The organism is Pyxidicoccus caerfyrddinensis (genome assembly GCF_010894405.1).
Taxonomy (GTDB): domain Bacteria; phylum Myxococcota; class Myxococcia; order Myxococcales; family Myxococcaceae; genus Myxococcus; species Myxococcus caerfyrddinensis.
The window spans coordinates 229,117-459,802 of the sequence record NZ_JAAIYA010000010.1; the positions used below are offsets into that span (position 1 = coordinate 229,117).

The following is a 230,686-nucleotide window of genomic DNA, read 5'->3' on the forward strand; positions in this document are numbered from 1 at the left end:
GGCCCGGAGCTGGACGCCCAGTACTGGTGGCTCAACGTGAGAGACCCGGTGCGCTTCGCGCTGGCCGCGCAGAACATGATGGCGGACGGCTACCGCACCTTCCTGGAGATCGGCCCGCATCCGGTCCTCGGTGGCTCCATCACCGAGTGCGCCCAGCAGCGCAACACGCCCGTGCGCACCCTGCCCACGCTCAAGCGCGGTGGGGATGACGTGCAGGGGATGCTGGGCACGGCCGGCGCGCTGTACACGCTGGGCGTGCAGCCGGACTGGGAAGGGATGTTCCCGGGCGCGGCGAAGCGCCCTGCCCGGCTGCCCGCGTACGCGTGGGACCGGCAGATCTACTGGCACGAGGCCGCGGAGTCCCGCGCCCAGCGCCTGGAGCCCATCACCCACCCGCTGCTGGGCAAGCGCCAGGTGGCCCCGGTGCCGACGTGGAAGGGCCAGGTGATGCGCAACGGGCCGACGTGGCTGGAGGACCATGCCATCCAGGGCGCGGTGGTGTTCCCCGGCGCGGGCTACCTGGAGATGGGGCTGGCGGCGCTGCGTGAGGCCACGGGGCGCGCGAGCGGCCCGGTGGAGCTGCACGACATCCGCTTCCGCAACGCCCTCTTCCTGCGCGAGCCCACGACGCTGCAGACCGTGCTGGACACGGACGAGCCGCGCTTCACCGTCTACAGCCGCGCCAGCGCGGCGGACCCGCACTGGCAGCCGCACACCGAGGGCCGCTTCCGCGCCATCCCCGCCCAGGCCACCGCGCCCGGGAAGCTGGCGGCGGTACGCGCGTCCTTCGCGGGCGCCACCGAGTCCGGCGCCGCGGAGTGCTACGAGCGGCTGCGCTCCCAGCACTTCGAGTACGGCCCGCGCTTCCAGGGCATCCAGAAGCTGTCCACGCGGGGCGACGAGACGCTCGCCCTGGTGGAGCTGAAGGACACGGCGGACCTGGCCGGCTTCGAGCTGCCCCCGCCCCTGCTGGACATCTGCTTCCAGGTGCTCATCGCGGGCTCGCTGGCGTCGGGCGCACAGGAGGCCTCGCTCCCCGTCGGGATTGATCGGCTCTCCCTCTTCGGACCGCTGACGGGCCGGGTCTGGGTGCACGGCCGGGTGCGCAACACCAGCCGGCGGGCGATGACGGGCTCGCTGGACGTGTACGCGGAGGACGGGCGACTGCTGGTCGCGCTGGAGGGCATCCGCGTGCAGTCGCTGGAGGCCTCGTCCCGCTCGCACGCGACGCCGGAGATGTTCTACGAGATGACCTGGCACCCGCTGGAGAGCGCCCCGGCCGGGGAGCCGGCGCGGGCCACGGGGGCGTGGCTGGTGTTCGAGGACGGCCAGGGCCTGGGGAACAGGCTGGCCACGACGCTCGAGGCGGCGGGCGGCACCGTGGTGCGCGTGCGGCCTGGGTCGGCCTACCGTGCGTCGCGGGACGGGCTGCGCTTCGAGGTGAATCCGGACAAGCGCAAGCACTTCGACCGGCTGCTGGACGACGTGGGCAACCGCCTGCGCCCGGACGGCGTGCTGCACCTGTGGGGCCTGGATGCGCAGGCCACGCGCGAGCTGACCACGGAGGGGCTGATGGAGGCCCAGGGCCCGGGCCTGGTGGCGTTGATGCACCTGACGCAGGCGCTGCAGGCGGCGGCCTGGCCGAAGCCCCCGCGCCTGTGGGTGCTCACCCGCGGCGCGAAGCAGGTGCCGGGCGACGTGCGCCCGCTGGAAGTCGCGCAGAGCCCGCTCTGGGGCTTCGCCAGCGCCCTCTTCCAGCAGGAGTTCCCGGAGCTGGCCGGCGGCGCGGTGGACCTGGACCCGTCCGCGCCCGGCGCGGAGGCGGCTCTGGAGTCGGAGCGGCTCCTCTCGCTGCTGCTGCGCCCGTCGACCGACGCCCTGATGGCCATGCGCGGCGAGCAGCTCTGGGGTGAGCGGATGGTGCCGGCGCCCAAGGTGGCGTCGGGCTCGCTGCCGGCGCAGCTGCGTCCGGACGCCACGTACCTCATCACCGGTGGTCGTGGCGGCCTGGGGCTGGTGTTCGCCCGCTGGCTGGTGAAGCGCGGGGCGCGCCGGCTGGTGCTGGCGGGCCGCACGGCGCTGCCCGATCGGCGCAGGTGGCACATGCTGGACGCGAACTCGTCCATCGGCCGGCAGGTGGCCGCCATGCGCGAGCTGGAGGCGCTGGGCGCGAGCATCCACCCGGTGGCGCTGGACGTCACCGACGAGAAGAGCATGCGGGAGTTCGTCGAGAACTTCCGCCGTGAGGGCTGGCCGTCCATCCGGGGCGTCATCCACGCGGCGGGCGTCGTACAGCCCCGGCGCTTCGCGGACCTGGAGGCCTCGCAGCTCCGCGACACGCTGGCGCCGAAGCTGGCCGGCGGGTGGAACCTGCACAAGCTGCTGGCGGAGGAGACGCTGGACTTCTTCATCCTCTGCTCGTCCGTCAACGCGCTCGGCTTCTCCATGGGCGTGGCGGACTACGCCGCCAGCAACGCCTTCCTGGACGGCCTGGCGCACGCCCGGCGCAACCAGGGGCTGCACGCGCTCTCCGTCAACTGGAGCGCCTGGGACGAGGTGGGCATGGCCAGCGAGGAGCAGGTGGCCCACGACTTCGAGCGGCGCGGCATCATCCCCATCCGCCCGGCCCAGGGCGTGGAGGCGCTGGAGCGCAGCCTGGAGCACGACCTCCGTCAGGTCGTCGTGCTGGCGGCGGACTGGCAGCGCATCCTTCGCACCGGCTACCCGACGACGCAGCCGCCGGCCATGGTCCGGGCCATCGCCGAGCAGCTCGCGGCGAGCGCCCCGGCCCAGGAGGGCGAGGGACAGCAGGACGACGTGCGCGCGAAGCTCGCGGAGGCCGCGGACGACAAGTCCCGCCGGCAGGTGCTGGAGGACTTCCTGGCGGACGTGGTGGCTCGCACGCTGCGGCTGTCGAAGGAGCAGGTGGACCGCCAGCAGTTCCTCCAGGGGCTGGGGCTGGACTCCATCGTCGCGGTGGAGCTGCGGCTCCAGGTGGTGAATGGCCTGGGCGTGGGTCCCACCCTCATCGAGCTACTGCAAGGCGCGAGCGTCACGTCGCTCGCGGTCCTGCTGCTCTCGCGCCTGCAACCCGCTGCCGGAGCCACGGCCACGCCCGAGCCGGCCAAGGCGGTACAGGCCCGGGTGGAGCCCGTGAAGGTCCAGCCCGTCGCCGCGACCGTCCGGGAGCTGCCGCCCGCGCCGCAGCCAGTCGCGGAGGTCGGTGACCTGGCGAACACCCTGAAGGATCTGTCCCAGGAGGAGCAGGAAGCGCTCCTCCTCGCGGTGGAGCGGGAGCTCGCGCAGGCGGAGCATGCCGGCGTCGAGCGAGTGACCCACTAGCCGGGTCTTCCTTCCCCATTCCAGCAAGTCATCCACACATCGGGGGGGCCCCTCGGGCCCCTGCCTTGTCTGTTCTTTTTTCCAGAGAGTGACGCGGACATGCAGAACTCGTTGAAGGATCGGTTGGCGGCATTGTCTCCGGAGCAGCGGCAGCAGCTCGCGCAGCTCCTGAAGCAACAGGGTGCATCGAGTTCGAACACGCTGTTCCCGCTCTCGCAGAACCAGTGGGGCCTGTGGTTCCTGTACCAGCTCGCGCCGGAGGCCGCCGCGTACAACGTGGCGCTGCCCATCCGAGTCCACGCGCCCGTCGAGCTGAGGGCGATGGAGCGCACCCTGGAGCGCATGGCCGCGCGCCACGCGGTGCTGCGGACGACCTACGAGACGACGGCCGAGGGCCCCCGCCAGCGGGTGAACGAGCGGCAGGGCATCGCGCTGGCGCAGCACGACGTGGCCGACGTGACGGACGCCCAGCTCTTCGTCCACATGCGCAAGAGCTACCTGCGGCCCTTCGATTTGCAGCACGGTCCGGTGGCGCGGCTGGACATCTTCTCCGTCGGGCCGGAGGACCATGTCCTGCTGCTCGTCATCCACCACATCGCCACGGACCTCTGGTCGATGGCGATGTTGCTGGAGGAGCTACAGCAGATCTACCGCGAGGAGACGGGCGGAGCGAAGGCGGAGCTGGCGCCGCTGCCGGTGGACTACGCGGGCTACGTGCGCCAGCAGCGCGAGATGCTGGACGGGCCGCGCGGGGAGAAGATGGAGCAGTACTGGCTGGGTGAGCTCCAGGGCGGCCCCCAGCCGCTGGACCTCCCGGCGGACCACCCTCGCCCGCCGGTGTGGACGTTCCGGGGCGCGGTGCATGAGCTGAGCTTCGGCCCGGAGCTGTCCGCCAGCGTCCGGGCGCTGGCGCGCGCCGAGGGCAAGACGGTCTTCGCGGTGATGCTCGCGGCCTGGCAGGCGCTGCTGCACCGCTACACCGGGCGCACCGACATCATGGTGGGCACGCCCATGTCGGGCCGCACGCAGCCCGACCACCAGCGACTGTCCGGGTACCTGGTCAACTTCGTGGTGATGCGCGGCGACCTGGAAGGTGACCCCACCTTCCGCGAGCTCACGGAGCGGCTCTACCGGAAGGTGCTCGGCGCACTGGAGCACCAGGACTTCCCCTTCCACCGGCTGTCCGAGCGGCTGGGGATGAAGCCGGACTCGAGCCGCCCGCAGTTCATCGAGGCGGGCATCTCCGTGGACGCGATGCTGCGCCTGCCCGGCCTGGGCGCGGGCTCTTCGCTGCCCGGCGAGCCGGTGCCCTTCTTCGCGCAGCAGGACGGCCAGCTCGACGTGCACCTGCACCTGGTGGACACGGGCTACGACATGATGGGCGCGCTGCGCTACTCGGCGGACCTGTTCACGCCGGAGACCGCGGCACGCATGTTGACGCACCTGCGCCGGCTGCTGGAGGGCATCGTCCGCGCCCCCAACGCGCGCGTGTCCGAGCTGCCGCTGCTGGCCGAGGACGAGCGCCGCCGGCTGATGGTGGACTGGAACGCCTCCGCCGTGGCCCTGCCCGGCGAGCCCCTGGCGCACCACGTGTTCCACCAGCAGGTGGAGCGGGCGCCGGACGCGCTCGCCGTCGTCACGGATGACGTGTCCCTCACGTACCGCCAGCTTCAGCAGCGCGCGCGCCAGCTCGGCGCGCACCTGCGCTCGCTCGGTGTCGGCGTGGAGAGCCGCGTGGCGCTGTGCCTGGAGCGCGGCAGCGCGGACCTCGTGGTGGCCATGCTCGCCACCCTGGAGGCGGGCGGCGCCTTCCTGCCGCTGGACCCGGCGCATCCGCCGGAGCGGCTGGCGTACCTGCTCCAGGACTCCGCCGCGCAGGTGCTGCTGACGCACCGCGAACTGAAGGAGAAGCTCCCCGCGCACGGCGCGGTGGTCATGTGCCTGGACGTGGAGTCCGAGGCCCTGTCTCGGCAGGCCGGGACGGCGGCGGCCCCCGCCCTCTCGCCGGACGACCTGGCCTACGTCATCTACACGTCGGGAAGCACGGGGCGGCCCAAGGGCACGCTGCTACACCACCGCGGCCTGGTGAACACGGCGCTGGCGGCGGCGGCCAGCCTGCGCCTGGGGCCCGGGGAGCGTGCGCTGCAGCTCGCTTCGCCGGCCTTCGATGCGTCGGTGTGGGAGGTCTTCTCCGTCCTGCTGTCCGGGGCCACGCTGGTGTTGGCGTCGCGCGAGCAGTTGATGCCGGGCGACGAGCTCCAGGCACTGCTGTCCGCCGAGCGCATCACCACCATCACCTCCACGCCAACGGTGCTCTCACGCCTCCAGCCGGAGGCGCTGCCCGAGCTGCGCACGGTGGCCTCCGCCGGTGAGGCCCTGCCTCCGGCCCTGGCGCGCCGCTGGGCCGAGGGCCGCTTGATGCTGAACGCGTACGGCCCCACGGAGACCACGGTGTGCGCCTCGGTGACGCCGGGCCCGGTGGACCCGGACCGCATCACCATTGGCCGGCCGTTCGCGAACACGCGGCTGTACGTGCTGGACGCGCGGCTGCGGCCGCTGCCCGTGGGCGTGCCGGGCGAGCTGTACATCGGCGGCACGGGCGTGGCCCGGGGCTACCTGGGGCGGCCGGAGCTGACGGCGGAGCTCTTCGTTCCGGACGCCTTCTGCACGGAGCCCGGAGCGCGGCTGTACCGCACGGGAGACCGGGCCCGGTGGCTGCCGGACGGCGAGCTGGAGTACCTGGGCCGCCTGGACTTCCAGGTGAAGGTGCGCGGCATCCGCATCGAGCTGGGCGAGGTGGAGTCCGAGCTGGTGAAGCACCCCGCCGTGAGCGACGCGGTGGTGGTGGCGCGCGGAGATGCGGAGGACACGCGACTGGTGGCCTACGTCGTCGCCCCGGACGCGGACACCGCGGCCCTGCGCGCCTGGCTGCGCGAGCGCCTGCCCGAGTACATGGTGCCCACGGCCTTCGTGGCCCTGGCGCAGCTGCCGCTGACGCCCAACGGCAAGCTGGACCGCAAGGCCCTGCCCGCGCCGGAGGCGGCCCAGCCGGTGTCCGTCGACCCGTCCGAGGCCCCGCGCTCGCCGGTGGAGCAGCTGGTGGCGGACGCCTTCGCGGAGGTGCTCGGCGTGCCGCGCGTGGGCGTGAATGACGACTTCTTCGCGCTCGGCGGTCACTCGCTGCTGGCCACGCGCGTGGTGTCCCGCATCCGCGCCAGCCTGGGCCTGACGCTCACGCTGCGCAGCCTCTTCGAGTCGCCCACCGTCTCGGCGCTCGCCCGGAATCTGGTGGCCTCCGCGACGAAGGCGCAGGCTCCCGCCCTGGTCCGCGCCTCGCGCGACGGCGCCCTGCCCCTGTCCTTCGCCCAGCAGCGCCTCTGGTTCGTGGATCAGCTCATCCCCGGGGACGCCGCGTACAACATCCCCGCCGCGCTCTGGCTGTCCGGTCAGCTGGACGTGGAGTCGCTGCGCCGGGCCTTCGAGGAGATCGTCCGCCGCCACGAGGTGCTGCGCACCACGTTCACCGTGAAGCACGGCGAGCCGGCGCAGCTCATCCACCCGCCCGCGCGCTTCGAGCTGCCGGTGGTGGAGCTCTCCGCCGAGTCCACGACGGAGTCTCGCGACGAGGCGCTGCGCCGCTGCCAGGACGCGGCGCGCCAGGCCTTCTCCCTCTCCGAGGGCCCCCTGCTCCGCGCCTCCCTGATGCGGCTGGGCGACGAGGAGCACGTGCTGCTGCTCAACATGCAGCACATCATCTCCGACGGCTGGTCCGTGGGCGTGCTGGTGCGCGAGCTGGCCACGCTCTACGGAGCCTTCCAGTCCGGCCGGGCCTCCCCGCTGCCGGAGCTGCCGGTGCAGTACGCGGACTACGCGGTGTGGCAGCGCGACTGGCTGAAGGGCGAGGTGCTCGACTCGCAGCTCGGGTGGTGGAAGGAGCAGCTCCAGGGCATCGCGCCGCTGGATCTGCCCACGGACTTCGCGCGTCCCGCGGTGCGCCGCCAGCGCGGCGGCATGGTGGGCGTGGGCTTCCCGCAGGCGCTCGCCGAGAGCCTCAAGACGCTGGCCCGGCAAGAAGGAGCCACGCTGTTCATGGTGCTGGTGGCGGGCTTCCAGGTGCTGCTGTCCCGGTACTCCGGGCAGAAGGACGTGACGCTCGGCACGCCCATCGCGGGCCGGGGCAGCCAGGAGCTGGAGTCGCTGCTTGGCGTGTTCGTCAACACGCTGGTGCTGCGCGGACGCATGGAGGACCGGCCGACGTTCCGCACCCTGCTGTCCCGGGTGAAGGACATGACGCTGGGCGCCTTCGCCCACCAGGACGTCCCGTTCGAGAAGCTGGTGGAGGAGCTGGAGCCCACTCGTGACTTGTCCCGCCAGCCGCTCTTCCAGGTGATGTTCGCCCTGCAGAACGCGCCCATGGGCGACCCGGCGCTCCCGGGCCTCTCCGTGCGCCTGCAGGAGATCGACAACGGCACGTCCAAGTTCGACTTCACGCTGTCCCTGGCGGAGACGGCGCAGGGGCTGGGCGGCTACCTCAACTACGACGCGGACCTCTTCGAGGCCGCCACCATGGAGCGGCTGGTCGCCCACTACCAGCGGCTGCTGGAGGGCATCTGCCGGACGCCGCAGCAGCGGGTGGACACGCTGGCGCTGATGACGGAGGCGGAGCAGCGCGAGGTGCTGGTGGAGTGGAACGCCACCGGCACGGAGTTCCCGCGCGAGGCATGCGTGCACTCGCTCTTCGAGGCGCAGGCGGAGCGCACGCCGGACGCCGTCGCCATTGCTGCGGGCGACGAAACGGTGACGTACGCGCAGCTGGAGCACCGGGCCAACCAGCTCGCGCGCCGGCTGGTAGGCATGGGCGTGGGGCCCGAGGTGCGCGTGGGCATCTGCATGGAGCGCTCGGTGGACCTGGTGGTGGCGATGCTCGCCATCCTCAAGGCCGGCGGCGCCTACGTGCCGCTGGACTCCGCGCACCCGTCCGAGCGGCTCGCGTACATGCTGGCCGACAGCGGCGTCCCCATCCTCCTGACGCACGGCACGCTGGGTGAGGGACTGGAGGCCCCCGGCATCCTCCCGCTGAACCTGGACACGGAGCAGTCCGGCCTCAACGCCCTGCCCCACCAGCGCGTGCGCTCGCACGTCACGCCGGAGGGGCTGGCGTACATCATCTACACCTCCGGCTCCACGGGCCGGCCCAAGGGCGTGGCCGTGCACCACCAGGCCATCGTCCGGCTGGTGATGGAGACGGACTACGTCCGGCTGACGCCCGAGGACCGGGTGGCACAGCTGTCCAACACCTCCTTCGACGCGGCGACCTTCGAGGTGTGGGGCGCGCTCTTGTGCGGCGCGCGGCTGGTGCTGGTGCCACGCGACACGTCGCTGGTCCCCGCGGACCTGGCGAAGGCCGTGCGCGACGGCGGCATCACCACCCTGTTCGTGACCACGGCGCTCTTCAACCGCATGGCGCGCGAGTACCCGGAGGGCTTCGGCACGGCGAAGCACGTGCTCTTCGGCGGCGAGGCGAGCGACCCGGAGGCGGTGCGGCGCCTGCTGGAAGTGGGGGCGCCGCGGCGCCTGCTGCACGTGTACGGCCCGACGGAGACCACCACCTTCGCCACGTGGCACCGGGTGGAGTCGGTGGACGCCGGAGTGCGAAGCATTCCCATCGGCCGTCCTCTCGCGAACACGACGGGCTACGTCCTGGATGCGGCCCTGCGGCCGGTTCCGCGAGGCGTGGTGGGCGAGTTCTACCTGGGCGGCGACGGCGTGGCGCGCGGGTACCACGAGCGCCCGGACCTGACGGCGGAGAAGTTCATCCCGGACCCGTTCTCCAAGGTGCCGGGAGCGCGGCTGTACCGCACGGGAGATCTCGTTCGCCTGCGCGCCAGCGGGGACATCGAGTTCGTGGGCCGAGTGGACCACCAGGTGAAGCTGCGCGGCTTCCGCATCGAGCTGGGGGAGATTGAAACCGCGCTCCAGGCGCACCCGGACGTGACGGAAGCGGTGGTGCTGGTGCGCGAGGAGCACGGAGACCGCAAGCTGGTCGCCTACCTGATGGCTCCGGAGGGCAAGGTGCCCGCGCCTTCGGCGCTCCGTGAGCACCTGTCGCGCACGCTGCCGGAGTACATGGTGCCCGCGGCCTTCGTCACCCTCCCCGCCTGGCCGCTCAATGCGAACGGCAAGGTGGACCGCAAGGCGCTGCCCGCGCCGACGGGCGCCGACGCCGCGACGACGCTGACGGCCGGTGATGCCCCGCGCACGCCGGTGCAGCAGCTGGTGGCGGACGCCTTCGCGACGGTGCTCGGCCTGCCCGCGGTGGGCCTGAGCGATGACTTCTTTGCGCTCGGCGGTCACTCGCTGCTGGCCACGCGCGTGGTGTCGCGCGTCCGCTCCAGCCTCGGCTTCGAGTTCCCCCTGCGCATGCTGTTCGAGGCCAGCACTCCCGGCCGGCTCGCCGAGCGCATCGAGACGCTCGGGCTGACGGGCACGAGGCTCCCGCCGCTGGTGACGACGTCGCGCGAGCGGCCCCTGCCGCTGTCCTTCGCGCAGCAGCGCCTGTGGGTCGTGGACCAGCTCATGCCGGGCGACGCCTCGTACAACATGCCGGTGGCCCTGTGGCTCACCGGAACGCTGGACGTGGAGTCGCTGCGCCGGGCTTTCGAGGCGCTCGTCCACCGTCACGAGGTGCTGCGCACCACCTTCGCGGTGGGCCAGGATGAGGGCCAGCCGGTGCAGGTCATCCACCCGCCCGCCCGCTTCGAGCTGGCCGGGGTGGACCTGTCCTCCCTGTCCGACGCCGAGGCTCGCGCGGAGGTGCAGCGCCGTGCCATGGAAGATGCACGCGCGCCCTTCTCCCTCGCCGAGGGCCCGCTGATGCGGACCTCGCTGCTGAAGCTGGGCGAGCACGCGCACGTGCTGATGCTCAACACGCACCACATCATCTCGGACGGCTGGTCCGTGGGCGTATTGGTGCGGGAGCTGGGCGCGCTGTACGTGGCCTTCCACGCCGGCCAGCCCTCGCCGCTGCCGGAGCTGCCGGTGCAGTACGCGGACTACGCCGTCTGGCAGCGCGGCTGGCTCCAGGGCGAAGTGCTCGACTCGCAGCTCGGCTGGTGGAAGCAGCAGCTCGCCGGCCTGGAGCCGCTGGAGCTGCCCACCGACTTCCCCCGTCCCGCCGTGCGCCGCCAGCGAGGCGGCACGGTGGCCGCGCGGTTCCCCAAGACGGTGGCGGAGAGCCTCAAGACGCTGGCCCGGCAGGAGGGCGCCACGCTGTTCATGGTGCTGGTGGCCGGCTTCCAGACGGTGCTCAGCCGCTACTCCGGGAAGAAGGACCTGGCGGTGGGCACCCCCATCGCGGGCCGCCGCACGCAGGAACTGGAGTCGCAGCTCGGCATGTTCATCAACACGCTGGTGCTGCGCGCCAGCCTGGAGGGCAACCCGACCTTCCGTGAGCTGCTGGCCCGGGTGAAGGACTCCACGCTGGGCGCCTACGCCCACCAGGACATCCCCTTCGAGAAGCTGGTGGACGTGCTGGAGCCCACGCGCGACCTGTCCCGCCAGCCGCTGTTCCAGGTGATGTTCGTCCTCCAGAACGCGCCGACGAGCGCGCCCGAGCTGCCCGGCGTTTCCGTGCGGCTCCAGGAGCTCGACAACGGCACGTCCAAGTTCGACCTCACCGTCTCCGTGCAGGAGACGGCGGACGGGCTGGAGGGTACGTTCAACTACGACGCGGACCTGTTCACGGCCACCACCGTCGAGCGCATGGTGGGCCACTTCGGGCGGCTGCTCGAGGGCGTGGCCGCCTCTGCGGACCAGCGGCTGGCCGAGCTGCCGATGCTGGCCGACGCCGAGTGGAAGCTGCTCGCGGCCGGTGGGAACGCCAAGGCCTCCGACTACTTCAGCGACGCGTCGCTCTCCTCTCTCTTCGAGGCCCAGGTCGCGCGCACGCCCGACGCCATCGCCGTGGTCTACGAGGAGCAGCACCTCACCTACCGGCAGCTCGACGAGCGGGCCAACCGGATCGCGCATCACCTGCGCTCGCTGGGCGTGGGCCCCGAGGTGCCGGTGGGCCTCGCGGTGGAGCGCTCGCTGGAGCTGGTGGTGGGCCTGATGGCCATCCTCAAGGCCGGCGGCGCCTACCTGCCGTTGGATCCGGCGTACCCGAAGGACCGCCTCGCCTTCATGTGCGAGGACACCCGCGTGCCGGTGGTGCTCACCCAGCGCCACCTGCGTGACGAAGTGCCCACCGGTAACGCCCGGGTGCTCTGCCTGGACGACGCGTCCCCGGCCTGGGCCCAGGAGCCGACGCACGCGCCTGTCTCCGACGTGCAGCCGCACAACCTGGCCTACATCATCTACACCTCCGGCAGCACCGGCCGGCCCAAGGGCGCGCAGATTGAGCACCGGCAGGTGGTGCGCCTGTTCCGCGCCACGGATGCCTGGTTCGACTTCGGCCAGAAGGACGTGTGGACGTTGTTCCACTCGTACGCCTTCGACTTCTCCGTGTGGGAGCTATGGGGCGCGCTGCTCTACGGCGGCAAGCTGGTGGTGGTGCCCTTCGAGGTGAGCCGCACCCCGGCGGACTTCCACGCGCTGCTGCGCCGCGAAGGCGTCACTGTGCTCAACCAGACGCCCTCCGCCTTCCGCCAGCTCATCCACCACGAGGAGCGCTCGGGCGAGCACGAGGGGCTGTCGCTCCGCTACGTCATCTTCGGCGGCGAGGCGCTGGAGTTCGCCGGCCTGCGCCCCTGGTACGCGCGGCACGCGGAGAACGCGCCCCGGCTCGTCAACATGTACGGCATCACCGAGACGACGGTGCACGTGACGTACCGGCCGCTGTCCGAGCTGGACTCGCGCGAGGCGCAGGGCAGCGACGTGGGCGTGCCCATCCCGGACCTGAAGGTGTACGTGCTGGACGAGCACATGCAGCCGGTGCCGGTGGGCGTGCCCGGAGAGATGTACGTGGGCGGCGCGGGCCTGGGCCGCGGCTACCTGGGCCGGCCGGAGCTCACGGCCCAGCGCTTCGTGCCGGACCCGTTCAGCACCACGCCGGGTGCGCGGCTCTACCGCAGCGGCGACAAGGCGCGGTGGCGGGAGAGCGGCTCGCTGGACTACCTCGGCCGCCTGGACTTCCAGGTGAAGATCCGCGGCTTCCGCATCGAGCTGGGGGAGATTGAGACCGCGCTGCTCGCGTACCCGGGCGTGCGCGAGACGATGGTGCTGGCACGCGAGGACGAGCCGGGCCACAAGCGCCTCGTGGCCTACGTCGTCCCCTCCCCCGTGGCTGAGGGAGCGGAGCCCGTCTCCCTGGATGTGACGGCGCTGCGCGGCCACCTGCAGCAGCGGCTGCCCGACTACATGGTGCCGGCGGCCTTCGTCGTGCTGGAGGCCATGCCCCTCACCCACAACGGGAAGATCGACCGCAAGGCGCTGCCCGCGCCGGACGCGTCCAACAACGCCCAGGTGGGCTCGAACTTCGTCGCGCCTCGCGACGAGGTGGAGCAGAAGCTGGCCGACATCTGGGCCGCCGTCCTGCGCCTGCCCCGCGTCGGAATCCACGACAACTTCTTCTCCCTCGGCGGCGACTCCATCCTCAGCCTCCTGGTCGTCTCCCGCTCGCGCCAGGCCGGCTTCCCCCTCACCGCCCGTCACCTCTTCCAGCACCAGACCGTGGCTCAGCTCGCCGTCGCCGCCCGGTCCGCCTCCGCCCTGGCCTCCATCGACCAGGGCCCCGTCACGGGCCCCGTCCCGCTGACGCCCGTGCAGACGTACTTCCTCCAGCACCAGGCCTCCCACCCGCACCACTTCAACCAGTCGCTGCTGCTGGCCGCTCACCAGCCGCTGCAGCTGGACGTGCTGGACAAGGCCCTGCGCACCCTGCTCGTCCGCCACGACGCCCTGCGCCTGCGCTTCCGTCAGCAGGACGACGGCTCCTGGGCCCAGGACAACGCCGCGGTCGATGAGGCTCCCCTCCGCCTGGAGCACCACGACCTCTCCGCGCTGCCTGCCTCCGAGCAGCTCTCCACCATGGAGGCTCACGCCACCCGTCTGCAGTCCTCCTTCCACCTGAGCCAGCCGCCCCTGCTCTGCGCGGCGCTCTTCCAGCTGGCCGGCACCCAGCGGCTGCTCATCTGCGTGCACCACATCGTCGTGGATGCCGTCTCCTGGCGCGTGCTGCTGGAGGATCTCCAGACCACCTACCAGCAGCTGGTGAGAGGCGTTGAGCCCTCGCTGCCGCCCAAGACGACGTCCTTCCAGACCTGGGCGAACAAGCTCCAGCAGTACGCGCAGTCCGACGCGATGAAGAAGGAGGCCCGGACGTGGCTGCGGCACGTCGCCACGCCTCCGGCGCCCCTGCCCACCGATAGCACCGGCCTCAACACCTACGGCTCCGCTCGCACCGTCACCCTCACCCTGGACACCGAGGAGACGCGGGCCCTGCTGCGCGAGGTGCCCACCGCGTGGCGCGGCAACATCCAGGACGTGCTGCTCGCCGCCCTGGCCCAGGCCCTGTCCGACTGGACGGGCCGGGAGGACGTGTGGGTGAACCTGGAAGGCCATGGCCGCGAGGACGCCCTCATCGAGGGCGCGGACCTGTCCCGCTCCGTCGGCTGGTTCACCTCCATCTACCCGGTGCACTTCCCCATGCCTCGCGGCGGGACGGCGGGTGATGGCATGCGCGCGGTGCGCGAGTCGCTGCGCCACATCCCCCACCACGGCGTGGGCTTCGGCATCCTCAAGTACCTGGGCCCGGACGAGCTCAGCGCCCCTCTGCGCGCGCTGCCCACGCCGGAGGTGGCCTTCAACTACCTCGGCCAGCTCGATGCGTCGTCGGATGCCAACGCCATCCTCTCCCTGTCCAACGATCCGTCCGGCGCGCACTTCGCGCCGGAGGCGATCCGCATGCACCCACTGGAGCTCAACAGCTCAGTGCTGGATGGGCGACTGAGCCTCCTCTTCATCTACAGCGAGAACCTGCACGCGCGGTCCACCATCGAGGCGCTGTCCCAGCGCTTCCTCACGCACGTGCGCGCCCTCATCACGGAGAGCCACTCCGACGATGCGAAGCGCCGGGGCACCGCGGACTTTCCGCTCGCCACGCTCACCCAGCCCGCGCTGGACGCGCTGCTCCAGCAGGAGGGCGCCGATGTCCAGGACCTCTACCCGCTCTCCCCGCTCCAGCAGGGCCTGCTCTTCCACACCGTGCTCTCTCCCGAGTCCGGCGTGTACTTCGAGCAGCTCGCGTGGACCGTCAGCGGCGCTCTGGACATGGAGCATTTCCGTCGGGCCTGGCAGGCGCTCATCGAGCGCACGCCCGTCTTCCGCACGAGCTTCGCCTGGTCGGACCTCGAGTCGCCGCTCCAGGTGGTGCACGCGCACGCGGAGCTGCCCTGGACGCAGCTCGACTGGCGCTCCCTGTCCGAGGCCGAGCAGAAGACCCGCTTCGCCCAGCTCCTGAAGGATGACTGCGCCCGGGGCTTCGACCTGCGCAAGGCCCCGCTGATGCGGATGACGGCGGTGCGCCTGAACGAGGACACGTGGCGCTTCCTGTGGAGCCACCACCACCTGCTGCTCGACGGCTGGAGCCTCAGCCCCGTGCTCCAGGATGTCTTCACCCTGTTCGACGCCTCCGCCTCGGGCCGTGAGCCCAGGCTGCCGGCCCGGCCGCCGTACCGCGACTACATCTCCTGGCTGCAGCGTCGCGACACGGAGGCGGATGACGCCTTCTGGCGGGCCGCGCTCCAGGGCTTCAGCTCGCCCACCCCGCTGCCGGCCGACACCCACGCCACGCTCCCCGAGGGCCAGCACGCCGCCCAGCACATGCTGGAGGTGGCGCTCACGTTGGAGCAGTCGAACGCGCTTCAGGCCTTCGCGCGCCAGCACCAGATCACGCTGTCCATCCTGATGATGGCGGCCTGGGGCTTCGTCCTCGGCCGTCACGCCGGCGAGCAGGATGTCGTCTTCGGCAACACCGTGGCCGGCCGCCCTCCCGAGCTGCCCGGCGCCGAGGACATGGTGGGCCTGCTCATCAACACGCTGCCGGTGCGCATCCCGATCCCGGACGCGTCCACGTCTGTGCCCGCGTGGCTGCAGGGGCTTCAGGCGACGTACCAGCAGTCCCGCAACCACGAGCACACGCCGCTGGCGCGCATCCAGTCGCTGGCGCCGGTGCCCCGGGGCACACAGCTGTTCGAGTCGCTGCTGGTCTTCGAGAACTACCCCATCGACGACTCGCTCACGCAGCGCACGTCGGCCATGTCGGTGCGGGACGTGGAGGGCGTGGAGCGCACCAACTACCCCATCACCGCCACCATCCTCCCCGGCCAGAAGCTGCGCCTGCGCCTCACCTTCGAGGAGCCCCGCTTCGCTCGAAACAACATGGAGCGAGTGCTGGAGCAGTGGCGCCTGGCGCTGCTGTCCATCGCGTCCCCGGAGACGCGGAGTCTCGCGGACGTGACGATGATGAGGGTCGAGGAGCGGCACCGCGTCGTGGTGGAGTGGAATGCCACGGACGCCGCGCTCCCCGCGGACCTCTGCGTCCCGCAGGTCTTCCACTCGATCGTGGAGCACATGCCGGACGCCACCGCGCTCGTCGCGGGGGACGTGTCCCTCACGTTCCGTCAGCTCCAGCGGCGTGCGCGTCAGCTCGCGCACCGGCTGCTGTCGCTCGGCGTCGGCGCGGAGGGCCGCGTGGCCCTGTGCCTGGAACGTGGCAGCCCGGACCTCGTGGTGGCCATGCTCGCCGCGCTCGAAGTGGGTGGCGCCTTCCTGCCGCTGGACCCGGCGCACCCGCCCGAGCGGCTGAAGTACTACCTGGAGGACTCCGCCTCGAAGGTGCTGCTGACGCACCGGGCCCTGGTGGAGCGCCTGCCGGCGCATGGCGCGCAGGTGCTGTGCTTGGACGAGGAGTCCGAGGCCCTGTCCCGCCTGCCGGACACCGCTCCGGCGGCGAGCGTCGCGCCGGAGAGCCTCGCGTACGTCATCTACACGTCGGGCAGCACGGGACGGCCCAAGGGCACGCTGCTGCACCATCACGGCCTCGTGAACACGGCGCTGGCCATCATCCAGGGCCTGCGCATCCAGCCGGGCCAGCGTGCCTTGCAGCTCGCGTCGCCCGCGTTCGACGCGTCGGTGTGGGAGGTCTTCTCCTCGCTGCTGTCCGGGGCCACGCTGGTCCTGGCCACGCGCGAGCAACTCCTGCCCGGTGAGCCGCTCCAGGCGACCCTGGCGCAGCAGCGCATCGAGGTGCTGCTGGCGACGCCCACGGCCCTGTCCACGCTCCAGCCCGAGGCACTGCCCGAGCTGCGCATGGTGGCGTCCGGTGGCGAGGCCTGCTCCCCCGCGCTGGCGCGGAGCTGGGTGAAGGGCCGCACGTTCGTCAACGCCTACGGCCCGACGGAGATCACCATCGTCGCGACGATGACGCAGGGCTCGATGAACCCGGAGCGCCTGAGCATCGGCCGGGCCATCCCGAACACGCGCCTGTACGTCCTGGATTCGGCGCTGAGGCCGCAGCCCATCGGCGTGCCCGGTGAGCTGTACATCGGCGGCGTGGGCGTGGCCCGTGGCTACCTGGACCGCCCGGAGCTGACGGCCGAGCGCTTCATCCCGGACCCGTTCAGCACCGAGTCCGGAGCGCGCCTCTACCGCTCGGGAGACCGCGTGCGCTGGACGGAAGACGGCGAGCTCGAGTACCTGGGCCGCGTCGACTTCCAGGTGAAGCTCCGCGGCCTGCGCATCGAGCTGGGGGAGATCGAAGCCGCCCTGCTCGACCAGCCCAACGTCCATGAGGCGGTGGTGCTGGTGCGCGAGGACTCCCCGGGAGACAAGCGTCTCGTCGCCTATGCCGTCCCGAAGCCCGGCGCCGAGCTGGACCTCGCGGCCCTGCGCAACGCCCTCAAGCAGCGGCTGCCCGAGTACATGGTGCCCTCGGCCTTCGTCGTCCTGGCCGCACTGCCCCTGAACGCGACGGGCAAGCTGGACAAGAAGGCCCTGCCCGCACCGGACGCCACGCAGCAGCTTCCGCAGGGTGAGTACGCCGCGCCCCGAGACGAGGTGGAGCAGAAGCTGGCCGACATCTGGGCCGCCGTCCTGCGCCTGCCCCGCGTTGGCATCCACGACAACTTCTTCTCCCTCGGCGGCGACTCCATCCTCAGCCTCCTGGTCGTCTCTCGCTCGCGCCAGGCCGGCTTCCCCCTCACCGCCCGTCACCTCTTCCAGCACCACACCGTGGCCGAGCTGGCCGTCGCCGCTCGCTCCGCCTCCGCCCTGGCCGCCATCGACCAGGGCCCCGTCACCGGCCCTGTCCCGCTGACGCCCGTGCAGACGTACTTCCTCCAGCACCAGGCCTCCCACCCGCACCACTTCAACCAGTCACTGCTGCTGGCCGCTCACCAGCCGCTGCAGCTGGACGTGCTGGACAAGGCCCTGCGCACCCTGCTCGCCCACCACGACGCCCTGCGCCTGCGCTTCCGTCAGCAGGACGACGGCTCCTGGGCACAGGACAACGCTGCGGTCGATGAGGCGCCCCTCCGCCTGGAGCACCATGACCTCTCCTCGCTGCCGGCCTCCGAGCAGCTCTCCACGATGGAGGCTCACGCCACCCGCCTGCAGTCCTCCTTCCACCTGAGCCAGCCGCCCCTGCTCTGCGCCGCCCTCTTCCAACTGGACGGCTCCCAGCGGCTGCTCATCTGCGTGCACCACATCGTCGTGGATGCCGTCTCCTGGCGTGTGCTGCTGGAGGACCTCCAGACCACCTACCAGCAGCTGCTCAAGGGCGCTCAGCCCTCGCTGCCGCCGAAGACGACGTCGTTCCAGACCTGGGCGAACAAGCTCCAGCAGTACGCGCAGTCCGACGCGATGAAGAAGGAGGCCCAGCGCCACTGGCTGAAGCACGCAGCCACGCCTCCGGCGCCCCTGCCGGTGGACCACGAAGGCCCCAACACCTTCGGCTCCGCCCGCACCGTCACGCTCGCCCTCGACTCCGAGGAGACGCGGGCCCTGCTGCGCGAAGTGCCCACGGCCTGGCGCAGCAACATCCAGGACGTGCTGCTCACCGCCCTGGCCCAGGAGCTGGCGGACTGGACGGGACAGCCCGACGTGTGGGTGAACCTCGAAGGCCATGGCCGTGAGGACTCGCTCTTCGACGGCGTGGACCTCTCCCGCTCCGTCGGCTGGTTCACCAGCATCTACCCCGTGCACCTGCCCATGCCCCAGGGAGGCACGCCGGGTGACGGCGTGCGCGCGGTGCGCGAGTCCCTGCGCCACGTGCCCCACCACGGCGTGGGCTTCGGCATCCTCAAGTGGCTGGGGCCCGACGCGCTCAGCGCGCCGCTGCGCGCGCTGCCGCTTCCGCAGGTGGCCTTCAACTACCTGGGCCAGTTCGACGGGGCCTCCGACACGTCGGCCATGCTCTCGTTCGCCAGGGAGTCCGCCGGCACCGAGGTCCCGAACGAGGCGCTCCGGATGCATCCACTCGAGGTGGGCGGCTCCGTGCGCGAGGGCCAGCTGCAGCTCACGTTCGCGTACAGCGCCAACCTGCATCGCGAGGCCACCATCCAGGCGCTGGCCCAGCGCTTCCTCGCGCGGCTCCGCACCCTCATCGCCGAGAGCCACACCGACGACGCGAAGCGCCGGGGGGCCGCGGACTTCCCGCTCGCCACGCTCACCCAGCCGACGCTCGACACGCTGCTCCACGACGGCATCGAGGACCTCTATCCGCTGTCCCCGCTCCAGCAGGGTCTGCTCTTCCACACCCTGCTGTCCCCCAAGTCCGGCGCCTACTTCGAGCAGCTCGCCTGGACGGCGAGCGGCTCCATGGACGTCGCCGACTTCCGGAAGGCGTGGCAGGCGCTCATCGACCGCACGGCCATCCTCCGCACGGGCTTCGTCTGGGACGGCGTCGATACGCCGCTCCAGGTGGTGCACGCGCACGCGGAGCTGCCGTGGGAACAGCTCGACTGGCGCTCCCTGTCCGCCCCGGAGCAGAAGGCCCGCTTCGCCGAGCTCCAGGCCGAGGATCGCCGTCGTGGCTTCGACCTGCGCCGGCCGCCGCTGATGCGGATGACGGCGGTGCGCCTGGCGGACGACACGTGGCGCTTCCTGTGGAGCCACCACCACCTGCTCCTGGACGGCTGGAGCCTCAGCCCCATCCTGCAGGACGTCTTCATCCTCTTCGACGCCTTCGCGTCCGGCCGCACGCCGAAGCTCCCCGCGCGCCCGCCGTACCGCGACTACATCGCCTGGCTGCAGCGCCGCGACACGGCGGCGGATGACGCCTTCTGGCGCACCACGCTCCAGGACTTCACCGCGCCCACGCCGCTGCCCGCGGACACCCATGCCGCGCCGTCGGCGGGCGTCCAGGCCCGGCAGCATACGCTGGAGCTTCCGCTCACGCAGCAGCAGTCCGCCGCGCTCCAGGCCTTCGCGCGCCAGCACCAGCTCACGCTGTCCACGCTGACGATGGCCGCGTGGGGCTTCGTGCTCAGCCGTCACAGCGGTGAGCAGGACGTGGTCTTCGGCAACACCGTGGCGGGCCGCCCGCCCGAGCTTCCGGGCGCCGAGGCCATGGTGGGCCTGCTCATCAACACCGTGCCCGTGCGCGTCCACGTGCCCGCCGCGGCCACGCCCGTGGCCACGTGGCTGGAGCAGCTCAAGTCCCAGCAGCAGCAGACGCGCAACCACGAGCACACCCCGCTGGTGCACGTCCAGTCGCTGTCGCCGGTGCCGCGCGGCACCGCGCTGTTCGAGTCCCTCCTCGTCTTCGAGAACTACCCCATCGACGAGTCGATGGAGCAGCGCACCAGCGCCATGTCGCTGAAGGACGTGGAGGGCGGCGAGCACACCCACTACCCCCTCACCGCCCTTGTGATCCCGGGCCGCACCACGAAGCTGCGCCTCACCTACGAGGAGCCCCGCTTCGAGCGCGAGAGCGTCCAGCGCGTCCTGGAGCAGTGGAGCCGCGCGCTGCTGTCGCTGGTGGCCCCCACCACGAGCACGCTCGCGGACGTCTCGATCATGGACGAGCAGGATCGCCAACGCGTCCTGGTCGAGTGGAACGCCACCGACCTGGACTTCCCGCGCGATGCCTCGCTCGCCTCCCTCTTCGAGCAGCAGGCCACCCGTACGCCGGACGCTGTCGCCGTCATCGCGGGCGAGACGTCACTCACCTTCGCCGAGCTCGACAAGCGTGCCACCCGGCTCGCGATGCTGCTGGGCTCGCTCGGAGTGCGTGAGGAGACGCCGGTCGGCGTCTGCCTGGAGCGCGGGCTCGACCTGGTCATCTCGCTCCTGGCCATCCTGAAGGCGGGCGGCCACTACGTCCCGCTGGACCCCGCCTACCCGAGCCAGCGACTGGGCTTCATCCTGGAGGACTCGCGGGCCGCCCTCGTGCTCACCCGCGCCGCCCTCGCGTCGGTGCTTCCCGAGAATTCGGCGCGCATGCTGTGCGTGGACTCGGACGAGGTGACCTCCAGCGCCGCCGCACCGTCGGCCGTGCTGCCTCGGGTCTCCAGCAACCAGCTCGCGTACCTCATCTACACGTCCGGCTCCACGGGCCGTCCCAAGGCCGTGGCCATCGAGCACCGCAACGCGGTGGCCTTCCTGGCCTGGGCGCGCACCATCTTCCCGCCCGAGGTGCTCGCCGGCACGCTGTTCGCCACGTCCATCAACTTCGACCTGTCCATCTTCGAGCTGTTCCTCCCGCTGACCACGGGCGGCACGGTGGTGGTGGCGGACAACGCCCTGGCCCTGCCCACGCTGCCGGCCGCGCACCGCGTGACGCTCGTCAACACGGTGCCCTCCGTCATGGCGGAGCTGCTGCGCTCGGGTCCGCTGCCCGAGAGCGTGCGGGTGGTGAACCTGGCCGGTGAGCCGCTGTCCACGTCCCTGGTGCGCCAGCTCTACGCGCAGCCCAACGTCCAGAAGGTGTACGACCTCTACGGCCCGTCCGAGACGACGACGTACTCCACCTACGCCCTGCGCCAGTCGGACGGACCGGCCACCATCGGCCGTCCCGTCGGGAACACGCAGCTCTACGTCCTCGACGACCAGCGGCAGCCGGTGCCGGTGGGCGTGCCCGGAGAGCTGTTCATCGGCGGCGAGGGTGTCGCGCGCGGCTACCTCGGCCGGCCGGAGCTGACCGCCGAGCGCTTCGTCCACAACCCCTTCAAGCCCACGCCCGGTGCGCGCATGTACCGCACGGGAGACCGCGTGCGCTGGAAGGCGGACGGCACGATGGAGTACCTGGGCCGTGTCGACTTCCAGGTGAAGATCCGTGGCTTCCGCGTGGAGCCGGGAGAGGTGGAGACCGTCCTCTGCTCGCACGAGGACGTGCGCGAGGCCGTCGTCGTGGTCCGCGAGGACAACCCGGGTGACAAGCGTCTCGTCGGGTATGTGGTGCCCAAGGCCACCACCGCCAGCGTGGCGTCCATCCGGACCTTCCTCCAGCAGAAGCTGCCGGAGCACATGGTGCCCTCGGCGCTCGTCGTCCTGGACGCGCTGCCGCTGTCCCCCAACGGCAAGGTGGACCGGAGGGCGCTGCCGGCGCCGACGCAGGTGGGCTCGGACGTGGCGCACGTCGCTCCGCGCGACTCGCTGGAGCTGGCCGTGGCCCGGGTCTTCGAAGAGGTGCTCGGTGTCCCCTCGGTGGGCATCCACGATGACTTCTTCACGCTGGGTGGCCACTCGTTGCTCGCGGTGCGCCTCATGGGCCTGCTCCGCGAGCGCACCGGACGCACGCTGCCGCTGGCCGCCCTCTTCCAGGCGTCCACCGTGGAGCAGCTCGCCGCCCTCGCGCGGCGCGAGGCAGCGCCGTGGACGCCGCTCGTCCCCATCCAGACGGGCGGAGACCTGCCGCCCTTCTTCTGCGTGCACCCGGTGGGCGGAGGCGTGCTCACCTACGCCGGGCTGGCGCGGGAGCTCGGGCCGCGGCAGCCCTTCTACGGCCTGGAGGCCCAGGGGCTCGACGGCGCGGAGCCGCCGCTCGAGTCCATCCTGGAGATGGCCTACTTCTACATCGAGGCCATCCGCACCGTTCAGCCGCACGGCCCGTATCGACTGGGCGGCTGGTCGCTCGGCTCGGTCATCGCCTTCGAGATGGCCCGTGCGCTGCGCCTGCGCGGCGAGGAGGTGGAGGTGCTGGCCCTCATCGAACCCAGCCCCACCTCCTACGCCCGGGGCGAGCCCGTGCCGGACACCTCCGCGCTGGCTGGCCTCTTCGAGGCGGACCCCGCCCGACTCGCGGCCGTGTCCGAGGAGCAGCGGCAGAACCTGGAGCGCGTCTTCACCGCGAACCTCTGCGCGCTCCAGGCCCACACCCTGAAGCCGCAGGCGGGTGCGCTGACGCTGCTTTTGGGCGCGGACACGCAGGGCCTCCAGGGGGAAGGACCGACGCGTGGCTGGGATGCGCTCGTCGACACCGTGGACGTCGTCACCCTGCCCGGCGATCACCACTCCCTGCTGAGCGCTCCGAATCACGAAGCGCTCGCTCGCGCCCTGGCCTCGGTGCTGTCAAAGGCCAGCGCGGACGCGAACGACACCGAGACTCCGCGCCGGGTGGGCTGAGCCCCCGAGCGACCCACACTTCACATGACTGCCTCCATGAACCCGACTCCACAGTCCGCAGCCCCCCGCCCGACGCGCGCGTTCGGCATCACCTGGCTGGGCCAGGTCGCCTCGCTCGTCGGCTCGGGGGTGACCCAGTTCGCGCTCGGCATCGAGATCTACAAGCGCTCCGGCTCCGTCACGCAGTTCTCGCTGCTCACCTTCTTCTACCTGCTGCCCATGGCGCTGGTGTCGCCGCTGGCGGGCGCGCTGGTGGACCGGTGGGACCGGCGGAAGGTGATGCTGCTGAGCGACCTGGGGTCGGGCATCGCCTCGATCTGCATCTGGGGGCTGCTCCAGGCCAGCGCCTCGGGGGCCTGGACGCTCCAGTCCTGGCACTTCTACGGCCCCATCATCCTCAGTGCGCTGTTCAACGCCTTCCGCTGGCCGGCCTTCCAGGCGAGCACGACGCTGATGGTGCCGAAGGAGCAGCTGGCGCGGGCCAACGGCTTCGTGGAGCTGGCCTCGGGCGTGGGGCAGCTCGTGTCTCCGGTGCTGGCCGGCGTGCTGCTCCTGAAGATTGGCCTGGAGGGCATCGTCCTGATGGACCTGTCCACCTTCGCCTTCTCCATGGTGACGCTGCTGATGGTGCGCTTCCCGAAGCCGCCGGTGTCCGCGGAGGGCGCGGCGGCGCGTGGCTCCCTCTGGAAGGAGATGGGGCTGGGCTGGCGCTTCATCCGCTCGCGGCCGGGGCTGCTGGGGCTGCTGGGGCTGCTCGTGGTGGTCAACATCGTCATGGGCATGGTGATGGTGCTCATCACCCCGCTCATCCTGAGCTTCACGGACGCGGCGACGCTGGGGAAGGTGATGTCCCTGTCGGGGCTGGGCATGCTCGTCGGCGGCATCGCCATGGGCGTGTGGGGCGGGCCGAAGCGCCGCATCCACGGCGTGCTCGGCTTCGCGATGCTGGCGGGCCTGCCGCTGATGCTGGCGGTGCTGCCGCCGAGCCCGTGGCTGATGGGCCTCTGCGCGGCGCTGTTCCTCTTCAACATCCCCATCGTGGCGAGCTGCGCGCAGACCCTCTGGCAGCAGAAGGTGCCACCGGACGTCCAGGGCCGCGTGTTCTCGGTGCGGCGCATGGTGAACCTGTTCGCCGCGCCGGTGGCGTCCGTGCTGTCGGGCGTGCTGTCCGACACGCTCTTCGAGCCGTGGATGGCGAAGGACGGTGCACTGGCGAACAGCCTCGGGCCGTGGGTGGGCACCGGCACCGGGCGCGGCATCGCGCTGCTCTTCGCGGTGCTGGGCGCCGTGCTCGTCGTGCAGGCCATCGCCGCCTGGCAGAACCCGCACATCCGCAACCTGGAGGAGGAGTTGCCGGACGCGGAGGCTGGGGCCGCGAGCGCGGTGCCCGCGACCGTGGTCCAGGCCTCCCACTGAGTCACGGGCGCCCCTTTCAACCGGGCTGGCAGGAGTGGTGTAGTCCCCGCGCCGTTCCCAACGGCGGACTACCCACCCTGAAAGGTCACTGTGATTCGTTCCGCGAAGAAGGCAGGACAGGTGCTGCTCGCCGTCGCCGCTGGTTTTGTCGTGTCGTTCGGTGCCACGCAGGCCTTTGCCGCGTCCCAGGCGGCGCCACTCATGTATGACTGCCAGGCGTTCTGCGTTGACCCATGCATTGAAGCCGGATTCAACGGTGGCTTCTGCATCAACAGCAGGGAATGCGCCTGCTACTGAACCGCCTCGCCTGAGCTGAATGCCCCGCGGCTGAGCGCTGCCAGCGCTCACCGCGCGGGCCGGTTCCGTGGGAAACGCGCTGACCTCTGGAGCCACGCGTGACGAACCCCATCTAAAGCCCAGCAGCTTGAACGTCTCGCGGGCACTGACCGTCCGCTGCATCTCGCTGGTACCCTGCCACGAGGAATGACCACGTTCTTTGGCCACTGGAGCGGCGCCCTCCACTACCGCGAGCGCTTCTTCACCATCGACTCTGTCAGGGGCTCAGGGCTGTTCCAGCCCGAGCCGCATGGACTGCGTCCCCAGGTTGTCTCCATCCCCGATGTCGGACGCTACCAATGCACCTACGGCGTCTCGGATGGAGCCCTGTACCTCGAACAATTCCGCATGCAGCTTCCCTACGTCGAGCGGCTGCGCATCCGTGCCGGACGTGGGCCCCGGCTGTTCGGCAGGGAGGCCTCGGTCGACCTCGACGAAGGGGTGCGTCTGCCCGTCCTGTACCAGGGCCTGCACGCTCCCATTCCATTCACCGGGGGAATGCTGCTGGGCGATGGATACATCTACGCCCTCCATCTTCCCGAGCCCATGCTTGAGGTGCGGAGGCACACCGCTCACACCGCCATCTGCTGGAACGAGGTCCACGAGCTGCGCTTCCAGGAAGGCTGCCTGACGGAAGCTCATGATGTGTCTGAGGCAGCCGCCCGCCTGCGCGAGGAACTGGCCGTCGAGACGAACGAGCCCGGCACCCCGGCCTGGAGCGAAGACCTCCAGCAGAGGCTCGGGCGCATCTTCCGCATGGATTACGGTGGGCGCATACGGCCTTGTGGCCTCCGGTGAGCGAGGCCCCGTCACGGACGCTCTGCTCACCGCGCGAGCCTGGCTCGACGCATCAGAAGCGGCAGCGTCAGGGCCTGCCTCGTGGCTTCATCATGAATCCCGCATGAGCCACGCATCCGCGGCGATGCGGTCGACGAGTCGTCCTGACTTCATGGAGGGTTGAGCTCACCCCATTCAGTCAGGTAGACGACAGGTTCCCTTTGATTCGGAGGAACCTTGTTCAAGTCGATGAGCCTGGCGGTGGTGGTGGTGGGACTGACGGCATGTGGCAGTGACTCGGAGCAGAGCGCCCAGTGCAAGAGCTACCTGGCTTGCATCAAGGCGACGACCCCGCAGATTTCAGCCACCGCCGAGGTCACCTACGGAGTCGACGGCTCCTGCTGGGAGACCGCTGACACCGCGCGCGTCTGCACCGCGGCCTGCACCGACGGCCTGACGCAGCTCCGCGGTCAGTTCCCCGACGCGTCCGCCTGCAAGTAGGACGGAGCCCGTGTTCACCCTGGCCGCGCACGTGCTGCGCGGCCGGGGGCCACCGAAGCTCAGCCCAGCAGCTTGAACGTCTCGCGGGCAATCACCATCCGCTGCACCTCGCTGGTGCCCTCGTAGATGGTCTGCACGCGGGCGTCGCGGAAGTACCGCTCCACCGGGAACTCGTCGATGTAGCCGTAACCGCCGTGGAGCTGCACGGCCTTGTCCGCCAGCTTGTTGCTCATCTCGCTGGCGAACAGCTTCGCCATGGACGCCTCGCGAGAGAACGGCTGGCCCTGCTCCTTCATGTACGCCGCGCGCAGCGTCAGCAGCTCCGCCGCCTCCAGCTGCGTCTTCATGTCCGCCATCATGAAGCGCGGGGCCTGGAACTCGCCGATGGCCTGACCAAACGCCTTGCGGTCCTTCGAGTACGCCACCGCCGCCTCCAGCGCCGCCCGGCCCACGCCGCACGCCTGCGAGGCGATGCCGATGCGCCCGCCGTCCAGCGCCGTCATCGCCAGCCGGAAGCCCTGCCCCTCCGAGCCGAGGAGGTTCTCCGCGGGAATCACACAGTCCTCGAACGTCAGCGACACCGTGTTCGAGGAGCGCAGCCCCATCTTGTCCTCGTGCTTGCCGATGATGAGACCCTTCGTCCCACCCTCCACGATGAAGCACGACAGGCCCTTGTTCCCCGTCGGCGAGGTGCGCGCCCACACCACCATGACACCCGCGTAGGCACCCGACGTAATCCACTGCTTGCTGCCATTGAGGACGTACGAGTCCCCGCGCTTCACCGCCGAGGTGAGCATCGCGCCCGGGTCCGAGCCCGCGTGCGGCTCCGACAGCGCGAAGGAGCCGGCAATCGCCTCGCCAGAGACAAGCTTCGTGACGAACTTCTCGCGCTGCGCCTCCGTGCCGAAGGCGTTGATGAGCTCCGCGCACATGTTCGTCACGGCCATCGTCACCGACGTGGACGCGTCCGCCGCCGCCATCTCCATCATGGCCAGCGCGTAGGAGACGACGCCCGCCTCCGAGCCGCCGTACTTCGCCGGGATGTTCACCCCGAGCAGCCCCAGCTCGCCCATCTCCTTGTAGAGCTCCGTGGGGAAGCGCTCTTCACGATCCAACGTGCGGGACTGCGGGGCCACGCGCTCGCGCGCGAACTTGCGGGCGGTGTCGCGGATCAGCGTCTGGGTCTCGGTCAGCTCGAGGTTCACGGCGGTCTTCCTACTCGATGGCCTTGAGGTTGAACGGGTACTCGATGGGGTGGTCCGCGCGGTCCGGAGGCTTGGGGAACGTCATGGACGACAGCACCGCCACCACGCAGTCGTGCAGGCCCGAATCCTTCAGCGTGCTCGACTTCTTCACCACCTTGGCGCCCTTCACCAGGCCGTTGGCGTCGATGGTGAAGGACGTCATCAGCCGGCCCTCCACCTTCTTGTTCTTCTCCGCCAGGTGGTCCTCGTAGCACTCCTGGATACGAGGCTGGTTGTACGAGACGACTTCCTTGATGGAGTCCGGAGTGAAGGGCATGTGCTCGACGTCAGGCCCCTCGCTCTTCGCGGGGGCCGTGGCCGGAGCCGAGGCGGGCTTCCCGCCGGAGGACTTCTTCGCGGGCGTGCCCTGTGCGAGCGCCACCGCCGAAACCAGAAGGACCGCTGGGAGAAGTACCCGCTTCATCGCGCCTACTCCTTCAACAGGTTGGCGGAGATGACGATGCGCTGGATCTCGCTCGTCCCCTCGTAGATTTCGGTGATGCGCGCGTCGCGCACGTGGCGCTCGGCGTCCATCTCCTTGCTGTAGCCCATGCCGCCGTGCACCTGGAGGGCCTTGTTCGCCACGCGGCTGGCCATCTCGCTGGCGTACAGCTTGGCCATGGCGCTCTCCGGGCTGTGGCGCTGGCCCTTGTCCTTCATCAGCGCCGCGCGCCACACCAGCAGCCGGGCCGCGTCGATCTCCGTGGCCATGTCGGCGATCATGAACTGGATGGCCTGGTGCTCGCGGATGGGCTTGCCGAAGGACTTGCGCTCACCCGAGTAGCGCACCGCCTCCTCGTACGCCGCGCGGGCGATGCCGAGCGCCTGGGACGCGATGCCGATGCGGCCGCCGTCCAGCGTGCTCATGGCGACCTTGAAGCCGTCGCCCTCCTTGCCGAGCATGTACTTCGCCGGCACGCGCATGTCCTCGAAGAACATGGAGCAGGACCAGGCGGCGCTGATGCCCATCTTCTTGTCGGGCTCGGCGCGGATGAAGCCGGGGGTGTTGGTGGGGACGAGGAAGGCGGTGATGCCCTTGTTGCCCTTCTCCTTGTTCGTCATCGTGAAGAGGACGATGGCGTCCGCCTTCGGGCCGTTGGTGATCCAGTTCTTGGAGCCGTTGATGACGTACTCGTCACCGCGGCGCACCGCGACGGTCTTCTGGGCGGCGGCGTCGCTGCCGGCCTCGGGCTCGGTGAGGCCGAAGCAGCCGAGCTTGTCGCCGCGGGCGAAGGGCGTGAGGAACTGCTCCTTCTGCTCCTCGTTGCCGAACTTCATCACCGGGTCGCAGTAGAGCGAGTTGTTCACGCTCATGATGACGCCGGTGGAGGCACAGCCGCGGCTGATCTCCTCCATGGCGATGGCGTAACAGACGTTGTCCAGCCCGGCGCCGCCGTGGCTCTCGGGGACAGCGACGCCCAGCAGGGACAGCTCCGCGAGCTTCTTCACCGCGTCCGTGGGCCACGCGTGGGTCTCATCCCACTTGCGGGCGTTGGGGATCAGCTCCTTGGCGGCGAACTCGCGGGTCATCCGCTGGATCTCGCGCTGGACGTCGGTCAGCTCGAAGTTCATGAGGCTCCTCGACAGCGGGGAGGAAAAGAGAAAGGCCTACATAGTATGGGGGTTGCCCCTCGGGAACAGCGAAGAGGAGGGCCCCCACTGCAAGCGCGGGTTGCCGTGCCGATTAGAGGACGACCGGGCGGCTGACTCCCGGGAATCCAAGGGTGAGCCAAAGAACATGTTGAGCGGCACGGTGACGTCGAAGGTGACGTCCGTGCGGTCGCCCTCCCCCGTCCAGGCCCGCCGGAGGACCAGGGACAGGGTCCACGGCACGGTGTGCCGGTGTCGCTCGATGAGGTCGTACGTCAGCCCCACGCCCGCCACCCCACCCGAGCCGTCCTCGCCCCACAGCCCCGCGCCCTCCACGAGTACACCGAAGCGCAGCGTGTCCGGGAAGGCATACACGCGCGCCCCGGCGAGCAGCCGGAACACCGACGGCTTCAGCCGGAGCTGCGGCTCCACGAAGGGCGAGACGATGAGCGTGGGCCCGGGCACGTCCAACGGCGGCGAGGCCCACGGGTGGATGGGCCAGGACAGGAGCCACCGCTCCTTCGAGTCCGCGCTCCACTCGTAGCGGACATCGGGGATGAGCGGCTCGAGCGCGCAGCCGGTGTAGAGGCAGAGCGTGCGCTTCCAGGAGACGAGCGCCGGAGCGCGCCCGTCCTCGTCCCCTGCTTCCGCGGCCCGAGACGGCGCCGCGGCCAGGAGGCAGGTCAGCAGTCCCCCGGCCGCGAGCGTCCGACGCACTTCACTTGCCGGTGAAGGAGGCGGGGCGCTTCTCCATGAACGCCTTCATGCCCTCGCGCTGGTCCGCCGAGCCGAACAGCTCGCCGAACGTCTTGCGCTCCATTTCGTTGGCGACGCGCAGGTCCTGGTCCGCGCCGGCCTCGATGACGCGCTTGGCCTTGGCGATGGCGAGCGGGCCATTCTTCAGCATCTTCGCGGCCACCTCGCGGCAGTGCGGCAGGAGCGCCTCGGGGGCGAACACCTCCAGCACCAGGCCCATCTCCTTCGCCTTCGCCGCGTCGATGCGCTCACCGGTGAAGATGAGCTCCTTGGCGCGGGCGCGGCCCACGGCGCGGGTGAGGCGCTGGGTGCCGCCGAAGCCGGGGATGACGCCCAGGCCCACCTCGGGAAGGCCGAGCTTCGCCTTCTCGGACGCGTAGATGAAGTCACAGGCCAGGGCCAGCTCACACCCGCCGCCGAGCGCGAAGCCGTTGACGGCCGCGATGGTGGGGATGGGCAGCGCCTCCAGCGCGGCCATGACGCGGTGGCCGAGCGCGCCGAACTCCTGCGCCTGCGTCTCGCTCAGCGCCGCCATCTCCGCGATGTCCGCGCCCGCGACGAAGGCCTTCTCGCCACCACCGGTGACGATGAGCACGCGCACGTCCGCGCCGATGGAGCCCAGCGCGGCCTCCATCTCCTGCAGCGTCTTGCTGTTGAGGGCGTTGAGCGCCTTGGGACGGTCGATGAAGAGCGTGGCGACCGCGCCGTCCTGCTCCAGCCGGATGTTCTCGTAGGCCATGTGCGTGGGCTCCGGGGTTAGTACTTGTAGAAGCCGCGGCCGCTCTTCTTGCCGTACCAGCCGGCGTCCACGTACTGGCGCAGCAGCGGGCTGGGACGGTACTTGGAGTCACCGAGGCCCTTGTGGAGCACCTCGGCGATGTAGAGCACGGTGTCCAGGCCGATGAAGTCCGCGAGCTGCAGCGGGCCCATGGGCTGGTTGGTGCCCAGCTTCATCGCGGTGTCGATGTCCTCCACCGTGCCCAGGCCCTCCATCAGCGCGAAGCAGGCCTCGTTGAGCATGGGGATGAGGATGCGGTTGACGATGAAGCCCGGGTAGTCCTTGGACACCACCGTCGTCTTGCCCATCTTCTCGGCCAGGGCGCGCGTGGTGGCATACGTCTCGTCGGACGTGGCGGCGCCGCGGATGAGCTCCACCAGCTGCATCACCGGCACCGGGTTCATGAAGTGCATGCCGATGACGGACTCGGGGCGCTTCGTGGACGCGGCGATGCGGGTAATCGGAATGGACGAGGTGTTGGTGGCGAGGATGCCGCCCGGGCGCACCACGGCGTCCAGGTCCTGGAAGATGCGGCGCTTGAGGTCCTCGTTCTCCGTCACGGCCTCGACGGCGAAGTCGACGTCCTTCGCCTCCTTCACATCCGTGAGGGTGGCGAGATTGGCCTCGGCGGCGGCGCGCTTCGCCTCGTCGAGCTTGCCCTTCTCCACCAGCTTCTTCAGGCCGCCCTTGATGCGGTCCGCGCCCTTGGCGAGCCCTTCCTTGGACACGTCCGCCAGCGTGACGCGCAGACCGGCCTGGAGTGCCACCTGCGCGATGCCCGCGCCCATCTGACCCGCCCCGACGACGACGATATGCTCCGTTGCCATGGTGTTCGCGAACCCCTCGCTCGGTATGTGAGTGACGTGCGGGCGCCCATAGCCCACGCGTCCGGGGCGGTCAACGACCGGTGGGCGGCATCCGGAGCTGGCGGACGATGTACGGCTCCTCTCCCACCTCCAGCGACTCCTCCAGCTTCAGGCGGCGCTCGTACCCCTCCAGCTTCACGAAGATGCGCACACGCCAGGTGCCTTCGGGCACGTCCAGGGCGAACGTCTCCTCTGGCGGAGGCCCCGAGGTGTAGAAGCGCTCCTCGCGCTTGAGCACCTTGCCGTCGTCGTCCACCACCTGGAGGTCCAGCGCCCGGGCCACGCCCCACCCCGTCCCGTCGAACTGGAGCCGCAGCTCGTGCTCGGGCTTGCCCGTGTGTTGCCAGAGCCACAGCCCGAAGCCCGCCAGGATCAGCAATGGCAGCCGCTTCACCAGCGGACTGGAGCGCCAGTGGCCACGCTCGGAGGTGGAGACAGGAGGCGTGTCCGTCACCGCTACTCCTTCTTCGTCCGCTTGGCGCCGGGGCGCCGCGCGTTCAGCTCGGAGACGACCACGCGGGGCGAGCCGGACTTCTTCTCCTTCGGCTCGCTGGACGGCCCGGCGTCTTCGTCTCGGTCCGCCTTGTCCGGGGGCACGAGGCGGATCTGCGCCTTGATCTCCACCGTCATGCCGGACATGAGCTTGAGGAACTCGTCGCGCAGCTTCTCCGACTGGAGGAAGCGGCGCAGCTCGTCGGTGACGGCGCGGGTGATCTCGTCCTTGGTCTTCTCCGCCTGACCGAGGATGAAGCCCAGCGCCTCCTTGGGCAGCTTGAGCTGGCCGGCGAGGTTGCGGATGCCCTCCTCCGTCATGAAGAGGGCACCCAGACCGGCCACGGCCATACGGCGGACGAATTCCGGTACGAAGCCCGCGGGGCCGCTGGAACGCCCCGCCTGCCGGTCGTCATCGTCGAGCAGCGGGTCGGGTGGGAAGTCGTCGTTGCCGGCCGAAGCCATGAAGCCTCTCCTTGGGAGTTATCGGGCCTGCACCACCGGTAGCGGCACGCTCTTCATGCTCTGCGCGGACACCCGTCCCGCCACATTGCGAGCGACCTCCATGAAGGCCTTCGCCTCCAGGCTGTCCTTCGCACTCAGCACCACCGGCACGCCCGAGTCTCCGGACTCGCGCACCTTCAGGTCCAGGGGGATCTCCCCGAGGAATGGGATGCCGAACATCTCCGCCGCCTTGCGGCCGCCACCGTGGTTGAAGATGGCCGTGACGTGCGAGCAGTTCGGGCAGACGAACTGGCTCATGTTCTCCACGATGCCCAGCACGGGGATGTGGACCTTGTCGAACATCTGCTTGGCGCGCACCACGTCGGCCAGGGCCACGTCCTGCGGCGTCGTCACCAGCACGGCGCCCGCGGCGCGGATGGACTGGGACAGCGACAGGGCCACGTCACCGGTGCCCGGCGGCAGGTCGAGGATGAGGTAGTCCAGCTCGCCCCAGTTCACATCGCGCACCAACTGCATCAGCGCGCCGTGGAGCATGGGACCGCGCCAGATGAGCGCCTGGTCCGCCTCCACGAGGAAGCCGATGGACATCACCTTGAGGCCGTGGGCGACGAGCGGCTCCAGGGACTTGCCGTCCGGGCTCACGGGCTTCTTGTCCGCGAGGCCCGTCATCAGGGGCACGGAGGGGCCGTAGAAGTCCGCGTCGAGCAGGCCCACCTTGGAGCCATGCATGGCAAGCGCGGTGGCGAGGTTGAGGGCCACGGTGCTCTTGCCCACCCCGCCCTTGCCGGCGCCCACGAGGATGACGTTCTTCACCTTGGGGAGCAGCGCGCCGCCGGGGACGCCGCCGCCGGCCGCGCGGACCTGGGCGCCCCACTCGATGTCGAAGGTCTTCAGCCCGGGGACGGTCTTGAGCGCGGCCTCGGCGTCGGCCTGGATCTTCCCCTTGAGCGGGCAGGCCGGAGTGGTGAGCTCGATCTTGAGTTTCACCGAGTCGCCCGCGATGCGGATGTCCTTCACCATCCCCGCCTTCACGAGGTCCACGTGGAGCTCGGGGTCCATGACCTTCGACATCGCCGCGAGGACGGCCGCCTCGGAAACGCTCATCTGAACACCTGAAACCTTTTGGAAAACGGGCGGTTGGGGGCCGCCAACGGGCGCGGAATCTGCCAGCCCCCCGGGGGCTGTCAACGTCGTTTAACGCCGCTGTACCACGGGCGCACCCTGGCGGGCTGTCGCCCGGTGGAGCCTGGACGGCGGGCTGAAGGGGCCCATCAGGAGGACTGGAGGATCAGGGGGCGGGCGGGCCATCACTCGATCGATGCCACGCGGTACTCGCCGTCCTCCAGCACCAGGACCACCGCGCGGTCCTCTCCGAGGGGGAACAGGGCCTCCCCCGCGCCGACGCGGACGTTGGTGTTGAGGGCGAGCCGGGCCCGGCGCAGGCGCTCCTTGGCGAGGGGCTCGCGCTCGAAGTCCTCGCGCAGGCGCTCGGGGGTGTAGCGGGCTCGCAGCGGCGCGGCGAGCAGGCTCCAGGCCTTCTGCCACTCGCGGGCCTCCACGGTGTCGAGGAATCGCGAGAGGGCCGCCCGGGGCACGTCGGCCGGCCGGGATTCCACCACGCGCCAGCCCTGCCCGGTGTGGGCCAGGGTGACCGAGGGGGCACGGGCCTCCAGTACCGCGGTTCCGGAGCGCACGGCGGCGGCGCGCTCGCGGCGGGTGGCCTCGTCGGAGTAGCGGTCCAGGAAGGCGACCTCGCCCTCGGGCGCTCCGTTGGTGAGGGCGTAGGCGTCCTGGAGGCGCCCCTCGTCCAGGGCCCGGGCATAGGCCTCGGCGACGGAGACGGGCTCGCGCGGGGTGGTGGCGCAGGCGGCCAACAGGGGCAGGCAGAGGAGGACGGTGCGCTTCTTCATGGGTGCGCGGAACCTAGCACCGGATGGCGCGGAGACGCGCGGGGCTCAATGCGGGACTGGCGTGGCGTATGACTGGGAACAGAGGATCATCCTCAGCAGGTACACCTCGACGAGGTCTCTCAACTCACTCTCCTTGCAGAGCCTCCCTGCGACGGCGCGGCGATTGCCTGCTTCGAAATAGGAGACGACGCACAGGTTCCCCTTCGCATCGATGGTGATGGCGTCGGTGGACCCGAGAGGCTCTGCGGCAGTCGCCATCGTCAACCAGAGATTGTGGAGGCTCGTCACTGCGTAGACCGTCGCTGGGAGCTCCAGTTGTTGGAGCTCACTCAGGAGGCGCACGAACCGAGGCGGAGCATTCCCGCCGTGGAACTCCCGCGTGTACGCGCTGACCAGACCCGGATCGCTTAGGGGGATCCACACCGGAAGGCTCTATAGTGGCCAGCTCGAGTGGCAATAAAGCCCCCCTATTGCACCACCGGCCGGCTCGACGGCAGGCCCCACTCGCTCCACGAGCCGTCGTACACCCGGATATCGGAGTAGCCCGCGAGCGTCGCCGCGAGCGCGTCCACGCAGGCCGTGACGCCGGAACCGCAGCTGAACACGAGCTTGCGGCGTGCTCCGACCTTGCTCTCGAACAGCGCCTTGAGCTCGGTCGCGCTCTTCGCGTGGCCCTTCATCTGCACGTCCGTGAACGGCAGATTCACCGCGTTGGGCATGTGTCCTTGCCGCAACCCCGCGCGTGGCTCCGGCTCACGCCCCTCGAAGCGGCCCTGCGAGCGTGCGTCGACCACGGCGCAGCTCGCGTCTTCCAACGCCCGTTCGACGGCCACTGCGTCGCAGAACGCATTGCCGGTCGGCCTTGCCACGAAGTCGCCGGTGCGCTCGACGCGCTCCGGATCCGTGGCGGTCGGATGTCCTGCTGCGATCCATGCTGGCAGGCCACCGTCGAGCACGGCCACCTGTGAATGCCCCATCGCCTTGAACATCCACCAGGCGCGCGGGCTGGAATACAGGCCGACCCGGTCGTAGACGACCACCACGCTGTCGCGATTGACGCCGAGCCTGCGCGCCTCACGCTCGAAGTGCTCGGGGCTCGGCATCATGTGCGGAAGGGACTGGGCGTGATCGCTGAACGCACCGTCGAGGTCGAAGACGCGGGCGCCGGGAATCCGCGCGGGTGCGACCTCGGGAGCGGAGGTCGCGGCTGCGCCTACGGGCTTCAGCTTCACTTCCAGGAGCACGAGGCGTGGATCGCCGAGCATCGACTGGAGTTCGGGCACAGAAACGATCGCGCTCACTGAATTCACGGATGCACCCTCTTCCTGAAGTACGCCTTCGCCTGGGTCGGCGATTCAAACGAAGAAGGCGCATCCGGGTAGAGCGCCAGCAGACCTGTCTCCGCGGCCCGGACCACATTGAGACACGCGTGATCCAGGGAGTCGACCAGGAAGAGGCCGCCTCGCGTGTACTTGCATTGACCCACCAGGGACACGGTGGTCGCCCACTGTTCGCACGCGGCTCGGACGCGATACGGGGACGCGACCAGCTTCGCGAGAGCATCCCGTTCACAGAGCTTGGCCCGGTAGTTCAGCGCGTAATACGCAAGCTCCTCGTCCCGGTCGCTGGACAGCTTCTTCATGAGCTTTGCCACTTCCGGCCGCGACGGCTGCACGTACAGGGCGAACGCCAGCACCCTGCGCTGAGCGCCGGACGCGCGTTGGATACGCGCCGCGAGCACCGTGGAGTCATAGCGACGCGCCAGTTCTCGAGCCAGGTCCCAGTCCGAGGCCTCGCACTTCAGGGCATCACCCGCGCAGGACAGGACCTGCTCGAGCTCCATCTGTTCGAGAGGGGGAGCAGGAACCGCCGCCATCATCAGCACCAGCAGGAGTGTCCGCATGTCTATTCATCACCGTAGTAGTCCGCCTGAGCCTGCCCGTATCCGGTGACGGAGAAGCCGTCAAAGTCCCCGGAGGACGCCATCCCACCACTCCATCAACAGGTCGCGGAGTCCCTCGCCCACGAGCCCGGAAACATCATCGAACGCCTCGGCACCCCAAGGCCCACCCAGGCCCCACGCCGTGGGGCACAGCGCATACACCTGCGCCCGCGCCGCGCCCATCAGCAGCTTCAGCAATGACAGTCGCCGCTTCGGCCCACCGTAGGTGATGACGTCGAACCGCTCCGCGGACACCTTCGCCAACTCCAGCGCGCGGCTACACGCCGCCTCGAAGCCGCCGACGTGGTCCACCAGCCCCACCCCCTTCGCCCGCATCCCCGAGTACACCCTTCCCTCCGCCAGCGTGTGGATCTCCTCCGGCGTCCGGCCGCGTCCCTTCGCCACGGCCCCCAGGAACCCCTGGTAGATCTCCTCCACCTCCGCCTCCAGCGTGGCGCGCTCGCGCGGCGTGAATCCACGTGAGTTGGAGTTCAGGGCCGCGTTCTCTCCCCGGGCGATCACCGTCTGGTGCACGCCCAGCCGCTCCATCAACACGGACGCGTCGAACTTCCCCGCGAACACACCGATGGACCCCACCACCGCGTGCGGCGTGGACCAGATCTCCTTCGCGCCCACCGCCACCATGTACCCGGCACTGGCGCACACCCGGTCCATGAACGCGATGACGGGCTTCTTCCGCCCCACCCGCTGCACCGCCTCCAGCATCTGCTCCGAAGCCAGCGGCGCGCCTCCGGGGCTGTTGACGTAGAGCACCACCGCCTTCGTGCGCCGGTCCCTCCCTGCGGCACGCAGCGCCTTCACCACCGTGCCCGACGTCGCCATCCGGTCACTGCTCCCCGCCTGTCCGGGGACGATGACGCCCGACACCGGCACCAGCGCCACGCGTGGCAGCCGCTTCATCCTCCGCCAGCGCACCGGAGGAAAGGGCACCGTGGCCAGGTACGTCGCCATGGACTCCAGCTCCGTCTCGTCCTCGGGCGCCTCCCCGGCCTTCACCAGCCCCAGGTGCACCGGCAGGTCCGCCTCGCTGACCAGCGCGTCCACCAGCCCCGCCTCCACCGCCCGCCGCGCGCTGAAGGGGCCCTGGTCGATGAGCGTCCGCACCTCCTCCGGCGTCTTGCGGCGCCCCCTCGCCACCGCGTCCACCAGGTCCACGTAGCGCTCGTCCAGGAACGACTCCACCGTCCGCGCCTGGATGTCCGACACCGTGGCGTGGGTGAAGAGCTCCGGCGCCGTCTTGTAGTCGCCGCGACGCACGAAGTGCGCCTGGATGCCCACGCGCGACAGCCCCTCGCCCAGGGCCGTGGCCTCCGCCGCGTAGCCCACCACGTCCACCCGGCCCATGGGCGCCAGGAGCACCTCGTCCGCCGCGCACATGACGGGGTAGGTGTCCGTCTCCACGCTCACCGCCCAGGCCACCACCCGCTTGCCCGCCCTGCGGAACTCCGCCAGCACGTCCACCAGCGCGTCGCGCTTGGCCGGCGGCACCGCCAGATTCTCCACCTCCAGCAGGATGCCCTTCACCCGCGCGTCCCCCGCCAGCAGCCGCAGGGACTCGCGGAAGCGCTCCACCGAGGTGACGGCGGCCGGCTCCGGGCGCGTCCCTCCCAGCTGGAATCGGGACTTGCGCCGCTCGCGGTACGGCGGGTCCCCCGTCAGGCGGAAGCGCACATAGGCCGGCCGGTGGCGGGCGGCGAGCAGCCGGAAGGGCAGTCCCAGCAGGCTTCGCAGGAGGAGGATGAGGTTGGCGAGGGCGATGAAGGGGAGGCGCAGCATGGCGTCCTGGGAGGAAATGTGGGCGTTCTGCGCCGTAACGGAGGCCCCACAACCGCGCAAGCCCTGTTCAGCCCGTCCGTTGGGTCGTGTTAGCCTCCGCCCTCATGCGAAACGCCCTCCCCCGGCTCGTTCTCGTCCTCGCCCTCTGCTCGGGCGGTGCCGCGCTGGCCCAGCCCCGGCGCCAGGTGCAGGAGTTCAAGGCCCAGCGCGAGCTGACGGCCGAGGAAAAGGAAATCGCCAAGCAGCGCGCCATGGGCAACAACCTCAACTCCTATGGCAAGGACATCCAGGTGAAGCAGCCGCCCATCCCCTGGATGGCCATTGGCCTGGTGGTGCTCGTCTTCGCGACCGCCGTGCCCTTCGGGTTCCGGGCCTACCGGAACACGACGAAGGAGATCTCCGGCGCCAACACCTTCGGTGCCAACCGGGGTGACGAAGAAGAGGCCTGAGCCTCGCTCGTCAGCGCGGGCGGACCTCCACGGCGCCGCTCGCATCCACGCTGACGTGCACCGGTAGAAAGCGCTCCACCACGCGCGCATGCGTGGTGAGGTGGTCGGTGATGCGCGCCGCAGTGAAGCGCGTGGTGCCCGGCGTGGCGGGCCCCAGCCGTCCGGAGGCCAGCAGCGCCGCGGGCAGGAGGATCTGATCCGCGAGGTGCTCGTCGAGCGCGCCCCCGGTCTCCATGAAGTCCGCCAGCGCCACGGCGGCCTCGCGCCCCACCTCCTCCGCGGCACGTCCCCGCTCGCCCAGCGCGGTGAAGCCGGCGATGGTGTGCTCGAACTGGGCCAGCACGAAGGTGACGGTGCCCACCGAGCGCGTCACCGGCAGCGGCCGGTTCTCCGCCTCCGCGAGGATGCCCCGCTCGCGCAGCGCGGCCACGGCGGCGCGGGACTGGCGCTCGGCGATGGTGAACGGCAGCCCGCCCGTGAACGAAGACACGCGCACCTCGCGCAGCATGCCGCGCGCGGGGAGCTCCACCAGCAGCGGCGGCTCCTGGGGCGGGCCCACCTCGGCGACGATCTCCCCCGCGCCCTCCGGGTAGAAGCCCGCGTGCGGCAGGGTGAGCTGCACCGGCAGGCCGTACGCGCGGGCCACCGGCTGCCAGACGTTGGCGACGTAGTGGTAGCTGGGGCTGTGCGGCAGGTGCGTGCCGCCGCGCAGGGTGAGCTGCCCGCCGCCTGCCAGCGCCAGCGGGTAGACGAGGCACTGGAAGAGCAGCGGCGTGCTGCCGGCGGTGCCCACTTCCAGCAGGTAGTCCCCCGCGCGCACGGGCCCGGGGGTGAAGGTGATTTCCGAGGCGCCCACGGTGGCGCCCTCGCTGGAGCCGCCGCTCAGGGCCTCGGCGCCGCGCACGCAGGCCAGGTGCTGGGGGCGCAGGCCCGGTGGATCTCGCTTCTCGCGCAGGCGGCGGATGCGGAAGGGGCGGCCGGTGATGAGCGACAGCGACAGCGCGGTGCGGAGGATCTGCCCCCCTCCCTCACCCTCACTCCCGTCGAGCTCCACCCGCCCGCTGTCGGGCCCCTCCGTGCCGGTCATGTCCTCACGTCCAAGGCGTTACCGCGTGGCAGGTGCAGCGTAACAGGAACGCCTGGTGATCTCCCGTGCGGAACGGACGTTCCATTTCGTCCGTCCGCCGGAGATGTCGGGCCGGAAGCACTGCGACTTCCGGCCCGCGCTTCGAGTCTTCGAGTCCGTGCCCTACTCGTCCGCCGACGGCAGCACGCCCACCTTCACGGAGCTGGGGTGCGCCGCGGACATGTACACGCGGTGGAACGCGCGCGTGAAGTCCGCGTCCTTCGCCTCGAAGATGTTGGGGACGAAGGTCTGCGGGTTGCGGTCGATGAAGGGGAACCAGCTCGACTGCACCTGGATCATCAACCGGTGCCCGCGCTGGAAGGTGTGGAACACGTCGTTGATGACGAAGCGCACCTTCGTCACCTCGCCGGGCTTGAAGGGCTTGGGCTCGCTGTAGCTGTCGCGGAAGCGGCCGCGGAACGGCTCACCGCGCACCAGCGTCTGCTGGCCGCCGCGGTTCTTCTTCCCCTGGTCGTCATCGTTCTTCTTCCACCCGCGCAGCTTGCCCGGATTCACGTCCACCAGCTTCACCACCCAGTCCGCGTCCGTGCCGGTGGTGGACACCCACAGCTCCGCCTCCAGCGGACCCGCCAGCGTCAAGTCACTCGCGAGCGGCTCCGTCTCGAACACCAGCACGTCCGGCCGGCGCGAAGCGAAGCGCTGGTCCTCCGTCATGTAGTTCTTGCTCCAGCCGGGGTTCAGCTCCTGCGTGTACGGCACCGGCTTGTCCGGGTCGCTCACGTACTCGGCGAAGGACTCCGTGGTGCCCGTGGGCGCCTTGTTGAAGGTCAGCGCGCCCTTCGGCTGGAAGTAGAGCTTCGTCTCGCGCACGCCCTTCGGCGGCCAGCTCTCGAAGCGGCGCCAGCGGTTGGCGCCCGTCTCGAACACCAGCGCCTCCGGCAGCTCCGGCTTCTTGCCGTCCTTGAGGTACGACTTGAAGAAGTCGAGCGCCAGGTCCTGGTACGTCTCGCTCGACTTGAGGCCGAACTCCGCGTCACCCAGCGCGGAGCCCTCCGTGCCCTGCCAGCCGCCGTGCTGCCACGGGCCCATGATGAGCGTGTTGGTGGTGCCCGGGTTCTGCTTCTCGATTGCCGCGTAGGTCCGCAGGGGCCCGTACAGGTCCTCCGTGTCGTACCAGCCGCCCACCGTCATCACCGCCGCCTTGATGTTCTTCAGGTGCGGCAGGAGGTTTCGCGCCTGCCAGAAGGCGTCGTAGTTGGGGTGCGCGACGAGGTCCTTCCAGAAGGAAATCTCGCCCTTGAGGTGGTTCGCGTCCGCGTTGCTCAGCGCTCCCACGTCCAGGAAGAAGTCATACGCGTCCGGCGTGCCGAGGTCGTACGGCTTCCACTCCTCGGCGTCCGTGGGCTGGGGCCGGGGCTTGCCGAACACGGAGAAGAAGTTGAACGCCATTCCCAGGTTGAAGGCGCCATGCCGGTGCATGTCGTCCCAGAACCAGTCGGCGATGGGGGCCTGCGGGGACACTGCCTTGAGCGCCGGGTGCGAGTCGATGGCGCCCGCCGACGTGTAGAAGCCGGGATAGGAGATGCCCCACTGCCCGACCCGGCCGTTGTTGTTCGGCACGTTCTTCACCAGCCACTCGATGGTGTCGTACGTGTCGGTGCTCTCGTCGACGTCCTTCGGCCCGGCCTTCTTCGGGTTGTGCGGGCGCACGTTGAGGTACTCGCCCTCGGACATGTGGGCGCCGCGCACGTCCTGGCCGACGAAGATGAAGCCTTCCTTCTCGAAGGCCTCGCTGGGCCCCAGCGAGTTCGCGTACCGGTCCACGCCATACGGTGCGACGGTGTAGGGCGTGCGCACCATCAGCATGGGGTAGCGCTTCGCCGGGGACGCGTCGACGGGCACGTACACGGAGGTGAACAACCGCTTGCCGTCGCGCATGGGGATGCGGAACTCGTACTTGGTGTAGCGCGAGCGGATGCGGTCTACACGCTCTTGGGACCAGCCATAGGGCGGCTTCGGGGCCTGCGGGGCGGACTGCGCGCCCGCGGGGCCGGCGAGGGAGAACAGCAGCAGTGCCGCGAGGCTGCGGGACACGGTGGGCATGCACGCTCCTGGAGGAGAGGGCGTCATTCTGGGGGAACACGACCGGCGTCGGAAGCTCCGACTCCGGGGCGCCACCAACGCACGTCCCGCCCTTTTGTTCCCCAGTCCGTGTAACGCCGCGGCGCGGCACGCCGCCTACTCCGACGGATGCCCTTCCGGGAGCGGACGGAGACCCGCGCGCAGGGTGCGAAGCTCGCGCTCGGCCTCCTCGAGCCGGGTGGAGAGCTCCTCCACGCGGCCTTCCTGCCGACGCAGCGCGGCCTGTGTCTGACGCAGCTCCACGAACAAGGCCACCCTGTCGCGCAGCACGTCCGACACCAGGGGCTTGCGCATGTAGTCCACCGCGCCCTGCTTGAAGGCCGGCTGCAGCTCCGGGGAGTCTCCGTCCAGGCCGGTGAGGAGCAGGACGGGGGTGCGCCGGTTGCGCTCGCGCTGGCGCAGCAGCGTCAGCACCTCCACCCCATTCATGTCCCCCAGTCGCAGGTCCAGGAGGATGACGGCGAAGTCCTCGTCGAGCACCCGTCGCAGCGCCTCCTGTCCGGACGCGGCGCGCACCAGGCGCTGGCCGAGCGGCGCGAGGATGCACTCCAGCGCGAACAGGTTCGCGGGGAGGTCGTCGACCAGCAGGATGCTCACCTGCGAGGCCGAGGAGGCGGGACGTGGGGGCGTGGCTTCGGGCACGGGTCTCGAGCGGAGGGTCGCGGGCACGGTGCGGCCAAGAATGGCCGGTTCCGCGCGACTTCCAGCAGAGCCTCTCACGACAACCGTCTCGCGGTGCCGACAAGAAAACACTTCACCCGGGGAGTGGACGTTCCCCGGCCCGTGCGTCCTACCCCCGCCCTTCCCCGCCCTCGTCCGGGGCCGCATCCAGCCCGTACTTGCGCAGCTTGTCGTGCAGCGTGGCGCGGCCGATGCCCAGACGCCGAGCGGCCTCGCTGCGGTTGCCGCCGGAGATGCGCAGCGCATCCAGGACGAGGCCCCGCTCGTACGCTTCCACGCGCTCCTTGAGGCCCGCGCCGTCCGGAGCCTCCGCGCTGGCGCTGGGGCCCGAAGCGGCGGCTCCCGCCGGGGCTCCGGGGGCCGGCGGGGACTCGGAGACGGGCAACAAGCCCAGGTCCAGCTCACCGTCGCTGGAGAGCGCGACGAGGCTCTCCAGCGTGTTCTCCAGCTCGCGCACGTTGCCCGGCCACGGCAGCGCGCGGAGCTTCTCGAAGAAGCCCTCGGGCACCTTCAGCGGGCCGGTGTGGAAGCGGTCGCTGAATCGGTCCAGGAACATGCGCGCCAGCACCGGGATGTCCTCCGGGCGCTCGCGCAGCGGGGGCACGCGGAGCTGCACCACGTTGAGGCGGTAGTAGAGGTCCTCGCGGAACGTCCCCTCCGCGGCCCGGCGGCGGAGGTCCCTGTGCGTGGCCGCGAGGATGCGCACGTCCACCTTGACGGGCCGGTCCTCGCCCACCGGTCGCACCTCGCCCTCCTGCAGGACGCGCAGCAGCTTGGCCTGGAGCGGCGGAGCCAATTCCCCCACCTCGTCCAGCAGCAGCGTGCCGCCGTCGGCCTCGCGGAAGAGGCCCTGACGCACGCGGTGCGCGCCGGTGAAGGCGCCCTTCGAGTGGCCGAACAGCTCCGCCTCCGCCAGCTCCTCCGTGAGCGCCGCGCAGTTGAAGCGCAGGTAGGGCCTGTCCGCGCGCGGCGAGGCCCGCACCAGCGCCTCCGCCACGCGCTCCTTGCCCGTGCCGCTCTCGCCGGTAATCAGCACCGTCACGTCCCGCGAACCCGCGCGCTGGACGAGCTGCGCCAGCCGCCCCATGGCCTCCGAGGCGAACACCAGCGAGCGGGACAGGTTCAGCTCGCCCGCGAGCCGCTCATTCTCATCGCGCAGCCGCACCGCCTCCAGCGCGCGGGTGACGACGGCGAGCAATTCGTCCACGTCGAAGGGCTTGCGGAAGTAGTCGTACGCGCCCGCCTTCACCGCCTCCACGGCGAAGCGCTCCGAGCCGTGCGCCGTGACGACGATGATGCGCGGCGCGTGGGGCTGGCCGTGCAGCCGCTTCACCAGCTCCATCCCGTCCACGCGCGGCATGCGCAGGTCGGTGATGACCAGCTCGTACGGCCGCGCCGCCAGCTTCGCCAGGGCGACCTCGCCGTCCTCCGCGACGTCCACCGAAACACCGGGCAGGCTGCGCAGCGTCTCCTTCAGCGTGAAGCGCACGCCCGCGTCGTCGTCCACCACCAGCACATGGTGGGTGGCTTCTGCTGCCGCGCCCGCCTCAGCCGGCATGGGCCACCTCGCTCGCGCCCACGGGCTCGAGGACGTCCGCGGGCAGCTCTCGCGGCAGCACCAGCTCCGCCACGCACCCGCCACCGTTCCGGTTCGTCAGGGTGACATCACCCCCGTGCTGGCGCGCCAGCGCGCGTGCCACCGTCAGTCCCAGCCCGGAGCCCTTCGCCTTGCTGGTGACGCCCGCCTCGAACGCGCGGCTGGCCACCTCGGGAGGCAGGCCCGCGCCCGTGTCCTTCACGGACACCCGGGCCTCACCGATGGAGTTGGCGTCCACCTCCAGGATGACCTGGCTACCCGGGGGGCTCGCCTCGATGGCGTTGTGGAGCAGGTTCATCACCACCTGCTTCACCTTGCGCGAGTCACACACGGAGAGCACGGGCCCCTGCCCCATGCGCTCCAGCCGGATTTCGCCCTGGGCGGCGAGCCCCTCATGCAGCACCAGCGCCTCGTCACACAGCGCCACCAGGTCCACCGCGCTCACCGACAGCGGGACGAGCGGCCGCGAGAAGTTGAGGAACTCCTCCAGGATGCCCTGCATGCGCACCACCTCGCTGGACAGCACCTCCAGGCGCTCGGTGGGCTGGGCGCGGCCGGCCTCGCGCACCATGAGCTGGGTGAGCCCCTTCACCGTGGCCAGCGGGTTCTTCAGCTCGTGGGCAATCTCCCCGGACATGGACTCCAGCGCGCGCGAGTAGGAACGGTGGGTGGCCAGCAGCTCGTCCCGCTGCGCCAGCGCCTCGCGGAGCATGTCGTCGAACGTCCCGCGGATGGCGGCGCCCGCCGCGTTGACCATGATGATGAACAGGAACATCAGCAACGCGATGGCGAACATCCACGGCCGGGGCGGCGCCCCCAGATAGGACAGCGGCAGCATGGGCAGCCAGCCCGCGAGCTGGGGCAGTGCCATCAATGACAGTGCCGCGAGCTCCGCCTTGAACAGGCGCAGGTGCCACTTCCGCGGAAGCGTGGTGGCACCCACGAAGGCCAGGGGGATGACCATCGGCAGCAACGGGCTGGCGAGCCCTCCCGTCCCCATCACCAGGCTCTGCTGGAAGAACACGCCGAGCAGGAGGTTGACGGGCACGCTCCGCCGGGTGAGTCCCTCCCGGTTGTAGCGGCGCAGCTCGTAGATGAAGAACGACAGGGCACCCACCACCTGGAGGACCAGCCAGGTCATCCGCCACGGCGCGGGGTCCATCGCCGCCATCCACGCCACCGCCAGCATCAGCCCCGCGCCGACGGAGGCGCGCAGCATCACCATGCGCCCGAAGATGCGGCCGATGTGCCGGAGCTGGATGTCGTCGAAGTTGCGCCGGGTCCTCGAGTCCATGTCCTGCCCCTTCCACTCACACCGCGCCGTTCATGGTACGCCGGCGCGGCCTCCATCAATCACCCGTAGCACGCGGCGGGCCACGCGCCGCTTCCCGCGCGTCCCCTTGCCGGCCTGCCCGCCGTCATCCTCCCCCTTGCGCGAGGGCTTCCGGGTGCCGGGCGAGGCCTGTCTTCCGGCGCCGCCCCGCGCCCGTGGCGACGCCTTGCCGGCGGCACGCGTGAGGCTCGGGAGCGGCAGACAGAAGAACAAGTACATGTCGAGCAGCATGGGGCGTCTTCCCTTTCCTCAAATGCGCACGGGATGTGGACCACGACTCGCTGAGCAATGGTGATGCCATCGTCCATGGCCGCCACCAGGGCCCCTCTTCCCCAAGGAAAGAGGACGGGCGCAAGGTGCCACGCCGCCCTTTCCGCGAGCCCGTGAAGAAGCATGAAGATGCGGTGGCGAAAGACCCGCCCCCTCGGACGGAGCCCCGCGTGCGGCGCATGCGCAGCTTTCCTTTGGATGGAATGTGGCGCGGGGAATGTGAACGCCGGGCCAGCAGGAGACCCGTCGGCCTTCCGGCGGGGGTGCCGGGTTTCCGACAGGGGGACCGCGCGGGCATCCGACACCTGGGCACGCCCTCCGACTGACGCGCTCACGGCATGGGGCTTGCCATGGGCCTCCCCGTCACCGCGCGACGTGCCGCGGCTTCGAGGGGAGAGTCCATGCGACGTGCCGTCCTGTTGTTCGTGGTCCTGGTGGGCGCGCTCGGCGCCCTGCTCGGGTTGCGCATCCTGAAGGACCGCCGGGCGGCGGAAGGGCCCGCGGGCGGCTCGGGCGTGGTGGAGGGCACCGGCGTGGACGTGCGCGCCCGCATCAACGCCCGCGTGCTGACGCGGCACGTGGAGGAAGGCGCCCGGGTGACCAAGGGCGCGCTGCTCGTCACGCTCGACTGCACGGAGCCCGAGGCGGGCCTCGCGGAGATGGAGGCCCGGCTGGCCATGGCCCGAGCGCAGGCGGACGCCGCCCGGGCCGCTGCCCTGGCCGCCGGTCGCAACAGCGAGGCCGTCGCCGCGCAGGCCACCGGCAGCCAGGCGCAGATTGCCTCGCTGGCGGACCAGCAGGGCTTGGCGAAGCGGCAGGCGGAGCGTCTGCAGCAGATGGGCGCGGCCACCACCGAGGCCTTGCTGGACGAGGCGAAGGCCCGGGCCGCGTCGCTGGAGCAGCAACTGGAGGCCGCGCGTCACTCCAGCACCGCCGCCGGGCGGCAGGCGCGGGCCGCCACGGAGCAGGAGCGCGCGAGCCTGCAGCAGGCGGAGTCCGCTTTGCGCGCGGTGGAGGCCGCCGAGGCCACGCTGCGCCGCGCCCGCGTCACCGTGGCGGAGTGCGAGCTGCGCGCGCCCATGGCGGGTACGGTGGAGACGCTGGCACTGGAGCAGGGCGAGCTGGCCCTGCCGGGTGCGGTGGTGGCGCGGCTGGTGGACACGGCCCGACCCAAGGCCACCTTCTACCTGCCCAACGCGGAGCTGGCCGCGGCGCATCCCGGGCAGGAGGCCACGGTGCGCGCGGACGCGTACCCGGACCGCACCTTCCCCGCCCGCGTCGTCACCGTGGCGCGCGAGGCGGCCTTCACGCCGCGCAACGTGCAGACGCGCAGCGATAGAGACAGGCTCGTCTATCCCGTCGAGGTGCACATCGACGCGCCGGAGGGGCTGCTGCTGCCGGGCATGCCGGTGGAGATCACGCTGAGTCCCACGCAGGCGCCGGCCGTGGCGGAGCAGCGGCCATGAGCGATGCGCCGGATGTCGCGCTCGAAGACGTACGCAAGGGCTTCGGCGCCACGCAGGCCCTGCGGGGCGTGTCGCTGGCGGTGGGCCATGGCGAGGTGTACGGCCTCGTGGGCCCGGACGGCGCGGGGAAGACGACGGCCATCCGGCTGATGGCGGGCCTGCTGCGTGCGGACGGCGGCCGCGTGCGGATGCTGGGCGAGGACCCGGCGAATCCCCGCTCCCAGGTGCGCGAGGGGCTGGGCCTGGTGCCGCAGCGCAACACCCTCTACGGCGACCTGAGCGTGGATGAGAACCTCCACTTCTTCGCGCGGCTGTTCGGCCTGTCGAAGGAGGACTTCGCCTCGCGGCGCGAGCGGCTGCTGGACATCACCCGGCTGGGACGCTTCACGGAGCGACGGGCGGACGCACTCTCCGGCGGCATGTACAAGAAGCTGGCGCTGGCGTGCGCCCTGCTCCACCGGCCGCGCGTGCTGCTGCTGGACGAGCCCACCAACGGCGTGGACCCGGTGAGCCGCCGCGAGCTGTGGGAGTTGCTCTACACGCTGGTCCACGACGGCATGACGCTGATCGTGTCCACGCCGTACATGGACGAGGCGGCGCGCTGCCACCGCGTGGGACTGCTCTACGCAGGCGAGCTCATCGCCGAGGGCGGCCCCCGGGAGCTGGCGCGGCAGCACGGCGTGGCGGCGTCCAACTTCGAGGCGGTGTTCCTCGCGCTCGTCGAGCGGCGCAACGGCACCGGCGGGAGGGCCGCATGAGCACCGCCATCGAGGTGGAGCACCTGACGAGGCGCTTCGGCGACTTCACCGCGGTGAACGACGTGAGCTTCACCGTGGGGACCGGGGAGATCTTCGGCTACCTGGGAGCGAATGGCGCCGGCAAGTCCACCACCATCCGCATGCTGTGCGGCTTGCTGAAGCCCACGGGCGGCCATGCGCGGGTGGCGGGCCATGACGTGAGCGAAGAGCCGGAGCGCGTGAAGGCCGGCATCGGCTACATGTCCCAGCGCTTCTCGCTGTACCTGGACCTGACAGTCAGAGCGAATCTCGAGTTCTTCGCCTCCGCGTACGGCGCGCACGGACGCGAACTGGCGACGCGCATCGGAGAGATGCTGGAACGGATGCAGCTCGGCGCCATCCAGGACGAGGTGACGGGCTCGCTGCCGGGCGGCCTCCAGCAGCGCGTGGCCCTGGCCAGCGCGGTGCTGCACCGCCCGCGCATCGTCTTCCTGGACGAGCCCACCGCGGGCGTGGACCCGGTGCAGCGCCGCTCCTTCTGGGCGCTCATCCGCGAGCTGGCCGCGGGCGGCACCACCGTCTTCGTCACCACACACTACATGGACGAGGCGGAGTACTGCGCGCGCATCGGCATCATGGTGGACGGACGGTTGGTGGCGCTGGACACCCCGGAGGGCCTCAAGCGCACGCACGCCCCGGGCCGCGTCCTCGAGGTGAGAGGTCCCAACCTCGCCCACGCGCTGGACGCGCTGCGCGGCGAGCCCGGCGTGCTGGACGTAAGCCGCTTCGGCTCGGGCGCCACGGTGCGGGTGGACCCGGAGCGGCTGACGGCGGAGACGCTCGGGCACTGGCTGCGTGCGCGGGGCGTGGACCCGCTGGAGCTGGAGGAGTCCGCGCCCACGCTGGACGACGTCTTCCTGGCGCTCACCGCCGGGGCGCAACGAGGGGAGGACTGAACCGCCATGGCCACTTCGCACGCACGCCGTACGGTGGGCCGCATTCTCGCCATGGCCGGCAAGGAGGTGCTGCACATCCGCCGGGACATCCGCACCCTCTACCTGGCGCTGGCCATGCCGGTGCTGCTGCTGGTGCTGTTCGGGTTCGGCATCAGCTTCGACGTGGACCACCTGGGCCTGGCTGTCGTGGACCAGGACCGCACCGCGCAGTCACGCGAGCTGGTGCGCAACGTGACGGCATCCGAGGAGTTCATCCTCCAGTGGGAGGGCACGTCCCCGGAAGAAGGGTTGCGCGAATTGCGGCGCGGAAACGCCATCGCCGTGCTGGTGGTGCCCCGGGGCTTCGCCGAGGACGTGGCGGGCGGGGGCGCCCAGGTGCAGCTTCTGGTCGATGGGGCAGACGGCAACACCGCCACGCAGGCGATGGCCAAGGCCCAGGCGCTGGTGGACGCGGCGAGCCGGAAGTTCGCAGCCGCGGCGCCGCGGGCGCCTCCGCTGGAGGTGCGGGTGCGGACGCTGTTCAACCCCAACAGCCGCTCGGCGCTGTTCCTGGTGCCGGGGCTGGCGTCGTACCTGCTGGCCATCGTCGCGGTGCTCATCACCGCCCTCACCGTGGCGCGCGAGTGGGAGCGGGGCTCCATGGAGCAGCTCTTCGCCACGCCGGTGGGACGGATGGAAATCATCGTGGGCAAGCTGCTGCCGTACCTCGGCATCGGCCTGCTGCAGGTGCTGCTGGTGCTGACGGCGGGCGCGTGGATTTTCGACGTGCCGGTGCGCGGCAGCGTGGTGGCGCTGGGGCTGGGGGCGCTGCTGTTCCTCATCGGCATGCTGGGCCAGGGGCTGCTCATCTCCGTGGTGACGCGCAACCAGGTGGTGGCCACGCAGGTGGCGACGATGACGTCCGTGCTGCCGTCCATGCTGCTGTCGGGCTTCATCTTCCCCATCGCCAACCTGCCCCCGCCGCTGAAGGTGGTGAGCATGTTGATTCCGGCCCGGTACTTCGTGAGCACGCTGCGCGGGGTGCTCCTGCGCGGCAACGGTGTGGACGTGCTGTGGCCGCAGCTGCTGGCCATGGCGATCTTCGCGGCGGTGATGCTGACGCTCGCCACGCGCCGCTTCCAGCGGCGGCTGGACTGAAGGGAGGGCGGCACACATGCATCCCCTGGTCGTGCAGTACCGAGCCGTCGTGGTGAAGGAAGTCCGGCAGACGGTGCGGGACAAGCGCGTGATGGCGCTGCTCACCATCGCCCCGCTGATGCAGCTCTTCGTCCTCGGCTTCGCGGTGAACTTCGACGTGCGCCACGTGCCCACGGCGGTGGTGGACCGCGACAACACGTCCGAGAGCCGCGACTACGCGCGCACGCTCCTGGCCGGCGACACGTTGGATTTGAAGGCGGAGGTCCACGACGAGCGCACCGCGCAGGAACTGCTGGAGCGCGGCGAGGCCTCCGTGGCACTGGTGTTCCCCCAGGAGTTCCAGGAGGACGTGCTGCGCGGCACGGGCGCCCAGGTGCAGGCGCTGGTGGACGGCTCGGACCCGGTGCGCTCGGGCGTGGCGGTGGACGCGGTCGCGCGACACGCGGCGCAGCGGGCCGCGCGGCTGATGCAGACGGACGCCGTGGCCCGGGGAGAGCTTCCCATTCGCCCACCGGTGGAGCTGGTGCCGCGCGTCCTCTACAACCCGGAGCTGTCCACGGCGGTGTACGTGGTGCCCGGCATCGCGGCCATGCTGCTGCTCGTCGTCACCACCATCATCATGGCCATGGGGCTGGCCCGCGAGCGGGAGAGCGGCACGCTGGAGCAACTCCAGGTGACGCCGCTCAAGCCCGGCATCCTGATGGCGGGCAAGGTGACGCCCTTCGTCATCATCGGCCTCGTGGACGTGGGGCTCGCGCTGAGCGTGGGCGCGTGGGTCTTCCACGTGCCGCTGCGGGGGAACCTGGGAATCGTGGCGCTGGCCACCCTGCTCTACCTGCTGTCCACGCTGGGCGTTGGGCTGCTCATCGCCACGCTGAGCCGCACGCAGCAGCAGGCCTTCGTCGGCGGCTTCCTCTTCCTGCTGCCGGCGGTGCTGTTGTCCGGGGTGATGACGCCGATTCACGCCATGCCGGACTGGCTGGCGTGGGTCACGTACTTCAACCCCGTGCGCTACTACGTGGAGGTGCTGCGCGGCACGCTGCTCAAGAGCGCGAGCCTCGGCGACTTGTGGCGGCAGGTGGTGCTGCTCGGCGTGTTCGGCACGCTGGTGATCTCGCTGGCCTCGCGAAGGTTCCGCAAGACGTCGGCGTGAGCGCGGCAACGCATCCGGCAAAGCCTCTCACGTGCCTGGCGCCTCGCCCTGCAAAAAGAGAGACATGCCGCTGCTTGCCTGCCTGAGATTTACAGCCTCAATCACAGCAATGTATAGGCTCCCGCGTTTTCCCCAACACACGCGGAAAGATGAAAAATCAATTTGCAGCGCGTTCCGGCCTTTTTTCTGTTTTCCTCTTCTGCGCGCCAGCCCTCGGGCTGAGCGCGTGTGGCATCGAGGGTTCCCCCGGCTCGCAGGAGCCGTCCGACACCTCCGGGCTCATGGTCATGCCACCCGAGGAGTGCCTTCCTCAGGAGTTCCTCACTGCCAGCGGCTCGAACGAGGGCTACTACCCGGACGGGTGCGAGCCACCGCCTCCCCTCGAGCTGCCGCCCACGACGCCCGCCTCCCTCAGCTACACCGCGTACACCACGCAGCCCCTGTTCACCGTGAGCTGGGGATACAGCGATGGCTATGGGCAGTACGTGACGTACGAGCTGGAGGAGCTAGGGAGCACCGGGTACTGGCAGCAGGTCTACCAGGGCGGAAGCACCTTCTTCACGGCCACCGGCCGGCCCCCTTCGGTCTACCGGTACAGGGTCCGCGCGTGTACCAACGCGGGCTGCAGCCCATACCGTGACGGCTCGACGTTGGTGGTCAACCCGCCGCCGGCCATGGACCTGTATGCCGAGTACCCGTTCCTCTACACCCACGACCAGCAGAACGCGCAGTACGCCGCGAGCACGCAGGGGTTCCGAACCGAGTTCGAGCTGCCTCCGGACGCCTCCGTGCCGGGCTACCTGGGTGACTGGGACAACATGAGCTTCAAGCCAGGCACGGTGGATGGAATGCTCCACCTCGGCCAGGGCTTCAATCTGCTCAAGGAGTCCTACGCGCAGATCTGCATCGACACCAACCACCCCGCGTTCCAGATCGTCTCGGTTCCGCGGAACGCGACGGAATTCTTCGCCAAGCGCTCAGTCAGCGTCAGCCACCTGCGCGAGCTGCTCGACGTGGGGCTGTCCGGCGGCATCTCCGCGAGTGGCTCGGACTTCTCCGTCGAAGCCTCCGCGGACAAGAAGCGCTTCGTGGAGCAGATCTCCGACTCCTATCAGGAGTCGGTCGTCGTCAAGTGGGCCCGCGAGGTGGACGAGTGGACCCTCAACACGGTCGCGGATCCGCTGAAGCCGGACTTCGTCACCAACATGCTCATCCCCGGCAACCCGAACGCCCAGGCGAAGTTCCGGGAGCGCTGCGGCGACAAGTACGTCCATGGCCTCACGCGGGGCGCCCGCGTCTACATGGTGTTCCAGTTCGACGCCAAGAAGTACACGTTGGAAGAGCGTGAGCAGTACGGAGCGAAGCTCGAGCTCGCCATCTCGAACGTGGTGAAGGCCACCGGGGCCAGCACCCTCTCGACCGAGACCCAGCAACTGCTGAGCTCCCTGGGCGTCACCGTGGAGGCCTATGCCCTGGGCGGGGACGAGAACGTCCGGTTCCGCATCAACAGGGACAACTTCGTGTCGGAGTACAACGCCTTCATCGGCAGCGTCTCAGCCACCAACGCCGTACTGGTCAAGCAGTCCCTCAGCCACTACGACCATCCCACCCAGTTCCTCAACTACAACTACTTCCAGGTCTTCGCGGACTACCGTATCCCGTTCGAGCAGCTCCAGCGCTGGAACGCCATCGACATCGAGCTGGCGGAGCGCTGCAAGCTGTTCAACTCGTACCAGAGCTACGCGAACTATGGCGATGACCTGGACAAGTGCAGGCAGGGCACCGCGGAAGTAATGATTGCCAAGACGCGCTGCATGGAGACGCTGAGCTGGCCCGGGTGCGCGCATCCCCTGTCCTATTACACGCCCGGTCCCATCTCGAGCTCGCCGGGCCCCCTGCCTGGAAACACCCTGCTCCATGGCTGGCTCGGCAACAACGTCCGCCGCCTGGAGCGGGAAACGATGACCCACACGGGCGACCGTCACGTCAATGGTGGCTTCTGGAACAAGGAGTGCGGGAGCTTCACGGATGACGTGTGCCTGTCCTCCTCCAGCTGCGCCGTGGACTATTTCCGGTCCGACCCCGCGCGTCTCACCCAGGGCTATCTCTACAAGGAGATCCTGTATTCGTCCCCGGGCAGTGGTGGCAGCGTTCAGAGCTACATCTACGGTACGACCTGCATGCGCACGGCGACGACCATCTGCACGTCTCGGTTCGGTAGCACGGTGGCGGACCACAAGTTCGAGCAGGCGATCTATGGCCAGTGCCCGCAGACGCGCCAGTTCGCCATCGTCAACTGAGCCAGCGGGCATCCGGCTGGAAGGAGCATAGACCTTCCACCGACGTGTGAATCGAAAGCCGGTCGCGCCAGCCATCAGGCGCGGCCGGCTCGTTGTTTCAAGAGTGGATCTTCTCGTGGCGGGCGAGCATCGCCACGAGGTCGGAGATGCGGCGGGCGCGGGTCTCCGGCTTCTTCGCCGTCTGCACGCGCCACAGCACGGCGTAGCGGTTGGTGGCGTTCAGCGTGGCGAAGAACGCCGCGGCCTTCGGGTTCGCGGTGAAGGCGGCCACGAGGTCCTCGGGTGCCGTCGCTTTGCTAGGTGAGTCGTAGGCCGCGTCCCAGCGCCCGTCCGCCTTCGCCAGCTCCACCGCCGCGAGCCCGGTGGGCTTCATCTTCCCCGCGTCGACGAGGGCCTGCACCTTCTCGCGGTTCACCTTGGACCAGACGCTCTTCGCCCCGCGCGGGGTGAACTTCTGCAGCCACCACGCGTCGTCGAAGCTCCCCTTCTGGCCGTCAATCCAGCCCCACGCGAGCGCCACGTCCAGCGCCTCCGGGTAGGTCACTGACGGCACGCCCGCCGCCTTCTTCGCGAGCTTCATCCACACCCCGCGCGACGACGCATGATTCGCCGCGAGCCACGTCTCCCACGCGCGCTGGCTCTCGAACGGAACCACGGGCAACTCCCCCGCGGGCGCCTTCTTCACCACGGCATTCTTCGCGGGCGCCTTCTTCACCACGGCGTTCTTCGCGGGCGTCTTCTTCGCGGGCGTCTTCTTCACCACGGCCTTCTTCGTCGCGGGCATCGTCGTCGGGCTCCTGGCGGGAGTGGTCGGATAACACGCCACGCGGCGACCCGCGACGTCCTCAAACCCGGGCCGGGAGGTGTGCTAGGAGGGCCCCAGGAGTTGCAGTTATTTCCTGGAAAACACACATGACTACTGTAGCGAGAAGAGTCGCCGTCCTGTTGTCCTTCACGAGCCTCTGGGCCTGCGGCCCCACGGAGTTCGCCAGCCCCGAAGCATCCCCTGCCCCCGAAGCCGAGGTGCTGGGTGAGACGCAGGAGACGCTGTCCTGCCCCGCGCTCTCGGAGGCCGCGCAGTTCAGCGGGTGCCCCGAGCTGTGCACCATCGTGAACCGCCTGCCGCTGCCCCAGCCCCAGGCGAGCCTGTCGCGCAACATCCTCACCACGGCGCTGGACGTGAAGCTCGACGCGCTGAGCGCCACTGCCACCATCCAGGTGTCGCCGTCGGTCGCGACGGGCCTGTCGCTGAAGGTCGGCAACCTCGCCATCACCGGCGTGCGCAGCCGCTGCGGCACGCTGAAGTACACCGTGCAGGACGGGCAGCTCGACATCGGCATGCCGGTGTGGGCGAGCACCGTCATCGTCGACTACACCTTCTCCGAGACGCCCAACTTCGACGGCTATCTGCCCAACGGCAGCACCTTCACGTGGCCGTCCTTCTGCGAGAACCTCTACCCCTGCCACCCGGCGCTGGCGGACGGCGTGAAGTTCTCGCTCAAGGTGGGCAACCTCCCCGCGGGCAAGAAGGCCGTGTACCCGACGAACATTCCCGGGGACGCCCCGGCCTACATGCTGGCGTGGGCGGTGGGCGACTACACCGAGCTGCGCCTGGGCCGCACCACCGCGGGCACGGAGGTCTCCACCTGGCACCTGCCCGGTGAGGCGGCCGTGGCTGCCGCGGGCACGCTCCACCTGAAGGACGCGGTGGACTTCTTCGAGAAGCAGTACGGCCCGTACACCTTCGGCCGCAAGGTGGGCTCGGTGTCCGCCAACTGGGGCCCCGGCGCGTACGGCGGCATGGAGCACCACCCGTACTGGCACGTGGCATCGGACGCCATGGAGGACAAGCTGGTGCACCAGCACGAGGCCGCCCACGGCTGGTACGGCAACGGCGTGCGCATCCAGTGCTGGGAGGACTTCGTCCTCTCCGAGGGCACCGCCGAATACCTCACCGCCCGCTCCGTGCGCGCCACCGAGGGCACGGAGGCCGAGGCGGCCGTCTGGGTGCAATGGCAGGGCGAGCTGGAGCGCGCCGTGTCGCGGGGTGACACCCTCGCGCTGCCGGATGGCACCTGCAACGCGATTGACATCCTCACCCACCCGCTCTGGTCCAACATCCCCTACAAGAAGGGCGCCTTCTTCTACCGCGCGCTGGAGAAGCAGATTGGCACCGCGGCCATCGACCGCGTGCTGTCCCGCTTCTACCGCCAGCACGTGGGCGGCACCGCCCGCATGCAGCAGCTGCTGGACCTCGTGAAGGCGGAGACGGGGCAGGACCCGACGCCGCTCGCCAACGCCTGGCTGCGCAGCATGGGCATCCCCGCCGAGACGCCCTGAGCGGCTACCGGGGGCCGGACTCCGCGGTGGAGTCCGCGCCCCCACCCAGCTTCTTCTTCAGCGCCTCCAGCCCCTTGCCGCCGACCTCCTTCGCCGCGTTCAGCGTGTCGCCGGCCTCGCGGGCCACCGTGTCCACGGAGACGGTGCTCATGCCCTGGCGCACGCGGTCCATCCAGGCGATGGGCGCGTAGACCTGCTTCGCCTTTTCCGGGCCGAGCACGGTGACGAGGATGTGCTCCACCCCGCCCGCCCGGGCGATGAGCGCCTGGCTGAGGATGACGGCGGCGCGCGCCTGCAGGAAGATGGGCAGCTTCTTGCCGTGCTTGCGCATCTCCTCCGCGTTGGCGTGGATCTCCTGCTGCTCGGTGGCGCCCAGGTAGGGGCTGGCGGCCAGCTTGTCGAGGTACTTCGCGGACTCCTCGTAGCGCTCGCGGCGGAAGTGGATGAAGGCCCAGCCCCACCACGTCAGCTCGTTCTCCACGCCCAGCTTCTCCAGCGAGCCCAGGCCGCGCTCGATGTCGTCCTCCGCGGCGCGCTCGCGCTTGAGCCCCATGCGGTTCCACGCGCGCGCGAAGTAACCGGCGGCGAGCAGCGTCTCCCGGTACTGCGCGGACGTGACGCTCGCCGTCGCGGGGAACTCCTCCAACGGCAGGGCCTCCACGCCGGAGATGAAGGCGTTCAATTCCTCCTCGGCCGCGTAGTGGTAGCCCGCGCCGCAGAACGCGAGGCCGCGGTTGCCCTGGACGGCGGTCCGCAGGCCCGCGGGCCACGCGGGCGTGGGCGTGGAGCGCGACAGCTCGTAGAACACCACCTCCGTGGCGGGGATGCGGTTGCCCCGGTCGGCGTTGTCGAGCACCAGCCAGATGGCGGCGAGGACGGCGTGCTCCATTCCCGCGTCGTAGCCCTGCAGGGGCGCCGGCGCGTCCGGCACGAAGCGGTTCCACAACAGGGGGAACTCGTCCTCGTCGCGCTTCTCCAGCGTCTTCTTCGCCTTGTAGAAGGCGATGCCCAGGTCCAGGTAGATCCGGGCCATCTTGCGGGCGTCCTCCTCGCTGACGGCCTTCTCCGGCAGCTCCCGCGTCGCCGCGGCCGCCTTCCAGAGGGCGGCGACCTCCTCGGGCGCGTTCGGCTGACCCTCGGCGCGGTACGTCAGCTTGAAGGCGCGGTAGGGCACGAGCGCGTAGGAGTCGCGGAGCTTCTTGTCGATCTCCGCTCGCTCCTCGGCGGCCCGCTCGGCGTCCGACTTGCGGCAGCCCGCCAGCACGGACAGGAGCACGAGGAAGAGCGCGGCGGTGGCGCGCACGGTGACAGGGGTGTGGGAGGTCATCGGGAGTGGGACGGTAGCACGCCCTCCCCGCCCCTCGCGGGCCCGCCGGGCGGCGGAGCCCGGGCGCGAAGGCGCGGGCATGCACAACCTCTCCTCCGGGAGCGGAGGACGGCGAACATGACGCACGACGAATTCCTGGCACGAGTCGCCGAACGCGCGGGGCTGTCCGGCCCCGAGGAGGCCTCCCGCGTCGCGCGAGCCGTGCTCGGCGTCGTGGGCGAGCGGCTCGGCCGGAAGGCGGTCCAGCAACTGGCCGAGGACCTTCCCGGACCGCTGGAAGGCATGCTGCGAACCGATGGCCCCGGCCAGGACTTCGACGAAGACGCGCTCTACGCGCGGGTCGCCGGCCGCGAACATGTCCGTCCGGGCTTCGCGGTGGAGCACACGGGCGTCGTCTGCCAGGCGCTGGCCGAGGCACTCTCCGAGGGCGCGCTGCACCGGCTCCACGAGGACCTGCCCGGACCGCTCGGCGCCCTCTTCGCGCCTCGCGAGGCGCGCGAGCGCTTCGAGTACGTCCACGTCGAGGCCACCCACCGCTCTCTCTCCGAGGGCCAGCCGGGAAGCCGGAACCCGCTGTCCGGGGCCCGGCTGGAGCGGGCGCACACGCACTCGGTGGCGAGGTCCGACAACCCGCACGGGGACACCAAGCTCTCCAGTGCCTCCGGATTCACCCAGGAGCGCGAGCACTCGTCGCTGTCCAGCGCCTCCGGCCTCACGCAGGAGCGCGAGCACGCGTCACTGGCGACGGGCCACCCGGGCACGAGGCACGCGCGCGGCGACGAAGAGGACTGACGCCGCGCGCGCCGCCGGGGCCTACCTGCAGAACCAGCCGTTCTGCACCCAGCCCCACTTGTTCACGTTGCCGTAGGCGAAGCCGTAGGCCCACTCACCGCTGGGCGAGTACTTCGTCACCTCCATCGTCTGCCCTTGGTACAGCGTGCCGATGAAGATGCCCGCCGGGGCGTCGCGGACGTACAGGTTCTGCGCGCACACGGTCAGCCGCGGCCCCGCCCACGCGGGAGTCACCTTGAACGCCTGCCACGCACCCACCGCGCAGAGTGCCACCAGCGCCACGCGCGCCACGTACGGCAATACCGCTCGATTCATCGTCATCGTGTCCTCCTCGAAGCGCGGCGGGCTCAGAAGCAGCCAGCGATGGGGTTGTTGGTGCCTTGGCAGCGGGTCATGCACGAGCGGAGCAGGTAGCCCCAGTCGTCCGGCCCGTAGTCGAGGATGACGGCCCAGGACGCAGTGCCCGCGTCCTGGCGGATGCCGACCTTGTCGCCGTAGTACAGCGTGCGGATGGGGTTCTGCGGCCCCGCCGTCGTCGAGTAGTTGCCGTACATCGTCGCGCTCTGACACGTGATGATGGCGTGGTCCGTGTAGACCATCTCCGTCACCGTGCCGCCCCGCTCGTCCGGGCCGTCCTCCACGGTGCGCTCCCCGCCCGCGGCGGGCTCGCTTCCACAGCCCGGCAGTACGGCCAGCAATCCCGAGACACCCATTACGACGGCGCTTCTCCTGAGGCTCATGGCGTCACGTCTCCCTGGAATGAATCCAACGGCGGGAGATCTGTACCGCCTCTCTGGGATGTCTCTCAATGCTTGATTTCCATATTCTTGCAAAATAACCGCCAATTCCCGGGTTCACCGGCACAGGCAGGTGAACCGGGCATTCCGGACCCGGGGTGCGCACCATGTAGGAGAGAGGAAGGCGGTTCCCTACGCGCGGGGGGGCGGGCATGTACCCGGAGAGCAGCTCACACGAGGTCGGCACCCACGACGGGGCATCCCGGCATGTGTCCGGGCGGTTGGAGAGCCAGCTGGATGAGCTTCAGCGGATCATCACCCGCCAGCGCCGGATGGAGGCCCTGCGGCGCACGGCCCTGCTGGACAGCCCCGCCGAGGAGGCCTTCGACCGGTTGACGCGGCTGACGACGCGGACGCTGCACGTGCCGGTGGCGCTCGTCACCCTGGTCGACAAGGACCGGCAGTTCTTCAAGAGCTGCAGGGGCCTTCCCGCGCCCTGGTGTGATGTCCGCCAGACGCCCCTCACCTACTCCTTCTGCATCCACGTGGTGGCCAGCGGGCAGCCGCTCGTCGTCGAGGACGCGCGCGAGGACCTGGTGCTGAAAGAGAACCTCGCCGTGGCTCAGCTCGGCGTGGTGGCCTACGCCGGCTTCCCCTTGAAGACGCCGAATGGCGAGGTCCTCGGCACCCTGTGCGCCATCGACACCGAGCCGCGCGTGTGGACGAAGGATGACCTGGCCATCCTCGCGGACCTGGCGATGTCGGCGACGACGGAGATCGAGCTCCGCGCCACGCGCGAGCTGGAGGGACAGGCCCGGGCCGCGGAGGCCGCGCGCGTGGCGTCCGAGGCCGCGCGTCAGCGCTTCGCCCTGCTGGCGGAGCTGAGCGGCGCGCTCGCGGAGCAGGCGGACCTGGGACGTGCGCTCACCCTCGCCGTGCGCTTGTCGGTGCCCCTGGTGGCCGACGGCTGCGTCCTCGACCTGCTGCAGGCGGACGGACGGCTGCAGCGCGAGGCGGTGGCCCACCTGGACCCGCGCGAGGAGCAGCGGCTGCGCGACGTCTCCGAGCCCCCCGGCCTCCTCGTCCCCGAGGCAGGCGACTCGCCGATGATGACCGGCCACCTCCGCCTGGGAGACCCCGCGGGCTCCTCCATCCGCCTGGCGCTCATGGGGCGCGGCCGGGTGCTGGGCGCCATCAGCTTCACCACCATTCCCCCGCGCCGCCTGGGCGACACCGAGGTGGAGCTGGCGCGCGACGTGGCGCGCCGCGTGGCGCTGGCGGTGGACAACAACCGGATGAGCCACGAGCTGCTCGAGGCCGTCCGCTCCCGGGACGGGTTCCTCTCCAGCGCTTCGCACGAGCTGCGCACGCCGCTGATGACGCTGCGGATCCAATCCCAGTTGCTGCTGCGCATCACCCACGAAGAGAAGCCCTGCTCCGCCAGCGTGCTGATCTCCAAGGCGGAGGTCATCGCGCGGCAGGTGGAGCGACTGGGGCACCTGGTGGACGAATTGCTGGACCTCGCCCGGGTGCGGGAGGGGCGCCTGTCCTATCACCTGGAGGAGCTGGACCTGGGGGAGGCGGTGCGGGAGGTGGCCATCCGCTTCCGCGAGGAGCTGTTGCGCAGCGGCAGCACGCTGGTGCTGCGCACCGAGGGCAGCGCGCGCGGCAGGTGGGACCGGGTCCGCCTGGAGCAGGTGATGACCCACCTGCTGTCCAACGCCATCAAGTACGGGCAGGGCCGCCCCATCACCTTGCTGGTGACGGGGGACGAGCGCACCGCGCGGCTCATCGTCCGCGACGAGGGCATCGGCATCGCGGAGGCGGACCAGGCGCGCATCTTCGAGCGCTTCGAGCGCGCCGTGTCCGAGCAGCACTTCGGCGGCCTCGGGCTGGGGCTGTGGATCGTCCGGGAAATCCTCGCGAGGATGGACGGCACCATCGCCGTGTCCAGCCAGCCGGGGAAGGGCGCCTCCTTCACGGTGGAGCTGCCGCGACGGGTGGCCTCCGAGCCGGCCTCGGTCCTCCACTGAGGGTGGGGGCGGGCAGGCCGCAACCGGGGTGGCGCGGGAGGGGCGCGTGGGTTAGAGCCCCGTCCCAGCATGGCCGCCCTCGTCGACGACGCCTCCCCTTCCCGCTCGGTCTTCCGCCATCGTGACTTCCGCGTGTACCAGACGGCACGCCTGTGCGCGGTGCTCGCCATGCAGATCGAGTCCGTGGCCATTGGCTGGCAGGTGTATGAGCTGACGGGGAGCGCGCTGGCGCTCGGCTATACGGGCCTGGCCCAGTTCCTCCCCTTCCTCGCCTTCAGTCTGCCAGGCGGACAGGTGGCGGACCGGGTGGACCGGCGCGCCATCCTCGCGGTGTGCCAGGGGGTGATGCTGCTGTGCAGTCTGTTGCTGCTCATCTTCACGATGGGGCACATCCGCGACGTGCGCTTCGTCTACGGCGTGCTGGTGCTCTTCGGCACCGCGCGGGCCTTCTACTCACCGGCGGGCTCCGCGCTCACGCCGCACCTGGTGCCGCGCGAGGAACTGACGAAGGCGGTGGCCGTCAACTCCACCACGTGGCAGGTGGCCACCATCGCCGGCCCGGCCGTGGGCGGCATCGTCTATGGGTGGATGGGCGCCACGGGCGCCTACGTCGCATCGGCCTCGTTGTGCGCGCTCACGGTGGGGTGGATTCTCTCGCTGAAGGTGCGCACGGGCAGCGCGTCCACGGAGAAGCTGTCCTTCGCCACGCTGGTGGCGGGACTGCGCTTCGTGCGGCGGCAGCGGGTGTTGCTGGGCAGCATCACCCTGGACCTGTTCGCGGTGCTGCTGGGCGGCGCGGTGGCGCTGCTGCCCATCTATGCGCGGGACGTGCTGCACGCCGGGCCGTGGGGCCTGGGGCTGTTGCGCTGCGCGCCGGCGGTGGGCGCCGCGGTGGTGGCCATCTTCCTCGCCATGCGGCCGGTGGGTGAGCGTGCCGGCTGGAAGATGTTCATCGCGGTGGCCATCTTCGGCGCCGCCACGCTCGTCTTCGGTGTGAGCCGCTCGATGCCGCTGTCGCTGGTGGCCCTGGCGTTGGCGGGTGCCGCCGACATGATCAGCGTGGTGGTGCGGCAGACCCTGGAGATGGTGGTGACGCCGGACGACATGCGCGGCCGCGTGGGCGCGGTGAACATGATGTGCATTGGCGCCTCCAACGAGCTGGGCGAGTTCCGCGCGGGCGCGCTCGCCGAGAGTGTGGGCGCGGTGAACGCGGTGGTGTTGGGCGCGGTGGGGACGCTGATCGTGGTGGGACTCTGGGCGTGGTTCTTCCCGGAATTGCGCGACGTGAACCGGCTCGACTCCGTCCACGAATAGGGCCCCGGGCAGGCCCGGCGAAAATAATCGTCCGCCGGCCTTGCCCGGATTTTCACGCCACGGGTCCAAGTCCGTGTGCCCCCTCCCTGGCTTCGTGGCCTGGGAGGGCGGGCATGGTCACTCACGGCCCGGAGAGACCCAACTCGCAGCCCTGGAGCCTCTCCCATGCGTGGAACCCGAAGCGCCGGCCTCGTGCCGAGTCGTCTGCTATTGGCTGTTGCCGTCACCCTCTGGAGCGCCTGCGGTGGAACCGCGGGTCCTGTTTCGGAGGACGTGGACACCGCGTCCCCCCTCCCCGAGCCCGCGGCGCAGAGCGCGTCCCTCAGCTCCACCGACCTCTGCGCGCCGGCCCCCGGGGCCAGCGTCACCAGCGGGGACTCGGTGTACTACCGCTACTCCACCGCGCGGACGTGGGCGGGCGCGAAGGCGGACTGCGCGGCCATGAGCGGCCGGCTCGCCGTGCCGATGTCCTCCAGCGGCAACGAGGCCATCCGCTCCATCACCGGTGGCGCGCTGACGTACATCGGCCTGTCGCAGCTCAACGGGCAGACGAGCACCTCCGCCGGCTGGCAGACGGTGGAGGGGGATACTCCCACCTGGCTCGGCTGGGCCTCGGGTGAGCCGAACGACGGCGGAGGCCATCCCGAGTACGGCATCCAGAACTGCGCCCGCATGTACGGGGACTCGGGGGCCTGGGACGACGTCAAGTGCGCCAACACCAGCGCGTACGTGTGCGAGTTCGGCTCGGCGCCCGTCACGTGCGGCGGCGGTGCCACGTGCGGCATGGCCTCCGGTGCCACCACGTACCGGTGCCAGTGCCCGACGGGCCAGCGCTATGACGTGGAGCTCCAGTCCTGCATCGGCGGCCCACTCACCATCGAGGTCAACAGCCTCAACGTGGATCAGGCCGCGAGCGGCAACGTCTTCGTCAACTTCCCCCTCAAGGCGCGGGTGGGCCTGAAGGGCACCGGCAGCACCAACAGCTTCGTCGTCTCGCTGGGCCTGATGCAGAAGCCGAGCGGCCCCAACCCCACGCAGGCGGAGTTGGAGAGCCTCCAGAGCTGCATCGTGGGCGGCACGCGCGTCACCCTGACGGGCGACGGCACGCAGCAGTTCGTGGACATCGAGGGGCTCGTCCCGCCCGAGTGCCTCGCGGGCGCCCCGCAGCGCGCCGCCAACTTCTTCGTGTTGCTGGACGGCGCGGACGAGTTCACCACCGAGGAGAACAAGTGGCTCGTCTACAACGAGAAGGAGGCGCAGACGCCGGTGGGCCAGCGCTGCAAGACGAAGGACCCGGTGACGGGCGTGGAGCGGCCGGGCTGCGTCATCAACGTCACCGTCCGCCCGCCGCCGGGCACGGACGTCGCTCTGCTGGAGGCCACGCCGGACTCGTCGGTGGTGGTGCTGGATTCCTCGACGCAGCCCGCGGACGTGAATGCGGGTGCGGGCGAGGCGCCCCGGCCGCTGTTCATCGCCGGCCTCACCGTGGCGGCCTTCGGCCGTGACTTCGACGAGTCCGGCGCGGCGTCACTGCCCGGCATGGTGGACTTCGTCTACGACATCGTCGCGCAGCCGGACACCGGCAGCGTGGGCTGGAAGCGGCTGAACGCCAACCCCGAGGCGCTTCACGCGCCCATCGGCACCGTGAAGCCGGGTGAGGAGCTGCAGTTCGACGCGCGGCTGCACCCCACCCCGGAGTTCCGCACCCTCACCAACCCCGGCGGCCCGTGGGCGGCCGCCACGGACTTCCAGGTGCGTGCCTGCGCCCAGGTGCCCTTCCCGGAGCATGGCGACCCGATGGTCGCCGGCCAGAATGGGCTCGCCAACAACTGCAAGGTGTTCTCGGTGCGGCTCGTGCGCGGCAGCCACACGTCGAGCCTGGCCGCGTCGCTGGACGTGACGAAGACGTACAGCAACGCCTGGGGCTCCTCGAGCACCATCCAGCTCGCGCTCTCTGGCGGCTCGACGAACACGTTCAACCTGACGGGGGCGTACACGGACAACGAAGCGAAGGCGTCCATCAAGGGCTTCTTCGGCAGCTTCGACCTGGCGCACGCCTGGGGTGATGCCTCCGCGACTGTCTCTCCCGCGGTGGCTTCGATGGACACGGGCTTCAAGGTCTTCGGCGTGTCGCTGCTGACCTACAGCAAGTCCGCGGGCTCGGTGACGTACACGTACGACAAGAGCTACGCGAAGGAGAAGTGCCTCACGTACACATACGGGGTGGTGGTGGCGTCCATCAACATCTCGGGTTGCTTCAGCGCGACGGCGGGCTTCGACATGGGCGTCACGGCGTCCACCACGAGCATCTCCGCGCAGGTGCGCCCGTATGTGAATGCGAGCCTCAGTGTGAGCGGGACGCTCAACCTCACGCTCTACAAGGCGACGCTGTCCGCCTCGGTCACCATCCTCGGCTTCAACACCAGCGACAGCGACGGCGTCACTGCGAAGCTGTACCTGGTCGTCAACAGCACCAACCCCGTGAAGCTCACGGTGGCCTACGACGCGGACGCGGTGTTCCGCATCTCCACGCTCGACGGGAGCATCGACCTGACCATCGATCAGCTGGAGGCCAACTGGTGCAAGAAGAAGAAGTGGGGGATCAGCTTCTATTACGTGTGCTGGAGCTACGACACGCTCGCTGAGTACAACCTGTTCAGCTACGACGGCTACGCGTTCACCTCGACGCTGTTGGACCGCAGCGGCTCGGCCATCACCCTGCAGTAGCGAAGAGGAACGCGACCATGACCCGCCACACGCCCGTGCTCCTCGGAGCCCTCGTCCTCGCGCTCGCCGCCGTCTACACCTGGGTGCACCCCACCGGGTCCACGCAGGAGGCCCCGGTGGCCCGGCGTCCCCTCGCCTGCCGCTTCTCCGCGGGAGAGGATCTCGCCTTCCACGTGCGCGCCACCAGCTCGGCGCGGGCGTCGGAGTCCGCCGCGTCCCAGCAGCTCCGCCTGGAGGCCACGATGTGGTGGCGCGTCCTCGAGGAGCGCTCGGCGGCGGGGTGGGTCGTGGCCGCGACCCTGACCGATGTTCAGTTGCTCGAAGGAGGCGCGGCGGATGCGGAGCCGGCCCGCCGCGCCGCCCTCGAGTCTCCCTTTCTCGTCCAGGTCGGCCGCGATTGCCGCTTCGGTGACTTCGCCTTCGCGCCGTCTGTCGACGCCGAGGCGCGCCGCCAGCTCCAGGGCATCCTCCAGTCGTCAGAGGTCATCCTGCCGCCACTAGGGCGGGCGCAGTGGGTGTCCCGTCACAAGGACTCGCTGGGAGCGTTCGACGCGTCGTACATGCTGGACGCTTCGTCGTCGGACGAAGCTCCGTCCTTCACGCGGACGCATGGGCGGTACATCGCGTCCACCCTGCCCCTGCTCCCGCCGCAGCTCGGGGGGCGGATGCGGGTGGATGTCCTCTCCGCGGAGACGCGCGCCACGCTGGACTCGCGCGGCCGTTGGGTGAGCACGCTCGGGGGTGGTGAGCACCTGCGGGTGTGGATGGGCAGCCGGCTGCTCAGCGACGTCACGTCGGAGGTGCAGGTGGAGCACCTGGAGAACGCGAGCGGTGCCCCGATGGCACTGGCCGGGCTCGACGCCGAGCGCTTCGCCTGGGGCAGCGCGCCCACCGGTACGACGCGTGCCTCGGACCTTCCGGCGGCCCCCGAGCCCGCGCTCGCGGCGCTCACGCTCGACGCGGCGCTCGCGGACTTCGCGAAGCGGCTGGGGGCGGGGCCACAGGGGCTGCATGACGCCACCAGTCGCCTTGCCAGCTACCTGTCCGTGCATCCGGAGGCCATCCCGGGCGTCGTGGCCGGGCTGCGCGGTGGCACCCTGCCGGAGGCCATCCACGCCGCGCTGTTCCTGGCGCTGGAGAAGACGGGAACGCTGGCGGCGGAGAGCGGGCTTTCCGCTGCGCTGAAGGACCGGGGGCTGAGCACGCAGGACCGCATGCGCGCCGCCGTGGCCCTGCAGGACATTCCGCGTCCCACGGAGCGCACGGCGCAGGCACTCATCGACCAGTCGCGAGGCAACCGCACGGACGCGGAGGAGCGGCAGGTGGCGGATGCTTCGCTGCTGGCGCTCGGCGCGCTGTCGCATCGCGTGGACACGCGGCAGCCGGAACTGAGCCGCGTGGCGCATGAGGAGCTGGACACGCGGCTGCGCACGGCGCGTGGGACGGAGGACCTCGCGGTGGCGCTGGACGCCATCGGCAACGCCGGTGATGAGGGGTTCGCGGACACGCTCCGCACGCACGGCTCGGATGAGTCGCCGCTGGTGCGTGCGCATGCCGCGCGGGCCTGGCGCCGCATGGAGCCCGAGACGATGGAGCCGGTGCTGGTCGAGTGGCTCGGGCAGGAGCAGGACGCGCAGGTGCGCCGGGCCATCGCGGACACGCTGGCCGAGCAGGTGCGTGAGCAGGACCGTGCGGCCTCGCCTGCTGTCCTCGCGGCGGCTGCGGCGCGGCTGGCTGCGGAGCCGGATGCGCGGACCCGATCCGCGCTCATCTCCCTGCTGGGCTCCGCTGCGGGTACGGATGCCTCGGCCCGGCTTGCCCTGGTGCAGCAGTTCCACCGTGAGACGGTGCCCGACCTTCAGGTGCTCATCGGCCGGTATGTCCGTGCGGAGGAGCTGCGTTAAGTCGGGATTGGTGTGGTGCAGGCACCCGCGATTGTTTCGCCGACCCGGCAGCGGAGGTCACTTGAACCCCGCTGCCACGCATTCAATGACAAATATTGTCAGTCGCGAAATGGCTGGCGCGCGTGTTAGTCATAAGGGACGGAGGTGTCGCCATGCACCGTTCCCCAGACACACGCTTGTGCCAGGTCTGTGGTGAGTCTCTTCCGCTGGGAGGGGGGGCGTGCTCCCGCCATGGTGCCGCTCTTGGTGAGGCCCGCCCCCCGTCCACCGAGACACTCCAGCCCAGGGCCTCCGCCTCGCCCGTCATTCCTCCGAAAGCTGGCTTCAGTCCTGAGTCCTTCTCCGAAGAGTCGGAGAAACAACAGTCATTCATAGGGCAGCGGATAGGTGAGTACGTCGTACGCCGGTACGTCGGCAGCGGTGGCATGGGCGTCGTCTATGAAGGCGAACACCTCACCCTCGGCCGCAAGGTAGCCATCAAGTTCATTCGAGAGGATGTGCCCCGGGGACCGCATGCGCGCGGACTGCTGAGCGAGGCGCGCGCAGCCAGTGCCATCCGCCACCATGGCATCATCGACGTCTTCGGCTTCGGACATCAGCCGGGCCTCGGTCAGTACCTCGTCATGGAGTACCTCGAGGGCCGCCCCTTGAGCGAAGTCATCCAGGAGCGCGCACCGCTGGCGCTCGCGGACGCTGTCCCGTTGCTCTGTGAAGTGCTCGAAGCGCTCTCCGCGGCACACGCCGCTGGTGTCATCCACCGCGACCTCAAGCCGGGCAACATCTTCGTCGTTCGCCAGTCGAACGGAACCGAGCACATCAAGGTGCTCGACTTCGGACTGGCCAAGCGCGCGGACGTACCCAACGGCACCACGGCGCAGACGCACTCGAATCTCATCGTCGGCACGCCCCAGTACATTGCTCCGGAGCAGGCGATGGGCGAGGCAGTGGGCCCGAGCACGGATTTGTACGCGGCGGGGGTCATCGCCTTCGAGTTGCTCACCGGGCGAAGGCCATTCTTGGGGAGCACGTACATGGAACTGGTGCTCCAGCATCTGACGGCCCTCCCTCCAGTACCCTCCTCGGTGGTGCCACTGCATTCACGGGCGGATGAGCTCGTCCTGCGGTTGCTGACAAAGGAACCCCATCGACGCCCAGCTTCTGCGGTCGACGTGGCGGGTGAGTTCAGGGCACTGCTTCAACTCAAGAATGGTCCCCGGGCCGCGCTGACTCAACGGGCCCACTCCGTGCTCAGGGGCCTTCCCTTCCCCAGCATGCCGCCGTTCGATACGCCGACGGACACCCTTTCACCCGGGAACACCGTGCTCCCTCGCCTGGGAGAGAAGCCCAGGCAACCCACGCCGCGAAACGCGCGTTGGAACAGGATTGCGGTGTCCGGCGGTCTCCTGGCGCTCGTGCTCGCGGGACTGACGCTCATGACTGGCAAGCCAGGTGAGCAGGTTCCCGCGCCAGTCTCAGTCATTTCAAGTGCGATGCCACAGGCAACTCCACGGACGGAGAGCGTTCCCGTCTTGGCCCCTCCTCCAGTTGAAGCAGTGGCCGTCACTCCCGAACAGAGTCCTCGCTCGGCCAAGGCCACGACCCCTGCCAAGAAGAAGCCGCGCGGCGCCTCGCGCTCCGCTTCTTCCGGCGCCGTCACTTCGCGGCAAATAGGGTTGTCCGGACTGGGCTGGCGGACGCTTGGAGTTCGTGGACTGAGCAGTCCGGTCCCAATTCCCCAAGAGCCGACCCCCAAAGCCAAGACCCGCCCCCAGAGCTCCCACTCGCCCTCGCCGTGAGCCTTCAGTATGCCGAGCCGACCGCTCAGCGCTCGAACACCGCAAGCGCCTCCGCACGAGCAGTCGCCCGGAGCTTCCTCCGCAGGCGCGGGTCATCAGTGGTCCGCGCCAGCACCATGCCCCCGACGCAGAGACTCACGACCAGGAGTGCCTTGCGCTCGGCCTCCGCGTCGTTCTCCGGGAACGCGGCCCGGAAGATGTGCGCCATGTTCTCGACCAGCGTCGTATACGCCGCGCGAGGTTCCAGGCCGGCACGCGCCACGTCCGACGGGAGCGCGATGAGCGGGCAGTGCTGGTCGACGTCGCGCAGGATTTCATCCGAGAGGTACAGGTCGACCAGCTCGCGTGCCAGCCGAGGAGGCGGCGGAACGGCCCTGCCCGACTCCTCCTGCATCCGAGCGAACGGGTTGCAGGTCGTGAAGCTCCGCACCGCTTCGGCATACAGCTCGTCCTTGCTCGTGAAGTGGTTGTAGAAGCCGCCTCGGGTCAACCCCGCGAACTTCATGACGTCGTCGATCGACACCTGGTCGAACCCGTGACGGTTGAACATCACCCGCGCGCTCTCGACGATCTTCGCGCGCGTGCGCGCCTTGTGTTCCGCGGTGTATGGCATGGCAGCCCTCCTTCACGGCCCATCCTGGGGCACCGTCTAAATATGTTCTTGAGCATATTTTGCGGCGTCGCAGAGTCGTCCCCTGAAGCCACTCGCTGTCGAGGGAGATATCGGGACATGATCACCATCAGCGCATTCAAGTGGGTACCGCCGTTCGCACAGGGTGTGGTGCGCGACCTCCGCGTGCGGTGGGCGCTCGAAGAGGCCGGCCTTCCCTACGAGGCGAGGCTCATCGACCCGAACGTCCAGGCGTCCGCCGAGTACCGCGCCCTCCAGCCGTTCGGGCAGGTCCCCATCTTCGAGGAGAACGGCCTCAAGCTCTTCGAGTCGGGCGCCATCGTCCTCCACATCGCGTCCCGGAGTGAGGTGCTCCTCCCCTCCGACGCGGCCGGCAAGGCACGCGCGATGACCTGGGTCTTCGCGGCGCTCAACTCCATCGAGATTCACGTCCAGCAGCTCGCGGAGATCGACCTCTTCGCCGCCGACAAGGAGTGGGCAAAGCTCCACCGCCCGGACGTGGAGAAGGCGACCCTGCGCCGGCTCCGAGAGCTGGCCACCTGGCTCGGCGACCGTGAGTACCTGGAGGGCCGCTTCACCGTCGGCGACCTGATGATGACGACGGTGCTCCGCACCCTCCGCCACACCCACCTCCTCGACGCCGAGCCGAAGCTGAAGGCCTACAAGGAGCGCTGTGAGGCGCGGCCCGCCTTCCAGCGGGCGCTCAAGGCCCAGATGGCGGCGTTCGAGCAGCACTCGAACTGACCCTGCCTACTCCCACCGCACCGCCGGGTGCCGGCGCATGACGCGGAACTGGCTCGCGCTGAACGAGGGCGAGGCCAGCGAGGACGGGCGCCAGGACATCAGGTTGTCGGCGCCCGTATCGCCGAGCAGGTCGGCCGTCCCGTCCTCCTCGACCGAATGATACAGGCCGAGGTAGTGCCCCATCTCGTGCGCGATGAGCCGGCCGAGGTACCCCGCCGGCCATGCGATGGGCTGTGAGCCTTCGCGGCAATCGCGACCCCGGATGAAGACGCCGTGAGCCCGTCCCGGCGCGGCCAGTCCGTCCGGAATGTGCGGCACGAAGCCCTCCGGCTCCGTCGTCTTCTTCAACACCGGGTCGGTGAGGCGCAGGCATCCCGCGAGCACCACGGGCACCCAGCCATCGTCGGGCGCGGCGCCCCCTTCATCACAGTCGTGTACCGAGGCCTGAAGCCGGTCCACCGCCGTCAGGTCCCCGCGCTGGAAGTCGAGCGGGTCCTCCCCATCCACACGGCGCACGCGAACGGGGCGCACGGTGAGCTGCCCCGGGCGCAGCAGTGCATTCACCTCCTCGAAGGCCTGGACGAGCTCCGCCGGAAGCGCCACACCATCCGCGTGGAACACGGAGCCGGAGGTGATGGCCACCTCCAGGAACACCACCCCTTCCCGCGTCTCCTCCACGCGGGCCAGGTCCAGCGCCTCGATGCGCAGCTGCGCCGGTGCCTCCCCGGTCCGCGTGGGAAGGAAGGTCGAGCACTCGCGAGCCGCGACGCGCACCCGGAGACGCGATGTGGAGGCGGGCACCGGGTCCCCCGACGGCAGCACATAGAGCCCCGAGCCCACGCCCACGGAGACGCGCTCCGGGCAGCTCAGGCAGTACGGGCCATAATCCTCCGCCGAGGCCGGAGGGGTGACCCACGCCCCACCGGCCGCGTCCCGCACCTCGTGGAGCTGGAAGCACGCCGCACTCCCGTCCGGCTCGGAGACCCGGAGTACCGTTCCCGTGGCTTCAGTCCCGAGCGTCACCTCCACCTCCGCCCCCAGGCCCGCCTCATCGAGCATGGGCTCGCCCACGGTGCGCCAGGACGCCCGCCACGGGCTCGCGAGGGCCGCGTCGTCGAGTGGGGTCCAACAGACCTCGGGCGGAGAGACGTCCGGGGGCTCGCTTGCCGAGCACGCCGCCAGCAGCCCCAGGAGCAGCATCGGCACGGCCCGCCGCCCTCGTGCAAGTCGAGGTTGCCCGAAATCCGGCCCCACGGGTCCAAGGGCGTGAAGGAAGGAGGCGGCGCGCATGACGAGCATCCTAGTTCAGGCCCGAAGCAGCGAGCCGACCCCAGGGGGGAGGCAGGTGCACGGGGCCCGTGTCGAACGCGGAAAGTCATCACTGGTAGTCTCCAGGCCCCTCCCGCCCTCGAACGATGTCTTGAGCCGAGCCGACTCGCAGCAGCTCTCCCAGCTCTTCAGCCAGCACGGGCCCCGCGTGTATCGCCGGGCCCTGCGGCTATTGGGCAATCCCGCGGATGCCGAGGAGGCAACGCAGGAGATCTTCATCCGCGCCATGCGTGGCGCGGAGGGCTTCCGGCAGCAGAGCCAGCTGACGACGTGGCTGTATCAAATCGCCACCCACTACTGCCTGAACCTCATCCGCGACCGCGCCCGGCGCGCTGAGCTGTACGCGGAGAACCTGGCCCCCACCGACGACGGCCTGGAGCGCACCGAGCCCATGCGTCCCGATGACCTCGTGCTCCTCCGCCGGCTGCTTGCGGACGCGGATGAGCGACAGGCCAGCGCCGCCGTCTACGTCTTCCTCGACGGCATGTCGCACGAGGAGGCCGCCGCGGTGCTGGGCGTGTCCAAGCGGACGGTGGGAAACCTCATCGAGCGCTTCCAGGCCTGGGCCGGAGCCAGGACGTCGCTGGACGCGGAACCCCCCAAGCCACCCGAGCGCAAGGCGTCCGGGTTCTTCGGATTCGGAAGGAGGCGTTCATGAGCCCCCCTGACTTCACCCACCTGCGCGAAGGCCGCCCGGGCTGCCCGTCCGACTTCACGCTGGACCGATTCCACGCGGGAGAACTCGCGCGCGAAGAGGCCTGGCGCACCGAGCACCACGTCGCCGGCTGCGCGGACTGCGGCGCGCGCATGTCCGAGCGCCGCGCCGGCTTCGACGCCGTGGACGGAGTGGACCCACGGGCGATGCTGGCGCGAATCCGGACGGGGCTCGACAGGCCCGCGCCCCTGCCCCAGCGGCTGCTCGCCCAGGCGCGCCGCTGGTTCGCCCCGCTCGCCGCGGTGGCCACCGCCGCCATCGCCTTCGTGGTGGTGAGTCAGCAGGTGGAGACCCCGGGCACGCGCATGAAGGGCGCACCCGCGCTGCACGTGTTCCGGCTCGCGGGAGACCATGCGGAGGAGATGGTCAGCGGCGGTACCTTCGCTCCGGGAGACCGGCTCCGCTTCGCCGTGGACCTGCCAGCGGAGGGACAGGTAGCGGTCCTCGGCGTCGAGTCCTCCGGCACGCTCTACACCGCCTGGCCGCAAGAGCCCGGGCATCGAACGCAGCTCCCGGCAGGCACGGCCATCGAGCTCCCAGGCGCGGTGTCACTCGACGCGCAGCCGGGCCGCGAGACGCTCTACCTGGTGCACTGCCCCGCCGACGGCGCGCCGCCGCGCTGTGAGTCCGCGGGCTCCGGCAACGCGCCCACGTGTCCCTCGGGCTGTGTCACCACGCCGTTCGTCATGGACAAGGGCTCGCGGGAGCCGCGGCCATGAGCGCGGGCCGGGGCCTGCTGCTGGCACTCATCCTCGCGCTGCTGGCGCCGCTGTCCGCGCTGGCGCTGCCGGAGCAGACCTGGGTCGTGGCCATCGGCCACAACGACGGGGCCGCCGGTGAGGTGGGCCTGCTGTACGCGGAGCAGGATGCACGGCTCTTCTCGGACGTGCTCCGCGAGCACGGAGGCGTCTCGTCCCGTCGCACGTTGATGCTGCTCGGGGAGGACGCGGCCACGGTGCGCCGGGCCCTGCAGGACGTGAATGCCGCCATCCGCGTCCAGGCGGGCGCGGGTCAGCCCACCGCACTGCTCGTCTTCTACTCGGGCCACGCCGACGCGGCGTCGCTCCACCTGGGCGGCACGGAGCTTCCCCTCGAGGAAATCAAGGCGCTGGTGGAGGGCTCGCCCGCGGGCGTGCGCCTGCTCGTGCTGGATGCATGCCGCTCCGGGACGGTGACGCGGGTGAAGGGCGTCAACGCCGCGGCGACGTTCGACATCTCCCTGAGAGACCACGTGGCCACCGAGGGCCTGGCCATCATCACCTCGAGCGCCGCGGGCGAGGCGAGCCAGGAGTCCGACCGGCTGCGCGGCTCGTTCTTCACCCACCACCTGGTGAACGCGCTGCGCGGCGCCGCCGACCACGATGACGACGGCAACGTGACGCTGACCGAGGCGTACGGCTACACCTACGCCCAGACGCTGCGCTCCAGCGGCCAGACGGTGGCGCTGCAGCATCCCACCTACTCGTGGGAGGTGAAGGGGCGCGGCGAGCTGGTGCTGTCGGCGCCGGCCAACCAGCGGGGGCGCACCGGGCAGCTCCGGCTGGCGGACTCCGCGCTCTACCTCATCATGGAGGGACGGCAGGGCGGCCCGGTGGTGGCGGAAGTCACGCCGCAGGGCCAGAAGCGGGAGCTGTCGCTGCCCGCCGGTGCCTACTTCGTGCAGCAGCGCAAGTCGGACGAGTACCGCGAGTACCAGGTGTCGCTCACCTCGGGGGCCTCGGTGGAGCTGGCCACCCTGCCCTACGAGACGGTCCGCTACGACAGGCTCGTGCGCCGGCGCGGCGGGCCGAAGGACTTCTCGCACAACCTCTCGCTCATGGGCGGGCTCCGGGGCGGGTCGATCCAGGGTGAAGGCGCCCTGCCGCAAGTCCAGCTCGGCTACGGGCTCGACTTCGAGTGGGGCTCGCTGGGCTTGCGGCTGCGCGGCTCCACCGTGCGCGCGACGAGCGCCGACGGGCTGTTGCCTCGCCGCGACAACGAGCTCGGGCTGGGCCTGGCCCTGCTGCGCTTCATCGACCTGGAGCCCGCGAGCGTGGCCTTCGGGCTCTTCGTCGAGGGCGTGCTGCATCAGCAGCGCTTCGACTCGGAGCGGCTCGTCTCGGACCGGCGCTCCTGGGGCGCGGGCTTCGGCGGCATCCTGCTGGTGGAGCGGCACCTGGGAGCGGGCATGGCCCTGCGCCTGGAGGGCGGGCCGGTGACGGGCCTCTACCAGCGCGCCGTCATGCAGGGCGGCGTGGAGGTGGGCCATGAGCTGGTGACGCCCCTGACCTGGTGGGGCTCGGGAGGCGTCGTATGGCGCTGGTGACTCGCGGTGTCCCTTGCGTCACGCGGTACCTCCGGGGGCTCGCGCTGGTGCTCGCGGGCACGGCGCTGGCCTGCGGCGACGCGCTCGTCGACGACCTGTACTCGGGGACGCCCCGCTTCACGGTGCCCGGTACGGTGGCGGGCGCGTCGGAGTACGTGGACACGCAGAACCCCGAGGTGAGCGTCGCGCTGTTCTGGAGCCTCCGGGGGATGATGCCGGGCGAAGAGGACGTCCTCGTCGAGCAGCCGGGGACGGCCTTCCGTGGCGCGTACTACCGGAACTTCCAGATGCAGATCTTCGACGAGCCGGGTCCCGAGCACCTCGTCTCCAGGCCCTCGGGTGCCCGCGTGGGCGTCGCGTGGCTCGGCGCCTACCAGGACGCGAACAGCAACCACCGGAGGGATGATTCAGAGCCGCTCATCGGAGGCTCCCTCGGGAGGGTGCTGATTCGCGCCATGGAGCCATTGTCGGCCGAGGCCTCACCCACCGGAGCTCCGCTCGCGGAGGGGTGGCACATCGTCTCGGCGCCGCTCGCCTGCCGGCCATCCGGCGGCAACCCGGACGAGCCCGTACCGGATGGCGAGTGCGGCGTCCCGCTCGGAGCCGCGTGCAGGCAGGACTCGGACTGTGGGGCGGGCATGTGCCTCCGCGAACTCGTCGGCCCCTGGCCCGGTGGGGCCTGCGCCATCCCCGAGCCTCCGAAGGACGGCTGCCGCCAGCGCGGCTCCGTGCTGCTGCGGGCGCCTCACGACCCGACGATGGCGGCCTGGCTGAAGCCCTGCCGCGTCACCGAGGACTGCGGGCGGGCCGCCCCCTACCAGTGCGACCAGCAGCTCCGGATGTGCAGACCCACGGCCAACATCACCGTGGAGATGAATGACCAGGGGCCTCCGCGCAGCTATTGCGAGCCGGGCCCGCAGGCTCCGGGGGAACCCCAGCCCTAGGACGTCTAGGCCCGCTCTCCCTCGACGGAGACGCGGAGCCCGCCATGGGTGACGGTGATGGTGGGACGGCCGAACCACCCGCAGTGCTTGCAGACGGCGCTCGGCCCGGACGAGGACACTCGCACCGGAAGGTCCGCCGAGCACACGGGGCAGCCCTCCGGAATCTTGTAGTCACGCGATGTCGGCTGAACTTCGGTCATGCATTTGAGTTAACGCAGGATGAAGCCGCCGCAACCCACCGCGCCCGGGAGTGTCGGGCGCGCTTCGTTCCGCCGGTGTGCCTGGCTGCCTGCCCTCCGCCCGGCCGGCCACGCCCGCCTGCTCACGCCCCTTCGAGCAGCCGCGAGAAGGCGCGCGCGATGTCCGCGTCCTTGACGTCACTCCGCACCTCCTCGCCCACCTGCAGCTCCGTCTCGACGATGCCAGGCACGCGCGTGGTGCTGAAGCCGCCGGCCACCCAGATCTTGTCCTCGCGCGCAATCCTGTCCCGCTGGCGAGACAGCGCTCCCGGGTCGCCGCGCAGGTAGACGCGGAACATGTTGGTCTGCACGGGACGCGGCAGCACGGTGATGCGCGAGTCCGCCGCGATGGCCTCCGTCAGCGACTTCGCGCGCTTCACGTACTCCGGGATGCGGGTCAGCACGTCGTCCAGGCGCATGGCGGCGGACGCCACGTAGGGCAGCATCTGGAAGAGGTTGCCGCCGTGCCGGTGCCGCCAGACGCGCGCGGTTTTGACGAAGTCGGCGCTGCCCAGCACCATGGCCCCGCCAAGCGCGCCCACCATCTTGTAGAAGGACACGTAGACGGAGTCGAAGCCGCGGCAGATGTCCGCGTACGAGCGCCCGTAGTAGGGCTGGCTCTCCCACAGCCGCGCGCCGTCCATGTGGAGCTTCACGCCCTTCTCGCGGCAGGTGTGCTTCAGCTCCTCCAGCTGCTCCCACGTCTGGAGCTGCCCACCCAGCCACCGGACCGGCAGCTCGACGCTGACGGTGCCGAGCGGGTCCTTCGCGTCGCGCACGTCGCTGGCCAGCACGGGCCGCGTCCACGGGCAGAGGATGACCTCGCGCAGGCCGTGCAGCACCGCGTGGGCGTCATCCTCGTGCAGCACGTGGTGGGACGACGGGTGCACGCCGAAGCGCCGGTTGCCGCTCGCGTCCGCATACATGCGCAGCACGCAGAGCTGGCCCATGGTGCCCGTGGGCATGTAGCAGCCGTCCTCGAAGCCGAGCATGGCCGCGACGCGCTTCTCGAAGGCCTGGATGAACTCGCCATTGCCGTAGTAGTCGCGCGCCACGCCCTGGCGCTTCACCCACTCGCCAATGCGGATGAGCTCCGCGCCCGGGTCGCTGGGGCCGCCAGATGTCAGCGACGCGCGGCACTCGCGGCGCACCTTCTCCAGCTCCGCCCGCGATGGCGGCGCCGCGGGAGCACCCTTTGTCGGCGCGGGCGCGGGGGGCGTGGCGGCCTCTGCGGTGCCACGCAGCAGCGCCGAGCCGGACAGCAGGCCGGTGAGGGCGAGGAACTCCCCCCGGCTGAGATGACGTGGATTCATTCGGTGTGCGCCTTCCTGGTGACGTCGGAGTCCAGGAGCGAAACGTACACCCATGACGCGCCGCGATGGGCAACTGGCTTCGCAACGCCTGACGCACCGCGACGCCCAGCTCATCCCACCCAACCCCTGACGCGCTGCAATACTGAATCAGGCTTCAACTCGGGTGCGTGACGCGCCGCAATACTGAATCATCCTTCAACTCGCAGCGGCCGAAAGATGAATCAGTCTTCAACTCCGGTTTGCTCCCGACGCTCCGGGTTTGGTACGAATCCCCCACTTGCGGCGCTGAGGCGTCCACGCCGCAGGCCGGGGCTTCCCGCCAGCCAGTGTGCTTCGCCGGCGGGAATCACCCGCACTTCCATCGAACCCTGTAAGCGATTGCAACGGAGCTACAAATGGCAACGCGTCGCATGAGTATTCGTGCTGTGGCGGTGGTCTTCGGGCTGTGCGGGCTGGCGTGTCAGAACCAGGATCCGGGCGAGGAGAAGCCGCCCGTCGACGAGGCGTCCGCCGAGGTGAAGGCCTGTCGCGAGCGCATCGCGGCGAAGACGTCCGAGGTGCAGGCGGCGGGCATCGACATCTCAACCTGGTCCATCCAGGACGCGCAGGAGATGGCGGAGATCACCACCACCGCGCCGCAGACCCAGGACACCTACCGCACCTATGACGGCCACTACCGCCCGCTGACGAACCATCAGGGCTGCACGGTGGACAACCTCTACTACGACAAGGCCAACACCACCGGCACCACGCCCTACAAGGACGGCAACAACGACGGCAAGTGGACCGGCGCGGTGGCCTTCGGCGGCCCCAACGCGGCCACGGGCTTCGTCGAAGGCGACAAGGCGAAGATCGACGGCTATCCCTGCGCGGCCAAGGAGTACACCCAGAACAACGAGGACTCCTCCAAGCCCATCGTCATCCTCGTGCACGGCAACTCCACGCGCCCGCACACCTGGGAGAAGTTCATCCTCCCGGAGGGCACCTCCGTCAACACCGCCACGGAGAACGTGCAGTTCACCGCGGACACCACCGCGCGCGAGCAGCTGGCGGAGAAGCTCATCGCGCAGCGCTACCGCGTCATCGCCGTGGACTTCCGCACGGACATCGTCACCGCCATCGACCCGGCCGCCAACAGCTCCACGCAGAACGCCGCGGGCAACATCGACCACGGCTGGGCCACGCCCATCCTCCAGTCGCTCGTGAAGGCGGTGATGAAGAACAACCCCAACCGCAAGGTGGCCCTCATCGGCCACTCGCTGGGCGTCACCGTCGCGCGCGATGCCCTTCGCCGCATGTACGTGGAGTGGAGCTCCGGCCGCTCGGGCGGCGTCAACCCCTTCCCGCAGCTGAGCCACGTCATCCTCGGCTCGGGCGCCAACCACGGCGTGTCCACCTACGACACCCAGCCCAACTCGCTGTGCGCCGCCAACGACACCATGCGCGGCACCATCGTCTGCGAGATGGGCAGCCGCTCCAACTACGTGCAGACGTACTTCCACAAGCCGCTCAATGGTCCCCGCGACCTCTTCGCCACCCCGTGCGCGGACGGTGATTACGCCTTCGGCAAGACGGGCCAGTGCGGCAACAACGTCGTGAAGTACTTCACCATCACGATGACGGACAAGACGAAGGGCACCAACTACCAGGACTACTACGTCTCCGAGGCCGCCTCCCGCATCGAGATGGAAGGCTGCGTGACGAACACGCTCACCACGCTGAGCGACTACGACACCAGCGGCTACTTCAACAAGGGCTTCATCGCGAACCACTTCGGCTCCATGCGCTCCAGCGCGGGCGTGGACCTGGTGATGCGGTACCTCGCCCAGTAACGCGCGCATTCCCCCTCCCCCCCAAGGCAGCAGGGCCGGCCCCGTCGCGTGAAGTCACGCGGCGGGGCCGGTCGTAGTCTCCCCTCTCCTTCCCGAGCCCACCCAATGAAGCGACTCCCCTTCACCGCGACCCTGTGCGCGCTGGCCCTGGGCACCGTGCCGGCTGCCTGGGCCCAGACCCCCGCTCCCGCCAGCACCGAGGCCGCTCCGGCGGCGCCCGCCGCTGACGCGCCCCAGGCTCCAAATGCCGCTCCCGCAGCCACCAGCGAGGCCCCCGCGCCCGCGCCGGCCGAGAAGGCCGACACGCCCGAGAAGGTCCCCACCCCCGAGGAGATGGCGGGCACGAGCGAGGTCATCGACACCACGCCCCCGCCCGTCGTCCGGCCGCGCATCGCCGTGGGCAACGAGACCTTCTACGTGAAGCCGCTGCTCGCGCTCGCGGGCGGCATCCACGTGGAGAACCTCATCCAGACGCTCAACCGCAACCGCGAGAGCCGCGCGACGACGGTGGCCCTCACGCGCTTCGGCTTCGAGGGACGGCTGGGCCAGTACGTCTCCTTCAAGAGCGAGTTCGAGCGCAACATCCGCGCGCACGGCTCGGGCGTCTGGGAGGGCACCGCGTCCTTCAGCGTCCGCGACCAGGTCATCCGCCTGCAGCGCTGGAACGCGACGGTGGAGGCCGGCATCGTCGTGGACCCGGCCAGCGTGGACTACATCTCCACCCACATGGCGGACACGTTTCTCGCGGACAAGTACACGCGAGACCCGCTCCTCTACAGCGGCTTCAACCGCGGCCAGGGCGCGCAGGCGGCGTATGACTGGAAGGGCTTCCGGGTGGGTCTGGGCTTCACGGCCGCCAACCCGCTGAGCACGTCCAGCTCCTACCAGGTGGGCGGCTCGTTCGGCGGCGGCAGCCGCTTCTGGGAGCGGCCCCTGGGCAACTACCGCAACGGCCAGCCGGATGACGACCTGCACTTCCAGGTCCTCAGCCCGTCCGTCACGTACACGCACGAGCTGTTCGAGGCCAAGGCCATGGCCCAGGTCTTCGACGTGAACTACCAGACGACGTCGCGCACGGACCCGCTGCTGCACGGCAACAACCTGCGGGGCAACGTGCTGCTGAAGCTGCACACGAACGTAGGCATCCCCCTCTTCATCACCCCGTTCTTCAACATCGCCCGCGTGCAGAACGACGTCACCAACAGCACGCCGGGCTTCGCGGACCAGCTCCTGGGCACGCGCTACACGGCGACGACACTGTCGGCCGGCGTGGACTTCAACGTGCAGGGCCGCTCGGGCGTGGGCGTCCAGTTCGCGCGCGTGGCGGACCGCTCGCCCAGCTTCGTGCCGCCCACCGGGAGCTCTCCCGCCACCGAGCCCGTCACCCGCACCACGCAGACGTACCTCAACGTCGGCGGCACCTACTGGTTCACCGAGGACGTGGCGCTGGGCGCCCGCTACGCGCGCTACCAGAAGAAGCAGGACAACGAAGAGGACGAGATTGACGCCTCGTACTTCATGACGCTCCGTCTGCTGCTGTAATCATGTCGTTGGAACCGGGAGGGGAAGGCATGGAACCCACGCAGCAGCGGCAGGACTCCATCATCAAGGTGGCGGTGGCGAGCTTCATCGGCACCGCCATCGAGTGGTACGACTTCTTCCTCTACGGGACGGCGGCGGCGCTGGTGTTCAACCGCCTCTTCTTCCCCTCCCTGGACCCGCTGGCGGGGACGATGGCGGCCTTCGGCACCTTCGCCGTCGGCTTCGTCGCCCGTCCGCTGGGCGGCGTGGTGTTCGGCCACTACGGCGACAAGCTGGGCCGCAAGGCCATGCTCAGCGCCACGCTGATGTTGATGGGCCTGGCCACCTTCGCCGTGGGCCTGCTGCCCACCTACGACACGCTGGGCATCTGGGCACCGGCGCTGCTCGTGCTGCTGCGGCTGGTCCAGGGCTTCGGCCTGGGCGGCGAGTGGGGCGGCGCGGTGCTGATGGCGGTGGAGCACGCGCCGCCGAATCGCCGGGGCTTCTACGGGAGCTGGCCGCAGATGGGGGCACCGGCGGGCATGCTGCTGGCCACGGCCGTGTTCTCCGTCTTCTCGCGCCTGTCGGAAGCGCAGTTCCTCGCGTGGGGCTGGCGCATCCCCTTCCTGCTCAGCTCGGTGCTCATCGGCATGGGCGTGTTCATCCGCCTGCGCGTGGCCGAGTCCCCGGTGTTCCAGCACCGCAAGCCGGAGGCCGAGGCCCCGCGCATCCCCGTGCTGGACGCGCTGCGCACCTACCCGAAGCAGATCCTCCTGGCGATGGGGGCGCGCTTCGCGGAGAACGGCTTCTTCTACATCATCACCACGTTCGTCCTCTCGTACGGCACCGAGCGGCTGGGGCTGCCGCGCTCCACGTTCCTCAACGGGGTGCTGATCGCCATGTCGGTGCACCTGGTGGCGATTCCCGCGTTCGGCGCCGCGTCGGACCGCTTCGGCCGCCGGCCGGTGTACCTGGCGGGCGCGGTGGGCTGCGGGCTGATGGCCTTCCCCTTCTTCTGGCTGATCGACACGAAGGAGACGGGGCTCATCTGGCTGGCCATCTGCCTGGGCATCGTCGCGCACGCGGCCATGTACGGCCCGCAGGCGAGCTTCTTCTCCGAGCTGTTCGGCACCCGCGTGCGCTACAGCGGCGCGTCGCTGGGCTACCAGTTGGCGTCGGTGTTCGCCGGGGGCCTGTCTCCCGTCGTCGCCACCGCGCTGCTGGCGCGCTCGGGCGGGCAGGCGTGGCCGGTGTCGCTCTACATGGTGGTGCTGGCCGTCATCACCCTGGTCTCCGTCTGGCTGTCGGCGGAGACCTTCCGGGAGGAGCTCACGGAGGCACCGGCCTCCGCGAGCTCCGGCGAAGGCGCGCTCAGCGAGCCGTCCAGCCGCAGTCCATCACCTGTGCCGCCCCGGTGATGCCGCCCGCGGCGTCCGAGCACAGGAAGGAGATGTAGGCGGCGACCTCGGAGGGCTCGAGGAGCCGCTTCACGGCGGCGGGGGCGAGCATGATCTTCTCCACGACTTCCGCCGCCGTGATTCCGTGGACGCGCGCCTGGTCTGCAATCTGCTTCTCCACCAGGGGCGTGCGCACGTAGCTGGGGCACACGGCGTTCACCGTCACGCCCTTGTCGGCGGCCTCGAGGGCCACCGTCTTCGTCAGGCCCATGAGGCCGTGCTTGGCGGAGACGTACGCGGACTTGTACGGGGAGGCCACGAGCCCGTGGAGCGAGGACACGTTGATGATGCGCCCCCACTTGCGCGCGTACATCAGCGGCAGGGAGTAGCGCGTCAGCAGGAACGGGCCGACGAGCATGATGCGGATGAGCTGCTCCCAGCGGTCCTCGGGGAACTCCTCCACCGGGGACACGTGCTGCAGGCCCGCGTTGTTGACGAGGATGTCCAGCCGGCCCCATTCGCGCTCGGCGGTCGCCACCAGGGCGCGGCAGTCCTCGCGGGACGAGACGTCCGCCCACTGGTAGCGAGCCCCCGGAAGCCGCTTCGCCGCCGCGGTGCCGGCGTCCTCGTCGAGGTCCGCCAGCAGCACGCGCACGCCCTGGGACGCCAGGCTCTCCGCCACCGCGAGGCCGATACCATTCGCCGCGCCCGTCACGAGGGCGCACCGACCTGAATCCTGATTCATGTTCCACCTCCATGGGCCATGGTGGAGGAAGCCGGGGCGGAGGGCAATGCCTCGGCGTTGGGGAAGCCACTGCATTCGTGTGTCGCCTTGCGTCGAAGGCCGATGCGCCTCTAGCTCGGTGGCCCGAACGCCGCATGCCCCCTTCGGGGTAGGCTCACCTCCGCGGCACCACGGAGACAAGCCACGCTCATGCCGGAGACCGGGGACGCAGCGGGCGGAAGCCCACGGACAGACAAAGCCACGCGGACGCGTACCTGGTGGCGCTGGCCCCGCTCGCTGTACCTGGCCATGGGGCTCGGGGTGTTGGTGTCGTTGCCTTCGCTGAACGTGGGGCTCCTGCTCGATGACCTGCTCCACCGCATCATCCTCTCCGGGCAGCTCCGCGAGTACGGCGACTGGGGACCGCTGAGCCTCTACGAGTTCGTGGGCACGGCGAAGACTTCACCGGCGGCGCTCCGGGAGTCCGGCCTTCTGCCCTGGTGGACGTCCGACGTGCTGACGGTGCGGTTCTTCCGGCCGCTGACCAGTGCCCTGATCACCCTGGACACCTGGCTCTTCGGCGACGCGCCCCTCCCCGCTCACCTGCACAGCCTCCTGTGGTTCCTGGGGATGGTGGCGGTGGTGGGCTGGTTGCACCGGCGCCTCCTGCCCGTGCCGCTGGCCGCGGTGGCGACCGTCGGCTACGCCGTGGCCGCGGCGCATCTAATGCCGGTGGCGTGGCTCGCGGCGCGGCATCCGCTCGTGTCCGGGGTGCCAGGCCTGCTGGCCCTGGCGTTCCATCTACGCGCCCGGGAAGACGGCTGGAAGCCGGGACGCCTCCTGGCCCCGCTGATGCTCGTGGTGTCGCTGCTCGCGGGGGAGCCGGCGCTCGGGGCCGTGGCGCTGCTCGGCGCCTATGAAGTGTTCGGACGTCGCGAGGGCTGGCGCCGCGCGGCCGTGGCCCTGGCGCCCTTCGCCGTCGTCGTAGCGGTCTACCTCACGTTCTACGCGGCCCAGGGCTACGGCGCGCGAGGCAGCGCCGCGTACCTGACGCCCGCGGGAGCGCCGGGGGCATTCCTGTCGACCGTGGGCCAGCGCGTGCTCGTCCTCCTGGGCGAGCTGGTCGTGGCCACGCCCTCCGACGCCGTCGCGTCCGTGCCGCCGCTGCAGCCCGTCTTCGCCGTGTGGGGTGGGCTCGTCACGCTGGGCGCACTGCTGCTGTTGCGAGCCCTGCGTGGACGCCTGTCGGAGCTGGAGCGGAACACGCTGCGCTGGCTGCTGCCCGGCGGGTTGGCCTCGGTCATCCCCGGCGCGGTGGGCGTCATCGGGGGCCGGGTGCTGGTGATTCCCCTGCTGGCGGGCACCGCCCTGGTGGCCGTGCTGCTCGTGCGCGGATGGGAGGCCGCGCGTGCGCCGGAACGTACGCGGCTGACGCGAGTGGGACTCCGGACGGTGGTCGTCGTGCTCGGGCTCGGGCACTTCCTCACGGGACCGCTGTTCCGGGTGGTCATGGGCGTGGTGCTCGGCCAGATTGCCGAGGCCCAGTGGAGCATCGCTCGCACGGCCCCACCGTGTGACGGCACCCTCGTCTTGGTGGCTGGGGCCGACCCCACCATCGCCAGCTTTGTCCCGGCGGCCATGATCCTCCTGGGGCGATCGCCCCGGCACTTCCAGCTGCTCAGCTCGGCGCCTCATGACCATGAGGTGGAGCGCACGTCCGACAGCAGCATCGACCTCGTGGTGCGCACGGACGAGAGGAAGGTCGGCTTCTGGGAGCAGGTGCACCGGGACGTCTCGCCAGCACCCGGGACGGAGGTGCGGCTTCCCGGGCTCCACGTCACCGTGAAGGAGTCCGTCGAGGCCGGGCCGATGCGCGTGCACTTCGACTTCGGCCGACCCCTGGAGTCGCCGGAGCTGTGCTTCATGCGCTGGCACGACGGGGCGCTGCGGCCGCTGGCGCTGCCACCGCCCGGGCATGCCGTGGCGGTGCCTCACGAGCTGGGGCCCCTGAGGCTCTGACCCTGGTGACGCCCCAGCCGGAGCTGCTGTTCTACCGAGCGCGTAACGGCCCGCTCCCCTCGCGACGCAAAGGGAGCGGGCCACGGTATTCGAATGTCTGGTGCATGGGGAGGCCCCCTCGCGACCATCCTGCCACCGCGCTGCACCTTCCAATGCATTGCGAGTGCTTGGACGCGGCTGCCGCCCCGGATCATTCCTATGTGCTCATCCGCAAGCGGGAGACGCCCTGGTTCGTCGTGGATCCCTGGGTGCGCGAACCCCGGCTCTGCCCCTGGAGGTACAATCCGTGGTGGACCCCTTCGGACAGCCCGTCCCGGGGGATCCGCGGTCGCGCAACCAGGCGACGCGCTCTCGGCCATGGTGTGTCGGGTCTCAGGGCTTCATGAAGGGGCTCGCCGCGGCCCCGGGCTCCGGGAGGATGACCAGCGTCCGCATCCGCTCGGCGCGCACGTACTGCTCCAGATAGGAGGGCACGACACCCTCGGTGAGGGCCCTGGCCACCTGCTCCTCGCGGATGCCACCGAGGTCCACCCTGCCGGTGGCGCGCACCACCCGCGCGATGTCCATGGCGGAGACCGTACGCTCCTGCAGCTCGAGCTCCTTGTTCAGCGTCGCCCGCACCCAGCCCTCGGTGTAGCTCCGGAACGGCATGGGCGCGTTGTACTTGCGCTGGTAGATCCGGCGGGGCCCGTTGACGGGCTCCCTCAGGCTCTCGGTGATGCCGTTGGCGAAGACCTCGAGCGAGCTCAGCAGGCTGGAGACGTGGTGCAGCGCCATGCGCTCCGGCATCCCCGACCGCAGGACCACGGAGCAGTGGAGCAGCGTCAGCCCATCCAGCTCCTGGTAGGTGACCGTAGCGGTCCTGCGAAAGGAGAGCGAGTCCAGCCCGAGGCTCAGGTCCAGCCACCGCTTCAGAACCTCCCGCGCCACCAATGACTCGGCGTACCTCCCCGAGTAGCGGCCCGGCACCGTCAGCAGAAAGTGGAGCTGCGGTGCCCTCACGGCCCCGTGCATCACCACCGGGGGCGCACTCTCGGGAAGGTCCGCGGGGGCGGGAGGCGGAGCGTGCTGGACGGGGGAAGCGGGGGCTCCGGTGCCCACGCCCATGAGGCCGGCGAGGCTCCTGGCCACCTCCGACTTCGCCTCCTCCAGCGGGAGGGGGCCGGACACCACCAGCACCGCATGGGCCGGGGTGTAGTTCGCCTTCACGAAGGCACGTACGTCCTCCAGCGTGAGGCGGTCCAACGACTCGGGCGTCCCCTGCGCTGGGCGGCCATAGACATGGCCCGCCAGCAGTTTTTCATGCAGCCACCTGCGCGAAGGCCCCTTGTCCATGGACTCCTGGCTCACCCACAGCTCGTCGAGCTGCTGGGCGCGCACCTGGCGGAAGTCCTCCTCGGTGACGTGCGCCAGCGGGTCGGCCATGCGCTGGGCCTCCAGCGCCGCCGCCCGGGCGAGGCGTTCCGGTGACAGGGAGCTCCACAGCTCCGTGTCGTCGTAGGTAACCGTGCTCCGCGGCGTCACGTCCGCGGCCACCAGCCGCTCCTCCAGTGTCGGCGTGCCCGCGCCGCCGTGGCGGGCCCTCAACGACAGACGCGCGGCCAGCTCCGCCACGCCCTCCTTGCCCTCGGGCTCGTCCGTGGCGCCGGCGCGATAGGACACGTACATCGTCATCAGCTTCGCCCGCGAGTCCTCCCGCACCACCAGCCGCATCCCGCTGGGGAAGACGTCGTTGGAGAGAACCCTCGGCTGGGCGGAGCCGGGCCGCGGCGCCGTGGCACAGCCCCACAGCAGGACCAGGACGAGCAGGCAGGGCAAGGAAGCATGGCGATGGGCTCTTCGCATCGAGCCTGGAGATACCACGCCAGCGGGGGCCAGCGCCCCCAATCCCCGAGCGCACTCATGCGCTCACAAACCGCTGTTGCGCATAGCCACCGCGACCTCCACCCAGGAGCCGCAACCCACGCAGCAACAGTAATCAAATCACCACGGCTTCATGCCATCGGGGCTCGTCCGTGATAGGTCCGGCCTCCTCTCACGAGGAGGTCTCACATGTATCAGCGTCTGGTCGTCATCCTGGGATGTCTGGGACCTGGCGTGCTCATGGGGTGTGGTTCGGCCGCGGAGGAGCAGCCTCGAAGGCCGGGGGCCACCGTGTCCCGGGCCTCGCTCTCCGACGAAGGCCCTCCGCCGCGAGAGTGCGGAGAGGACGGCGTCTGCGACGACGGCGAGACCCCCGAGAAGTGTCCGCTCGACTGCGATGCTCCCGACCCGTTCTGCGGAGATGGCCGCTGCGACGGCAGCGAATCGCATCAGACCTGCCCCCTGGATTGTGCCGCTTCCGTCCCCTTCTGTGGGGACGGCCTCTGCGATGGCGCCGAGTCGCACCAGGTCTGTCCGGTGGACTGTGACGCGCCTACGCCGGGAGTCTGCGGGAACGATGGTGTCTGCGACGAAGGCGAATCGCACGAGACCTGCCCGCTCGACTGTGATGGGCCCGCATAGCGAGCCCCGAGGGGAACATCGAAGCACCGCACCAAGGACTCCGCGCGCCAGCGTTGAAGCTCGCGGGCCGTTTCCGCGGAGTGCGGGTCGCGGTCCTCCCGGATGAGCGGCAGCAGGGCCCTGGCCGCCTCCCGTTCTCGGTGTGTTCCTCTGGCAACGAGCCGCTCACACCTCCAGTCGCGGAGTACGTAGGGTGAAGTTGCTAGCGTGGAAGGTTCAACCCGTAGCACCGACGTGAGGGAACGCGATGGAGAGGATATCGAGGCTGGTGGGCGCGGCGGCGATGGCGGCGTGGCTGGTGGGCTGTGGCGGGGTGGTGGCGGAGGACGAGGCGGCGCAGGAGCCGGTGGTGGAGACGCAGCAGCAGGCGGTGACGGATCCGCCGGGCTGGTACTACCGGTGCGTGGTGGACACGAACGGCTACCAGACGGGGCAGTGCGCGTTCTGGTTCTCGCTCGGGTGCGGGACGGCGTCGGGACGGCACTGCACCGCGGGCGTCTACGCGCCGGCGACCGGCCAGCTCTGTGGCAAGCCGGTGAACGCCACGGTCTGCGACTAGAGAGTGTCCGCAAACGCGAGTTGAACGACGAGCAGTGGGAGCGGCTTGCTCCCCTGCTTCTGAAGTCGAGCCCCGCACCACAGTCGCCGCCAATGAGCCGGGGCACCTCCACCAGCGCATCGCCGAAGCAGACCGACAGCCGCGCGCGCAGGGCACTGCCAGCGAGCGCGTGCGTGAGCCGCGCCTCGTCCGCCGCGCCCAGCCGGAACTTCGAGTCGCTCCCCACGTAGCGCAGCACGGCGACGTCGCGGCAGCCGAGCTCGTGCAGCGCCCGGAGCCGAGCGGGCCCCGCTCCGTCGTCGCGAGGATGTTCACGCCGAAGGACCGCCCCGCTCGGGCCAGGTGACCAGAGCCCTATTGACGCTGTGCCAATAACGGCCCATCATTCCCGCCAAAGTTGAAAGGTGTGGAATCCGCGCTCAGCGAGACACTCAGCGTTGACTCACCTCCGGGACTACCGCCTCGCCACGAGGCATGGCCGCTGAGTCAGCAGCCTCGGCGGCCTGTCCCTCATGCGGACTTCACCTGCTTCCTGTCGCGCACCCGCGGCGGGGGTGTGGACGCACGCAGCGAAAGAGGAGGAAGCCATGAGTGGAGTGAAGAAGTGGTTGGCGTCAGCCAGGGCCACCGTGCCGTGGGTTCGAGCGTTGCTCGTCGCGGGAGCCCTGGTGTTTCCCGGCATCTCGAGCGCGGGGGATTTGCTCGGCAGCAGCCGGGGCGGTTCGGTCCAATGGGACTCCTGCTACGGCAAGCCAGACAGCGCCGTGCTGCCCGTGGACCCGCGGACCCTGGTGCAGCCTGGCATCAGCAACGGACGCGCGGTGCACTTCAATGCCTTCTGGAAGAACTGTCATGTCGACCCGGTGGCGGTGCAGGAGGTTGGCCCGGCGAAGACCTGTGGAGAGCTGCGTCAGCGCTTCAACCACGGCGCGGGGTTGCTGACGAACGGCCACCCTGGCGTGGGCGCGCTGTTCACCGGCACGGACCCCACGCGGCCCGAGTCGGGGCTGGGCATCGCCACCTTCACCTCGCTGCAGTACAACGAGCTGTGGCGAATCTGGGGCTTCCCATTCCGTCCCGACAACTTCGACAGCCTGATGGCCCAGCGCTATGGGTCGGCGCTGAACTCCGAGCGCAATCCCTATCCGCTGCCCGGGCAGAACCCGAACTGGAGCAACGGAGGAAGTGGTCAGCTCCCGCAGATGCTCACGCAGCTTCGCAACCCGGATGGGAGCTGGAGTGGACGCATCGGCGTCACGTGCCACGCCTGCCACAGCGGCGCGGTGGGGACCCCGGCGGATGGTCCGGGGCTCGGGGTGTTGACGGGCGGTGGTAGCAGCCTGGCGGACCTGGACCTGTTCCTGAGCGACCTGCTGCCCCTGGGGTATCCGGCGTCGCTGGCCACCTTCGCGAACCTCAACCGCACCCGAGGCACCAACAACGCCAGCGACATCAACCTCGCCTTCCTGTTCCCGGACGAGACGCTGCTGACGCCCGCCGAGGTCATCGGGCTCATCAACTCGGGGTCGACCGCCGGCATGGATACGCCCGCGTGGTGGAACATGGGACACCGGCCGGTGAAGTTCGTCGACGGCGTGTTCCCCATGGATGCGCCGCGCGTGGACATGGTGTTCTACACCCCGTTCTTCGGCCTGTTCGGTGGAGTCGGCGGGCCGGTGAGCGAAGCGGGACAGGACTGGATGCGCGCCAACGGCCCGCCGCTCAACACCTGGGTCGAGTCGCTCAAGTCTCCGCCCTATCCGCTGTCCATCAACCCGACGCTGGCCGAACAGGGCGCCGTGCTGTTCCACACGCTCGACATGTGGGCTCCGGGGCGCAACAACACCGTGCCGCGGCCCCAGGGCAACGGCTCCTGCGCGAGCTGTCATGGCGCCTACTCACCTCGCTACGTCAATGACCCCGCGTTCCTCGCGACCCCGGCGCTGGCGGGCATGGCGAGCTACATCGTTCCCCTGAACATCATCGGCACCGACCCGGTCCGGGTGAACACCAACAACCAGGCGGTGCAGTCGGCGGGCGCCAAGAACTTCTTCGGCTATCCGCAGACGGCCGGCACCGCTCAGGACTGCGGTCCGCAGAACCAGCCGCACATTCGAGGCAACCGGGAGCTCGGCTACCTCGCGCCGCCGCTGTACGGCGTCTGGGCCACCGCGCCCTACCTCCACAATGGCTCGGTCCCCAACATCTGGGAGGTGCTCAAGCCTTCAGACCGCAAGCCCATCTGGCGTCGTGTCTCCACGCCTCCGCGCTGGGATCAGCCGCTCGTCATCATGGGCTTCGACACGAACCTGCAACGCGCGTATGACCCCGCGAAGCTCGGCTGGAAGTACGACACCATCGCCTGCCAGTGGCGCTCGCCGTTGAACCCCGCGGTGTCGCCGTACATCAACTGCGACCCGGGTGACGAGTTCCGCACGCCCCTGGCACAGGAGATGATGAACGTGCTCTTCAGCAACATCTTCCTCACCTGGAACATCCTCTACCCGCCAACACGCACGCGCCAGCAGCTCGAGGACCGGAAGATCTTCAACTCCCACGCCTTCGGGCAGGACAATGGCGGCCACGCGTTCAACTCCGTGCTCACCGACCTGGAGCGTGGGGCGTTGATCGAGTACCTCAAGACGCTCTAGGCCCAGGTAGGGCACGTGCGGAGGCACCCGCGCCACCAGTAGTGCCAACGACGTCGCGTCACGCCCACGCGTGCGCAGCGCCCACGCTGCGTCGTCTCGATTGTTCGAGGCGACGCGGCGTTCGCGCGTCTGGGCACAGGTCACGGATGGCTGACGCCGGTCAGGGCCCGCAGCCCACCGCGAGGGCCACCTCGGAGAGGCTCGTGGCGGCGACGATGAGCGGGGTCACCGCGACGAACCGCACCTGATCGATGAGCCAGTGGACGTCGATCATGAAGTTCACGATCTCGCCAATGTCGACTTCGATCGTGACGCCGTACGGTTGCCGGCTGTAGTCGATGCCACGCGAGCGAAGATAGCCCGCGAGCGCCTCGAGCTCTCCGAGGTGTACTGCAGAGCACGTGCCCGGCAGAGCGATGGCCCTGCCGGCGCCGTACTGAATCAACTCCACATGCTTCAGAAATACGCCCAGGGATCGAACGTGTTCCAGTCTACCCATCCGTACGGGCGGCCCATGTAGACGAGGCCTTGAGCCGTCGACTGTCCCGTGCTTGTGCCGAGTGCGAAGTAGATTGTATTGGCTTCGGCCTTTCTCGGACCCGCGCCCGCGCCATCCGCGTCAATGGCGATCGTGTTCAGCGCGCTCGCGTCCACGCCGTTTGCTACCAGCAGCGAGCGGATCGCGTCGGGGTTGTGGATCTTGACGGCATTGGTCAGCGTGGCATTCGCCGAGGACGATGTGCTGATTCTCTGCAACGCACCCCTGATCGACGCCTGCAGAGCCGCGGGGATCGAGGATTCGCACGGAGAAGGTTCAGCGGCCTCCGCTGGAAGTGATGTCGCACTGCTTACCGCGAAGACGGACGCGAGGAACATCCACTTCAGGTTCATGGCGATCTCCGTGTTGAGGGACTTCCTTCGGGTGTGCGGCTCCGCCAGGCGCACCGCTCGATGACACCAGGCGCGACGATGCACGCTGAGCCTACGCCGAATTTCGTGTATCAGGGGAATGCGTGCCGAAGCGGTGGTGACCGCACGGCGGGGCCTCATCGCCGGGGCGTTGGGGTGAGTGCCTCCGGAGAGGCGAAGCCGACGAAGAGTTCCCCGGTGACGTAGGCACGGTGTCCGCCAAAGGCGCGGCGGAGGTAGTCGTTGAGCACCTTGCGGCCCGTGCGGGCACGGTGGGTGGCGGGCCAGCGCAGGTGCATGCGCGCGCGGGCAATGCCTTTGCTGCCGCGGTGGATGAAGGTGACAAGGCCGCCCGGGGACACGTGCTCGACGACGCCGATGTGGGTGAGCCCGTCATCCCGGCGCCCATCGCGGTCCCGGTCATACGTCTCGCGGAAGAAGACGAGGTCCCCCGGGCGCGGCTTCGCGCGGTGGAGGGCACCCCGGCGGCGCGCGGCACGGTAGATGTGGGTAACGCCGTTCTCGCCCGGGCGGCCGGGGACAGGCGCCATGAGGTCGATGCCGACGTGGGTGTACGCCAGGCGAGCCAGCCCCGTGCAGTCGTCGGGCACGGTGTCGCTGACGGTGCGCAGGGAGGAGACACCGACGAGGCCGGTGGCCTTGTCGACGATGCGCTCACCGACGCGCGGGCGCGAGGCCGGCTTGCGGTCTGAGGCGGGCTTCTTCTGCTTCGCGAAGGCGGCCTGCCCGGACACAGTCCGAGCAGGCACGGGAGGCCTGGCGTGCGTGGCGACATCCGTGCCTCCGAAAGCCATCATCGGAGCGACCACTGCGACAGCGACCACAAGGACGTGACGGAGCATTGTTTCGCCCGACGGGGCCCGCCGTGGGGCTATTCACTCCATGAGTGTGCGCCGTCTGGCTTCCGCGCACGCAGGCAGGCCCGCTGTCCACCTGCGCGCCGATCCACCGTCACGGGCCCACCTGCTCCGGGCTCCCTTCCAGCGCGCCAGACCGATGACGGCGAGGGCCCCACCCCGGCTCATGACCGGTGGGTCCCTGGTTCGAATCCAGGAGGGCCCACTCCCCTTCCCCCGCCTGTCGCCTCCGGAGGACGCCACATGAACCACTGGGGCGGCCCGCCGTCGAAGCACGGCTCGATGCGCTGGGTGTCGAAGCCGAAGCCGCGATACCACTCCCGGTTGGACTCCTTCGCCGTCTCCAGGAAGCAGGGGTCGCCCTGCTCCGCCGCCATTTCCAGCCCGCGCTTCATCAACCGCACGCCGAGCCCGCGTCCCTGCATGGTGGGCTCGACGGCGATGGCCGCGAGGTACCAGTGCGGAGGCGTATGCGGGTGGTAGCGCTCGAGCCGCGCGAGCGCCTGGAGCGCCAGCCGCGCGCGTCCCGGGAAGTGACGGAGGCCCGCCCACACCGTCGAGAGGAACCGCGCCTGACGCCGCAGCGACTGTGGGAAGGCCCCCGGACGCAGCCAGGCCGCGACGCCGGCCAGCCGCCCGTCCTCCACCAGGGCGTGGACGGTGCCGTGATCCAGGCAGTCGATGACGGTGGCGATGTAGAAGCGGGAGGACACCTTCGCGCGCGTCTCCGCGTCGCCGGGGAACAGCTCCGCGAGGAAGGGGTAGTCGTCGAAGGCGCGGGCGCACATCGGGCCCACCTGGTCGAGCAGCTCCGGGCCCAATTCCTGGAGAGTCACGGTCATGTCGGCATCCGACGGTAGCACGCCCGCCGTGTGCCTCCCTGAACGGGGCCTCGTGCCGCGACGGAAGCCGGTGGAGGTCTCACGCCGCACGGGGTATTGAACCCCCACATGCCTCTGCGCCTCGTGAAACGGCTCGTACGGGATTGGTTCCTGGTCGGGATGATTCTCGCCGTCGTGCTGGCCACCCTCTTCCCCGACTTTGGCCGCACCGGGGGGACGCTGCACGCGGACGTCGTCGCCAACGTCGGCATCTTCCTGGTGTTCCTCCTGTATGGGCTCGGGCTGCCGCTGGCGAACCTGAAGGCTGGCGCCATGAAGTGGCGGCTGCACCTCGTGGTGCAGGCGTTCACCTTCGGGGTGTTTCCCCTGCTCTGGCTGCTGCTCAACCTCGTCGCGGGCCGCTGGCTTCCGCCGGACCTGATGCTGGGCTTCCTGTACCTGTGCGCGGTGCCGTCGACCATCTCCTCCTCGGTCGCGATGACGGGCCTGGCTCGGGGCAACGTGGCGGCGGCCATCTTCAACGCGAGCCTGTCGAGCCTGCTCGGTGTCGTGCTCACGCCGCTGCTCGTCAGCCTGCTGGCCACGACGACGGGACAGTCGCTGTCGCTGGGCGACGCCATCCTCAAGCTGGCGGGACTGCTCCTGCTGCCACTGGTCATCGGTCAGCTGCTCCGGCCGGTGCTGGGGAGCTGGTTCGCGCGCTACCGGCGCTACACGAACATGTTCGACCGGGTGTTCATCCTGGTGCTGGTCTACGCCTCGTTCTGTGACTCGGTGAAGTCAGGGCTCTTCACGAACCATGGCGGCGGCGTCATCGCGGTGACGCTCGGAGGGGCGGCGCTGTTCCTCTCACTCGTGCTGACGCTGAGCACCACGGTGACGCGGTGGCTCGGGTTCGAGAAGGAGGACGAGATTGCCGCGGTCTTCTGTGGCTCCAAGAAGACGCTGGCCTCCGGTGTCCCCATGGCCCGGCTCATCTTCGGTGCGCACCCTGCCCTGGGGCTCATCGTCCTGCCGCTGATGTTCTACCACCAGCTCCAATTGCTGGTCTGCTCGGTGCTGGCCGAGCGCTACGCGAGCCGCGAGCCGCGGCCTCCGATGGTTGCCTGAGGCAACCCGAAGTGGCGTTCGACGGGCCCCTCACCGAGCCGTCGGTCCCGACGTGAGGGACGGCGCAGCGGGGATGCCCAGCCCTCGCAGCCAACCCTGCGCGAGCGGCCCGGGGTCATGGCCCGTCTCTGCCTTCACGAAGTCGAGCAACTGCTGCATGCGCGCCGCCTTGCCCACGTGCAGCTGGTAGAAGCGCGCCAGCACGCGGTCCAACGCGGCGGTGCCCACCTGCTTCTCCAGCTCGTGGAAGAAGAGGCTCCCCTTCAGATAGGGAATCATGGAGGCCAGCGGGTGCGTGGTCATGTCAATCGCATTGCACGTGGCGTCCGGCAGGGCCACCGTGTCGCGCCGGGCCACCGCCCGCTCGAGATCCTGCCGCCTCGACTCCCACAACTTCGCCTCCGCGGCCTCGCCCTCGGTGGCGCGCACCGCGCGGGCCGTGAGGTAGTGCGTCGTCCCCTCGGAGAGCACGAAGTCCTCCCAGCATTGGATGCGCACTCCATTCCCAAACCAGCCATGCGCCGCCTCGTGGTAGTGGATCTGGCGGTCCGCCATCGACGCCGAGGCCAGGTGCCAGAACGGATGATGCTCCATGCCACCTTGGGCCTTGGGGCCCCAGTTCGCCGACACCGAGCCCACCTTGTCGCCAAAGACATAGGGCCCATACTGCGTCTCGAAGAAGTCCATCGCGTCCCGCAGATGGCGCGTGCCCTCTGTCGCAGCCTCTTCCTCTCCCGGCAGGTACCAGACGGACACCTGCGTCCCCGCGCGAGTGACGCCCAGGGGTCGCTCCGTATAGGCCCCCACGGCCCACCCCAGCATGTACGCCGGCACATCGCGCGCGATCGCTTTCGGGTACACAGCCACCTGCCCCTCACGCAGGTCTCCAATCCGCAGCGAGAACCTCGCACCGTCGTCCGGTGAGGGATGGCAGGGGAACAGGTTTCCACAAGCGGCCGGCCACGTGTAGGTACTCCCGGATTCGCGGTACCCGTCGGTGTTCGAGGTCGAGGAGAACGTGTAGTCGACGACCACGGTGCTCGCCCACTCCGGCACGCCGATGTCGAGCTGCCCGTCCTTCACTGTGTACTGCAGGCCGCCGCAGCGTCCGCGCACGCCGGTGATCTTCAGCTTGCCCACCTTCAGCGACAGCCCCGGCTCCTTCGACTCCGCCACCATGAGCGTGGCCGTGCCGCTCATGGCGCCGAGCTTCACGTCCAGTGCAGTCGAGGTGATGTCGCGCGCCAGTCCCTCTCGAGGTGGAGGCGCGGGGAGCCGTCCCACGGCGTCGCAGAGCTGGGGACACGCGGAGAGGGCCCCGCCCTCACCAGGCGAAGAACAGACTCGGGCCTCCCGGAGCCCGGACGCGTCCGGAGGCTCCGCGCACCTGCAGGACCCCAGGGTTCCCACGAGCAGGACGAGGACGGCGGTACCCGGCACAGCAAGCTTCATGACGTGAACTCCCTCCAGGCGGGGTGCGCTCCCCGGCAGCCCTCCCAGCATCCTGCATTCCAGGCCGGAACGCATGGGCGGTCTCCGCCGAGGCGCGACATCTCCGCCCATCCCCAAGCGCCCCATGCGGCGAACTCGGCCGTCCGGTGGAGCCGTGCTTCAGATGGTTGCCTGAGGCAACCAATTCGTTGACAATGGCAACGAATCCGGAGGAGCACGGACATGGGCGAGGCCAGGCACGAACGGACCGTGGCGGCGGTGCGGCACTTCAATCGCTTCTACACGCAGAAGATTGGCGTGCTGCCGGAGGGGCACCTGGAGAGCGACTTCTCCCTCACCGAGGTGCGGGTGCTGTACGAGGTGGCGAACCGGGAGCAGCCCACGGCGGCGGAGCTGAGCCGGGACCTGGGGTTGGACCCTGGCTATCTCAGTCGCGTGCTGCGCGCCTTCGGCACCCGGGGCTTCGTGACCCGGGTGCGCTCGGAGTCCGACGGGCGGCAGAGCCTCGTGCGGCTGACCCGGCGCGGAAGGGATGCCTTCGCCCGGCTCAACGCGCGCTCGAGCCAGGAGGTCGGCGCGCTGCTGTCCGGCATGTCTCCGGCCCGGCAGAAGCGCCTGCTGGAGGCGATGCGGAACATCGAGGAACTGCTCGGTGGCACGCCCCAGCAGGAGAAGGCGCCCTACCTCCTCCGGCAGCACCGGCCGGGTGACATGGGCTGGGTCATCCAGCGTCACGGGTTGCTGTACTCCCAGGAGTACGGCTGGGACGAGCGCTTCGAGGCGCTGGTCGCGAGCATCGCCGCGAAGTTCATCCAGGAGTACGAGCCGGCGCGGGAGCGGTGCTGGATTGCCGAGCGGGACGGAGAGAATGTCGGCTCGGTGTTCCTGGTGAAGGAGTCGAAGACGGTGGCGAAGCTGCGCCTGCTGCTCGTGGAGCCGTCAGCGCGGGGGCTCGGAATCGGCTCACGGCTGGTGGACGAGTGCGTGCGCTTCGCCCGTGAGGCCGGCTACCGCAAGGTGCGGCTGTGGACCAATGATGTGCTCCACTCGGCCCGGAAGCTCTACGAGCAGGCCGGCTTCGTCCTCGTCCACTCCGAGCCGCATCACAGCTTCGGACACGGCCTCGTCGGAGAGACGTGGGAGCTGAAGCTGTAGCTCCAGTCTCGGTAGGGCCTCTCGTCCCGTTCCAACCACACCGTCCGCCGTCCATAGGTAGCACTTGACCCGACGGGGCGGGCCGGGGGATGGAATGCCCGGCATGGCCGAGCGACTCGTCTTTCCACCCATCGTCGAGGGGCTCTTCGTCCGGGGACTGACCGGGCGCGTGTCCCCGCTGCTCAAGGAGCAGCTCCGGATGGAGGGACTGGACCTGGACCGGCCGCTGCTCCCCGCTTACACGCTGGAGACGTGGATCCGCTGCGTGGCGCTGACGGCGAAGGCGCTGCACCCGGAAGAGACCGAGGCGGTGGCGTGGCGGCTGCTCGGCGAGCGGATGATTGACGGCTACCGCGACACCATGATGGGGCGCGCCCTGCTCGGGGTGATGAAGCTGCTGGGGCCCTGGCGGATGCTCTGGAAGGCCCAGCACGGCTTCCGTACGAGCAACAACTACACCGAGGTGCGCATCACCGAGCGCGGGCCCAACGAGGCCGAGGTCTGGCTCAACGAGCCGGGCGCGCTGCGCTACTTCAAGCAGGGCGTCATGCTTGCCATGGGACGCGCCGCGGGCGCCCCCGCGACGACGGTGGAGGTGAGCCGGTTCGACGCGGACAGCGCCACCTACCGGGTCATCTGGAACGAGGCGGGCCGCTGACACGGCTTGCCGGAAGTACCGTCCCTCTGCGAGCGTTGGGCTTCGGACGGAGAAGCCGCCGTCACTGAGGGGGACGATATGCCTTCGAGCGAGCGCGCCAACCTGCCGCGCTGGAAGGGCCAGCCAGGGTTCTTCGAGATCTGGTTCCTGGTGGTGCTCGACCTGAACGGGGAGCGCGCGTGGTGGCTGCGCTACACCCTCTTCACCCCCGCGCCCGGTGCGCCCGGCGAGCCTCGCGCCACCGTGTGGGCCGCCGCCTTCGACAGCGCCTCGCCCACGCCCACGGTGGCGCTGAAGTCCCTCCACCCCATCTCCGAGTTCAGCGCCGGCTCGCCGGAGCGCTTCGGCATCCGCATCGGTGACTCGGAGCTGGGGCCGGGCCGCGTCCACGGACGGGTGGCGTCGGGCGGGCACTCCATCGACTGGGATTTGCGCTTCTCGCCAGAGACGTCCTCGGCGGTGCGCCGCGCGCCGAGGGGCACGGACCTGCTGCCGCTCACCACGCACGTGGCGCATGCCTACGACGACCTCGCCTTCACCGGCACCGTCACGGTGGACGGCCGGCGGTACGACGTCCGCGGCGCGCCGGGCCTGCAGAAACACCTCTGGGGCCACCGGCGCATCGAGGAGCTGACGTGGCTGTACGTCCCCGTCTTCAACGAGGACCCGAAGGCGTCCCTGGAGGCACTGTCCGTGCTGCCGAAGCGCGGCGGCTTCCCTCCCCGCCTCACGCCCATCTACCTGCGCACCGCGCAGCAGTCGCACACGTTCCACGAGGTGCCGGGCCTGTTCTTCACCCGCATGGAAGTGCCTCGCGCGGGCGAGCTGCACTTCGAGGCGACTTCCGCCACGGCCTCGATGAAGGGCCGCGCATGGTGCGACCCGAGGACGCTGGCGGGGTACGCATATCGAGACCCGACGGGCTGGGACATCCACGTGGCGCAGAGCGACGTGGCCACCTGTGAGGTGGAGCTGTTCACCCGCCCCCACCCCTTCGCCGCGTGGCGCCCGAATGGCCGGCTCACCTCGGCCGTGGGCGCGGTGGAGTTCCACGCGCCCGAGCCGATGGAGGGCGTGCGGTACATCGGCTGGGATGGCACCTCGCTCGACGAGCTCGCGCCCCGTGGCGCGGTGGAGGGACTGTGAGGCTGCTCAAGACGCCCCAGGCGCAGCCGGCGGTCATGCGGGCGCTGAATCCGAATCGAACGCCGGGGAGACTCGTCCCGCTGGAGCTGGCGCCCCGGCACGTCCATGCGCTCGGCCTCACGTACGCGGCGCACATCAACGAGACGGGCGGCGAGGCGGACGGCCCGGCCATCTTCACCAAGGACCCGTCGTCGCTGCTGCACGAGGGCGACACGGTGAAGAGTCCCTCGCACGATGCGCTGCTGATGGCCGTGGAGCGGCTGGATGCGCGGCTGGTGGCGTCGCTGGCGGGTCGGTCCTCCGCGCTGCCGCCGCTGCTGGACTACGAGGTGGAGCTGGGCCTGTTGCTACTCGAGGACGCGCGCGCCGCGGATCTGGAACGGCCCGGCTTCGCGCCGCCCGTGGGGTACTTCCTCGCCAACGACGTGACGGCGCGCTCGGTGCAGGTGTTGGGCGAGGGCCGGCCGGACCGGATGGCGTTCTGGTGCGCGGCGAAGAGCTTCCCGGGGTTCCTCGTGCCGGGGCCACTGCTCTGGGTGCCGGAGACGCCCCAGGCGGCGGCTTGCCTGGACGTGACGCTGTCCCTCAGCGTGAATGGCGAGCCGCGCCAGCAGGGCCGGACGATGGACCTCATCCTGTCTCCGCGCGAGCTGCTGCTCCAGGCGGCGCGGGCCGCGTCTTCGGGCGTGCTGGAGAAGGGAGACGTCGTGCTCACCGGGACGCCGTCGGGCGTGGCCTTCACCGTGCCCTCGTGGAAGCGGAGGGTGGGCGCGCTGCTGCCGGCGAGCGCGCGGCTGTCCGCCGCGCTGCGGGCCCATGCGCGAAACCCGCGGATGCTGAAGCCGGGCGATGTGGTGGAGATGGACGGCGGTGTGCTGGGCCGGCGCCGCTTCACCATCGGCTAGGATGGCGGGGATATGAGACTCACGCTCGCCATCGCGCTGCTGACAGGCGCGCAGCTCGGCTGCTCCACGCTGAACACGTCGGGCATGTCGGAGCTGTGCCGCAACGAATACAACTCCTGCCTCGACACGTGTCAGCCGCCGCCCCGGGCCTCCAACCGGTTCCCCGAGGGGCCCGCCAGCAACAAGCCGCAGAGCACCGAGACGGACTTCGACACGCCCGGCTGCGTCAACCAGTGCAACGAGCGCGCGAAGAGCTGCACCTGAGTGAGCCCCGCCGCTCGAGGCCACCTCACCCCGCAGCCTCCAGCGAGTCCAATATCACCGGGTACGTGTCGCGCGCCGCCGTGCTGCCCATGAACGTGTCCAGGTGCCCGTACCCCTCCAGCACCTTGCGCTGGTAGAAGTCCGCGCCGTTCTCCTCGCGCAGCCACTCGTACGTCAGCTCCGTGGACGCGGGCAGGTACGTGCCGTTCTGCTCTCCGGACAGGAACGTGATCGGCCGGCGCAGGTGCTCGGCCCGGAGGTAGGACGGCGGTTTCTCACGGCCGTAGCGCCGGAGGTTCTCCGTCTCCCCATGATCGAACCCCACCGCATGCCCCACGCGCGCCATCTGCGCCAGGTGGCGGAACGTCAGCATGTTGCAGGGGCCGAACTGCTCCTCCAGCCGGTCATGCGTCTCGCGGTTGAGCCGCGCGTGCTTGTACAGGTGCCCGTACATGAACGTCAGCCGGTGGCACACCGTGCTGTCGCACTCGTGGCTCAGCATGTCCGCGAACTTGCCGAAGGCCGCCTGCCACACCGGATTCTTCGGGTCCTCGTCCGGCGACAGGTAGTCCAGCGCCACGTCCAGCGTCTCCGGCAGCCGCAGCATCGCCTTGAGCTGCGTCACCGGCGGGACGATGTGGTGCAGCGCCACCTGCGACGCCACCACGCTGCGCACCTCCGGCAGACGTCCCGCCGCCATCGACATGAAGAACGCCGCCGAGCCCGCGCAGTGCACCACCGCCTGCACCGAGCTCCGCTTCGTCACCTCCAGGATCTTGCGCACGGCAGCCGGCATGTCGTGCTCGGCCGCCTCGTCCAGGGTGAACTGGCGCAGCGGCAGCTCCACGCTCGCGCGCCAGTCCAGCAGCCACGTGTCGTAGCCATGGCGCACCAGGAACTGGACGAAGTTCTCCTTCAGCGTGGGCAGCATGAACATGCCGCTCCACACCCCCGCCCCGTGCACCAGCAGCACCGGGCCCTTGGTCCCGCCCTGGTAGCGCGTGAGCCACAGCGGGACGCCGTCGCCCGTCTTGAAGTCGTGCCGCTGTGCCGGTGGAAGCGTGTCCATGGTCATCTCCTCGAAGTCTCGAAACGGGGTCAGAAGCCGTGGGCCACGGCTTCGGCGATGCGCTCGGCCACCGCGCTGATGGTCATCACCGGGTGGAACCCGATGGCCGTGGGAATGACAGAGCCGTCCGCCACGTGGAGGCCCGGATGGTTGAAGACCTCGCCCTCGGTGGAGACGACGCCGCGCTCGGGTGAGTTCGCCAGGTGCGCCCCGCCCAGCGAGTGCACCGTGAAGGGCCGCTTGAACAACTGCCACGTCACCAGCGGCGCGTACGTGCCGCCGTACTGGGACGCCACCTCCTGCATCGCCGCGGACATGCGCTTCACCAACTCGGCGTTCTCCCCGGCGTAGTTCCACTCCACGTCCAGCCGGCCGCCCTTCAGCCCCATGCGCCCGTTGGCGTTGTCCTGGCCGATGCCGAAGAGGTTGCACGTGCGCGCCGGGTCCACGCGGTTGCTCATCGGCTTGCTGAGCAGTCCCTTCGCGAAGGCCTTGTGGACGAGCGGTCCCAGGAACGTCCACAGCGGATAGCCGATGCCCTGGAACGGCCCCAGCCGCGGCTGCCCCATGCCCGCCAGCACCCGCGTCGCGGGCTGGTTGAAGGTCGCCGTCACCAGCGTGAAGCGCGGCGCCTCGTCCGTGAAGCGCATCACCGTGGCCACGTCCGGGCCCACCCACGGTTGGATGTCCTCGCGCGCGTTGTGCAGCGAGCCCAGGAAGTCTCCGTTGCCCGAGTACCCGTGCCCCAGCCGCTTGCTCACCCCGGGCAGGCTCTTCGCCCCGTCCCGGCTGCGCAGCAACAGCTCCACCGTTCCCAACGTGCCCGCCGCCAGCACCACGCGCGAGCCCTCCACCGTCCGCCGCTCCCCCGTCGCCAGATCCGTGCAGTGCACGCGGTAGCCACCGCCCGGCGCCGGCTCCACGTGCGAGACGAGCGTGCGCGGCCACACCGTGGCACCCAGCGCCTCCGCCCGCGCCAGGTACGTCTGGTCCATCGTGTTCTTCGCGCCGTGCTGGCAGCCGAACTCGCACTCCGCGCAGAGCTGGCACACCTTCCGCCCCGGGCCCGGAGGCTCCGCCCACGCCACAGCCTCTGGCGGGTCGAACGTCGGGCGGCCCATCCGTTCCGCCGCGCGCTTGAAGAGGTCGCGCTTGCGCAGGGACAGCGACGCCGGCACCGGGTCCAGGCGCAGCTCCCGGGCCACCTTGTCGAAGTACGGCTCCAGCGAGGCACGGCTGTAGCTCGTCGGCCAGCGCGGGTCCTCGAAGATGGCGGCGTCCGGCCGCACGTGGACGTTGGCGTAGATGAGCGAGCCTCCGCCCACCGCGCTCGCCGTCACCGTGCCGATGCCGGACAGGAAGCGCACGTCGTACAACCCCTGTGCCTCCTCACGCGACGGGTGGCGCCAGAGCAACTCGTCCGCGCGAGTCACGTCGCGGGGAAACTCACCGGGCCGGTACCTCCGGCCGCGCTCGAGCACCGCCACGGACTTCCCCGCCTGCGCCAACCGCAGGGCGCTGATGGAGCCCCCGAAGCCCGAGCCCACCACCACCGCGTCGTACCGCGTCGCCATCGCCAAGGTGCGCCTCTCCTATTCCAGCTTCGTGCGGGCGAAGACGTCCCAGAGGTGGCCCATGAACATCTTCCCGAAGCGCCGCAGCGCGTCCGCCTTCGCCACGGGCGACTCCGTGCCCAGCACCGCGAACGTCGTGAGCTGCTGCAGGAAGTCCGGCAGGTGCAGGCGGATGATGCCGCTGGACACCACGGGCGAGCTGCGCTCCGTGCCCCGGCGGATGACGGTGAAGAGCGTGGAGGTGTCGTTCCACATGTCGAAGCCGTCGTCGTCCCGCACTTCCTTGTACCCGTCGAGGACGTACTGCTGGCCGTCCTTGCCGGTGAAGGGCAGCAGGTAGAGCATCCGCCGCTCGCTGAAGCTGTCGGTGTCCACGAAGAGGTTGAAGACGCCATTCACGATGTCCGCGCCCTCGGGCGGCGTGAGGCCGTGGACGTGCACGGTGCCCTGGGCGATGCCGCCATGGGCCTTCTCCGCGAGGAAGCGGTCCAGGCTCGGCAGGGTGATGGTGACGACGAACTCCGCCAGCTGCCCCGCCCGCTTCCCGGCCTTCTCCGCGCCCGTGAAGTCGTCCGCCGGCACGTGCCCCGGTGCGTGGAAGCCGCGCATCCGCTCCGTGAAGCGCAGGCCCACCACCGGCGTGGGCGAAGGCACCGTGCCACCCTCGGGAATCACCACCGTCCTCATCGGGTCCTCTCTTGGCACCACGCGTGCCGGTTGCGGTTCCTGCGAGAAGCGCAGGCCCGCGCGGAAGGGCTGCGGCTCCAGGGGGGCGCGCTCCGGGGCCACCCAGCCGGGGTTGCCCAGGGCCTCGCGGATGGCGCGCTCCACGTTGCGCTCGGCCACTGCGGCGATGGTGGACGAAGGGTTGACGCCCGTGCTGGACGGCAGCGCGGCACCGTCGAGGACGTACAGGCCGGGGTAGTGGTGCACCTGGCCGTCGGAGCCGAGCACGCCGTACGCGGGCTCATCGGCCATGGTGCAGCCGCCCAGGTTGTGCACCGAGACGGGGATGTGCAGCCGCTCCCACAGCGGGTTGTAGACGGCGCGCGCGCCCAGCGCCCGGGCGATGTCCTGGCAGAGCTGCTCCTGCGTCCGGTACAGCGGCAGGTTGGAGGGCACGTCCCAGCGCGCCTCCAGCTCTCCCGTGAGCGGGCGCAGCGCCAGCCGGCCATTGGCCCTGTCACGCCCCATGGCCAGGAACACGGCCTGGAAGCGCCCGCGCTCGCCCTCCATGGACGCCGCCGCCCGCGAGCGCTTGCGCAGCACCTTCACCAGCTCCTTCTGGAGCAGGTCCACCGGCACCTTCAGGTCATGGCACGAGTCCATCGCCTGGAGGATTCCGGCCACCTGTCCCGGGTGCCCGCCCTCCTGGAAGAGGAACCACGTCTTGTCCTTCCCCTTCCCCTGGTCCACCACCATGCTCGTCGTAATCGTGGGCCCCTCCGCCGGGTCCCACAGCTCACGCGTCTCCAGCGCGAAGGCGAGGAAGTCCCCGTTGGCCGAGTAGCGGCAGCCCAGCTTCTCGTTCAGGTCGGGCAGCGTCCCCCACTCGTCCCGGCAGCGCAGCAACAGCTCCGTGGTGTTCACCGCGCCCGCGCACAGGAAGACGCGGCGCGCGTCGACGGTGCGCACGACAGCGCCCGCGCCATGGTCGACGAAGGTGACGCGGTAGCCCTCGGGCGACAGCGGTTCGATTCGCGTGGCCTCGGCCTGGGTGGAGACCTCGGCGCCGCGCTGCTCGGCGACGGCCAGGTAGTTGAGGTCCAGCGTGTTCTTCGCGCGGACGTTGCAGCCGATGTCGCACTCGCCGCAGTAGTTGCAGCCCTCCTGGTGCACGCCAAACTTGTTGGGCAGGGGCTCGCCCGCGGGCGCGAAGCGCACGGCGAGGTCCGGGTAGAAGAACTGCGCGTCCCGCCCGAGCTGGCGCGCCACGTCCTTCATCCGCTGCGTCTTGGTGGGCAGCCCCCGCGCGGACGCGGTGATGGGCTGCAAGTCGAGCATGTGCGCCACCAGGTCGAAGTACGGGTCCAACGACTCGCGGCTGTAGGCCTCGGGCCAGTCGGTCTCGAAGGTTTCCGCGGGCGGGCGCAGGTGGACGTTGGCGTAGATGAGCGAGCCACCCCCGTAGCCCGCCGCCTGGACGACGCTCATCCCCTGCATGAGCTTCACGTCGAACAGGCCCTGCCCGTGCTTCCACAGCCAGCCGTTGAGCGGGTTCTCCCAGTCGCGCGGGAAGCCCCCCTTCGGGTAGCGCAGCCCCCGCTCCAGCACGCGCACGGAGAGCCCCGCCTGGGCCAGCCGGCAAGCGGCCACGGCGCCCCCGAAGCCGGTGCCGATGACCAGCGCATCGTACTTCGGCGCCATGTATCCCCCCTCGTTGAAGACTAAACGCACGAGGTCCGGATTCTTGAAAGGACCCGGTAAACCCTCGAGCCCCTCCCCTCAACCCCCTGGAATCGCTACGGCCCGGCCCCGGTCCACATGGACCCGGGCCGGGTCGAGACATGTTTCATGTCTCAGCGGGACCTACTTCTCGAAGATGACGGCGTACTTGCCGCCGTACGCGCTGACGTGGCGGACGCGGTAGTTGAACAGGCCCGCGTAGAGGTCGCGGTAGCTGCGGAACTGCTCCGGGGTGAGGTCGACGAAGGGCACCAGCGTCTTCGGCGAGACGTGCCAGATGGCGAGGTAGCGCTCGCCCAGGCCCGGGTGCCAGTACTTCTGCACGCTGACCATCTTGAAGCCCGAGGCCTTCAGCGTGTCATCCGTGTCCCACAGGGAGGTCTCCGTCATGCCCTGGTACGCGTACTGCGCCGTCACCGCCGGCTGCTTCACCCACGTGCCGGTGAAGAAGAGCTGGCCCGCGTCCAGGTACGCGGAGGCGTCCGTGAGGAGGTAGCCCGCGCTGTAGTTGTCGTTGATCTGCGTGCCGAACCAGCTCGGCGTCATCTTGTGCCGGGCGATGAAGCCGGTGGTGATGGGCGCGTAGATGGCGGTGAAGCGGGCCTCGTCCGGCGCCGTCATGCCCACGACCTTGTCCGGGCGCCAGCCGAGCGGAATCCACGTGTCCGCGTCCGACTGGTGCTGCGCGAAGGTGCGGAAGGTGCGCGTGACGGGCGCGGACGGGTTGTACTGGAACGAGCCGCCCATCTTCCACGTCCAGCCGCTCGACTCGGTGGCGAGCGTGGAGGGGAACCAGCCGAAGGACGCGAAGTAGTTGAAGCCTTGCTGGAACTTCCCCGCGTCCAGTCCGGCGAAGTCCTGGAAGAAGGGCGCGTAGTGCGCGGCGTGCTGGTCGGCCTGTCCGCCCTGCCCCGTCGGGTACTCCGTCTGGTAGCAGGACGCGCTCAGCGCATAGAGGCCGTGCGGGTCGAAGAAGGTCCACAGGCTCTTCTTCACGCCGCCCACCCAGTGCTCCGCGGGGCGGGCGAACATGATGTGCAGGTGCGTGTTGGTGACGGAGCTGTTCATCCCGTGCGCGCCGGTGAGCCCGGCCATGCCGATCTGCTGCCCCGCCTTCACCGTCTGGCCCTCGCTGACCATGATGGTCTGCGACGGCGTGCCCCAGCGCGACTCGATGGCGGTGAGCTGCGCGGACGTCACCCCGTTGGCCAGGGCTACCCCGTCCGCGTTCGCCTGGTTCTGGTAGTTCTTCCACGCGGCGTCCGCGGACGCGAACGAGCCGGCGCCGTTGCCGTTCTCGTAATAGGTCTTCGTGAGGCGGGCGCGGGCGATGTCCTCGTCCCGGCCGTCGCGCAGGTGGTGGTAGACGGTGCGGAACTTCGAGCCGTCCTTCGCGGTGTGCTCGACGATGACCACGTTGCCCGGGCTGGGCATGTAGCCCACCCACAGCACCACGCCGTCCGCCACCGCGTCCACGCGGAAGCTGGCGCCGCCGTTGGCGTAGTCCAGCGCGTTGTGGCGCGAGTTGGCGCCGTACATCCAGCCAGTCACGACGCCCACCGCGCTGTCGCGGAACGGCTTGTAGACGGGCATGCGCGCCACCGTCGCGTCGAGCCACGCGGCGCGGTTCACCATGCTGGCGGAGCTGATCTGGTAGTAGCCGTCCGCGTGCGAGGCGGCGACGTTCCCTGCCCCGTCGATGCGGTGGTACCAGTTGCTGGACGTCAGCGCGGGGGCGGTCTGCGCCGCGGTGTCGATGTCGCAGGTCGCGTGGACGAGCGACGGCGCAAGGATGCTCAGGGCCATCAGGCCGCTGGCGGCCGAGGCGAGGAAGTGGTTCTTCATGGGGATTTCCGAGGAAGGTGTGGTGGAGCTACGGCAATTGAACGAGAGCCGCCGCGGATATTCCCGGGCCTCTCGAAACCGCCGGGCACGCCGCCTGCACTGACGCACCCCCGGGCCCGGTACCGATGGCCGGTGGCGGGCTCCACGGGCAGCGCCATTCGCAAAGCCAGGGTGTCTCACGACAGCGAGACATCCCGACGAAGCGGTGGCCTGTCAGAACGTCACAAGGGGTGCGGAACCGTCATGAACCAGAACAAGTCGAAGCAGCAGCGCCGTCGGAATCGCGGAATGACGCTCATCGAAATCATGGTGGTCATCACCATCCTCGGCCTCATCGCCGCGGCGGTGGGTGTCGCCGTGATTCCCCAACTGGAGCTGGCCCGGAGGGATCGCGCCGAGCTGGACATCAAGAGCCTCCAGGGCGCGATGAAGCTCTTCTACACGCAGAAGGGGAAGTACCCGGACACCGCCTCCGGCCTGAGTGCGCTGGTGGAGTCGCGGGCGCTGGACTCGATGCCCAAGGACCCGTGGAACAACGACTACGTGTACATCAACGAAGGCGGCAAGCCGGTCATCATCTCCTACGGTGCGGACGGCACCGCGGGCGGTGAGGGCAACGACGCGGACATCTCCTCCGTGGACGAGCGCAAGGGCCGCTCGTAACGCCACCCTGCCCCGCCGCCGGGCTCCGGTGCCGGGAAGCGGACGGGACGGGCAGCCCTCCGTCGGATGGAGCGCGGCTCCCTGGCTCGTAACCTCACGCGTTCTCCGGGAGCCGTCCTCCCGGTGCGCCGAGGAGCCACGCCATGCCGCGATTCCTGGACCGCCGCACCGTCCTGAAGTGCCTGGCCGCCGTGGCCGCGAGCACGGCCTTCGGGTGCTCCGACGATGACGACGACGACCTCCCCATCATCGAGGACCGCACCTTCTACCCGCAGTCCGTCGCGTCCGGAGATCCGCGCCCCACCAGCGTGGTGCTCTGGACGCGCGGCGTGGACCCCGGCAACGCCGGCGCGGACGTGACGCTCACCCTCCAGGTCGCCACGGATGACGGCTTCACCCAGCGCGTCCTGGAATTGACGGGCGTCTCCGTCACGTCTGCGCATGACCACGCCGTCAAGGTGAAGGTGACGGGCCTGGCGCCGCGCACGACGTACTTCTACCGGTTCCTCCAGGAGAAGAACGGCCGGCGCGTCGCCTCGCCCGTGGGCCGCACCCGCACCGCCCCGGAGGCCGGCACGGACACGCCGGTGCGCTTCGTGGTGGCCAACTGCCAGAACTACAACGGCCGTTACTACAACACCTGGCAGCGACTGGTGCAGCTCGACGAGGACCTGGACTTCGTCGTGTTCCTCGGGGACTACGTCTACGAGACGACGCTGGAGGCGGCCCTGCCCGGGAGCACGCGCCAGGTGCGCTTCACCGAGCCGGACGGTGCGCTGCGGCTGGCCAGCTCCGCGGGCACGGTGCTCGCGGCCGCGTCGCTGTCCAACTACCGCGACCTGTACCGGACGTACCGCTCGGACCCCTTCCTCCAGCAGGTGCACGAGCGCTACCCCTTCATCGTCACCTGGGATGACCACGAGTTCTCCGACGACTCGTGGGACGCGCACGCCAACTACACCGATGGGCGCCAGGACGAGAGCCAGCCGGAGCGCCGCCGCAACGCGGAGCTGGCCTTCTTCGAGTACCTGCCGCTGGACCCCGACGATGCGCCCGAGGGCGCGGTGGATGTGGACGCGACACAGCGCTACCCGGACTCGCACATCTGGCGCAGCTTCGACTTCGGGACGGCGCTGCGCCTCATCGTCACCGACTACCGCAGCCGGCACCCGGACCACCTCGTCCCCGAGGACGCCTGGCCCGCCACCGTGGCGGTGGACGCGACGACGCTGACGGCCCTGGGCGTGGCGGGGGCCTTCACGGCGGATACGTTCGCGTACGTGGACCTCAGCGCGCCGGAGTACGCGGAGGCGCAGGGCATCCTCCGGCTGGCCTACACGCAGCTCGCGGTGGCGGCGGGGCTGACGCAGCAGGATGCGGAGGCGCGCGCGGCGGCCGTGGTGCAGGGGAACGCGGCGCTGGCGTACGTCAACCCGGTGCTCGCCCAGGCGGGCCGTGCGCCCATCTCCCCCACGGGCAAGCCCCGGGGCCTCGGCTTCGTCCACCTGGGGAAGACGGAGCTCTTCTCGCGGCTGGGCTCGCGGTACGTGGTGGTGAAGGACACCTACGACGTGTACGCGGCGGCGCGCGACATCGCCACCGGCGGCGAGGCGCAGAACGCCCTCGGCGCCGAGCAGTCCGCCTTCGTGCTGGACGCGGCGAACGGCTCGCAGGCGTGGAAGGTGCTGGTCAGCTCCGTGTCGCCCACCTCCATGGTGTGGGACTTGAGCAACAAGCCGGACGTGGAGCCCGCGACGGTGCGCAATCGCTACTACTTCGACGTGGACCAGTGGGACGGCTACCCGCAGGAGCGGGCCCGGCTGCTGGGGGAGCTGCGCGGGCGCACCTCGGACCGCACCGTGGTCGTGTCCGGGGACATCCACGCGGCCTTCGCCTCCGTGGACGTGGGCGTGCCCGCCCTCACCGCGCCGGCAATCTCCTCCGCGTCGGTGAAGGAGGAGGCGGGCGAGCAGGTGGCGGCCGCGGGCTTCCCACCTGGCTCAGCGGTGTACCGGTACGTCGTCACCGAGCAGGATGCCACCCTGCGTGAGGGCAACCCGAACATCGCCTTCGTGGACACGGACTCCCACGGCTTCACCGTGGTGGAGGTGCATGCCGACGAGGTGCGGGCCGCCTACCACCTCATCCCCAGCTCCGAGGCGGGGACTTCGTACGCTGACCAGCCGGAGGCCCTGGCCGCGCGCTTCACCCGGCGGGACTTCACCGTGCGCGGAGGCGCCATCGCGGTGGGCTGAATCACCGGGTCGTGGAGATCTCTCCCGGCTCCGTGCGGGAGAACTCCTGGCTGTAGCTCCAGTTGTCGGCGTCCCACTCGCAGTCCTCGGGGCGTAGCAGCTTCAGCTGACCATTCCGCTGGAAGATGCACCACGACTCCTCTCCGACGAGGAGGAAGGACCCGCCCGTCCCCTCCGAGGTCCAGTACCCCTCGACACCGCCGTAGGCGAAGCCGCCCTCCGCGTTCAGCACGAGGGTGCCCCGCCTGGACTCCCACGTGCCGATGATCTCCCCCAGCCCGAACGGGGGGTAGTAGTCGTAGATGGGCGGCGTGTAGTGGCGCCCCTCCCACCAGCCCGCCAGGAGCAGCACCGCCTGGAGGCCCATGACGACGAACAGCGGGACAAGTCTGCGCACCTGGCCCTTCGTCCCGCGACCGAATGTCACGAGCGCGGTGAGGACCATCACCGGAATCCACAGGAAGGCGTAGCAGAGCACCGGAACTCCTTGCCGCTCCCGGAGCAGGAGCGCGGGCGGCGGGACTGCAACGCCCACGCCAGCCCGTCAGACGCGGTAGGTGCTCGCCACGACGTCCATGCGCTGAGCCACGTCGCGCAGCAACTCGGTGGCACGCTGGGTGCTCTTCAGGCCCTGCATCGTCTCATCCATCATCCGGGAGAGGTCCGTCACCGCGGTGAAGATCTGCGCGACGCCCGCGTTCTGCTGCGTGACGGCGGCGGCGATCTGCTGGGCGGCGTTGGCGTTGTCCTGGATGATGCTCGACAGCTCGCGCAGGCTGTCGCCGCTGGCGCGCACCTGGGACAGGCCCGACTCGGTGCGCCGCTGCCCTTCCTCGGACAGGCTCACCGTCGTCTGGATGCCCCGGCGGATGTCCTCGAGAATCTCCCGGACGCGGCCGGTGGAGTCGATGGACTGGTCCGCCAGGCTGCGAATCTCGCGCGCCACCACGCCAAAGCCCTTGCCGTGCTCGCCCGAGCGCACGGCCTCGATCGCCGCGTTGAGCGCCAGCATGTTGGACTGGTCCGCCAGGTCCTTCACCGTCTGGGTGATGCCGTCGATCTGCTGCGTGCGGTCGGAGAGCTCGGAGATGCTCCCGGCCACGCGGCCCACCTGCTCGCGGAGCTGCTCGAAGCCCTGGAGGCTGGCGCCGACGGTGGCCTCGCCCGCCTGACCCACCTCGCGGGCGCGCGCGCTGGCGCCGAGCACCGCCTGCGAGCGGTCCGCCGCCATCATCGACGTCTGCTTGATTTCCTGCGCCGTCACCTGCGTCTCCTGGAGCGCGGCGGCCTGCCGCGTCAGGTTGCGCTCCTGCTGGGAGGCGGCGCTGGTGAGCTCGGACACCGTCTCGCCCAGCACGCGGGTGCCCTGCTGGAGGCTGGCGGTGGACTCGCGCAGGTGGCTCATCATCTGTGAGAAGGCATCCGCCAATTCGCCCACCTCGTCACGGCGCGTGGGCACGTGCACCTTCTGCGTCAGGTCTCCATCCCGGACGATGCGGCCCACCACCTCGCTCAGCGTGGCGATGGGACGCGTCATGCCGCGCGCCAGCAGCCATGCGGCCACGCCTGCAAGGAGCAGCGCCCCCACCATGAAGGTCAGCGCCACCGTCGCGGCGCGCTGGAGCGGCGCGTAGGCCTCGTCCGGGTCCACCGTGGCCACGAAGCGCCAGCCGTCACCCACGTCCTTCACCGTCTCCTCGTCGATGGCCTCCTCGTGGACGACATCCGCGGGGCGCGACACGCCCGCCTCGAGCGAGTCGTACAGCGTCGTCCCGCTGGCGGAGAGCACCTCCAGCGCGAAGCTCTCCTGGCCCCGGGCCCGCGAGCGCTCCAGGGCGGAGGACACCACTGTGCCCATCTGGTCCCAGTCGAAGGCGGCCAGCAGCACGCCGATGTGCGCCCCGCTGATGGGGCTGAGCACCGGCACAGCGAGCGGCAGCACCCGGCGGTGGAAGACGGGGTCCACCTCCGTGAGCGCGCGGGTGTCCAGCCGGCCCTCGCGCGCCGCGCGGAACCAGTCCGACGCGAGCACGTCCTGCGTGCGGCCGGCGAAGGCCTCGCGCAGCGCGGGCTCACTGGCGGAGACGGCACGGCCATCCTCGGTGAAGAGCACCAGGCCGGAGAAGGACGGGTGACGCTTCTGGAGCGCTGCGAGCACCGCGTCGCTCTTCTCGAAGGTGTCGAACAGCAGCGCGCCGCGGAGGATGGCGTCCTCCGACCAGCTCCGCGCGTTGGCCTCGCGCTCGGCGAGCGCCGCTTCCACGAGGTCTCTGAGCCCCTCGGCCTCCACCTTCAGCATGGAGTGGATCTGGTGCTGGAGGTTCTCCGTCGTGGAGAAGCGCAGGAAGAGGTTGACGGGCAGCAGGGCGCAGAGAATCAGCAGGGACACCGCCAGCGTGAGGCGGGTGCGCAGCTTCATTCCGTCCAGGAATCGCATGGGGGAGCGCAGGAGCAAGGTTCAGAGGTCCAGGAGGGAGAGGCCGACGGTGAGGGCGCCGATGGTCCGCGCGCCGTCGCGCACCGGGAGCGAGACCTGGATGACGTAGGCCTGGGAGGATTCGTCGAAGAAGGGCTTCTCGCGCAGCGGCTGGCCCTTCGCGAAGGGCACCTGGAACTTGGCCTCGTCCCCCTGCCAGTAGTCGGACGTGCGGCGCGTGGAGCCCACCAGCGCGCCCTGCTCGTCCATGGCGAAGGCCTCGGCCACGATGAGGCCCAGCCGCTCGCGGTACCGGTTCAGGACGCGGGAGCACGCGGTGTCCAGCACCCGCTGCTTGAAGGGGGTGGGCATGGGGCTGGCGCGCCACGTCTCGTCCTGCTCGCGGATGGTGGCCAGCGGGACCTGCCGCGCATTCTGGGCCCGCACGGCCTGGACGAGCTCGGGGTCCGCGGCCATCCGCCGCAGCGCCGGCATCACCCCATCCACCTTCTGGAGCTGCGCCGCCCCGTCCGCGGGGACCTGCGCCAGCATCAACACCGCCAGGCTGCTCAACCAGGACATCCGTACTCCGCGCTTCCCCGGGCGCCAGCGCGACCGGGGCGGGGCCCCACCACGTCCCCACCTGAATGATACGGATTGTTGCACGGCCGACCTTCGGGGTTCGAAGGCGGGAGGGCGGCCTTGCCCTCCCCCACCTGTTCTGGATGGGCGCGGGTGGTGAATGATGGGCGCATGACTGCCACCTCTGTCCCGGTCGACCTCCAGCGGGCCGCCCGCCTGGCCATCCTCGTCGCCGCGCTGGGCTACTTCGTCGACATCTACGACATGGTCATCTTCAGCGTGGTCCGCGCACAGAGCCTGGAGGCCATCGGCGTGCCGGCGGCCGAGCGGATGAGCGCGGGCGTCCGCCTGCTCAACATGCAGATGCTGGGCATGCTGGCTGGCGGCATCCTCTGGGGCGTGCTGGGCGACAAGCGCGGGCGGCTGTCCGTGCTGTTCGGCTCCATCTTCCTCTACTCGACCGCCAACTTCGCCAACGGCTTCGTGCAGACGATGGAGCAATACGCGCTGCTGCGCGTGCTGGCGGGCATCGGCCTGGCCGGCGAGCTGGGGGCCGGCATCACCCTGGTCAGCGAGCTCATGTCCAAGGAGCACCGTGGCTACGGCACGACGCTGGTGGCCACCAACGGGGTGATGGGGGCCATTGCCGCCGCCCTGGTGGGCAGCCGGCTGGACTGGCGCTCGGCGTACATGGTTGGCGGTGGCCTGGGCTTCGCGCTGCTGTGCCTGCGAATGACCGTGCACGAGCCCCGCCTGTTCACCGCGCTGAAGGACCAGGCGGTGCAGCGGGGCAACTTCCTTCGGCTGCTGAAGCCGGGCCCGTCCGCGCGGCGCTACCTGTCGGTGGTGCTGGTGGGCGTGCCCATCTGGTTCGTGATTGGCGTGCTCATCACCTTCGCGCCCGAGTTCGGCAAGGCGCTGGGGATGAAGGAAATCCCTCTGGCGGCGCACGCGGTGCTGATTGGCAACGTGGGCACGGTGCTGGGGGACCTGGCCAGTGGCCTGTTCAGCCAGTTCACCCGGAGCCGCAAGCGCAGCGTGGCGCTGTTCCTGGTGCTGGGCGCCCTCGCCACCGTGGCGCTCTTCACGGTGGGGAGCACGTCGCTGTGGGCCTTCTACGCGTGCTGCGGGGCGCTGGGGTTCTCCGCCGGGTACATGGCGGTGCTGGTCACCATCGCCGCGGAGCAGTTCGGCACCAACCTGCGCGCCACGGCGGCCACCACGGTGCCCAACTTCATCCGGGGCTCCACGGTGCTGCTCACCTCGGGCCTGCAGCTCGCCACGCCGTCGCTCGGGCTGAAGGGCGCGGCATTGGTGGTGGGCGGCGCCGCGCTGGTGGCCGCCTTCGCGGCCCTGCGCGGCATCGACGAGACGTTCGGCCGGGATTTGGACTTCTTGGAGGAGTGAGCCTTCAGCGACCAGGCTCTGACGTACATTCTCGCCGCACTCATGTGAGTGAGGCCAGCAGGCTCCGCGCTGACTGCACCTCCATGAGTCCGTCCCCCTCCGGGATTCCGTCGCAGCCCTCGGCCAGCAGCGAGCGCGCGGCTTCCGTCTCACCGGTGTCCAACAGGAACGGGGTCAGGGCCACGGCTGCGCGCAGCACTTGGAGTTTGGCACCCAGCTCACGCGCTGTCTCCAGTGACTGCTGGAAGGAAGCACGTGCCGAAGCCTCCTCCCCTTTCCGCCGCAGCAACTCCCCGCGCACCCAGTGCAGGCCCGGGAGGTGATGGCGGGTCAGGAGTCTCTTCGAGTCTTCCAGCCCCTCGTTCGCGGCGGCCAGGCCCTCATCGAACTGCCCACTCAAGAGGTGCACCGCGGCGAGCCGAATCTGGTTGCAAGCGTACTGGAGCCGGGCGCCCATACTCCGCAACATGGCGAGGCCCTCGCGGAGCTCCTCGTGTCCGGCGCGCGTGTCTCCCAAACATGCGGTGATGCAGCCATGAAGACAGAGGCTGTTCGCCATTACGAATGGGAAGCGGTTCCCAGCGCAGATGGCGAGTGCTCTTCCCAACATGCCTGATGCCGCCTGCACGTCCCGTGCCTCAAATGCGATAACTCCGCCGAACAGGAGCGTCATCGCGACGAAAACGGGGTGGCACATCGACTCGGCGAGCGCGAATCCCTCGTCGCAGCTCGCGCGCGCCTGCTCGGCGTACCCCATCGTCATCTGGCAAAGCGCCGCGACTCCAGATCCGGTGAGCATCGCCAGTTGCACGTCGAGGTTCGGGCCACGGGAATCCAGGAGCAGCGCCTCGGCGCCTGGCTCACGCAGCACTGTCCTTACCTTCTGGCTGTGCCGAAGGCTGCCGACATAATTGCCCTGCCAGAAAGACCATTGCGCCAGCTCACTGTGGAGCACCACCCGAGTCTCCAGATCGTCGTGGGTGGCGAGCCGATGATGGAAGACCTCGACGAACTGGTCCGTGCCCTCGCGGTCGCCGCCCATGAACGCGATGTTCCAGAGCCCCCAGAGCAGGCGCAGGGGCAGGTCGTCGACGGGGGCGCACAGTGCACGGGCGCGAGCATGGAGGGCCTTCACTTCCGAGGCGGCGTAGCCCTTCGCGACCAAGAGCACCATGCCCAGCTCTCCGCACACGGCGAGTTCGCGCTGGTCCCTCTCGCGTGAGGACGGCAGCAGCGCGACCTGCTCGAGTGCCCGCGAGAAGTGGCTGACGGCCTCGGAAAGGGCGGGCCGCATCATGGCAAGCTGGCCCGCGCTTCGCCAATGCTCCATGGCCTGCTCCGCCAGCCCCGCCAACGTCGCGTGCTGCGCCAGCAGCTCTGGCTGCTCCTCCACCACCACGGGAAAGTGAGAAGCCAGCACCTGCGCGACGCGTGCGTGATGGCGCTGTCGCACGCCGCGCGGCAGGGACTGGTAGGCCGCCTCCTGCACGAGCGCATGCCTGAAGGCATACGTGGCGTGGGGCGGCTCCCCCCGTCGGAAGAGGAGCCTGGCGCCTTCCAGTCCCTCCAGCTCCAGGAGCAGCTCATCCTCCCTGAGGAAGGAGACGGCGCGCAGCAGGTCGTAGTCGAACTCCCGTCCCAGGGTGGCCGCGAGCTGTGCCTGGGCTCGCTGGCGGGGTGGGAGCTGGTCGAGCCGGGCCTGGAGCAGCGCGTGGAGGGTTGCCGGCAGTAGCAGAGGGCCTCCCGCTGAGTCCGGTCCGGGCGCTCCTTCCCGCAGTACCTCCCGGGTCAACTCCTCCATGAAGAGGGGGACCCCGTCCGTGCCCTTCACCAACTGCTCGACGGTTCCCGGTTCCAGGGCGCCGTTTCCGGCCACCCGCTGGACCAGCAGCGCGGAGTCCTCGGGCGTCAGCGGCTCCACCTCCAGTTCCTGGAAGCGCGGGTGGTCCTTCCAGGTGTGCTGGAAGCCCGGGCGGCTGGTGAGCAGCACGCACAGTCGCGTGTCCTCCAGGTGGTCGAGCAGCGCTTCCAGGAATCGCAGGGTGGAGGCATCGGCCCAGTGCACGTCCTCCACGACCAGCATCAGCGGCTGTCGCGAGGCCTCGCGCTGGAGGTAGGCGACCAACGCTCTCAGCATCTCCGCCTGCTGGCGCTCCGCTGAGAGTTGAAGGAGCGGGGAGCCCTTGTCGACCGACCTCAGGATGAGCGACACCAGGGGGGCCCGGTGCTCCATGGGCATTCCGAGCACCTCCATTCGCTGCACCAGCTTCCGCGCCTTCCGTGCGGCGTCATCATCGGGGGTGAAGCCCAGCTCGCGATGCAGCCAGGTCAGGAGCGGATGAAAGGCGCTGGCCGTGTTCTGGAGCCAGCACTGGCACCAGGCCCAGGTGCTGGCGCCTTCAGGCTCCCGGTCGTGCAGTTCCTGGACGAGGCGGGACTTGCCGATGCCGGCCTCACCTCGGAGGAGCACGAGCGCGCCCCTGCCGCCCAGCGCCTCGCTGCGCGCGGTGGTGAGGCGCTCCAGCTCCCGCCCCCGACCCGTCAGCGGTGTCAGCGTGCCCAGCGTGAGTGTCCGGGCGAAACGACTCATGCCGGGACTCGCCTGGAGCGCCCGGTGCACCTCCACCGACGACGTCCCCGAGAGGCCCTGGAAGGCCCGTTCGCCGAGAGACTGGACCTGGATGCCGCCGCGCACGAGCGTGTACGTGCCTCCGCTCAGCAGTACCGTGCCCGGCTCGGCCTGGGTCGCCAGCCAGGTCGCGACCGCCGGCGCTTCGCCCTGGAGGGCCGGTGCGATACCGGGCTGCGTGGGCAAGGCCTCGGCCAGGACCACCTGGTCCGTGTGGACACCCACCCTCACCGCGAAGCCACCGTGGCCCGGAGCCTTTCCGGAGAGGGTGCGCGCCAGGTGCAGTGCCGCCTGGACCGCGCGGTCCGCGTCGTCCTCGCGTGTCACCGGGTGGCCGAAGCAGGCCAGGACCTCCGCGCCTACCGCGGTGTTGATGGCGCCCCCGTGCTGATGGAGGATGCTCGCGCAGTCCTGGTGGAAGATGGCCACCAGCTCGCTGCTATCTTCCGGGTCCAGCCGCGCTCCGGTCTTCCGGGTGGGCACCATCTGGCAGGACACCAGCGACACCCAACGCCGTCCCACTCCCGAGACTCGCGTGCCCCGGGGCACGTCGGGTACCAGCAGCTCCCTCACCGCGCGCAGCCGCTCGGCCAGCTCGGTGCCGCAGGAGGGGCGCTGGCGCGGGTCCTTGGACAGGACGGACTCCAGCAGTCGCTCCAGCGCGTCGGGGATTTCGGGGCAGCGCTCACGCGACGGGAGCAGCGGCTCCGAGGACAGGAGCCGGCCTCGCAGCTCCGGGCCACGAAGTCCGGCGAGGGGATGCTCGCCGGTGAGCAGCTCGAAGAGGAGGACGCCAGCGGCCCAGATGTCCGTGCGTGCATCTGGAGCCTCTCCCCGCCACTGCTCCGGAGCCATGTACGCGGGTGTGCCGCCCATGGGGATGGCACCCGCCGACGCTGGCGCCACCGTCCACGCGAGGCCGAAGTCGAGCAGCTTCGCCCTTCCTTCACGCAGCACGAAGACGTTGCCCGGCTTGAGGTCGCGGTGGATGAGGTGCCGTTCGTGCGCGTGCGCAAGCCCCGCGGCGACGTCGGCCATCAGGTCCAGCGTACGCCGGAGGTCGATCCGCTCCCTCCGCAGCAGGGACTGCAAGGACTCGCCCTCCAGGTATTCCATGACGAGGAAGGGCATCCTCTGCGGCGCCCCGTCGCGTTCCTGGGGGAATCCGGGGTTCCACTCGGACACGTCGTGGATGCGGAGGATGTTCTCGTGGTCCAACCGGGCAACAGCGCGCGCCTCCTCGCGCAGGCGAGCAAGCAGCTCGGGGTCGGCCTGTCCCCCGCGCGGCGTGAGGAACTTCAGTGCCACCGTGCGCAGGAGCTCAAGGTCCAGGGCGCTGAAGACGTGGCCCATGCCTCCTCGGCCGAGCAACCGGGTGACCTCGTACCGGCACCCGTCCTGGCCCCCCAGCCGCTCTCCGGGGACAGGCAGGGAGAGACGTGGACCCCTCCGAGCGACCTCTCGCAGGAGGCTGTCATCGAACTCCGAGCTGTCATGCGGAGTCTCCACGCCTGTCCGCCGGGTGGTTGTGTCCATCCCATCCCCTCTTCGCGCGCCTCCCACAGCCGCACCCATCCATGGATGGATGGAGTCGCCAGGAGGTCGGTTGTGACGCGGCGGATGTCTCAGGGATTCGTCACGCGACGTCACGTAGAGAGGCGACAAATCGGCCGGCCAGCCACGGAGGTGGAGGCAAGCCCTCGTAGGGTAGGCAAAGATCTACCCCGGATGGCTTAGCGCCCGGCGGCTTCCGCGAAGTGTTGCGCGAGGCGCTGGAGCAACTCGGTGTTCTCCGCCTCGGCGGCCTTGAGCTTGGGGAGCTGGGACTTCAGCTCCTGGAGGTCCTTGCCGCGCTGCTGGAGGTCCTCCGCCTCGATGTCGTACCAGCGCCCCAGCTCCGCGGCGGTCAGCTCCAGGTGGAACTGGAAGCCGTAGGACGTGCCGAATCGGAAGGCCTGTTGCGAGTAGCGGTCCGTGGAGGCCAGCAGCGTGGCGCCGGGCACGGGCTTGAAGGTGTCTCCGTGCCAGTGCGCCACCACCGTCTTGGGGCGCACGCCGGCAATCACCGGGTCCTTCAACCCTTCCTGCGTCCAGCGGACGGGGGCGGCGCCCACCTCGAAGCCATTTTTTCCGGCGAAGACCTCGGCCCCCGCGGCGGACGCGAGGAGCTGCGCGCCCAGGCAGATACCCAGGCACGGGCGCTCGTTGGCGAGCCGCTCGGTGAGGAGCGCCAGCTCGTCGTGGAGGAAGGGGTGCTGGTCCGCCTCGTACACGCCCATGGGGCCGCCCATCACCACCACGAGGTCCGCGTCGACGTCCTCGCGGCGCACCGCGCGGAACCGATTCACCAGCGTGAAGCCCACTTCTTCCAGCACCGGCCCCAGCAGGCCGACGCCCTCATGATCCTCGTGCTGGAACACCACCGCGCGCATCGTCGTGACCTCCGTCCGGGAATCGCGCGCGAGCCTAGACGACCGAACACACTCTTCGCACGCAGTCAGGCTGCTCGCCGCGAATCGCCGAGACACCCACGAGGCGACAGGGAAAGAGTCGGCATCATGCTCGACGTGCTCGCGGGCTCCCTCGGCGCGTTCCTCTGGGAGCGCGGCCGGCGGATGTCCTTCTGAGATTGCAGGGCGTGCGTGGGTCACCGGCCCCACTGGCGCCGCGGGGACGGTTGTCGCCGCGAGGCCACCGGGTGTCCCAGGCGGGGGTTCCTCCGTCCCTGGGGAAGGAGTGCCGGCGCCGCTGGGGCCGGAGTCGTCTGCACGCGCCAGAGCACGCCAGAGGGCATCCGCCGAGGCGAGCACTTCGGCTTCGCCCACCTCGAAGCCCTGCTGGACCGAGCGCGACAGTTCCAGCAGCGCGCCCCATACCAGCCCCTCTCCCACGCGGGCACAGCCAGGCGCCAGCACTCCCTCTTTCTCGCCCGTCTCCAGCACCTGCCGCACCAGTGCCCGGGTGGCTCCTCCGTTCGACTCCGGAAGGAGAGCGCCCGGAATCCGGGGCCAGGGCGTGGGTGGCGAGTCGGGACCATGGGCCTGCGCATGCCAGTGCAGAAAGGTGAAGCCGAAGAGGGCCGGCTCGTGAATCGCCCACATGGCCAGTGCCCACCAGAAGGCGTGGAAGGCGCCGAAATAGTCCACGCCCGGTCGCTCATGCTTCATGAAGAACTCGACGTCGGCCTGGTAGCTGAGCTGCTTCTCGGTGTAGTCCCGCACCGCCAGGGCAAGGCCCTGTTTGCTGCCATAGCGCCGGTACAAGGTGCCCACCGACATGCGCATGGCCCCGGCCAGCTCGCAGGCCTGCACGTTGTCGTACCCTCGCCGCGCCAGAAGTGCCGCCGCGTCGCGCATGGAACCAGCGTGCATCATTTCCAGAAACCACATGCTCCGTCCCCCTCCCCGCACCCACGCGGCTGCCAGCCGGAACGAACGTTCCTTCCGCGTGCACCTGTCTACCGGGTGGGTCTGACATTGGGTGCAGCTCGGGGCAACGCCCCGGGTCGTGCGCACCGCAAGCGCATCCCGCCTGAGGGTGTTGGGCGTTCGGGGGCCTCGAGCTCCGGCTCGGGTTCAACGGACTGAGGCCTCGCGGCGTGGTGGGCCCGGGTGGCTGGGTACAGGGGCAGTGGGCGGCACGGGGCAGCGGTTGAGGAAGCGCTCCCCGTGGGTGGGACTGAGCCCGGGTTCACTGCTCCGCGGGCACGGGGCAGCGGTTGCGGAAGCTCTCGCTCATCGCGACGGCCACGAGCAGTTCCGGCAGCCGGTGTCCTCCCTGGGCGAAGCGCTCGTCCACGCTGCGCACCACGGGCCAGTCTGCTTCCGTCAGCTCGCGGCCGAGCCCGTAGGCCAGGGCCTTGCGGCTCATGCACTTCGCGAACTCGGGGTCCTCCTTGAGGATGGTGGCGAGCTGCCTCGGCCCCTGGAACGCGACGCCCTGGAAGTTGCCCGCCGCGTCCACCGGTGAGCCGTTGTCCACGTCGCGCCAGGCCCCGGCCGCGTCGTAGTTCTCCAGCCCGAAGCCGATGGGGTCCAGCAGGTTGTGGCACCCCGCGCACGAGGGATTCGCGCGGTGCGCTTCCGTAATCTGCCGCAGCGTGGCCCCGGCGGGCAGCGTCGTGGGCAGGGCCTCCACACCCGGCGGTGGCGGTGGTGGCTCCTGGCACAACAGCCGCCCCAGCACCCACTTGCCCCGGCGCACCGGCGAGGTCCGCGTGGCGAGCGATGACTGCGCCAGCAACCCCGCCTGCGCGAGCAGTCCTCCGCGCCGCCCGTTGGCGACGGCCACGCGCGACGCCGACGCCGAGCCCGGCCGGGGCAGCCCGTAGTAGTCCGCGAGGCGGTCATTCACGAAGGTGAAGTCCGCATCCAGCAGGTCCAGCGCGCTGCGGTCCTCTCGGAGGAAGGCGCGGAAGAAGCTCTCGCCCTCCTCGCGCATCGCCTGCTTCAGCGCGGTGTTCACATTGGGGAAGAGGGCCGGGTCGGGGCTGATGCCGTCCACCTGTCGCAGCCCCAGCCACTGTCCCGCGAAGTTCTGCACCAGCGCCTCGGAGCGCGAGTCCTTCAGCATGCGCCGCACCTGCGCCTCCAGCACCGCCGGGTCCTTCAGCCGGTCCTCGTCCGCCAGCGTCGCCAGCTCCGCGTCGGGCTGGCTGCTCCAGAGGAAGTAAGACAGGCGCGAGGCCAGCTCACGGCTCGTCAGCTCGCGCCTGCCGGAGTCCGGTGCCGGCGTCTCCACCACCTGGAAGAGGAAGTGCGGCGACAGCAGCACGCCCCGGAGCGCGAACTTCGCCGCCAGCTCGAAGCCGTCTCCCGAGGTGCGCACGAGCGAGTACACGCCCATCAACTCCGCCACTTCGGCCTCCGTCGCGGGGCGACGCCATGCGCGGCGCGCGAGCCGCTCCACCATCTGCCGCGCGCACGGTTGCTCTCCCACCTGGGCCGGCTCGCACACGCGCAGGGCCCGCTCGGCGGTGCCACCCGTCGGAGCCGGCGCCGTCACCTCCAGCCAGTCCACCAGGAGATTTCGGTCCGTGGACGTGTTCGGGTCATACGTGTCGTTGGTGAAGCGCACGGCGAAGCGCTTCTGCCCGGGCGCCGTCACCTTCACCTGCCGCGTGTAGAGCGTGGGCGTGGTGGCGGGCACGTCGAGCGACGCCACCACCGTGCCGTCCAGCAGCCACTCCATCTTCACCGGGTCCGGTGGCGCCTGCGTGCCCCACGCACGCACGGAGAGCTGGTAGTCCCCTGCCCTCGCGAAGTTGAAGGTGGCCGTCAGGTCGCCGTTGGACCAGAGGTTCCACACGGTGCCGTTCGACTCGGCCGCGCCCGTGGTGGCGCTGGCAGTCTCCGCTTCGATGCGCACCGCGGCGCCCGACGTGCTCGCGGCCACGTCGCGCGCCCACGCCTGGTCGATGAGGCGGCCCGCGGTGGCCTCGTACGCCTCCACCAGCGCGGGCGACACGCTGAGCAGGCTCGCCTCGTTGTCGAAGCCCGTGCCGGTGGGGTCCGCCGGGAAGGTGGACGCGGGACGGCTCGTTTCACCGAGCAAGTCCCTCACGGTGTTGTCGTACTCGGCGCGGTTGAGGCGGCGCAGGGCATGGGCCCCGTCCGAGCAATTCAGCGCGGAAGGTTCCTCCGTCGGGGGCCCGACGGGCTTGTCGCCCGAGCAGGAGATGAGCAGCAGCGGCAGTCCGAAGAGCAGTGTGGATGAGCGCATGGTTCCCCTCCCCTCACGCCAGTCCGGACAGCGGCCCCTGCGCGAGCGGACCGAAGCCGCCGCGCGGAATGCCGAAGGCCTGGAGGATGGACAACAGGACATCGCCACACCGCTTGTCCTGCGCGCGCAGGTGCCGTCCCGTCCGGAAGGCGCCGCCCGCTCGGCCCGCGAGGATGACGGGCATCTCGTAGTGGTTGTGCCAGTCGCTGTTGGAGATGTCGCTCGAGTAGTAGACGGCCACGTTGTCCAGCAGCGTCGTGCCCTCCCCTTCGGGCACCGCCTTCAGCCGCTGCACGAGGCGCGCGAGCCGCGCCACCTGCCACCTGTCTATCTCCACCTTGGCGGCCTTCTTCACCGGGTCATTGCCGTGGTGTGACGCGTCTCCGTGGTGCGAGAAGGTCCGGCCATTCACGGTGAAGGTCATCGGGCTCACGCACATGCCGAGCATCAGCGTGGCCACTCGCGTGGCATCGCACTCGAACGCCTTCACGATGAGGTCGCACATCAGGTCCGCGTACGCGGTGCGGTCCATGGGGATGCCCACGGGTTGGGCTCCCGGAGTACACGCGGGCGCCGGATTGCCCTGCTCCGCCTTCTGGATGGACTGCTCAATCGCGCGGATGCCGGACAGGTACTCGTCCAACCGGAGCTGATCTGCCTGGCCGAGCTTCCCCTGCAGCGACTTCGCCTGGGACGTCACGCGGTCCAACACGCTGCGGCGGTACGTCCAGATGCGCCGCTCGGCTTCCGTGGGCCCCGTCGACGTCAGCGAGCCGAACAGCCGGGTGAAGAGCACGCGCGGGTTGTAGACGTTGGGCAGCCGCTGGCCCCGCGCGAAGGAGACCATGCACTGCTCGCCGCCGCCGCAGTGGTCCTGAGTGTCGTCGTAGGACGACGTCTTCGGGTCGATGTACCCGTCACCATTCGCGTCCTGGTAGCCCGGGTTGTAGTAGCCGTTGTTCTCCACGCTCAGCGTGAGCGACGGCACGCGCACCTGCGAGGCGGTGGCGCTGGCAATCACCTGGTCGATGGAGTCCGTGGCGCCCGCGGTGATGTGCTCGCTGGCGGTGAGCATCATCCAGAAGCCGCCCTCGTGCGTCTTCTCAAAGTAGTCCCACGCGCCGAGCCGCAGTCCGCTCAGCACCAGCACGTCGCCCTTCACCGTCTCCAGCGGGGAGAGGCTCGCGGGCAGCGCGTAGCCCGAGCCCTCCGCGGTGGGGAACCACTGGTCCGGGATGACGCCCGCGGAGTGGAACATGCCCACGAAGCGCAGCGGGGGTTTGCCACCGGCGGCCTGCGCTCGCGCCACCGACGGCGCCATGGCCTCCAGCCATGGGAGCGCGAGCACCGCGCCCGCGGCGCCTCGCAGCACGCTCCGGCGGGAGAGCTCCCAGGATTTCGATTTCGACACGCATTGCCTCGGGGGTGTGAGCCGTCGACGCAGTGAGCAATGCGGGTGCCATGTCCGGAAAACCCCAAGAGTCCCGGAGAGTTGCAGCCTCTGTGGATTATCGGGTGTGGGTGGGTAGAGTCGACCCCACAGTTCGGTGTGGGGTGTCGACCCCGGCCGGGGAAGCGTGCGACGCCTCAGGCCCTACACGGACTCACGCCGTCTGCCAGAACAGGGAGAACGCGTCGGGCGCGTGGCGCGCGGAGCAGGCGAAGACGTAGGCGCGGCCGGCGCCTCCGAGGTTGAGGTCGTCCTCGAACTCGGCGAACTGGAGCACCAACTCACGCGGCGCTCCGCAGGAGCAAGGGCCCGGGGTGGCCTCGTCCTGCACCCAGTCCGCGAAGCCGCCCACCTGGATGTCGAGCCAGCCGGACATGGCGGCGTACAGGCTGTACTGCTCGGGCGTCGCGACGCCGGCGGGCATCCGCACCGAGGGGCGCGATTCCCACGACACCACCACGTGCGACTTCGCGAGCCGCGGGCCCGTGGGCACCACGGTGACGCCCAGCGGGCCGGCGGGCCGCGTCTGCACGAAGCAGCGCTCCGCGCCCAGGTCCACGTCATGGCAGGGACAGATGGCGCCCTCCGTCGCATTCACGTCCACGCGCTGGCAGAGGAACACGTAGAGGAGACCTTCTTGCGGATGGCGCAGCGGCCGCTCGGGCCCCACCGCGAGTTGCATGACGAAGGTGAGCGGCTGGCCACAGTGCCGGCAGCGCGGCCACTCCACGGGGGCGAGGAAGGCGGGCGGGCCTCCCAGCCGCTCCAGCGCGTCGACGTGCGCGGGCGACTCCTCCAGCTTCGGCACCCACGCATGGGCCACGCCGTCGTCGCCGAAGGCGCGGCGCAGGTTCTCCTCGGTGAGTGCCTCCACGGGCATGGGCGTGACGGGGTCGGAAATGGGACGGGCCTTTTCGCGAGGCGGGCTCCGGAACCGCTCCACCCCGAAGACGGCCACCGGGATGAGCAGGCCCAGCAACAGGTAGGGCATGGCCCGCTCGAGCGGGAGCAGCGTGACGAGCGCCGTGGAGGCCGCCGTCCACGCGGCGAGGGCAATCAGCGTGACCCGGAGGTTCTTCACTGCCCGCATCGTGCCATGCCCCCCGGCCACACCGCCCGAGGATTTCGAGGGCTGCCCGTCAGGGCAGGTTGGCGAGGCCGTGCCCTCAGCCGCCGCGCTTCTTCTCGCCCTTCTCGACGATGCGCAGCAGCCCCTCTTGCGCCACCGAGGCCACCAGTCGCCCGTCACGGGTGAAGATGTTCCCTCGCGACAGGCCGCGCGCGTTGCCGGCCCAGGGGCTGTCCATGGAGTACAGCAGCCAGTCATTCACCTTCAGGTCCCCATGGAACCAGAGGGCGTGGTCCAGGCTGGCGCCCTGGATGTGCGGCTGGAAGAAGCTGGTGGCGTGCGGCAGCAGCGCGGTGCTGATGAGGTTGAAGTCGGACGCGTAGGCCATCACGTACCGGTGCACCTGCGGGTCATCCGGCAGGTTGCCGTCCGCGCGAAACCAGACGTGCTTGATGGGCTCGCGCTTGTCGGGATGGAACGGGTCCACGTACGCCACCGGGCGAATCTCAATCGGCTTGTCGCAGAGGAACTTCTCGCGCAGCCGCTCGGGGATGAGGTGGGCCTGGCGGCGCAGCAACTCCAGGTCCGTGGGCAGCTCCTCGGGTCCGGGTACCTGGGGCATGGCGGCCTGATGCGAGAAGCCCGGCTCGTCGCCGTGGAAGGACGCCATCAGCGTGAAGATGGGCTGGCCCTTCTGGATGGCGACGATGCGGCGCGTGGTGAAGCTGCCGCCGTCGCGCACGCGGTCCACCGTGTAGACGACGGGCAGGCTCGCGTCTCCGGCGCGCAGGAAGTAGCCGTGCAGCGAGTGGACGTGGCGCTCCGGCGTCACCGTCTGGCTGGCCGCCGACAGCGCCTGCCCCAGCACCTGACCGCCGAAGAGGTTGCGGAAGCCCAGGTCCTGGCTCCGGCCGCGGAAGAGGTTCTCCTCGATGGGCTCCAGCTTGAGGAGCTCCAGCAACTCATCCAGCACTCGACTCATGGTCTCCCGTCCTAGTCGACCTCGGGTGTCGATGTCTCGGGCGGCGGTGCCAGCCCTTCGTCGAGAATCGGACCCGGACCCCGGGCGCCTCTCACAGCGGAATGCGGCGCCGTCTTCTATGTTCCCGCCGCGCGGCCCCGTCCCGGCCCTACCCCAAGCGAGCCCACCTCATGCTCCGTCCCCCGCTCCTGCCCGTGCTTGCCCTTCTCGCCGCGCCGGCCGTCCATGCCGGCGCTCCCCCGGCGGCCGCGAAGACCTCGCCAGCCCCTGCCCTCTCCCCCGAGGCGGAGCGCTGGTGGGGCCACGTCCGCTTCCTCGCCAGTGACGCCATGCAGGGACGGGACACCGGCAGCGAGGAGTACCGCAAGGCCGCCGCGTACGTCTCCGAGCAGCTCGCCGCGCTCGGGGTGAAGCCCGCGGCCGGCGACTCGTACCTCCAGGAGATGGAGCTGGTGTCGCGCCGGCTGGTGGAGGAGCACTCACGCCTGGCCCTCGTGCGCAACGGCAAGGAGACGCCGCTCGTCCTGGGCACGGACGCCATCATCTCCTCGCGCTCGGGCGAGACGGGCACCGTGGACGCCCCGCTGGTGTTCGTGGGCTACGGCCTGTCCGTCCCCGAGGCGGGCCATGACGACTTCGCGGGCCTGGACCTCCAGGGCAAGGTCGCCGTCCTCCTCCACGGCGGCCCGTCCAGCATCGCCGGCCCGCTGCGCGCCCACCATGCCTCCAGCGCCGAGCGCACGAAGGCGCTGAAGAAGGCGGGCGCGGTGGGCGTCATCGTCCTCCAGAACCCCAAGCACCTCGAGGTTCCCTGGTCTCGCGTCGCCGGAGCCCGCAAGAAGCCGGCGATGCAGTTCGCGGACCCGTCCCTCAACGAGGGCCAGGGGATGAAGATCGCCGTCACCTTCAACGCCGAGCGCACCGAGCAGCTCTTCGCCGGCAGCCCGCACCGCTACAAGGACATCCTCGCGCTCGCGGACGCGGACAAGCCGCTGCCCCGGTTCGAGCTGCCCGTGCGCCTCAAGGCCCGCGCCGAGTTCGTCAACGCGCCGGTGAAGTCCGCCAACGTGGTGGGCGTGCTGCCCGGAAGCGACCCGGTGCTGGCGAAGGAGTACGTCGTCCTCTCCGCGCACCTGGACCACGTGGGCGTCGGCGAGCCCGTGAAGGGCGACCGCATCTACAACGGCGCCATGGACAACGCGACGGGCGTGGCCGCGGTGCTGGAGGTGGCGCGAGCGCTCCAGGCCGCGAAGCCGAAGCGCTCGGTGCTGTTCGCGCTGGTGACGGGCGAGGAGAAGGGACTGCTCGGCTCGAAGTACCTCTCCGCGCGGCCACCCGTGCCCACCGAGAACATGGTGGCCGACTTCAACCTGGACATGTTCCTGCCCCTCTTCCCGCTGAAGCAGTTGATGGGCCTGGGCCAGGAGGAGTCCACGCTCGGCACGGCGCTGCGGCAGGTGACCGCGGAGCACGAGGTGAAGCTCGTGGAGGATCCCGACCCCAACCAGATGCGCTTCATCCGCAGCGACCAGTACTCCTTCATCCTCAAGGGCGTGCCCGCGCTCGCCTTCAAGTTCGGCTTCGACAAGGGCTCGCCGGAGGAGAAGATTTTCAAGACCTGGTACATGGACCGCTACCACGCGCCGTCGGATGACCTGGCCCAGCCCATGGACAAGCAAGGCGCGGCGGAGTTCGTCCGACTGCTCGCGGGCCTGACTCGTACCGTGGCAGACGCTCCCGAGCGCCCACGCTGGAATGCGGACAGCTTCTTCCGCCGCTTCGACACCACCGGCAGCCGGGGTGGTGCGCTCCTGACACCGTAGGCCCTACCGGCTGAAACACTGACGCAACGAGCCATCCACTGATTACGGGGGGGGTGGCTTGAAGCGGGTCGCCTGATTTTGAGACGCTCCTCCGTCCAACGCTGGACATTGCAAGGGGGGGCGAATGCAGGCCAACGTGTTCACCGGGGTCCTGATGCCCGTGGCCCTGGGCATCATCATGCTGGGCCTCGGGCTGTCGCTGACCCTCGAGGATTTCAAGCGCGTCATCGTCTATCCGCGCGCGGTGCTCGTCGGGCTGGTGTGCCAGATGTTGCTGCTGCCCGTCGTGTGCGCGCTGGTGGCACACGCGTTCAACCTTCCGCCCGAATTGGCGGTGGGGTTGATGCTGCTGTCCGCCTCACCGGGCGGGGCGACGGCGAACCTCTTCAGCCACCTGGCGCGAGGCGACGTCGCGCTCAACATCACGCTGACGGCGGTGAACAGCGCGCTCACGCTCTTCACCCTGCCCCTCATCATCAACCTGTCGATGACGCACTTCCTGGGCGAAGGGCGCGCGGTGCCCATGCAGTTCGCCAAGGTCGTCCAGGTCTTCGTCATCGTCCTGGGGCCGGTGTGCGTGGGGATGTTCGTCCGCTCTCGCCGCGCGGGGCTGGCGCAGAAGCTGGACCGGCCCATCCGTCTGTTGTCCGTCCTGTTCCTCCTCGCCGTCATCGGCGGCGCCGTCTACCAGGAGCGGGAGAACGCCCTCGGCTACTTCCAGCAGGTGGGTCCCGCCGCGCTCGCCTTCAACGTGGCCAGCATGCTGGTGGGCTACTGCGTGCCGCTGCTGATCCGGCTGCCGCGGAAGCAGGCGGTGGCCATCGGCATGGAGATTGGCATCCACAACGGGATGCTCGCGATGGCGATTGCCCTCAGCCCCACGCTGCTCGCCAATCCCACGATGGCGATACCGCCCGCCATCTACAGCCTCGTCATGTACTTCACCGCCGCCGCCTTCGGCTTCTTCGTGAGCCGGGGCCACACCAACGCGACAGACCTCCCCGAAGTGTCCCCCACCCCCAGCTCCAATCCGGAGAAGGTGTCGTAATGAAGATGATGCGTACCTCCATGTCGATGCTCACGCTGTCCCTGTGTCTCGGTCTCGCCGCCCCGGCCGCTGCACAGGAGGGCACCGCAGCCCCGGAGACCCCGCAGTCAGCCACGCCGGAAGTCCCGCAGACGGCCGCGCCCACGGCAGACACCGCCCCGGCCGGCCCACCCATGGCGCCGAACCTCCGGCTCTACTTCGCCAACGCCAACTTCCTGCGCGCCAACCCCATCGGCATCGAGTCGCAGAATCGCCTCATCCTCCAGAAGCGGCTCTCCGACAGTGAGTCGCCGCTGTTCCGCGACACGTTCATCAACGGCGGCGTGGCCGTGAAGCTCAACCCGGCCGCCACGCGAGTGGGAGCGGAGGTGGGGTTCCAGCCCATCGCCGTGTTCAACCTGAAGGCCACCGCCGAGTACGCCCGCTACTTCGGCCTGTTCGGCTTCCTCCAGTCCTATCCGAACCCGCTGGCGGACTTCTCGGACGACTCGCGCAGCACGACCGAGGACAACGCGTACAGCACCAACGGCATGCACTTCATGCTGGAGCCGACGCTGCAGGCGAAGGTGAGCAACTTCGTGGTGCGCAGCAAGGTGTCCATCGAGTACTGGAACGTGGACCTGAAGGAGGGAGACACCGCGGCCTTCTACGACGCGTTCCTCGACACGCTCGTCCCCGGCAAGGGCTGGGTCTTCACCAACGACTCCGACCTGATGATGCTGGCGTCCCCGCAGCTCACCCTCGGCGCCAGGTTCAGCGCCGTGTGGCCGCAATACGACGAGGCGGGCGCGGGCGCCGTGAAGCCGGACAACAGCCACATGCGCATCGGCGCCCTGGCCGCCTATGCCTTCCACACGCGCGAGGGCACGACGTTCAACCGGCCCACGCTCTTCGTCAACGTCGCGTGGTACCTCAAGCACCCGAACCGCGAGGGCGCGATGCCGTACATCGCCACCGGCTTCTCCTTCACCTCCGACCTGCTCGGCGGAAGATAGAGTCCTCCCGGACAGGTGTTCCCGTGGCCCGTTCCCTCAGTCCGGGGACGTGCCACGGGCTTCGTCTCTTCGGGCCGGAAGGCCGTGCCGTCAGGGCTTCGCGTCCTCGTCGTGGCCGTCGTCGTGATCGTGGTCGTGGTCGTCGTGCGGGCCGTGGGCGTGACCGTGCTCGAGCTCCTCGGCCGTCGCGGTGCGCACGTCGCGCACGGTGACGTCGAAGTGGAGCGTCTTGCCAGCCAGCGGGTGGTTGAAGTCCACCAGGATGGTGTCGCCCTTCACTTCCTTGATGAAGAAGTCCACCTCATCACCGTCCGGGTCGGTGGCGCTGAGCACGCCGCCGGCCACCAGCCCCAGCCCGTCGGGGAACTCGGTGCGGGGGACCTCCTCGAGGCCGTCCGGGTCGTAGTCGCCATAGCCCTCGTCGGGGGTGACGGTGACCTGGAGGGTGTCACCCTTGGTCTTGCCCTCCAGCACCTTCTCCAGGCCGGGGACGATTTCCTCGTGCCCTTGCAGGTAGACGAGCGGCTCGCCGGGCTCGCTCTCGTCCACCGCCTTTCCGTCACCGAGGTGGAGCCGGAAATCGATGGAGACGACGCTGTCCTTGGTAATTTTCATGGGGCCCTCATAGCGCACGGCGATGGCACATGCCTCAATGATGTGCCTGTCTGACAATGGAGCGAGCGTCCCTTCCCCGGGTTCTGTTCGATTCCGGCGAAGGAGGAATGCCGGACACCCGCGCCCGCACTGGCGGAGGGAGTCAGCCAGGACAGGAGACGCACGTCCGGAGGGCTCGCGCGGCACCCTCCCGGTGCCGGCCGCTCCGAGGGTGCCATGCGCTTCCGTCCCTTCCTGAAGATGCCCGCTTCCCGTGAGGTGAAGGACCGCGCCGGCCCGGGGGGCATCTGGGTCGCGCTGGAGAAGCTCCATGGCGCGCAGCTCGTTGTGGGTGTCCGCGGCGTGCGCGAGGGAGCGGTCCGGTTCGGCAAGCGGAAGGCCTGGCTGGCCGACGATGAGGCGTTCTTCGGCTGGCAGCTCCTGCGCGCGGAGCTGACCGACAGCGCCCTGCGGGTGGCCCGCGCCGTGGGCGGCGAGGGACGCGACGTGTACCTGTACGGGGAGCTCTTCGGCGGCCGGTACCCGCACCCGGACGTGCCCGCGGTGCCCGGGATGGCGCCCGTGCAGACCGGCATCTGGTATGCGCCGGACCTGCGGTGGGCGGTTTTCGACGTGCTCGTGGCCGGCTCGGAAGAGGACGAAGGCGTGTTGCTGGCCCATCACGAGGTGGAGGCGCTGGCCCGCGAGGCGCGGCTGCTGACGCCGCCGGTGGTGCGGCGTGGGCCTCGCTCCGAGATGGGCACCGTCCCGACGCGTGCCACGACGCGAGTCCCTGCCCTGCTCGGCCTTCCGCCGCTCGCGGGCAACGTGGCCGAGGGCCTGGTCATCAAGGCGGACGCGCGCGCGGCGCCGGGCCAGCGCATGGCCTGGAAGCGGAAGATCGAGGAGTTCGACGAGGCACGCTTCGACGAGAGCGCCGCCTGGGACGCGGGGCAGCGGCTGTCGCCGGAGGAGCTGCGGGCCTGGGCGGAGCGGCTAATCAACCCCGCGCGCATCGCGAGCGCGGTGTCCAAGTGCGGCCGGGACTCGCGGGCGGCGGTGCTCGACGAGGTGGTGCTGGACGTGCGGGTGGACCTGGAGCTGGCGTTCCCCACCGCGTACCGCGCGCTCACGTCCGCCGACGAGGAGCGGCTGGACGCCAGCCTCCGGGAGCGCGCCGCGCCGGAGGTGGACGCGGCGCTCCGGTAGGCGTCCTGTATCGGCCCCGGCGCTCCGCTCACGAGTCGGAGCGCTGAGGCCGCGCGGAGAGGTCCAGCGGGTAGGCCCGGGCCAGGCGGGCCAGCCGTGCCTCCAGGCGCGCGACGCGGCGCTGGTGGTCCTCGGGCAGCTCGGCCGCGGCGGAGAGCCTCGCATGCTGCAGGGCTCGCGGCAGGTCCTTGAGGGCATGCTCGTAGAGCTTGGTCAGCTCCAGGTGGAGGCTCGCCGCCTGGAAGCCCCGGGCGGCGTGGAGCGCCTGGTGCAAGTGCGTGGCCGCGGCGGCCGGGTCGCCCGCCTTGCGGGACAGGCGGGAGGCCAGGGCCAGGGCCTCGACGCCCACCGCTCCCTTGTCCCCCGCGGCCGCCGCCCGGGCGAAGGCCTGCGCCCGTGCATAGTCGCGAGCGCGGAGGGCTACACCGGCGAAGCCCAGCAGGTCTCGCGGATCCTCGCTCGCGGGCACCGAGGCGCCCGTGCCACCCGCGCGAAAGCGCCGCACCAGCTCGCCGAGGAGCGCGGCCAGGAGCAGCAGGTCGTTGACGTTGTGCTCCAGCACGGGCGTCAGCGCGGAGCCGTCCCCTCCCCGCAGGAAGCGGAAGTACAGGTCGGGGATGAGCGCGCCATCCACGTCGCCGATGCGGCGGTGCCCGAGGACGGTCTCTTCCATGTGCACCAGCCGCGCGCCGGAGCCCCGGTGCTTGAAGACGCGGCGGGCGCAGTGCAGCAGGTCCAGGTGGGGCAACTCAGCGGGCGTGGGCACGCGATTGAGCACGAAGCGCGTGCGGAGCAGTGGCCAGTCGAAGCTCTTGCCGTTGAACGTCACCAGGCAGGACGACTGCGCCATGCGGTCCGCAAGCACGCGGAGCATGGGGGACTCTTCTCCGAGCCGTCGCAGGAAGAGCTGGTGCACGCGCAGGGAGCGGCCCTCGAACCAGGCGAGGCCCACGAGGAAGGGCACCGTGCCCGTGCCGCCCGCGAGGCCTGTCGTCTCCGTGTCCAGGAAGAGCATCCGCTGGAAGTCCACGCCCGCGAGCTCCGCCTGCAGCGCAAGGCTGGCGACGAGCTCGCCCTCCACGTCCAGGGCTCCCGCGAGGGGTGCGCTGCCGTGGTGATGCTCGGGGGACAGGAGGCGGTCGGAGACATGCACGGTGCCGAACGTCGTCGAGCGCGACTCCACGGGCAGCGGGCCGGGAGGCGGCGGTGCAGGAGCCTGGGCCCGGCGCGCGGAGGAGGTCTCCTGCCGCTGCGACCAGTCCGCGAGCAACTGGCGCAGGGAGGCGATGCGTGGGTCCTGCGGACGCGAGGGCTCGGCGCCGGTGGCGCCCTCCGCATGCGGTGCGGCGATAGGTGCGACAGGTGCAGCAGAGCCCGCGTTCCAGCGGGGCACGCTCGCCGTGGAGACGAGGTCCGGCTTCGCGGTGAGGGCCGTCGGACTCGCCTCCTCGCGCGGCTCCGCCGGAGCCGGGGGCGCGGCTGGCGCCTGTCCCTCAGCGGCAATATTGGCTGAAGGCTTCGCCGGAGCCCTGCCACCGGGGCCCACGCCATTCAACCGAGCCAGCTTGCTCTTGAGGTCCATGGGCCGGCCCTCCGCCTACTGCATCCCCGCGACGCCGAGCGCCGACAGGACGTCGAGCCCCAGCCGCTTGCGGGAGAACGGCTCCACCGGTGCATTCCCGGGCGTCGCCCCCGCGGCCGGACCGATGCACGCGGGACAACCCTCCTCGCAAGGGCACGACTCCAGCAGCCTGCGTGCGCGCAGCAGCAATTCGTCGCGCTGGTCATAGAGCCGCGCGGCCAGCCCCACGCCGCCGGGCATGTTGTCGTAGAGGAAGATGGTCGGGTCGAAGCCCACGCCGCCATCCTTGCGCGGCGGGCCCTCCGCATCGTCGCGGCTGCCGAGCGTCTTGCCCACGTCCCTCGGGTCGATCATCAACCCCACGCACGCCACCGTGCGCAGCGCATTCGTCACTCCGCGCAGCGCGTCGATGACCGAGGGCCGGGGCGCGCGCATCGAGCGCACCACGGACTCCGGCACCGTCAGCCAGAGCGACGTGGTGTGCATCTGCATCTCCGGCAGGGCCACGTCGCCGTAACCCACGTTCTCGTGCGTGTGGTACTTGATCTTCTTGTAGCCCACGACCTTCTCGATGACGCTGACCTCGCCCATGCCCGCGTGGAGGTCCGGTCCCATCGGCGCGGCCTGGTCCTCCTGGATGACGTGCACGCGCACGTACGTCATCGCATCGGTGAAGTAGTCCGGCGCCACCTTGCGCACGTAGGCCTTGTGGTTCTCGTAGTCGAACTGCTCGACCTGGTACTGCTCGCCCTCGTGCTGGTAGATGGCCTGCTCGTGCAGCATCGTGTGCGCCGAGCGGAAGTCCATCTCCGCCAGCGTCCGGTCCGTGCCGCGCTCGATGATGACGACGTTGTCCCAGCCCACGCTGCGCAGCGACACGTGGTTGGCCGGGTACGCATCCGTGGACCAGTGGAACACGCGCTTGCCCGCTTCGCCCACGGTGGGGTGCACCACCTCGTGCTGCGCGAGGAAGCCGAGCGCCTCCGCCGTCGACTCGGGCGGCACGTCTCCGAAGGGCTCACCCTCTTCGAAGGGCAGCTCGAACGAGGCGCACTTGAGGTGCTGGACGAGAATCTCCACGTTGTCCGGGTCGATGCGCGCGTGCTCCACGGGCGCGCCGATGAGGAAGCGCGGGTCCGACGCCATGTACTGGTCCAGCGGGGCGCTCGACGTCACCAGGAGCGCCAGGCTTCCCGCGCCGCGCCGCCCTGCCCGGCCGAAGCGCTGCATCAGCGCGGCCACCGAGCCCGGGTAGCCCGCGCACACCACCGCGTCCAGCGAGCCGATGTCGATGCCCAATTCCAGCGCGTTGGTGGCCACCACGCAGCGAACCTCGCCCGCACGCAGCGCTGCTTCCGTGGCGCGGCGCGTGCCCGGCAGGTAGCCGCCGCGGTAGCCCTGGATGAGCGACGGGTCCAGCTTCTCCTCGACGAAGCGGTCGCGGAGGTACTTGAGCATCACCTCGATGTTGTTGCGCGACTGGCCGAACAGCAGCGTGGACACGCCCGCGCGCACCAGGTCCGCTGTCAGGCGCACCGCCGTCTTCAGGTAGCTGGCGCGGATGCCCAATTCCGCGTTCACCACGGGCGGGTTGAAGACCATGACGCGGCGCTCGCCGGTGGGGGCTCCGCTCTCGGACACCAGCGCTACGTCACGCCCGAGCATCCGCCGCGCATGCGCCTGTGGGTTGCCGATGGTGGCCGACGCGGCGATGAACACCGGGTCCGCACCGTGGAAGCGCGCCACGCGCTGCAGGCGGCGCAGCACGTTGGCGAGGTGCGAGCCGAAGACTCCGCGGTACGTGTGCAGCTCGTCGATGACGACGTAGCGGAGGTTGGAGAACAGGCGCGCCCAGCTCGCGTGGTGCGGGAGGATGCCGGTGTGCAGCATGTCCGGGTTGGTGAGCAGCACGCCGCTGCGCTCACGTGCGGCCCGGCGTGCATCGGCCGGAGTGTCCCCGTCGAAGGTAATCGCGCCGTGGGACAGGCCCGCCTCGCGCATCAGCGCGCGGAGGGCTTCCTCCTGGTCGCGTGAGAGTGCCTTGGTGGGGAACAGGTACAGGGCGCGCGCCTGCGGCTCGCGGGCGAAGCGGTCCAGCAGCGGCAGGTTGTAGCAAAGGCTCTTGCCGGAGGCGGTGGGCGTGGCGATGACCAGACTCTGCCCCGCACGGGCCAGGCGGTAGGCCTCGGCCTGGTGGGAGAAGAGCTGCTCGATTCCGCGCTGGCGCAGGGCCTCGCGGACCTGGGGGGCGACGTCCTCGGGCACGGGCGAGAAGGTGCCGGCCCTGGCGGGCGTGGCCTCGTCGAGCACGAAGGAGGGCCAGAGCTGCCGGTCCGAGCGCCATCCCTGGAGGACGGCGTCCAGCCCGCGAGGCGCATTCCAGGGAGTGCGTCGGGGCCCGCCGAAGGCGTCGGTTTCCTTCTCAGGCTTCATGGGTCGGGCACTGTACAGGCGTACACCGGGGCGGACAACGCGCTTGCGGCGTGTCCGCTCACTCTCGGCTAGGGTGCCGCGCCCGTGGCACTCGCCATCTTCCTGTTCACCTACGTTTTCATCGCCGGCGCGCGCCTTCCGTTCCTGAAGCTGGACCGGCCCGGCGGCGCGCTGCTGGGCGCCGTGCTCATGGTGGTGCTTGGCGTCGTCACGCCCGCCGAGGTCTTCGGGCACAGCGACAACCCCGCCCGGCACGCCATCGACGGGGACACCATCATCCTGCTCCTGGGGATGATGCTGCTGGCGGCCTACCTGTCGCAGGCGGCCTTCTTCCGTACCGCCGGTGCGTGGGCCGTGCGCAAGGCGCACACGCCACGGCTGCTGTTGGTGGCCGTGACGTTCATCTCCGCGGTGCTGTCCGCGTTCCTCGTCAACGACACCGTGTGCCTGATGCTCACGCCGCTGGTGCTCGTCACGGTGGAGGACGCGAAGCTGCCGCCCGCGCCCTACCTGCTCGCCGTGTGCATGGGCAGCAACAGCGGCTCGGTGGCGACCTTCACCGGCAACCCGCAGAACATGCTCATCCAGGGCGCCTCCGGCCTGTCCTACGCCAGCTTCGCCGCGTACATGGCCCTGCCCGCCCTGCTCTCCACCGCCATCGTCACCGGCGCGCTCGTCTACCTCTTCCGGTACGACCTGCCCTCGAAGCGCTTCGACCCGCAACCGCCTCCGCCTCCCGTGGACCGCGGGCTCCTGTGGCTCACGCTCATCGTGCTCGCGGGCGTGGTGGCGGCCTTCTTCGCCGGCCTGCCCATGAGCTGGAGCGCCCTGGCCGGCGCCGCCCTGGTCATGGCCCTGTCCCGCCGCGAGCCGCGCGAGGCGCTGGAGCGCGTGGACTGGGTGCTGCTGCTCTTCTTCGCCAGCCTCTTCGTCGTGGTCTACGGCGTGAACAAGCACGGCTGGGCCGAGGACATCCGCGAGCTCTTCGCCCCCCTCATGGCCGGCCCGCCCTGGCGCGAGACGCTCGGTTTCGCCGGGCTGACGCTCGTGGCGTCCAACCTCTTCAGCAACGTGCCCTTCGTCATGCTCGCGCGCACGTGGGTGCCCACGCTGCAGAATGTGGAGCTGGGGTGGCACGTACTGGCGCTGGGCTCCACGCTCGCGGGCAACCTCACCCTCATCGGCAGCGTGGCCAACCTCATCGTCTTCGAGGCCGCGCGCGGGAAGGTGAACATGACCTTCCTCGGCTACCTGCGCATCGGGCTGCCCGTCACCCTGCTCAGCTTCGTCGTGGGGCTGGCGGTGCTCCTCGCGGAGCACGCGCTGTTCTGAGCCCGCCTATTCCGGGTCCGGGTCCGGCAGCTCGCCCGCGGGCAGTTCCTTCTCGTGCGGCTTCGGCGGCTCGGGCGGGGGCTGGCCGGCGGTGCCGGGGACGGTGTCCGGAGAGGCCGAGCCCGGCGGGTCCGCCACCGGTGGGCCGCCGCGCCTGTCCCTCGGCGTGAGGTCCTTCACGAAGACGACGGCCACGTCGTCCAGCATCGTCGACAGCGCCTGGCGGAACAGGTCCGGATTCTTGCCCACCTTGAACGGGTCCAGGTGCGCGTCGCCCGAGGCCACCTGGTCCACCGCGAACGGGCGGCGCCACACCTCCGAGCGCCCATCCAGGGTGAACATGCGCCCGTAGCCGCGCACGTACGCGCCCGCGTGGCCGCCCTTGCTGCGCATGCCGTACTCCTGGACGACGAACTCGACGATGGTGTCCGCGCCCAGCGGCGTCACCAGGTCGTAGTCCGGCGCGTTGGCGGGGACCTCCTCCACGAGGAAGCTCTCCAGCACCGATGCCACGCGCGCCGGGTCCACCACGCGCGTCCACGGGTACTCGCGGGGGAGCTGCGTCAGCGTGTTGACGCGCAAGCGCTCGGAAATCTCGAAGCGCGTCACGGCCTGCTGCAGCTTCACCGTCAGCCGCCGGTCGGCCTCCACCGGCTCCAGCTTCTTGAGCTTGTCGCCGTACGCGGAGTCGTCACGGAACACGACGCTCTTGGGCCCCGCACCGTCCTCGATGCGGGAGATGAAGGCGGGCCGCCGGACGCGATCCAGGTCCGCGCCGGCCAGCCGCTGCGACGCACAGCCGGCGGTGAGCGCCAGCACGAGGAATGGAAGGACGCTTCGAGTCATTCACCCGCAGTTGTATCCCAATTTGCGCCTTCATGCTCCTACCCGGCCGTACCCCTCCCTTTGGGGCATCCTGCAACCGTCCGCTGGTATGCTCCCCCGCCGTGAGTTCCTCGCCTACCCCGCCCCCTGTTTCCTTCCCTGGCCGCAAGCGCCGGCTCGGGGAAATCCTGATGGACGCCGGACTGCTCTCGGAGACGCAATTGCGCTCCGCGCTCGCCGAACAACGCAAGTGGGGCGGCCGGCTGGGGCTCACCCTGGTGCAGATGGGCTTCGTGGACGAGAGCTCCATGGTCCACGCGCTGTCGCGGCAGCTCGCCATTCCCACAGTGGACCTGGAGACCTTCAACCCGTCGCCCGTGGCCCTGCAGGCGCTGCGGGTGGACATCGCCGAGCGGTACACCGTCTTCCCCACCGCCGCGGACCCGGCCAACAAGCTGCTCACCGTGGCCACGGCGGACCCCACCAACGTGGAGTCGCTCCAGGAGCTGGCCTTCCACACCGGCCAGCGCATCCAGGTCGTCGTGGCGGCCGCGTCGTCCATCGAGCGCGCCATCCGCCGCAACTACCACCATGAAGTCACGTCCCCCACGGCGACACCGCTGACGTTCGGTATGGACGAGCCCACCTTCGAGCTGGCCCCGCCCTCGGAGTCGGACACCGCCCCGGTGATGGCGCGCATGTCCGCGCACCCCAGCCCCCGGGAGAGCGAGCTGCTCCAGCGGGTGGAGGACTTGTCCCAGCAGGTGTCCACCTTGGAGCGCATGGTGGCCCAGCAGGCCCGCTCGCTGCGGGCGATGCTGGAGCTGCTGGAGACGCGGGGGCTGGTGACTCGCGACGACTACCTGGCGAAGGTGCGCTGAGCGCGCGCCTCACACCAGGATGAGCTCCTCGTCGACCTCTTCCGGTGCCTGGCCGGTGGAGGAGACGTCGCCCAGCACGCGCCGGGTGCGCATCAGACGCTCGTCGCTCAGCTCGGAGACGAGCACCAGGATCTGCGGGTGGCTGGAGATGAGCGCATCGAAGTCCGCGCGCGGCAGCCGCAGCAGCGTGGTGTGACGCGCGGCCGTCACCGTCGCGGTGGCGGGCGTCTTCTGCAGGAGGGAGATTTCTCCGAAGAGCTCGCCCTCCTTCAGCCGCGTCAGCAGGTGGCCGTCCTTGCTGACCTCCACCTCGCCGGACAGCACCACGTAGAGGCCGTCCGTCTGGTCTCCGTCGCGGATGATGACCTCGTCGCGCTCGACGTCGCGCGCGCGGAAGCGCTCCACCAGCGTGCGCCGGTCCTTCCGGTTGAAGGGCCGGAACAGCGCGGAGGTGTTCATCACGTTGGTCAGCAGCCGCTGCCGGCAGAACTTCTTCAGCGCCTGCGCCACCAGCGGGTAGCTGCGTGACAGCTCGGCGAGCACCGGCGCGGAGATCTCCAGGAGCTGCGTGTCCTCGGACGCACCCTCGACCGAGGCGGTGCGCGCCGCGCCGGACAGGAGCGCCATCTCACCGAAGCAGGCACCGCCCTCCAGCGTGGCGAGGTCCTGCCGCTGGCCGTCCTCCATCCGGAAGACACGCACGGTGCCCTCGCAGATGACGTAGAAGGCGTCGCCGTGGGTGCCCTGCTCGATGATGCGCTCGCCCGGACCGAAGCGGCGCAGCGGGCAGCGCTCGAAGAGCTCGATGAAGGCGTCGCGGGGAAGGTCCGAGAACAGCGGCACGGTGGGGAGGTCGCTCAGCGAGCGTCCGTCGGCGCCGACCTCATCGGTGAGGCTGTAGACCTCTTCCTCTTCCGGGCTCGAGGGGATGGCCATGGCGGCGCGCTGGCTCAGCCCGGCCTGCGCGGCGAGCTCCACCGCGTGCAGCAGCGAGTCGCCCTCCAGCTCCAGCTCCGTGAAGGTCGAGGGCCCGCCCGCTGCTCGGAGCGACACGCCGAGCTCCGGTGACAGCTCGCGGAGCGGAAGCGCGGTGGCTCCGGCGGGAGCCTGCGGCTCGGCACGGCGCGGGCGCAGGCCCGGAGGCGCGGAGGAGCCGCTCGTGGGAGCGGGCTCCGTGGGGCTCACGGTGGGTGATGCTGCATTCGAGTCGCCGATGGGCGACGAGAGGGCCTGCCACTTCCCACTGGGAGTCCGCACGGGCGGCGCCGATTCCACGGGGGTATTGCTCGGTGGCGGCGGGGACTGGAGCGCGGCTGGAACGGCCATGCGCTGGGATGCGCGCGGCGCCAGACCCGGAGGCAGTGACGACGGCGCGGGACGGGCAGCGACAGCGGGCTGAGCAGGCGTGCTCGCCGCGGCAGGCACACTGTCCTTCGGCTGGGCAGCGACCGTCGTCGGCGCAGGCGCACTCGTCGCGGTCGGGGCACCGCCCTGCGTGGGCGCGGCAACAGAGGGCTGCGCGGCCACCGGAACAGGCACGCTCGCGGGCTCGGAGGACGGAGCCGCGCTCACGACGGGCCCGGCTTCTTCCACCGGCTCGCCCATCAGGATGGGCTCGTCGTCAACCTCCCCTTCGGCGTGCGCCTCCCCGGCGTCATCCGACAGCCCCACGCTCACGGAGTGGAGGACCACCTCCTCCGAGCCGGACTGCGCCCCCGTCTCCGGAGAAGCGTCCACGTCCACATCCAGGTCGATCTCCGCCACCGCCGCCCGTACCTCGGCGGGCAGTCGGGACGTCGTGACGGGCGCGGGCGTCGGAACCGGCGCCTCGGACAGCATGCTGCCCATGGGGCCACGGGCCCTCGCTCCGGCCGGCGTCCCCCGGCGCGCGTACAAGTCCGCGAGCATCTGCTGCACACCGCGATGCGCCGGGTCCAGCTCGAGGATCAGCTTGCTCGCGGCGATGGCGCGCGGGAGGAAGCCCTCCTTGGCGAAGCCCTCGGCGGCGGACTGGTACGCGGAGATGGCGCGGTCTCGCTGACCGGCCTTGGCCCAGGCGTCCCCCGTGCGCAGGCGCGACTGGAGGTCCTTCGGGTCGGCCCGGCAGTACTCCTCGTACAGCTCCGCGGCTTTGGAGAAGCGGCCCTTGGTGAAGGCTTCGGTGGCCTTGTCCTTGAGCTTGCGCAGCTCCATTAACGCGCCCCCCCGGCGGCGGTGCCGTCCTTCGTCAGCGCCGCGCCCGCGGACTCGCGGACGGAGCGGAAGTAGTCCCCCTTGAGCGCGGCCAGCGAGTCGGCCTGCGCGGGGGTGCCAATCTTCTTCAGGGCCGAGGCCGCGGCGGCGCGAATCTCCGGCAGGTCGTGGAACAAGTCCCTCGCCACCACCTCGGCCGCCTGCGCGTCACCGATGGCCCCGAGCGCCAGCAGCACGTCCCGCCGCGCCACGCTGTTCGGCTCGTCCAGCGCCTTGATGAGCGTGGGCACCGCGTCCTTCGCCTGCATCCGTCCGAGCAATTCCGCCGCGAGCGCCGCCTCCGGGCCGCCCTCGCGCACCACCGTCTGCAGGGCCGCCGACGCCGAGGCCACCGGTACGCCCGAGCCCCGCGTGAGCGCGTCCAGCACCAGCAGCTTCTCGCTGCCCATCTTCGGCAGCAGCTCCATCAGCGCCGCCTGGCCGGCCTCGCCCGACTCCGCGAGCGCCTGGGCCAGCGTCTTCTGCAGGTCTCGCTCGGGCTCGAGCAGCCCCGCCTTCGCCACCTCCACGCCCTCGGGCCCCAGCCGCGCCAGCCCGACCAGCGAGGCCACTCGCAGGGGAGTGCTCGCATCCTGGCTGTAGCCCTTGAGCAGTTCCAGCGCTCCCGGGGCCTTCAGCGTGCCCAGCGCGCGCAGCACCGTGGCCAGCGGCACCAGGCGCTCCGCCTCCACGTCGTCGTACAGCTCGGTGGGCACGCGGTGCTGCACCACCGACTGTCCCGCCTCCTTCGCGCGGGCGGCGTTGAGCGCCTTCACGCGCTCGAAGAGCGTCGCGTGCTTGGCGGTCCGATCCGCGTCGGCCGCGGCGCCGTGGGCATGCGGCTCGGAGGGCGAGGTGGCCGGGTCGAAGCCCGGGCCGTAGCGCTCCGGCAGCGGCTGCGTCACCCAGTCGGCGCGCAGCGCCTCCAGCCCCTTCACCTCCTGCTCGTACAGCTTCTGCAACGCGGGGACGGAGGACGCATCGCCCACCGCCGCCACGGCCTCCACCGCGAGGTTTCGCAGCGAGGTGTCCGGCTGGTTGAGCCACGGCGTCACCTTGGCCAGCAGCGGCTGCGCCGTGGGGCCCAGTCCGATGACCGCCTGGAGCCCGCTGGCGGCCGTGGCCGGGCGGGCCAGTCGCTCGCCAATCGGGTCCACCGGGCAGCCACCGCGATCTCGCATGCTCCTGCCGGCGTCCAGCGCCTCGGAGGGAGCGCCGTCGAGGACGATGGCGCACAGCGCGGCGCTCGTCTCCGGCGCGCGCGGGAAGGCGAGGATGGCGTCGAGCGCCAGCGGACTCACCGCGCTCTTCTCCACCGCCACCGCCTGGAGCCGCTGCGCGACGGCCGGGTCCTGCAGCTTCATCAGCGCGGTGATGGCGGACTCGCGCAGCTCGGGGAAGCTCTCGTCCAGCAGCAGGGCGATGGGCCCCACCGCCTGCCTGTCCCCAGCGTCGCCCAGGCCCCGCACCGCCGCGGCGGCGAGGATGACCTGGCTGTCTCGCACGAGGGGGAGCAGCCGGCTCACGGCCTCCGGGCGCCCACTCTTGCCCAGCTCCTCCGCGGCGCCCACGCGCTCCGGGAGCACGCCCTCGGTGAAGGCGAGGAGGTTGCGGTCCCACTGGGCCTTGGCCTCGGCGGAGACGACCTCCGCCATGGCGTCGGGGACGTTGGCGTTCTTGAGGGCCTGGACGATGACCTGACGCGTAGCGCGGCCGCGGCGGCCGTACTGGAGCGTGAGGTACGCCTTGGCCTTGTCGTTCTTGACCTTGGAGAGCGCCATGGCGGCGCGCCCCTGGACGTCCTCGTCCGCGTCCTCAAGCAGCTCGCCGAGCAGGTCCACCACGCGGGGGTCCTGGCTCTCCCCGAGCGCCACGGCGGCCTCGGCCCGGACGATGGCGGCCAGGTCCTTGGCCGCCCGGGTGAACAGGACGAGGTCGTCCGCGTTGCCCTGCCCCGCCAGCTTCTTCACGGCGAGGGCACGGACCTCCGGGCGGGGACTCTGGAGGTCGGCGAGCAGCTGGTCCCGGCTGCCGTTGCAGCCGAGGACCAGTGCCAGGACGAGGATGAAGGGGCGCGCGCCGGTTCGCATCGGTCTCCGCTGCGGGAAACGGTGGAAGAGTCGGCGCCCGTTATACCACCGCGCAGGTTCTCAGCGGGGACGGCGGGGACCACCCTTCGGAGGGGGTCGGCCTGCCCCGCCCCCTCGGGGGCCTCCACTGCTGCTCCAGCCAGGCTTCCCGGACCGCTCCTTCTTCTTGCTCCAGTCCTGGAAGCCGCCGGACTTCTCGCCGCCTCCCCTCTCGTCGGAGGGGCCACGGCGGCCGGCACGGACTACGCGCTCATTGGGATTGCCGCGCGAGTCGGTCGGGCTCCACTCCTTGCGCTCGGGACGGCTGCCTGCCCCCCGAGCACCCGCGCCACCCCTGCCCCGAGGCGCACCACCCTCGGCGCCTCGCGGCGACCACTCCTTGCGCTCCGGACGGCCCGCGCCTGCTCCACGGGGACCGGACTCCCGGCGCTCCGGACGCCCCGCGCCACGAGGGGCACGGCCTTCGTCGCTGCCGCCCCACGCCTTGCGCGCAGGACGGGCTGCGCCACCAGCGCCGAAGCTCCGGCCACGCGGCCGGTCCTCGCCACCAGCGCCACGCTCCGGACGACCCGCGCCGCCGACGCCGTAGCCACGAGCACGAGGCCTGTCCTCACCACCCGCGCCACGCTCCGGACGACCCGCGCCACCGAAGCTGCGCGCACCACCGGCGCGCTCGGGACGGCCGGCACCACCGAAGCTACGTGCACCACCCGCGCGCTCGGGACGACCCGCGCCACCGAAGCTACGCGCACCACCAGCGCCACGCTCGGGACGGCCCGCGCCACCGAAGCTACGCGCACCACCGGCGCGCTCCGGACGGCCTGCTCCACCGAAGCTACGCGCACCACCCTCGGGACGGCTCCGGGGCGCTCTGCCCTCGTCGCCGCCGCCAGACCACTCCTTGCGCTCCGGACGGCCCGCGCCACGGGGGGCACGGCCCTCGTCGCTGCCGCCCCACGCCTTGCGCGCCGGACGAGCCGCGCCAGCCTCGTCACCACCGGCGCCCCACGTCTTGCGCACCGGACGAGCCGCGCCGCCCTCCTCGCCGCCGCTCGACTCCTTACGAGCCGGACGAGCCGAGCCACCCTCTTCGCCACCCCACGCCTTGCGTACCGGACGAGCCGAGCCGCCCTCTTCGCCGCCCCACGCCTTGCGCGCCGGACGAGCCGAGCCGCCCTCCTCGCCGCCGCTCCACTCCTTGCGAGCCGGACGGCCCGCGCCGCCCTCGCCACCACCCGCGCCCCACTCCTTGCGCGCCGGCCGGTCCGCACCAGCCGCACCGAAGCTCTTGCCACGCGGCCGGTCTTCACCACCCGCGCCGAAGCTCTTGCCACGCGGACGGTCTTCACCACCCGCGCCGAAGCTCTTGCCACGCGGCCGGTCCGCGCCACCCGCGCCGAAGCTCTTGCCACGCGGACGGTCCTCGCCGCCGGCACCAAAGCTCCTGCCACGCGGACGGTCCTCGCCGCCGGCACCGAAGCTCCTGCCACGCGGACGGTCCTCGCCGCCGGCACCGAAGCTCTTGCCACGCGGACGGTCCTCACCACCCGCGCCCCTGGCCGCGTAGCCACGGCCACGCGACTTGTCCTCACCACCGGCGCCACGCTCCGGACGCCCGGCACCGAAGCCACGGCCACGCGGCTTGTCCTCACCACCCGCGCCACGGCTCCGGGGCGCGCCCTCGTCGCCGCCCCACGTCTTGCGCACGGGACGACCCGCGCCCTCTTCCGCACCGCGCCCACGGCCGAAGCGAGCCAGGCCCGCGCCACCACCGGCCGCCGGCTTCCGCTCACGCTTCTCGGGACGCGAATCCATCGCACGAGCAGCCCTGGCCGCCGTGCGCGCCATCCCGGGCGCCGCCTTGCGAGGCGCGGGCGACTCGTCGTCCATCGACAGCTCTTCCTCGTCCCCTTCGAAGCCCGGCGCCGCGCGCCCGTGCCGGCGCGGAGGCAGCTTCAGCTCCACGGCGGCGGGCTGAGCCCGACCGTCGGACACCGCGTTCAGCTGCTCCACCTCGCCCTTCTTCAGCGAGCGCAGCTCACCCGGGCGCATGCCCTCCACGCCGATGCCCGCGTACGCCGGACGGAACAGGCGCACCACCGGGTGGCCCACCGCCGCGCACAGGCGCTTGATGAGGTGCGGCCGTCCTTCGGCCACGACAATCTTCAGCCACGTGTTCCGCTCGGCCGCCTCGAACACGTCCACCGACAGCGGCGTGGCCATGCCGTCTTCCAGCCGCACACCACCGCGCAGCTTGTCCAGCGTGGCCGCGTCCGGCGCGCCCTTCACCTTCGCCAGGTACATGCGCGGCACCTGGAAGCTGGGGTGCGTCAGCTTGTGCGCGAGCGCCCCATCGTTCGTGAACAGCAGCGCGCCCTCGGCGTCGTAGTCCAGCCGTCCCACCGGGAACAGCCGCTTGCCCGTCTCCTCGATGTAGTTGGCCACCGTGGGCCGGCCCTGCGGATCCGACAGCGTCGTCACGACGCCAATCGGCTTGTAGAGCAGGTAGTACGAGGACTCATCCGGCGGACTCACCAGCGTCCCGTCCACCGCGACCAGGTCCGTGCCCGGTTCCACCCGGCTGCCCAGCTCCGTCACCGTCTCGTTGTTCACCGTCACACGACCCGCGGTGATGAGCTCTTCTGCGTGCCGGCGCGAAGCCACTCCCGCGCGGGCCAGATACTTCTGCAATCGTTCGGCAGCCATCTATGCCTTCTTCCGTCATTGCCCGTTACTCGGGCTTGGGCCCCTCTTCGCCCATCACGGGCTTCGGGGGCGTGTCCAGGACGCTGGAGCTGACCTTTTGTGTCCGGTCCGCGGCCTCCATGGCCTCCTCCAGCTCCTCCAGCGCGGCCTCACTCGCCGCCGCGCTCTTCTCCATCCGCTTCGTAAAACCGGGGTCCGCCAACGTGTCCACGGTCCCCGCCGCAGCCGGCGCCGGCTGCGTCTCCTTCTCCACGATCTCCCGGTGCTCCTGCGTCAGCTCGTGGAACTCACGAAGCGTCGGCAGGGCCGAGAGGTCCTTCAGGGCGAAGAACTCCAGGAACTCACGCGAGGTGCCGTAGAGGATGGGACGCCCCACCTCTTCGCGCTTGCCCAATATCTTCACCAGCTTGCGGTCCATCAGTGCCTTGAGGACCGCGCCGCAGTCCACGCCGCGGATGTCTTCAATCTCCGGCCGCGTCACCGGCTGCCGGTACGCGATGATGGCCAGCGTCTCCACCGCCGCGCGCGTCAGTCGCTGCGGCTTCACCCGCAGATAGCGCCGCACGTACTCGCCCGAGTGCGGGTCCGTCCGGAACTGCCACCCCCCGGCCACCTCATACAGGACAATCCCGCTGATTCCGTCACGGTGAATGCCGGAGAGCTGGTTGATCGCCTCGGCGATGAGCGCCCGGTCGATGCCGGTGGCCATGAACAGCTCGTCCACCGACAGCGGCCGCTCCGCCACGAAGAGCACGCTCTCGATGACGGTGCGGATGCGATCCGCCGACAGCTTCCGGCTCTTGGTGATGAGCTTCTCGAAGGACGTCTCGAGGTCCGGAACGGTGTCGTCCGAGTCCTCTTCAATCGCGACGGCTTCCACTTCGTCGAGGTCATCCGCCGGGCCGGGGCCGGTGACGGCGGCGATCTCGTCCTCGGAGAACGGGCCGGGGCCTCCGGGCGTGCCATGGGCGGGCGTCTCGTCCTCGGGGCCGTTGCTACCGATAGTCACTGTCGTCGACCTCCGTGGGGGCCAGCTTCTCCAGCGCGTCCCCGTTGGGCAGGAGCAGGATGGGACCGAGCGGCTCGTCCTGCACCACCCGGATGAGGCGCCGCTTTACCATCTCGAGGATGGCCAGGAAGGTGACGACCACCTCCTGCCGCGTCCGCGTCTCCTGCTCGTTGAACAGGCTCTCGAAGAGGACCTGTCCGTGGGGCCGCAGGCGCTCGATGATGCGGAGGATGGCCTCGGAGAGCGTCACCCGCTCGCGCACCACCTCGTGCTGCAGCTTGGGCGTCAACCGCTCCAGCACCCGGTCCAGCGCTTCAATCAGCTTGAGGACGCTGAACTCCTGGAGGCCCACCTCCTCCTCGGGGATGGGCACCGCCTCCACCGGCACGTTGCGGGTGAAGACGTCGCGGCCGAGCAAGTCCTGCGCCGCGAGCTGCTCGGCGGAGTCCTTGTACTTCTGGTACTCCAACAGCCGCCGCACCAATTCCGCTCGCGGGTCGCCCGCCTCCTCGATGGCCGCGAGCGCCTCCGCGCCCTCCTGCACCGCCGCCACGTCCGTCCGGGGCAGCAGCATGCGGCTCTTCAAGTGGGCCAGCGTGGAGGCCATCACCAGGAACTCACCGGCGATGTCCAGGTTGATCTCCCGCATCTTCTCCAGGTGCTGGAGGTACTTCTCGGTGATCAGCGCCAGGGGGATGTCGAAGATGTCGACCCGGTGCTCCTTGATGAGATGGAGCAACAGGTCCAGCGGACCCTCGAAGTTGGGCAGCGCGACGCGGAAGGCGTCACCCGGGCTGCGGGGCGACTCCCCATCACCGAGGCCCTCCTCGGCCGATGCGCGGCGGCCCTCACTCACCGGAGGTCCTTGGGCTGCCTTCGAAGGTGTGTGAGGGACGGCTCGTCATCGCGCAAAGGCCCGACTTTCCTTGGCCTGAGGCGCGAGTCGGGGGGACACACCTCCTTAGCAGTGCCCCTCTGGTGGGTCAAACAATCGGCAGTGAAAGCCCGTTCAGTCACTCCACCTCAGGGGATGCCCACGGCGCGGCGGACCTTGTCCATCAGCCGGGTCGCCTCCTCGCGGGCGCGGTTGGCGCCGTCCTGGAGGATTCGCTCCAGCTCGGCCGGGTCGCCTGCCAGCTCGGCATACCGCTGGCGGGCCGGGCCGAAGGTCGCATGGTAGGCCTCCAGGAGCTTCTTCTTGTAGTCGCCGTAGCCCTTGCCGCCCGCCCTCCAAGACGCGTCCACGTCGCGGAAGTCGGACTCGGGCAGCATCACCTTCAAGAGGTCGTAGAGCGGCACCTCGGAGCCCTTGCCCCCCTCCGCCTGCTCCGTGCCCCCAGCAGACTCGGCCCTGGGCACCGGCTTGGGCGCCTCCACCGGTGTGGAGTCCGTCTTAATGGACATGATGCGCTTCTTGATTTCCTTCTCGTCCCCGAACAGGTCGATGGTGTTCCCATACGACTTGGACATCTTCCGCCCGTCGATGCCGGGCACTGTCTGGGTGGAAGCCTGGATGCGCGCCGAGGGCAGCTTGAGGATGCCGGGCGCGTGGCCCCGCTCCTTGCCCTCCGGGTCGGCCGGGTCGTACCCCGGCACGTACTGCACATTGAACTTCACCGCCCAGTCGCGGGCGAACTCGATGTGCTGGATCTGGTCCTTGCCCACCGGGACGGCGTCCGCGCTGTAGAGCAGGATGTCGGCGGCCATCAGCACCGGGTACGCGAAGAGACCGAAGTCCGGGCTCTTTCCCTGCGCCACCTTGTCCTTGTAGCTGTGCGCCCGCTCCAGGTGGGCCACCGGCGCGACGACGCCCAGCAGCCAGTACAGCTCGAGCACCTCTCTCACGTCGCTCTGGCGGAAGAGCACCGCCTTCTTCGGATCCAACCCGAGCGCCAGATAGGACACCGCGGCGTCGCGCGTCAGCTCCAGAGCCCGCTTCGGCTCCCTCACCTCGTTGAGCGAGTGGTAGTTCGCGATGAAGTAGTACGACTCGGCCTCGTCCTGGAGCTGCACGAACTGGCGAATCGCGCCGTAGTAGTTGCCGATGTGCAGCTTTCCGGACGACTGGACGCCTGAGAGAATCCGCATATCGATTCCGACTCGAGTGACGGGTGGTGGACGCGGCTGGTTCGCATACCCGCCGCGACCCTGCAACCTTCCGTTGCGGCTGCGGAGCTTCCGTCGCCTTCTCGAAACCCACACCGCCCTTACGTGAAATTTTGCGCCGGGCCGGGAAATTCCCAGGAAATCCGGGTACTTGCAATGAGGGGACGGTGGGTGGGACGATACCCTGGTAGCCCCCCCTGCGAGCACGCGCGGGCACTTCGAGAGCTTCACTCGGGAGGACGCACCGGCATGGAGTCATTCAACGGGAGTCTCGCCAGCTATCGCCTGCAGATGGTGATGCCACCGCTCTTCACGGGCGCCGGCGTGGACGGAACGCTGCGGGTGGAGCGCGGTGCCGTCCGCCGGTGCTTCCAGGTGAAGGACGGCTTCCTGGTGGGCGAGAGCTCGAATGACCCGCGCGAGCACCTGGCGCAGGTGCTCGTGAATCTCCGCATCCTGGACGCGCCCCGGGCGGCGGCGGCCTTCGAGGCGGCCGAGGGGGCCGGCGTGCCCTACGGCACCTTCCTGGTGCAGCGCTGCTTCGTGGAGCTGCCCCGGCTCATCGAGGCCATGGAGCACAAGGCGCGCGAGGCGATGTTCGACTGCTACGCCTGGGAGTCGGGCGAGGTGGAATTCACGCCCGGGCTGCCGGCGATTGGCCGGGCGGTGGGGCTGAAGCTGCCCTTGTCCACGCTGCACCGGGACGCGGTGTCGCGGCTGCGCGAGTGGGCGGTGTTCCGCGACATCTTCCCCCGGCAGGACGTCACGTTCCGCGTGTTCCGCGAGTTCGCGGTGGAGACGTTCTCCGAGGAGGAGGACGTGCTGCTGGACCTGGCGTCGGCCGGCGCCACGCTGGGCGAGATGCTGGCGAACACGAGGGAGGGGCCGCTGTTCGCCGCGCGTTGGGTACTGCACCTGTACCGACGTGGAGCCCTGGCGCCGCAGCGGCCCAAGGGCCCGAAGCTGGGCGAGTCCGCGGAGCTGGCCGAGCTGCTCAACCTGGTGAAGCGCTTCCTGGAGTCGGGGAAGTACGACCACGCGGTGGCGCTGGCGGCGCAGGTGCTGGAGCGAGGCCCCGTGCCGGAGGCGCATGCGCTGTACCGCGAGGCGGAGGTGCGGCTGACGCTGGCGCTGAGCGATGAGTTGTTCGCGCTCGACGGGCGGCTCGTCTTCGAGCCGATTCCGCGCCCCACCCCACCGGACCTGACGGCGGATGACCTGTACCTGTATTCGAAGCTGCGGGGCAGCCGGAGCATCCGGCAGGCGCTGCGCACGGCGGCCATGGGCGAGCTGGCGGCGTCGCGCTCGGTGCACCGGTTGATGGCCTCCGGCCTCATCCACGTGGCCTCGCTGCCCGGCAGCGAGCGCGCCGGCACTCCGCGGCGCACGAGCACGGACCCGTTCGGGACGCCGGTCGTGGGCGTGGGGACCTGAGCCCCACCTGACGGGTGAGACGGAAAGGGCCACCCCCGGCGTGCGCGGAGGTGGCCCTTCCTCATTCAGGCCTGGCGTTGGCGGCTACTCCTTCGCCGTCACACGCCACGTCACGCTCTCGGTGCTGGCACCCTTCCCGTCCTCGGCGATGACCTTCCAGAGGTAGTCCCTGCCGGGCGCCAGCGTCACCGTCCTGGCGGTTTCGCGCGACGGCTTCGAGTCGCACGTCTGGAAGGTGAAGTCCTCATCCACGCTCCAGACGCAGTGCCGGTAGAGGACGGTGTCCTGGTCCTTGTCGAAGGTGCCCTCCCACTGGAAGGACATCGTCGCGGAGGCAATGGCCATGTCCCTCGGGAACACCAGCCCCGGAATGCCGGGCGCGTTGTTGGCTTCGATCGTCTCGGACTCCACGAACGTGTGGGCGAAGATCGGATCGCCCGTCCCCGCCACGTCCTGCGCGCACTGCAGGAGCCGGTCCTGGTTCCTGACGGCCCGGCAGATCTCGAAGGCCTGCTCCATCGGAATCGACGGCAGCGCGTCCTTGACCGGAACCCCGACGGGCGCCTTGTTCACCTTGCACGCGTCCGCCTTGTACTCCGGCCATTCCTTGATCGTGTACGAGTCGGTGGAGAACCCGGGCAGGTAGTCGAACAGCGACGTGGCGTTCGTCACCCGCCAGGAGTCCTCGAACTTCTCGTACAGCTGGATGTAGCGCTGGTACGGGTCCGTCGGGCGAGGCCCCAGCTGCGTCCCATCGGAGAGCGTCGGCAGCCAGTTGCCCAGGGCGATGGGACCGAGGATGCCCTCCGTGGCGCGCGCCTGCTGCACGCTGACGTTCATGTAATAGACCTGATAGTACGCCCAGAAATCGACGGTGATGATGATGCGCGTCCCACCGGGGCCTTCGATCTGGATGCCACCCTGCGAGGGCGTCCGGACGATGCGCCCACCGCCGGGCAGCAGCAGCTCCGTGCCGAGCTGCACGGGCTTGCCATTGACGCGCAGCTCCAGCCCCTCTCGCCACTCGGGATTCAGGTGGTACGTGATGCGGTTCTGGCCGACGCGCACCGCCACCGCCGTCATGATGCTCACGCACGAGGTCAGCCCGGTGTGCGCGTCCGGACCCACGGGCCCTTCGGTCTGCACGGGCATGTGCCGCGCCTGGATCTCCATCCCCGGATCACGCAGCAGCACGAACTCGCCCGCGCTCTGGAAGTCGTAGCGCACGCCGTCGATGGTCGTCAGGTGCGGGTCACCCCACGTGGAGGGATTGCCACCCACGATCCAGCGGCGAATCGTGTCGATGTCCGCCTGGCTCAGCGGGGGCCCGCCACACGGCATCAAGCCGCCCGGGCAGGCTTCCGTCGCGGCCGTGATGCGGGTGTACAGCGGTCCCGTCAGGCTGGCGGCCCGGGCCAGGGCATCGGCGTGCGGCGCCGTGAGCGGATTCACGAGCAGGCCGGACTGGTCCTCGGCGAGGTTCAGGGCCGTCCCGTAGTTGGAGTACGGCGGATAGTTGAGCCCGCCGTGGCACTCGACGCAGCTCTTGTTGAAGATGCGCTGCACGTCCGTGTACGTCGGCACGGCGTTCGCCGGAGGCAGCGAGGCCAGCGTGGAGTTCACGTACGGAATCAGGGCGCTGCAGGCGTAGGGGAACACGAGGCCGGGGATGGGGTCGGCGGTCAGGTTGGCCTCGAGCGCGTTCCGGAGGGCGGTCGTGTACGAGGGGAAGATGTCGGCGAAGGCATAGGTGCGCGACCGGCCGCGCACGCCCATGGACCACTTGTCCACCGAGATACCGAACGGCTCGAGGAGATAGCGGTACAGGGCCATGGGCGTCGTGTTCTGGCTGTAGATCTCACGGTCCACGAAGATGCCGCCCATGAACGTCGCGTCAGCGCCGCCGGCATCGATGATCCGGCGGAACACCTCGCTCCGCAGGCGGGGGAACGAGGCACTCGTCCCCGCGGTGGTCGCGGCGCCGTACTGCGGGACCAGACCGTTCACCGCGGGCCCGCTCGTGACCACGTACTGGTCTCCGTTCCGGTCGAGGTTGAACTTCTGGATGTCCACCTTCCGGCGCGGCACGCTCTTCTCGCGGATGTCCGTGTCGGTGCGGATGGCGTTGATGTTGTTGCCGCCGTGGCGCGCCGTGAAGAAGGTCTGATCGAACGTCAGGGCCCCGAAGGAGCTGGTGACCACGCCCGCGCCGATGCTGAGGCAGTTCTTCGTGATGGCCAGGGCCACCGGCCGGGGGTCGATGAACACGTTGCCGGTCGCCCAGCGGTGGCTCGCGATTTCATCCGCGACGCGCCGCTGGTTGAGGTCACCGTCGAGGCCGCCGAGCAGGTCGAACAACTGGACGCCGCGTCCCTCGCCCGCGGTGAATCCCGAGTGGTGGAACAGCGTGATGAAAGTGCCTTGGCGAATGACGGAGCTGGTCGGACCCGAGGGGGCCGTGTTGTTGAAGTTGTACGCGGTGGAGATCGCGGGGGCGGAGCCCACCGGGGCCGGCTCGGCCGAAATCGGAGCCGACGCGTCGAACGAGAACTGGGGCGTGCCGTCGCCCGCACCACCGCGGAAGCGGGTGATCTTGTCGGCGGCGGGCAACCCGCCCAGCGGGGGCTGCAGGCGCAATTGCTCGACCAGGGAGCGGATGGCGTGGTTGTTGCGCCACGTCCAGGGGTTGTAGAGCTTGCGGTACGCGGCCGTGTCCAGCGAGCCCTGATACAGCCGGTCCCGGTTGAACGGCATCATGCCGCCCCAGCTGTCATACGGGTCCCAGTTGGGCTTGTTCTTCGTCTTGATGACACCCACGGGCAGGCCGTCCGTGCCCGGGAGGGTCGACCGGTTGAGCACGTTCCGCGTCGAGTGACAGCTCGAGCACTTCAAGTCGTCGACTTCGATTTTACGGACGCGCGGCGGGATGGCGCCCATCGCGGGGATGGGCTTCAGGATGATTTCGTGGAAGCGGAAGTTGTTCGTGGCCGCGTCCCACTGCATGTACTCGATGACGTCCGGATGCGAGCCCGGGTAGGCGGTGTGCTGCATGGGCCCGATGGAGAAGACGGACTTCGCGTTGATGCTCGACAGGAGGATGCGCGGGTACTCGGCGGTGCCCGTCTGCAGGCTCTCCGAGCGCGTCATCATGATGGGGCTGTACTTGAACGGGGCGGGCAGCGCGGCGACGAACTTGGCCACGCTGTCGACGCCGGGGTTGCCGGAGAGGTACGTCTGGATTTCGGCGGCCGTGATGTTGGTCGGGTCCGCGGCCGCGATGGTGGGGACGGGGGTCGTGAGGTTGAAGACCGGCCTCACCGACTTCGCCGTGGCCATGTTCAGGGTGCAGGTCAGCGCCATGCCCGTGCAGTCCGAGGCGGGCCCGGTGGTGGCTCCATCGGCGTCGGTGTCCCACCCACCGAAGGTGGACAACGCACCGGGCGTGGCGGTGAGCGTCACGGTGACGGACCCATAGGCCTCGTCACAGTCTCCGCCCGTGTCGCTGCAGGTGATGGTGCCCGGCGCGGACGAAGTGATCGTGCCGGAGCCGAGCCCCATCGTCACGACCTTGAGGGGGGCTGCCTCCGCGGTGAGCGCGAACAGCGAGGACGCGACGAGCAGTGCGCCCACGCCCAATCGACGGTGGATGGGTGGAAAAGCGGGAATGAGTCTCTTGAGTCTCATGCGTTGAGCTCCGTGGGGGTGTGCGCCCATGTCCCTGTCGTGCGTGCGCGTTGGGGCGGGCCCGAATGCTGCAAAGGCGCGGCCGTGCCGAAGCGCGCCGATACACCGTGCGACGCACGGCGGCATGTAGCCCCGAGGGTTACAACGGCTCGTTGGAAGTGACCTCGAGGGCCACAGGTGCCTGCCGCCGCGTGCCGCGCTCTACGCTCCCGCGTCGCTCAGCCGAGCCGCTTGCGTGATGAGGTAGTTGCGCTCCGGAATGCTCGTCGTGCGGCCCGCGGCCTTGCGGTAGTGCGCGATGGCCGCCTCCATCTCCCCTGCCCGCTCCAGCAGGTGCGCGCGAACGGCATCGAGCCGGTGATGCCCCGCCAGGCGCCCATCGGCGTCGAGCGCCTTCAGCAATTCGAGCCCTGCGTGCGGCCCGTGCACCATGGCCGTGGCGACGGCGTGGTTGAGCGCCACCATGGGGTTGTCGGACATCCCCATCAGCACTTCGTACAGCGCCAGGATCTGCGGCCAGTCCGTGTCCTCGGCGCGCGCCGCTTCGTCGTGCACGGCGGCAATGGCGGCCTGCAGCGGGTACTCCCCCACCGCGCCCTTCGACAGCGCCGTGGTGACGAGCGCGACGCCCTCGGAGATGGCCTGCTGATTCCACAGGCTCCGGTCCTGCTCGGGGAGTGGAATGGGCATCCCGTCCGGCGCGGTCCGAGCCTCGCTCCGGGCATCCGTCAGGAGCATCAGCGCGAGCAGGCCCATGATGTCGCCATCGTCGGGCAGACGGGAATGCAGCATGCGCGTGAGACGGATCGCCTCGCTGGACAGGTCCGTGCGCTGCAGCTCGGGGCCGGAGCTCGTCGTGTAGCCCTCATTGAAGATGAGGTAGAGCACGTGCAGCACCGCGCCGAGCCGCTGCGCGGTCTCCTCCGGCGTGGGCAGCTGGAACGGGACGCCGGACGTCTTGATGCTCTGCTTCGCCCGGCTGATCCGCTGCGCCATCGTCGCCTCGGGCACGAGGAACGCCCTGGCAATCTCGGCCGTCGTCAGGCCGCCCACCGCGCGCAACGTGAGCGCGATGGCGGACGCCAACGTGAGCGCGGGATGGCAGCACATGAACAGCAGGACGAGCGTGTCGTCCCGCCCCTCCGCCTCGTCGCTGTCGGCGGCGAGCACGAGCTGCAGCTCCGGCGGCACGAGGCTGACCACCAGCTCCTCGCGGCGGCGCCGCGCTGCCTCGGCCCGGACGTGGTCGGTGATGCGCCGCGCCGCGACTTGAATCAGCCACGCGCGCGGATCATCCGGCACGCCCTCGCGAGGCCACTGCATGGCCGCCGCGAGCAGGGCTTCCTGGACCGCGTCCTCGGAGGCCGCGAAGTCGTGGAACCGCCGGATGACCACGCCGAGCACCTGCGGCGCCAGCTCGCGCAGCAGGTGCTCGTTCCGGGTGTCGGGTGACGAGGGCCTCACGTGCACTCAGACGGGCGGCGCGCTCATCACCTGCCGCACCTCGATGGCCATGTTCATCGGCTTGCCGCCAGGGCCGGGCGCGGCGGACGCCTCGGCGGCGATGGCGTAGGCGCGCTCGGTGCTCTCGACGTCCACGATCCAGTAGCCGACGATGAACTCCTTCGACTCGGCGAACACGCCGTCGGTGATGGGCTTGCCGTCGCTCCCCGCGCGGATGACCTTCGCCTGGTCGGGCCCGGCCAGGCCCTCGGCGGCCACCAGCTCGCCCGCGGCGCCGAGCTTCTTGGCGAAGTTCTTCATGAACTCGATATGCGCCTTGAAGTCAGCCTGCGACCAGCTGGCGATCTGGTACGGCCCCTTGCCCGGGTGGTTCATCATCAGCATGTACTTCATGGTCGACTCCCTTTCGGTACCAGCGCCCCGTCATCGAGCGCGCTGTCATGGGTATGTCGAAGCCGGGCGCGCGCTCTCTACATGCCCCATGACGATTCTTTTTCGGCCGATTTTCCCGCACCCCAAGCCCCTGTAACCACTGGGCTTTCCCGGCTACGACGCCGTCTTCCGCTTCTTCGGCTTGGGGACGAACACGTCGCTGCGGGGATGGAACTCGTCGTACACGGAGCGCAGCCGCGCGCTGTTCACGTGGGTGTAGATCTGCGTGGTGGCCAGGTCCGCGTGGCCGAGCATCTGCTGCACGGCGCGCAGGTCGGCCCCCCGCTCCACGAGGTGCGTGGCGAACGAGTGCCGCAGCTTGTGTGGCGACAGCGGCTTGCGGATGCCCGCCTTCAGCGCGTACCGCTTGAGCAGCTTCCAGAAGCCCTGCCGCGTGAAGCCCCCGCCGCGAGGCGTGACGAACAGCGCCTTCGACTGCCGCTTCCCGATGAGGGCCGGCCGGGACATCGCCAGGTAGGCCTGCACCTTCTCGATGGCCACGCGGCCCAGCGGGACGAGGCGCTCCTTGGCGCCCTTGCCCTTCGCCACCAGGTAGCCCGCGGTGAGCTGGATGTCGTTGAGCCCCAGGCCGCACAGCTCGCTGACGCGCAGGCCGGTGGCGTACAGCACCTCCAGCATCGCCTTGTCGCGCAGGCCCGTGGACGTGCGCTCGTCGGGGGCGGACAGGAGCTGCTCCACCTCCTCCAGCGTGAGGAACGAGGGCAGCTTCCTGGCCGAGCGCGGCGTGTCCAGGTCCTCCGTCGGGTCCTTGTCGGCCATGCGCTCGGCGACGAGGAAGCGGTGGAAGCCCCGCAGCGCGGCCAGGTGGCGCGCCTGGCTGCGCTTGCCCACGCCCCGCTTGCCCAGCGCGGACAGGTGCGCGGACACGTCCTCCTGCTTCGCCCGCGTCACGTCGTCGAGGCCGCGCGCGCGCAGGTCCTCGAAGTACACGGTGATGTCCGCGGCGTAGGCGTCCACCGTCTTGCCGGACAGCCCGCGCTCCGCGCGGATGAAGGCGATGAACGCGTCGAGCAACCCTTCCATGGCCGCCACCGTACCGGAGGCCCACGCCGAGGCAACTCAGCGTCCCGCGGAAGCCCGCCTGGTGGACAGGCCCCACGAGGCCCACGCACCCGCGAGCTCCGGCGTGCGAAGCCGCGACCACCGTGTCAGCTCACCGCCCCACCCCACAGGCCCCGGCAACCGAGGGCTCATGCACCGTCTCAGCTTCGCCGCTCCGCCCCACAGGCCCCGGCACGCGGAGCCCCCTCCACCGTCTCAGCTCCGCGGCTCCGTGGCCCCACTCCCCGAGGCCGCCTCCAGCGCCTGCACCACCCACGGCCACCCCACCAGGATGTTGCCGGGCGAGCGCAGGCACGCGTCCGCCACGGCCAGCACCTCCGCCGGCCGAGAGCGCACCGCCAGCGCCAGATGCCGTCCCAGGAACGGGTGCGGCAGGTAGCTGAGGTTGTGGTGGCGCACCGGCACCCAGCTCAGCGTGGGCTTCCCGGTCCACCGCTCCACCGCGTACGCCACCGCCGACGCCAGCACCTCCAGCGCGTACAGCGGCAACCGGAAGGCGCACACCAGGAAGGCCACCAGCGAGCTCGCGGCCACCGCCCCCGCGAAGGACATGTTGGACGCGCCGCTCCACACCAGCATCGGAATCACGCTCGTGAAGATGGCCGCCACCTGCACCCGCACCACGGACGGGCCGCGCCCGCCGGAGATGCTCGCGATGCTGCCCGACGCCAGCCCCGCCACCACGCCCAGGCACGTGCCCATCGCCATGCCGGCCCCGCCGCCCAGCAGCGGGCCGAAGGCGCCCGCGGCCGTGGCGTGCAGTCCCACCAGCATGGACAGGCTCGCCAGCGAGCCCAGCAGCACGCCCGACGCCAGTCCCGACACCAGGGCCAGCATCAGCCCCGCCGCCGAGCAGCACAGCGCCGACAGGCCCCACCCGCGCTGCAGTGGAATCCCCGCACCGAAGAGCACCAGTGCCAGCACGCCCGTCATCAGCGGCGAGCCCACCACCAGCACCAGCAACAGGCGCTTCACGTAGAGCCCCGCGGCCCTGCCACCCTCCGACTGCTCACGCCAGAGCTGGCCGATGCGGCCGCCCGGCACGCGGATGCCCGCGGCCCTCAGCCGGTAGTGCAGATCCACCGGTCGGAAGAGTAACAACAGTAACAACTCGAGCAGCCCAGGTACCTGTTCCGGTGCGTCCACGGGTCCTGGCGCTGTTCCCCCCTGTGCCAAGCGTCCCCCCTTCGTCGGTCAATCCCCTAGCCTACCCTTGCCTTGCCTCAGGATTTCAAGCGTATCGCCGATGAGTGAAATCACCGTGGAGGGCTCGTTGAGTGTCACGCCCCCGTCAAGGATGAGGTCCAGGCCATGTCCGAGCTCGGCCTTGATGTCCTTCGCGTCGGTGAGCGGCACACCCTCCGTGTTGGTCGCGGACGTGGTCACCAGAGGGCGGCCCAGCAGCCGGGCCAGCTCGCGCACCAACGGAGCGTCCGGCACGCGGATGCCCACCTGCTTCTGCTTGGACATCATCAAATCCGGCACCAGCCGCGTCGCCTCCATGATGAAGGTGAACGCACCCGGAGTGAGACCCTTCATGGTCCGGTACGCGAAGTTGCTCACGTGCGCGTACTTCGCCACGTCCGACAAGTCGGGGCACAGGAAGGACAGCGGCTTCTTCTTGTCGCGACCCTTGAGCTGGTACAGCCGCTCGATGCCCTTCTTCGAGCTCAGGTCACACCCCAGGCCGTAATACGTGTCCGTGGGGTAGGCCAACAGCCCGCCGCGCTCGAGCACCTCCACCGCGCGCTGCAGGTGGCGCGGTGACGGGTGCTCCATGTCCACCTCGAGGATGGGTGCGGCCATGATGTCTCCGTGTCTCCAGTAGCTGCCCGGTCAGATGCGGATCAGCCTATGCGGTTCCGGCCGCCTCGTCCGTGCGGATCTCCCCGCTGGCGGCCAGCGCGCGCCGCGTCAGCACCGGGCCCACCAGCTCGTGCGCGGTAATCATGGCGACGATGAGCACCTCCACGTGCGACCCGAACGAGGGGAAGGTCCGGGTCACCAGCGCCGCCAGCCCGAAGGTGACGCCCGCCTGGGAGATGAGCCCCATCCACAGGTAGCGCTTGAGCCGCGGGTCGTCCACGGGCGCGAGCTTGCGGCACGAGAACCAGATGGCCGCGCCGCGCAAGCCCACCAGCAGCAGCGCCACCGGCCCCACCGTCACCAGCGCGTCCAGCTTCAGCCCCGCGCCGGCCGCCGCGAAGAAGAGCGCGAACACCGGCAGTCCCGCCTGCTGAATCGCATGGTGGATGCGCTCGCCCGCGCGCTCGTCCAGGTTGGCGATGAGCGCCCCGGCCGCCAGGGAGATCAGCAGCGGTGACAGGTGCAGCCGCGCGCCGCCCTCGGCCGCCGCGAAGGACAGGCCCACCAGGAACAGCGGCAGCTCCTGCTTCACGCCGCGCATGTAGACGAGCACCGCCACCGCCAGCACGCACCCCACGCCCACCGAGCCGAACAGCTCCCACCCCACCCCGCCCAGCAACTCCGCCACGTCCAGCCCGCCACCGAAGCTCGCCTTCGTCACGCCCGCCGCCAGCGCGAAGGCCACCATGACGAACAGGTCGCCGATGATGACCAGCGCCATGAGGAACTCGGTGAAGCTGCCGCGCGCGCTCGTCTCCTGGACGATGGCGATGGTGACGGTGGGCGAGAAGGACACCACCACCGTGGCCACCAGCGCGCTCACGGCCAGCGCCTGCGTCACCGTCATGGACGCCATGAAGGGCAGCAGCGGCTTGAAGGCGAACAGGGCCCCGAAGGACACCAGGAACGTCAGGCCGCACACGCCCGCGCACAGCAACGCCACCCGCGCGCCCACCCGGCGGATGAGCCCCAGCCGCAGCTCCGTGCCCGCCACCAGCGCGATGAGGCTCACCGCCAGCCCCTTCACCAGCTCCAGGCCCTTCACACCCGCGTTGGGGATGAAGCCCAGCGCATACGGGCCCACCGCCACGCCCACCAGCAGGTAGCCCGTGAGCCGGGGCAGCCCCAGCCCCTTGGCCACCTTCCCCGCGAACAGGCCGCACAACAGCAGCGCGCCCGCCGCCAGCGTCACCGGCGTGCCCGCATCCGCGCGCAGCACCTGTGCCCGGCTGATGATGGCCAGCAGCACCACCAGCAGCCCCAGCCGGATGATGGCGCCCTTCATGTCGCCACCTCCACGTCCGGCTGTGCTCGCGCGGGCGCCTGCGCGGGACCCAGCACCTGGCGGAAGGCCTGGCCGGCGAGCAGCTCGTTCACCACCGCGCCCACCACCACCACGTCCAGCACGCGCTGGGACAGCCCGCCGGGAACCAGCATCCCGTACTCGGCGACGAGGCACAGCGCCAGACCGCCCTGCGCGATCAGCGCGTAGCCCAGCCGCGGGGGCAGCTCCAGCGTGCTCCCCGCGAGCCGCTGCGCCAGCTTCCCGCCCAGCACCTTGCCCAGGAAGCGCAGGCCCACGAAGCCCGGCACCAGCGCCCACGCGCTCCAGTCACGCGCGTGCACCGCGCAGCCCACCAGGAACACCAGCACCAGGAACGCGGGCCGCTCCACCCGGGCCAGCGCGCGCGACACCCGCTCCGCCGTGCGCCCGCCCACCAGCGCCAGCGTGGCGCCGCACGCCACCCCCGCCAGCAGCGCGGACACGCGCAGGTACGCCGCCGCGCCCGCCACCAGCGCCACCCCGCCCAGCGTCACGGTGGTCAGCTCCGCCGGGTCCTTCAGCGAGTGCGTGAGGAAGGCCAGCAGCGCCCCGCACAGCACGCCCAGCAGCACCGCCAGGCACACCAGGCCCAGGCCCTCGCCCAGGTTGCTTGCCGCGCCCAGCACCAGCGCCAGCGCCAGCACGCCCATGCCCACCGCGTCGTCCAGCATCGTCAGGAGCGCCACGCCCAGCCCGCGCGCGCGGTCCATCCGCCCGGCGCGGTACGCCAGCACCGCGAAGTGGCCGGAGGACAGGCTCGCCGCCGCGCCGAGAAGTGCCGCCGCTCCCACGGCCGCCTGCGGCGACAGCCCGGAGGTGAGCAGCAGGGGCGCCACCAGCGGCAGCGCCACGAAGAAGAAGGCCGTGCCCGCGTGCGCGAGCGCCGCCGAATACACCGGCCGCGGCAACAGCCGCAGCAGCCGGGGCTCCAGGTTGAGCCCGAGGATGACACCCGCGATGCCCAGGCCGAGCGCCATCATCGGGCGCAGGCTCTCCAGGTTGCCCGGGGTGAGCAGCCCCACCACGGATGGACCGAGGAGGATGCCCATGAGCAGGAACAGGAAGCCGCTGGCCGCCAGCCTCGCCAGCGCCGGGAAGCGCCCGGGGTCCAGCCCTCTGCTGGAGGCGAGCAGCGATAGCGCCGCGATGGAGAGGAGGACGAGCAGCGCTTGCACAGACTGTGCTTACACCGCTCCGTCCCTCACGTCACGAGCGCCGGTGCGTGGGCGCCGAGATTACCGGTAGGGCGACCAGGCGGCCCATGGGCGGGTCGTCCGCATCCATCTCCAGCTGTACGCGCTGCACCAGCCGCTCCATCTCCTCGGCGGAGACGGCGGGCAGCAGGCTGACCAGGAGGACACGGTCCTCGTCCGCGCCCAGCGCGAGGCTGCGAAGGCCCGCGAACACGGGCACCTCAGCGGACAATGCAGCCGCCGCGCTCCGGGCGCGAACCACCAACGGCTCCGGAATGCCAAACTCCCGGAGCCGGCGGATGGCCCGCTCGGTCCCCTCCAATTGTTCGAGGAACGTGATGACCAAGTACACGCGGCCGTCTTAGCGGGTCCGCGCGCCTGACGCCACGCTACTCGTTGCCTTGGCCCTGACCGGCCGGCTCCGAAGCCGGAGGAGTCGGCGCCGCGGGAGCCGCGCCTTCCTGCGGGGCCTGGCCCTCACCGCCGGGGGCGGCAGCCATCGCGGCGCGAGCCGCGCGCTTGCCCTCTTCGATGAGCTTCTTCACCTTCTGCCCGCCCTTGCGGCCGATCTCCTCGTAGAAGTTCGGCCCGCGGGTGGCCTTGACGCGGTCACCACCCTTCTTGCCGATCTCCTCGTAGAACTTCGCGCCGCGCTCGGCCTTGACCGTCTCGCCGCCCTTGCGGCCGATCTCCTCGTAGAAGGAGCGGCCCCGCTCGGCCTTGACCGTCGCGCCGCCCTTGCGACCGATGGTCTCGTAGAACTCCCGGCCTCGCTCGTTGCGGACAGTCTCGCCGCCCTTACGCCCTGCCTCGGCCACCGTCATGCTGCCCTTGTTGTCCTTGTCCGACATATCGCCATCTCCTCTCGTGACTGCCACCCGACCCGCGCCTCGGTGCCCCTTGCCTGAAACCTTGGGACGGAAGCGCCCCGATGCAAGCAAGCTCCGTACACCGCCAGCCGTTCGCGCCTCACACACCACACAAAAACCCGAATGATTTCGAGCGGTTGCATACGCCTGCCGAGCATTCGTGCCGGGCGTTGGCCCGCCCGGCAGGACGCTTCATTGTTGGAAACACCCCACTGCACATTGCCGATTCCCGACCCACCCTCCACCTTCTGCCAACGGCGCGTCCGGCGATCGGGCCGCGGGGGAGGCACGGCGTGGCGCAGTCGGCGAAGAGTTGGCTTCGGGTCCTGGCACCGATGCTCGTCTCGGTGGGAGGCCTGGTGATGCTCCGGCTCCTCGGGCCGGACTTCATCGACCAGAAGCGCATCGCCTCCGTCCTGGAGCCGTTCGGCGACGCAGCTCCCCTGGCCTACGTCGCCTTCCTCGCGATCCGCCCGGTGACGCTGCTACCCGGTCAGCTCCTGACCGCGGTGGGCGGGATGATGTTCGGGACGCTCGCAGCGACCCTCTATTCACTAACGGGCAGCTTCCTGTCTGCCATGTTGCTCTTCGGGGTGGCGCGCAAGCTGGGCACCCGGCCGATGAAGCGCCTGGCCGGCGGCAAATATCCGGCGCTGGTGCGGGCCGCGAGGCGCCACGACTTCCTCTTCGCGCTGATGGCGTGCATCAACCCGCTGTGCCCCACGGACGTCATGCTGGTGGCGGCGGCGGCCAGCGGCGCGCGGCTGTGGCCCCTGATTGCCGGCGTCATGCTGGGGACCATTCCCGGCACCTTCCTCACCGCGCAGTTCGGCAGCGGACTGGCGCAGGGCCGCACGGTGATGACGGCCGTCTCGGCGGTGGGGCTGGTGGTGTCGCTGGTGCTCGGAGTGTTCATCGGCAGGCGCTTCTACAAGGAAATCAACGACGCGCCGGAGGAGGACCCGGACGCGCCGGCCCACGCCGCGTCGGAGGCTGCCCAGGACGAGAGTCCCGGGACACCGGTGCGCCCGGGGCATGCGAAGCAGGATGGCGTACCCGCCACCTGGTAGAGCCCCGGCTCATCTCGTTGGACGCGCCTGGCGGCTGAAAGGTTCCCGACTACGCGCGGCCCCCGGGTCGCAGCTCCTCCGACAGCAGCTGCAGGAGCGCCTGCACCCGCGGCACGGACTGCCTCCCGGGGAGGCACAGCGCATGGACGGGAGGGCCCTCGGCGGAGTGCTCCGCGAGCACCTCCACCAGCCGCCCGTCGCGCGCGCGCTCGTCGAGCATGAAGTCCAGCACCTGGCACAGGCCGGCTCCCGCCGCGGCGAGGTCCAGCAGCGCGGGGCCGTGATTCACGTCCATGGCCGGCCGCGTGCGCACCGCTTCCGACGGGCCTCCGGGCGCGCGGCGGAAGACCCACTCGCGCGCCAGGCCGCGCGGATCCACGAACTTCAGGCACGGGTGGTGCGCCAGATCCTCCGGATGCGCGGGGGTGCCATGGCGCGCGAGGTGCGCGGGCGCGGCCAGCGTCACCCAGCGCGTGGACAACAGCCGCCGCGCCACGAGGCTGGAGTCCTCCAGCTCCCCCACGCGGATGGCCACGTCGATGTGCTCGTCCACCATGCGGCTGAAGCGATCATCCAGGCGGACGTGGAGCGTGAGCTGTGGGTAGCGGGCCTGGAGCCTCGCGAGCCGGGGCAGCACCACCGGCGCGAGGATGTGCGTCAGCGTCACCGTGAGCGGCCCCCGGGGGGCCTGCTGCGTCCGGGCCACCGTCTCCCTCGCCGCCCTCACCTGCGCCACCGCCTCGCGAGCGCGCTCGAGGAACTCCGCGCCCTCGGGCGTGAGGGCCACCTGCCGGGACGTGCGCTCCAGCAGCCTCGCGCCCACGTCCTCCTCCAGCCGGCGCACCGCCTTGCTCACCGCCGCCGTGGTGACGCCGAGCCGCGCCGCCGCCTTCCGGAAGCTGCGCTCCTCGGCCACGTGGAGGAATGGGAGGACGCCCGCGAACAGGTCCATGGGGCCGGATTGTCAACTTGAAGTTGATGATGGTTCAACCCCCGCGTGCTCGATGCGCGCCGGGTTGACGGTTAGGTTGCCGCCAACCACGAAGCAGGAGGACCTCATGAAGATTGCCATCCTGGGCACGGGCATCGTCGGCGACACGCTGGGCAGCAAGCTGGTGGAGCTGGGCCACGAGGTGCGCATGGGCTCGCGCACGGCGAACCACGAGAAGGCGGTGGCGTGGACGAAGAAGGCCGGGGGCCGCGCATCGCAGGGCACCTTCGCGGACGCGGCGGCCTTCGCGGAGCTGGTCTTCAACTGCACCGCCGGCACGGCCTCGCTGGAGGCGCTGAAGCTGGCGGGAGAGAAGAACCTGGCCGGCAAGGTGCTGGTGGACGTGTCCAACCCGCTCGACTTCTCCAAGGGCTTCCCGCCCACGCTCTCCGTCTCCAACACGGACTCGCTGGGCGAGCAGCTCCAGCGCGCCTTTCCGGACGTGAAGGTGGTCAAGAGCCTCAACACCGTCACCGCCACCGTCATGGTGAATCCGGCGAAGCTGTCCGCGCCGACGGACATCTTCGTCGCCGGCAACGACGCCGGGGCGAAGAAGCAGGTGACGCAGCTGCTCACGGAGGGCTTCGGTTGGAAGCGCGTCGTCGACCTGGGCGACATCACCGCGGCGCGCGCCACCGAGGGACACATGCTGATGTGGCTCCGGCTCTACCAGTCGCTCGGCACGTTCGAGTTCAACGTGCAGATCGTCCGGGCCTGAGGCCGGGCGTCGGCTTCACCTTCACGGGTTGCGCAACATCCACCCCGCGGCCAGCGCTCCGGCCGCGGAAGCGAAGGCGCCCCACCCAGCTCCCGGGTAGCCCGCCGCGTACTGCAGGACGCCCAGCAGCAGCCCCAGCGCCGCGACTCCCGCGAAACCACGGCGGACCCATGGGCGGAATGAGGGCATCCGGCCCACCGTGACGGCCGCAAGCCAGCCGAAGCCGTTGGCCAGCAACATGCCCAGGTACATGAGGATGGGCCCCTTGAACCGGAACCAGTCCAACCCTCCCACGAGCGGAGTGGGCTCGAATCCCGGCGGGACATCCACGGAGCCGAAGGGGAACCAAGCCTGATCAGGCACGTACCCCATCGTGTAGAAGGCGAGCTGGAACACGGCCGCGAAGAAGAGCGTGACGGCCATGGCCAACCACGGCACGGGCAGGGTCCGGTGCTCCCACCGGCGCACGGCCTCCAGCCGCTCCGGAGGCACGCGCAGGGCCTCGGGGTAGCCCAGGCTCAGCAGGGTCTGCGTGGCCGCGATGCTGGCCGGCAGCCCCTCCTCGTCCACGAGCCCATCCAGGTCCCCAGCCTCCATCAGTCGCTGGAGCCCGGCCGCGGTCTCTTCCGTCCCTGCCTCCGAGGGCAGCCGCGCGATGAGCGCATTGATGGCCCCGGCCATGCCGGGCCGGCGCAGGTCCGGCGCCGTCGACGCCTCACGGGCGAGCGAGGTGATGAGGTCCATCAGCCCCGTGCTCTCGGGCTCGGAGGTGTTCTCGTGCTGGGAGACCTGACTTCCGCGCATGGCGTCGGACGAGGAACGCATGACCGTGGGCTGACCTCTCGCGCCCTGAGCGGCGCACCGCCCCATTCTACGAACGGCGCCCCACCACCGCACAACGCCGGGCCTCACGCGGGGGGCGTCCGCTCACTGCGTTCCTCTGGCCACATGCCGCGTCCTGAAGGCCACGGGCCGCTTCCTCCTGACCACAGAGGTCGGTTGCCATGACGGAGTCCCGGTCCATCTCCGCCAATGCGCGCAGGACCTCGGAGTCTTCGGGTCCCTCCCTTGCAGACCAACAGGCCCCATGCGAATCCCGCGTCTCGCGGCGCTCCTGCTCTTCGTCGCCTGTGGCAGCGGGCCTGCTTCCACTCCGCCGCCCTTCAAGGCCATGACGCACAACGTCCTCAGCACTTCCTCGTTCGAGGGAGTGGAGAAGTCCGTGGACGTCATCGAAGCGGCGAAGCCGGACATCCTCTGCCTGCAAGAGCTGACACCCCGCTTCGCATGGGCCTTCGAGCGGAGGCTGGGCAAGGAGTACTCGCAACGGCGCTTCGTGCCCCAGAGAGACACCTGGGGCGTGGGCATCGCCACCCGGCACCGGCTGTTGCGCACGGCGGTCTTTCCTCAGCGGCCCCATCGGATGCCAGCCATGGAAGCGGATGTGCTCGTGAACGGGCGCCGGCTCAAGGTGGTGTGTGTCCACCTGAGGGAACGGGACGCGCGGCACGCGAAGGATGATGACCTGCTTGAGTCCCTGCCGGAGAACGCGGACCTGGGCGACAGACAGAGCAAGGCGCTGGTGGACCGCTATGCGAAGGAGAAGACCCCGCTGCTGCTGCTCGGGGACATGAACGAGGGGCGCGGGGGCCCGGCAATGAAGGCCTTTGCCAGCGCGGGCTTCACCCATGCCTGCGACGGACCGGACGCGAGCTGCGGCGCAACCTGGCCCGCGACGGACACGATGTTCTTCGGCGACCCGGAAATCGACCACATCCTCGGGCGAGGGCTCGCCCTGTCCGGCTCACGGGTCCTGGACCCGGGGGGCTCTGACCATTTCGCGCTCGGGGCCCTCTTCGACTTCGCACCTTGAGGCATTGGGCGTGGCCCCCTGGTGGAAACGCGCAGGGCCGGAGAACATCCGAGGGGCGACCGCCATGTCCCAGCCCGACTGCGCCTACGAGACGCCCGACAGTCCCCACGCCCGGCCCCCGGGCATCGAGCGCTTCTTCATCCACGGTCGCCGCTTCGCCGCGGACATGCACCACCACCCCGTCTGGGAGATTGGGCTCCTGGAGGCCGGCGTCGTCACCACGGAGACGGACTCGCGCCTGTACACGCAGGGCGCGGGCTCGCACGGGGCCCTCTTCTTCGTCCCGCCCGGAGCGCCGCACGCGGCCTCCGCGGACCCGCGTCACTTGCCCACGCTGCGCAGCCTGCACCTGGAGCCCCACGTCGTCACCCGGGCGCTGGAGGGCCTCTCCCGCCGCCCCGTGCGGCTGCCCTCCGAAGTCACGGCCCTGGAGGACGCCCGCGCCGCGCACAGCTTCCTGCGCTTCCACCAACGCCTCGGCGAGGGCGCGTCCGCGCTCGAACGGGAGACGTGGTTGGTGGAGGCCCTGGTGGACCTCTTCGTGCTGCATGACGGAGAGGCCGTGCTCTACCCCGTGGGCCTGGAGGCGCGGGCCGTGCGCCGCGCCCGCGAGTACCTGCACGCCCACGCCAACGAGCGCGTGTTGCTGGAGGACCTGTCCGGCGCGGTGGGACTGAGCAAGTACCACCTGGCACGAGTCTTCGCGCGAGAGACGGGCCTGCCGCCGCACACGTACGTGCAGCGGCTCCGTCTCGCGCGCGCCCTGCCCCTGTTGCGCCAGGGCGCGCCCGCGGGCGAGGTGGCGTACGAATTGGGCTTCGCCGACCAGGCCCACTTCGCGCGCACCTTCAAGGACTCGTATGGCCTGACGCCCCGGGCCTACGCACGGGGCGCCTGAGCCTCGCGAAAACGAGGCAGCAAGATTCTTCAATAACGCCCGCGCCCCCGCTGACACCTTGCCTCCCGTTCGCTCATGAACGCGGAGGAAGACCATGAAGGCATCGAGTGTGAGCATCCTGGGCAGTGCGCTGTGCATCCTGGCGTGTGGAGGAGTCCTCGGGTGCTCGGAAGAAGAGGAGCCCCAGCCCACGCCGTCGCGCGACGGGGTGACGGAGATTGCGCTGCCGGGCAATGACTTCTACCCGGAGGGCATCGCCGCCAGCGCGGACAACACCCTCTACGTGGGCAGCCTGATGACGGGCCAGATTGTCCGCATCCGTCCGGGTAGGAGCGAGGCGGAGGAGTTCGTCGCCCCGCGCTCCATCGTCACCGGCACCGTGGGCCTGCACGTGCAGGAGGACAAGCAGTACCTGTGGCTGTGCAGCAACGTCTTCGGCACCTCCAACGCGCCGGAGCTCATCGCCGTGAGCCTGTCCACGGGACAGGCCGTCCACCGGCACGTCTTCCCCGCGCAGGAGGGCGCGGGCTCCGGCTTCTGCAACGAGATTGCGCAGGACAAGGCAGGCAACCTCTACGCGACGGACAGCTTCCTCGGGCGCATCGTCCGCGTGCCTGCGGGGAAGCTGGACACCGACAACTCGGCGGAGGTCTGGGCGCGCTCCGACGCCTTCTACGGGCCGCAGGGCCAGTTCGGCCTCAACGGGCTCACGTATGACGGGGCGTCCACGCTCTTCGCGGTGAAGACGGCGGACGGGAAGCTGTTCCGCATCCCCATCGGCACGGGCGGCGCCGCGGGCACGGTGCAGGAGGTGACGCTGGACCGGCCGCTGGTGGGGCCGGACGGGCTGAAGTACTCCGCGTCGGCGGGGCTCGTGGTGTCCGAGCAGTACGCCACGGCCGTGTCGCGCATCGCCCTGTCGGCGGACGGACGCGGCACGGTGACGAAGCTCCTGGAAGGGCTCAAGGACCCCACCTCCGTGGAGCTGGCCGAGGGCAGCGCCTGGGTCTCCGAGAGCCAGCTGACGCACCTCACCAGCGCCAACCCGCCGCCGCTGACGCTGCCCTTCTACGTCCGCCGCGTGTCCCTGCCGAAGCAGTAACGGGGGCGGCTACGCATGCAGCGGGGGCACCGAGTACGGCCCCGGCTGCTGCGGCAGGCTCTCGCCCGGGCCCACGCCCGTGGGCTGCATGGCGGAGCGGGCCATCTCCTCGCCGTGCCGCATGCGCATGCGAATCATCTCCGGCGAGAAGTCGAGCGTGTTCCCCAGCGGCTTCGCCGGCTCGATGACGGTGATACGGCAGTACCGGTAGGGCGTGCCGTCGGGACGGCGCAGCGACACGCCCTCGTCGTACGCCTGGCGGACGATGTCGTTGATGCGGACGAAGGTCTCCACGTCGTTGAGGAGGATCTCGCTGATGGTGATGTCGGTGAGGGCACGCACGGCCACGTCGAGGATGTTGCCCGGGGCCTTCACCGGTTCAACCTTCTGCGAGGAGCAGGAGATGACGACGATCTCCGTCGGGCCGTACTCCAGCGCGTCTCCCAGCGGCGTGACGTTGCGCAGGCCGCCGTCGACGAGGTAGGCGGAGCCGACGGGCTCCCAGATGACGGGCATGGTGGCGCTCTGCCACACGGCCTCCAGGAAGTCCTTCGCGTCACTGGAGACCAGCTCGTACATCCCGGACGTCAGCGACACGCGGCCCACGTGCGCCGGCACCGCGTAGGGGCGACCCGTGGCGTTCTTCAGGATGAAGTCCCGCAGCGGCGTGCCGTCGTACAGCCCCAGCTTGCGCAGCAGCCCGATGCGGATGGCGATGACGGCCCAGGGGAACCGCCGGTACACGTCCGACTCGCGGATGTTGAGCCAGATGTCGTTCAGCTCCTTGTAGGCCTGCTGCGCCACCAGCGTGGCGTTGAGCGCGCCGACGGAGACGCCGAAGACGCGCTCCCACTGGAAGCCATGCACCTCGCGCAGGACGCGCTCGGCCCCCACCTGGAAGGCGCCCTTCGCGCCACCACCTGAGAGCACCAGCGTTGCGGGACGGTCCGTCATGGCCATGTCACACCTCCGAGTGGAGAAGGGATAGGCGCGAGGCGCTGGCGGGGAAATCGCCCCCGGGCGCGGCCGTGTGTCCACCGCGCGCCAGAGCTCAGCCCACCATCAGCGCGAGCGTCGCCTCCAGCTCGTCCACTCGGAACGGCTTGATGAGCCGCGGGTTCTTCACGTGCTCCAGGAAGTGACGGGCGCCCGGGGTGAAGGCCCCGCCCGTCATGAAGATCATCCTGCGCGCCTGTTCCGGATGGGCGGCGAGCACGGCCTCGAAGAGCTGCTCGCCCGTCATCTCCGGCATCATCAGGTCGCAGAGGATGGCATCGAAGAGTGGCCCGGCGTGGATGAGCTCCAGCGCCTCCCGGGCCTGCAGGGTGCGCGTCACGTTGTGCTCTTCCTCGAGCAACATCCCCAGCGTCAGCGCCAGCTTCGGCTCATCATCCACGATGAGGATGCGCCCCCGGCGGGTGGGCTTGCGCGGGGACCGACGCACCGGGAGCAGGGCCCCCGATGAGGACCCGGCGGGCGCCGCGGGAATCCGGACACGGAAGAGGCTGCCCCGTCCCAGCTCGCTCTCCACCGAGAGCTCACCGCCCATGCGAGTCACCAGACTCTGGCTGATGCTGAGCCCCAACCCCAGCCCCTGACCTTCCGGCTGGGTGGTGAAGAACGGGTCGAAGATGCGACCCAGCCGCTCAGGGGGGATGCCCTGGCCGGTGTCGCTGACCTCCACCACCACCCAGCTCCCCTCGTTCCGGGTGACGACGCGGACTTCGTGCTGGTCCGCGCGGCCCTCCGGAATCGCGCGCGCCGCGTTCACCAGCAGGTTGAGGAACACCTGCCCCAGTCGCCCCTCGTTGGCCAGCACCGGGGACACGCTCGCCTCGTCCCGCACGAGCTTCGCGCGGTGGCGGATCTCCCCGTGGGCCATCCGGATGGAGCGCCCCAGCACCTCGCGCACGTCCACGTGCTCGCGGTGCTCCTCCTCCGCGCGGGCGAAGGTGTGCAGATCCCGCACGATGGTGCGCAACTGCTCGGTGCCCACCGCCGCGTCCACCAGCAGGTTCTGCACCTCGCTCCTGGCGGCCCCCACGACGCCCTCCCCCACCCGGAGCCGGGCCAGCTCCAGACACTGGGCGATGAACGCCAGCGGGTTGTTCAGCTCGTGCGCCACCCCGGCCGCCAGCGTTCCCAGCGAGGCCAGCCGCTCGGCGAGCGCCAGCCGCGCTTGCGTCTCCCGCAGCTCGGTGATGTCGACCATCGCCACCCGGCACACCTGGCCGCCCTGTGGCGCTCCGCTCGGAAAGGGCGCGGTGTGCAGCCGGACCTCCGCCCGCCTCCCCGCGATGCGCAGCTTCAGCTCCAGGCTCCCGACGCCGCCCTCCGCCACGCAGCGGCGCACGTGCTGGAGGAAGCGGCCCGTGTCCGCGCTCTCGACGAAGGGCACGAAGGGCTGGCCCACGAGCCGTGGGCGATCCTGATTCAACAGCTCCGCCGCCGTGAGATTCACCTCCTGGATGCAGGCCCGCGCATCCAGCGTGAGGTACGCCACCGGGGCGAAGTCATAGAGGTCCACGTAGCGGTGGTGGGACTGCTCCAGCGCCTGCTGCGCCTCACGCAGCGCGCGGTTCTGCATCTCCAGCTCTATCTGGTGGCGTTGCAGGTCCTGCACCGTGGCGGCCAGCTCATCCCGGGCGACCAGGACCGGCTCCAATTGCTCCATCGCGCGGACAAGCTCGGCCTTCGACATCAGTGCGAAGTGGCTCATCCACCCCCCCAGGACAGGTGCAACGACTACGGGTGTACCCTGCCCTGCCCCGGGGGACCATGCCCCCCGGCAATCAGCCGCCCGCGCTACGTCCTGCCGGTGACATCCTCGATGGACAGCAGGATGCGCCCCGGGTGCGAGGCCTCGCCGGCGAGCCTCCGGGCGTTGAGGAGCATCCGCCGCGTCCCGATGCTCTCGAAGGTGTGCTCCACGGGGAAGTCCCGCAGCCGCAGGTCCCGAGGGAGGATGTCCTCCAGCAGCTCGCGAAGCCGGGGGATGTTCCACTGGCCGTTGCCGAGCTCGTAGACCCGGTGACCCTCGGTCTGCTCCCGCGTCACCTGGAACGACTGGTAGAAGGCGGGGTTGGCGAAGGACACGCGCAGCGAGCCGTCCAGGAGGAGGAACGGCTCGCGCAGCGTGTCCAGGATGGCCTGCGCCAGCTCCCTCGCCTGCCGGGCGTCGTCCAGGCTGCGCTTGAGCCGGTCCACGTCCAGCACCGTCATCACCGCGCCCTCGATGCGGCTGTCCACCGTCTTGTAGGGGCGAACCCGGATCTGGAACCAGCGTCCATCGGCGGCCTGGACGTCGCGCTCGATGGTGGTGAGCGACTCCGTCACCTGGGTGATGACGGGCCCCAGGTCCGCGGGCAGCAGCGGAGAGTGGACGTCCATCAGGGGCCGCCCCGTGTCGCCCGGTGACAGCTTCAGCAGCGACTCCGCCATGGGCGTGAAGCGGCGGATGCGCAAATCACTGCCCACCATGACGGTGGCGATGTGGGTGCTGCCCAGCAGGTTGTTGAGGTCGCTGTTGACCAGGCTCAGCTCCTGGTTGCGGCTCTCCAGCTCCTCGTTGACGGTGGTCAGCTCCTCGTTGGTGGCCTGGAGCTCCTCCTTGGCAGTCTCCAGCTCCTCGTTGGTGCTCTGCAGCTCCTCGTTGGTGGACTGGGACTCCTCGTTGGCGACCCGCAGCTCCTCGTGCGCGGTCTCCTGGTCGTCCAGCAAGGCCTGCAGGTGCTCGCGCGTGGTGGCCAGCTCCTCGCGCAGCGCCCGCACCTCCTCCGGGGCGGCGCGGCCCTTCACGCTCCGGACGCGCAGGGCCACCGGGGTGGAGGGCGCCTCGAGCACCTCCTCGAAGAGGATGAGAAAGTAGCGCTCGTGGGGGCTGGAGGATGCCCGCAGCGGGCGCACGTCGATGTTGATGCGCCGCTCGCTCCGTCCCTCGCGCAAGCGGACGCGCTCGCGGCGCACGCGGGTGCCCTGCCGCTTCGCCTGCCTCACCGCGGCGCGCAGCTCCAGTGACAGGTCCTCGCGCGCCATCTTCAGGAGCTGGAGGCTCGCCGCGCCGGGCATCGGCTCGAGGTAGGCGCCGGTGTGGCCGCGGAAGTTCATGATCTCCAGCGCGTCGTTGACGATGACGCCGGGCGGCCCGTACTGGGCGAGCACGATGCGGTCGGCCTCTCGCTGCGGGTCTGGCGCCGCCACCGCCAGCTCGGAAGGCAGCGCCTCGGCGTGCCGGTGGTGCGGCGCCTCCACGCGCGGCAGGAAGAAGCCCGAGCGGGGCGCGATGCCCTTCTTCCGGTAGAACTTGTGCCGCTTGTCGTAGAGGGAGAACAGGTCGGACGCGGGGCCCACCGACTCCGACGACCCGAGCAGCAGGAAGCCGCGCGGGTTGAGCGCGTAGTGGAGCGTGGTCAGCACCTTCCGCTGCAGCGCCGGGCCCAGGTAGATGAAGACATTGCGGCAGCTGATGAGGTCCAGTCGCGAGAAGGGCGGGTTGCCCACCAGGTCCTGCCTCGCGAAGATGCACAGGCCGCGCACCTGCTTGGACACCTGGTAGCCCCCGTCCACCTTGACGAAGAAGCGGCGGAGGCGCTCGGGCGAGACGTGGTCGGCGATGGAGCCCGGGTAGAAGCCGGCGCGCGCTTTCTCGATGGCGGCCTCGCTCAGGTCGGTGGCGAACACGTGGAGCCCCGGCGACGAGGAGTCGGTGGCGAGCGCCTCCAGGAAGCAGATGGCGACCGAGTACGCCTCCTCTCCGGTGGCGCAGCCGGGCACCCAGATGCGCAGCGGCGTGGTGGCGTCGCGCCCACGGAGCAGCTCGGGGATGACGTCGCGCTCGAGCGCGTCGAACGTCTCGGGGTCTCGGAAGAAGCTCGTGACGTGGATGAGCAGGTCGTGCCGGAGCGCATCCAGCTCCGCGGGGTGCGCCTCCAGCCAGGTGACGTAGGCGGCGAGCCCCGCCACCCGGCAATGGAGCATCCGCCGGGCGAGGCGGCGGTAGATGGTGGTGGGCTTGTACTGGGAGAAGTCCACGCCGCCGGCGGCCTTCAGCAGCTGGAAGATGCGCGCCATGGCCTCGGGCTCGCTCGCGAAGTCCGGCTCATCGGACGAGGGAGCAGGCGCCGGGTGGGAATGGGGCCCCAGGAAGGCGAGCGCCCGGGCGAGCTCCTTCAGCGGCAGCTCGCGGCCGACGGCGCCCTCGGAGGCGGCACTCTGGGGCATGCCGGGGAAGCGGGCGGAGCCGGGCGCCTGCGCGAGGGTGGCGCCCCCGGCGGCCTGGATGGCCATCAGCCCCCGGGTGCCATCCGAGCCCGTCCCGGAGAGGACGACCCCCACGGCGCGGGGCCCCAGCTCGCCCGCGAGCGAGGTCAGGAAGTGGTCGATGACCCGGGGCAGCCCCGGCCCGCGCGGGCGGGCCACGAAGCGCAGCACGCCGCCCTGGAGCGTGGGGAGCACCCCCGGGGGGATGACGTAGACGTGGTCGGGCTGGAGCCGCTGGCCGTCACTCGCCTCGACGACGGGCATCGGGGTCGAGCGCGCCAGGAGCGACGCCAGGTTGCTCTCGTGCTCGGGGGACAGGTGCTGCACGAGCACGAAGGCCATCCCCGTCCGCTCGGGCAGGAACAGCAGCAGCTCGCTGAAGGCCTCCAGTCCACCGGCGGAGGCGCCAATGCCCACCACGGGCACGATGGGGGCGGGCCTCGGGCGACGCGAGCGTGACGGCGCGGCGGCCGGGGTACGGGCCTTTTTCTTCTTCGCGGGTTTCCGCGTGCTCAAACGGGCGCTCCGGGAGGCGGGTTCCGGCGAGGCCTCGCGACCTTCCGGCGCGCAGCATACGGCAAGCCCCGGGCGGACCACGGGCGGAACGGTGTGCCGTGTAACCCGGCCCCCGCACTCACGGCTGCTGGTCGGAAACCTCTGCGACGGCTAGCGTGCGCGCCCAATGAAGTCCGCGCGTTCGCCGCTGAGCATCCACCGCAACTCCCCCTGGGTCGTCGTGGGGGCCTTTTTCTTCTTCCTCGCCCTTTCGGCGGTCTACGCCTTCATGACGTTCCGGACTCCCTCGACGCGGCTCGAGGTCATCGTCTCGGTGGGGGTGGCCGCCGTTGTGTGGGGAGGCTTCTTCGCCGTGCTCGTGCGCTTCCGGCAGGAGTGGGTGGAGCTGCACGCGGACGGCCTCGTCCACCACAAGCGGGACGGCGAGGTGCGACTGCCCTGGGAGCAGGTCACCCAGTACAAGGTGGACCTGTTGGAGAATCCCCACGCGGGCGGCAAGGTGCTCCAGTCCATCTGGTCGCGGCTGGCGGACAACGGCAAGCATCGCTTCTCCAGGGGGCCGTCCCTGACGTCGCTGACGCTGTACGGCCAGGACGGAGACGCCATCACGTTGCAGCCCCGGCTGCTCGGCTTCTTCTCCCTCGCGGAGAAGTCGCTGGACCGCGTCGACGCGGTGCTCACCCTGCGCCATGACGCGCAGCTGCGCGACGGTCAGCCGGTGGCGTTCGGCGAGGAGGTCCTCCTCACGGCGCAGGGGCTGTCGGTCCGCGGCGAGCTCCTGCCGCTGGCGGAGATTGCGCAGGTGCGCGCCATCGACGGGCAGGCGCGGGTGCAGCGGCGCAGCGGCAGCTGGGTGGACCTGGGCCGCATTCCCAATGCCTACGCGCTGATGTCCACGCTGCGCGCCCTGCGCACGAGCAACCGCACCAAGACGTCTCCAGGCCTGCGCGGGTAGCGGCTTCCCGCGACGTGGTAGGGCTTCCTCCGGCGCTCCGCTTCGACGATGCTCCGGCCCCTCTCTGGAGGCCTCATGACGCGGACCCTCGGCGGTGTGGTGGCGGTGCTGCTCTCGTTGCTCGCGGCGCCCGTGTGGGCCCAGGAGGCCGCGCCGGGCGGCGCTCCGGCGGACATGGAGGCGACGCACAACGCGCTGCGCGCCCTCAAGCAGGAGATGGAGGACGCGCTCAACACGCAGGACGTGGACCGGCTGCTGAAGCACCTGACCCCGGACGTCGTGTTCACCACCATGAACAACGACGTGCGCGTGGGCAAGGACGCCATCCGCGCCTACTACGACGAGATGATGCGCGGGCCGAACCGCGTCGTGGAGAAGCTCAACGCGAAGTTCGAGGTGGATGACCTCACCCACCTCTACGGCAACACGGGCGTCGCGTGGGGCTCGTCGAAGGACCACTACGTGCTCACGGACGGCACGGACATCGTCATCGACAGCCGGTGGACGTGCACCCTGGTGCGCCAGGGCGACCAGTGGCTGATTGCCGCCTTCCACTACTCCACCAACGTGTTCGACAACCCGCTGCTCGCGAAGCTGAAGTACTACGGGGCCATCTTCATCTCCGTCGCGACGCTCGCCGCGCTCCTGGCCGGCTTCGTCATCGGCCGGACGCGACGCCCGAAGGCAAAGGCCTGACACCGGCCGGCTCGCGGAGGAACGGCAGGCGGCGCGGCAGCCGCCTCGCCCGGAAGCCCTCGATGGAGCGGTGGAACAGCCGCAGCAGCGGCGTCCCGGTGCGCCCTTCGAGGGCGGACAGCTCCTCTGCGGAGCGCTCCAACAGCACGCGAGCGCGGGCGTACTCCGTGACGACCCAGGCCCGCCCCGCGTTCGAGTTCAGCAGGGCGTCGTAGTCACCCGGGTCTGCGTCCCCTGCCCTCACTTCATCCGCCACCTCGGCCGGCACGTTGTAGAGCCCCGCCGCCAGGTCCTCGCGCAGGTCGCGCAGGGTGGAGCACCACCCGAATGCGTCGATGAGCGAAGGCACGTCCGAGGCGCGCACGTCGGCCCCGGCCACATGCAGCATCAGGTCCACCGACAGGCGGAACGTGTCCCGGTGCTGCGCGAGCAGCACCTCCGCGGACAGCCACCGCCGCTCGCGCACCCGCTCCCTGTCTTTGCGCATGGTGCGCATGAGCGCGAAGACGTGGGCCCGCGCCTCCGGGGCCTCCAGGCTGGCGAGCAACACGCGCCCGAGCGTGGCCGCAGACCCCGTGTCCTGCGTGCGCCCCGCTTCCAGCTCCGCGAGCAGCGCATCCACCCAGTCGAGCGGCTCGCCCTCCACGGCCCGGTCTCCGTCGAGCACGTCGTCCACGAGTTGGAGGAAGCAGAACCCCACCCGGGCCACGCGGGCCTGGCGCCTGAAGCGGCCCAGCGAGTAGCGATAGAGCGCCAGACCAATCAGCGCATAACGCAGGTGCCTGCGGGAGAAGCGGAACAGCTCGCGGGCACAGAGCGCCTCCACGCGGAGCGCGGCCAGGAAGTCCTCATTGCGAGCCCGGGGCGCGACGAACCGCCACGTGCCCCAGGCGAGCAGCGCGCCCGCCACCACGTCCACCAGGTGGTGCTCGTGGATGAGCAGCGTGGACGCGGCAATGGCCGTGGCCCACAGCCCGAACAGCGCCCGTGCCCACCCGCCCGAGCGCTCCGCGTACGCCAGCGCGGCCGTGCAGGCGAAGGCGACGTGGAGCGACGGCAGGTAGTTGCGCTCCAGGTTCATCGTGTCGGCCACGAAGAAGATGTCGGCCCAGCCGCCCTGCACGACGCGCGAGGGCCAGGCGACCTCCACGGGCAGCACGAGGAAACCCACCGCGCCCACCACCGTCTCCGCGCAGAGCGCGAGCGCGAAGGGCACCATGTCCTTCCACGTGCGGAAGACGAACAGGGACAGCAGCAGCAGCACGTCCATGCTCACGTAGACCGCCGCCCACGCGGGAACGAACGGGATGTGCCGCTCGAAGGGCAGGTCCACGCGGAGGCCGCCGGAGTAGAAGCCCGTCACCCAGCTCGCGCCGCCGTACACGGCGAGGAAGAACAGCGCGAAGCCGAGCGCGAGTGAGCCCGTGAGCAGCAGCTCCTCGCGCCGGGGCAGACCGAACAACGCGGGACGTCCGGTCATCGCTCCTCCACGGTGGCGGGCAGCGGCCGGGGCCCACGCCACATCGACAACCAGACGCGCAGGAACGACGGCCGGGGAGCGCCCGAATCCACGAAGCGCCCCAGATGGAGCCATGGCACGTGCGGGTGTCGATGATGCGCGCGGTGGTAGTGGTAGTTGAGGAACAGCCAGCGCACGGGCGCGGCCACGCGCAAATCCCACGCCCCATCGCGCACGTGCAGCGGAGACCACGCATGGTCCGCGTACTGCAACCCGCTCCAGTTGACGGCGAAGGCCGCGTAGCACAGCGCCCAGCCCGTCACGGACAGGTCCAGCGCCACCGCGAGCCCCGCCTGCACCGCCACTGCCAGCAGCACCTCCCACCGGATGGCCGCCCCCGGAGCGTCCTCCAGTCGCCCCAGGTACGCATCCGCGCCCGTCTGCTCCCCATAGCGCGTACCCGTGCCGCGAAGCCGGTGCAGCAGTCCGGGAACGAGGGCGAAGGCCACCGCGCCCACCGGCACGAAGAGCCAGTAGAGGCCACTGAGGATGGAGTACCACTGCGCGCGCTTGAGCAACCGGTTGTCCCCGGGCCGGAAGTAGTCGAACTGCTCCAGCCGCGTCCGGTTGTGGCGGTGGTGGTTGAGGTGGAAGGCGCGCTGCATGGTGAAGGACGTGGGAAACAGCGTCGCCGCCACGCGCCCCAGCCCATCATTCACGCGTCGCGACGGGTGCAGCACGGCATGCGTCGCCTCGTGCAGCAGCGAGAAGACGGTGTTGTTCACGAACGAGAACACCGCCGCCGCCGCCAGTCGCACGGCCCACGTGTCCGCATGAGCGGCCAGCCAGAGGCACCCGGCGCACGCGGTCATCGCGGCGGCCAGGAGCACGATGTTGAGGGTGGCCGGGATGGGCGTGTCCCTACCCTCGCTCGTCATCGCGGTCCTCGGGCAGGCTGGCGGTGAAGGACATCAACTGGCGCAGAATCGGGTCCTCCGCGGCGCCGGCCGGGTTGAAGCGCATGCCGTGGAGCACGGACAAGTCCCTGCGCAGGAACGACGTGAAGAGCCACCGGGACACCGCGAGCGACAGCCGCTCCATGCCCGGAATGCGGCCCCGGCGCGCGGCGAAGGCCAGCCGCACGGCCATGCCCGCGTCGGTCTTCCGGATGCCGGCGACGAGGGCACTCCGCGTCCGCCCGAGGTCGCTCTCCACGGAGAGCAGCGTCCCGCCATGCACGGTGATGGTGACGCGGATGTGATTGCCGGACAGCGTCTTCATCAGCCAGTCACTGGCCCCGGTGCCGGTGACGCGCGACGTGTAGCGCAGGCGCAACGTGAATGGGTCCGGCCGTTCGACGACGGGCGCATCCCGCAGCTCGCGGTGGTGCACGGTGCGCAGGTGCTCGATGTCGAACGAGTTGGCCACCAGCGGCAGCCAGTCACAGCGCACGGTGACTTCGCGTCCGGTGCGCCAGGACAGGCTCGCGTCACCCACCTCCGGCGGAGGACAGAGGACCACGGGGCCGTTGAAGACGAGGATGGCGCCGTACCGCTCCACCACGGGGAACGGCCGCTGCCCGGGCCTGCCGCCCACATCTGACTGACAGGCGCCGCTGCCGTCGAAGCGCCAGTGGTGCAGCGGGCAGCGCAGGCAGTCACCGACGACGGTGCCACCCGCGAGGTGCGTGCCCATGTGAGCGCAGTGCGCGGACAGCGTGTGCACGCCGCCGCCCTGCCCCCGGAAGAGCACCAGCTCCCTGCCGCCGAGGCTGAAGCCCATCACCTGTCCGCGCCGGAGCGACTCGGACGGGCACACGAGGTGCCACGCCCGGAGCCGGCCCGGCTCGGGTTGACGGACCGGGTCCGCCCACGCCGCGACATTCACCGCCATGCCGCGAGGCTAACGGACGGTACGGCCCGGTCGCCACCCGTCCGCACACCGTCTGTCACCGCGCGCTCACGCCGCCGGAAGGAACATTCCTTCCAGCCGGGGCTGCCACCGGGCCCGGAGCGCCTCGACGGCGGGCGCGTCCAGCCCCCAGGTGAGCAGGCAGATCCAGGCGCTCACCTCGCCATCGCAGCCGTTGAGGTCCACGGTGATGCGCGCGTCGTTCCAGTTCTTCACGGTGATGCCGAGCGCGCGCGGAGGCATCCACAGGTCCACCTCCCCTTCCAGCGCCTCGCCCGTGACGGCGCGGGCCCGGAAGGTCCGCTCACCGGTGCGCTCCAGGCCGAGCACGCCCGGCCCCAACAGCCGCTGCCACGCCTGGTCCAGGGTCACGCTCCCCACCGGCACGGGCACCATCACCTGCTGCCCGGGGGTGCCCGGGTGCCGCTCCAGCATGTGCTTGAGGTTCTGGAAGAACACCGACCAGCCGCGGTCCAGCGCGTCGTACTCGGCATCCCAGTCCGCGCCCTCGCCAAAGCCCGAGTGGACGAGGCGCAGCGTCGTCTCCCCGCCCTCGCCTTCGACATACCAGTCGGTGGCGACTTGAGGCCGCTCGGGGCTCCGCGTCTGGAAGCGCTTCCCCGGCTCCCAGACTTCGATGCGACTCTCACTCGCCATGCCGGGCCAGCTCAGCCACACGGAACCGCCGACGCCTGGCGTCACCTTCACGTCGAGCGCGAACCAGCGCTTGATCTGGTCCGCCTCGGTGATGGCGCGCCAGACGGCATCGCGAGGGGCGTTGATCTTCACCTGCTTCTCGAGACTGCGCGGCTTGTCCTGGCTCACTCGGGGTTCTCCTTCTCGGGTGCTGCTGCGGGGTGCACGCCGAGGAAGAGGCGGTAGTGGCGCCCTCCCTCGGCCCTGTCGTCGTGGTAGCGCGCGACGAGCCGGCCGACGGTCTCCGCCAGCTCCTCCGCGAAGGCATGTCGCGCCTTCGCGTTGGGGAAGCGCACGTCGGCCTGCAGGGAAAAAGTCGGCAGCGTCTTGCCCGCCGCCTGCGCGCGCTCGCGCAGGGAGGCCACCTCGCGCACGCTCCGCGCCGCGACGGCGATGAGGTACGCGGAAGAGAAGCGGTCCACCGCGGCGGCGGGGTCCGGGGCCAGCGAGGCCAGGGCCTCGGCGGACACGAGGTAGGCGCGCGAGCTGGCCTTCACCAGCCGCTCCACCACGTTGCCCTTGCGGCGCTCCTCGACCAGCTCGACCAGGCCCTGCTGCTCCAATTCGCGCAGGTGGTACCCGACCTTCTGCCGCGAGGTGTCCAGCTCACGCGCGAGCGCCGCCGCCGTGATGGGCGTCGCGAGCCGCTCCAGGATGCGCGCCCGCATGGGCCGGGCCTTCGCCGCGCTGCTGTCCTTCGCCATGCCCGCCTTCTAGCTCCGACAAACTTTCCCGGTCAAGACAAAGAAAGTTTGTCGGTGGCCAATCAGGTTTGTCGGCACCGGGCTGGAACCTGCCGAGCCGCCCTGCTGTCCTGCGCAATCGCGAACAGGCTGGCTCCAGGAGACGGAATGAAGCGACAGGCGCTCGTGCTGGTGGCTGTGCTCGGAGTGCTCGTGGTGGGCGGGCTCTGGTGGGTCGGCAGGTCGGAAGACGCCGGGCCGACTCCGTCCCAGGATACCGCCGCGTCCACGTCGGCGGCCTCCCCTCGCGACGCGTCCTCGCCGAGCGGGATGGAGGCCGTGAATCCGCAGGGTGCGGCGTCCAATAACAGTGCCGCGGGTGGAACCCCCGACGTCGACGAGCCGATGCGCGAGGAGGAAGGCCTCCTGCGCGTCGAGGTCCACACCGCCTCGGGCCCACGCCCCGGCGCACGCGTGACGCTCTACTTCCGAGGGCTCGGTGGCTCCGGCGTGGGGAAGCCCGGCTGGTTCGTCGCCGGCAGCGGCGTCACCGACGCAGCGGGCGTCGTCGCGCTGCCCGCGCGGCCGGGCAACTACCTCGTCACGGCCCAGGCGGAAGGCCTCGCCAGGGCACGCGCCTACGTCACGCGCCCGCGCGGTGAAGCCACGACCTCGGTGCGGCTCACGCTCGACGCGGGCGGCATCCTCGAAGGCATCACGGTGGAGCGAGGCTCACGGACGCCCGTTCCGCTCGCGGAAGTCACACTGACGCCTCGCACATCCGCCGATGGCCTCGTGCTGCCCGCTACCCTCTCGGCGGGTGCGTCGGTGCCGGAAGAGGAGCGCTACACCACCACCAGCGATGGGCGCGGCGCCTTCCGCCTCCAAGGCCTGTCACCCGGCGAGTACCAACTGGACGCCCGCGCCCCGGGGCATGCACCCAAGCGACTCGGACGCGTGCACGTGCCCACCACGGGGCTCACCGTGGAGCTGGAGGGCTCGGCCTTCATCGAGGGCTTCGTCGAATTGCCCGACGGCAAGCCCGCTCCAGGGGCACGTGTCATCGCATCGGGCACGGGAAACGCAGTGGAGACCGACACGAGCGAGGGAGGCGCGTTCTCGCTCGACGTGCCGCCGGGCGTGTACCAGGTCGCCGCGCGCCAGGGAGAGCTGACCGGTGCGTCCTCCGCGCGCATCACCGTGGGCGCGGGCATGACGGTCCGCGACGTGCGCATCCGCCTGGGCTCCCAGGCCTCGCTCGTCGGAGTCGTCCGGCGCAAGGGCACGGGCGAACCCATCAGCGGAGCGAGCATCTCCGTCGCACCGGGCGCACTCACCTTCAGCTTCGATGTCGACCCGACCGAGGTCGCCAGCGCCGTCTCCGAAGCGGATGGCCGGTTCGAGGCGGGCGCGCTCGCGCCGGGGATGTACGCGGTGACGGTGCGGGCCCGGGGCTTCAAGAAGTGGACGCGCAGCGGCGTCAGCGTGCTGGACGGCCAGCGCTTCGACCTCGTCGCCGAGCTGGAGGCCCACGGGCGCATCGAGGGCACGGTGGTGGACGCCGCGGAGAAGCCGCTGGCGGGCATCCACGTCACGCCCGAGTCGCGCTGGCGGATGGCGCCGCTGGAGGGCGCGCTCGAGACGGTGACGGACGCCCAGGGCGCCTTCGTCCTCGAAGGGCTCCCACCTGGAGACATCTTCGTCGCGGCCCGACGCCCCGGCAGCGAGACGAACGGCCGGGAGATGGTGAAGGTCACCGCGGGCGAGACGAGCCGGGTCCGCATCCAGCTCCAGGAAGAGGGGCAGCTCGAAGGCACCGTCCGGCTCCAGGGAGGCCGCGTGCCGCCCAGGCCCGTCACCGTCTCCGCGCTGCGCGTCGGCGCGCCCTACTCCGAGTCCTTGAAGGTCGCGGCCACGCCCGACGGCGCGTGGTCGATGAAGGTGCGCGCGGGCCGCTACCGGCTCACCGCGTGGATGACGGACACCGGCAACCAGAACGGCGACCAGGAGAAGGTGGTGGAGCTGGAGACCGGCGGCTCGAAGCACGTGGACCTGGAGGTGCGCGAGGCGAGCCGCCCCATCGTCGTCACGGTGCTCGAGCCCAACGGCGCGCCCAGCGTCACCGCCACGGTGATGGGCAGCGAGCCGGGCAAGAACGAGGTGCTGCTGGAGGACACCACCGACGCCTCCGGCCAGGTGACGATGGTGGCGGATGCGGTGGGAAGTCCCTCCGTGCGCTTCTGGGCCACCAACGGCGGGCGGCGGGGAGACCTGCCCTCGGTGCCGTCGTCGAGCACGGCCGTCACGCTCCAGCTCGTCGCGGGCGGTCGGCTGACGGGCACCGTGCGCTCGGCGGGAGGCCGCGCCGTCGAGGGCTTCCGGCTGGTGGTGACGTCCCTGCGCACCGACGACGACTTCCTCACCCGACAGGAGCTGGACTTCGCGGGGGAGCGGTTCGTCGTCGAGGACATGCTGGCCGGGAAGGTGGCCCTCACCGCCACGCTTCCGGATGGCCGCGCCGGCAAGGCGGAGGCCACCGTCACCGCTGACGGCTCCACGCAGGTGGACGTCGTCGTGGAGGCAGGAGGCGCCCTTTCGGGCCGGCTGGTGGACGTCTCGGGCGCGCCGCTCGCGGGCGGGTTCGTGGACGTGGACGGCGTCTTCTCTCCGACGGCGGGAGCGGATGGCCGCTTCCGGGTGGAGGACCTCGCGCCGGGCCCCCACCGCGTCATCGCCTGGGGGCGTCGCGGACAGCTCGCGGACCGGCAGGTGACGCTCGTGTCCGGCAAGGCGGTGGACCTCGGGGACTGGCGCATGGGGCCCGGCCGCGTGGAGCCCGGGCGCCTGGGGCTCTACTTCGGCATGAGCGGTGACGACGTCACGGTGAGCTGGCTCGCGGAGGGTGGCCCGGCGGCGTCGTTGCGCGTGGGTGACGTGGTGCGGTCCATTGACGGAGCCTCGGTGCTCGACGCGGGAGAGGCCCGCCTGCGCGAGCTGGGCGCACCGGGCAGCCCGGCCACGCTCGTCATCTTCCGCGAGGGACGCACGTACCCCGTCACCCTCACCCGCGCCCTGTAACGCGCCGCACCGCGCCCGCGGGACGATGGACGGACAACCAGTCCGTGTGGCTCGCTCCGAATGAGGTGAAGGGGAATTCACCCGGCCGCTGAGGCCCGGAACGGGCCGCTGGCGGCGCCACGTCACAGGAGCCGTCATGTCCGCCAACACCCTCGCCGCGCCGCAGCTCGTCACCAACAGCCGCATGCTCTATTCGAGCTGGATTCCCGCCGACCCGAAGGCCGCCGCCGCGCTGCTGCCGAAGGGCCTGTCGCCCGCGGCCAACCGCGCCCTCTTCATGAACCAGTACGTCGTGGACTCGGCGGACCAGACGTCGGGCTTTGGCGCGTACTCGCTGACGTACATGGGACTGGACCTCGAAGGCCACCATGCGCCGGACGGCGTGACGCCGGGCCGCTTCTTCACGCACTACCTCAACTCCTCGCAGACGGTGCGCGACTACGTGAGCGAGCGCGGCGTCCCCGCGTCCACGGGCTCCACCACGTTGGACCTGGAGGACGGGAAGCTGGTGGCGACGACGCGCGTGGACGGCATCCCCATCATCCGCACGGTGGCGCGCGTGGGCGCGCAGGTCGCCTCGGTGGCGCGCGGTCAGCTCATGTACGTGACGCAGGTGCGGAACAGGCTGATGGCCGGCCACTACCCCTACGTCGGGGACATCGCCGCCGGCTTCGAGCTGCTGTCCCTGGAGTTCCTCGCGCCGGACCACCCGGTGTACGCCCTGCGCCCGGAGAGCTCGCTGCGCAAGGTGGAGGCCTGGTGCTGGTATTCGCCCAAGGATTCGTTCGTCTACCCGGGCGGCGAGTACGAGCTGAAGGCGAAGTAGCCGCGCCGTTCTCTCACGACACGCTCGCGCCGGAGACGAACCGGGCCATCCACTCCACCGCGCCGCGGATGGCCTCCTCCCAGTCCTGGAGCGGCATCATGTGACGGGCGCCGGGGAACTCCCGGTGCCTCAGCCGTCCCGGCATCGTCGCGTAGAGCGGCGCCAGCCGTGCGTGGAAGTTCCTGGCGCGCTCGGCGGGCACCAGCTCGTCCGCGCCCGCGTTCTGGCTGAACAGGGCCACCGGGAAGAAGCGCTCGGCGTGCAGGTGCGGGCTCTCCGGCAGCGGCAGATTCCACTCGGGCGACCCGAGCAGCGGCGCGGCGGCCGCCAGGCGACGGTCCTCCAGCACGGCCGCGTAGGTGATGAAGCCGCCCAGGGAGACGCCGCAGATGCCCAGCCGCTCGGGCGCTGCGCCCTGCCCCACCAGGGCATCCAGGAGGGCCGGCACCTCTCGCGCGCTCTCGCGGACCACGGTCAGGAACTCCTCTTCCCGGCGGTGGGTGTCGGCGTAGCTGAAGCGCGCATCGAAGTCCGGGTAGCGCCGCGCGCCGTGCCCCACCGCATCCACGCCCACCGCGTAGAGCCCCCGCGCGGCGAAGGCGGACAGCTCCGCCGTGTTCACCTCCTTCGACACACCGAGGCCATGGAAGAAGAGCACCGCGCCCCGGCGCAGCGCCTCCTCGCGCGAGTCCACGTGGACGGCCAGGGCGGGCGCGCCCGCCAGGGAGAGCTCATGCGTGTGGAAGTGCACGGAGGCAGTCTGCCTCCGCCCGCACGTCCCATCCACCCGGCAACACCCCGCGGGCCGCGAGCGTTGTCAGGTGGACGCCGCGCACCGCGAGCGCCCCCACGCCAACGGTCCGGCCCCATCTTCTTCCGCGCTGACGTGTGACTCACGCGGGAGGCCCGCTTTGGGAGTGCTCGACCTGCTCGGCCGCTGGCCGGTGTTCCGGCAGTTGCGGAAGGGTGACACCACCGCGCTCGGGGACACGGCGATGAGCGAGCGCAGTCGTACGCTCGAGCCGCGCACCGTGCGGGCCGACCGCGTCGTGAAGTCCGTCTGCCCCTACTGCGCGGTGGGCTGCGGGCAGGACGTGTACGTGAAGGACGGCCGCATCCTCGACATCGAGGGGGACCCGGACTCGCCCATCTCGCGCGGCCGCCTGTGTCCCAAGGGTGCCGCCACCTTCCAGCTCGTCACCGGCAACCACCGCGTCCGCGACGTGCTCTACCGCCGGCCCGGCGGCACCGAGTGGGAGAAGCTCCCGCTGGAGCAGGCCATGGACATGGTGGCCGAGCGCGTGAAGCGCACGCGCGACGCGACGTGGGAGGACACGGACGTCAACGGATTGGACGTGAATCGCACCCTGGGCATCGCGCACCTGGGCGGCGCCACGCTGGACAACGAGGAGAACTACCTCATCAAGAAGCTCTTCACCGCGCTGGGCATCGTGCAGGTGGAGAACCAGGCTCGAATATGACACTCGTCCACGGTGCCCGGTCTGGGCATCTCGTTCGGTCGAGGCGGCGCGACGACGTTCCAGCAGGACCTGAGGAACGCGGACTGCATCGTCATCCAGGGCTCCAACATGGCCGAGTGTCACCCGGTGGGCTTCCAGTGGGTGATGGAGGCCAAGGAGCGCGGTGCCACGCTCATCCACGTGGACCCGCGCTTCACGCGCACCAGCGCCATGGCGGACCTGCACGTGCCCATCCGCGCGGGCTCGGACATCGCCTTCCTGGGCGGGCTCATCCACTACGTGCTGGAGCACGAGCGCTACTTCAAGGACTACGTCCTCCACTACACCAACGCCGCCAACATCATCCGTGAGGGCTTCCAGGACACGGAGGACCTGGACGGGTTCTTCAGCGGCTACCAGTCGGAGGAAGGCAAGTACGACATCGCCACCTGGCAGTACGAGGGCGTGGGCGGCACCGTGCCCGCGGGAGGCCACAAGGAACTCTACGCCGAGCCCGGCGCCGGCAAGGGCGGCGATGAGAGCGGCTCCGCCCGCTTCGAGGCGAACAAGGACTCCACGCTCCAGCACCCGCGCTGTGTCTTCCAGCTCCTGAAGCGGCACTTCCGGCGCTACACGCCGGCCATCGTCGCGAAGGTGTGCGGCGTGCCGGAGGCGCAGTTCCTGAAGGTGGCGGAGGCGCTGTGCGCCAACTCGGGCCGCGAGCGCACCAGCGCGTTCTGCTACGCGGTGGGGTGGACGCAGCACACGGTGGGCGTGCAGTACATCCGCACCGCGTCCATCCTCCAGCTCCTGCTGGGCAACATCGGTCGGCCCGGCGGCGGAATCATGGCGCTGCGCGGCCATGCGTCCATCCAGGGCTCGACGGACGTTCCCACCCTCTACAACCTGCTGCCGGGCTACATGCCCATGCCCCATGCGAAGCAGGGGCTGGACCTGGACCAGTACCTGGAGGACCACGAAGCCAGCACGGGCTGGTGGAGCAACCTCCCGAAGTACGCCGTGTCCCTCCTCAAGGCCTGGTTCGGTGACGCCGCGACGAAGGAGAACCACTTCCTCTTCGGCCACCTGCCCCGGCTCACGGGGAACCACTCGCACATGCAGACGGTGGCGGACATGGCGGACGGCCGCGTGAAGGGCTACTTCGTCATGGGGGAGAACCCCGCCGTGGGCTCCTCGCACGGGTCGCTCCAGCGCAAGGGCCTGCGCGAATTGGACTGGCTGGTGGTGAGGGACTTCACCCTCATCGAGACGGCCGAGTTCTGGCGCCGCGCCCCCGAAATCCAGCGCGGCGACGTGAAGACGGAGGACATCCGCACGGAGGTCTTCTTCTTCCCCGCCGCAGCGCACACGGAGAAGGAGGGCACCTTCACCAATACGCAGCGGCTGCTCCAGTGGCGCGACAAGGCAGTGGAGCCGCCCGGCGACGCGCGCAGCGAGCTGCACTTCATCTACCACCTGGGCCGCAGGCTGAAGGCGCTCTACGCCGGCTCGAAGGCGCGCAAGGACCAGCCGCTTCAAGACGTGACGTGGGACTACCCCACGCGCGGTAGGGCTGCGGAGCCCAGCGCCGAGGCGGTGCTCCAGGAGATCAACGGCTACACCGTGGCGGACCGGAAGCTGGTGAGTGGCTTCTCCGACTTGAAGGACGACGGCAGCACGGCCTCGGGCTGTTGGATCTACTCGGGCTGCTACGCGAACGGTGTGAATCAGACGGCGCGCCGCAAGCCGGGGCGCGAGCAGACCTGGGTGGCGCCCGAGTGGGGCTGGGCGTGGCCGGCCAACCGGCGCATGCTCTACAACCGCGCGTCGGCGGACCCGGAAGGGCGGCCGTGGAGCGAGCGGAAGAAGTACGTCTGGTGGGACGCGGAAAAGCGGCGGTGGACCGGCGAGGACGTGCCGGACTTCATCGCGGACCGGCCACCCGACTACCGCCCCGGCAAGGACGCGCGCGGTGTGGACGCCCTTGGCGGGACGGACCCGTTCATCATGCAGGTGGACGGCAAGGCCTGGCTCTTCGCGCCCAGCGGCATGATGGACGGCCCGCTGCCCACGCACTACGAGCCACCGGAGTCTCCGGTGGAGAACGCGCTCTACGGGCAGCAGTGCAACCCGGCGCGCCTGGAGTGGCGGCGCCGGGACGTGCCGCTGCACCGCGCCTGGGCGGACCCGCGCTACCCCTTCGTCTTCACCACGTACCGCGTGACGGAGCACCACACGGCGGGAGGTATGAGCCGCTGGCTGTCCTGGCTGAGCGAGCTGCAACCCGAGCAGTTCTGCGAGGTGTCTCCGGAGCTCGCGGCCGAGCGCGGCCTGACGAACGGCGGCTGGGCCACGGTGCGCACCGCGCGCGGAGACCTGGAGTGCCGGGTGCTCGTCACCGAGCGGCTCCGCCCGCTGAAGTTGAACGGGACATGGGTGCACCAGATTGGTCTGCCCTACCACTGGGGCGTGACGGGGCGCATCCGCGCGAGCGGGGCCAATGACCTGTTGCCCCTCGTGGCGGACCCCAACGTGGAGATACAGGAGTCCAAGGCCTTCACCGGCGACATCGTCGCGGGCCGGCACGCCACCGGCGAGCGCTCCGCCACGAGTGCCGTGGCACCGGCGCTGCCGGCGGGGACGCCCGAAGCGCGACGCGACAGCCTCCGCGTCTCCGAGCACGCGCACGACACACAGCAGGAGAAGCTGGAACAGGAGCGGTAGGCCATGGGACAAAAGGGCTTCTTCACCGACACCACCCTCTGCATCGGCTGCAAGGCGTGCGAGGTGGCGTGCAAGCAGTGGAACCAGCTTCCGGACGACGGCTTCCACTTCACCGGCATGTCCTACGACAACACCGGGGCGCTGGGCTCCGCGACGTGGCGGCACGTGGCCTTCGTGGAGCGGCCCGTGCCGCTGCAGGGGCAGACGACGGGCGTGGGGGACTTCTCGTGGCTGATGATGTCGGACGTGTGCAAGCACTGCCAGCACGCCGGATGCCTGGAGGCGTGCCCCACGGGCGCCATCATCCGGACGGAGTTCGACACGGTGTACGTGCAGCCGGACGTGTGCAACGGCTGCGGCTACTGCGTGGTGGCCTGCCCCTTCGGCGTCATCTCGCGGCGCGAGGACGACGGGCGCGCGTGGAAGTGCACCCTCTGCTACGACCGGCTCGGCGAGGGCATGACGCCGGCCTGCGCCAAGGCGTGCCCCACCGAGTCCATCGTCTTCGGGGACCTGGATGAACTGCACGCCCGCGCGGAGAACCGCATCCGCGCGCTGCACGAGCGGGGCGTGACGGACGCGTACCTGTACGGCAAGGACGCGGAGAACCAGCCGGGCACGGGCGGGCTCAACGCCTTCTTCCTGCTGCTGGACAAGCCGGAGGTCTACGGCCTGCCACCGGACCCGGTGGTGCCGACGAAGAAGGCGGGGCGGACCTGGGGCGCGGTGGCACTGGGAGCGCTCGGCATGGCGGCGGTGGCGCTGGGCTCCGTGCTGCTCGGCCGGGAGGCGCGCCCGTGAGCCCGCCCGTCATCGGAAACGAGCCGACGTTCCTGGACAAGCTGCAGCGCAAGCGCGACGGCCGCAATGTGGACCCGGCGCTGGGCGTCCTCTCCGGCGAGGGCGCTCAGCAGCGGGTGAAGGACCCGGAGGACCCGCACCCGGAACGGCGGCCCATGCCCACCCTGCCCTCGCAGCTCGCGACGGAGCGCGAGACGGCACCGAGCTACTACGGGCTGCCGGCCGTGAAGGAGCCGGTGTGGATCTGGTCCGTCCCCACGTATCTCTACGTGGGTGGCGCGGCGGGCGCGGCGAGCCTCCTCGGCTTCATGGCGGACGTGGCCGGCGGCCCGGAGCTGGAGCGGCTGGGACGGCGCGGCCGGTGGGTGGGCACGGTGGGCGACGTGCTCAGCTCGGGGCTCCTCATCCACGACCTGGGCCGGCCTTCGCGCTTCCTGAACATGCTGCGCGTGTTCCGCCCCACGTCGCCGATGAGCATCGGCTCGTGGGTGCTGGCCACCTCTGGCGGGCTGAACACGCTGGGGCTGCTCCTGGGCCAGCGGCGCGGCTGGCCAGGCGTGGTGGGCCGGTGCGCCACGGCGGGCGCGGGAGTGCTGGGCATGCCGCTGGCGGGCTACACGGCGGTGCTGCTGTGCAACTCGGCGATTCCCGTGTGGCAGGCCACGCACCGCACGCTGCCGCTGTTCTTCATGTCCTCGGCCACGGCGGCGGCGGGGAGCCTGCTGTCGCTCCTGCCGCACGGGCCCGCCGAGGCGCGTGTGCTTCGCCCCTATCGCCTGGCGGGCAAGGTGGCGGAGCTCGTCATGGGCGTCGCGGTGGAGCGCGACGCGGCACGGGTGCCCGAGGTCGCGAGGCCGCTGCACGAGGGCTTCTCCGGAACGCTGTGGAAGACGTCGCGCGTGTGCTCGGCGGCGGGGCTGGTGCTGGACGTGCTGCCCGGCCGGGCGCGGTGGAAGCAGGTGGCCGCGGACGTGCTCACCACGGCGGGAGCGCTGGCGGCGCGCTTCGCCATCTTCCACGCAGGCAAGGCGTCCGCGCGCAATCCGCAGGCGACCTTCCAGGGGCAGCGTCAGGGACTCGGCGCGGCGGAGGTGGCGGGCAACACCGTGGCCTCCGACGGCAAGCCGCTGAAGTTCCCCCTGCCCGTGCTGCGCTGACGCCCTGCCCTACTCCTTGCCGCCCTTGTGCGGCAGGAGCGTGTCCACCATCCCCTTGAGGGACTGCTTGAGGATGCCACCCGAGTTGACGTCGCCCTTCATCAGCGCCTGGGCGTAGTGCTTCGCCTGCTCGAAGGAGATGTGCGGCGGGAGCAGCGGCACGTCGGGGTCCACATACGCCTCGAAGACGACGGGCCGGTCCGAGCTGAGCGCTTCATCCCACGCGCGCGCGAGCGACTCCGGCCGGTCCACGCGAATCCCCTTGAGGCCGATGGACTCCGCGTAGCGCGCGTAGGGGAAGTCGGGCAGGTCCTGCGTCGCGGGCAGCTTCGGGTCTCCGGCCAGCACGCGCTGCTCCCACGTCACCATGTTGAGGTCGCGGTTGTTGAGGACGAGGACGATGAAGCGCGGGTCCTTCCACTCGCGCCAGTACTTCGCCACCGTGACGAGCTCGCCATTGCCGCTCATCTGCATGGCGCCGTCGCCCACCACGGCGAGGACGGGCCGGTGCGGGAAGGCGAACTTCGCGCCGATGGCGTACGGCACCGCGCAGCCCATGGTGGCCAGGTTGCCGGACAGCGACGCCATCATCCCCTTGCGAATCTGGAGGTACTGCGCGAACCAGCTCGTCCCCGAGCCCGAGTCCGCCGTGAGGATGACATCGTCGGGCAGCTTCGGTGACAGCTCGAAGAAGACGCGCCGCGGGTTGAGCGGGTTGGCGGACTCCATGGCCAGCGCCTCGGCCGTCTTGCCCCACTGACGCACGCTCTTCTCCACGGTGTCGCGCCAGCTCCGGTCCTGCTTGCGCTGGAGCAGCGGAATCAGCGCGCGCAGCGTCTCCTGACTGTCGCCCACCAAGGCGACTTCCATCGGGTAGCGGAGGGCGAGCATCCGGCCGTCGACGTCAATCTGGACGCCCCGCGCCTGCCCTTCCTTGGGCAGGAACTCCGAGTACGGGAAGCTGCTGCCCACCATCAGCAGGGTGTCGCAGTCGGACATCAGGTCCCAGCTCGCCTTGGTGCCGAGCAGACCGATGGAGCCGGTAACGAAGGGCAGGTCATCCGGCAGCACGGCCTTGCCGAGCAGCGCCTTGGCCACGCCCGCGCCGAGTAGCTCCGCCACCTGGACGACTTCGTCGGCGGCGTTCATCGCGCCGGCGCCCACGAGCATGGCCACCTTCTTCCCCGCGTTGAGCACGTCCGCCGCGCGCCGCAGGTCCGGGTCGCGAGGCAGGACGCGCGGCACGCTGTAGCCCACGCTGGAGTGGACGGTGCCATGGGCGCGCTCGGGCTTCTGGTACGTCTCCTCCTGGATGTCGTTGGGGAGGATGATGCACGTCACGGTGCGCTCGTAGAGGGCGACGCGCACCGCCCGGTCCACCGCGTGGCGCACGGCGGAGGGATTGGTCACCATGGTGACGTACTCGCTGGCCACGTCCTTGAAGAGGGACAACAGGTCCACTTCCTGCTGGTAGTGACCGCCGAGCACCGCGCGCGACTGCTGCCCGACGATGGCCACCACGGGCTGGTGGTCCAACTTCGCGTCGTAGAGCCCGTTGAGCAGGTGGATGGCGCCGGGGCCCGAGGTGGCCAGACACACCCCGGGCTGCCCGGTGAACTTGGCGTGGGCGCACGCCATGAAGGCGGCCATCTCCTCGTGGCGGGCCTGGACGAAGTCGAACTCGGAGGTGCGCCCGAGCGCGCCGAGGATGCCGTTGATGCCATCACCGGGGTAGCCGTAGATGCGGCGGACGCCCCACTGTGAGAGGCGGTAGAGGAGGTAGTCGGCGACGGTGGCGCTCATGGGTTCCCCGGGGCTGGAGCCAGCAGGGTCAACCTGGGCACACCTCGGGTGCAGGGGAAGAAGACCGGGCAGTCAGCCAGGCCCTCCTCCGCCGTGCTCTGCCCTCAGGCAGTCACTCCGCCTCCGCCACGTCCTTCTCGAGGCCCACGTTGGTGGCGGCGCGGTTGTAGACGGCCTCGTCGAGCAGCCCCTCCTCGCGGGCGACCAGCACCGGCACGAGCATCTGTCCGGTGACGTTGGTGAGCGTGCGCATCATGTCGAGCACGCGGTCGATGGCGAGGAGATAGCCCAGGCCCTCCAGCGGCAGGCCCGCGGAGCTGAGCACCACGGTGGCCATGACCACCGCGGTGCCGGGCACGCCCGCGGTGCCGAAGCTGCCCAGCACGGACGCGAGGAGGATGATGAAGTACTGCGACGCGGACAGCTGCAGGCCGAAGTACTGCGCGACGAAGAGCGAGGCGATGGCCGGGTAGATGGCGCCGCAGCCGTCCATCTTGATGCTCGCGCCCAGCGGCACGGCGAAGGCCGCGTAGTCCTTGTTGACGCCCAGGTTGTGCGTGACGCTGCGCAGGGCCACCGGCATGGACGCGAAGCTGGACGAGCTGACGAAGGCCACCTGCATGCCGGGCGCGGCGCCGCGGAAGAAGCGCAGGGGGTTGAGCCCGTGCGCCAGCAGCAGGCCGCCGTAGACGAAGACGACGTGCAGCGCGCACGCGAGGTAGAGCGCGAACACGAGGCGGCCCAGGGGCAGCAGGCGCTCGAAGCCGTAGGTGCCCACGAGGGCGGCGATGAGGCCGAAGGTGCCCAGCGGGGTCAGCTCCAGCACGAAGCGCGTGACTTGAATCATCGCGTCGCTGGCCTCGCGGACCAGCTCGCGCAGGCGCGCCGTCTTCGCGCCCAGCTTGACGAGGGCGAAGCCGAGGAGGCCGGCGAAGAAGATGACCTGGAGGATCTTCCCTCCAGCGAGCGCGGCAAAGGGGTTGGTGGGCACGACGTCGAGGAGGACCTGCACGGGGCCGGGGACCTCGCGCGGGGTATAGGACTCGGCGAGCTGGAGCTGACCCACGCCGACGCCGGGCTTGAGCAGGGTGCCGGTGCCGAGCCCCACGCCGACGGCGAGCGCGGCGGTGATGGCGAACCAGAGGAACGTCTTCCCGCCGAGCGCGGCCACGCTCTTCTGCCCGTGGAGCGCGGCCACCGCGTTGATGACCGCGAAGAACACCAGCGGCGTGGCGATCATCTTGATGAGGTTGACGTAGAGCGTGCCCAGCGGCTGGAACCACGGGCCCGCGGGAGGCCCCACCAGCCAGCCGACCAGCGCCCCGAGCACGAAGCCCCCGAGCACACGCTGCCAGAAGGGAATGCGGAACCAGGCGGAGAAGAGCGTCTTCACGGTGGGCACCTCGCGGAGCGACGGCGGACGATAACGGAGTGCCTGGGGGCGCGCAGGAGTTCGCGGGCGGGACGGAGTTGAAGTGTCCGTGGACGGGGACACCGCCTCTGAAGCTGGATGGCGGCTGGGCCCGGAAAGCGCGAAGTGCGGGAGTGAAGCGGGCTGCTGCTGCCCGGCCCGTCGCTTGCTGAGGAGGCCGTGGGGGCATTGACGACCGTGGCCGTGCACAGCACGCTTCAGGGCATGGGACGGCACGCGAACGAACGTGGAGAGGCCTTCCCCCGGGCCCCCACGCAAGCGGAGTGGGATGTGATGGGACCGGAGGAGCGGGCGCGGGTGGTGGAGTCCCTGCCCGATGAAGTGACGGACGAAGAGCTGGCGATGCCGGAGGGCGACCTCCACTACTACGGCAAGGCGGATACGCGGGACGCGCTCCTGGGCTACTTCGGCCGCAAGAAGCGCAAGGTCTATATCGGCTCGGAGCTCCCCATCTACTACCCGGGTGAGCGGCGCTTCGCCCCGGACCTGCTGGTGGTGCTCGATGCCGAGCCCCACAAGCGAGGCAAGTGGATGGTCAGCAAGGAGGGAAAGGGCCTGGACTGGGTCATGGAGGTCCACGTCGGCGGCGACCGCAAGAAGGACGCCGAATACAACGTGAAGCGCTACGCCCGGCTGGGCATCCCCGAGTACTTCATCTACGACCGCTCGAAGGAGGCGCTGCTGGGGTATCGGCTGGCGACTCCCGAGGCGCGGACGTACACGCCCATGACGCCCAGGCAGGGGCGCTTCGTCTCACAGACGCTGGGTCTGGAGCTGGAGGTCGTGGACGAGAAACTGCGACTGTGGGCGGGAGACGAGCTGCTGCTCGAATCCGCAGAGCTACTGGAGCGCATGCAGGGGATGATGGAGCAGGTCCAGCGCCGCGCGGATGAGGCGACGCTGCGGAACCAGGACCTGGAGCGCCGCCTGGCGGAAGCAGCCCGACTGCGCGAGGAAGAAACCCGCCGCCGCGAGGAAGAAACCCGCCTGCGCCAGGAAGAAACCCGTCGCCGAGAGGACGCCGAGCGCCGCCTGGCCGAGCTGGAGGCCCGGCTGGGCCAGCGCCAGCCCCACTGACCTCCCCGGCTGATCCGGTTTTTCCCCTGCCCTCCTCACCCGGGGGGCAGGTAGGAGGCGGTCGCCCCCCCGGCTGGCGGAGCCCATCCCCTCAGCAGGGTCTCCCCTTCGGGCCCGAGGAGCGATACACCTTGGCCACCATGGCCGAGACCTCTTCGCTCAACATCCCCACTGTCGACCTCGCCGACCTCGCGTCGGAAGACCCGGCGCGTATCGAGCGCGGCGCCGCGGCGCTCCGTGAGGCGTTTGGCGTCTTCGGTCTCGTGTACCTGAAGAACCACGGCGTCGACACGCAGGCCCTCAACCGCTTCTACGACGCGTTCGCCGAGTTCATCGCCCGCCCCGCCGAGGTCAAGAAGCCCTACGGCCGCGCCGACATCTGGTACCAGCGCGGCTGGACGCCCCCGAACACCGAGGTCGCCGTCGCGGGCAACGGCCAGCCGGACTTCAAGGAGTGCTACTTCGTCGCGCCGTACCCCAACGACGAGCAGTCCGCCATGGAGTTCCCCGAGCTGTACCCGGAGAACGTCTGGCCCCCGGACGCGCCCGCCTACTTCCAGGACGGCATCATGCAGCTGGGCCGCTCGCTCCACGAGGCCGGCCTGAAGCTGCTGCGCGGCTCGGCCCTGGCGCTGGGCCTGCCGGAGACGGTGTTCTCCGACTACTGCCAGCGCGCCCCGCACGTCACGCGCGCGCTCCAGTACCTGCCGCTCACCGCGTCGCAGGTGAACACGGACATCGTCTGGGGCGAGGAGCACACCGACTTCAACCTGCTCACGCTGCTGCCCGGAGGCCGGTTCCTCGACCCGGCCGGACGCGCGGCGCCGGGCCCCGACAACAAGAGCGGCCTGTACCTCCGCACCCGCGCGACGGCCGAGGACCCGAAGGGGCAGATGGTGCGCGGCACCGCCCCCGCCGGCTGCATCGTGGCCCAGGTGGGCCAGCAGCTGGAGATCCTCACGGGCGGCACCTTCCTGGCCACGCCCCACGTCATCACCGCCCCGGGCTCGGCGGGCTGGCAGCGCCAGTCCGCCGCGCACTTCATGCACGTGCACACGAGCGCGGTGCTCTACCCGCTGCCGAAGTTCCGCACCCCCGACGCCGTCCGGAACTACGCGCCGCCGGTGCTCGCGGGCACGTACGACATCAAGACGCTCGTGGACATCGGCCTCGCGCCCCCGAGCGCGCTCGACAAGCTGGGCTACCGCCACTACGACCGCCTCAACCGCCAGCGCTCCGAGTCGTAGGCGTCGCTGATACAGCGAAACACAATCACAGCTCATACAATCATAAACACAGACATTTTTCGTCTGTGTTTATGATTGCATTTGACCTTCGCCGCGTCCGGCGTGTCCCGTCCGGGGCACCCGTCGCTCGCGAAACTGACTGATAATCCGTTCATGTAGGCATTGCTGGTTTGTGCGCCGCCCCGGCACCGGTGCGCGCTCGCGGTCCGCCCGCCCAAAACTGACTGAAGGCCTGTTCATGTAGGCATTGCCCTTTGCGGCCCCTCCTCCGGACCGCGCCGCGACCCCGGAAAAATGGCTGAAGACGCGTTCATGTAGGCACGCCACTTACTGCACGGCGTCGCCACGTGGTGGCGACTGTCATTGAGACAACACGACCGGGCGACTTCAGGTCCTCTTGCTCAACGCTTCAAGCCGGCACCGACGTTCGCCGTCGCATCGCGGAGCGCCCCCAAGCTAATGAGACCGCACGCCCGACCCGGCGCGGTCGGCAGAGGACGACGAGCGCCACCTCCCAGCACGATGCCCGACCTCATCGACTTCAAGTCGCTCTTCGAAGCCTCGCCCAACCCCTACATGCTGCTGGACCGCGAGCTGAGGTACGTCGCGGCCAATACCGCCTATCTCCGGGTGACCGCGAGCCGGCTCGAGAACCTCCTCGGGCGTTACGTCCTCGACGCGTTCCCGAACGACCCCGACAACCCCGACAACGCCAGCGCGCGCATGCTGAGGGAGTCCTTCGCCCGGGTCCTCAGGGAGCGCGTCCCGGACAGCCTCGCGCTGGTTCCCTACCGCGTGCCCCGGGAGACGGACCACGGCACGGCCGTCGAGGAGCGGTACTGGAGCGCCACCCACACGCCCATCCTCGATGCCGCCAGGGAAGTGACCTTCATCCTCCAGCACACCGTGGAGGTCACCGAGCTGCAGCGGCTGAAGCAGGCGGTGCAGGCGCAAGACCTGGCCGATACCTCGCGGGAGCAGGTCGAAGCGGGGCTCCTCGAGCGCGCCCAGCTCGTCCAGGAAGCCAACCTGACGCTGGACGCGGAGCGGCGCCACCTGCGCCGCCTCTTCGAACAGGCGCCCGGCTTCATGTGCTTCCTCCGCGGGCGACAGCACGTCTTCGAGCTCGTCAACAAGGCCTACTACCAGCTCGTCGGGCACCGGGAGATCATCGGCCGGCCCGTCCGGGACGCGCTGCCCGAGGTGGCGGGACAGGGCTACTTCGAGCTGCTCGACGGCGTCGTCACCACGGGCAAGGCCTTCGTCGGCCATGGCCTGAAGGTCCTCCTCCAGCGGGACCCCGGCGCACCGCTCGACGAGGTCTACATCGACCTGATGTACCAGCCCGTCATCGAGCCGGACGGGCGCATCTCCGGCATCTTCGTCCAGGGCCACGACATCACCGAGCAGAAGCGCGCGCAGGACGAGCTGCGCCGCTATCGCGACCACCTGGAGGACCTGGTCCGCGAGCGCACCCGCGCCCTCGAGGACAGCGAGGCCGAGCGCCGGCAGACCGAGGCCGCGCTGCGGCAGGCTCAGAAGATGGAAGCGGTGGGCAAGCTCACCGGCGGCGTGGCGCACGACTTCAACAACCTGCTCCAGGTCATCGGCGGCAACCTCCAGCTCCTGGACCGGGAGCTGGGCACCAACGGGCCAGCCCGGCGGCGTGTCACCACCGCCATGGGCGCCGTCGACCGTGGCGCCCGGCTCGCGGCGCAGCTGCTCGCCTTCGCCCGGCAGCAGCCGCTGGAGCCTACCGTCATCAACCTCGGCCGCCTGCTGCGCGGCATGGACGACCTGCTGCGCCGCGCGCTCGGGGAGGACGTGGAGCTGGAGACCATCATCGGCGGTGGCCTCTGGAACACGTTCGCCGACCCCAACCAGCTCGAGAACGTCATCCTCAACCTGGCTATCAACGCCCGCGACGCCATGGACAGCGAGGGCAAGCTGACCCTCGAGGCCGGCAACGCGATGCTGGACGACCACTACGCCCAGCTGCACCCGGAGGCAGCGGCCGGCCAGTACGTGCTGCTGGCCGTCTCCGACACCGGCTGCGGCATGTCGCCGGAGGTCATGGAGCGCGCCTTCGAGCCCTTCTTCACGACCAAGCCCGAGGGCCGCGGCACGGGGCTCGGGCTGAGCATGGTGTATGGCTTCGTCAAGCAGAGCGGCGGCCACATCAAGATCTACAGCGAGGTGGGGCACGGGACGACCATCAAGATCTACCTCCCCCGCTCACTCCAGGCGGAGGTCGCGCGCACCGACACCGTCATGGAGCAGGTCGAGGGCGGCACGGAGACGCTGCTCGTCGTCGAGGACGACCCCGAGGTGCGCGCCACCGCAGTGGAGCTGCTGACGGAGCTGGGCTACCACGTGCTCAAGGCCTCGGACGGCGTCAGCGCGCTCGCGGTGCTCCAGAGCGGCATCCCCATCGACCTGCTCTTCACCGACGTGGTGATGCCGGGCCCGCTGCGCAGTCCCGAGCTGGCAAGGCAGGCCCGGGCGCTGCTACCGGACCTCGAGGTGCTCTTCACGTCGGGCTACACGGAGAACGCCATCGTCCACGGCGGCCGGCTGGACCCGGGCGTCCACCTGCTGAGCAAGCCCTACCGGCGGGAGGACCTGGCCCGCAAGGTGCGCCAGTTGCTCCGGACCCGCCAGCAGCGGCTCGCGGACCGCGAGACGCTGGCGGCGGCGGCCGCGCGCACCGGGCCGGAGCGAGCTCCCGCGAAGGCGGCCCCGCTGCGCATCCTCTTCGTGGAGGACGACGAGCAGATCCGCCTCCCCGCGAGTGAGTTGCTGGAGAGCCTGGGGCACGATGTGCTCGCCGTCGCGAGCGCGGAGGAGGCCCAGGAGGTGCTGGCCAGCTCGCACATCGACATCCTCTTCACCGACGTGAGCCTGCCCGGCATGTCGGGCGTGGAGCTGGCGCGCCGGGCCCTCGTCGCCGAGCCGGGACTGGGCGTCATCATCGCCTCCGGCCACGGCGGCAACCTGACTCAGGGGAGCGGAGACGCGCTGTCGCGGGCGGTGGTGTTGCCGAAGCCGTACGACCTCACCCGGCTGGAGCGGGCCCTCGAGAAGCTGGGGCGCTCGCGCTCAGAATGACTGGCGCAGCAGCGCCTCCACCGCGGCCTTGCGGCCGGGGCTCAGCCGCAGGCGCGTGTTGTCGCGCAGCACCACCACCCAGCCCTTGTCGACGTCCGGCTCCAGCTCGCGGATGCGCTCCACGTTGACGAGAGTGGAGCGGTGCACCCGCACGAAGCGGCGCGGGTCCAGCCACTGCTCCACCTGATTCAGCGTCTCGCGCAGCATGGGACTGCGGCCGCCCGCGTGCAGCACCACGTAGTTGCCCTCCGCCTCGCACCAGTCCAGCTCCTGCACCGGAAGCAGCAGCACCTTGCCGTTCGTCTTCACGGCGATGCGCTCGATGTAGCCGCCCTCCGGGGGCGCGGGCACCGTGCGCTCGGGCTCCGGCGCGTGGCCCCGGTGGAGGTCGAGCAGCGCGGACAGCCGCTCCAGCAGGGCCTTGTCCCGACCCTGGGCCCGCTGCCGCCTCGCGCGCTCCAGCGCCTCCTCGAAGCGCCGGTCGCCAAAGGGCTTGAGCAGGTAGTCCAGCGCGCTCGCCTCGAAGGCCTTCACCGCGTACCGGTCGAATGCCGTCACGAAGATGACCGGCGGCATCCGCTCCGGCCCCACCTCGCGCAGCACGCCGAAGCCGTCCACCTCCGGCATCTGCACGTCGAGGAACACGAGGTCCGGCCGCTCGCGGAGGATGACCTCCACGGCCTCGCGTCCTCCCTCGCACTCGCGCACGGCCGTGACGTCCGGCGCGCGGGCCAGCAGGTGCTTGACGTTGTCGCGCGCCAGCGGCTCGTCATCCACGACCAGCACGCGCCAGCCGGCCTGCTCTCCATTGCCCTCACGCACGGCTCCGAACCTCCTCGTCCGTCATGTCCTTACGGGCCTCCACGAAGGGCAATTCGACGCGCGCGAGCACGCCTCCCTCCGGCAGGTCCTCCAGCGTCAGACCATAGGGTGAGCCATAGCGCTGGCGGATTCGGTCTCGCGTGTTGGCCACGCCGATGCCCGTGCCCCCTGCCCCACCCGCCCGGAGCCCCGGGCCGTCATCGCGCACCTCCAGCCGCAGCACGTCTCCGGCGCGCACGCTGCGCACGAGGATGTGGCCCCGGCCGGCGCGGCGCGCGGTGCCGTGCTTGATGGCGTTCTCCACCAGCGGCTGGAGGATGAGCGACGGCACTCGAGCGCGCAGCGTCCCGGGCTCGGGCTCCAGGCGCACCTCCAGGCGACCGCCGAACCGGAGCTGCTCGATGCCCAGATAGCGCCGCACCAATTCCAGCTCCTCCTCCAGCGGCACCTCGTGGTCGCCGCGCCCCTCCAGGCTCGCGCGCAGCAGATGGCCCAGCTCCACCAGTGCCTCCACCGCTTCCGGGTTGCGCTGCTGGCGCACCAGGCCCGTGACGGCGTTGAGCGTGTTGAAGAGGAAGTGCGGGTCGAGCTGCGCGCGCAGGGCCCGCAGCCGGGTCTCCGCGAGCTGCACCGCGAGGCGTGACTCCGCGAGCTCCCGCTCTCGCGCGCGCCTCGCGGCCCGGAGCGCGACCCAGGCGGCGAGGAAGAGCAGGTACTCGAAGTAGCCTATCGCGCCGCGCGCCAGGAGCAGGTCTCGCAGGCCCGCGAGAAAGGACACGCCGCGCGCGCTCCACTGCTGGAGCACGGCCATGGCGGGCGCGAGGAGCAACACGTGGAGCTGCGCGAAGCCCGCGCCCGCCACCAGCAACACGCCCAGGCGGCGCCCCAGCTCTGGCCCCTCCAGCGGCACGCGCTGGAAGACGGCCAGGACCAGCGGGCCCAGGAGCGCCCAGGCGCTGTAGGGCACCAGCTCCAGGGCCAGCTTGAAGAAGAAGTCGCGCGGCTCATGCGCATACGCGCGCAAGGCATGTGGCAGCGCGCCCAGGGTGCCCGCCGCCATGCCGAGCGCCCACACCTTCAGCGTCGCGGGCCACCGCGCCGGGCGTTCCGGGGCATCCACCGTCTCCCATGCGCCGCCGTGGCTCATGACCTCTCGCACCCTCGAAGGCCCCAGCGTAGCGGACGAACCGCCCCGCGCGGCGTTCTCAGGAAGGGGGCCCCCCTGAGCTATGCTCTCGCGGCGCTGTGACTACCGGTTCCCTGGGCTCCGAGCCCGACGACGACCCACCTGCCCCGCCCACGCCTCCGTCCCGCGTGCGAGGAGGCACGCTGTACGTGGAGGAAGAGGACGTCCCGGAACCGTCGCCAGGCCACCGGGCCGCTCGCGGACTCCGTCCCTCCACGGTGCTCACCGCGTTGCTGGTCGCGGCGGGGCTGGCACTGCCCGGAGTCGGCGCCTTCCTCCTGCGTCCTGAACCCGTGACACCGACGGCGCCGGGGCCGAGCAGTCCCGGTGCCACCGAAGCGTCGCAAGCGCCGCGCGCGCCATCCATCCCCCAAGGCCCCGGTGCCACCGGCGAGTCTCCGGCTCCGCTCGCGGCCGCCACTCCAGGCAGCTCCGGCACCACCAGCAGGCCTCCGGCTCCGCTCGCGCCCGCTCGCCCCCACAGCGTCAGCGCCACCAGCGCTTCGCCGGCTCCCCGCGCGGCCACCTCCACCCAACGACAGGACCTGGCCCGGCTCGACACACCCCGCACGGGGCACGCGAGCGAGCTGGTGCCCACCCACGACTTCCAGGAGGCCGAGCTGCGCGCCCTGCTCGACGACCCGCACCAGCCCGCCGAGGAGCGCTCGGCGGTGGCGCTGGAGCTGATCGACGGCTACCTCATCCGGAGCCGCCCGCGCTCGCTGGCGCGGGAGGCGGAGCGCATCTTCCGGATGGACCTGCCCCGCTACCTCGGGCGTCTCCCCGCCGAGCAGGCCGGGTGGCAGTGGATGAATGCCCTGGGCACGCTGGGCCACCACGCGAAGGTGCCCGAGGTGGGCGAAGCCTTCCTCCGGCGCTTCCCGGACAGCCCCCTGGCTCCCGCCGTCGACAGCCTCGCGAGGTCCACCGCGATGAGGGTCGCCTCCGAGCAGCGCGAACGGCGGGAGCTGGAGGACTCGCTGCGCGAACTGGACGAGAAACTGGCGAAGGAGCGCGCCCGACTCGAGAGCCGGGGCGAGCCCACCACACGGGTGAGCTGGGAGCTCGCCCGCGAGCGCTGCGACAGGCCGGCGCATGAGCGACTCCATGATGTCTCCGTCGTGATGTGTCGTTCCTTCCTCGACGCCTGGGCCCCCGGAGAGACCCGGGAGGAGCGCCTCGCGGTGCGAAAGGCCCGGGAGGCGGAGATCATCGCCCTCGTCGGACTCCGCCGATACACCGAGGCCCGCGAGCGACTGGCCGCGTTCCGCGCCGCCGACCCTGAGGGCGAGCGGCAGACCATCGCCAGCGCCATCGTGGCCACCATCCCTTCCGGCGCGGAGGAGTGACGGCGCGGCGGGCCCGTGCTTCCAGGCCCGCCGCGCCGCGCTTCCACTACGGCTTCGGGAGCTTCGTCACGAAGCCGTCCGGGTCTCCCATCACCGTGTTGCCGTCGAGGGAGCCGCTGGTGAAGCCCCCGACGTACAGGTTCCCGGTCGCGTCAACCGTCACCCCGGTGCCGTACGTCACCACGTCCGCGCCATTGAGCCGCGCCGCGTCCTGCTGGACGACCCACTGCCGGTTGCCGGCCGTGTCGTACCTCGCGACGAAGTTGTGCGCCGCCGTCGTGCTGGCGCCCGCAGCGTTGCCGACATCACCGGCGCCGCTGCCCGACAGGTACACGCCGCTGGCATCGATGAAGAGCCCCATGGACCAGGAACCGCCGCCCGCACCACTGAGCTCCCGCGTCCACTGCTTCACGCCGGCCGGGTCATACTTCGTCATGAAGGCATCCGAGCCGGACGTCGGGTTCGGGTTGCCGTCCAGGCCGCCCCCGCTGTAGCCCGAGACGTAGATGCTGCCCGCCGGGTCCACCGCCGAGCCATACAGCCACACGTCCGTCGAAGGCGACCCGAGCTGCCGCGTCCACTGCTTCACGCCGGCGCCGTTGTACTTCACGACGAACAGGTCCTGCGCTCCCATGCGCACGTTCCCGTCGAGCGCCCCCGCCGTCCAGCCGGACACGTAGACATTCCCCGCGCCATCCGCGGAAACGCGCCGCCCGTTCGTCCGCGTGCTCGCCGCGCCCACCTTCCGCGTCCACAGCCGGTTGCCGGCGGCGTCGTACTTCGCCACGAAGGCGTCCGACGTGCCGATGGCGGGATTGCCGTCCAGGGCGCCCTCCACCGTGCCGGCGATGAGGACGTTGTCCAGGCCGTCCACTGCCACGCCATAACCCTCCGTGCTGGAGCCCGCGTTCCCGAGCTGCCGGGTCCACTGCTTTACGCCGGTGTAGCGGTACTTCGTCAGCAGCGCCTCCCGGAAGCCCGTCGTCGGGGTTCCATCGACGGAGCCGTCCACGAAACCGCCCACATAGATGTCCTCCCACGTCGAATTGTGCGCGACGCCGTAGCCCAGGGCGATGCCACCGGGCGCGCCAATCTGCGCCGACCAGAGCTTCGCTCCGTTCCAGTCCCGCGCCTGGAGGAAGCCATCCAGCAGGCCGACGAGCGGGGCGCCATCCAGCCCTGGCTGCGTCATGCCCGTGATGTACGTGCGCCCGGCCGGGTCCCCGGTGAGGTCATGCACGCGCGTGAAGCCCCCCGGCGAGCCGGTGGTCCGCGTCCACAGGGCCTGCTTCGCCGGATACGTCGACGTGGTGCAGTTGAGCAGCTCCAGCTTGCCAATGGACGCCACGACGATGCCGGAGCGCGTGTCGTTGTCGTCCGTGATGTTCAGCTTGTAGCGGGTGTACGCGCCGGGAGACGCCACCGCGAACTCGCGCCGCTCGAAGCCCGCCCAGTTGACCTGGTTCGTCCGGGTATCCAGCACCACCCAGGCGGAGCCGTTCCAGCCCTCGAACGTCCACTGCTTGGGCGCCCGCGTGGTGATGGAGCCGTTGGTGTAGGTGATGGCGTAGCGCTGGATGGTCTTCGCCCCGTTGAACCACTGGTAGCCAATCCACGCCGGCGTCTGGTTCTCCAAGGAGAGCCACATGGAGTTGGTGCCGTCGAACGCCTGCCAGGCCTCGTACGACGTGCTGAAGACCCCGGAGCGCGACACGAGGCCAGAGGGCGTGGAGGCCCCCGTCATGACAGGAACCATGTTCTCACACGCCAGCGCCTGCTCCTGGCTGCGCGGCGCGCCCGTGGCCTCGGGGGACGGGGACGACTCACCCCCGCAGCCCGGCGCGGACACCAGCACCAGCGCGGACGACAGAAAGATGCTTCGGATGGACTTCGGGATTCTCACAATGCCTCCTCGGAGTCCGTGCGTGAATGCACGGAAACAGCCGAGGACTTACCGGCGCCTGCCCATACGCCCGGTATCAATGTGATGAAACCGCCGGACCCAGGGACGAAGCCGTCCCCAGAGGGGACGAAGCCCTGACGCCGCGCCGCGTCTTGACCGGCAGGGCGTCCCGGGCGGATAGCCTGTCTGCCCGGACCTGAATGCTGATTCATATCTCACGCGCCCTCTCAAGGGGCGGCACCCTCCCCGGCACGGTGCATGCCCCTTGCTCCATGACCCGTTAGGTCCCTTAATCCCCCTATGAAATTCCTGAGAGATCTCCGCTCGGTCCTGAACCTGACCGTCGTGGTCGCCGGGCTTGGGTACTTCGTCGACCTCTTCGACATCACGCTGTTCGGCGTGGTGCGCCGCGCGTCGCTCATCGACCTCGGCATCACGGACCCGGCGGAGATCCTCCAGAAGGGCCTGCTCATCTACAACGCGCAGATGGTGGGCATGATGTTCGGCGGGCTCATCTGGGGCGTGATTGGCGACAAGCGCGGGCGCCTCTCGGTGATGTTCGGCTCCATCCTCCTGTACTCGTTCGCCAACCTGGCCAACGCGTTCGTCTGGGACGTAAACGGCTACGCCATCTGCCGCTTCCTCGGCGGCGTGGGCCTCGCGGGCGAGCTGGGCGCGGCCATCACCCTGGTCGCCGAGTCCCTGCCGAAGGACAAGCGCGGCCTGGGCACCACCGTCGTCGCCACGCTGGGCATGCTCGGCATCGTCGCCGCCGCCTTCCTCGGCCAGCACCTGAGCTGGAAGACGGCCTACATCTCCGGCGGCCTGATGGGCCTCGCGCTGCTGTTCACGCGCTTCAAGGTCTCCGAGTCGGAGCTGTTCACCAAGAAGATGGACCCGTCGCGCGCCAACCCCTTCCTCCTCCTGCAGGGCGGGCGCTTCCTCAAGTACATCTGCTGCATCCTCATCGGCGTGCCCATCTACTTCACCACGGGCATCCTCTTCACCTTCGCCCCGGAGCTGACGGCGGGCCTGGGCGTGCAGGGCACGGTGACGGCCGGCAACGCCATCCTCTACGGCTCCATCGGCCTGACGATTGGCGACCTGCTCGCGGGCGTCTTCAGCCAGTGGCTCAAGAGCCGCAAGCGCGCGGTGGCCCTCAACCTCACCGCGGGCTTCGCGCTGATGCTCCTCTACGGGCTCGTCCCCGGGCTCACCAGCACCATGGTGTACGTCCTCAGCTTCTTCATGGGCATCACCGTGGGCTACTGGGCGGTGCTGGTGACGATGGCGGCCGAGCAGTTCGGCACCAACATCCGCGCCACCGTGGCGACGACGGTGCCCAACTTCGTGCGCGGCTCGGCGGCGCTCGCGGCCAGCGGCTTCGCCTGGCTCAAGGGCCTGGAGGGCCTCACCGTGGCGAACGCGGCCCTCATCGTCGGCAGCCTCTGCTTCGGCCTCGCGCTCCTCGCGCTGCTGCGCATCGAGGAGACCTTCCACCGCGACCTCGACTACGAGGAGACGGCCGGCAGCCCGCAGGCCGCCGCCCAGTCGCACTCCAGCACCTGACGCGGGCCGGGCACGCGGGTGCCCTTGCGTCCGATATCCGCCTGCCGCGCGCGCACCGTCCGGGCCGGCAGTCGAGGAGCACCGCCCTAAAAGCGACGTTCCGTCCCGGGGCGGTTGCGCCCGGGAGTGGGGAGTGACTAACAGCGCGCTATATGGCCCTCCCTCCCCTGAAGCCCATCCAGAAGGTGCTGTGCGCCAACCGCGGTGAGATTGCCATCCGCGTGTTCCGTGCCTGCAACGAGCTGGGCATCCGCACCGTCGCCATCTACAGCGATGAGGACCGCACCCACGAGCACCGCCACAAGGCGGACGAGGCGTACCTCGTGGGCCGCGGCAAGCGCCCGGTGGAGGCGTACCTCGGCATCGACGAGATTCTCGACGTGGCCCAGAAGGCCGGCGTGGACGCCATCCACCCGGGCTACGGCTTCCTCTCGGAGAACGCCGACTTCGCCGAGGCGTGTGAGCGCCGGGGCATCCGCTTCATCGGCCCGCGCTCGCCGGTGGTGCGGACCATGGGTGACAAGGTGGCCGCCAAGGCGCTCGCCCAGAAGGTGGGCGTGCCGGTGGTGCCCGGCGTCACGCTGGAGGGCGACGACGCCCGGGTGCTGGGGCAGGCCCGCGCCTTCTTCACCCAGCACGGCGGCCCCGTCCTGGTGAAGGCCGCGCACGGCGGCGGCGGCCGCGGCATGCGCGTGGTGCGCGAGGAGAAGGAACTGGAGGCGGCGCTCGCCTCCGCGCGCTCGGAGGCGAAGAGCGCCTTCGGCTCGGCGGCGGTGTTCCTGGAGAAGTTCCTGGAGCGCGTGCGCCACATCGAGGTGCAGCTGCTGGGAGACCTCCACGGCAACCTGGTGCACCTGCACGAGCGCGACTGCTCGGTGCAGCGGCGCCACCAGAAGGTCATCGAGATTGCCCCCGCGCCCAACCTGTCCCCGGCGCTGCGCTCCGCCATCTGCGCCGCGGCGGTGCGGCTGGGACGCGAGGCGGGCTACTCCAGCGCGGGCACGGCCGAGTTCCTCGTCGCTGGCGACACGTTCTACTTCATCGAGTGCAACGCGCGGCTCCAGGTGGAGCACACCGTCACCGAGCAGGTGACGGGCGTGGACCTGGTGCAGAGCCAGATTCGCATCGCGGAAGGCTACCGGCTGGACTCGCCGGAGGTGGGCATCCCCTCGCAGGAGGCCATCGTCCCGCGTGGCTACGCGGTGCAATTGCGCGTCACCACCGAGGACCCGGCGAACAACTTCATGCCGGACGCGGGCGTCATCACCGCGTGGCGCGCTGCCCACGGCTTCGGCATCCGGCTGGACGGCTCCAACGGCTACACCCAGGCGCATATCTCGCCGTACTACGACTCCATGCTGGTGAAGGTCATCGCCTACGCGCCCACGTTCCAGGGCGCGGTGATGAAGGGCCAGCGCGCGCTGCGCGAGTTCCGCATCCGCGGCGTGAAGACGAACCTGCCCTTCCTGGAGAACGTGCTGCACCACCCCGCCTTCCAGAAGGGCGAGACGTACACCCGCTTCATCGACGAGACGCCGGAGCTCTTCCAGCTCGCGCCCCGGAGGGACCGCGCCAGCAAGCTCCTGAACTACCTGGGTGACGTCATCGTCAACGGCCACCCCACCATCAAGAAGCACCAGCGGCTCAAGCCCACGCAGTTCCTGGAGCCGCGCCTGCCGGTGACGCCGTCCGGGCCGGTGCCGCGCGGCACCGCGCAGATTCTCGCGGAGAAGGGCCCCCGGGGCCTCGCCGAGTGGGTGCTGGCCCAGAAGCGCGTGCTGCTCACCGACACCACCATGCGCGACGCGCACCAGTCCCTGCTGGCCACGCGCATGCGCACACAGGACATCCTGCGCGTGGCCCCGGCCACCGCGCATCTGGCGTCGGACCTCTTCAGCCTGGAGAGCTGGGGCGGCGCGACGTTCGACACCGCCTACCGCTTCCTCAACGAGGACCCGTGGGCCCGCCTGCGCGCGCTCAAGGCCGCGGCCCCCAACCTGCTCCTCCAGATGCTCCTGCGCGGCGCCAACGCCGTGGGCTACACCAGCTACCCGGACAACGTGGTGGAGGCCTTCATCGACGAGGCGGCCGAGGCGGGCGTGGACGTCTTCCGCATCTTCGACAGCCTCAATGACCTGGGCAGCATGGAGGTCTCCATCCGCCGCGTGCTCAAGACGGGCAAGGTGGCGGAGGTGGCCATCTGCTACACGGGCGACGTCGCCAACCCCAAGCGCAAGCAGTACACGCTGGACTACTACGCGGACCTCGCGAAGCGCATCGAGGACTCGGGCGCGCACTTCCTGTGCATCAAGGACATGGCGGGCCTCCTACGCCCGCGCGCCGCGGCCATGCTGATGGACAGGCTGCGCGAGGTGACGCGCCTGCCCATCCACCTGCACATGCACGACACGGCGGGCAACGGCATCGCCAGCTACCTGGAGGCGATTGAACACGGCGTGCACATCGTCGACGTGGCGCTCGGCAGCATGGCGGGGCTCACCAGCCAGCCCAGCCTGAACGCGCTGGTCAGCGCCCTGCGCGGCCACCCGCGCGAGACGGGGCTGGCCAATGCGCGCCTGCAGCCGCTGGCCAACTACTGGGAGGACGTGCGCGAGTACTACGCCCCCTTCGAGAGCGGCCTCAAGAGCACGACGAGCGAGGTCTACTACCACGAGATTCCGGGGGGCCAGTACTCCAACCTCCGGCCCCAGGTGGCGGAGATGGGCCTGCTGGGCCGGTGGAACGACGTGAAGGACGCCTTCGCGCTCGTCAACGCGCTGGTGGGGGACATCCCCAAGGTGACGCCGTCGTCGAAGATGGTGGGCGACTTCGCCATCTTCCTGCTGAAGAACGACCTGGCCGTGCGCGGCGCGGACATGGGCGACAGCGTGGCGCTCACCCGCGCGAAGCTCATCGCCGAGGCGCCGCGCCTGGACTTCCCCTCCAGCGTGGTGGGCTACTTCCGCGGCGAATTGGGCCAGCCGCCCAACGGCTTCCCGGAAGACTTGCGCGCCGCGGTGCTCAAGGGCCTGCCGCGCGTGGAGGGCCGGCCGTCCTCCAGCATGCCGCCGCTGGACCTGGGCAAGCTCCAGCAGGAGCTGACCCAGAAGGCGGGCCACCCGCTCAGCCGCGCGGATGCCATCTCCGCCGCGCTCTACCCGCGCGTCATGGCGGGCTTCCTGGATGACCAGGCGAAGTACGAGGACGTGTCCATCCTCGACACGCCCAACTACTTCTACGGCATGGAGGTGGGCCAGGAAATCTGGGTGGACATCGAGCCGGGCAAGACGCTGGTCATCAGCCTGTCCGCCGTGGGCGAGCCGGACGACGACGGCTGCCGCACCGTCTACTTCGCGCTCAACGGGCACAATCGCTCGGTGCTGGTGAGGGACCGCAGCCTCGCGGCGAAGGTGGAGGCCCGCCGGCAGGCGGACCGCTCCAACCCGAACCACGTGGCGGCGAGCATGCCGGGCACCGTCATCGCCCTGCACGTCAAGCCGGGGGCGCGCGTGGAGGCCGGCGCGCCCATCGTCACGCTGGAGGCGATGAAGATGGAGACGGTGGTCCGCGCCCCGCGCGCCGGCACCGTGGCGGAGGTGGTGCCCTCGCTCAAGGGCGCGGTGCAGGGCGGTGACCTGCTCGCGGTGCTGCAGTAGCCGTCACGGCCGCCGCCCCCACGCGCAGGCGTTGGGGGCGGCGCGAGCCTCCGGCCTCAGCAGTCCTGGCCGTACTGCTCCTCGAACGCCAGCACGCGGTGCGACTCCGGGAAGAAGATGACGTCCAGCTCCCAGATCGTGCACGCGTCCGGCCACGTCATGTACCCGAACCGGTAGCCGCCCACCTGCACGCTCTCCGTGCCGTTGCTGTACTCATTGAGCAGGTCCGAGGCCAGCGAGTTGAACTGGGGCCGCAGTTGAAAGCGCGTGAAGTCCGCGTAGCTCATGGCGTCGAACTGCGAGCCGTAGAGCGCATAGCTCTGGGAGATGGCGGCCACCGCCTCCACGGCCTTGTCCAGGCTCGGCGGCAGGGCGTGGTTCCACGAGAAGGAGTAACCGTGGGCCGCGCCCTTGCACATCTCGTTCTGGCCGCAGGCGGTGTTGATGGCCGCCAGTTCCGACTGGAGCCCCGGGCTCAACGGCTGGGCGCTGAGGGACAGCGAGTACAGACCGTAGTCCACCGTGTAGTAGTTCAGGCACTTCGACCACATCCACTGCGTCCACTGCGCCTCGCCGCCCGCGCACCACGCGGGCTTGAAGGGGTTCGCCGCGTAGCAGTTGTTCTCGTAGATGGTGTGCGAGTCATCCGCGCCGAAGCACCGGCTGAAGGCCTCGTCGGTGGGGACGCCCTCGGCGTTCCAGTGGGACATGCAGTCGTCGACGTAGGGCCCCACGCGGGCCGTGTCGCACGTGGCATACACGGCCGGGTCCACCGCGTTGCAGTTGCCGCTGAGACAGTCGAGCTGGAGGCGGAACTGCTTGCCCACGCCCGTGCCGGTGCTGACGACGACGAGGTACTCGCCGCCCTGGGTGAACGTCACCGACGCGAGCTTGCTGAGCTGGCCGTAGCCGGACTCGTCGTCCTGCGCCAGCACGGTGGTGCCATAGCTGCCGCTGGTGTTCTTCGGGCCGTACACGAAGAGGCCGGTGTCCAGGCCCATGCTGCTGCCCAGGTGCGTCACCTCCAGCTTCGCCTGCGCTCCGGCGCTGACGTTGATGCCGAAGGAGAAGTACTGCGGGTTCATCGTGAAGGTCGTCTGCACGGCGCCGGGCACGGGCACCTGGCCCATGTACGTGGTGCTGTCGAGGATGTTGCCGCTGGCCGGCGCGGGGGGCGCGTAGAGCACTCCCTGCGTCACGGTGTCGATGGTGGAGGACTCCGCGTCCACGGGGGCTTCCGTGGGAGCGCAGGCGCCCAGGAGGAGCGCGGGGAACAGCCAGAGGGACTTGGGGGAACGGCGCATGAACGAGCCTCGTTGCTTGGGGTGTTTGGGGGACGGCCCACTCCTCCCCACGCCGCCGCCCTACCCGCCCGGAGAAGGCCGCGCGCAGCATAGGCGGGGCGGGCTTCCTCCTGGCCACCCAACCATTGAATTCCCGACAAACGCGTCAGCCCTTACGCAGGGTATGGGGGACGGGTCGGGCGTTGTACAGTCCTGGACATGAGTCCTCTTCGGCCCAGGGGGGCGTCCGACGTCAACGCTCCTGAAGAGACGCTCACCCTGGGGCCACCCTCCGCTCCGGGGCGGGAAGGCACCGCGCCGCCCACGCCGACGCCGGGCGACACACACGACACCGTCCGCCCGGCGGGCGCCATCACCTCGCCGCCTCCGGGCCGGGTGCTGGCCGAGCGCTACACCGTGCTGGACATGCTGGGCCATGGCGGCATGGGGCTGGTGCTCTCCGCCTACGACGTGCGGCTCAACCGGCGCGTGGCGCTCAAGGTGCTGCGTCCCATCTGGGGCCTGGACACGAGCGACGACGCCCAGGTGCGCCTGCTGCGCGAGGCCCAGGCCATGGCGCGGCTCAACCACCCCAACGTGGTGCACGTCTACGACTCTGGCCGGCTGGAGGACGAGTCCGTCTTCATCGCCATGGAGTACGTGGAGGGACGGACGCTGCAGCAGTGGCTGCGCCAGCAGCCGCGCACCTGGCGCGAGGTGCTGCGCGCCTTCCTGGACGCGGGCCGGGGCCTGGTGGCCGCGCACGCGGCGGGCCTCGTGCACCGCGACTTCAAGCCGGACAACGTCCTCGTCGGCGAGGACGGGCGCGTCCGGGTGACGGACTTCGGCCTCGCGCAGGCCGTGCACGGCGCCAGCCAGGAGGACGCGGTACCGGAAGCCCCCGCGGCGTCGCTGCCGAGGACGTGGATGGAGCCGCTCACCGAGTCCGGGAAGGTGCTCGGCACGCCGCGCTACATGGCCCCCGAGCAGCTCCTGGGCCACGCCGTGGACGCGCGCAGTGACTTGTACGGCTTCTGCGTGGCCCTCTACGAAGGCCTCTATGGCGTGCGGCCCTTCGCGGGGGACACCTTCGCCGCGCTGCTCGAGGCGCGCATCGACGAGCGCATCATCCCCCCGCCGCCGCAGAGCGAGGTGCCCGCCTGGGTGGCTCGCGCCGTGCTGCGTGGGCTGAAGGCGGACCCGCTCCAGCGCCCGGGCTCCCTGCGCGAGCTGCTGGCGGAGCTGGAGAACGACCCTGAGCAGCGGCGGCGGGCCCGCCTGCGCGCGGCGGCCCTCGCGGGCGGCGTGACGCTGCTGGGCGTGGCGGCCGTCTGGGGCTGGGTGCGCCAGGAGACGCCCGCCTCCGCCTGCGTGGACATGGACCGGCGCCTGGCGGGCATCTGGGACGCGCGACTGGCCGGGCAGTTGGAGCAGGTGATGGTGGGCACGGGGCTGCCGCAGGCGAAGGACACCTCCGCCCGCGTGGCCCGGATGCTGAACGCGTACTCCGAGGAGTGGGTGAAGCAGCGGACGGAGGCGTGCGAGCTGGCGCGGCAGGACGGCGCGGCGCAGCCCCAGCGGCTCGCGGCGCTGCGCGAGTACTGCCTGGAGCGGCGGCGCGGGCAGCTCGGCGCGCTCACGGACCTGCTCGTCAAGGAGTCCGACGCGACGCTGGTGGACACGGCCGCGCAGGCGGTGCAGTCGCTGCCGTCCTTGAGCGACTGCGCGGACACGCGCCTGCTCACCGCCGCCGTGCCGCCGCCCGAGGACCCGGCGGTGCGCGCCCGCGTCGAGGCCTTCCAGCCCCTGGAGGACCGGCTGGAGGCGCTCCACCGCGCGGGCCGGTACAAGGAAGGCCTGGCCCTGGCGGAGGAGCTGCGGCCCCAACTGGTGGCGCTGGGCTACCCGCCCGCGCACGGCCAGGCGCTCTTCTGGCACGCGATGCACCGCGACGGGGCCGGCGACTACAAGGGCGCGGAGCTGCTGCTGCGCGAGGCGCTCATCCAGGCGGCGCAGGGCCGGGACGCGGTGCTGGAGTCGCGGGCCTGGAGCTTCCTCGTCACCGAGGTGGGCGCCCGGCAGTCCCGCTACGCCGAGGCCGCGTGGCTGGAGCTGGCGATGATGGCGTCCGCGGAGCGGCTGGGCGACGAGCAGCTCCTCGCGCTGGCGCTGGAGACGGTGGGCAACGTGCGCTGGATGACGGGCGACTACGCGCCCAGCCGCGAGTCCTACGAGCGCGCGCTGACGCTGCTGGAGCGCTCCCCGAAGCCGGACCGCCTCAACCTGTCGCGCGTGCTCAACGGCCTGGGCAACGTCCTCATGGACCAGGGACGGTACGCGGAGGCGCGCGGGCACTTCGAGCGGGCCCTCACGCTGAAGGAGGAGGCGCTCGGCGCCGAGCACCCCGCCATCGCCGTGACGCTGAACAACCTGGGCATCATCCACGAGGAGCTGGGCGAGTACGCGCAGGCCCAGGCCCTGTATGAGCGCTCGCTGGCCATGCGTCGCAAGCTGCTGGGCCCCGAGCACCCCATGGTGGCGTCCTCGCTCGCCAACCTGGGTGACGTCCTGCTCGCCCGCGGCCGGCTGGAACAAGCGCTGGAGCACCACGAGCACGCCCTCGCCCTGCGGCGCGAGACGCTGGGCGACGCGCACCCCAGCGTCGCCCACTCGCACGCCAGCATCGGCGAGGTGCGGGCCGCGATGGGACAGGACGCGCGGGCACGCGAGGAGCTGGAGCGCGCCCTGGCGCTGCACGAGAAGGTGGCCGGTGGAGACCCCGCCGACGCCGCCCAGGTGTCCGCGCTGCTGGGCCGCACGCTGGTGCGGCTGGGCCGATTGGACGACGCCACGCGCCAGCTCCAGCGGGCCCGCGACACCGGGGAGCGGCAGGCGGGCGCGGACCCCCGGCTCCTCGCCCTCGCGCGGCTCGGGCTGGGTGAGCTGAGCCTGGCCCGCCACCAGTCCACCGTGGCCGTCCCCCTGCTGGAGCAGTCGCTGGGGCACATTCCCGTCCGCGCACGCGCCGACGCACGGTGGGCGCTGGCACGGGCGCTGTGGGAGGCGAATGCCGACCGCGCTCGTGCTCGCGAGCTGGCGACCCGGGTCCTCGAAGATTACGGAAATATTGGCCAGGAGCGGAAGGTCACCGAGATATCTCAGTGGCTTTTGTCGCATCCCCCCGCCACGGCGGAGATGAGATAGGGCGTCCCAGGGATTGCTGATAGAGGACGCGGAGACGCGGGAAGGACCATGCAGCAGAAGATCTCCGACGACATGTCGCAGACCGCCGAGCACTCGCATGGACGGGAGACTCCCGCCCAGCGCGTGATTCCGGCGCTGACCGTCATGTCTCATCCACATCCCCAGCGCATCGGCGAGCAATTGCTGCTGGAGACGCTGGCCACCTCCGGGAGGACGGCGTCGCTGTCGCGCAACGCGCCGGAGTTCAGCCGCCCGGGCGGGCTGGTGACGCAGCCGCTGGGAGACCCCTTCATCAGCCGCACGCCCATCCAGTTCGAGCCGGGGACGCGGGGCTTCCTTCGGCTGGTGGTGCCGGAGGGCGGGACGCGGGTGTGGGTGGCGGACGCGCCCGTGCAGGGCGTGCGGGAGTTCTCCCCCGAGGAGCTGACCGCGGGCGTGCCGCTGGTGCTCGCCGACCGCGTGGTGCTGCTGCTCCACCTGGCCGCGAGCCACCGCGAGCTGACGAAGGCGGACCTGGGCATCGTCGGCCAGGGCGACGGCATCCGTCAGGTGCGCGAGGACATCGCCCGCGTCGCGGACCTGAACGTCCCCGTGCTCATCCGCGGCGAGACGGGCACGGGCAAGGAGCTGGTGGCGCGCGCCATCCACGAGCAGGGCCCCCGCCGCGCGGGTCCCTTCGTGAGCGTCAACCTGGGCGCGCTCGCGAAGGAGCTGGTCTCCGCCGAGCTGTTCGGCGCGCAGCGCGGCGCGTACACCGGCGCCACCAGGGACCGCGAGGGCTTCTTCCGCGCCGCCCAGGGCGGCACCCTCTTCCTCGACGAGGTGGGCGAGGCTCCGCCCGAGGTGCAGGCCGCGCTGCTGCGCGTGCTGGAGACGGGCGAGGTGTACCCGGTGGGCGGCCACACGCCGGTGCCCGTCGACGTGCGGCTCGTCTCGGCGACGGACTCGGACCTGGAGGCGCGCATCCAGGAGCGGCTCTTCAAGGCGCCGCTGCTGCACCGGCTCGCGGGCTACGAAATCCACATGCCGACCCTGCGCGCACGCCGCGAGGACATCGGCCCGCTGTTCATGTACTTCGCCCGGCAGGAGCTGGAGACCACCGGCGAGTCCGGGCCGCTGTCGGCCTCGGACCCGCGCGCGGAGCCCTGGCTGCCCGCGACGCTGGCCGTGCGGCTGGTGCGCTTCGGGTGGCCCGGCAACGTGCGCCAGCTGCGCAACGTCGTCCGGCAGCTCATCATCGGCAGCCGGGGCCTGCCGCACCTGCGCATCGACCCGCGCCTGGAGCAGACGCTCGACGCGGACGCCATGCCCGTCCCCGGCCGGGAGCCGGCCGCGGCCTCCCCGTCCACGCCGGACGTCGCCGAGGCGAAGGCCCCGCGCCGCAAGCCCTCCGAGGTGAGCGAGCAGGAGCTGCTGGAGGCCCTGCGCGCCTGCTCCTGGGACCTCAAGGCCACCGCGGACTGGCTGGGCATTCCCCGCCCCTCCGTCTACGTGCTCATCGACAAGAGCTCCCTGCTGCGCACCGCGCGGGACTTGAGCCCGGAGGAAATCACCCGCAGCTTCCACGAGTGCGAGGGTGACCTGGACAAGATGGTGCAACGGCTGGAGGTCTCCAAGCGCGCCCTTCAGCGCCGCCTGCGCGAGCTGGGGCTGGTCGGCTCCTGACGCGTCAGCGCACCCCGCGGGCGGGGGGCCGGACACGTCAGCCCGGGCCGCGCCTGGCTGGGTGATGGGCCCGACGCCCCGGAAGTTCGCGGACTTGCGCGATCAGGCGTGTTGGCCCGGCACCTGCAAAAATGGCCGGCCCATGGACGCCATCATCACTCAATTGCAGTCGTTGGCCCTCACGTCGGCCCTGCCCTACCTGCTCAAGGCAGTGGGCGCGCTGGTGCTGTGGTTCTTGGGCCGTACCGTCATCAACGGGTTCCGGCGCGTGCTGAACCTGGCCCTGCAGAGGCGCCAGCTCGACGCCACGCTCATCCGCTACATCGAGTCGCTGTTCAGCGGCTCCCTCACGATGCTCCTGCTGCTCGGCATCCTGGGGATGATGGGCGTGGAGACGACGTCCTTCGCCGCGCTGCTGGCGGCGGCGGGCATCGCGATTGGCACCGCGTGGTCCGGCCTGCTCTCCAACTTCGCGGCGGGCGTCTTCCTGCTCGTGCTGCGCCCCTTCCGAGTGGGCGACGAAATCTCCGCCGCGGGCGTCACCGGCGTGGTGCAGGAGATTGGCCTCTTCGCCACCACGCTCGACACGTCGGACAACCTGCGCATCTCCGTGGGCAACAACCGGCTGTTCGGCGACAACATCATCAACTTCACCCACCACCCGCACCGGAAGCTCGTCATCAAGCTGCCGCTGCTCCACGGCGGTGACGTGCGCCTGCAGATGCGCGCGCTCCTGGAGATGGTGTCCACGGTGCCCGGCGTCCTGCAGCAGCCCGCGCCCGCCATCGAAGTGGCGGAGTTCACCGCTCTCGGGCCGGTGCTCGGCATCGGCGTGCACTGCAAGCCGACCCAGGCCACGGCGGTGCATGCCGCCGTCGCGGGCGCCGCCGCGGACTTCCTCGTCGCCTCCGGCTACTCCGTACCGCAGGACACGGCCCGGCTGCTCACTGCCCGGGCCGGATGAACCCCTGAAGGAAGCGTCAGTCGCGCAGGTAGTGGCAGGTGTAGCCGCCCGGGTTCTTCTCCAGGTAGTCCTGGTGGTACTCCTCGGCCGGGGTGAACTCGCCGGCCGGGGTGATTTCGGTGACGACGGGGCGCTTCCACTTGCCGGAGGCGTTGACGCGGGCCTTCACCGCCTCGGCCACTCGCCGCTGCTCGTCGGACAGGTAGAAGATGGCGGAGCGGTACTGCGTGCCCGTGTCGTTGCCCTGGCGGTTGAGCGTCGTCGGGTCGTGCATGCGGAAGAACCACTTCTCCAGCAGCGTCTCGTAGGTGAGCACCTTCGGGTCGAACACGACGCGCACCGACTCCGCGTGCCCGGTCTCACCCGAGCTCACGTCCTCGTAGCTGGGGTGCTTGAAGACGCCGCCCGTGTAGCCGACGTCCGTCTTGATGACGCCCGGAATCTTCCGGAGCAGCTCCTCCATCCCCCAGAAGCAGCCCCCCGCCAGCAGCGCGGTCTCCGTGGCCGCCGCGGGGGCGGTGAACTTCGGTGCGTTGGCGGCGGCCTTCAATGCCGAGGCCGGAGCGCTCGCCGCCGCAGTGCGGCCGAAGAGCGGCAGCCACGCCGCGTAGCCCTCCTTCTCCAGGTCGTTCACCGGGACGAAGCGCAGCGCCGCCGAGTTGATGCAGTAGCGCAGCCCCGTGGGCTTCGGTCCGTCATCGAACACGTGGCCCAGGTGGGAGTCCCCGGCCTTCGAGCGGATCTCCACGCGCACCATGCCGAAGCTGACGTCCCGCTTCTCCACGACGCGCGCGCCGTCGACGGGGCGGGTGAAGCTGGGCCAGCCGGTGCCGGAGTCGAACTTGTCGCGCGAGGAGAAGAGCGGCTCTCCCGTGGCGACGTCCACGTAGAGGCCCTCGGCGTGGTTGTCCCAGAAGGCGTTGTGGAAGGAGGGCTCGGTGGAGCCTTCCTGGGTGACCTCGTACGCGAGGGGCGAGAGGGTGCGGCGGAGCTCCGCGGCGGCGGGCTTCTCGTAGCGGCGGGTATCGTTCACGGTGGACCTCGGGGTGGGGGCCGCGCTGGCGCCGGGGGCGGCCCCGCGGGCCTCGGTGCACGCGGCCAGCACGGCGAAGAAGGCCAGGGCGACGGGAAGGAGCCGGCGCGCCACCGGCGGAGGAGCGCGGCGGGACGGGGATGGGATGGCGGCAGCGGGCGACATGGGTTCGGCCTCCGGGCACGCCAGGTGCGTGCGGGTTCTCCCGCCTGTACGCGCGACCCCCGAACCGGGTTTCAGCGAGAAGCACCGCCCACACTGCCCGCGTGGGTCCGTGCGACCTGGCCTCTGGAAGGTCGTCTACTGAACAGGCGGCCCTGGTAGATAGGAGCCCATCCACGGCCATCAAGGAACGAAACCCCATGGATTACGCCATCCGAACGGAGGGCCTGACGAAGCGCTACGGCGCCCTCGCGGCGGTGAACAACCTGAGCCTCGAAGTGCCCACCGGCTCCGTGTTCGGCTTTCTCGGGCCGAACGGCGCGGGGAAGACCACGACCATCCGCATGCTGCTGGGGCTCATCCGGCCCACCTCCGGCGCGGCGTCGGTGCTGGGAGTGGACGTCCTGCGCGAGCGGCCCCGGCTCTCCACACTCGTCGGCGCCATCGTCGAGGTGCCCGCCTTCTACCCGTACCTCGATGCCGCGGAGAACCTCCGCGCCATGGCGCTCGGCGCGGGTCAGGCGCTCGCCGCGGGTGAGTCGGACCGGCTGCTGGAGCTCGTCGGCCTGTCCAAGCACGGCAAGCGTCCGGTGAAGCAGTACTCGCTGGGGATGAAGCAGCGGCTCGGGCTCGCGGCGGCGCTGCTGGGCGACCCGCCCGTGCTCTTCCTGGACGAGCCGACCAACGGGCTGGACCCCGACGGGGCGCGGGAGATTCGTGACCTCATCGGCTCGCTGAGGAGCGAGGGCCGCACCGTGTTCCTCTCCAGCCACCTGCTCCAGGAGGTGGAGCGCATCTGCACGGACGTCGCCATCGTCCAGAACGGCGAGCTGCGTACGCAGGGCAACGTCGCGAAGCTGCTGGCGAGCAGCGGCATCGAGCTGCGCGTCTCGTCGGTGGCGCGCGCCGCGGGTCTGCTGGGCCTGCCCCCGGCGGAGTCGCATACCTCCGAGGCGGGCTGGCTCCTCACCGAGGGCACCGACAGCGCGGTGCCGGGCCTGCTGCGCAAGCTCTTGCAGGCGGACGTGGATGTCTTCGAGGTGCGCCCGAAGCGCAACTCACTGGAGCAACTCTTCTTCGAGGCCACCGCCGCCGCGCGGGGAGGCACCCACCCGTGATGCTCACCGCGCTCTCCCGTCAGTTCACGGCGGAAGTCCTCAAGGCCCGCAAGCGGAGCCTGTTCTTCGGCACGCTCGGGCTGCTGCTCTTCTTCGCCATCCTCCCGCTGCCCATCGCCATCGCCGGGGCGGCGGATGCGTCCATCCGCGACTGGGCCCGGGACATCGTCACCTTCCCCGGCTGCCTGTGGAACACGCTCAAGCTCACCCACCTGGTGCTCCCCATGCTCATCACGGTGGTGGCCGCCGGAGCGGTGGGCGGCGAGTACTCCGGTGGCACGTGGAAGATGACGCTGCCGAGGACGACCTCGCGCGCCTCGCCGCTGCTGGCGAAGTTCCTGGCCACGCTGGTGCTGACGCTGGGCACGCTCGCCTTCACCTTCGCCTTCGCGGCGGCCATGGGCGCGGTGGGCTCGCTCATCCTCGGCTTCCCCTTCGTCGCCGGTCCGCTGGGACTGGGCGCGGGGGACCTTGGCCGGATGGTGGCGTACTTCGTCCTGGAGTTCTCCTGCATCATCAGCCTGGCGATGCTCGCCTCGGTGGCCACGCGCTCGCTCATCGGTGGCGCCGTGCTGGGCTACGTCTCCCAGCACCTGCTGCGTGCCCTGACGTTCCTGCCGGGAGGCTGGCTGTCACCGATGACCAACCTGGAATCGCTCCAGGCCCGGTGGCTGGCGCAGAGCAGCTACCGCATCGCCGACGTGGAGGCGGCGATGGGGCGCGCCATGAGCTGGCAGGCCAGCACCGCGACGGTGGTGGTCTTCACCGTCGGCTGCGGCCTGGTGGCCATCTGGTTGTTCGAGAAGCGGGACCTCGCGTCGGAGTAGCAACGGTGAGCGGCACCGCCCGCTCCCAACGCCAGCCCCGTTCCGTGTGCTCCCGTGCCGAGGCCAGCTTCGGAGCCTGGCATGGGGCGCCGTGCTCGCCTCCTCCGCTCCCTCTTGGAGGAACCAGCTATGGGCAGAGGAAACGGACCCTGTAGTCGAAGCACGTGCCGTTGGTCTGATCCACATTGCGGCAGATGCCGCCGACGGTCGGCTCACACGTATAGACCTGGCCTGTTTGAGTCCAATCAACGCCCGTCACAGTCTGGCACTCGATGCCCAGGGGGTTGGGGCAGGCCTGCCCCATACCGAGGAAGTCCACCAGGCTCTCCCAGTCACCTGACAGCGACGGCGCGTCACGGTTCAGCCAGGGAGTCCAGGTGCCGCTGCAGTTCCCTGGCCCAATCCAATCCCGAATGGGAGCGCTCTGGCAGAGCGGCTCGACAGGGGTGTTGGGGGTGCTGGGGTCCCACCTGGAGTCATGGAGCGCGAAGACCCTGCAGCGGTCACACCAACTGACGCCAGCCTCCGCCATCGCGTCCGAGAGGCCGCCCAGGAACGAGTTCTGCCTCAAGAGCGCCCCACGCGCGTCCCAGCGCTGGATGACCCTGAAGAGGGCCGTTCCTGGGAGTGCCACCCGCTCATCGTCACTGCTCCCACGACGGTCGGTGCTGTAGCGCATGGGCCGATTGCTCCAGACGTCCGCATTGCCAGGAGCGTTCTGTGGCGGCAAGGAGGGCCGCCCATCGAAGGCATCATGCAGCAGCGTGGCGACACGTCCCACCTGCCTGTCGAACGCGTCATCAGCCCCGTTGAGACACTGGCCGAGCGCCCCGCAGTTGGCATCCATGCAGGCGCCGCTCGCAGAGGGGCAGTACCTCATTCCTTGAGACCGGTTGGAAGCCGGGGGAACGAAGTAGTTCACGCCCCCCGCGAATTGCCCGCTCATGAAGTCAGCGAATGCCTCGTTGAGATAGGCCGCTTCCGCATTGGGGCCGGGCAGCCCACAATTGCTGAGCCGATTCATGACGGCATCCGTGTACCCGACGGTGATGTTCTCCGGGCTGGACCTGTAGAGCATGCTACACAGCGTGAAGTGCCCGTACTCGTGGCTGAGGACGCCTCTGGAGTTGAGGTTGTCGCCCGCATCATCGTCAGGAAGGATGATGTCCACGGCATAGGCAGGACCCGCCAGCGCCACCGCCGCGATGACGGCCTGGGCAATCAACGGCTTCCAGATATCGTCGGTCTCGCAGGCGCCTGACAGGGCCGCGGACACGGCAACCACATAAGGGACATGCCCCTTGCTCGGCATATTGAGACAAGGGGCCACGGCCTCGCCACGCCCGGAAAGCGATGCCAGCCCGCCGATGAGGATGACTGCCTTGTGAGCTGTATACCCGGCGACGTCCCGCAGGTAGGCACGTCCTTCCGAGGCCTGCGCAAGCACGTTGACAGGTCCACTCCGAAGTGGCTGCACCATATCGACATCCTGCTGCGTGCGAGCAGGTGTCAGGCTCTGGAAGTCACAAAACTCCATGCCCAGCAGGAAGCGCGTGACGACCGCGGCATCATTCTCCAGCCGCATGCAGAAGGTCGTGGGCCTGCCCCTCGCAACCCTGAGCGTCGCGGCGCCTGTGTCCCCCGTCCTCGCCGTATAGAGCGCCGGAGCCATCGTTCCAAACTGCCACACACTGATTCGCAAGTCTGGCAGCACCACGGGTTGGCCTGCCCCCTCGCCCCATGCGCGTTGCATGGGCACGTTCTGGTCGAAGCCACGGTCCGTGTTGAACACCTGGAACTCGACGTCCAGTTGGATGGAGCCTCTGCCCCATCGGTCGATGACGCCAATTCCCTTGACCGCCAGGCGCACGACGCCGGTCACGACCTTGGCGATGCCACGCACGATGGCACGCCGGAGCTGGTTCAAGAGGGGTTGTCCGGTGCGTCCCTCGGAGGCGCCCCAGGTCTCCACGTCCGCGGGCTGCAAGCCTCGATAGAGGAAGCCAGATTCGCGGAGCGCCTGATAGGACACGGAGCCATCATCCAGCTGGGCCCCGGCAGGGAGGTCTCGCAGCGCAATCACCCTGTAGATGGGCTCCCCCTCGAGCGCCGCCTTGCGCAGCAGGTTGTAGGTGGCCGCGGGCATCAAGGTGAAGAGGAACTGGCCCTGGCCATCCCCCTCGTGGCCGAACGTTCCCTGCTGGCCCTGCCACCGTGCGAACTCCTCGGAAAAGAGAGGAAGAGGGCTGTAGTGGACGAGCATCTCGTCCAGTGCATCCACCTGGTCCTTCTCTTCCACATAGACCAGCGCGTAGTAGAGCGCCGGTTGCCCCTCCAGGTTCTGCTCGGGGAGGGCGGACGTGCTCGCCCACGAGAAGGAGTCCCGGAGGGCGACCGACTCCTCCGGGGAGATGGGAGGCTCGAGCTCGGACATGTTGCCGCCAAGCTCGACCCGGAGCTGGGTAATCCGCGCCGGGTCTTTATGGTCCCCGTTGTGGAGGTGAAGCTGGAACCAGTCCGCCTGTGCTGACTGGCCGGATTCCAGACCATTGCTGCACCGCCTGAAGACATACCGGTGCGCACGTGCGCGTTCGACTGTTGTCTCGGGATGGGCCTTGTCACTCCCGCCCTGGTATTCACAAACAACCTCCTCCGCTCCCGAAAGCCGGAAGCGGAGGTCGGCCCGATGATTGCCACTGTTACCGAGAACCACCGGGAGGTGCTTGGGAATGAGGAACGAGAGCGGCGCATCGAGGGTGGCAACACCGTCCTCCCATCGCGTTGGCGAGTACGCCCGGGTTGCTGTCAGCGTCAGCGAGGCACCACTCCAGACGGGAGTGGTGAACTGCTGGGGCGCCTCCTCCACTTGCACTTGACCACACGACGCAGTGACGAGAAGCAGCATCAACTGCAGCGTCTGGCGGGCACATCCATTCAATGACAGCCAGGCCTGGGTGCGCCTCACGCCGCGGCCATTGTCTCCACGGCGATACAGCTTGTTCAGATCGAGCTTCGTCATGCATCTCCCAGAGGCCTGCTGTTACAGGTGGCAAGCCATCCTGACACCTGCGGGATTGAGGCGCCAAGCGCAGAGAGGTGCATGGCCTCCATCGTCAGGATTGACCCGTCCGTGGGAGGGGTGGGGTTGATAGGCCTCATTCCCGCTTCTCTACGCCGGCTGCTTCTGGCTCAGCGCCACGCTGCCGAGAATCAGCGTCCCGGCGATGAGCATGGAACCGGTGAGCGGCTCGTCCAGGAGCAACCACGCCCACGTCACGGCGAACAGCGCCACGTCGGGCCCCGGGACGGACGGCGTGTGCCCTGCAGGGGGGCAGGCCTGCCCCTCGGCCGAGCCGGCAGTCCGCGCGCCGCGTGGGTCCGCGCCGGGATATAGGCTCCCTCCATGACCTTCTCTTCGCTCGGCCTCTGCGAGCCGCTCGTCCGCGCCGTCGCTGACCTGGGCTACGACGCCCCCACGCCCGTGCAGCGCGCCGCCATCCCCGCCGTGCTGCGCGGACAGGACGTGTGGGCCTCGGCGCAGACGGGCTCGGGCAAGACGGCCGCCTTCCTCCTGCCGCTGCTGCACAGGCTCGGCGCCGTTGCGCCACGCTCGCCGCGCCCCGTGCGCGCGCTGGTGCTGGTGCCCACGCGTGAGCTCGCGGCCCAGGTGATGGAGGCGGTGGAGCAGCACGGCAGGCACCTGCCGCGGGCCCTGAAGAGCGTCCTCGCGGTGGGCGGCGTCTCGGCGAACCCGCAGATGCTTGCGCTGCGCGGCGGCGCGGACCTCGTCGTCGCGACCCCAGGGCGCGCGCTGGACCTCGCGGAGCAGAACGCGCTGCGGCTCGGCGCGGTGGAGATGCTGGTGCTGGACGAGGCGGATCGGCTTCTCTCGCTGGGCTTCGCGGAGGAGCTGGACCGGGTGCTCGCGCTGCTGCCCGCGCGAAGGCAGAACCTGCTCTTCTCCGCCACCTTCCCGCCGGGCGTGCAGAGCCTCGCAGCGGGGCTTTTGCACGAGCCCGCGCGCATCACCGTGGAGGCGAGCGAGGCGGCTCCCCCGCCCGACATCCAGCAGCGGGCCCTCGTGGTGGACACCGACAAGCGCACGATGCTGCTGCGCCACCTGCTGGACACGCACCCGTGGTCGCACGCGCTCGTCTTCGTCGCGAGCCGCTACGGCGCAGACCACGTCGCGCTGAAGCTGCAGCGCGCGGGCTTCGCGGCGCTCGCACTGCACGGGGAACTGAGCCAGGGCGCGCGCACGCAGGCGCTCGAGGACTTCAAGGCCCGCCGCGTGCGGGTGCTGGTCGCCACGGACGTCGCGGCGCGCGGGCTGGACATCGCGAGCCTGCCGGCGGTGGTGAACTACGACCTGCCCCGCTCACCCACGGACTACCTGCACCGCATCGGCCGCACGGGCCGCGCAGGGGAGCCCGGCACGGCGCTGAGCTTCGTCACCGCGGACACCGAGGCCCACTTCCGCGTCATCGAGAAGCGCCACGGGCTGCGCCTCGAGCGCGAGCGACTCCCGGGCTTCGAGCCCACGGAGGTGGCCGCGCCCGTGCTCGACCCGCAGGGCGGCGTGAAGGGCAAGCGCAAGAGCAAGAAGGACAAGCTGCGCGAGGCGGCGGCCGCCAAGGGCCCTAAACGCAAGCCCTAGCCCGGATCGGTCACACCGGGCACGGAGTCGAGGGCTGGAGACCTACCGTCCGGCGCCCGAGGCCTGACGCACGGCCAGGACCGGCGGTGCCCTGGATTCCAGAGCACCGCCGTGTCTGTCGGTCTGGATGACGACCTGGCGTCGGGGAAGCTCAGCGCGCGTCGAACCTCGGGCCCTGTGCCACGAAGGAACTGCCGTTGCTCGAGGCGACATACCAGCTGCCCGGAGAGGTGCGCTCACGGGCGACGAGGTCCGCCTTGCCGTCCCCGTCCAGGTCCGCGACGAAGAGGCGGTACGCGCTGCTCTCCACCGCCCAGTTCGTGAGCCAGGCAGTCGCCTGGGCCTGGAAGGTCGTTCCGGTTCGGAGTGCGACCCTCCAGGCCTTGTTCCCGGTCCGCTCCTTGGCAATCAGGTCCGCCTTGCCGTCTCCATTCACGTCCGCCACGAACAGGTCGTGATCGGCGCTGCTGACCGCGAAGCTCGCAAGCGAGGTGGACTGGGGCGTGAACGCCGAACCCGAGTTGAGCGCGACGTACCAGTTGCCGGGCGAGGTCTTCTCCTTGGCGATCAGATCCGCCTTGCCATCCCCACTCACGTCCGCGACAAAGAGGTCGTACGCACTGCTGGCCACCGCCCATCCGGAAAGCCAGTTGCTGGTTGCGGGAACGAAATGCGTCCCGTTGTTGAGGGCCACGTACCAGGTACCTGGAGCGTTCCGCTCCTTGGCCACCAGGTCGGCCTTGCCATCCGCGTTCAGGTCCGCGGCGAAGACGTCATACGCGCTGCCGACAGCCCACGCGGCACTGGCGGCAAGCCAGGGATGGTCGCTGGGAACGAAGCGAACCCCGTCGCTCATGGCGACGTACCATTCGCCATTGACGCCGCTCTGCGCGACAAGGTCCTTCCGCCCGTCGTTGTTCACGTCCACCAGGAACAGGTGGTAGGCATCACTGACGGTGGCCCAGTCCGTCAGCTTGGCGACTTCCCTGAAGGCGGGAACCAGCTTCACGGTGCCCGACTGCTTCTCGATGGCCACGCTCCCCCAGCGGCCCGGGTATTCGCGCTCCTTGATGATCATCTCCACGGAACTGCCATCCCCCCCGGGCAGAGAGGTGCCATCCGGCCGCGTGTCCGTGAAGGCATCCCCGAAGTAGACGTCGAAGTCGGCGCCGCGGTCGCAATCACCACCAAAACCGGCGCCATCGCTCGACACCAGCAGGTTGCGGGTAAACTGTTGCAGCCGCGAGTCGACCCGCGAGATGACGGGGCCGCCGAGGTATTTCAGCGTCGCCCAGTCATCCAAGCCCCAACTCCAGAGCATGCTCATGCCCGCGACGACGTGACCGCTCGTCGCCGTGGGGCGATACAGCACGAGGTGCGTGATTTCATTGCCGTAGGGCGTGGGATTCGCCGTGGCCCAATTGGGATCATCGGAGAAACGCCCCTGCCCCAGCGGCAGCAGGCAGGCCGTGGGATTCATTCGGAACAACAGGTTGGGATGGATGGAATCCGCCTCCCAACCGAGATTCCCCACTCGGACGGTCGTCGAGGGAACCGTGGGACCGATGACCACGTCGCCCGCCGCGGTGATGCTGCTCCCAAGGCTCGGGCGGACGGCGACGGTGTTCGTGAAGAAGGTGAGCGGGAGCTCGAAGGTGTTGCCCGCGGGATCGATGGGGTACTGGACGCCCAGCAGTTCCTGCTCCGGCTTGTTCACGGGAGGTGCCCGGAACCAGGTCGTCGTGAGCTGGGGCGAGACCGGGAGAAGCGGGTCGGAACAGGTCGTCGCCGTACCAGGGACGGTGATTTCGCTTCGGCAATCGGGCGTCGAGTCCGCCGTGTTCGTGGCGCTGTCCTTGTAGCCCACGATGATCGGACCCGGGTTTCCCGTCGTGGAGGCTTCATAGCGGATCTGCCAGTACCCGGTGTTGCCCGCCATCGCGATGAGATTGCCGCCCCCCGCGACGAAGGCATCCAGCTTGTTCCGCGTCGCCATGTCCCAGTATTCGCCGTGGCCGGAGATGATGGCGGAGCGCCGGGCGTTCAGGAGGGCCGGGAAACGCGAGACGTCATAGTCCGTGGCCACCGAATACGGCAGGTTGTTCTTCTCCATGAAGCGGAGCAACGGAACGTCCGTCTTGAAGTGGGTCGGGACGTTCCACGACGGGCGCGCCATGGAGACCTTGGAGACCCTCGGCTTCGAGTACATGCCGCGCCGGGGGCACTTCGTCGCCCCCTCGCAGATCCAGGCAGGATCGGAGGGGTCGCTGTCGTACAGCGTCTCCCCCCAGGGGTTGTAGACCTCGGTCGTCGTCGGGTTGACGATGACGAGACGCTCCGTGGACGCGTCGTCGCGGACGACGAACGTCGCAAGGGTTTCCTTGGGCGAAGGGGCGTTGGGGGTGATCCTCACGAAGTACAGGCCTGTGGCGAGCGTAGACACGGAGGGCTGCACGGGATGGGTCCACGCGCACTCCACCAGACCATGGTCCGTCTCTTGCTGCCGGAGAGCCTGGTACCCGGTGACCGTGGTGGGCGTTTCGATGCCGCATCGAGGCTGGGCGAGCGGGCCGTAGACCGTAGAAGGCGTGTTGTTCGAGTCGAAGACGACCAGCGCGCCGGCCCCGCCGTACCAGCCAAGCCTGTAGATGCGCAGCCGGAAGGTCTCCGGGCTCTGGACGTAGATGCTGGGGGTCTCGCCTGTATTGATGGAATAGGGCGCGACGTACACCCCCCTGGGCGCAACCGTGGGCGTGGCCGGATCATGATGTCCCTGCCGGAACGTCGCGGGGGTGATGAGGTCTTCCCAGCCATCGGACTGTGCCTGACCGGGCAAGGGGAGTGCGACCAGCAGGCTCAACAAGAGTGGCAAGGCATGGCGTCTAATCAAGGTGTGCTCCGGATTGGGGATTCGACATGACCGGCACGTGCGGAGGGTTCAGTCGAACCCGACGGCCCCCTGGCCTGATGCAGCCAGAGGTGCACGGTGCGAGCCCACATACCAGCGGCGGCGTGATGGGGGCGTGACGGGGCCGCGGGCCCCGAATCCGGGTCGGGTTCTGCTGCCTTGCGCCCGCGGAGTCCCCTCGCCTACGGGTTGGGCAGCCGACGGCTTGTCTCCCGGGGCCACGAATCACCCAAGCGGTGCGGCACTGCCCACGGTAGGGTCCGCCACGCTGACGTACCCCTCTCCGGAGAAGACGATGCCCCAGGACAAGAAGACCCCGGCCGCGACAAAGGTTCCGACCGAGAAGAAGGCCCCGGCAGTGCCCACTGCGAAACCGGCGCCGGCCGCGACCGAGAAGCCCGTGCGCCGGGCAGGCAAGCCCAGCAACTCCTTCCTCGTACAGAACCCGCCCTCCAAGAGGTTCCCCTCCCGCTAGGTAGGGAGCCCCAGGCGCGCCGTGAAAGCAGGCGGGAATGGACCATCCCCACCTCAGGGCGACAAGGGCTCCTTCCTCCGGACGCGGGCGGCGGCGCGCCCTGTTGCGCGCGCCGCCGTGTCGGGGCCTTCGTTTCTTGACCCGAGTCAATGAACCAGGCGGAGGCCCCTTCTACTCTCGAGGCCATGACGGTGCATCACGGCACCGCGCCTCGATATGAACACAGCCAATCACAAACCCGGCAGGGTCCTGGGTCTCCTCTTCATCCTCCCTTTCTTCGCCTACGGAATCGGCTCCGCCGTCATCGGCTCGCTGCTGGAGGGCGCGGACCCGCTGTCCCAGGTCATCGAGCACCGCACCCGGTATGTCGCCGGTGCACTGCTCCTGCTGCTCGACTCCGCGATGGTGGTGGGCATCGGCGTGCTCTTCTTCCCCATCGGCAGGAGGCACCACCCGGATATCACCCTGGCCTATCTCTGCACGAGGGTGATGGAGGCGCTGTTGCTGACCGTGGGAGTCCTCTTCCTGCTTTCCATCCTCCACCTCGGAGAAGGTGCACAAGGCCTCGGGGCTTCCGGGGCGCAGGAGCTGCTGACCCTGACGACGCTCCTCGCGAGAGGAAACTTCTGGGCCTACCAGCTCGCCATGCTCGTGCTGGGAGCGGGCAGCGTGGCGTTCTGTGTACTGCTGTTCCGCTCCGGTCTGGCGCCATCCTCCCTGGCCCTGCTCGGAGTGGCCGGCTACGCCCTGCTGGCGCTGGGGTGTGTCCTGGAGCTCCTCGGGCTCCCCGTAGGCACCATCCTCTCGCTGCCGGGTGGGCTGTTCGAGCTGCTCCTGGGAGGCTGGCTGATGGCGAAGGGGTTCCGGCCCGTCACCCGCTCCGCCGCGGCGTAGGACGTCCGCCCCTGGACGCGAGGCGCTTGCGGATGCGGCTCAGGGACTCGGGCTTCACGCCGACGTAGCTGGCCAGTTGGTACTGCGGGATGCGCTGGAGCAGGTCGGGCCGCGTCTCGAGCAGCCGCAGGTAGCGCTGCTCAGGTGTGTCGGTGACGTACGAGGCCAGGCGGTCCTGCTGCTCGACGATCACCTGCTCCATGGCGCGCCGGGAGATGGACTCGAAGCGCGGGAAGCGCGCGTAGAGGTCGCTCTCCTTCTGTTCGTTGCCCACGACCAGCGTGGTGTCCTCGGCACAGACGAGGAAGTGCTCGGCGGGAGTCTTGTTCATGAAGCTGCGCAGGGAGAGTACCCACTGCTCTTCCGTGAAGAAGCCGTTGCTGCGCTCCTCACCGTCCACCAGGGAGTACTGCCGGACGCAGCCTTCCAGGACGAAGTAGCATTCGGTGCAGACCTGCCCCTGCTCCAGGAGGACGGTGCCCTTCTTGAAGGTCCTCACCACCATGCTGTCCAGAATCGCCCGGGCCTCCTCCTCCGAAAGCGGGGACAGCCTGGAGAAGTAGTCGAGGAGCTTGTGCTTCATGGGAGTGAAGGGAGCGTAGCAGCTCTCCCTCGCCCACCCCGGCTCATTCCCGCTTCCCTACGCCGGCTGCTTCTGGCTCAGCGCCACGCTGCCGAGAATCAACGTCCCGGCGATGACCATGGGCACCGTCAGCGGCTCGTCCAGGAGCAAGAACGCCCACGTCACGGCGAACAGTGGGACGACATACGTGACGGTGGAGGCACGCGCCGCCCCGATGCGCTGGATGAGCCGGTAGAAGATGGCATAGGCCACCCCGGTGCAGAGCACACCGAGCGCCCCGGCGCACAGCCAGGACCGCAGGGGAATGGAGTGCTCCGGCCACGACGCGGCGGCGAACGGAAGCATGAGCACCGCCGAGCACAGGAGCGTGGCCGCCGCCACGGCACCGGCCGGAAGGCCCGTGAGGTTGCGCTTCACCATGTTCCCGCCGATGCCATACAGGAACGCGGCCGTGGTGCCCGCCGCCACCGCCCAGCCGATGCTCGCGCCCGCCGTCTTGCCGCTGGCCAGCACCACCACGCCCGCGAAGCCCGCGAACAGCGCCACCGCGCGCCGCGAGCCGATGCGCTCGCCGTAGAACAGGAACGCCACCAGCGCGGTGAACAGCACCGCCATGCTGTTGCAGATGGCGCCGATGCCGGCCGGCGCCCGCTGCGCCGCCCACGCGAACAGGGCGAACGGCACCGCCGAGTTGATGGCCCCAATCAGGGCCAGCCTCGGCCACAGCTTCAGCGGGAAGGAGGCCCGCGCGCGCCACAGGAACGGCATCAGCACGAGCGCACCCAGCGCGAGCCGCAGCTCCACCAGGGGCATTGCGCCGAAGTCCTTGGCCGCGACGCGCATGAACATGAACGACGCGCCCCAGATGGCGCCCAGCAGCCCCAGCTCGAGCGGCGTCTGCCAAGTGACCGCGAGTGAGGGAGAGACGGGACGGACCAGCGTGGTTGAGCTCATGGCGAGGCTCCAAAATGACTGTTGGCTGTCCCCTAGATGTCGCCGAGCGCCCTTCCCCACAAGCGCATGTTTTTCCAGGCAGCCACAAATATGATTTGAGGCTCGTCATGCCCCTGCCCTCCGACTGGCTCCCGGCCCTGGCGGCCTTCGAGTCCGCCGCCCGTCACCAGAACTTCGCCCACGCGGCGGAGGAGCTGCACCTCACGGCCAGCGCGGTCAGCCACCATGTGCGCAAGCTGGAGGCACAGCTCGGCGTCGCCCTCTTCCAGCGCCATGCGCGCGGCGTGTCCCTTACGGCCGAGGGACGCCAGCTCGCGGACACGGCCAGCAGCGCGATGGCGGACATCGACGGAGTGCTGCGCGGCCTGAGCGCCGCGCGTGACGAGCGCAACCGCGTGCGCATCAACACGCTGCACTCACTGACGTACACCTGGCTGCTGCCGCGCCTGCCGGCCTTCACCACCCTGCACCCGCACATCCGCATCCAGATAGACACGGAGGCCTCGCTGGCGCGCTTCGACGAAGGCGGCCCCGACCTGGCCATCCGCCACGGAGAGGGCCACTGGACGGGACTGACGGCGCACCACCTGATGGACGACGCCCTCTTCCCCGTGGCCTCGCCTCGGCTGGCCGGCCTCCAGGACGTCCGGGACGCGGCGGATGTCGCGAAGCTGCCGCTGGTGAGGGACTTGTCGCGCCAGGGCTGGGCGGACTGGTTCCGCGCGGCGGGCGTGCGCGACGTGCAGTTCGACGAGCGCCACGGCTTCAGCGACACCACGGACGCGCTGAAAGCCGCGGTGCACGGCCTGGGCGCGGCGCTCGGGCGCGAGCAGATTGTGGCGCCGTACCTCG

Annotated in this window: 164 protein-coding genes and 1 pseudogene (2 of these 165 running past the window's edge); 73 read left to right on the plus strand and 92 right to left on the minus strand. The window is 70.2% G+C overall.

Annotation, left to right across the window (positions count from 1 at the left end):
• From G4D86_RS25010 to G4D86_RS25035, 6 genes are all read left to right on the plus strand, one after another.
• Positions 1-3,342, plus strand: the 3' portion of a protein-coding gene (locus G4D86_RS25010; protein ID WP_163996531.1) for a type I polyketide synthase. The gene continues 2,373 nt to the left of window position 1, outside the view; 3,342 of the gene's 5,715 nt are visible here — the last part of the coding sequence; the start codon falls outside the window, past its left edge; its stop codon occupies positions 3,340-3,342.
• Between the two features lie 99 nt (positions 3,343-3,441).
• Complete coding sequence (locus tag G4D86_RS25015) at positions 3,442-22,905, plus strand: non-ribosomal peptide synthetase (protein ID WP_163996532.1); 19,464 nt, start codon at positions 3,442-3,444, stop codon at positions 22,903-22,905.
• A gap of 36 nt (positions 22,906-22,941) precedes the next feature.
• The gene (locus tag G4D86_RS25020; protein WP_163996533.1) at positions 22,942-24,321 is read left to right on the plus strand and encodes an MFS transporter; all 1,380 of its coding nucleotides are present in this window, start codon (positions 22,942-22,944) and stop codon (positions 24,319-24,321) included.
• Between the two features lie 90 nt (positions 24,322-24,411).
• The gene (locus G4D86_RS25025; protein WP_163996534.1) at positions 24,412-24,618 is read left to right on the plus strand and encodes a hypothetical protein; all 207 of its coding nucleotides are present in this window, start codon (positions 24,412-24,414) and stop codon (positions 24,616-24,618) included.
• A 186-nt stretch (positions 24,619-24,804) separates the two neighbouring features.
• Positions 24,805-25,455 (plus strand): hypothetical protein, encoded by a 651-nt coding sequence (locus G4D86_RS25030; RefSeq protein ID WP_163996535.1) that lies wholly within the window; start codon positions 24,805-24,807, stop codon positions 25,453-25,455.
• A 216-nt stretch (positions 25,456-25,671) separates the two neighbouring features.
• The gene (locus G4D86_RS25035; protein ID WP_163996536.1) at positions 25,672-25,935 is read left to right on the plus strand and encodes a hypothetical protein; all 264 of its coding nucleotides are present in this window, start codon (positions 25,672-25,674) and stop codon (positions 25,933-25,935) included.
• Between the two features lie 59 nt (positions 25,936-25,994).
• Here G4D86_RS25035 and G4D86_RS25040 read toward each other — a convergent pair whose 3' ends face one another.
• The 14 genes from G4D86_RS25040 to sppA all read right to left on the minus strand — a co-directional run bounded on the left by G4D86_RS25040 (position 25,995) and on the right by sppA (position 37,775).
• Positions 25,995-27,140, minus strand: a complete 1,146-nt coding sequence (locus G4D86_RS25040; RefSeq protein WP_163996537.1) for an acyl-CoA dehydrogenase family protein — start codon at positions 27,138-27,140, stop codon at positions 25,995-25,997.
• A 10-nt stretch (positions 27,141-27,150) separates the two neighbouring features.
• Positions 27,151-27,603: an AgmX/PglI C-terminal domain-containing protein gene (locus G4D86_RS25045; protein WP_163996538.1), complete on the minus strand. Its 453-nt coding sequence runs from the start codon at positions 27,601-27,603 to the stop codon at positions 27,151-27,153.
• 5 nt (positions 27,604-27,608) lie between these two features.
• Positions 27,609-28,751 (minus strand): acyl-CoA dehydrogenase, encoded by a 1,143-nt coding sequence (locus tag G4D86_RS25050; protein WP_163996539.1) that lies wholly within the window; start codon positions 28,749-28,751, stop codon positions 27,609-27,611.
• Positions 28,752-28,787: 36 nt separating this feature from the next.
• On the minus strand, positions 28,788-29,486 hold the full coding sequence (locus tag G4D86_RS25055; protein ID WP_163996540.1) for a hypothetical protein: 699 nt from the start codon (positions 29,484-29,486) through the stop codon (positions 28,788-28,790).
• A gap of 1 nt (position 29,487) precedes the next feature.
• Positions 29,488-30,264: an enoyl-CoA hydratase-related protein gene (locus G4D86_RS25060; RefSeq protein ID WP_163996541.1), complete on the minus strand. Its 777-nt coding sequence runs from the start codon at positions 30,262-30,264 to the stop codon at positions 29,488-29,490.
• A 17-nt stretch (positions 30,265-30,281) separates the two neighbouring features.
• Positions 30,282-31,130 carry a 3-hydroxyacyl-CoA dehydrogenase family protein gene (locus tag G4D86_RS25065; RefSeq protein WP_163996542.1) on the minus strand — a complete coding sequence of 283 codons (849 nt, stop codon included), beginning with the start codon at positions 31,128-31,130 and terminating at the stop codon, positions 30,282-30,284.
• A 70-nt stretch (positions 31,131-31,200) separates the two neighbouring features.
• Entirely contained in the window at positions 31,201-31,623 is a 423-nt protein-coding gene (locus tag G4D86_RS25070; RefSeq protein ID WP_163996543.1) for a hypothetical protein, read from the minus strand.
• Positions 31,624-31,625: 2 nt separating this feature from the next.
• Positions 31,626-32,126, minus strand: a complete 501-nt coding sequence (locus G4D86_RS25075) for a hypothetical protein (RefSeq protein WP_163996544.1) — start codon at positions 32,124-32,126, stop codon at positions 31,626-31,628.
• A gap of 18 nt (positions 32,127-32,144) precedes the next feature.
• Positions 32,145-33,230 (minus strand): Mrp/NBP35 family ATP-binding protein, encoded by a 1,086-nt coding sequence (locus G4D86_RS25080; RefSeq protein WP_163996545.1) that lies wholly within the window; start codon positions 33,228-33,230, stop codon positions 32,145-32,147.
• A 203-nt stretch (positions 33,231-33,433) separates the two neighbouring features.
• The gene (locus G4D86_RS25085) at positions 33,434-34,036 is read right to left on the minus strand and encodes a hypothetical protein (RefSeq protein ID WP_163996546.1); all 603 of its coding nucleotides are present in this window, start codon (positions 34,034-34,036) and stop codon (positions 33,434-33,436) included.
• 45 nt (positions 34,037-34,081) lie between these two features.
• Complete coding sequence (locus G4D86_RS25090; RefSeq protein WP_163996547.1) at positions 34,082-34,459, minus strand: hypothetical protein; 378 nt, start codon at positions 34,457-34,459, stop codon at positions 34,082-34,084.
• A gap of 44 nt (positions 34,460-34,503) precedes the next feature.
• Positions 34,504-35,346 (minus strand): sulfurtransferase, encoded by an 843-nt coding sequence (locus G4D86_RS25095; protein ID WP_205519723.1) that lies wholly within the window; start codon positions 35,344-35,346, stop codon positions 34,504-34,506.
• On the minus strand, positions 35,343-35,939 hold the full coding sequence (locus G4D86_RS25100; RefSeq protein WP_163996548.1) for a hypothetical protein: 597 nt from the start codon (positions 35,937-35,939) through the stop codon (positions 35,343-35,345). Before G4D86_RS25100 ends, G4D86_RS25095 begins: the two co-directional genes overlap by 4 nt.
• A gap of 60 nt (positions 35,940-35,999) precedes the next feature.
• A complete protein-coding gene (gene sppA / locus G4D86_RS25105) occupies positions 36,000-37,775 on the minus strand; it encodes a signal peptide peptidase SppA (RefSeq protein ID WP_163996549.1) in 1,776 nt (591 codons plus the stop codon).
• Positions 37,776-37,879: 104 nt separating this feature from the next.
• Here sppA and G4D86_RS25110 point away from each other — a divergent pair, with 104 nt between their 5' ends.
• Positions 37,880-38,224 carry a hypothetical protein gene (locus G4D86_RS25110; RefSeq protein ID WP_163996550.1) on the plus strand — a complete coding sequence of 115 codons (345 nt, stop codon included), beginning with the start codon at positions 37,880-37,882 and terminating at the stop codon, positions 38,222-38,224.
• Positions 38,225-38,234: 10 nt separating this feature from the next.
• On the opposite strand, the gene rtcA is transcribed toward G4D86_RS25110, so the two are convergent.
• The 6 genes from rtcA to G4D86_RS25140 form a co-directional block, all read right to left on the minus strand.
• Positions 38,235-39,311 carry an RNA 3'-terminal phosphate cyclase gene (gene rtcA / locus G4D86_RS25115; RefSeq protein ID WP_163996551.1) on the minus strand — a complete coding sequence of 359 codons (1,077 nt, stop codon included), beginning with the start codon at positions 39,309-39,311 and terminating at the stop codon, positions 38,235-38,237.
• A 162-nt stretch (positions 39,312-39,473) separates the two neighbouring features.
• The gene (locus G4D86_RS25120) at positions 39,474-41,414 is read right to left on the minus strand and encodes a CocE/NonD family hydrolase (protein ID WP_163996552.1); all 1,941 of its coding nucleotides are present in this window, start codon (positions 41,412-41,414) and stop codon (positions 39,474-39,476) included.
• Positions 41,415-41,549: 135 nt separating this feature from the next.
• The gene (locus G4D86_RS25125; RefSeq protein ID WP_163996553.1) at positions 41,550-42,095 is read right to left on the minus strand and encodes a response regulator; all 546 of its coding nucleotides are present in this window, start codon (positions 42,093-42,095) and stop codon (positions 41,550-41,552) included.
• Positions 42,096-42,243: 148 nt separating this feature from the next.
• Positions 42,244-43,692: a sigma-54-dependent transcriptional regulator gene (locus G4D86_RS25130; RefSeq protein ID WP_163996554.1), complete on the minus strand. Its 1,449-nt coding sequence runs from the start codon at positions 43,690-43,692 to the stop codon at positions 42,244-42,246.
• The gene (locus G4D86_RS25135; protein WP_163996555.1) at positions 43,682-45,025 is read right to left on the minus strand and encodes a sensor histidine kinase; all 1,344 of its coding nucleotides are present in this window, start codon (positions 45,023-45,025) and stop codon (positions 43,682-43,684) included. The genes G4D86_RS25130 and G4D86_RS25135 overlap by 11 nt, the downstream gene beginning before the upstream one ends.
• 30 nt (positions 45,026-45,055) lie before the next feature.
• Positions 45,056-45,295, minus strand: coding sequence for a hypothetical protein (locus G4D86_RS25140; protein WP_163996556.1), 240 nt, complete (start codon positions 45,293-45,295; stop codon positions 45,056-45,058).
• Positions 45,296-45,735: 440 nt separating this feature from the next.
• Here G4D86_RS25140 and G4D86_RS25145 point away from each other — a divergent pair, with 440 nt between their 5' ends.
• From G4D86_RS25145 to G4D86_RS25170, 6 genes are all read left to right on the plus strand, one after another.
• A complete protein-coding gene (locus G4D86_RS25145) occupies positions 45,736-46,800 on the plus strand; it encodes an HlyD family secretion protein (RefSeq protein ID WP_163996557.1) in 1,065 nt (354 codons plus the stop codon).
• Positions 46,797-47,558 carry an ABC transporter ATP-binding protein gene (locus tag G4D86_RS25150; RefSeq protein WP_163996558.1) on the plus strand — a complete coding sequence of 254 codons (762 nt, stop codon included), beginning with the start codon at positions 46,797-46,799 and terminating at the stop codon, positions 47,556-47,558. Before G4D86_RS25145 ends, G4D86_RS25150 begins: the two co-directional genes overlap by 4 nt.
• Positions 47,555-48,493 (plus strand): ABC transporter ATP-binding protein, encoded by a 939-nt coding sequence (locus G4D86_RS25155; RefSeq protein WP_163996559.1) that lies wholly within the window; start codon positions 47,555-47,557, stop codon positions 48,491-48,493. The genes G4D86_RS25150 and G4D86_RS25155 overlap by 4 nt, the downstream gene beginning before the upstream one ends.
• Positions 48,494-48,499: 6 nt before the next feature.
• Positions 48,500-49,630 carry an ABC transporter permease gene (locus G4D86_RS25160; RefSeq protein WP_163996560.1) on the plus strand — a complete coding sequence of 377 codons (1,131 nt, stop codon included), beginning with the start codon at positions 48,500-48,502 and terminating at the stop codon, positions 49,628-49,630.
• A 16-nt stretch (positions 49,631-49,646) separates the two neighbouring features.
• A complete protein-coding gene (locus G4D86_RS25165) occupies positions 49,647-50,783 on the plus strand; it encodes an ABC transporter permease (RefSeq protein WP_163996561.1) in 1,137 nt (378 codons plus the stop codon).
• Positions 50,784-51,070: 287 nt separating this feature from the next.
• A complete protein-coding gene (locus G4D86_RS25170) occupies positions 51,071-53,083 on the plus strand; it encodes a fibronectin type III domain-containing protein (RefSeq protein ID WP_163996562.1) in 2,013 nt (670 codons plus the stop codon).
• 97 nt (positions 53,084-53,180) lie between these two features.
• Here the strand turns inward: G4D86_RS25170 and G4D86_RS25175 are convergent, their stop codons facing one another.
• Positions 53,181-53,867: a YdeI/OmpD-associated family protein gene (locus G4D86_RS25175; protein WP_163996563.1), complete on the minus strand. Its 687-nt coding sequence runs from the start codon at positions 53,865-53,867 to the stop codon at positions 53,181-53,183.
• A gap of 128 nt (positions 53,868-53,995) precedes the next feature.
• On the opposite strand from G4D86_RS25175, the gene G4D86_RS25180 reads away from it, so the two are divergent.
• Positions 53,996-55,423 carry a M1 family metallopeptidase gene (locus tag G4D86_RS25180; RefSeq protein WP_163996564.1) on the plus strand — a complete coding sequence of 476 codons (1,428 nt, stop codon included), beginning with the start codon at positions 53,996-53,998 and terminating at the stop codon, positions 55,421-55,423.
• A gap of 4 nt (positions 55,424-55,427) precedes the next feature.
• Here the strand turns inward: G4D86_RS25180 and G4D86_RS25185 are convergent, their stop codons facing one another.
• The gene (locus tag G4D86_RS25185; RefSeq protein WP_163996565.1) at positions 55,428-56,750 is read right to left on the minus strand and encodes a hypothetical protein; all 1,323 of its coding nucleotides are present in this window, start codon (positions 56,748-56,750) and stop codon (positions 55,428-55,430) included.
• Positions 56,751-56,867: 117 nt separating this feature from the next.
• Between G4D86_RS25185 and G4D86_RS25190 the strand changes: the two genes are divergently transcribed.
• On the plus strand, positions 56,868-57,542 hold the full coding sequence (locus G4D86_RS25190) for a DUF2267 domain-containing protein (RefSeq protein WP_163996566.1): 675 nt from the start codon (positions 56,868-56,870) through the stop codon (positions 57,540-57,542).
• 21 nt (positions 57,543-57,563) lie between these two features.
• Here G4D86_RS25190 and G4D86_RS25195 read toward each other — a convergent pair whose 3' ends face one another.
• On the minus strand, positions 57,564-57,863 hold the full coding sequence (locus G4D86_RS25195) for a hypothetical protein (RefSeq protein WP_163996567.1): 300 nt from the start codon (positions 57,861-57,863) through the stop codon (positions 57,564-57,566).
• Between the two features lie 26 nt (positions 57,864-57,889).
• Positions 57,890-58,255 carry a hypothetical protein gene (locus tag G4D86_RS25200; protein WP_163996568.1) on the minus strand — a complete coding sequence of 122 codons (366 nt, stop codon included), beginning with the start codon at positions 58,253-58,255 and terminating at the stop codon, positions 57,890-57,892.
• 236 nt (positions 58,256-58,491) lie between these two features.
• Between G4D86_RS25200 and G4D86_RS25205 the strand changes: the two genes are divergently transcribed.
• The 5 genes from G4D86_RS25205 to G4D86_RS25225 all read left to right on the plus strand — a co-directional run bounded on the left by G4D86_RS25205 (position 58,492) and on the right by G4D86_RS25225 (position 68,053).
• The gene (locus tag G4D86_RS25205) at positions 58,492-60,312 is read left to right on the plus strand and encodes a sensor histidine kinase (protein WP_163996569.1); all 1,821 of its coding nucleotides are present in this window, start codon (positions 58,492-58,494) and stop codon (positions 60,310-60,312) included.
• Positions 60,313-60,381: 69 nt separating this feature from the next.
• Entirely contained in the window at positions 60,382-61,626 is a 1,245-nt protein-coding gene (locus tag G4D86_RS25210; RefSeq protein ID WP_163996570.1) for an MFS transporter, read from the plus strand.
• 165 nt (positions 61,627-61,791) lie between these two features.
• The gene (locus tag G4D86_RS25215; protein WP_163996571.1) at positions 61,792-64,353 is read left to right on the plus strand and encodes a C-type lectin domain-containing protein; all 2,562 of its coding nucleotides are present in this window, start codon (positions 61,792-61,794) and stop codon (positions 64,351-64,353) included.
• A gap of 17 nt (positions 64,354-64,370) precedes the next feature.
• Positions 64,371-66,257 carry a HEAT repeat domain-containing protein gene (locus G4D86_RS25220; protein WP_163996572.1) on the plus strand — a complete coding sequence of 629 codons (1,887 nt, stop codon included), beginning with the start codon at positions 64,371-64,373 and terminating at the stop codon, positions 66,255-66,257.
• A 152-nt stretch (positions 66,258-66,409) separates the two neighbouring features.
• Positions 66,410-68,053, plus strand: coding sequence for a serine/threonine-protein kinase (locus G4D86_RS25225; protein WP_275899143.1), 1,644 nt, complete (start codon positions 66,410-66,412; stop codon positions 68,051-68,053).
• 25 nt (positions 68,054-68,078) lie between these two features.
• Here the strand turns inward: G4D86_RS25225 and G4D86_RS25230 are convergent, their stop codons facing one another.
• Positions 68,079-68,666, minus strand: coding sequence for a TetR/AcrR family transcriptional regulator (locus G4D86_RS25230; protein ID WP_163996574.1), 588 nt, complete (start codon positions 68,664-68,666; stop codon positions 68,079-68,081).
• A 117-nt stretch (positions 68,667-68,783) separates the two neighbouring features.
• Between G4D86_RS25230 and G4D86_RS25235 the strand changes: the two genes are divergently transcribed.
• Positions 68,784-69,428, plus strand: a complete 645-nt coding sequence (locus tag G4D86_RS25235) for a glutathione S-transferase family protein (protein WP_163996575.1) — start codon at positions 68,784-68,786, stop codon at positions 69,426-69,428.
• 6 nt (positions 69,429-69,434) lie between these two features.
• Here G4D86_RS25235 and G4D86_RS25240 read toward each other — a convergent pair whose 3' ends face one another.
• Positions 69,435-70,634, minus strand: coding sequence for a hypothetical protein (locus G4D86_RS25240; RefSeq protein ID WP_163996576.1), 1,200 nt, complete (start codon positions 70,632-70,634; stop codon positions 69,435-69,437).
• A 214-nt stretch (positions 70,635-70,848) separates the two neighbouring features.
• On the opposite strand from G4D86_RS25240, the gene G4D86_RS25245 reads away from it, so the two are divergent.
• Genes G4D86_RS25245 through G4D86_RS25260 form a run of 4 tightly spaced genes read left to right on the plus strand, consistent with a single transcriptional unit; the run spans position 70,849 to position 74,721 of the window.
• Positions 70,849-71,415, plus strand: coding sequence for an RNA polymerase sigma factor (locus tag G4D86_RS25245; RefSeq protein ID WP_163996577.1), 567 nt, complete (start codon positions 70,849-70,851; stop codon positions 71,413-71,415).
• Entirely contained in the window at positions 71,412-72,191 is a 780-nt protein-coding gene (locus G4D86_RS25250; protein ID WP_163996578.1) for an anti-sigma factor, read from the plus strand. Before G4D86_RS25245 ends, G4D86_RS25250 begins: the two co-directional genes overlap by 4 nt.
• Positions 72,188-73,777, plus strand: a complete 1,590-nt coding sequence (locus G4D86_RS25255; RefSeq protein ID WP_163996579.1) for a caspase family protein — start codon at positions 72,188-72,190, stop codon at positions 73,775-73,777. Before G4D86_RS25250 ends, G4D86_RS25255 begins: the two co-directional genes overlap by 4 nt.
• Positions 73,765-74,721: a hypothetical protein gene (locus G4D86_RS25260; protein ID WP_163996580.1), complete on the plus strand. Its 957-nt coding sequence runs from the start codon at positions 73,765-73,767 to the stop codon at positions 74,719-74,721. Before G4D86_RS25255 ends, G4D86_RS25260 begins: the two co-directional genes overlap by 13 nt.
• A 5-nt stretch (positions 74,722-74,726) precedes the next feature.
• Here G4D86_RS25260 and G4D86_RS25265 read toward each other — a convergent pair whose 3' ends face one another.
• On the minus strand, positions 74,727-74,921 hold the full coding sequence (locus G4D86_RS25265; protein WP_163996581.1) for a hypothetical protein: 195 nt from the start codon (positions 74,919-74,921) through the stop codon (positions 74,727-74,729).
• 122 nt (positions 74,922-75,043) lie between these two features.
• The gene (locus G4D86_RS25270; protein WP_163996582.1) at positions 75,044-76,273 is read right to left on the minus strand and encodes a threonine aldolase family protein; all 1,230 of its coding nucleotides are present in this window, start codon (positions 76,271-76,273) and stop codon (positions 75,044-75,046) included.
• A 410-nt stretch (positions 76,274-76,683) separates the two neighbouring features.
• On the opposite strand from G4D86_RS25270, the gene G4D86_RS25275 reads away from it, so the two are divergent.
• The 3 genes from G4D86_RS25275 to G4D86_RS25285 all read left to right on the plus strand — a co-directional run bounded on the left by G4D86_RS25275 (position 76,684) and on the right by G4D86_RS25285 (position 81,044).
• Complete coding sequence (locus G4D86_RS25275) at positions 76,684-78,105, plus strand: esterase/lipase family protein (RefSeq protein ID WP_163996583.1); 1,422 nt, start codon at positions 76,684-76,686, stop codon at positions 78,103-78,105.
• Between the two features lie 105 nt (positions 78,106-78,210).
• On the plus strand, positions 78,211-79,647 hold the full coding sequence (locus tag G4D86_RS52210) for a hypothetical protein (RefSeq protein ID WP_205519724.1): 1,437 nt from the start codon (positions 78,211-78,213) through the stop codon (positions 79,645-79,647).
• 29 nt (positions 79,648-79,676) lie between these two features.
• Positions 79,677-81,044: an MFS transporter gene (locus tag G4D86_RS25285; protein ID WP_163996584.1), complete on the plus strand. Its 1,368-nt coding sequence runs from the start codon at positions 79,677-79,679 to the stop codon at positions 81,042-81,044.
• On the opposite strand, the gene G4D86_RS25290 is transcribed toward G4D86_RS25285, so the two are convergent.
• Positions 80,998-81,768: a 3-hydroxybutyrate dehydrogenase gene (locus tag G4D86_RS25290; RefSeq protein ID WP_163996585.1), complete on the minus strand. Its 771-nt coding sequence runs from the start codon at positions 81,766-81,768 to the stop codon at positions 80,998-81,000. The genes G4D86_RS25285 and G4D86_RS25290 overlap by 47 nt on opposite strands.
• A 312-nt stretch (positions 81,769-82,080) precedes the next feature.
• Between G4D86_RS25290 and G4D86_RS25295 the strand changes: the two genes are divergently transcribed.
• A complete protein-coding gene (locus G4D86_RS25295; RefSeq protein WP_163996586.1) occupies positions 82,081-83,766 on the plus strand; it encodes a hypothetical protein in 1,686 nt (561 codons plus the stop codon).
• 372 nt (positions 83,767-84,138) lie between these two features.
• Here the strand turns inward: G4D86_RS25295 and G4D86_RS25300 are convergent, their stop codons facing one another.
• Positions 84,139-85,584 carry a M16 family metallopeptidase gene (locus tag G4D86_RS25300; RefSeq protein WP_163996587.1) on the minus strand — a complete coding sequence of 482 codons (1,446 nt, stop codon included), beginning with the start codon at positions 85,582-85,584 and terminating at the stop codon, positions 84,139-84,141.
• A gap of 934 nt (positions 85,585-86,518) precedes the next feature.
• On the opposite strand from G4D86_RS25300, the gene G4D86_RS25305 reads away from it, so the two are divergent.
• Together G4D86_RS25305 and roxB are read left to right on the plus strand one after the other, a co-directional pair.
• Positions 86,519-86,830: a hypothetical protein gene (locus tag G4D86_RS25305; protein WP_163996588.1), complete on the plus strand. Its 312-nt coding sequence runs from the start codon at positions 86,519-86,521 to the stop codon at positions 86,828-86,830.
• 587 nt (positions 86,831-87,417) lie between these two features.
• Positions 87,418-89,481 carry a rubber dioxygenase RoxB gene (roxB, locus tag G4D86_RS25310; RefSeq protein WP_163996589.1) on the plus strand — a complete coding sequence of 688 codons (2,064 nt, stop codon included), beginning with the start codon at positions 87,418-87,420 and terminating at the stop codon, positions 89,479-89,481.
• 160 nt (positions 89,482-89,641) lie between these two features.
• Here the strand turns inward: roxB and G4D86_RS25315 are convergent, their stop codons facing one another.
• The 4 genes from G4D86_RS25315 to G4D86_RS25330 form a co-directional block, all read right to left on the minus strand.
• A complete protein-coding gene (locus G4D86_RS25315; protein ID WP_163996590.1) occupies positions 89,642-89,926 on the minus strand; it encodes a hypothetical protein in 285 nt (94 codons plus the stop codon).
• 11 nt (positions 89,927-89,937) lie between these two features.
• Complete coding sequence (locus tag G4D86_RS25320) at positions 89,938-90,372, minus strand: hypothetical protein (RefSeq protein WP_163996591.1); 435 nt, start codon at positions 90,370-90,372, stop codon at positions 89,938-89,940.
• Between the two features lie 155 nt (positions 90,373-90,527).
• Positions 90,528-91,208, minus strand: coding sequence for an NlpC/P60 family protein (locus G4D86_RS25325; RefSeq protein ID WP_163996592.1), 681 nt, complete (start codon positions 91,206-91,208; stop codon positions 90,528-90,530).
• 224 nt (positions 91,209-91,432) lie between these two features.
• Positions 91,433-92,110 (minus strand): GNAT family N-acetyltransferase, encoded by a 678-nt coding sequence (locus tag G4D86_RS25330; protein ID WP_163996593.1) that lies wholly within the window; start codon positions 92,108-92,110, stop codon positions 91,433-91,435.
• A gap of 108 nt (positions 92,111-92,218) precedes the next feature.
• Here G4D86_RS25330 and G4D86_RS25335 point away from each other — a divergent pair, with 108 nt between their 5' ends.
• Positions 92,219-93,220, plus strand: a complete 1,002-nt coding sequence (locus G4D86_RS25335; RefSeq protein ID WP_163996594.1) for a bile acid:sodium symporter family protein — start codon at positions 92,219-92,221, stop codon at positions 93,218-93,220.
• Between the two features lie 30 nt (positions 93,221-93,250).
• Here the strand turns inward: G4D86_RS25335 and G4D86_RS25340 are convergent, their stop codons facing one another.
• Positions 93,251-94,672: a M1 family aminopeptidase gene (locus tag G4D86_RS25340; protein WP_240360463.1), complete on the minus strand. Its 1,422-nt coding sequence runs from the start codon at positions 94,670-94,672 to the stop codon at positions 93,251-93,253.
• Between the two features lie 222 nt (positions 94,673-94,894).
• On the opposite strand from G4D86_RS25340, the gene G4D86_RS25345 reads away from it, so the two are divergent.
• The 5 genes from G4D86_RS25345 to G4D86_RS25365 all read left to right on the plus strand — a co-directional run bounded on the left by G4D86_RS25345 (position 94,895) and on the right by G4D86_RS25365 (position 98,800).
• On the plus strand, positions 94,895-95,827 hold the full coding sequence (locus tag G4D86_RS25345; RefSeq protein ID WP_163996596.1) for a bifunctional helix-turn-helix transcriptional regulator/GNAT family N-acetyltransferase: 933 nt from the start codon (positions 94,895-94,897) through the stop codon (positions 95,825-95,827).
• A gap of 103 nt (positions 95,828-95,930) precedes the next feature.
• The gene (locus tag G4D86_RS25350; protein WP_163996597.1) at positions 95,931-96,485 is read left to right on the plus strand and encodes a DUF2378 family protein; all 555 of its coding nucleotides are present in this window, start codon (positions 95,931-95,933) and stop codon (positions 96,483-96,485) included.
• Between the two features lie 78 nt (positions 96,486-96,563).
• A complete protein-coding gene (locus G4D86_RS25355) occupies positions 96,564-97,631 on the plus strand; it encodes a hypothetical protein (protein ID WP_163996598.1) in 1,068 nt (355 codons plus the stop codon).
• On the plus strand, positions 97,628-98,536 hold the full coding sequence (locus tag G4D86_RS25360) for a fumarylacetoacetate hydrolase family protein (protein ID WP_163996599.1): 909 nt from the start codon (positions 97,628-97,630) through the stop codon (positions 98,534-98,536). The genes G4D86_RS25355 and G4D86_RS25360 overlap by 4 nt, the downstream gene beginning before the upstream one ends.
• Positions 98,537-98,548: 12 nt before the next feature.
• The gene (locus tag G4D86_RS25365) at positions 98,549-98,800 is read left to right on the plus strand and encodes a hypothetical protein (protein ID WP_163996600.1); all 252 of its coding nucleotides are present in this window, start codon (positions 98,549-98,551) and stop codon (positions 98,798-98,800) included.
• 25 nt (positions 98,801-98,825) lie between these two features.
• Here G4D86_RS25365 and G4D86_RS25370 read toward each other — a convergent pair whose 3' ends face one another.
• The 4 genes from G4D86_RS25370 to G4D86_RS25385 all read right to left on the minus strand — a co-directional run bounded on the left by G4D86_RS25370 (position 98,826) and on the right by G4D86_RS25385 (position 105,694).
• Positions 98,826-99,869: a lipase family protein gene (locus G4D86_RS25370; RefSeq protein ID WP_163996601.1), complete on the minus strand. Its 1,044-nt coding sequence runs from the start codon at positions 99,867-99,869 to the stop codon at positions 98,826-98,828.
• Positions 99,870-99,898: 29 nt separating this feature from the next.
• A complete protein-coding gene (locus G4D86_RS25375) occupies positions 99,899-101,443 on the minus strand; it encodes a GMC family oxidoreductase N-terminal domain-containing protein (RefSeq protein ID WP_240360464.1) in 1,545 nt (514 codons plus the stop codon).
• Positions 101,444-101,461: 18 nt separating this feature from the next.
• Positions 101,462-103,810 (minus strand): GMC family oxidoreductase N-terminal domain-containing protein, encoded by a 2,349-nt coding sequence (locus G4D86_RS25380; RefSeq protein WP_163996603.1) that lies wholly within the window; start codon positions 103,808-103,810, stop codon positions 101,462-101,464.
• A 162-nt stretch (positions 103,811-103,972) separates the two neighbouring features.
• On the minus strand, positions 103,973-105,694 hold the full coding sequence (locus G4D86_RS25385) for a M23 family metallopeptidase (RefSeq protein ID WP_163996604.1): 1,722 nt from the start codon (positions 105,692-105,694) through the stop codon (positions 103,973-103,975).
• 243 nt (positions 105,695-105,937) lie between these two features.
• On the opposite strand from G4D86_RS25385, the gene G4D86_RS25390 reads away from it, so the two are divergent.
• Positions 105,938-106,357, plus strand: a complete 420-nt coding sequence (locus tag G4D86_RS25390) for a type II secretion system protein GspG (protein ID WP_163996605.1) — start codon at positions 105,938-105,940, stop codon at positions 106,355-106,357.
• 143 nt (positions 106,358-106,500) lie between these two features.
• The gene (locus G4D86_RS25395) at positions 106,501-108,612 is read left to right on the plus strand and encodes an alkaline phosphatase D family protein (RefSeq protein WP_163996606.1); all 2,112 of its coding nucleotides are present in this window, start codon (positions 106,501-106,503) and stop codon (positions 108,610-108,612) included.
• A gap of 1 nt (position 108,613) precedes the next feature.
• Here the strand turns inward: G4D86_RS25395 and G4D86_RS25400 are convergent, their stop codons facing one another.
• The 3 genes from G4D86_RS25400 to G4D86_RS25410 form a co-directional block, all read right to left on the minus strand.
• Positions 108,614-109,090, minus strand: coding sequence for a hypothetical protein (locus G4D86_RS25400; protein WP_163996607.1), 477 nt, complete (start codon positions 109,088-109,090; stop codon positions 108,614-108,616).
• Between the two features lie 66 nt (positions 109,091-109,156).
• A complete protein-coding gene (locus G4D86_RS25405; RefSeq protein ID WP_163996608.1) occupies positions 109,157-111,049 on the minus strand; it encodes a methyl-accepting chemotaxis protein in 1,893 nt (630 codons plus the stop codon).
• Between the two features lie 21 nt (positions 111,050-111,070).
• A complete protein-coding gene (locus tag G4D86_RS25410) occupies positions 111,071-111,610 on the minus strand; it encodes a PDC sensor domain-containing protein (RefSeq protein ID WP_163996609.1) in 540 nt (179 codons plus the stop codon).
• Positions 111,611-111,781: 171 nt separating this feature from the next.
• Between G4D86_RS25410 and G4D86_RS25415 the strand changes: the two genes are divergently transcribed.
• Positions 111,782-113,017, plus strand: a complete 1,236-nt coding sequence (locus tag G4D86_RS25415; RefSeq protein WP_163996610.1) for an MFS transporter — start codon at positions 111,782-111,784, stop codon at positions 113,015-113,017.
• A 40-nt stretch (positions 113,018-113,057) separates the two neighbouring features.
• Here the strand turns inward: G4D86_RS25415 and G4D86_RS25420 are convergent, their stop codons facing one another.
• The 7 genes and pseudogenes from G4D86_RS25420 to tesB form a co-directional block, all read right to left on the minus strand.
• The gene (locus tag G4D86_RS25420; protein ID WP_163996611.1) at positions 113,058-117,182 is read right to left on the minus strand and encodes a protein kinase domain-containing protein; all 4,125 of its coding nucleotides are present in this window, start codon (positions 117,180-117,182) and stop codon (positions 113,058-113,060) included.
• Between the two features lie 197 nt (positions 117,183-117,379).
• Positions 117,380-118,078, minus strand: a complete 699-nt coding sequence (locus tag G4D86_RS54160; protein ID WP_338050619.1) for a glutamine amidotransferase-related protein — start codon at positions 118,076-118,078, stop codon at positions 117,380-117,382.
• Positions 118,079-118,876: 798 nt separating this feature from the next.
• A pseudogene (locus tag G4D86_RS54165) lies at positions 118,877-119,035 on the minus strand (helix-turn-helix domain-containing protein); the annotation flags it as partial.
• 301 nt (positions 119,036-119,336) lie between these two features.
• Complete coding sequence (locus tag G4D86_RS25430; protein ID WP_163996613.1) at positions 119,337-121,367, minus strand: DUF1592 domain-containing protein; 2,031 nt, start codon at positions 121,365-121,367, stop codon at positions 119,337-119,339.
• A 13-nt stretch (positions 121,368-121,380) separates the two neighbouring features.
• The gene (locus tag G4D86_RS25435; protein WP_240360465.1) at positions 121,381-122,778 is read right to left on the minus strand and encodes a DUF1552 domain-containing protein; all 1,398 of its coding nucleotides are present in this window, start codon (positions 122,776-122,778) and stop codon (positions 121,381-121,383) included.
• Between the two features lie 193 nt (positions 122,779-122,971).
• Positions 122,972-123,898 carry a DUF1963 domain-containing protein gene (locus G4D86_RS25440; RefSeq protein WP_163996614.1) on the minus strand — a complete coding sequence of 309 codons (927 nt, stop codon included), beginning with the start codon at positions 123,896-123,898 and terminating at the stop codon, positions 122,972-122,974.
• 85 nt (positions 123,899-123,983) lie between these two features.
• Positions 123,984-124,868 (minus strand): acyl-CoA thioesterase II, encoded by an 885-nt coding sequence (tesB, locus tag G4D86_RS25445; protein WP_163996615.1) that lies wholly within the window; start codon positions 124,866-124,868, stop codon positions 123,984-123,986.
• A gap of 170 nt (positions 124,869-125,038) precedes the next feature.
• Between tesB and G4D86_RS25450 the strand changes: the two genes are divergently transcribed.
• The 3 genes from G4D86_RS25450 to G4D86_RS25460 all read left to right on the plus strand — a co-directional run bounded on the left by G4D86_RS25450 (position 125,039) and on the right by G4D86_RS25460 (position 128,734).
• Positions 125,039-126,691 carry a M28 family metallopeptidase gene (locus tag G4D86_RS25450; RefSeq protein WP_163996616.1) on the plus strand — a complete coding sequence of 551 codons (1,653 nt, stop codon included), beginning with the start codon at positions 125,039-125,041 and terminating at the stop codon, positions 126,689-126,691.
• Positions 126,692-126,815: 124 nt separating this feature from the next.
• Complete coding sequence (locus G4D86_RS25455; protein ID WP_163996617.1) at positions 126,816-127,739, plus strand: bile acid:sodium symporter family protein; 924 nt, start codon at positions 126,816-126,818, stop codon at positions 127,737-127,739.
• Complete coding sequence (locus tag G4D86_RS25460) at positions 127,739-128,734, plus strand: hypothetical protein (RefSeq protein WP_240360466.1); 996 nt, start codon at positions 127,739-127,741, stop codon at positions 128,732-128,734. Before G4D86_RS25455 ends, G4D86_RS25460 begins: the two co-directional genes overlap by 1 nt.
• A 90-nt stretch (positions 128,735-128,824) precedes the next feature.
• Here G4D86_RS25460 and G4D86_RS25465 read toward each other — a convergent pair whose 3' ends face one another.
• Complete coding sequence (locus G4D86_RS25465; protein WP_205519726.1) at positions 128,825-129,349, minus strand: FKBP-type peptidyl-prolyl cis-trans isomerase; 525 nt, start codon at positions 129,347-129,349, stop codon at positions 128,825-128,827.
• 216 nt (positions 129,350-129,565) lie between these two features.
• On the opposite strand from G4D86_RS25465, the gene G4D86_RS25470 reads away from it, so the two are divergent.
• On the plus strand, positions 129,566-130,537 hold the full coding sequence (locus G4D86_RS25470; protein WP_163996618.1) for an RNA ligase family protein: 972 nt from the start codon (positions 129,566-129,568) through the stop codon (positions 130,535-130,537).
• Between the two features lie 28 nt (positions 130,538-130,565).
• Here G4D86_RS25470 and G4D86_RS25475 read toward each other — a convergent pair whose 3' ends face one another.
• Positions 130,566-132,119 carry a ribonuclease H-like domain-containing protein gene (locus G4D86_RS25475; RefSeq protein ID WP_163996619.1) on the minus strand — a complete coding sequence of 518 codons (1,554 nt, stop codon included), beginning with the start codon at positions 132,117-132,119 and terminating at the stop codon, positions 130,566-130,568.
• Between the two features lie 15 nt (positions 132,120-132,134).
• The gene (locus G4D86_RS25480; RefSeq protein WP_240360467.1) at positions 132,135-134,552 is read right to left on the minus strand and encodes a DEAD/DEAH box helicase; all 2,418 of its coding nucleotides are present in this window, start codon (positions 134,550-134,552) and stop codon (positions 132,135-132,137) included.
• A gap of 84 nt (positions 134,553-134,636) precedes the next feature.
• Here G4D86_RS25480 and G4D86_RS25485 point away from each other — a divergent pair, with 84 nt between their 5' ends.
• Positions 134,637-135,884 carry an ArsB/NhaD family transporter gene (locus G4D86_RS25485; protein WP_163996620.1) on the plus strand — a complete coding sequence of 416 codons (1,248 nt, stop codon included), beginning with the start codon at positions 134,637-134,639 and terminating at the stop codon, positions 135,882-135,884.
• Positions 135,885-135,890: 6 nt separating this feature from the next.
• On the opposite strand, the gene G4D86_RS25490 is transcribed toward G4D86_RS25485, so the two are convergent.
• Complete coding sequence (locus tag G4D86_RS25490; protein ID WP_205519727.1) at positions 135,891-136,730, minus strand: hypothetical protein; 840 nt, start codon at positions 136,728-136,730, stop codon at positions 135,891-135,893.
• A gap of 170 nt (positions 136,731-136,900) precedes the next feature.
• Between G4D86_RS25490 and G4D86_RS25495 the strand changes: the two genes are divergently transcribed.
• Complete coding sequence (locus G4D86_RS25495; protein ID WP_163996621.1) at positions 136,901-137,590, plus strand: GspE/PulE/PilB domain-containing protein; 690 nt, start codon at positions 136,901-136,903, stop codon at positions 137,588-137,590.
• A gap of 9 nt (positions 137,591-137,599) precedes the next feature.
• Here G4D86_RS25495 and G4D86_RS25500 read toward each other — a convergent pair whose 3' ends face one another.
• The 6 genes from G4D86_RS25500 to trpS all read right to left on the minus strand — a co-directional run bounded on the left by G4D86_RS25500 (position 137,600) and on the right by trpS (position 147,715).
• The gene (locus tag G4D86_RS25500) at positions 137,600-139,783 is read right to left on the minus strand and encodes a cyclic nucleotide-binding domain-containing protein (RefSeq protein WP_163996622.1); all 2,184 of its coding nucleotides are present in this window, start codon (positions 139,781-139,783) and stop codon (positions 137,600-137,602) included.
• Positions 139,783-141,912, minus strand: coding sequence for a HEAT repeat domain-containing protein (locus G4D86_RS25505; RefSeq protein ID WP_163996623.1), 2,130 nt, complete (start codon positions 141,910-141,912; stop codon positions 139,783-139,785). Before G4D86_RS25505 ends, G4D86_RS25500 begins: the two co-directional genes overlap by 1 nt.
• Before the next feature lie 60 nt (positions 141,913-141,972).
• Positions 141,973-144,618, minus strand: coding sequence for a pseudouridine synthase (locus G4D86_RS25510; RefSeq protein WP_163996624.1), 2,646 nt, complete (start codon positions 144,616-144,618; stop codon positions 141,973-141,975).
• Between the two features lie 25 nt (positions 144,619-144,643).
• Positions 144,644-145,627: an SMC-Scp complex subunit ScpB gene (scpB, locus tag G4D86_RS25515; RefSeq protein ID WP_163996625.1), complete on the minus strand. Its 984-nt coding sequence runs from the start codon at positions 145,625-145,627 to the stop codon at positions 144,644-144,646.
• Positions 145,614-146,483, minus strand: coding sequence for a segregation and condensation protein A (locus G4D86_RS25520; protein WP_163996626.1), 870 nt, complete (start codon positions 146,481-146,483; stop codon positions 145,614-145,616). Before G4D86_RS25520 ends, scpB begins: the two co-directional genes overlap by 14 nt.
• 167 nt (positions 146,484-146,650) lie before the next feature.
• Positions 146,651-147,715 carry a tryptophan--tRNA ligase gene (gene trpS, locus G4D86_RS25525; protein ID WP_163996627.1) on the minus strand — a complete coding sequence of 355 codons (1,065 nt, stop codon included), beginning with the start codon at positions 147,713-147,715 and terminating at the stop codon, positions 146,651-146,653.
• A 267-nt stretch (positions 147,716-147,982) separates the two neighbouring features.
• On the opposite strand from trpS, the gene G4D86_RS25530 reads away from it, so the two are divergent.
• Complete coding sequence (locus tag G4D86_RS25530; protein ID WP_163996628.1) at positions 147,983-149,167, plus strand: DUF4388 domain-containing protein; 1,185 nt, start codon at positions 147,983-147,985, stop codon at positions 149,165-149,167.
• A gap of 84 nt (positions 149,168-149,251) precedes the next feature.
• On the opposite strand, the gene G4D86_RS25535 is transcribed toward G4D86_RS25530, so the two are convergent.
• The 10 genes from G4D86_RS25535 to G4D86_RS25580 all read right to left on the minus strand — a co-directional run bounded on the left by G4D86_RS25535 (position 149,252) and on the right by G4D86_RS25580 (position 161,064).
• Positions 149,252-152,851, minus strand: a complete 3,600-nt coding sequence (locus G4D86_RS25535; protein WP_163996629.1) for a VWD domain-containing protein — start codon at positions 152,849-152,851, stop codon at positions 149,252-149,254.
• A 201-nt stretch (positions 152,852-153,052) separates the two neighbouring features.
• Positions 153,053-154,315, minus strand: a complete 1,263-nt coding sequence (locus G4D86_RS25540; RefSeq protein ID WP_163996630.1) for an RNA polymerase sigma factor — start codon at positions 154,313-154,315, stop codon at positions 153,053-153,055.
• 6 nt (positions 154,316-154,321) lie between these two features.
• Complete coding sequence (locus G4D86_RS25545; protein ID WP_163996631.1) at positions 154,322-154,708, minus strand: YciI family protein; 387 nt, start codon at positions 154,706-154,708, stop codon at positions 154,322-154,324.
• Positions 154,709-154,861: 153 nt separating this feature from the next.
• Positions 154,862-155,791, minus strand: coding sequence for a site-specific tyrosine recombinase XerD (gene xerD, locus G4D86_RS25550; RefSeq protein ID WP_163996632.1), 930 nt, complete (start codon positions 155,789-155,791; stop codon positions 154,862-154,864).
• Positions 155,792-156,025: 234 nt separating this feature from the next.
• Entirely contained in the window at positions 156,026-157,006 is a 981-nt protein-coding gene (locus G4D86_RS25555) for a hypothetical protein (protein WP_163996633.1), read from the minus strand.
• An 18-nt stretch (positions 157,007-157,024) separates the two neighbouring features.
• Complete coding sequence (locus tag G4D86_RS25560; protein ID WP_163996634.1) at positions 157,025-157,636, minus strand: L-threonylcarbamoyladenylate synthase; 612 nt, start codon at positions 157,634-157,636, stop codon at positions 157,025-157,027.
• Between the two features lie 46 nt (positions 157,637-157,682).
• On the minus strand, positions 157,683-158,981 hold the full coding sequence (locus G4D86_RS25565) for a cation:proton antiporter (RefSeq protein ID WP_163996635.1): 1,299 nt from the start codon (positions 158,979-158,981) through the stop codon (positions 157,683-157,685).
• A complete protein-coding gene (locus G4D86_RS25570; RefSeq protein ID WP_163996636.1) occupies positions 158,978-160,195 on the minus strand; it encodes a cation:proton antiporter domain-containing protein in 1,218 nt (405 codons plus the stop codon). The genes G4D86_RS25565 and G4D86_RS25570 overlap by 4 nt, the downstream gene beginning before the upstream one ends.
• Positions 160,196-160,226: 31 nt before the next feature.
• Positions 160,227-160,565: a hypothetical protein gene (locus G4D86_RS25575; protein ID WP_163996637.1), complete on the minus strand. Its 339-nt coding sequence runs from the start codon at positions 160,563-160,565 to the stop codon at positions 160,227-160,229.
• Positions 160,566-160,602: 37 nt separating this feature from the next.
• The gene (locus G4D86_RS25580; protein ID WP_163996638.1) at positions 160,603-161,064 is read right to left on the minus strand and encodes a general stress protein; all 462 of its coding nucleotides are present in this window, start codon (positions 161,062-161,064) and stop codon (positions 160,603-160,605) included.
• A gap of 380 nt (positions 161,065-161,444) precedes the next feature.
• On the opposite strand from G4D86_RS25580, the gene G4D86_RS25585 reads away from it, so the two are divergent.
• Positions 161,445-162,152, plus strand: coding sequence for a TVP38/TMEM64 family protein (locus G4D86_RS25585; RefSeq protein ID WP_240360468.1), 708 nt, complete (start codon positions 161,445-161,447; stop codon positions 162,150-162,152).
• Positions 162,153-162,201: 49 nt separating this feature from the next.
• Here the strand turns inward: G4D86_RS25585 and G4D86_RS25590 are convergent, their stop codons facing one another.
• A complete protein-coding gene (locus G4D86_RS25590; protein WP_163996639.1) occupies positions 162,202-163,104 on the minus strand; it encodes a LysR family transcriptional regulator in 903 nt (300 codons plus the stop codon).
• A 106-nt stretch (positions 163,105-163,210) separates the two neighbouring features.
• Between G4D86_RS25590 and G4D86_RS25595 the strand changes: the two genes are divergently transcribed.
• Complete coding sequence (locus tag G4D86_RS25595; RefSeq protein WP_163996640.1) at positions 163,211-163,861, plus strand: NADPH-dependent F420 reductase; 651 nt, start codon at positions 163,211-163,213, stop codon at positions 163,859-163,861.
• Between the two features lie 21 nt (positions 163,862-163,882).
• Here G4D86_RS25595 and G4D86_RS25600 read toward each other — a convergent pair whose 3' ends face one another.
• The gene (locus G4D86_RS25600; protein WP_163996641.1) at positions 163,883-164,686 is read right to left on the minus strand and encodes a hypothetical protein; all 804 of its coding nucleotides are present in this window, start codon (positions 164,684-164,686) and stop codon (positions 163,883-163,885) included.
• Between the two features lie 262 nt (positions 164,687-164,948).
• Between G4D86_RS25600 and G4D86_RS25605 the strand changes: the two genes are divergently transcribed.
• The 3 genes from G4D86_RS25605 (at position 164,949) to G4D86_RS25615 (ending at position 167,734) form a co-directional block, all read left to right on the plus strand.
• On the plus strand, positions 164,949-165,734 hold the full coding sequence (locus G4D86_RS25605; protein WP_205519728.1) for an endonuclease/exonuclease/phosphatase family protein: 786 nt from the start codon (positions 164,949-164,951) through the stop codon (positions 165,732-165,734).
• 64 nt (positions 165,735-165,798) lie between these two features.
• The gene (locus tag G4D86_RS25610) at positions 165,799-166,632 is read left to right on the plus strand and encodes a helix-turn-helix transcriptional regulator (protein WP_163996642.1); all 834 of its coding nucleotides are present in this window, start codon (positions 165,799-165,801) and stop codon (positions 166,630-166,632) included.
• Positions 166,633-166,726: 94 nt separating this feature from the next.
• Positions 166,727-167,734 (plus strand): SMP-30/gluconolactonase/LRE family protein, encoded by a 1,008-nt coding sequence (locus G4D86_RS25615; protein ID WP_163996643.1) that lies wholly within the window; start codon positions 166,727-166,729, stop codon positions 167,732-167,734.
• Positions 167,735-167,743: 9 nt separating this feature from the next.
• Here G4D86_RS25615 and G4D86_RS25620 read toward each other — a convergent pair whose 3' ends face one another.
• The 3 genes from G4D86_RS25620 to G4D86_RS25630 all read right to left on the minus strand — a co-directional run bounded on the left by G4D86_RS25620 (position 167,744) and on the right by G4D86_RS25630 (position 173,509).
• Positions 167,744-168,688, minus strand: a complete 945-nt coding sequence (locus G4D86_RS25620) for a patatin-like phospholipase family protein (RefSeq protein WP_163996644.1) — start codon at positions 168,686-168,688, stop codon at positions 167,744-167,746.
• A gap of 97 nt (positions 168,689-168,785) precedes the next feature.
• On the minus strand, positions 168,786-170,453 hold the full coding sequence (locus G4D86_RS25625) for a hybrid sensor histidine kinase/response regulator (protein WP_163996645.1): 1,668 nt from the start codon (positions 170,451-170,453) through the stop codon (positions 168,786-168,788).
• Between the two features lie 86 nt (positions 170,454-170,539).
• Positions 170,540-173,509, minus strand: a complete 2,970-nt coding sequence (locus G4D86_RS25630) for a chemotaxis protein CheB (protein ID WP_163996646.1) — start codon at positions 173,507-173,509, stop codon at positions 170,540-170,542.
• 166 nt (positions 173,510-173,675) lie between these two features.
• On the opposite strand from G4D86_RS25630, the gene G4D86_RS25635 reads away from it, so the two are divergent.
• Positions 173,676-174,464 (plus strand): hypothetical protein, encoded by a 789-nt coding sequence (locus G4D86_RS25635; protein ID WP_163996647.1) that lies wholly within the window; start codon positions 173,676-173,678, stop codon positions 174,462-174,464.
• 75 nt (positions 174,465-174,539) lie between these two features.
• On the plus strand, positions 174,540-175,160 hold the full coding sequence (locus tag G4D86_RS25640) for an SgcJ/EcaC family oxidoreductase (protein WP_163996648.1): 621 nt from the start codon (positions 174,540-174,542) through the stop codon (positions 175,158-175,160).
• Here the strand turns inward: G4D86_RS25640 and G4D86_RS25645 are convergent.
• The 5 genes from G4D86_RS25645 to G4D86_RS25665 form a co-directional block, all read right to left on the minus strand.
• Entirely contained in the window at positions 175,123-176,640 is a 1,518-nt protein-coding gene (locus G4D86_RS25645) for a phosphatase PAP2 family protein (protein WP_163996649.1), read from the minus strand. The two genes, G4D86_RS25640 and G4D86_RS25645, sit on opposite strands and share 38 nt — an antisense overlap.
• A complete protein-coding gene (locus tag G4D86_RS25650) occupies positions 176,637-177,557 on the minus strand; it encodes a fatty acid desaturase (RefSeq protein WP_163996650.1) in 921 nt (306 codons plus the stop codon). Before G4D86_RS25650 ends, G4D86_RS25645 begins: the two co-directional genes overlap by 4 nt.
• Complete coding sequence (locus G4D86_RS25655) at positions 177,541-178,512, minus strand: Rieske 2Fe-2S domain-containing protein (protein ID WP_163996651.1); 972 nt, start codon at positions 178,510-178,512, stop codon at positions 177,541-177,543. The genes G4D86_RS25650 and G4D86_RS25655 overlap by 17 nt, the downstream gene beginning before the upstream one ends.
• A gap of 66 nt (positions 178,513-178,578) precedes the next feature.
• Positions 178,579-179,355 carry an SRPBCC family protein gene (locus G4D86_RS25660; protein WP_163996652.1) on the minus strand — a complete coding sequence of 259 codons (777 nt, stop codon included), beginning with the start codon at positions 179,353-179,355 and terminating at the stop codon, positions 178,579-178,581.
• On the minus strand, positions 179,352-179,930 hold the full coding sequence (locus tag G4D86_RS25665; RefSeq protein WP_163996653.1) for a winged helix-turn-helix domain-containing protein: 579 nt from the start codon (positions 179,928-179,930) through the stop codon (positions 179,352-179,354). Before G4D86_RS25665 ends, G4D86_RS25660 begins: the two co-directional genes overlap by 4 nt.
• 147 nt (positions 179,931-180,077) lie before the next feature.
• Between G4D86_RS25665 and G4D86_RS25670 the strand changes: the two genes are divergently transcribed.
• On the plus strand, positions 180,078-182,987 hold the full coding sequence (locus G4D86_RS25670; RefSeq protein ID WP_163996654.1) for a carboxypeptidase regulatory-like domain-containing protein: 2,910 nt from the start codon (positions 180,078-180,080) through the stop codon (positions 182,985-182,987).
• A gap of 136 nt (positions 182,988-183,123) precedes the next feature.
• Positions 183,124-183,813: an acetoacetate decarboxylase family protein gene (locus G4D86_RS25675; RefSeq protein ID WP_163996655.1), complete on the plus strand. Its 690-nt coding sequence runs from the start codon at positions 183,124-183,126 to the stop codon at positions 183,811-183,813.
• A gap of 13 nt (positions 183,814-183,826) precedes the next feature.
• Here G4D86_RS25675 and G4D86_RS25680 read toward each other — a convergent pair whose 3' ends face one another.
• Positions 183,827-184,564, minus strand: a complete 738-nt coding sequence (locus tag G4D86_RS25680; protein WP_163996656.1) for an alpha/beta hydrolase — start codon at positions 184,562-184,564, stop codon at positions 183,827-183,829.
• Between the two features lie 160 nt (positions 184,565-184,724).
• On the opposite strand from G4D86_RS25680, the gene fdh reads away from it, so the two are divergent.
• The 3 genes from fdh to nrfD are packed head-to-tail and all read left to right on the plus strand — an operon-like array spanning position 184,725 to position 189,955.
• Positions 184,725-187,997, plus strand: a complete 3,273-nt coding sequence (fdh, locus tag G4D86_RS25690) for a formate dehydrogenase (RefSeq protein ID WP_205519729.1) — start codon at positions 184,725-184,727, stop codon at positions 187,995-187,997.
• 3 nt (positions 187,998-188,000) lie between these two features.
• Positions 188,001-188,798 carry a 4Fe-4S dicluster domain-containing protein gene (locus G4D86_RS25695; RefSeq protein ID WP_163996657.1) on the plus strand — a complete coding sequence of 266 codons (798 nt, stop codon included), beginning with the start codon at positions 188,001-188,003 and terminating at the stop codon, positions 188,796-188,798.
• On the plus strand, positions 188,795-189,955 hold the full coding sequence (nrfD, locus tag G4D86_RS25700) for an NrfD/PsrC family molybdoenzyme membrane anchor subunit (RefSeq protein WP_240360469.1): 1,161 nt from the start codon (positions 188,795-188,797) through the stop codon (positions 189,953-189,955). The genes G4D86_RS25695 and nrfD overlap by 4 nt, the downstream gene beginning before the upstream one ends.
• A 9-nt stretch (positions 189,956-189,964) precedes the next feature.
• Here nrfD and G4D86_RS25705 read toward each other — a convergent pair whose 3' ends face one another.
• The gene (locus G4D86_RS25705) at positions 189,965-191,758 is read right to left on the minus strand and encodes a thiamine pyrophosphate-requiring protein (protein ID WP_163996658.1); all 1,794 of its coding nucleotides are present in this window, start codon (positions 191,756-191,758) and stop codon (positions 189,965-189,967) included.
• Between the two features lie 112 nt (positions 191,759-191,870).
• Positions 191,871-193,151, minus strand: coding sequence for a dicarboxylate/amino acid:cation symporter (locus tag G4D86_RS25710; protein ID WP_163996659.1), 1,281 nt, complete (start codon positions 193,149-193,151; stop codon positions 191,871-191,873).
• Between the two features lie 243 nt (positions 193,152-193,394).
• Here G4D86_RS25710 and G4D86_RS25715 point away from each other — a divergent pair, with 243 nt between their 5' ends.
• The 3 genes from G4D86_RS25715 (at position 193,395) to G4D86_RS25725 (ending at position 198,622) form a co-directional block, all read left to right on the plus strand.
• The gene (locus G4D86_RS25715; RefSeq protein ID WP_163996709.1) at positions 193,395-194,267 is read left to right on the plus strand and encodes a Uma2 family endonuclease; all 873 of its coding nucleotides are present in this window, start codon (positions 193,395-193,397) and stop codon (positions 194,265-194,267) included.
• 140 nt (positions 194,268-194,407) lie between these two features.
• A complete protein-coding gene (locus G4D86_RS25720) occupies positions 194,408-195,514 on the plus strand; it encodes an isopenicillin N synthase family dioxygenase (protein WP_163996710.1) in 1,107 nt (368 codons plus the stop codon).
• Positions 195,515-196,036: 522 nt separating this feature from the next.
• On the plus strand, positions 196,037-198,622 hold the full coding sequence (locus G4D86_RS25725) for a response regulator (RefSeq protein ID WP_163996660.1): 2,586 nt from the start codon (positions 196,037-196,039) through the stop codon (positions 198,620-198,622).
• On the opposite strand, the gene G4D86_RS25730 is transcribed toward G4D86_RS25725, so the two are convergent.
• Both G4D86_RS25730 and G4D86_RS25735 read right to left on the minus strand, forming a co-directional pair.
• Positions 198,614-199,444, minus strand: a complete 831-nt coding sequence (locus tag G4D86_RS25730; protein ID WP_163996661.1) for a LytR/AlgR family response regulator transcription factor — start codon at positions 199,442-199,444, stop codon at positions 198,614-198,616. The two genes, G4D86_RS25725 and G4D86_RS25730, sit on opposite strands and share 9 nt — an antisense overlap.
• Positions 199,437-200,591, minus strand: a complete 1,155-nt coding sequence (locus G4D86_RS25735) for a sensor histidine kinase (protein ID WP_163996662.1) — start codon at positions 200,589-200,591, stop codon at positions 199,437-199,439. Before G4D86_RS25735 ends, G4D86_RS25730 begins: the two co-directional genes overlap by 8 nt.
• Before the next feature lie 98 nt (positions 200,592-200,689).
• On the opposite strand from G4D86_RS25735, the gene G4D86_RS25740 reads away from it, so the two are divergent.
• Positions 200,690-201,979: a hypothetical protein gene (locus tag G4D86_RS25740; RefSeq protein WP_163996663.1), complete on the plus strand. Its 1,290-nt coding sequence runs from the start codon at positions 200,690-200,692 to the stop codon at positions 201,977-201,979.
• A 46-nt stretch (positions 201,980-202,025) separates the two neighbouring features.
• On the opposite strand, the gene G4D86_RS25745 is transcribed toward G4D86_RS25740, so the two are convergent.
• Positions 202,026-203,882: an SBBP repeat-containing protein gene (locus tag G4D86_RS25745; RefSeq protein ID WP_163996664.1), complete on the minus strand. Its 1,857-nt coding sequence runs from the start codon at positions 203,880-203,882 to the stop codon at positions 202,026-202,028.
• A gap of 300 nt (positions 203,883-204,182) precedes the next feature.
• Between G4D86_RS25745 and G4D86_RS25750 the strand changes: the two genes are divergently transcribed.
• Positions 204,183-205,451, plus strand: coding sequence for an MFS transporter (locus tag G4D86_RS25750; RefSeq protein ID WP_163996665.1), 1,269 nt, complete (start codon positions 204,183-204,185; stop codon positions 205,449-205,451).
• A gap of 152 nt (positions 205,452-205,603) precedes the next feature.
• Positions 205,604-209,107: a pyruvate carboxylase gene (locus tag G4D86_RS25755; RefSeq protein ID WP_163996666.1), complete on the plus strand. Its 3,504-nt coding sequence runs from the start codon at positions 205,604-205,606 to the stop codon at positions 209,105-209,107.
• Positions 209,108-209,163: 56 nt separating this feature from the next.
• Here G4D86_RS25755 and G4D86_RS25760 read toward each other — a convergent pair whose 3' ends face one another.
• Entirely contained in the window at positions 209,164-210,411 is a 1,248-nt protein-coding gene (locus tag G4D86_RS25760) for a hypothetical protein (RefSeq protein ID WP_163996667.1), read from the minus strand.
• Positions 210,412-210,609: 198 nt separating this feature from the next.
• Here G4D86_RS25760 and G4D86_RS25765 point away from each other — a divergent pair, with 198 nt between their 5' ends.
• From G4D86_RS25765 to G4D86_RS25775, 3 genes are all read left to right on the plus strand, one after another.
• Positions 210,610-213,594, plus strand: coding sequence for a tetratricopeptide repeat protein (locus G4D86_RS25765; protein WP_163996668.1), 2,985 nt, complete (start codon positions 210,610-210,612; stop codon positions 213,592-213,594).
• A gap of 48 nt (positions 213,595-213,642) precedes the next feature.
• Positions 213,643-215,259, plus strand: coding sequence for a sigma 54-interacting transcriptional regulator (locus G4D86_RS25770; protein WP_163996669.1), 1,617 nt, complete (start codon positions 213,643-213,645; stop codon positions 215,257-215,259).
• Between the two features lie 142 nt (positions 215,260-215,401).
• Positions 215,402-216,223 (plus strand): mechanosensitive ion channel family protein, encoded by an 822-nt coding sequence (locus tag G4D86_RS25775; RefSeq protein WP_163996670.1) that lies wholly within the window; start codon positions 215,402-215,404, stop codon positions 216,221-216,223.
• A gap of 16 nt (positions 216,224-216,239) precedes the next feature.
• Here G4D86_RS25775 and G4D86_RS25780 read toward each other — a convergent pair whose 3' ends face one another.
• Positions 216,240-217,421 (minus strand): bifunctional methionine sulfoxide reductase B/A protein, encoded by a 1,182-nt coding sequence (locus G4D86_RS25780; protein WP_163996671.1) that lies wholly within the window; start codon positions 217,419-217,421, stop codon positions 216,240-216,242.
• 197 nt (positions 217,422-217,618) lie between these two features.
• Here G4D86_RS25780 and G4D86_RS25785 point away from each other — a divergent pair, with 197 nt between their 5' ends.
• Positions 217,619-218,536: an ABC transporter ATP-binding protein gene (locus tag G4D86_RS25785; RefSeq protein ID WP_163996672.1), complete on the plus strand. Its 918-nt coding sequence runs from the start codon at positions 217,619-217,621 to the stop codon at positions 218,534-218,536.
• Positions 218,536-219,363 (plus strand): ABC transporter permease, encoded by an 828-nt coding sequence (locus G4D86_RS25790; RefSeq protein WP_240360473.1) that lies wholly within the window; start codon positions 218,536-218,538, stop codon positions 219,361-219,363. The genes G4D86_RS25785 and G4D86_RS25790 overlap by 1 nt, the downstream gene beginning before the upstream one ends.
• Before the next feature lie 127 nt (positions 219,364-219,490).
• Here the strand turns inward: G4D86_RS25790 and G4D86_RS25795 are convergent, their stop codons facing one another.
• Positions 219,491-222,382, minus strand: a complete 2,892-nt coding sequence (locus G4D86_RS25795) for a hypothetical protein (protein ID WP_163996674.1) — start codon at positions 222,380-222,382, stop codon at positions 219,491-219,493.
• Positions 222,383-222,532: 150 nt separating this feature from the next.
• A complete protein-coding gene (locus G4D86_RS53880) occupies positions 222,533-222,655 on the minus strand; it encodes a hypothetical protein (RefSeq protein WP_275899145.1) in 123 nt (40 codons plus the stop codon).
• Positions 222,656-222,766: 111 nt separating this feature from the next.
• Here G4D86_RS53880 and G4D86_RS25805 point away from each other — a divergent pair, with 111 nt between their 5' ends.
• On the plus strand, positions 222,767-224,020 hold the full coding sequence (locus tag G4D86_RS25805; RefSeq protein ID WP_163996675.1) for a DEAD/DEAH box helicase: 1,254 nt from the start codon (positions 222,767-222,769) through the stop codon (positions 224,018-224,020).
• Positions 224,021-224,171: 151 nt separating this feature from the next.
• Here the strand turns inward: G4D86_RS25805 and G4D86_RS25810 are convergent, their stop codons facing one another.
• Complete coding sequence (locus tag G4D86_RS25810; protein WP_163996676.1) at positions 224,172-226,880, minus strand: VCBS repeat-containing protein; 2,709 nt, start codon at positions 226,878-226,880, stop codon at positions 224,172-224,174.
• Between the two features lie 739 nt (positions 226,881-227,619).
• On the opposite strand from G4D86_RS25810, the gene G4D86_RS25815 reads away from it, so the two are divergent.
• Complete coding sequence (locus G4D86_RS25815; RefSeq protein ID WP_163996677.1) at positions 227,620-228,297, plus strand: DUF4386 domain-containing protein; 678 nt, start codon at positions 227,620-227,622, stop codon at positions 228,295-228,297.
• Here the strand turns inward: G4D86_RS25815 and G4D86_RS25820 are convergent.
• Together G4D86_RS25820 and G4D86_RS25825 are read right to left on the minus strand one after the other, a co-directional pair.
• Positions 228,275-228,880: a Crp/Fnr family transcriptional regulator gene (locus tag G4D86_RS25820; RefSeq protein ID WP_163996678.1), complete on the minus strand. Its 606-nt coding sequence runs from the start codon at positions 228,878-228,880 to the stop codon at positions 228,275-228,277. The genes G4D86_RS25815 and G4D86_RS25820 overlap by 23 nt on opposite strands.
• Before the next feature lie 57 nt (positions 228,881-228,937).
• Positions 228,938-229,834: a DMT family transporter gene (locus G4D86_RS25825; RefSeq protein ID WP_163996679.1), complete on the minus strand. Its 897-nt coding sequence runs from the start codon at positions 229,832-229,834 to the stop codon at positions 228,938-228,940.
• Positions 229,835-229,941: 107 nt separating this feature from the next.
• Here G4D86_RS25825 and G4D86_RS25830 point away from each other — a divergent pair, with 107 nt between their 5' ends.
• A protein-coding gene (locus tag G4D86_RS25830) for a LysR substrate-binding domain-containing protein (RefSeq protein WP_163996680.1) crosses the window boundary here: on the plus strand, positions 229,942-230,686 show its 5' portion. Its footprint extends 167 nt past the window's final position; only the first 745 of its 912 coding nucleotides appear in the window; the start codon lies at positions 229,942-229,944; its stop codon lies off the right edge, out of view.

Bases quoted from the DNA above. Each gene is read 5' to 3' on its own strand.
- G4D86_RS25110 (WP_163996550.1), top strand. From the start codon at position 37,880: ATGCGAAACGCCCTCCCCCGGCTCGTTCTCGTCCTCGCCCTCTGCTCG.
- G4D86_RS25265 (WP_163996581.1), bottom strand. From the start codon at position 74,921: ATGACCGAAGTTCAGCCGACATCGCGTGACTACAAGATTCCGGAGGGC.
- G4D86_RS25560 (WP_163996634.1), bottom strand. From the start codon at position 157,636: ATGGCCGCACCCATCCTCGAGGTGGACATGGAGCACCCGTCACCGCGC.
- G4D86_RS25590 (WP_163996639.1), bottom strand. From the start codon at position 163,104: ATGGACCTGTTCGCGGGCGTCCTCCCATTCCTCCACGTGGCCGAGGAG.
- G4D86_RS25530 (WP_163996628.1), top strand. From the start codon at position 147,983: ATGGAGTCATTCAACGGGAGTCTCGCCAGCTATCGCCTGCAGATGGTG.
- G4D86_RS25145 (WP_163996557.1), top strand. From the start codon at position 45,736: ATGCGACGTGCCGTCCTGTTGTTCGTGGTCCTGGTGGGCGCGCTCGGC.
- G4D86_RS25755 (WP_163996666.1), top strand. From the start codon at position 205,604: ATGGCCCTCCCTCCCCTGAAGCCCATCCAGAAGGTGCTGTGCGCCAAC.
- G4D86_RS25615 (WP_163996643.1), top strand. From the start codon at position 166,727: ATGAAGGCATCGAGTGTGAGCATCCTGGGCAGTGCGCTGTGCATCCTG.
- G4D86_RS25410 (WP_163996609.1), bottom strand. From the start codon at position 111,610: ATGTCCTGGTTGAGCAGCCTGGCGGTGTTGATGCTGGCGCAGGTCCCC.
- G4D86_RS25380 (WP_163996603.1), bottom strand. From the start codon at position 103,810: ATGGCGCCGAAGTACGATGCGCTGGTCATCGGCACCGGCTTCGGGGGC.
- G4D86_RS25015 (WP_163996532.1), top strand. From the start codon at position 3,442: ATGCAGAACTCGTTGAAGGATCGGTTGGCGGCATTGTCTCCGGAGCAG.
- G4D86_RS25135 (WP_163996555.1), bottom strand. From the start codon at position 45,025: ATGGACTCGAGGACCCGGCGCAACTTCGACGACATCCAGCTCCGGCAC.
- G4D86_RS25230 (WP_163996574.1), bottom strand. From the start codon at position 68,666: ATGCCATACACCGCGGAACACAAGGCGCGCACGCGCGCGAAGATCGTC.
- G4D86_RS25720 (WP_163996710.1), top strand. From the start codon at position 194,408: ATGGCCGAGACCTCTTCGCTCAACATCCCCACTGTCGACCTCGCCGAC.
- G4D86_RS25635 (WP_163996647.1), top strand. From the start codon at position 173,676: ATGAAGTCCGCGCGTTCGCCGCTGAGCATCCACCGCAACTCCCCCTGG.
- G4D86_RS25620 (WP_163996644.1), bottom strand. From the start codon at position 168,688: ATGACGGACCGTCCCGCAACGCTGGTGCTCTCAGGTGGTGGCGCGAAG.
- G4D86_RS25320 (WP_163996591.1), bottom strand. From the start codon at position 90,372: ATGAACCTGAAGTGGATGTTCCTCGCGTCCGTCTTCGCGGTAAGCAGT.
- G4D86_RS25595 (WP_163996640.1), top strand. From the start codon at position 163,211: ATGAAGATTGCCATCCTGGGCACGGGCATCGTCGGCGACACGCTGGGC.
- G4D86_RS25160 (WP_163996560.1), top strand. From the start codon at position 48,500: ATGGCCACTTCGCACGCACGCCGTACGGTGGGCCGCATTCTCGCCATG.
- G4D86_RS25350 (WP_163996597.1), top strand. From the start codon at position 95,931: ATGGCCGAGCGACTCGTCTTTCCACCCATCGTCGAGGGGCTCTTCGTC.
- G4D86_RS25625 (WP_163996645.1), bottom strand. From the start codon at position 170,453: ATGAGCCACTTCGCACTGATGTCGAAGGCCGAGCTTGTCCGCGCGATG.
- G4D86_RS25705 (WP_163996658.1), bottom strand. From the start codon at position 191,758: ATGAGCGCCACCGTCGCCGACTACCTCCTCTACCGCCTCTCACAGTGG.
- xerD (WP_163996632.1), bottom strand. From the start codon at position 155,791: ATGGAAGGGTTGCTCGACGCGTTCATCGCCTTCATCCGCGCGGAGCGC.
- G4D86_RS25490 (WP_205519727.1), bottom strand. From the start codon at position 136,730: ATGACTCGAAGCGTCCTTCCATTCCTCGTGCTGGCGCTCACCGCCGGC.
- G4D86_RS25500 (WP_163996622.1), bottom strand. From the start codon at position 139,783: ATGGAGCTGCGCAAGCTCAAGGACAAGGCCACCGAAGCCTTCACCAAG.
- G4D86_RS25195 (WP_163996567.1), bottom strand. From the start codon at position 57,863: ATGACGATGAATCGAGCGGTATTGCCGTACGTGGCGCGCGTGGCGCTG.
- G4D86_RS25385 (WP_163996604.1), bottom strand. From the start codon at position 105,694: ATGAAGAACCACTTCCTCGCCTCGGCCGCCAGCGGCCTGATGGCCCTG.
- G4D86_RS25820 (WP_163996678.1), bottom strand. From the start codon at position 228,880: ATGAAGCACAAGCTCCTCGACTACTTCTCCAGGCTGTCCCCGCTTTCG.
- G4D86_RS25250 (WP_163996578.1), top strand. From the start codon at position 71,412: ATGAGCCCCCCTGACTTCACCCACCTGCGCGAAGGCCGCCCGGGCTGC.
- G4D86_RS25140 (WP_163996556.1), bottom strand. From the start codon at position 45,295: ATGCTGCTCGACATGTACTTGTTCTTCTGTCTGCCGCTCCCGAGCCTC.
- G4D86_RS25600 (WP_163996641.1), bottom strand. From the start codon at position 164,686: ATGCGTTCCTCGTCCGACGCCATGCGCGGAAGTCAGGTCTCCCAGCAC.
- tesB (WP_163996615.1), bottom strand. From the start codon at position 124,868: ATGAGTCGAGTGCTGGATGAGTTGCTGGAGCTCCTCAAGCTGGAGCCC.
- G4D86_RS25640 (WP_163996648.1), top strand. From the start codon at position 174,540: ATGACGCGGACCCTCGGCGGTGTGGTGGCGGTGCTGCTCTCGTTGCTC.
- G4D86_RS25270 (WP_163996582.1), bottom strand. From the start codon at position 76,273: ATGAATCCACGTCATCTCAGCCGGGGGGAGTTCCTCGCCCTCACCGGC.
- G4D86_RS25665 (WP_163996653.1), bottom strand. From the start codon at position 179,930: ATGGCGAAGGACAGCAGCGCGGCGAAGGCCCGGCCCATGCGGGCGCGC.
- G4D86_RS25205 (WP_163996569.1), top strand. From the start codon at position 58,492: ATGTACCCGGAGAGCAGCTCACACGAGGTCGGCACCCACGACGGGGCA.
- G4D86_RS25225 (WP_275899143.1), top strand. From the start codon at position 66,410: ATGCACCGTTCCCCAGACACACGCTTGTGCCAGGTCTGTGGTGAGTCT.
- G4D86_RS25220 (WP_163996572.1), top strand. From the start codon at position 64,371: ATGACCCGCCACACGCCCGTGCTCCTCGGAGCCCTCGTCCTCGCGCTC.
- G4D86_RS25725 (WP_163996660.1), top strand. From the start codon at position 196,037: ATGCCCGACCTCATCGACTTCAAGTCGCTCTTCGAAGCCTCGCCCAAC.
- G4D86_RS25260 (WP_163996580.1), top strand. From the start codon at position 73,765: ATGGCGCTGGTGACTCGCGGTGTCCCTTGCGTCACGCGGTACCTCCGG.
- G4D86_RS25170 (WP_163996562.1), top strand. From the start codon at position 51,071: ATGCCACCCGAGGAGTGCCTTCCTCAGGAGTTCCTCACTGCCAGCGGC.
- G4D86_RS25075 (WP_163996544.1), bottom strand. From the start codon at position 32,126: ATGGCTTCGGCCGGCAACGACGACTTCCCACCCGACCCGCTGCTCGAC.
- G4D86_RS25760 (WP_163996667.1), bottom strand. From the start codon at position 210,411: ATGCGCCGTTCCCCCAAGTCCCTCTGGCTGTTCCCCGCGCTCCTCCTG.
- G4D86_RS25475 (WP_163996619.1), bottom strand. From the start codon at position 132,119: ATGGACCTCAAGAGCAAGCTGGCTCGGTTGAATGGCGTGGGCCCCGGT.
- G4D86_RS25185 (WP_163996565.1), bottom strand. From the start codon at position 56,750: ATGACCTCCCACACCCCTGTCACCGTGCGCGCCACCGCCGCGCTCTTC.
- G4D86_RS25050 (WP_163996539.1), bottom strand. From the start codon at position 28,751: ATGAACTTCGAGCTGACCGACGTCCAGCGCGAGATCCAGCGGATGACC.
- G4D86_RS25775 (WP_163996670.1), top strand. From the start codon at position 215,402: ATGGACGCCATCATCACTCAATTGCAGTCGTTGGCCCTCACGTCGGCC.
- G4D86_RS25285 (WP_163996584.1), top strand. From the start codon at position 79,677: ATGGAACCCACGCAGCAGCGGCAGGACTCCATCATCAAGGTGGCGGTG.
- G4D86_RS25670 (WP_163996654.1), top strand. From the start codon at position 180,078: ATGAAGCGACAGGCGCTCGTGCTGGTGGCTGTGCTCGGAGTGCTCGTG.
- G4D86_RS25610 (WP_163996642.1), top strand. From the start codon at position 165,799: ATGTCCCAGCCCGACTGCGCCTACGAGACGCCCGACAGTCCCCACGCC.
- G4D86_RS25750 (WP_163996665.1), top strand. From the start codon at position 204,183: ATGAAATTCCTGAGAGATCTCCGCTCGGTCCTGAACCTGACCGTCGTG.
- G4D86_RS25580 (WP_163996638.1), bottom strand. From the start codon at position 161,064: ATGTCGGACAAGGACAACAAGGGCAGCATGACGGTGGCCGAGGCAGGG.
- G4D86_RS25325 (WP_163996592.1), bottom strand. From the start codon at position 91,208: ATGATGGCTTTCGGAGGCACGGATGTCGCCACGCACGCCAGGCCTCCC.
- G4D86_RS25330 (WP_163996593.1), bottom strand. From the start codon at position 92,110: ATGACCGTGACTCTCCAGGAATTGGGCCCGGAGCTGCTCGACCAGGTG.
- G4D86_RS25770 (WP_163996669.1), top strand. From the start codon at position 213,643: ATGCAGCAGAAGATCTCCGACGACATGTCGCAGACCGCCGAGCACTCG.
- roxB (WP_163996589.1), top strand. From the start codon at position 87,418: ATGAGTGGAGTGAAGAAGTGGTTGGCGTCAGCCAGGGCCACCGTGCCG.
- G4D86_RS25020 (WP_163996533.1), top strand. From the start codon at position 22,942: ATGAACCCGACTCCACAGTCCGCAGCCCCCCGCCCGACGCGCGCGTTC.
- G4D86_RS25405 (WP_163996608.1), bottom strand. From the start codon at position 111,049: ATGCGATTCCTGGACGGAATGAAGCTGCGCACCCGCCTCACGCTGGCG.
- G4D86_RS25510 (WP_163996624.1), bottom strand. From the start codon at position 144,618: ATGGCTGCCGAACGATTGCAGAAGTATCTGGCCCGCGCGGGAGTGGCT.
- G4D86_RS25390 (WP_163996605.1), top strand. From the start codon at position 105,938: ATGAACCAGAACAAGTCGAAGCAGCAGCGCCGTCGGAATCGCGGAATG.
- G4D86_RS25210 (WP_163996570.1), top strand. From the start codon at position 60,382: ATGGCCGCCCTCGTCGACGACGCCTCCCCTTCCCGCTCGGTCTTCCGC.
- G4D86_RS25275 (WP_163996583.1), top strand. From the start codon at position 76,684: ATGAGTATTCGTGCTGTGGCGGTGGTCTTCGGGCTGTGCGGGCTGGCG.
- G4D86_RS25815 (WP_163996677.1), top strand. From the start codon at position 227,620: ATGAACACAGCCAATCACAAACCCGGCAGGGTCCTGGGTCTCCTCTTC.
- sppA (WP_163996549.1), bottom strand. From the start codon at position 37,775: ATGCTGCGCCTCCCCTTCATCGCCCTCGCCAACCTCATCCTCCTCCTG.
- G4D86_RS25045 (WP_163996538.1), bottom strand. From the start codon at position 27,603: ATGAAGCGGGTACTTCTCCCAGCGGTCCTTCTGGTTTCGGCGGTGGCG.
- G4D86_RS25825 (WP_163996679.1), bottom strand. From the start codon at position 229,834: ATGAGCTCAACCACGCTGGTCCGTCCCGTCTCTCCCTCACTCGCGGTC.
- G4D86_RS25430 (WP_163996613.1), bottom strand. From the start codon at position 121,367: ATGCGCTCATCCACACTGCTCTTCGGACTGCCGCTGCTGCTCATCTCC.
- G4D86_RS25505 (WP_163996623.1), bottom strand. From the start codon at position 141,912: ATGCGAACCGGCGCGCGCCCCTTCATCCTCGTCCTGGCACTGGTCCTC.
- G4D86_RS25535 (WP_163996629.1), bottom strand. From the start codon at position 152,851: ATGAGACTCAAGAGACTCATTCCCGCTTTTCCACCCATCCACCGTCGA.
- G4D86_RS52210 (WP_205519724.1), top strand. From the start codon at position 78,211: ATGAAGCGACTCCCCTTCACCGCGACCCTGTGCGCGCTGGCCCTGGGC.
- G4D86_RS25085 (WP_163996546.1), bottom strand. From the start codon at position 34,036: ATGAAGAAGCGCACCGTCCTCCTCTGCCTGCCCCTGTTGGCCGCCTGC.
- G4D86_RS25465 (WP_205519726.1), bottom strand. From the start codon at position 129,349: ATGAAAATTACCAAGGACAGCGTCGTCTCCATCGATTTCCGGCTCCAC.
- G4D86_RS25215 (WP_163996571.1), top strand. From the start codon at position 61,792: ATGCGTGGAACCCGAAGCGCCGGCCTCGTGCCGAGTCGTCTGCTATTG.
- G4D86_RS25365 (WP_163996600.1), top strand. From the start codon at position 98,549: ATGAGACTCACGCTCGCCATCGCGCTGCTGACAGGCGCGCAGCTCGGC.
- G4D86_RS25780 (WP_163996671.1), bottom strand. From the start codon at position 217,421: ATGTCGCCCGCTGCCGCCATCCCATCCCCGTCCCGCCGCGCTCCTCCG.
- G4D86_RS25355 (WP_163996598.1), top strand. From the start codon at position 96,564: ATGCCTTCGAGCGAGCGCGCCAACCTGCCGCGCTGGAAGGGCCAGCCA.
- G4D86_RS25175 (WP_163996563.1), bottom strand. From the start codon at position 53,867: ATGCCCGCGACGAAGAAGGCCGTGGTGAAGAAGACGCCCGCGAAGAAG.
- G4D86_RS25190 (WP_163996566.1), top strand. From the start codon at position 56,868: ATGACGCACGACGAATTCCTGGCACGAGTCGCCGAACGCGCGGGGCTG.
- G4D86_RS25450 (WP_163996616.1), top strand. From the start codon at position 125,039: ATGCTCCGTCCCCCGCTCCTGCCCGTGCTTGCCCTTCTCGCCGCGCCG.
- G4D86_RS25805 (WP_163996675.1), top strand. From the start codon at position 222,767: ATGACCTTCTCTTCGCTCGGCCTCTGCGAGCCGCTCGTCCGCGCCGTC.
- G4D86_RS25165 (WP_163996561.1), top strand. From the start codon at position 49,647: ATGCATCCCCTGGTCGTGCAGTACCGAGCCGTCGTGGTGAAGGAAGTC.
- G4D86_RS25200 (WP_163996568.1), bottom strand. From the start codon at position 58,255: ATGGGTGTCTCGGGATTGCTGGCCGTACTGCCGGGCTGTGGAAGCGAG.
- G4D86_RS54160 (WP_338050619.1), bottom strand. From the start codon at position 118,078: ATGCGCGCGGTGGTGTTCCAGCACGAGGATCATGAGGGCGTCGGCCTG.
- G4D86_RS25420 (WP_163996611.1), bottom strand. From the start codon at position 117,182: ATGGACACAACCACCCGGCGGACAGGCGTGGAGACTCCGCATGACAGC.
- G4D86_RS25790 (WP_240360473.1), top strand. From the start codon at position 218,536: ATGCTCACCGCGCTCTCCCGTCAGTTCACGGCGGAAGTCCTCAAGGCC.
- G4D86_RS25495 (WP_163996621.1), top strand. From the start codon at position 136,901: ATGGACGCCGGACTGCTCTCGGAGACGCAATTGCGCTCCGCGCTCGCC.
- rtcA (WP_163996551.1), bottom strand. From the start codon at position 39,311: ATGACCGGCACGGAGGGGCCCGACAGCGGGCGGGTGGAGCTCGACGGG.
- G4D86_RS25060 (WP_163996541.1), bottom strand. From the start codon at position 30,264: ATGGCCTACGAGAACATCCGGCTGGAGCAGGACGGCGCGGTCGCCACG.
- G4D86_RS25650 (WP_163996650.1), bottom strand. From the start codon at position 177,557: ATGACGAGCGAGGGTAGGGACACGCCCATCCCGGCCACCCTCAACATC.
- G4D86_RS25370 (WP_163996601.1), bottom strand. From the start codon at position 99,869: ATGGACACGCTTCCACCGGCACAGCGGCACGACTTCAAGACGGGCGAC.
- G4D86_RS25415 (WP_163996610.1), top strand. From the start codon at position 111,782: ATGACTGCCACCTCTGTCCCGGTCGACCTCCAGCGGGCCGCCCGCCTG.
- G4D86_RS25130 (WP_163996554.1), bottom strand. From the start codon at position 43,692: ATGCCGGCTGAGGCGGGCGCGGCAGCAGAAGCCACCCACCATGTGCTG.
- G4D86_RS25080 (WP_163996545.1), bottom strand. From the start codon at position 33,230: ATGAGCGTTTCCGAGGCGGCCGTCCTCGCGGCGATGTCGAAGGTCATG.
- G4D86_RS25785 (WP_163996672.1), top strand. From the start codon at position 217,619: ATGGATTACGCCATCCGAACGGAGGGCCTGACGAAGCGCTACGGCGCC.
- G4D86_RS25235 (WP_163996575.1), top strand. From the start codon at position 68,784: ATGATCACCATCAGCGCATTCAAGTGGGTACCGCCGTTCGCACAGGGT.
- G4D86_RS25675 (WP_163996655.1), top strand. From the start codon at position 183,124: ATGTCCGCCAACACCCTCGCCGCGCCGCAGCTCGTCACCAACAGCCGC.
- G4D86_RS25340 (WP_240360463.1), bottom strand. From the start codon at position 94,672: ATGAAGCTTGCTGTGCCGGGTACCGCCGTCCTCGTCCTGCTCGTGGGA.
- G4D86_RS25100 (WP_163996548.1), bottom strand. From the start codon at position 35,939: ATGCGGACACTCCTGCTGGTGCTGATGATGGCGGCGGTTCCTGCTCCC.
- G4D86_RS25155 (WP_163996559.1), top strand. From the start codon at position 47,555: ATGAGCACCGCCATCGAGGTGGAGCACCTGACGAGGCGCTTCGGCGAC.
- G4D86_RS25795 (WP_163996674.1), bottom strand. From the start codon at position 222,382: ATGACGAAGCTCGATCTGAACAAGCTGTATCGCCGTGGAGACAATGGC.
- G4D86_RS25345 (WP_163996596.1), top strand. From the start codon at position 94,895: ATGGGCGAGGCCAGGCACGAACGGACCGTGGCGGCGGTGCGGCACTTC.
- G4D86_RS25765 (WP_163996668.1), top strand. From the start codon at position 210,610: ATGAGTCCTCTTCGGCCCAGGGGGGCGTCCGACGTCAACGCTCCTGAA.
- G4D86_RS25655 (WP_163996651.1), bottom strand. From the start codon at position 178,512: ATGGCGGTGAATGTCGCGGCGTGGGCGGACCCGGTCCGTCAACCCGAG.
- G4D86_RS25480 (WP_240360467.1), bottom strand. From the start codon at position 134,552: ATGAAGCCTGAGAAGGAAACCGACGCCTTCGGCGGGCCCCGACGCACT.
- G4D86_RS25585 (WP_240360468.1), top strand. From the start codon at position 161,445: ATGCTCCGGCTCCTCGGGCCGGACTTCATCGACCAGAAGCGCATCGCC.
- G4D86_RS25455 (WP_163996617.1), top strand. From the start codon at position 126,816: ATGCAGGCCAACGTGTTCACCGGGGTCCTGATGCCCGTGGCCCTGGGC.
- G4D86_RS25335 (WP_163996594.1), top strand. From the start codon at position 92,219: ATGCCTCTGCGCCTCGTGAAACGGCTCGTACGGGATTGGTTCCTGGTC.
- G4D86_RS25180 (WP_163996564.1), top strand. From the start codon at position 53,996: ATGACTACTGTAGCGAGAAGAGTCGCCGTCCTGTTGTCCTTCACGAGC.
- G4D86_RS25460 (WP_240360466.1), top strand. From the start codon at position 127,739: ATGAAGATGATGCGTACCTCCATGTCGATGCTCACGCTGTCCCTGTGT.
- G4D86_RS25470 (WP_163996618.1), top strand. From the start codon at position 129,566: ATGCGCTTCCGTCCCTTCCTGAAGATGCCCGCTTCCCGTGAGGTGAAG.
- G4D86_RS25605 (WP_205519728.1), top strand. From the start codon at position 164,949: ATGCGAATCCCGCGTCTCGCGGCGCTCCTGCTCTTCGTCGCCTGTGGC.
- G4D86_RS25150 (WP_163996558.1), top strand. From the start codon at position 46,797: ATGAGCGATGCGCCGGATGTCGCGCTCGAAGACGTACGCAAGGGCTTC.
- G4D86_RS25065 (WP_163996542.1), bottom strand. From the start codon at position 31,130: ATGGCAACGGAGCATATCGTCGTCGTCGGGGCGGGTCAGATGGGCGCG.
- G4D86_RS25735 (WP_163996662.1), bottom strand. From the start codon at position 200,591: ATGAGCCACGGCGGCGCATGGGAGACGGTGGATGCCCCGGAACGCCCG.
- G4D86_RS25375 (WP_240360464.1), bottom strand. From the start codon at position 101,443: ATGGCGACGCGGTACGACGCGGTGGTGGTGGGCTCGGGCTTCGGGGGC.
- G4D86_RS25255 (WP_163996579.1), top strand. From the start codon at position 72,188: ATGAGCGCGGGCCGGGGCCTGCTGCTGGCACTCATCCTCGCGCTGCTG.
- G4D86_RS25715 (WP_163996709.1), top strand. From the start codon at position 193,395: ATGGGACGGCACGCGAACGAACGTGGAGAGGCCTTCCCCCGGGCCCCC.
- G4D86_RS25645 (WP_163996649.1), bottom strand. From the start codon at position 176,640: ATGACCGGACGTCCCGCGTTGTTCGGTCTGCCCCGGCGCGAGGAGCTG.
- G4D86_RS25695 (WP_163996657.1), top strand. From the start codon at position 188,001: ATGGGACAAAAGGGCTTCTTCACCGACACCACCCTCTGCATCGGCTGC.
- trpS (WP_163996627.1), bottom strand. From the start codon at position 147,715: ATGCGGATTCTCTCAGGCGTCCAGTCGTCCGGAAAGCTGCACATCGGC.
- G4D86_RS25545 (WP_163996631.1), bottom strand. From the start codon at position 154,708: ATGAAGTACATGCTGATGATGAACCACCCGGGCAAGGGGCCGTACCAG.
- G4D86_RS25030 (WP_163996535.1), top strand. From the start codon at position 24,805: ATGACCACGTTCTTTGGCCACTGGAGCGGCGCCCTCCACTACCGCGAG.
- G4D86_RS25565 (WP_163996635.1), bottom strand. From the start codon at position 158,981: ATGAAGGGCGCCATCATCCGGCTGGGGCTGCTGGTGGTGCTGCTGGCC.
- G4D86_RS25290 (WP_163996585.1), bottom strand. From the start codon at position 81,768: ATGAATCAGGATTCAGGTCGGTGCGCCCTCGTGACGGGCGCGGCGAAT.
- G4D86_RS25120 (WP_163996552.1), bottom strand. From the start codon at position 41,414: ATGCCCACCGTGTCCCGCAGCCTCGCGGCACTGCTGCTGTTCTCCCTC.
- G4D86_RS25395 (WP_163996606.1), top strand. From the start codon at position 106,501: ATGCCGCGATTCCTGGACCGCCGCACCGTCCTGAAGTGCCTGGCCGCC.
- G4D86_RS25305 (WP_163996588.1), top strand. From the start codon at position 86,519: ATGGAGAGGATATCGAGGCTGGTGGGCGCGGCGGCGATGGCGGCGTGG.